Here is a 226711-nt window from a genome sequence, read left to right as displayed (position 1 = left end):
CGCATTGCCGACTGTCCTGTCTCTCCCCGCGTGACCAGCTCTTAGGCTGAATCCGATCCGATGAAGGGACCTGTCATGACCGACTATCTCCGCTTCGAGATCTTCCGGCGCTACGGCCGATACACGTGGCGTCTCGTGCAATGTGTTGAGGGCCATCGGCGGGTCATCGCGCATGCCGTCCGCGACTACAAATCGGCCACGAAAGCGTACGTGGCATTGGTCGCTCTGAAGGACGCCATCACCGACGCTCCGATCATCGACACCACCAGCGGCACGGATTTCGGCGAGCTCGCCGAGTTCGTCATCGACCGTTCGGTCCAGCCGATCCGGGTGGGCACGTCGGTGGCGGCGTCCGGCGACGCGGACCTGGGCTGACCAACGGCGATGGCTCCGGAATCGGCCGCCGGCGCTGCCGCGCGTATCGACGCCGTCGGCCTGCCCGACGCGGCGATCGGGCCGCTGCGCGACGCGCTGGCAGCCGCCGGCGTGCGGCCGGATCCGCAGGCCCGGGCCACGATAGTCGCGTTCGGCACGACCGGACCCGGCCTCGCCGAGGCGCTGCGCGCTGCGGCCGTCCGGGGTCACGTGATCGCGCTGGGCAAGCCCGATCCGGCGGACTGCTGGGACCTGCTGCGCGCCGGCGCCTCGGACGTGCTCACCTGGGACGACACCGGCGAGGTGGCCGGGCATGTCGCCGAACGGCTACGTCGCTGGGAGACCGTCGACGCGCTGCTGGACTGTCCGCACGTCAAGGACTTCCTGGTCGGCGAGAGCGCGTCATGGCGGTCGGTGCTGCGGGACGCGGTCGAGGCAGCCCGGTTCACGTCGTCGGCCGTCCTCATCACCGGCGAGAGCGGCACCGGCAAGGAGCGCCTGGCCCAGTTGATCCACGACCTGGACCCGCGGCCGAACAAGAAGAAGCTGGTCATCCTGGACTGCAGCACGGTCGTGCCGTCGCTGTCCGGCTCCGAGTTCTTCGGGCACGAGAAGGGCGCGTTCACCGGGGCGATGGTGGCCCGCGCGGGCTCGTTCGAGCTGGCCGACGGCGGCACGCTGTTCCTCGACGAGGTCGGCGAGCTGCCGGTCGCCACACAGGCCGAGCTGCTGCGGGTCATCCAGGAGGGCACGTTCAAGCGGGTCGGCAGCAGCGCGTGGCGGACCAGCTCGTTCCGGCTGATCTGCGCCACCAACCGGGACCTCGCGGCCGAACGACGAGCCGGGGCGTTCCGCAGCGACTTCTACTACCGGATCGCCGGCTGCCGGCTGCACCTGCCGAGCCTGGCCGAGCGGCCGGACGACGTCGTCCCGCTGGTGCGGCACTTCTTCCGGCAGGCCCAGCCGGACGCCGAACCGCCCGAGCTGAGCGCCGCGGTCAGGGACCTGCTGGTGCGGCGGGAATACCGGGGCAACGTCCGGGACCTGCGCAGTCTCGCGCTGCGGATCATCCACCGGCACCTCGGGGCAGGCCCGATCACCGTCGGCGACGTACCGAACCACGACCGGCCCGGCGACGACCCGGCCGGCGACCCCGATCAGCGGCTGGCCGACTACGTGCGCGGCCGGATGGCCGAGGGCGCCGCGCTCGACGACATCGTGGCGGCCGTACGCGAGACGGCCGCCCGCGTCGCGGGACCGTAGCGGCGGCGTGCCACCCGGGTGAGCCGCAGGAAGTTGCCGCCCAGCACCCGGGCCTCGTCGGCCGGTGACAGTCGCAGCAGCCGTACCTTCTCCAGCTCCAGGCCCGGATGCAGCCACGGTCCGTCCGAGCCGAACAGCACCTTGTGCGCCCCGGCCTCGCGGACCGCCCGGACGAGCAGGTCGAAGCGGCGTACCCCGGAGGTGTCGGTGTGCACGTTGGACAGGTCGGCGAGCACCGGACAGAAGGCCCGCTGCGCCGTCCAGTCGTCGGCGAAGCTGCCCAGGTGCGGGATCACGAAGTCGACGTCCGGGTACTGGCCGGCGAACAGGCGTACCGCGGTGGTCTCGCCGGCCACGTCGTACAGCACCGGCAGCCGCAGCCGGCGGGCCACCTCGCAGATCTCGCGGCTGATCCGGGCGTCCAGCCGGTGCACCTTGATCCCCCGGAACCCCAGGTCACGGACCGCCCGCCGGACCATCGGCAGCACCCGGCCGCGGTCGCGCTCGGCGTGCACGAACGCGAAGCCGGTGAACCGGCCGGGCCGGCCGGCGATGATCCGGCCGACCTCCTCGTTGGCGACGGCGTAGTCGATGTGGAACGCGGCCAGCAGGTTGGTCCGGGCGATGCCCGCCTCGTCGCAGCGCCGCAGGTACGCCTCCAGCGGCGCCTCGGTGTCCCAGGGGCCGGTGAAACCGTCGCCCGGCCCCGCGTGACAGTGCGCGTCGATGATCGGGGTACGCATCGCTCAGCCGCGGTACGCCTGGTAGGCGGGCCGCCGTCCGTACCCGTTCAGCGACCGGGGCGAGCCGCGGTGGCTCGTCCCTTGCTCGGCGACCGCCCGTTTCGAGTGGCAGTACTGCTGGACCTCCTGGCGGAAGTAGCGGGCCCAGTTCGCCGCCCGGTCGGCGTCGCTGACCGACGGCCAGTCGCCGTACCGAATGCTCAGCAGCAGCTGCTCACCGAACACAGCAAGGTCGCGGTAGTGCAGCACGGAGACGTCCGACCAGCCCTGCAGCCGATTCATGCCGTCGACGGCGTCCATCCAGGCCTCCGGCGAGTCGACCATGATTCGGGACGGCAGGAAGTCGCGCACCTCGGGCAGGCCCAGGATCCACTGGGACATCAGCATCTCGTGCCGCGCCGTCCAGGGCAGGTCGCCGTACTGGTTGTGTGCTCCCTGAGTGAGCAGCAGGTGGGTCTCCTTGAGCCCGTTGAGCACGTCGAAGCCGTTCGCTATGACCACCGTGTTGTCGTCGCGGTCGTAGAACTCCATGCACTCGCCGAGCAGATGGTGGAACGCGGACATGAACCGGGACCGGTTGTCGGCCACCCGCCGCGACGGCTGCGCCAACTGGACGCCGTACCCGTGTGCGTACTCGTCATTGCGTTGTTCCGGCGTCAGCCGGTGCTGCTCGTCGCGCTGGTACCCCCAGAGCAGGTTGTTCAGCGGGCGCAGCGGGTCGATGTCCAGCCCGCCGAGCGGGTCGCGGCCGGCGTAGCCCGTCGGCCGGTTCTGGAACCGCCAGGTGATCGCGTCGATCGCGCGCGTGAGGCCGCCGCGTTCCATCCAGTACGACCAGATCAGCTCCAGGAAGCACGGGTGGGTGAGCTTCTCGGCCAGGATCCCGTAGCACAGGGCGGTCGCCGCGTCGTCGCCACCGACCACCGGCACGTCACCGAGTTTGCGGCGGACCAGGCCCAGGTACGGCAGCACCTCCAGTTCCCCGCCGTCGCCGGTCGGCGTCTCCACCAGGTAGCTGCGGAACTGCTGCTCGAGCTCGCCGGCGGTGACCGTGCGGTTGAGCCGCGCGCTCTCGGCGTCCAGGTCGACGCCGCCGAAGTCGTCCAGATCGGTCCGACAGTTGATCATGAGGAAGACCTCGGTGGCCGCCTTCAGCAGCCGGTAGCGCTCGACGTGCGGGAACGGCAATGCCGTCCGGTCCAGCACCCGGCGGGCCTCCTTGCCGGCCTGGCGCAGCCGGCGGCCACGCCGGTCGCTCTCGCACAGGACGCGATCCATGAAGTCGGTGTACCGCTCGAAGCCGAGGTTGTTCGTGCTGTTGCGGATGGAAACCCAGAGGGCCTGGTCGGGGGTGGGCTGGACGGCGGCCCGCCGTAGCGTGACGGACACGTCGTCACCGGCGGCGAACGGCGTCTGCCGTACCTGGATGTGGGTCCGCCCGAACCGGTGGGTCCGGTCGTTCTCCGGGCCGTTGGCGAAGTCGACGACGACGGTCCACGAACCGACTGTCAACGGCCTCGTGTCCAGGGTCGCCCGCAACTCCTCCGGGCCGGTGCCTTGATCTTCGAAGTCGATGGGCCCGCGCTCGACCGAGGCCGCGCCGAGCAACGCCACCTCGGCCTGCCGGTCGGACAGCACCACCGGGCCTTCGACCGTCCAGGTGACGTCCCACTCGCCCTCGAGGTCCCCGGTCTCGGCCACCAGCAGGACGATGCCGCCCGCGGTGACGTCGCCCGGGAAAGCGCTCAGCTTGATGTCGTCCGGGAAATTCTGCGCCATGGTATTTCTCCGATCAGATTGCGATGAGTTGGTGGTCGGTGCGGCGAGCGGTCCAGACCCGGGGCTGGCCGACGAACATGCGCACGCCGGCCCCGGTGGCCGCCCGTGCGGTCGCGAGAGTGCTGGTCACCGCCCACGTGGTGAGCAGGTTCCGGAGCAGCCCGGCCTCGCGTTCCGGGCTGAGCCGGCCGGCCGCGCGCGCCTGGCCGAGGACGGCGAACGCCACCGTCGGCGGTGTCGTGTCCGGTGCGTCCGGCGCGGCGTCCCAGGCGGCGAACCGGCGCAGCAGCGCATCCGGGCTGACCTCCCGGTTACGCAGCACCGCCCCCAGCCGCTGCCCGCGCAGCCGCGCCGAGCGGTGCCCGAGCAGGAACGCGACCAGATCGGGAATGGTGGCCCTCAGGTTGTCGATGGTGGTGGAGAGCTCGGGAGTGAGTCCGTCGGTCGGGTACATGGCCCGCCAGACGCGCGCGAGGCGGCGCCACTGCGGGTCCGGGTACAGGGCGTCTCCCAGCGCGCAGCTGAGCAGCACGCGGACGTACGGGATGGGGTGCGGATCGTTGTCGGACGGCCGGAACACGAACGCGGGCGGCAGGCTGACCAGCGCGATCAGGCCCAGGGTCGAACCGATCCCGATCCGGGCGACGGCCCACAGGTCGGCCACGATCTCGGAGATCCAGCCGTCCCAGCGCCGCCACGCCCGCGCCGGCCGGCGCCGCTGGGCGTGCAGTCGCGCCCGCAGCGAGTCGACCAGGCCGAGCAGGTCGGCGCCCTGGTGACCCACCTCGTGGACCAAGGACGACGCCAGCCCGTACCCGATCATGCGCTCCCGCGGGATGCGGATGAGCGCGACCGGGTTCTCGCCGCCGCCGGGCAGCCGGGTACGCGCCCGGCGGATCGCCCCGCCGAGCCCGCGGTGCAACGAACAAACCACCGGCGGCCCCTCGAAGAACCCGCCCGGCAGGTCCAGCGCCTCCGCGGCCGCCACGTCGAGGCCGGAGAGCAGGACGCCGTTGTCGGTCTCGCTGCGCTGGGTGATGACCTCGGAGAACAGGTCGAACTGGGCGAGCGCGTTCTGGAACTCCAACCGCAGCGCCCAGAACCGCTTCTGCTGGTCCGCGGCCGGCGCCGAGGTTCCGGGGCCGTGCAGCCAGCCGAGGTACGCCTCGGCCCGGTTGCGTACCGCCCGGCGCCCGGCACTGAGGTGGTCTTCGATACCGGCCGTCGCGGCCGGTGACAGCGCCGCCGCCGCGACGGCAGTCTCCTGGAGCACGAACGGCCGGATTGCGGCGAGCCGGGTCAGCAGCGCGCGCGTCTCCTGCTCCAGGAGCCGGGTCGCGGACGGGTGCGCGGTCATGGCTCACGCGCCCAGCACGACGATCTTGCCGCGGCGGCGTTCCCAGCGGCCGGACTGGCCGTCCGCGCCCTGGGGCGCCCCGTATCCGTACTCCCACTCGCTCCCCGTGGGCGGCGTCGCCGATCCGGGCGGGGCCGGCGGCTCGGCCGGTGGAGGCGGCGGTGGCGGAGTGGGCTCGGGGACGTCCGGGACCTGGACCCACCGATACCCGGGACGCGACGGTGGCGGTTCGGGCGGCTGCTCCGGGGGAGGCGGCTCGGTCGGAACATACCCGGTCGGGGCGTACCCGTAGCTCCGGTATCCCCAGCCCGGACCGCGCCAGCCGCGGTAGGGCGGCCGGTAGTAGGGCCGCCGGTAGCGGGCCCCACGGTACCCACCGCGCCAGCCGTACCGATGGCCGTAGCCGCGCCGGACGAACGGGCTCAGCCGGGGCAGTGCCGCGCGGAACAACCGGGGCGCGAACCGCCGGGCCGCGTTGAGCAGGCCGAACTCGCCGACCACCTCGGCCGGATGTTCGGGTGCGGCGTTCGCCACGTGCTGGGCGGCCGCCGCGGCCAGCCGGACGCCTTGCCGGGCCGCCTCGTACGCCTGCTGCTCCTGGCCCATCCCGGCCGCCTCCAGCTCGAAGACGGCCTCGGCGGGCGGACCCTCGGCCTGTGGCACGGCCGCCTCCAGCACGGGCGTGGCGGCTTGGACCAGGGCGCGTCCCTGCGGCGTACGGGCGGCGTTGCGCACACCCTGCACCGTGTTGCCGACCGCGTCGACGATCTTTCCGACCAGTTGCTCGAGTTCCCGGTGATCGCCCACCTCGAGCAGCCGGCCGGCGAACCCGGCTTCCTGGGCGGGCGTGAGCGGGGCCTCGGCGAGCTCCGTCTCGCGGCCGAACAGGCCACCGAGCAGCTTGCCGAGCAGCTCCTCCTCGGCCTGACCAGCCTGGCCGGCCTCGCCGTCCTCCAGCTCGGCCTCCTTGCCGCCGAGCGCGCCGAGCAGCGATGGCAGCACCTTCGCGGCCAGCGGGATCAGCGCCTGGAAGAACTGGTCCTCGTCCTCACCCTCACCCTCGTCCTCGAACTCGCCATCGCCTTCGTCCTCGTATTCGTCCTCGCGGTCGGCGAGTTCGGCCGGGCCGGCGCCGGACTCGTACCGGTCGGACTCGAACTCCTGCATGGTCTCGTCGTCGTCGTCCTGCCAGCGCCGCCGCCGGCGCCACCGCCGCCGGCCCCACTCGTCTTCGTACGCCGTGGACGGTGTTGCGGTCTCGAACATGGAAGTCTCCCGTCGTCGGGGCATTCGGTCTTTGGGTGTCAGGGATGCCTGCTTCGGATGCCAGGGATTCCTGCAAGAAGCGGGCCAGGGCCGGCCCGCCGGGCGCGTCAGCGCAGTGCGGCGGAGGTGAAGCCGAGCCGGGCGCGGAGCTTGGCCACGGTGCGCCGGGCCATCGGGTAGCCGGCGTCCCGCAGTTGGTCGGCGAGCTGCTGGTCGGAGAGCCGGCCCGAGCCGGAGCCGATCAGCCGCCGCAGCTCCTCGTCGGCCCCGCCCCGGGCGCTGAAGAACGCCGACAGCGGCGTCATGCGCCGGTCGGGCAGCAGGACGAACTTGTCCGCCACGGCCCGGCTCACCGTCGACTCGTGCAGGTTCAGCTCGGCCGCGACCTCGGCCCGCGTCATCGGCCGCAGCGCCGAGGCGCCCTGCGCCACGAAGTCGCGCTGCCGGTCTACGACGTGCTCGGCGATGCGGCGCAGCGTGTCCCAGCGATCGTGCAGCCGGCTCAGGAACGCGCGGGCCTGCGCGCCGCCGGGGCCCGTGCCGCGTGCCCGCAGCCTCGTCGTGGCGGCCTCGACGACGTCCACCGTGTAGGCGTCGTGCACCGTGGGATGGTCGCGGACGACGACGTCCGGCAGCACGTACGCGGCCGGTTTGCTGTCGTTGCCGTCGAACGCCGGGTACGGGCGCAGCCGCCGCCGGATCAGGTCGAGCACCGCGCGGACGTCGGCGCGGCGGGTCCCGGTCGCGTCGGCGATGGCGGCGAAGTTGCCGCGGGCGAGGCCGGCCAGGTGCTCCGCTATCACGGCGCGGGCCAGCCGGGTCTGGTCGTCGGGCAGCTCCAGCGCGTCGAGTTGCAGCCGCAGGCATTCGGCGACGCTGGTGGCGCCCACGCCGGGTGGCCCGCACCGGCGGATCACGGCCAGCACCCGATCCACCTGGGCCACCGGCACGCCCAGCTCCCGCGCGATGCGAGCGGGCGCGCGGTCGAGCAGGCCGTGCCCGTCCAGGCTGTCGACCAGGTGATCCACGACGGGACCGTCATCGGCGGCGGTCTCCGCCCGGACGGCCCGGCGCAGCTCCTGGCAGTCGCTCTCGACCGCGGCCACGTCACCGGCCGGGTACCCGTCGTTCGCCCGGCCTTGGCCGGAGGGATGCCCGGCGCACAGCGGGCACCGGATCCGCCAGGAACCGCTGCAGACCGGGCACTCCGCCATGTCGAGGCGCTCCAGGTCCGGGTTCACCTGCAGCTCGTCCTCCACGACGGCCTGCATGGCGGCGTACGGGAGCAGCAGCAGCTCACCGAACGCGATCATGGCCGGGGATACCTCGAGGCCGAACCTCGGCGTCATGGCGAGCTCTAACGTGAGGGACACGGGACCTCCTCGGCCGGACGGCGGCGCCGCGGCGCCCTGCGTCCGATCCCCTCAGCACGATCCGGGCCAGCCCGGCCGGTACGGATCACTCCCGTCCCAGATCCGACAGAACTCACCGGCCTGGCACGGAACTTGCTGGCGTCCCTGGCATGGTCACGACACGTCCCCGGGTGGTCTTGCTCCCTGGCACGCTGGGTTCCGTACTGATCGACACCAGCCTCACCGCCGAGCAGGCCAAAAAGCTGTGCCGGCGCCATCTCGGGAGTCGGGAGTGGGCGTTCCGGGCCGCCGGGGTCAACCCGTGCGATCAGCGTCCGGAGGCGCTGTGGGGCACGGTCGGCATGGTGCATTGGCTGTATGCGGCGGACGACTGGCAACGGCGGATCACCAGCGGCAATGGGCGGGACGTGCCCGGCGCCGTACGCGTCGACGGCCTGCTCGACATCGACGTACGGATCGGCCGGAAACGGGTCGAGGTCCGGCCCTACGCCGCGCTGCTGTCGGCGCTGCGGCTGGCCGGCGCGGACGTGCTCGTCGTGCCGTACGACTGGCGGCTGTCGAACCGGCAGAGCGCCCACCGTCTGCAACGCATGATTCTCGACAAGTGGTTCGGCGGCCGGTATGTGGCTCCCGGAAGCACCGTCCCCGAGGCCCAGCGGATCACCTTCATCGGGCACAGCATGGGCGGCCTGGTGGCCCGGTTCTTCCTGGAGTCGGCCCACCTCGGGCGGGCGGTCGCCCGGCAGCTGATCACCATCGGCACGCCGCACCTGGGCGCGCCCGAGGCGTATCTGCACCTGATCGGCCGCACGCTGCCGTTCCCCGAGAACCCGTTCTACCGCGAGGTCTCGGAGGCGCAGGCGCAGTTCCTGCCCGCCAAGACCCAGACCGCGGTGCTGCGGTTCATGTCCTCGGCGTTCGAACTGCTGCCGGTGTACGACTTCGTCACGGCACGCGGCGCCAAGGAACCGTTCGCCCAGACGTACCAGGGACAGGTGCACGCCCCGACGAACCGCACGGCAATGCAGGTCATCGGGGAGCTGCGACAGGGTTTGACGGAGGAGCGCCGGCTGGACGAGTGGCTGCGCAAATACGGCATCGACTATCACCTGGTCGCCGGCACGGGTTTCCCGACCGTCCTGGGCTACGACCGCATCACCGACAAGATCATCACCGGGTACGCGGGCGACGGCACCGTGCCGCTGACCAGCGCGCACCCACCCGGCGGCACCGACCGGCTGCACGTACACACGCTCAAGCCGGGCGGACTGGGCCACCAGCGACTGTGCCAGCGAGCCGACGTCGTGGCCTACTGCCTGAAACAGCTGCCCGGCGGTCGTCCGGTCCGGGTCGCCGCCGCGCCGCCGGCGTCCACCGACGAGCTGGTCGCGGTGTCCCGGCAGATCATGCGCTCGATGGCTGCCCATCGCGGAGTCGTGCTGTCGGTGACAAAGCTCGCCTCCCGCGACGGCAAGCCGCTGATCGACACGACCACCGAGCCGTCCCCCGGCACACCCCGGCGCCGCCTCAAGAATCCGCCGAAACACCTGTCCAGCCCCGAGATCCACGAGGTCACCGGCCCCGGCGGCCGGATTTTCCGGTACGTGTGGATGCTGTCGAACGAACGCGCGGCCTTCCCGGTCGGCGGCATGCTGTTCGTCCCGGACCCGGCGAGCCGCGAACTCGACCTGGTCACGTTCAACGTCGGCCAGCTGGAGACGAACAACCGGGCCCGCTGCGGCAACGCCCACCACGCCGAAACCCAGGCCGAACGATGGGTACGCGAGCAGCCCCTGCCGTGGCGCATCCGGCTCGACTGCGTGCACATCGCGAATCGCTCCCGCCGTACGACGCTCAAGGGTTACAGCCCCTGCAACCCGTGCTGCGTCGATCTGGCGGGCCTGCTCACCGACCTGCGCCGGGAGCAGGGCGGCCGGAGACTCGACGCCCGGATCTCGTGGTGCACGCCGTACCAGGGAAACAGGATCTGCGGCCACCCGACCGACGCCGTGAACGTCCGCCGCCTCGAAGCCGCCGGCTGGACACTGAGCTCGACCTGCACCACCGCAGTCCCGTCCGCCCAGCGCACCCCGGTCCTAGCCGGCAAACCCTAGGCAATCGCCGCGCGCGGGTGGTCACTTCTTCATGACAAAGCCCTTGAGGAGCGTGTAGAGCTGCTTGTCCTCGACCTGGCTGTACAGGAAGTCGCCCTGGGCCACGAACGCGATGACCGGGCATTTCTTGTCCTGGCCGGCGACCGGCTTGTCGAGCAGTTTCCGGCCGGTCGCGGTCTCGAACAGTCGCAGCCGGTAGGTGCCCTGCTTCAGGCTGAGGGTCTGCGGGCCGGCGTCGTTGTACTTGCAGGTCTTGAGGGTGGCGCCGGCTTTGGCCAGGTCGACGCAGGCGACCAGCTGGGTCTTGGCCGGCTTCTCCGGCATCCACGCCCGCCAGACCGACTCCCTGAGGTCGGGGACCTGGACCGAGCTCAGCATGAGCCGGTGCGGCTGGATCGTCGCGTCGACGACCCCGACCGCGATCGGGTGCGGCGCCTTGCCGGCGAACTTCGGCGACCCGGGATAGAACCAGCCGTCGCAGACCTTGCCGAGATCGGCGGCGGTCCGCACCGGATAGGTGGCGCGGCGCGGGCCGGTCGGGGTAGGGCCGGCGCTGGGGGCGGACGACGCGCCGCCGAAGGGGTTGGCGGTGGGGCTCGCGTTCCGCTCGGCTCGTGCCCCGGCGGTCAGGTGGTTCCACTCGCGGCCGGCGAACCAGCCGTTGACGCCGCAGAGGAGCAGCACGGTCACGACGGAGAGGGCGATCGCCAGCCAGCGGGGCAGCCGGGCCGGGGGCGAGCCGAACGGCGGGACCGCGCCGGGCTGGGCGGCGCCGGGCTGGGTCGCGCTGGGCCGGGCCGCGCGCTCCGCCGCGCCGGGCTGGGCGGCGCTGGGCTGGGCCGTGGCGGGCTGGGCCGTGGCGGGCTGGGCCGCGCTGGGCCGCTCCGCCGCGCCGGGCTGAGCGGGCTGGGCGGCGCTGGGCCGCTCCGCCGCGCCGGGCTGGGCGGGCTGGGCGGCGCCGGGTGGGGCGGCGTCAGGGGGTGGCGTCGGGCTCTCGGGCGAAGGCTGCGCCGGCTTGGTGGCCGGCGCCCCCGTTTCGTTCATGGGACGGTCCCCGTGGTGCGGCGGCGGTGGACCGCGACTCTATCGAATGGCGGCGATCAGTAGTTACCGGCGCGTAGGAAGTAGTTGCACAATCGCCGCCAAACCGAGAGACGCGGCGGCCAGATAGATCAGTCCATGCTGGAACGCGTGGGCCGGGCCGCCGCCTAGCGCGCCGAAGAAGATCACGCCGATGATGCCGACGCCGAGCGCGTTGCCGACCTGCTGGGTGGTGGTGAGGACGCCCGCGGCCTGTCCGGCGTGGTGCGGGGTCACGCGGGCCAGCACGGTTCCCATGATCGGGGCGAGGGCCAGGCCCATGCCGAACCCGTCGACGGCCAGCACGGGTACGATCGCGCCGAGCGGCGCACCGGCCGCGACGAGCGCCAGGAGCAGGGTCAGCGCGGCCGCCCGGAGCACCGCGCCGAGCGCGATCGTCTGCCGCTCGAATCGCCGGGTGAACCGCGGCGCCAGCAGGGAGGCGGCCAGGTATCCGGCGCCGATCGGGGCGAACAGCAGGCCGGCGTGCAGGGCGTCGAGGCCGCGGCCCTGCTGCACCCACAGCGCGAAGATCAGGAAGTACGCGCCCATCGTCATCGTGAACGCGAGCTGGGCCAGCAGCCCCACGGTGACCGCCCGTTCGCGGAACAGCCCGGGGTCGATCAATGGGGTCGGGTGCGACCTGCGGGCGTACAGCAGAAGAAGCGCGACCGATGCGGCGAGCGAGACCCAGGTCCAGGCCGGCCAGCCCTGCTCGCGGCCCTCGATGAGCGGCAGCAGCAACGCCACCAGGCCCAGCGTGATCAGACCGGCGCCGCCGAGGTCGAGGCGGGTGCCGCCGGGGCGGCTCTCCGGCACGTGGCGCAGGGTCAGGGCGAACGCCGCGATGCCGATCGGCACGTTGATCAGGAAGCAGGCCCGCCAGCCGCTCCCGGCGAGGTCGGCCTCGATGAGCGCGCCGCCGACCAGCTGGCCGAAGACCGCGGCGAGGCCCATGGTCAGCGCGTAGCGGTTGATCGCCCGGGCCTGCCGCGCGCCGGTATAGGCCGTGCGGATCACGGCGAGGACCTGCGGGGTGAGCAGCGCCGCCGCGAGCCCCTGCACCACCCGGGCGGTGATCAGCGCCCCGGGACTGCCGGCCAGGCCGCAGGCGAGCGAGGCGAGCGTGAACAGCAGGAGCCCGGCCGCATAGACGCGGCGGCGGCCGAACAGGTCGCCGAGCCGGCCGCCGAGGACCAGGCCGGAGCCGTACGCGAGCCCGTACCCCGCCACGATCCACTCGATGGCGGCCGAGCCCGCGCCGAGATCGGCGCGGATGGTCGGGATGGCCACGTTGACGATGAAGAAGTCGAGGATCGTGATGAAGACGCCGGTCAGCACGGTCGGCAGGAGAAGCGGCGAGAGCGCGGCGCTTTCCGTGACGGGCGGCGTGGATAGAACGGTCGGTCTACTCATATGACCGATTAGATAGAACGATTGATCTACTGTCAACCGAGTGTCAGGATGGGGACATGCAGACGACCCGCCCCGGTCCCCGCGAGCGCCTCCTCGACGCGGCGCGCGACGTGACCTACGCCCACGGGGTGACGGTGGGCGTCGACGCGATCCTGCAGCGCGCCGACGTCGCCCGCCGCTCGCTCTACCAGCACTTTGGCGGCAAGGACGGCCTGATCGCCGAGATGCTGCGTGAGACGAGCAACGAGTACCGGTACCGCGAGACGATGGACGCGGCCGGCGACGATCCGCGCACGCGGCTGCTCGCGGTCTTCGACGAGCTCGACCGGGTGACGTCGCGGCCGGAGTTCCGCGGGTGCCGCTTCACCTCGGCCGAGCTGGCCCTGGCCGACCCCGATCACCCGGCGCACGCGGAGATCCGGGCCTACAAGGAGCGGATGCACGAGATGTTCCGGGCCGAACTGGTCCGCCTCGGCCACCCCGACCCCGACACCGGCGCGACCCAGATCCTCGTGCTGGTCGACGGGGTGCTGGCCCACGCGGTGACCCGCGCCGACTCGCACCCGGCGCTGGCGGCCAAGGGCTTGGTCGCCCTGATGCTCGACCGGCCCGGGCGGTAGGCGCCACCCGCCCGGGCCGGATCCCCCCGGAGAAGCTTCGCCCTAGAAGGGCGTCATCGTGATCGAGGCGACGCGCGGGTCGCCGTCGTGGACCAAGGACTCCTGGTGGAGTACGTCGTCGAAGGCGAACGCGTACGCCTTGCCGTCGATCATGTTGTCGTGGATGGCCTTCGCGTACACGTTGGGGGATTTGCCCTGGTAGAAATCGGCCGCGGTGCCGCTGGGCTGGGTGTCCAGGGTGCCGAGCGTGCCGCGCTGCAGGGCCGCGCAGAGGGTGCGGGCGATCGGGCCGACCACCTGGTCGTTCGGGGCGCCCAGCGCGCCGTCGCAGCCCCACACGTTCGCGGTCGACGGCCTGGTGAAGGAGGCCACCACCTTGCCGGTCGCGTCGGTGAAGCTCATGACGTCGCCGGTGGTGCGGCCGAGGAACTTGGTGTCGGGACGGTCGCCGAACGGCACCACCGTGAGGGTCCTGCTCGTGTACGCGTTCCAGGCGCTCGCGATGGACGAGTCCAGATAGGTCGGGCTCATCAGGCCGGCGTCGGCGGCCTTGCCGGGCGCGAGCACCCGCAGCACCGTGCCGTCGGAGCGGGTCACCACGCTCCGGGCGAAGTCGGGCGCGGCCTTGATGGTGTCGATCACCCGCTGCCGGCCGCCGGCCTTGAGCTCGCCGGTCGAGGTGACCGCGCCGGAGCCGCCGGTGACGCTGACGATGTGCGGCACCGCGAACATGTCGACCTGTGAGCTGTTGAGGAACAGGCCGCCGGCATCGAGAGTGAACTCGCTCCAGTCGAAGAGGATGTCGCGGTTGGGGTCGCCGCCGGCCCACGGCGCCGGCTGCACAAGCCCGTCGGTGGTGAGCCGGAAGTCCAGTTTCTGCCCGAACGACATGTACAGCCGGCCGGAGAGCCCGCGCGGGATCTTGACGGTCGTGGCGGCGCCGGTCAGCGGGATCGACACGTCGGGGGCGGGGACGGGCACGGGCGCGCCGCCGGTCCAGGCGGTGAAGGCGCCGGCCGCGTTCACGTACCCGAGCTTGCCGGTGGCCAGGTTGGTGCCCAGCACGTACAGGTAGACCGTCTCGTTCCGGCCCGTTTTGTTGTTCACGGTGACCGGCAGAAGGTCTGAAGCGGGCGGAATGTCCGCCTTGGTGGTCGGCGCGGTGGTCGTCGGCGCGGTGGTCGCCGCCGTCGTCGGGGCGGTCGTCGGCTTGACCGTGGTCGGCGCGACGGTGGTGGGCGTGGCCGTCGCGGCCACCCCGTTGCAGGACACACCGTTGAGCTTGCAGTTGACCGGCTGGCCGCCGGAGCCGACGAACCCGAAGGTCGTCGCGGCCCCGACGGCCACCGACCCGTTCCACCCCCGGTTGGCGAAGGTGACGTGTTGCCCGGACAGCGTCATCTCCGCGTCCCAGAAGCTGCCGATCGCCGCGCCCGCCGGCAGGTCGAACTCCACCTTCCAGGAGGTCATGGCGGCCGCCCCGGTGTTGCTGACGGTCACCTCGTCCTGCCAGCCGCCGCCCCAGTCGGACACCGTGCGCAGGGACGCGGTCGGTGCCGCCGCCGAGGCCGGCAGGGCTATCCAGGTCGTCGCCGCGGCCGCCACCGCGGCGACGACAGTGAGGATGAGAGTTCGTTTACGGCGCATCGGCGAGCTGCTCCAGAACGGAAAGGGGAACGGGGACCCGGTCATCCTGGAAAGCCGCGGTGAGCCGTCAACAGGTCTTTAACATTGCTTTAAGGTGCTTCTGCCCGTTTGTCGGGGGCGGGTTACCCGCGGTGCCACTTCTGGTTGGCGGTGCCGGCGCAGTCCCACGTCTGCAGGGCCGCCCCCCAGTTGCCGTTCCAGTCCTTGATGTCGACGCACTTGTTGGCCTGCGGATTCACCAGGTCGCCGGCCGCCGAGAGCACGAACTGCTGGGCCGCGTTGCCGCTGCAGGTGGCGATCTGAATGACCGCGCCGTTGGCCGTCGAGCCCCACGCCACGTCCATGCATTTGTTGTTCGACGTCTGCAGCGTGCCGTTCACGAACGTCCACTTCTGCGCGCCCGAGTTGTTGCAACCCCACATCTGCAGCGGTACGCCGTCGGAGAAGTTGGAGTTGGGCACGTCGATGCAGAGGCCGTTCCAGTCGCTGATCAGCGAGTTGGTGCTGCTCCCGCCGCCGCTCGTGGTCAGCGACAGTCCGTAGGCGCCGAGGATCTCGTTCACCGGCTGGAACCACATCGTGCCACCGGACGTGCAATTGCCGGTGCCGCCGGAGGTCACGCCCTGTGCCTGGTTGCCCGAGATCCACGAGCCGCCGGAGTCGCCCGGCTCGGCGCAGGCGTCGCTGCGGGACAGGCCGGAGACGGCGCCCTGGGCGTAGACGACGGTTTCGTTGCGGCCCAGCAGCGTGCCGCAGCGCCAGCCGGAGGTGCGGCCCGAGCGGCAGATCGAGCTGCCGATCGCGGCGTCGGCCGAGCCCGCGACGAGCACGTTGCCGCCCGCGTAGTTGTTGACCCAGGGCTGCGGGGTCCAGTTGCCGTTGGTGCGGATCCACGAGTAGTCGTTGCCCGGGAACGACGAGCCGGCGAACGTGCCCTGGCTGACGTTGTTGTAACCGAGCGTGGGGCTGCCGGCGCCACCGCAGTGGCCCGCGCTCACGAATCCGCCGGCCACCGCGAACCCGATCGAGCACAGCGTGTTGCCGTTGATCACGTACTGGTCGCCGCCGCGGATGTCGTACATCGTCCTCGGCTGTTCTGCCTGCGCCAGGACGGTGACCTCGCCGGCGCCGCTGGCCTGCGCGAACTGCCGGGCGGCGGCCTCCCGGCCGGGCTTGGCCAGCACGACGACCCGGTTCCCGGGGACGTCGACATACCAGCCGCGGACATTCGCCCCCGCCGCGTGCGACGAGTTCCGATCCAATTTCGTACGCCGGGCGGCCAGCTCCGACGCATTGACGCGCACCACTGCGGGTGTGGCGCCTTCGGCGCGTACGGCGGCCTCGTCGGAAGCGGAAGTCACGGCGACCGTGAGTTTGGTCGCTCCCGGGGGAATCCAGGCGCCCGCGAAGGCGGAGCCGAGCCGGGCCCGCAACCGGTTCTCGACGACCGGCGCCGCCGCCTCGGTGCGCAACCGCGCCGCGATCTGACCGTCGTCGAGTTTGAGGTCGCGGCGCATGGCGGCGAGCATGCCGGGCGCGATATCGAAATGCGGTGGAGCGGCCTGGGCCGGCTGTTGTGTCATGGTTGCCGCAACAACGATTGCGGCCGCGACAGCAAGCATTCTTCGGCGCATGGGGGAGTTCCTTCCGAACCGGAAAACAAGGGGATGACCTGGGAAGGAGAGCGCTCTCGAGATCGGAGTCTGTCTATGTGTGACAACGCTGTCAAGAAACCTTCCGGAAACATGCCCGAGTGACCCGTCCAACCGCCCCACCGCCACCCTTGACCGGGCTGAAGGCTGCCCGTTTGTGTGCTGGATCGCGTGCCCTCGCCGCCGTGGGTGCGCGCGTGGGAGGCTGGGTCTTTCGATGGCATGAGCGATGGGGTAACGGGGCAATGGGCATGATCAAGGTCGTCGGGCTGGTGCTTCACCCCCGGCGCGACTGCGGCTCGGCGATCGACGCCATCGTGGCCTGGGCCAACCGGCGCGAGGTGACCGTCCTCGGCCTGCACGACGAGATCAACCGGATCGACTGCGACGCCGTGCCGGTCAGCGCCGAGGAGATGGTGGAGCGGGCCGGCCTGCTGGTCAGCCTCGGCGGCGACGGCACGATGCTGCGCACGATGCGGCTGGTGGAAGGGCGCAAGACGCCGGTGCTCGGGGTCAACGTCGGCCGGCTCGGCTTCCTGGCCGAGGTCGATCTGCCCGACCTGGCCGACGCGCTCTCCGCGATCGACGAGCACCGGTTCACCATCGAGTCGCGCACCGCGGTGCGCACCGTGCTCCCGGACGGCAAGGAGGTGTCGGCCTTCAACGACATCGTCCTGGTCCGGGTGCCGGGCGACGGCCTGGCCGCGGTGGGCATCGCGGTCGAGGGCAACAACTTCGTCAACTACGCGGCCGACGCGGTCATCGTGTCGACGCCCACCGGCTCCACGGCGTACTCGTTCTCGGCCGGCGGCCCGATCGTCTCACCGAACGTCGAGGGGTTGATCGTCAGCGCCTCGGCCGCGCACTCCTCGTTCAACCGCTCGCTGATGCTCGCGCTCAGCGAGCGCCTCGAGCTCGACGTGCTGCCGACCAGCGGCCGGCTCGCCGTCGAGGTGGACGGCATCATCGAGGGCTACGTCGGCGCCGACGACAAGCTCGAGATCGAGCCGCTGCCCGCCGCCGCCCAGGTCGTCCGCCTCGGCAAGACGTCCTTCTACGAACGGGCCCGGCGCAAGCTGCGGGTCGAGGGCAGCGCCCAGGTCGGCGTGCGCGACCCCGCCGACAGCGCCGTGGTCGTCGACGCCTTCGAGCGGCAGCGGTACGAGATCCTGCTTGGCGGCGAGGTCGCCGGCGTGCTGCACTACCGCCGCCACGGCGGCCAGGTCGAGCTCATGCACACCGAGATCGAGCAGTCGTTCTCCGGGCAGGGGCTGGCCGGCCGGCTCGCCTCCGCCGCCCTCGAGGACGCCCGCTCCCGCGCCACTCCGGTCGTCGCCACCTGCCCGTTCGTCAACAGCTACCTCGAACGCCACCCGGAATACTCCGACCTGCTCTCAGATGGGGTTTGACACATGGGGCATCCCACCATCCTGACCGTCGACGACGATCCTTCGGTGTCCCGGGCGATCGCGCGCGACCTGCGCCGGAAGTACGGCGAGGAATACCGCGTCCTGCGGGCCTCCTCGGCGGCCGAGGCCCTGGACGCGCTGCGTGAGCTCAAGCTGCGCGGCGGCCGGGTCGCCGTGCTGCTCGCCGACTACCGGATGCCGCAGATGAACGGCATCGAGTTCCTGGAGCAGGCGATGGACCTGTTTCCCAACGCGCGCCGGGCGCTGCTGACCGCGTACGCGGACACCGACGCGGCCATCCAGGCGATCAACCTGGTCGACGTCGATCACTACCTGCTCAAGCCGTGGGACCCGCCCGAGGAGAAGCTCTACCCGGTGCTCGACGCGCTGCTCGACGCGTGGCAGGCCACCGGTGACCACGAGATCGAGGACATCCGGGTCGTCGGGCACCGCTGGTCGGAGCCGTCGTACCAGATCCGCGACTTCCTGGCCCGCAACCTTGTCCCGTACCGCTGGCTCGGCGCCGACGATCCGGAGGGACGCCGCCTGCTGGAGGCGGCGGGGGTGGGCCCCGAGGCCGTTCCGCTGGTCGTCACCGCGGACGGCCGGGCGATGTCCCAGCCGAGCACCACCGAGGTGGCCGAGGCCGCCGGGCTCGCGGTCACCCCCGGGCGCGACTTCTACGACCTGATCATCGTGGGCGGCGGCCCGGCCGGGCTCGGCGCGGCCGTCTACGGCGCCTCCGAGGGGCTCAAGACGCTGCTGGTCGAGCGCTCGGCGGTCGGCGGGCAGGCCGGGCAGAGCTCCCGCATCGAGAACTACCTGGGCTTCCCCGACGGGATCTCCGGCGCGCAGCTGACCGACCGGGCGCGGCGGCAGGCCGGCAAGTTCGAGGCCGAGGTGCTCAACACCCGCGAGGTCACCGGCCTGCGGCTGGACGGCTCGGCCCGCACGCTGACCTTCGCCGACGGCGGCGAGATCTCCGCACACTCGGTCGTGCTCGCCACCGGCGTCGCGTACCGCCCGCTCACGGCCGAGGGTGTCGCGCGACTCACAGGCTCGGGCGTGTACTACGGCTCGGCGTCGACCGAGGGGCCGGCCTGCGCCGGCGCCGACGTGTTCATCGTGGGCGGCGCGAACTCGGCCGGCCAGGCGGCGCTGTTCTTCTCCCGGTACGCCCGGCGGGTCACCCTGCTGGTTCGCGGCGACTCGCTCGAGTCGAGCATGTCGTACTACCTGATCCAGCAGCTCAACCGCACCGAGAACGTCCAGGTACGCACGCAGTGCGAGGTGATCGGCGCACACGGCGACGGCCACCTCCAGGCGATCACCATCTGCGAGAACAAGGGCTCCCTCGAGACCACGGTCGAGTGCGGCGCGCTGTTCATCTTCATCGGCGCCGAGCCGCGGACCGACTGGCTCGGCGAGACCGTGGCCCGCGACGAGCGGGGCTTCGTCTTCACCGGCCCCGATCTGCTGGCGAACGGATCCCGTCCGAAGGGATGGGATCGGGACCGCGATCCGTTCTACCTGGAGTGCAGTGTTCCCGGCATCTTTGCCGCCGGCGACGTCCGGGCCAACTCGGTGAAACGGGTGGCCTCGGCGGTCGGCGAGGGCGCGATGGCCGTCACGCTGGTCCATCGTTACCTGGAGGCCCAATGATGTCCGAGCCGGCAATGACTACCGCTTTGACTCTCGTCCCGTGTGAGCCCGGCGCGCTCACCCCCGATGAGCTGCGCACGCTGTTCCTGTTCGAGAAGCTCACCGACGAGCAGCTCGCCTGGATCGCCGCGCACGGCTGCACCATGCACATGCCGGCCGGCGGCGTCGTGATCCGCGAGGGCGACGTGGCCGACCAGTTCTTCGTGCTGCTCAGCGGCACGATCGCGCTGACCCGCAAGGTCGGCCAGGACGACGTCGAGACCACCCGCACCGAGCAGCGCGGCGTGTACATGGGCGCCACGCAGTCCTACCTGCGCGACGACGGCGTACCGCGCAAGTACATGGCGACCATGCGCGCGCTCGACGACAGCGACTTCTTCGTGATGTCGGCCGCCGACTTCAGCCACATGATGCGCGAGTGGTTCCCGATGGCGATCCACCTGCTCGAGGGCCTGGCCCTGGGCATGCGCTCGACGGCCGCGGCGATCAGCGAGCGGCAGCGGCTGACCGCGCTCGGCGCGCTCTCGGCCGGCCTCATGCACGAGCTGAACAACCCGGCCGCGGCCGCCTCCCGGGCCACCGCCTCGCTGCGCCAGCGGGTCGCCGGCATGCGGCACAAGCTCGGCATGCTCGCGGGCGGCAAGGTGCCGGCCGACCGGCTCGAGGCGCTGGTCGAGCTGCAGGAGGACGTGATCGAGCGGGCCGCCAAGGCGCCCGTGCTGACCGCCCTGCAGACCGCCGACCTCGAGGACGAGCTCGGCGAGTGGATGGAGGAGCACAGCATCACCGGCGGCTGGGACCTCGCCGCCGTCTTCGCCCAGGGCGGGCTCGACATCGACTGCCTCAACGAGATCGAGACCCGGGTCGGCGCGCCCGAGCTGCTCGACCAGGCGATCCACTGGCTCGGGTACGCGCTGGAGACCGAGCAGCTGATGACCGACATCGAGGACGCCACCGGCCGGGTCTCGTCGCTGGTCAACGCCGCGAAGCAGTACTCGCAGATGGACCGGGCCGCGCACCAGTGGATCGACGTGCACGGGGGCCTCGACAGCACGCTGGTCATGCTCCAGCACAAGATCGGCAGCGGCATCAAGGTGGTCAAGGACTACGACCGCACGCTGCCCCAGATCCCGGCCCACCCGGCCGAGCTCAACCAGGTCTGGACCAACCTGATCGACAACGCCGTCCAGGCCATGAACGGGGTTGGCACACTGACGATCCGGACGTACCGCGAGGACGACAACGTGATCGTCTCGATCGGCGACACCGGCCCGGGCGTGCCCGACGACATCAAGAAGCGGGTCTTCGAGCCGTTCTTCACCACCAAGCCGGTCGGCCAGGGCACCGGCCTCGGCCTGGACATCTCCTACCGGATCGTGGTCAACGGGCACGGCGGCGACATCGTGCTCGACTCCAAGCCGGGCGACACGAGATTCAAGGTGCGACTGCCGGTGGCCGAGCCCGCCTCGGCCTGACATCGGCGTCGCTGTATTGGTTGCGGCGGGGTGGGCGCGGGTACGTTCTTCGGCGATGTCTCAGCCCACTCTCGCCCATCCGTCGCGCCGGCGGATCCTCCTCGTCCTCGGTGCCGTCGTTCTGGTCCTCGCCGCCGTCAACGTCGCCGACAAGTACGGCCCCCACCACACCGGCCTGATCGCCGGCCCGACCGTGGCGATCGCGCTGGTGCTGCTCGCCCGGCGCGCGGGGCTCACGTGGCACGACCTGGGCCTGTCGAAACGGACCCTGCTCCCCGGCCTGAAGTACGCGGTCGGCGCCGTCGCCGCGGTCGCGATCGTCTACACGATCGGCATCGCGCTGCCGCTGACCCGGCCCGCGTTCCACGACGTCCGGTACCACCTGCACCTGAGCGCGGCCCTGATGACCGCCTTCATCGTCGTGCCGCTGGGGACGGTCCTGCTGGAGGAGGTCGCGTTCCGCGGCGTGCTGCTCGGCCTGGTCCGGCGGCACCGGGGCGCCACCTGGGCGAGCATCACGTCGTCGGTCCTGTTCGGTCTGTGGCACATCCTGCCGTCGTTGCGCCTCGGCCACGCCAACCAGGCGGTCGGCGCGGTGCTGGGCACCGACCTGGCCGGAACTGTGCTGACCGTGGGGTGCGTGGTCGCCTTCACGGCATTGGCCGGAGCGCTGCTCTGCGAGCTTCGCCGGCGCAGCGGCAGCCTGCTGGCCTCGGCCGCCCTGCACTGGGCGACCAACGGCATGGGCCTGCTCTTCGCCGCCGCGCTGGCGACGGTCCGATTCGCCTAAATTCGGTCGACAGCTTGTGCCCGGCCCGCGAGGCTGGGCGGCGTGCGACAGGATGAGATCTGGGACGCCGACGCGGCCCGGCGCTACGACACCCCCGGCACCGGCATGTTCTCGCCTGACGTGCTGGGCCCGACCGTCGACCGGCTCGCGGCGCTGGCCGGGGGCGGGCGAGCGCTCGAGTTCGCGATCGGTACCGGGCGGGTGGCCATTCCGCTGCATGAGCGCGGCGTGCCGGTCACCGGCATCGAGCTGTCCACCGCGATGATCGATCAGCTGCGCACCAAGATCTCTGACGATGAGCTCCCGGTCGTCACCGGCGACATGGCCACGGCCACTGCGCCGGGCCGGTTCACGGTGGCGTACCTGGTCTTCAACACGATCGCCAACCTGCTCACCCAGCGCGAGCAGGTGGCCTGCTTCCGCAACGCGGCCCGGCATCTCGAGCCCGGCGGATCGTTCGTGATCGAGCTGTGGGTGCCCGAGCTGCGCAAGCTCCCGCCCGGGGTCGGCGCCACGGTCTTCACGACCGAGCCGGGTTACCTCGGCATCGACACGTACGACGTCCTCGACCAGCGGGTGGTGTCGCACCACTTCCGCTTCGACCCCGACGGCGGGCGCGACGCCCGGGTCTACCGCACCCCGCACCGCTACATCTGGCCGTCCGAACTGGACCTCATGGCACAGCTGGCCGGTTTCGAGCTGGAGTCGCGCCACGCCGACTGGTCGGGCGCGCCGTTCACGGCCGAGTCGCGCTCGCACGTGTCGGTGTACCGCCTGCCGAACGCGGGCTGACCAGCTCGCCGGTCGGCCAGTCAGCCGGCCGCCAGCAGGCTGACCAGCTCGTCGATCAGCGCGTCGTCGATCGGTTCCCGGGTGGCGAGCACGCGGTACCAGATAAGGCCGAAGACGAGGTCGGCGACCGTGCCGGGTCGCGGGTCCGGTGGCAGGTCGCCGCGGGTCCGGGCCCGTTCGACGAGTACGCCGAGCGCCTCCCGCCGCCGCTCGAGGAACCCGGTGCGGAACCGCTCGCCGAACGCCGGATTGATCTGCGCCTCGGCCATCAGCGCGCGCAGCACCTCGATCACCTGCGGCTTACGCCCGAGCGCGAAGCTCGCGGCGAGGAACGCCCGCAGGTCGGCCGGGTAGCTCCCCTCGTCGGGGATCGGTATGTGCAGGTCGGCCTTGGCCGCCAGCGCCTCCAGCAGCACGTCGGCCTTCGACGGCCACCAGCGGTAGATCGTCTGCTTCCCGGTGCCGGACCGGGCCGCGATCCCCTCGATGCTGAGCCCCGCATAGCCGACCTCGCCGACCAGATCGGCCGCGGCCGACAGGATGGCCTGGCGACTTTCCTCACTGCGCTTGCGCCCTGGGCGTATCACGGGGCCCATGCTAGCGTAAAAACGAACCGAGACGGACCGGTTCGAAATAGGGAGGACAAGTCATGACCGACCACACCGCTTTGGTCGTCGGGGGCACCTCGGGCATCGGGCTGGCCACCGCCCGTCTGCTCGCCCGGCGCGCCACCGTGCACGTCGTCGGCCGCACCGAGCGGCCGATCGACCCCGAGCTGATCCCACACTGGGCCGACGGCGGCGACCCCGGCCAGATCGGCGCCGTCGTCGACAAGATCGGGCAGATCGACTGGCTGGTCGTGTCCCTGAGCGGGGCCGAGGGCGCTGGGCCGATCGCTGAGCTCGACGTGGCCATGCTGCGGCGAGCCTTCGACGCCAAGTTCTGGGCGCACCTGACCACCGTGCGGGCCGCGCTGCCGCACCTCGCGCCGACCGGCTCGATCACGCTGATCGGCGCCGTCTCCGCCCGGGCCGCGATGCCCGGCACCGCGGGCCTCGCCGCGATCAACGGGGCCGTCGAGGCGCTGGTCAAGCCGCTCGCCAACGAGCTGGCCCCGATCCGGGTCAACGGCGTCTCGCCCGGCCTGGTCGACACGCCCTGGTGGAACGGCTTCCCACCGGAGCAGCGCGAGGCCTACTTCGCGCAGATGGCCTCGCGGCTGCCGACCCGCCGCGTGGCCACCGCCGAGGATGTCGCCGAGGTGGTCGCCCTGGCCGCCACAAATCCAAACCTCACCGGCACCGTCCTGGAGGCGGACGGCGGCGCCCGCATCGCGGCCCTGACCTGACATGGCCCGGCCCTCCCCGGCACACCGTTCGCCGAGGAGGGCCGGGGCTCAGACCAGGGCGGGGTCGGGGAACAGGGTGATCGCCACGATTCCGTCGTGAGTCAAGGACAAGACCGCTATCCCGTACGCCTGGCCGCCCCACCACGTGGCTGTCGCGAGCTGGCCGTTGACGACGACCGGCGTCATCCGCCAGTCGCCGGGAGCGCCCATCGACGGCACCGCGAACTGCAGGCACGCGTCCCGCCCGGATGCCCAGACGGCCGAGCCGGCCTGCTCGATCGAGGCGTCGGCCCGCAGGAGATTCTTGAAGGCGACCGGGTCGGCCGCCTCCCACGCGGCCATGTAGCGGTCGAGCAACTCCCGCGCCCGCGGGTCGTCCGGCTCCAGCAGGTCGTCGCGCCGGGGCGCCACCTCGCCGAGCCGCTGCCGGGCCCGCTGCAGCGCGCTCTTCACGGCCGGTACCGACAGGTCGAGGATCTCCCCGGTCTCGGCGGCCGAGAAGGCGAGCACCTCGCGGAGCAGCAGCACGGCCCGCTGCTTCGGCGGCAGGTACTGCAGGCCGGCGATGAACGCGAGCCGCACGCTCTCCCGCTCGGTGACCGAGTCGGCCGGGTCGGCGGCGTCGGCCGGGAACGGGCCGATCCACCCGTCGGCGCCGTCGGCCCCGGAGGGCAGCGCCCGCCGGCCGCGCCCGTCGAGCGCGGTGAGGCAGGCGTTGGTGGCGATCCGGTAGAGCCAGGTGCGCACCGACGACCGGCTGGCGAACCCGTCCCACCCCCGCAGCGCGCGCAGGTAGGTCTCCTGCACGACGTCCTCGGCCTCGTCCCGCGCCCCGAGCATCCGGTACGCGTGCGCGAGCAGTCCCCGTCGCTCCCGCTCGAAGGCGTCGGTCAGAGTCCCAGCTTCGGCCGTGTCCACGCCGCGAACCTCCCGATCGCCTCGTCGGCCTCGGCCGAGTATCCGGCCGCCATCTGGAAAGTGTGCAGCCGGCCCGGAAACACGTCGAGCCGAGCCTCGACGCCGGCGTCCGCCGCCAGCTTGGTCAGTAGCTCCGCGTCGCCGAGCGGCCCCTCGGCCCCGCCCGCCTGGGTGAAGATCGGCGGCAGGCCGCTCAGGTCGGCGTGCAGGGCGTTCACCGCCGGGTCGGTCCCGCTCACCCCGTCCGGGACGTACGCGTCGATCAGTGCCTGGATCATCCGGCGGGTGAAGACGAGGTCGGTGGCGGCGTTCGTGTCGTAGGTGGTCGCGGCCAGCGGCCGGTCCATGTCGAGCCAGGGCGAGATCAGCAGCAGCGCCTCGGCCCCGGGCTCCCGCAGCGCGGTGTGCACGGCCAGCCCGGCGCCGCACGAGTCCCCGGCCAGGACGGTGCGCAGGCCCTGGTCCCGCACCCACCGGTACGCCGCGACGACGTCGTCGATCTGCGCCGGGTAGGTGAAGGCGGGCGTGTGCCGGTAGGTGGTGAGCAGCACCGGCACGCCGACCGCCTTGGCCAGGTGGCCGTACATCTTGCGGTGGCTGTAGAGCGAGCCGCCGACGAACCCGCCGCCGTGAATGGCGACGATGGCCCGGTCCGGCGCCGCGACGTGCGGCCGCAGCCACATGGCCGGCACCCCGTTCGCCGAGACCTCCAGATAGTCGACCTCGCGCGGCTCGGCGGTCACGTCGCCCCAGTGGTCGTCGCCCTGGCCGTGGCCGGCGTGCCATTCCGCGTACATCTTCTCGATGGAATCCATGCGGGTGCAGACCGCCGGGCTCGGCCAAAGGAATCGGTGTCACGCGCCATAGCCGCCGAAGCCCCGCTCCAGCAGCGCGAACGCCTCGTCGGTGGAGCGGGCCATCCGCTCGGCCAGCCCTTCCGGGATCTCGTCGGCCAGCACCGCCTCGCGCACCTGCATGACGAGCGCCCGCTGCACGGCGACCAGGGCGTGCGCCACCACGCGGGCGGTCAGCAATTCCTGGGCAGTGCCGCCGCTCTCGCCGCCGAGTCCGGCGGCGAGCCGCTCGGCCGTACGGGTCAGGGAGATCTGCTCCCGGCCCTGCAGCGCCGGGCTCTCGGCCACCACGCGGTTCACGGTGCGCAGCCGGTCGAGCGCCTGCGGGTCGCCGTCGAGCTGCCGGACGAGCCCGCCCTGGGCCAGGAGCATCCGCCGGTACGCGGCCGTCACCGACTCGCCGGTGGGCCGGTCGAGCACGCCCTGGACCAGGCGCTCGCCCAACTCGTCGAGGCGGAAGAAGAAGAGATCTTCCTTGGTGGCGAAGTAGTTGAACACCGTGGCCTCGGCGACCTGGGCCGTGCGCGCGATCTCGGCGACGGTGACCCGGGCGAAACCCTGGTCGGCGATGAGCGCCCACGCGGTGTCGGCGATGTGCCGCCGGGTGCGCTCCTTCTTCTCCTCGCGCAGGCCCACTGCGTACTCCGATCCCAGGGGGTTGATTTTAGAGTTGCTCTAAAGATAGAGTAACTCTATGAATATTGCCAACAGCGCCACCATCGACGACTTGCAGGAGCGGGTCAACAAGGCACTGCTCAGCGGAGACTGGCACACGCTGAGCGATCTCGTCGCGCCGGATGCCCTCATCACCGGCCCGCGCGGCTACATCATCGACCGGGACAAGTGGATCGAAGTGCACCGCGAGGAGGCGTACGAGCAGGTGCGGCTCGATGTGGTGGAGTCGGCCGTGCACGCGTACGACGCCGCCGGTGTCCGGTTCGACCTGGTCGAGTCGGAGTGCCTCTACCACGGCGAGACGATCAAGGGACGGTTCCGGGTCAGCCAGGCCTGGGCGACCGCCGCCGGCCGGTGGCAGCTCGCCTCCGTGCAGTACACGACGGCGGCGGACTGAGCCATGGAGATCAGCGCCGGCATCACGTCGTACCCGTCGGGCGGCGAAGCGGCGGCCCTGACCGACCTCGGCCAGGCCGCCGACGAGCTGGGCCTGCACACCCTGTGGGCCACCGACCACCTCGTCCAGGCCGACCCCGCGGCCTCGCCCACCGATCCGATGTTCGAGGCCTACGCGGTGCTCTCGTTCCTGGCCGCGACCACCCGCCGGGTGCGGCTCGGCGCGATGGTCAGCCCGGTGACGTTCCGGCCGCCGGCCCTGCTGATCAAGACGGTCACGTCCCTCGACGTGCTCTCCGGCGGGCGGGCCTGGCTCGGCCTGGGCGCCGGGTACCAGGAGGCCGAGGCGCGGGAGATGGGCCTGCCGCTGCCGCCACCGCCGGAGCGTTACGAGCACCTCACCGACACCCTCCGGCTCGCCGATCAGATGTGGCGCGGCGACACCGCGCCGTTCCACGGGCTCCGCAACCGGCTCGAACGCCCGATGAGCAGCCCGCAACCGGTCACGAAGCCGCGGCCACCGATCATCATCGGCGGCGCCGGCGAGCGCCGGACGCTGCGGCTGGTCGCCGAGTACGCCGATGCGTGCAACCTCTTCGACATCCCGGACGAGGGCGCCACGATCCGCCGCAAGCTGGCCGTGCTCCGCGACCACTGCGCGGCGGTCGGGCGGGATTATTCGACCATCGTCAAGACCGTGAGCACGGCGCTCGGCGACGGCGAGCCGCCGGCCCGCTTCGCCGAGCGCTGCGCGGTGCTCCGGTCGTACGGAATCGATCATGTTGTGGTCATCACGCGCGGCCGCCCGATCACCGTCGCCGATCTGGGGCGACTCGCCGACGCCGTCGCGCTCTGACCCCTCAGCCGTTCGGGCGGTTCTCGAGTGCCTGCAGCGACCAGCTGTTGCCGTCCGGGTCCTTGAAGTGGACGAAGTTTCCCCACGGCTGGGGATCGACCTCGCCGGCCTCGACGCCGGCCTCCACGAGCTGTTTGCGGGCGGCGTGGGCGTCGGCGACCACGACCTGGATCTCCTGGGTGCCCGGCGTCTTCTCGGTGATGCCCTTGCCGACGACGATGGAGCAGGCCGAGCCGGGCGGCGTGAGTTGCACGAAGCGCAGCCCCGGATGCACTTCGTGGTCGTGGTCGGCATTGAAGCCGATCCGCTCGTAGAACGCCTTGGCGCGGTCGACGTCGGTCACCGGCACGGGGATGAGCTCGATTTTCCACGTTGCTGTCATGGGAACCATCCTTGTCGCCATTGCGGTCAGAACCTGACCGCTTGCTTTACGGGTGGTCGAGGGCCTTGGCCAGATCGACGCCGTCCACGCGGGACCCGATCATCGACCGGAATTGCGGGCAGGCCTGGTAGTCGTCGTGCTCGCAACGCAGCCCGTGCTGCAGCAGTTTCTCGGACAACTGCAGCCGGGCGATGCGCTCCTGGACCCGGGCCAGCTGAGCCTGGAGCTTGGCCCGGCGGGCGGCGGGGGTCGGCGCGGTGAACAGCTCGCGCAGCTCGTCGAGGGTGAAGCCGGCGTCCTTGCAGATGAGGATCTCGGCGACCCGGGAGATGTCGGCCTCGGTGTAGACGCGGCGGGACGCCACGCGCCGGTCGGGGGCGAGCAGGCCCATGTCCTCCCAGTGGCGCAGCACGTGGGTGGCCAGGCCGAAGCGGGACGCCAGCTCGCCGATCGCGTACTCCATCGGGCTCACCGTAACCCCCTCGACTTCCGGGCGGTTGACTTCAGGCCGACCTTAAGTCGCATGCTCGGCGCATGGCTGAGACGCACAGTGCCTACACGGACTCGACCACGCTGATCCGCGCGCTCGACGCGGCCGAGAACCTGCCCGGGGCGGTGGCCCTGCGCGAGCGCGGCTACGACCTGCTGCGGCCGGGAGCGGGCGACACCGTGATCGACGTGGGATGCGGGACGGGCCGGGCGGTGGCCGAGCTGGCCGAGCGCGGAGCGCGCGCCCTCGGCGTGGACCTCGACCCGGAGATGCTGGCCGCGGCGCAGGCCCGGTTCCCCGGGATCGACGTACGGTCGGCGGACGCCACCGATCTGCCGCTGGGGGACGGGGAGGCCCGGGGATATCGGGCGGACAAGGTGTTCCACATCCTGCCCGAGCCCGACAAGGCGCTGGCCGAGGCGCGGCGGGTGCTCGCGCCGGGCGGGCGGATCGTGCTGGTCGGGCAGGACTGGGACACGATGGTCGTCGACTCGGCGCTGGGCGAGCTGACCCGGCGGATCGTGGTCGCGCGGGCCGACACCGTCCCGCACCCGCGGATCGCGCGCGGCTATCGCAACCTGCTGCTCGACGGTGGCTTCCGCGACGTGACGTTCGAGGTGCACACGGCGGTCTTCACCGACGCGTCGACGCTGCCGCTGCTGGCCAAGCACGCCGACGTGGCCCGGCAGACCGGGGCCATCACCGGAGAGGAGGCCGAGGCGTGGACGGGCGAACAGGGGCGCCGGGCCGAGGGTGGGCGGCTCATGCTGGCCATCCCCATGTTCCTGGCCTCGGGGGTTCGCTGACCTAGCGCTCGGCGACGGCTACGTGGCTGTTACGCAGGGAAAAGCGCTGACCCAGTCGTACACCGAGAGCCGTCGCCGTGGTGAGCAGGTCCTGGTCGTCGCGGACGGCGAAGCCGTGCAGGGCCAGCAGGCGGGACATATCCGGCGGCGACCAGGTGGAGAGCCACGGCTCGGCGGCCCACGGATTGTTCCGGCCGGCGAGCTTGCCGAGGACCGCGCGGACCAGCCCGCCGAGCGCGGCCGGCAGCTGATAGTTGACGATCAGGCGGCTGCCGGAGGCGGAGCGGGCGGCGAGCGCGGCCACGGTCGCGGTGACCTCGGGACGCGTGAGGTAGGGGACCACGCCCTCCCAGATCCAGGTGGTCGGCCGGTCGGCGCGGTGACCGGCCGCCTCGAGCGCGTCGGTGAGCACGTCCCGGGCGAAATCGACCGGCACGAACGTCGGCGGGGTTCCGGGCAGGCTCGCGGCGCGCTCGCGTTTCTCCTGCTGCGAGGCGGGGTGGTCGAGTTCGTAGAAGGCCGTGCCGGGCAGGTCGAGGCGCCAGGCCCGGCCGTCCAGTCCCGCGCCGAGGATGACCACCTGGGTCGCCCCGCCCGCCCGGACCGCGTCGTCGATCGTCACCGTCCGCGGGACGACGATGTCGGCCGAGCTCCGGATCATCTCGTACGCGAACCGCTCGCTCATCGATTTCGGGGGCCGCTCGTCGCGTACATGCTGAACCTCGGCCCGCTCGTCCGGCCGCAGCAGCGGCATCGCCGTCGGATCGGCGAAGCGGTCGGGCGCGATCCGGCCGTGCGCCACCGCCCGGCCCTGGCACACCAGCACCGCGGTGCGGCTCGCGCGACGCTCGGGCATGCGCTCGCTGTTCCCTTCGGTTCGGGGCGCAAACAGTCTGGCAGGTGACCAGCGGCACGTGTGGTCTTGGCCGCGATGCGTTGTTCCGGGCGGGAGCGCGGAGAAGTGTTGTTCGCGTACGTGTTCAAAGCGAACGGAAGGCGAGCGATGCCCCTGCGACCCGGCCGGCGGGCCTGGGCGGTGTGGGCCGTCGGGCTCGCCGCGTACATCACGGCCGTGCTGCACCGCACCTCGCTGGGGGTCGCGGGCCTCGACGCGCAGGACCGCTTCCACATCGGGGCCGGTGCGCTCGCCTCCTTCGCGGTGCTCCAACTTCTCGTGTACGCGGGACTCCAGGTGCCGGTGGGGCTGCTGCTCGACCGGTTCGGGTCGCTGCGGCTCGTCGTCTGCGGCGGACTGGTCATGGCGCTCGGCCAGGGACTGATGGCCACGGCGCACGGCGTCGAGGGCGCGGTCCTGGCCCGGGTGCTGGTCGGCGCCGGGGACGCGATGACGTTCATCAGCGTGCTGCGGCTCGTCCCGCACTGGTTCCCGGCGCGGCGCGTCCCGGTCGTCACGCAGTTGACCGGGCTCGTCGGGCAGGCCGGGCAGGTGCTCTCCGCCGTACCGCTGGCGGCCTTGCTGGCCGGACCCGGCTGGACCACCGCGTTCCTCGGTGCGGCGGGCACCGGCGTGCTGATCGCCACCGTGGCGCTGGTCGCGCTGCGGGACACGCCGGAGCGGAAGATCTCCACCGGCCCCCCGATCACGATGCGGCAACTCGGCACCGACCTGGCCGGTGCGTGGCGGCACCCGGGCACGCGGCTCGGGCTGTGGTCGCACTTCACGACGCAGTTCACCGGGACGGTCTTCGCGCTGATGTGGGGCTTTCCGTTCCTCATCGCCGGCGAGGGGCTCGACCGGGAGACCGCGAGCACGCTGCTGACGCTCTTCGTGCTGACCGGCATGGCCGCCGGGCCGGTGATCGGGGTGCTCGTGCAGCGCCACCCGTTGCGCCGGTCGTGGCTGGTGCTCGCGATCATCGGGGTGAACGCGGGGGCGTGGGGCCTGGTGCTCGCCTGGCCGGGACGCGCGCCGCTGCCGGTGCTCGTGCTGCTGGTGATCGCGCTCGGCACCGGCGGACCGGGCTCGATGATCGGCTTCGACTACGCGCGGACGTTCAACCCGCCCAGCCGGCTCGGCACCGCGACCGGCGTGGTCAACGTCGGCGGCTTCGTGGCATCGCTGGTGACCATCGAGATCGTCGGGCTGATCCTGGACGCGCGGACCGGCGGCGGCAACGACTACGGCATCGACGACTTCAAGATCGCGATGAGCGTGCAATATCTCATCTTCGCGGTCGGGCTCGTGGCGATTCTGCGTAACCGCAGGCTGGCCCGGCGGCGTCTGGCGGACGAGGGGATAGTCGTGCGACCGCTGCGCGAGGTGCTGGCCGAGCGGCGGGGTTTAGCGGCGGAGCGAGCGGTAAAGGCCAAGCCGTGACCGTCGAACCCGAACAGGGACTGAGGAGGACATGACCGAGCACCAACCAGACCGAGTCTGGTCCGGCATCGACATTCCGAAGACTATTGCCGGTGTGCTGGCCGCGCTCTCGGCCGCCGTGGTCGGCTCGTATCTCGGCGTGGCGGGGACGCTGGCCGGGGCGGCCGTCGCGAGTGTGATCGGCTCGGTGGGCACCGAGGTGTACCACCGGTCGATCCGGAAGGGGCGGCAGAAACTGCAGGGGACGTTCACGGCGGCGCCGGCCGCGGTGGGTACGCCTCCGGTGGTCGGCGCCATGGACACGACCGTCGCACTGCCCGCCATGAACGCCTCCGGGCCGGCGAGGGGGTCGGCGCGGGCTTACGGTACGACGAGCGCGTCCGGGCAGACGAGCCCCTTCGTGCCGGCTGACCACTTCGGGCCGACGGGCATGGCCGGGCCGGGGAAAACCGCCGGGCCGGGGAAAACCGCCGGGCCGGGGAAAACCGCCGGGCCGGGGAACACCGCCGGGCCGCGCAAGCTCCGCTGGGGGCGGATCGCCGCGGTGGCGGGCGCCTTGTTCATGCTGGCCATGGGGACGCTGACCGTCGCCGAACTGGCGTCGGGCCGGTCGATCGCCGACGCCACCCGAGGCGGCGCCGGCGACCACTCCACCATTTCCAGCATTTTTAGGGATAAAAGCGGCAAGTCGGTGAAGTCGACGCCGACGGAGTCGCCGAGCGAGCAGCCGACGACGACGGAGTCGCCGAACCCCACCGAGACGCCGACCGGGGGAGCGACCACCCAGGCGCCCGCCGGAAACAGCGGCACCACCGCGCCCGAGACGGCCGGCACCGGTGACCCCGGCGCCACCACCGACCCCGCAAGCACAGGCGGCGCCACCGACGGCGGGACCGGCGGCGGCGTCGGCAGCAGCTCTGGGACCGGCACAACCGGCACCACCGGCGCCGGCAACTGACGCGGGCGCGGATACTCGGTACCCGAGCCAACGGGACGGAGTAAACACCAGCATGGACGCCAAGGACATCCTGACCGACGCCTTCGGGCGCATTCCCGACCTCGTGCACGGCGCCGTGCGCGACCTCACCCCCGAGCAGCTGCGGTGGGCGCCCACGCCCGGCGCCAACTCGATCGGCTGGCTGATCTGGCACCTCACCCGGGTGCAGGACGACCATCTGGCCGACGCGATGGGCGAGGAGCAGATCTACGTGACCGGCGACTGGGCCTCTCGCTTCGGACTGAAGGCCGATCCGTCGGACACCGGTTACGGCCACAACGCGGCCCAGGTCGCCGTCGTGATCCCGGAGAGCGCGGACGCCCTGGAGGAGTATTACCGGGCCGTCCACGAGCGCACGATGGCGTTCGTCGCCGGTCTCACCGACGCCGACCTCGACCGGGTCGTGGACACGGCCTGGGAGCCGCCGGTGACGCTGGGCGTGCGCCTGGTGAGCGTGGTCGACGACGACGCTCAGCACGCCGGCCAGGCGGCCTACCTGCGAGGACTGCTCTAGTCGGCCTCGACGACAACTTCCGCGTCCGGCGCGAGGAACGAGGTGAGTGCCGCGGCTTCCGCCACGAGCGCGTCCAGCTCGATCGGCGCGTACGCGCGGAGCCGGAGCTTTTTCTCGCGGAGCTCCCAGGTCCCCTCCCAGCGGCCGTCCACCAGGAATGTCCCGGTGGTCGCGCCGTTGCCGGGTGGCAGCGGGACGGGCCGCCCGTGCGGATTGAAGCGACCGCGATCCCGGTGGGCGAGCAGCAGGTTGTCGTACTCGGGCAGGAAGCGCGGCGGTGCCGGCACGTCCTCGTCCGGGCGGGGCGCGCCGGGCAGGTCGTACAGGATCTGGCCGGTCTCGGAGCGGAAGGTCACCAGCGGAAGCCGTGCCACGACCTCGGCCAGCCGGGTCAGGCCCGACCACATCTGCAGGTCGGCGACGCTGGCCGGCCCGAACGCGCCGAGCGCGCGCAACACCAGGCCGTCGAGCGGGGTGGTGCGCAGCGGCTCGCCGAGCCAGGTCTCGACCGGTGCCCAGGCGGCCGGGCCGGTGCGCCCCCACAGCCCGCGCGGCGGCACCTGGCAGGTCGGGACCTCGCGGGCGGCGGCGAAGGCCAGCGCGCTCGGATCGTCGTCCGGCCAGCGCTCGGCGAGCAGACGGCCCAGCTCGGAGCGGACGAGCGGCTTCTCGGCCAGCAGCCGCCTGGCCTGCGCGCCGACCTCGGCCGGGTCGGCTGAGAGCCCGCGGATCAACGGGGCGATCGCGGCCGTGTGCCGGCCCCGGAAGTGGGCGTGCCAGTCGAGGCAGTCCCGGGCGCTCACCAGGTGGACGGTCGCTCGCATGAGGTGCGTCCGCACGGCGCGGCGTTCCTCGATCAGCTTCGACAATTCCTCCGGTACGAAGTGGAGCAGGCGCGTCCAGAGGCCGACGTAAGGTGCCAGCGGGGCCTGGGCCTGCATGCCGCCGAGGTGCTCGATGGCCGCGAGCGGATCGATCTCCGCACGTGACAGCAGGTGTTGCCGGGCGAGGGTGGCCCGGTTGAGCGCGCGCGTGCTCAGCGTGGTCATGCGTTCAGGCTATCGGCCAATGCGGTCAGAACCCGTCCGCAATCGGGTCGCCCGGAGCCGCCCATGCACACACCCTGTAACCTCGGGCCGGTTCCGAAGCAGCTTTTCGCGGAGGTCTTTTGATGAGCAGTGTGGTGGTCGTCACCGGGTCGGCCGGCCTGATCGGCTCCGAGTCGGTCCGGCACTTCGCCGGCCTCGGCATGGACGTCGTCGGCATCGACAACGACATGCGCGGCTATTTCTTCGGCAAGGACGGCTCCACCAAGTGGAACCTGGACCGGCTGACGAAGGAGGTCGGCGAGCGGTACACCCACCACGACATCGACATCCGCGACCGGGACGGGCTGCTGAAGCTCTTCGCCGCGCTCGGCAAGAACGTCGGCCTGGTCATCCACTGCGCCGCGCAGCCGTCGCACGACTGGGCCGCGCGCGAGCCGTTCACCGACTTCGACGTGAACGCGGTCGGCACGCTCAACATGCTCGAGGCGGTCCGGCAGCACAGCCCGTCGGCGCCGTTCATCTTCACCTCGACCAACAAGGTGTACGGCGACCTGCCCAACTCGCTGCCGCTGATCGAGGGCGAGACCCGTTACGAGTTGCCCGAGAACCACAAGTGGTACGGCGGCATCGACGAGACCATGTCGATCGACCAGTGCCTGCACTCCGTCTTCGGCGCCAGCAAGGTCGCCGCCGACGTGATGGTCCAGGAGTACGGCCGGTACTTCGACCTGCCCACCGCGGTGTTCCGCGGCGGCACGCTCACCGGGCCCGGCCACTCGGCCGCCGAGCTGCACGGTTTCCTCGCGTACGTGATGCGCTGCGTGATGGAGCAGAGGGTCTATCACATCTACGGTTACAAGGGAAAGATGGTCCGCGACGCCATCCATTCGCACGACCTGGTGTCGGCGTTCGAGGCGTTCCACCGGGCGCCGCGCGTCGCCGAGGTCTACAACATGGGCGGCGGCCGCTTCTCGAACTGCAGCCACATCGAGGCGTTCCAGATCGCGTCCGAGATCACCGGTCTCGAGGCGCGTACCGACTACGTCGAGCAGAACCGGGTCGGCGACCACCAGTGGTGGATCTCCAGCACCGCCCGCTTCGAGGAGCACTACCCGCAGTGGAAGCTGACCTACGACGTGCCGGCGATCCTCCGCGAGATGTACGAGGCGAACCAGGACGTCTGGAAGGCCTAGCCACCCGGTATTTTTCGGACATGTCCGTCTTGAGGCGTGATCTTCCGGCGTCCGTGGTCGTCTTTCTCATCGCGATTCCGCTGTCGCTCGGCATCGCGGCCGCCAGCGGGGCGCCGATGCTGGCCGGGCTGATCGCGGCCGTGGTCGGCGGGATCGTGGCCGGTGCGCTCGGCGGGGCGCCGCTGCAGGTCAGCGGGCCGGCGGCCGGGCTCACCGTGATCGTGGCCGGGCTGATCGGGGCGTTCGGGTTCGCGGGGACGGCCGCGGTCGTCGCGCTCGCGGGGCTCGTGCAGATCGCGCTCGGGGTCTCGCGGCTCGGGCGGGCGGCGCTCGCGCTCTCGCCGGCGGTCGTGCACGGGATGCTCGCCGGGATCGGGCTGGTCATCGCGCTCGGCCAGGTCCACGTCCTGCTCGGCGGGGAGCCGCAGAGCTCGGCCCTGCGCAACCTGCGGGAGCTGCCCGCACAGATCGCCGGGCACCACGGCCAGTCCACCCTGCTCGGGCTGCTCACCGTCGGGCTGCTGCTCGGGTGGCCGCGGCTGGTGCGGGTGTCGATGCTGCCGGCCGCGCTGATCGCGGTGGTGGCGACGACCGCGGTGGCCGCGGCGACCGGGGCCGACGTCGCCCGGGTCGACCTGCCGTCCGATCCGCTGGGCGCGATCACGTGGCCACGGTGGCCGGACGCGGCGCCACTGGAGATCGGGATCGCGGTGCTCACGGTCGCGCTTGTCGCCGGCGTGGAGTCGCTTCTCTCCGCGGTGGCCGTCGACCGTCTGCACGACGGGCCGCGGGCCGACCTCAACCGGGAGCTGGTCGCCCAGGGCTGCGCCAACACCGTCTCGGGGCTGCTCGGCGGCCTGCCGGTCACCGGGGTCATCGTGCGCAGCTCGGCCAACGTGGCGGCGGGCGCCCGCTCGCGCGCCTCGGCGATCCTCCACGGGGTGTGGATCGCTGTGGTCGTGCTCGTGGGCGCGAGCCTGCTCGAGGCGATCCCGCTCGCGGCGCTGGCGGCGGTGCTGGTCGTGGTCGGGCTGCGGCTGGTCAGCCTCGCTCAGATCCGCACGTACGCGCGGCATCGCGAGCTGCCGGCCTACCTGGTCACGGCGGGCGGGGTGATCGCCACCGACCTGCTCACCGGGGTGGCGGCGGGGATCGCGGCGGCCGTGCTGCTGATGCTGTGGCGGCTGTGCCGGTGCGAGATCCGCAGCGCCCGCGGCGAGGGGCAGTGGACGGTCACGATCGGCGGGACGCTCGCGTTCGTCTGCTCGGGGCGGCTCGCGCGGGTGCTCGCGGCCGTGCCGCCGGGGGAGCGGGTGGTGGTCGAGCTGCACCTGGACTACCTGGACCACGGGGCCTTTCAGGTGATCGAGGACTGGCGCGAGGCGTACGGGAAAAGCGGCGGAAGCATCACGATCAGCGAGACCCACGACGGATGGTTCGCTCGAGCGACCGCAGGTCGTCTCGGCGGCGGCAAGAGCACGCCGCGACGCCTCGGCTCCTGGACGCAGTGGCAGAACCTGGACCGGGACCGCCGGCGGCGCGGGGCGATGGCGGCCGGGGTGGGCGAGTTCGAGCGCAGCGTGGCGCCGCTGATGCGTCCGCAGCTGGCCGGGCTGGCGCGCGACGGTCAGCGGCCCGAGCAGCTCTTCATCACGTGCGCCGACTCCCGCCTGGTGCCCAACCTGATCACCACGAGCGGCCCGGGCGATCTGTTCTGCGTGCGCAACGTAGGCAACATCGTGCCGCCTTTCGGAACCGACTCCTCGTCGGTGGGCGCCGCGATCGAGTACGCCGTCGCGGTGCTCGGCGTCCGGGTCATCACGGTCTGCGGACATTCCGGCTGCGGCGCGGTCAAGGCCATGATGGCCGGCGACTCGGATGGAGATCTCGGCCGATGGCTCGCCCGCTCCGGCACGACATTCCCGGAAATGTCGGATGAGCGGGCATGCTGTGTCGCGAATGTCGCCCGGCAGGTGACCAACCTGCGCACCTACCCGGTCGTGCGGGAGGCTCTCGAGAACGGCCTGACGCTGACCGGCCTCTACTTCGATCTGGCCGAGGCCCGGATGTACGAGGTGGACGGCACAACCACCCGCCCGCTGGTCAGAGCAGCTCCTTGAGTGCCAGGAACTCCCGCAGAGCGGCGTCCTGCGTCGCGTCGAGCGCCGCTCGCGGCAGGTCGAGGTTCGGTCCGCCGCCGTTCTGGACGAAAAGGTACGCCGACCGGGTCTCCTTGACCGCCATGATCGCCGGCCACCGCCAGCCCAGCGACGAACCGTCGCCGTGGACCTGGATTCCCGCGTCGTCGACGAGCCAGCGACGCCGCACCGACGACGCTCGCGGCAGCCCGGGGCGCCGACGTGTCGCTCGCCAACCCGGTAGCAGCAGCGCCCCGTGGAGGACCACCACCGAGCACAGGGCCACCGGCGGCCACATCGGGATGCCCGCCCACCAAGCGCCGGCCAGGGCGGCCACGTCCATCGCGAACGAGAGCATCCACACCCATCGGCGAACCGGCGGCCGCTGCCGGCCGACCGCGGGCCGGTCCGAGTGCGCCTCGATGTGCAGCGCCGTCATTTCGCCGCTCCGGCAAATCCGAGACCGGCCAGGAACGCGGCGAACTCCGCGTCCTGCTCCTCGGTGAGCGGCGAGCGCGGCACGTCGATGACCGTCGGGCCCGGCCGGACCAGCAGGTAAGCCTGGTCCACGACGACGACGGACCGGAAAGAGGACCAGCTGTACCGGGCAGTGCTCAGCTCGGTGCTTGACTCGAGGCGTTCGTCGGTGAGTAGCCAGGTTCGCGGCGTCAGGAATCCCGACGCCACTCCTTTGTCGGTGCGGATCACGAGCCGGCGGACGACCAGCAGCGCGAGGCCGGCCAGCGCAAGGAGGCCGCCGGCGATCAACGCCCGGATTTCGCCGCTCAGCACGACGATGAGCAGGCCGCCCGTCGCGATGCCGAACCCGGCGGCGGGAGCCAGCGGCCACGTGTCGTGACGACTGTCGGGCTCCGCCACCGCGAAGTACTTCGGCCCGCGGGTGAACGTGAACTCGATTCGCACGCCGGTGATCATAGGGCTCAGTGCGCGCGGGTCAGCAGGTCCATGAGGGACGTTGCCGGGTGGCCGGTCAGCCGGGCCACGTCGCCGGTCACGGTGGCGAGCTCGTCGGCGGCGATCGCGGTGTAGGTGCTCACCCAGGCGTCGACCTGCCAGCGCGGGGCCTGGTAGCGCTCGCGCGACGCGTACGCCTCCTCGAGGGTCTCGGGGTGGTAGCGCACCTCGCGCCCGGTCGCGCGGGTGACGATGCCGGCGGCCTCGGTGAGGGTGAGTGCCTCCGGGCCGGTCAGGTCGTAGGTCTCGCCGGCGTGCGAGGACGGGTCGCGGAGGACCGCGATCGCGGCGTCGGCGATGTCGTCCTGGGCCACCACCGCGGCGCGGCCGTCGGCGGCCGGGCCGCGGATCACGCCGTCGTCGCCGACCATGAACGGGAGGAAGTCGGCGTAGAGGTTGTCGCGCAGGAACGTCCACTCCAGACCACTGGCCCGGATGTGCTGCTCGGTGGCCCAGTGGTCGCGGGCGAGCGTGAACGTCGCGCCCGGCGCCGCCCCGGCGAACGACGTGTAGACCAGGTGGCGCACCCCGGCCGTGGCGGCGGCGTCGACGAAGGCGCGATGCTGGGCGACCCGGTCCGGCGTCTCGGCGGCCGAGACCATCAGCACGGTCTCGGCCCCGCGCAGGGCGGCGCGCACGGAGCGACGGTCCGCGTACTCCGCGACGGCGATCTCGGCGCCGGGCACCTCGGGCGCGCGCGCCGGGTCGCGCACCAGCAGGCGCAGGTCGCCGCCGAGGCGTCGCGCCACCCGCCCGCCGAGCCGTCCGGTCGCGCCGGAAACAACGATCAAACCCATAGTCCCTTTGTACGCGACCAGGACGCGACCGCCCGTCAGCTCGCCGTTCGGCACTCAGATCGGTCATCTGACCGATTCGCCCCCGCCGTTCACTCGCGACGATGTCTGTGATAGCGGTGCGTGACGAGGGAGAGAAGCGAGCATGGAACGATCCCTGCGGTTGACGGAGACACCGACCGGTCTTGCCGTCTCCGGCGAGCTGGACGCCTGCAACGCCGACATCCTGGCCGCGCGGGTCCGCGCGATGCTGGACGGCGAGCATCCCGCCACGATCCGCCTCGACCTGCACCGGCTCGAGTTCATCGACCTGACCGGCGTACGGCTGCTCTATGACCTGCACTTCGACGCCGCCGCCGCGGACTGCACGCTGTCCGTCAGCGGCGCGCCGCGCACGACCCGCTGGATCCTCGACGTCCTCGGCCTCCAGGACGTGTTCACGATGGCCCCGGAGCGCCGCATGTGCGCCGAGCCGGGCAGCTGAGAGTCAGGCTTCCCGTTCCTGGGTGGCGACCCAGGCCGCGATCTGGGCCCGGGAGCTGAAGTCGAGCTTGGTGAGTATGTGCTCGACGTGGGTGTTCGCGGTGCGCCGGCCGATCACCAGCCGGTCGGCGATCTGCGGGTTGGTCAGGCCGGCGGCGACGAGCGCGGCGACCTCGCGCTCGCGCCTGGTCAGCGGCGCCCAGTTGCCGGCGGCCGGCCCGGCGGGTGCGGCCCGCCCGGGCTCGTCCAGCGCGTAGTCGATCCCGGCCTCCAGATCGAGACCGAGTCCGTCGGCGTACGCGTCGTCGAAGGCCCGGTCGCCGGTCGTCTGGCGGGCCTGCTTCTCGACGGCCGCGCGGGCCGCGACGAGATCGGGCGAGCCCAGCTGGGGCAGGCCCACCGTCTCCCAGACGCGGTGGGCGATGCCGAGCAGCCGGGCCGCCCGCTCGGCCTCCCCGAGAGCGGCCGCGGCGGTGGCCAGCACGTCGACCGCCATCGCGCTGCCCGAGCTGTCGCCGAGCTGCCGCTTGAAGCGCAACGCGTCCCGGGCGTAGCTGACCGCCGCGCCGGCGTTGCCGCGGCCCATCTCGGCCAGCGCTCGCATGTAGTCGATGTACGAGCGCATCCAGCGCTCCCGGCGCTCGTCGCAGAGCGCCCAGGTCTGCTCGATGACGGTGATCTCGCGGTCGAACTCGCCGGCGAACGCGAGCGCGATGCACTGGGAGCTGAGCGCGACGAGCAGGCCGCACCCCGGGTCGTCGCCGGCGCGGTGCAGGGCGGCCGACTCCTCGGTCAGCGGCAGGGCCCGGACGGGGTCGCCCTGGAACACGGCGATCGCGCTGTCCACATAGGCGATCCAGCCGGCGGCCGCGGTGTCGTCCTGCGCCCGCGCGTGCGGACGGCACTGCTCGAGCCGCTCCCGGGCGGCGGCCATGTCGCCCTGCATCGCGCAGACCCACGCGCGCACCCACAGCGCCTTGGTCAGCGCCCGGCCGGGCTGGAGGTCGAGCGCGAGCACCCGGTCGAGGTAGTGCCGGCCCTCCCGGTGGTGCCCGCAGGCGACCCAGAAGTACAGCAGGGCCGCGGCCAGTTCCAGGCCCGCCTGGTGCTCGGCCGGGTCGGCCAGGCTGAACTCCAGCGCCGCCCGCAGGTTGGCGTGGTCCCGGCGCAGGCGCTGGTACCAGTCGACCTGGTCGGGCCCGCACCATTGTGTGTCGAACCGCTGGGCCAGGCGCAGGTAGAAGTCGCGGTGCCGGCGCCGCAGCCGCTGCTCCTCGCCGATCCGGCTCAGCAGTTCGAGCCCGTACTCGCGGATCGTGTCGAGCAGCCGGTAGCGGGCGCCGGCCGGGTTCTCCTCGCACAGCAGAATCGACTTGTCCACCAGGCCGGCCACCAGCTGCACCACGCTGCCGGCCTCGAGCCGGTCGTCGGCGCACACCTCCTCGGCGGCGGCCAGGTCGAAGGCGCCGGCGAAGACCGAGATCCGCGCCCACAGCAGGCTCTCGGCCCGGGTGCACAGGCCGTGGCTCCAGTCGATCGCGGTACGCAGCGACTCGTGCCGGCCGGTCACCGCGCCGCCGCCGCTCAGCAGCGCGAACCGGTCGGCCAGCCGGCCCTCGAGCAGGTCGGCGATCTGCTGCACGGGCAGCGCCCGGGTGCGCACCGCGGCCAGCTCGATCGCGAGCGGAATGCCGTCCAGATCGCGGCAGAGCCGGACCACCGCGGCGTGGTTGTTTTCGGTCAGCGCGAAGCTGGGGGAGGCGGCGCGGGCCCGCTCGGCGAACAGCACCGCGGCGGCGTCGCGCTCCGGGTCGCCCACGGGTCGGCCCGATCCGGCGGGCGGCACCGGCAGCGGCAGCAGCGGGAAGACGTGCTCGCCCTGCACCACCAGGGGCTGGCGGCTGGTGGCCAGCACCTGCAGGCCGGGTGCGGCCCGCAGCAACGTGTCGACGAGCTGCGCGCACGCCTCGGCCAGGTGCTCGCAGTTGTCCAGCACCAGCAGCAGCCGGCGGGGTTCGAGGTACTCGGCGAGCATCTCGATCTGCGGGCGGGTGGACTGGTCGCGCAGCCCGAGCGCGTCGGCGACGGCCTCGGCGACCAGGCCGGCCTGGGCCAGCGGGGAGAGGTCGACCAGCCACGCCCCGTCGGCGAAGGCCCGGCGCACCTCGGCCGCCACCCGCAGCACCGTGCGGGTCTTTCCGACCCCGCCGACCCCGGTGACCGTGACCAGCCGGGCGCCGGTGAGCAGCCGCTTGAGGGTCGCCCGCTCACCTACCCGGTCCACAAAGCTGGACAGTTCCGCCGGCAGGTTTCCCGGTCGCCGTTGACCTGCTGCCGCTTCCGCCACATCAGCCTCGCTCGATGCCTGACTACGGGATCCCCGGAGCATATGCCCGGCGAGCGCTCACACACGCCGGCGTCAGCCGCAGGAGGTAGGACGAACGTCCTGACGTGGACGGACCGAGTCGTCCAGGACCCGGGCCGTGGCGAGGACGTCGGCGAAGCGGGCCGGGTCGAGGTCGAGGCCACCGGGTATCCAGGAGACGTCGGCCGGCCCCGCCGGCCCCCGGTCGGTCATGGCGAGCAACACGTCGCCCGGGGTCATGCCGGCCGACTGCAGGGCGCGGATCTCGCGCGGGTTCACGCCCGGGATCAGCGGGCCGTTGCCGAGGTCGGTGCCGTAGCGCACGTTTCCGCCGTACTCGAGGAAACGCCGGAGGTTGCCGACGGCGGTGCCCAGCGACGGGGTGGGTGTGCCCCAGCCGTGGATGTCGAGCGTGCTGATCCAGCCCATCCGCTCGGCGCAGGCGCGGATCAGGCCCCGGTCGAGCGGCTCGGTCCACGGGGTGTGCGCGAGCAGGTCGGCGCCGGCCTCGAGCGCCGTCGCGACGGTGCCGGGGCCCTCGGCGTGCACGACCACCGGCAGGCCGGCGTCGTGCGCGGCGTCCACGATCGCCATCATCGTGAACAGGCGCAGCTGGGGGCCGCCCGCGTGCGCGGTCACCTTGATCATGGTGGCGCCGGCGGCGTGCGCCTCGGCGACGGCGGCCGAGGCCTGGTCGGCCGTCTCGATCTCGCGCCAGCTGCCGGGCGCCGCCCACGAGCGGTCGCTCGGATAGCCGCCGGAAGCGATCAGAAACGGTCCGGCATAGCGGATGCGGGGAAGCTTCCGGCCGGTCGCGGAGGCCAGCGCCGCCACGTCGGCGGGGACGCTGCCGAGATCCCAGACCCCGGCGATGCCCCCGGCCCGCACGGTGGCCAGATCGACCAGGCCGGAGTGGACGTGGGCGTCGACCAGGCCGGGCAGCAGCGTGCCCGGCAAGCGGCGCGTATCCGACATTTCAGATATTTCCGGGATGTCGTCGGCGGCGACCGGCGCCGGCGGATCCAGGCGGAGGCCGTAGCCCGTGCGCAGGCGGCCGTCCCACCACAGCGACCCGGCCAGCAGGTACCCGGTCACTTCTCGAGCAGCGACCGCAGCACCGACAGGCCCCGGTACACCTCGCCGAAGCTGGTGCTCAGCGGGGCCGGCCCGATCCGCAGCCCGTCCGGCCGCCGGTAGTCGGGGATGACGCCGGCGTCCCAGAGCGGGTCGAGCAGCTTCTCGAAGCCCGGCTTGCGCAGGGTGAGGTGCCCGCCGCGGCGCCGCGGATCCCGCGGGCTGACCACCTCGACGTCGAACGGCGCCAGCAGCTCGTCGGCGATGTCCAGCGCGTACCCGGTGAGCAGCAGCGACTTCTCCCGCACCGCACCGATGCCGGCGGATTCCAGCATGTCGAGGTTCGCGTGCAGCGGGACCATCGCGAGGATGGGCGGGGTGCCGCTGATCAGCGCCCGGCTGCCCTCGGCCGGCTCGTAGCCAGGGCCCATCTCGAACGAGGCGCGGTGACCCATCCAGCCCTGGATCGGCTGCCGCAACCCCGGCAGAAGATCCTTTTTCGCGTACGCGAACGCGGGCGCCCCCGGTCCGCCGTTGAGGTACTTGTACGTGCAGCCGACCGCCAGGTCGACGTCCCAGCGGTCGAGCTCGACCGGGACCGAGCCGACGGAATGGCACAGGTCCCACATCGCCAGCGCGCCGGCGTCGTGCGCGATCCTGGTGATCTCCGGAACGTCGGCGAGCCACCCGGACCGGTACGCGACGTGGCTGAACAGGACGAGCGCCGTCCGCTCGTCGACCACCTCGGCGACCTGCCCGGGGTGGATGCCGGTGTCCGGGTCGGTCTCGATCCAGACGAGCTCGAGGCCCCGCTCGGCGGCGATGCCCTCCAGCACGTACCGGTCGGTGGGGAAGTTGTCGGTGTCCAGCACGATCCGGTCGCGGCCGGGCCGGGCCGCCACCGCCGCCCGGGCGAGCTTGTAGATCAGCACGGTGGTCGAGTCGGCGATCACCGTCTGCCCGCCCGCCGCGCCGATCGCCACTCGGCCGAGCCGGTCGCCGAGCCGGAGCGGCCACTCCATCCACTCGTCCGTCCAGCCGCGGATGAGCCGGCCGCCCCAGCTCTCCCGGATGAAGGTCTCCATCAGCGCGGCCGTCGCCTTGAGCGGTCGCCCCAGCGAGTTCCCGTCGAGGTACGCCACGACGTCGAAGCCGTCCGGCGCCAGGAACTGCTCGCGGTACACGGCGAGAGGGTCGGCCGCGTCGAGGGCGGTGGCCCGCGCGATCAGGTCGTCGGTCACCGCGGCACTCCGATCTCCGTGCGGACGGCGTACAGCTCGGGGAAGAACGTCAGGTCGAGGGCGGCCTTGAGGAAGGCCACGCCGCTGGAGCCGCCGGTGCCGCGCTTGAACCCGATCGTCCGCTCGACGGTCTTGAGGTGCCGGAAGCGCCAGAGCTGGAAGTTCTCCTCCAGGTCGACGAGCTCCTCGCACGTCTCGTAGGCGGCCCAGTGCTTCTCCGGGTCGTTGTAGATCCGCACGAACACCGGGACCAGGTCCTCGTTGAACGTGTACGGCAGAGTCACGTCGCGCTGCAGCAGCTCGACCGGGACGTCGTAGCCGTGCCGGGCGAGGTAGCGCAGGAACTCGTCGTAGACGCTGGGCGCCTCGAGAGCCTCGGTCAGCAGCGCGTGCGCGGCCGCGTCGTCGTCGAAGATCGACAGCATCCGGCGGTTCTTGTTGCCGAGCAGGAACTCGACCGCCCGGTACTGGTACGACTGGAAGCCGGACGACGTGCCGAGGAAGCTGCGGAACTCGGAGTACTCGCTGGGCGTGAGCGTGGCCAGCACCGACCACTGCTCGGTGAGCGTCCGCTGGATGTGTTTGACCCGGGCCAGGCCCTTGAGCGCCGGCCGCAGCTCGTCGGCGGCCAGGTGCCGCTGGACGCCGCGCAGCTCGTGCAGCACCAGTTTCAGCCACAGCTCGGACGTCTGGTGCTGCAGGATGAAGAGCAGCTCGTCGTGGTGCTCGGGGACGCTCACGGGGTGTTGAGCGTTGAGGATCTCGTCCAGGTGCAGGTATTTCCCGTACGAGAGGTTGACCTTGAAGTCCCGGACGATGCCGTCCTCGAGAGGTCGCTGTTCGCTTGCCACCCCTGAAGCAGATCACACCTGGTCAGATGTTGGCGAGAGAGCCGTCGGTAAGGATCGGCCCCCAGTAGACCCACTGACCGTTGTGGCGCACGAAGCGGCTCCGCTCGACCATGTCGCCGGGTTTGCCGTGGTCGCGGTAGTGCGCCCGGAACTCGACGACGCCCTCCGCGTCGAACAGGCCGCCGCCCGTCGACTCGATGATGTCGAGGCCGACCCAGCGCAGGTGCGAGTCGGGCTCGACGGCGGCGGGCCGGGTGTCGGGGTGCCATGAGGAGAGCACGTAGTCGTCGTCGTCCAGCGCGAACGCGGCGTACCGCGATCGCATGAGCGCCTCGGCCGTGGCCGGCGCGTGGCCCCGGTGGGCGGGGGCGCAGCATTCCGCGTACGGCAGGCCGCGGCCGCAGGGGCATGCCGTCACGGTCTTCGTTCGTCGAGCCATGCCGCCGATTCTCCCATTGGCGTTATGTAACCGTGGCGTAAGTGCTGTCGTCGCGCTGCGCGACGACTTAATCGCTTCAGCGCAGGACCCGTTTTCGAAGATCGCCACGCCCCGCAACATTCCGGTAACCCGGGCCTGGGCGCTTTGACGGCATCTGCAAGCACAGCCGTCGGCGCCGGGCATCGCTGCAAACCAGGGTTCGGTTTTTGCAAGGAGCTGACGTAGGATTCCGGCGTGACCAAACGTCTGGCCGAGGTGGCCAAGAAGGCGGGCGTCAGCGAGGCCACGGTCAGCCGGGTGCTCAACGGGCGCTCCGGCGTCTCCGAGGCCACCCGCGCGTCCGTGCTCACCGCGCTCGATGTCCTGGGTTACGAGCGTCCCACCAAGCTGCGCGGCGAGCGCGGCCGGCTGGTCGGCCTCGTCCTGCCCGAGCTGCAGAACCCCATCTTCCCGGCGCTCGCCGAGGTGGTGACCGCGTCGCTCGCGCAGCGCGGCTTCACCCCGCTGCTGGCGGCCCGCACGATCGGCGGCGTCCCCGAGCGCGACTACATCGAGATGCTCCTCGACCATCAGGTCTCCGGCGTCGTCTTCGCCGGTGGGTCCTATGCGCTGGCCGAGGCCGAGCACAGCCACTACCGCGCGCTGACCGACCGCCGCATGCCGGTCGTCATGGTCAACGCCGGCGTCGACGACCTGGGCTTTCCGCACATCTCGACCGACGACGCCGTCGCCGTCGAGCAGGCGTACGGGCATCTCAAGTCGCTGGGCCACCTGCGGGTCGGCATGGTGATGGGCCCGGAGGACCACGTGCCCTCGCGCCGCAAGCTGGCCGCCCTCGAGAAGATCGCCGGCGACGACTGGTACGTCGAGCGCACGACCTTCTCGATGGAGAGCGCCCGGCTGGCCGCGGCCCGCCTGATCGAGCGCGGCGTGACCGGCATGATCTGCGCCAGCGACGTGATCGCGCTCGGCTCGATCCGGGCCGCCCGCCGGCTGGGCCTCGAGGTGCCGCGGGACGTCTCCGTCGTCGGCTACGACGACTCCGCGCTGATGACGTGCACCGACCCGCCGCTGACCACCGTCCGGCAGCCGATCGAGATGATGGGCCAGGCGGCCGTCGACCTGCTGGTCAACCAGATCGAGGGCAGCGGCGTCGCCCCCGACGAGCTTCTGTTCGAGCCGGAACTGGTGGTGCGGGGCTCCACGGCTCCCGTTCCGGCGGGCTGACCAGGCGATATTCCTCAACGAAGGGCGGGCCGACGGCCCGCCCTTCGTCGTTTCCGGGTTTCTGACTGCGCGTCGAGTTTTTTCTTCTTGCAGTCGGCTTCTTGCGGCCGACGGTTTGACTTTGTATCGTCACCTCCACGAAACACGGCGGCGAGACCCACGTCACAGGGCCCTCGCGGCGACGACCCAGCAGATCAGTGAAGTTCCTGGATATTTCGTTCCCGAAGGGATGGACAGATGTCCGTACCGCAGTACCGGAAGGCCGCGGCGATCGCTCTCGTGGCCGGTCTGGGCTTCAGCATCGCGGCGTGTTCCACGAAGGGCAGTGACGACTCGGGGAAGGACGCGAGCGGCAAGACGGTCATCACCGTCGACTGCCAGCCGGACGGCTCCCAGAAGGACCTGCTGGCGAACTGGAACGCGGACGTCAAGGCGTTCGAGCAGCAGAACCCCGACGTCACGATCAAGAGCGTCAGCGTCGGCCAGCAGTGCGACAACCCGCCGGACTTCACCGCCCGCCTCACCGGCGGCACGATGACCGACGTCTTCTACGGGTACATGACCGACCTCCAGCAGGTGCTGGACTCCGGTCAGGCGCTCGACCTCACCTCGTACGCGAACAAGGACAACATCCCCACCTGGGACAGCGTCGACCCCGCGCTCAAGGCGGTCTTCACCGACAGCGGCAAGATCTACGCGATTCCGACCAAGAACTACTCGATGGGCCTGGTCTACAACAAGACCCTGTTCACCAAGGCAGGCCTCGACATCAACAACCCGCCGAAGACGTGGGCCGAGGTCCGCGCCGCGGCCAAGAAGATCTCCGCGCTGGGTGGTGGCGTCGCCGGTTACTCGGACTACAGCGCCGGCAACACCGGCGGCTGGCACTTCACCGCCGAGCTCTACTCGCAGGGCGGCGAGATCCTCTCGTCGGACGGCAAGAAGGCCGACTTCAACAACCCGATGGGCAAGCAGGTCCTGACGAACCTCAAGGACATGCGGTACGGCGACAACAGCATGGGCAGCCGCCAGCTGCTCCAGTGGGCCGACCTGCTGACCAACGCCGCCGCCGGCAAGGTCGGCATGTTCATCGGCGCGCCGGACGCGACCACCTCGATCGTTCAGCAGTTCCAGGGCAAGTACCAGGACTGGGCGATGGCCCCGCTGCCCGGCCAGGACGGCATCGCCAAGGGCACGCTCGGCGGTGGCGAGGGCTACTTCTTCCGCAAGGACCTCACCCCGGAGCAGGTCAAGGCCGGTCTCAAGTGGATCGCCTTCGAGAAGCTGACCCCGGGCAAGGGCCAGTTCGACTACGCCCGGGCCAAGCCGCAGAACCAGCCCGTCGGCCTGCCGCAGCCGCTGCTGTTCGCCGCCGGCACCGAAGCGCAGAAGCAAGAGGTCGACCTGCGCAAGGCCAACCAGAACGTGCCGAGCGAGAACTTCGGTCTCTTCGAGGCCACCCCGGTCCCGATCAAGGGTGAGCCGGCCAACGCCCAGGCCATCTACGCGGTGCTCGACAGCGCGATGTCCGGGGTCCTGACCAACCCCAACGCCAACGTCGACGAACTCCTCAAGACCGCCGAGACCAAGACCAACCAGCTCCTGGCCGCCGGCAGCTGACCGACGAGTGCGGGGGCCGCGGCGACGCGGCCCCCGCGCCACCGACTACCGCAGGAGTCTTCGTTGGCGACGACGATCAGCTTCCAGGACACGAAGAAGAAGCAGCGTGGCCCGGCCGGGGTGAATCTCTCCGCGGGCTCGCGGACGCGCCGGGGTCGCAAGCTGAGGGACAACCTCACCGGGTACGCGTTCCTGATCGGGGCGATCTTCTGTTTCGCCCTGTTCCAGTGGTTCCCCATGATCCGCGGAATCGTGATGAGCTTCCAGCACACGAAGCGCGGCGTGACGACATGGGTGGGCTTCGACAACTTCGTTCGCATCGTCCAGGACCCGAGTTTCTGGACGGCCTGGAAGAACACCTTCTACTTCACGGTCCTCGCGCTCATCCTCGGGTACGCCGTCCCGTTCGTCGTGGCGATCCTGCTCAACGAGTTCCGGCACTTCAAGGGCTACCTGCGCATCCTGGTCTACCTGCCGGTGATGCTGCCGCCGGCCTCGGCGCTGTTCCTGTTCAAGTACTACGCGTACGACCCCAGCGACGCCGGCCTGTTCAACGCGATCCTCAAGTTCTTCCACCTGCCGACGTCGCAGTGGATGCAGTCGCCGACCATGACGATGCCGGCCATGGTGATCGCGTCGACCTGGATGAACATGGGCGCCGCGGTCCTGATCTACCTGGCCGCCCTGCAGAACATCCCCGGTGAGCTGTACGAGGCGGCCGAGCTCGACGGCGCCGGCCTGCTGCGCCGGATCTGGAACGTGACGATCCCGCAGACCCGGCTGATCCTCGCGTTGCTGGCGATGCTGCAGATCGTTGCCACGATGCAGGTCTTCATCGAGCCGCTGATCCTGGCCAACGGCGCCGGTACGCAGGACTCGGCGACCTCGGTGGCGTACCTGATCTACCAGCACGGTTTCTTCCAGAACGATCTGAACGGCGCCGCGGCGCTGGGCGTGATCATGCTCTTGGTCCTCGCCGCCTTCTCCGCCGTCTACGTGCGGCTGACCACGAAACAGGACTGACGATGGCACAGGATTCCGGAACCCGGACGCTCATCTCCCAGGCGCAGCTCCAGCGCGGCAAGGGCAAGGCCGTCTACTGGACCCTGATCACACTCACTGTCGTGATCTTCACGCTGGTCTTCATCGGCCCGCTGTACTGGATGGTCACCGGCGCGCTCAAGTCGGGCCAGGAGATCGCGCAGACCCCGCCCACGCTGTTCCCGAAGCATCCCGAGACGCAGAACTACGCCGACGCGTGGAACAACCTGAACCTCGCGAAGCTGATGTTCAACACGTTCTACTACGCGATCGGCGCCGTGTTCTTCCAGCTCGTGTTCGACACGGCCGCGGCGTACGCCCTCTCGAAGCTCCGCCCGATCTTCGGCAACGTGGTCCTCGGCCTCATGCTGGCGACCCTGATGATCCCGGCGATGGTGGTCATCGTCCCGCAGTACGTGACCGCGATCGACCTCCCGATCGTGCACGTCAGCATGCTCGACTCGCCGTTCGCGATCTGGTTGCCGCTGGTCGCCAACGCGTTCAACATCTTCCTGCTGAAGCGGTTCTTCGACTCGATCCCCGAGGACCTGATCGCGGCGGCCATGGTGGACGGCGCCACGCCGCTGCGCACGCTGTGGTCGATCATCCTGCCGATGTCCCGGCCGATCCTCGGCGTGGTGTCGATCTTCGCGGTCACCTACGTCTGGAAGGACTTCCTCTGGCCGAAGCTGGTGATGCCCTCGCCCGAGACCCGCACGCTCAGCGTCGGCATCTACGCCTTCTCCGGTGGCACCCCGATGAACGTGGTCGTCGCCGCCTCGGTCATCGCCGCCATCCCGACCGTGATCATCTTCCTGATCTTCCAGCGGAACATCATGTCCGGCCTGACGGCGGGCAGCGTCAAGGGCTAGGTCGGCCCTTCTTTTTACGAAATATCGATAAAAATCTGGTCCCGCGTGGCGGGGCTTAGCTGACTCATGCAGAAAGCAGGTGCTTGTGTCCACAACAGACGGTGGTCCGTGGTGGAGGAGCGCGGTTATCTACCAGGTGTACCCGCGGAGCTTCGCCGACTCGAACGGCGACGGCGTCGGGGACATCGACGGCATCCGCGCGCACCTGTCGCACCTGCGCGACCTCGGCATCGACGCGATCTGGATGAGCCCGTGGTACCCGTCGCCGATGGCCGACGCCGGCTACGACGTGGCCGACTTCCGCGACATCGACCCGGTCTTCGGCTCGCTGGCCAAGGCCGAGGCGCTGATCGAGGAGGCGCACGCGGTCGGCATCCGCATGATCGTCGACATCGTTCCCAACCACATCTCCAGCGAGCACCCCTGGTTCAAGGCGGCGCTGGCCGATCCGGACGCGCCCGAGCGGGACTACTTCTGGTTCCGCCCGGGCCGCGGCGAGAACGGCGACGAGATGCCGACGGACTGGCGAGGGGAGTTCGGCGGCACGACCTGGAGCCGTACGCCCGATGGGCTCTGGTATCTGCATCTCTTCACGCCCGAGCAGCCCGACCTCAACTGGGATCACCCCGACGTGCGGGCCGAGTTCGAGAGCATCCTGCGATTCTGGTTCGACCGGGGCGTGGACGGCATCCGCATCGACTCGGCGGCGCTGCTTTTCAAGGACAAAGACCTGCCGGAGGTACGGGAGGGAGCACCGCACCCGTTCCACGACCTCGACGAGGTGCACGACGTCTACCGGGCCTGGCGGCGGGTGGCCGACTCGTACGGCGGCGACCGTGCGCTGATCGGCGAGGTGTGGATGCCGGAGGTCGACCGGTTCGCCAACTACCTGCGCCCCGACGAGCTGCACCAGGCGTTCAACTTCCTGTTCCTCGGCTGCGCCTGGGATCCCGCGCTGATGCGGGAGTGCATCGACGCCACCCTGGACGCGCACGCCGCCGTCGGCGCCCCCGCCACCTGGGTGCTGTCCAACCACGACGTCACCCGGCACGTCACCCGGTACGGCCGCGCGGACACGACCTTCAGCTTCGACAACAACCTCGACGGCACCCCGGTCGACCTCGAGCTCGGCACCCGCCGGGCCCGGGCCGCCGCGCTGCTGTCCCTGTCGCTGCCCGGCGCCACCTACATCTACCAGGGCGAGGAACTCGGGCTCTGGGAGAACGAGAACATCCCGCCCGAGCAGTACCAGGACCCGATGTGGGCGCGGCGCGGGCACAGCCGGGACGGTTGCCGGGTGCCGCTGCCGTGGAGCGGCGACGAGCAGCCGTTCGGCTTCACCACCGGCACCCCCTGGCTACCCCAGCCGGCCGAGTGGAAGGACCGCACCGCTCAGGCGCAGACCGGCGACCCCAGCTCGATGTTCGAGCTCTACCGCGACGCGGTCCGGCTGCGCCGCGCCGAACCCGGCCTGCACCGTACCGAGATCACCTGGCTCGACCTGAACCCACAGGTCCTCGCCTACACCCGCGGCGAGCGCTTCGCCTGTGTCGTCAACATGTCCGGCTCCCCGATCCCCCTGCCGGACCACAAGACCGCCCTGCTTGCCAGTGGCCCGCTCGACGGTGACCGCCTCCCCCCGGACACCGCGATCTGGCTGCGCCTCACGTGAGCCGCCGGCGCCGGACCCACCGCCGGCGCCGGTCTTCACAAGAACAGAGCAGGAGGAAGCACCATCCCCGGGGGCTTTTCACGGAAGAAAGGCACCGCTCCCACCATGCCTCGATTCAGAAGACGCCTGCTCGCGGCCGCCGCGGCCGTGGGCGTTGTGGCCGCAGTCCTCTCCGCACCCGCCATCGCCTCCGCCGCCGGCCCTAACCTGGCGGCCGGCAAGACGTTCTCCGCCAGCAGCTTCACCGACGTCTATCCGGCCGGTAACGCCGGGGACGGCAACGCGAACACGTACTGGGAGAGCCAGAACAACGCGTTCCCGCAATGGCTGCAGGTCGACCTCGGCTCGGCCGTCTCGGTCAACCAGGTCGTCCTGAAACTGCCCCCGGCCAGCTCCTGGGCGACCCGCACCGAGACGCTGACCATCTCCGGCTCCAGCGACGGGTCGTCGTTCAGCACGCTCAAGGCCAGCGCCGGCTACACCTTCAACCCGGCCTCGAGCAACGCCGTCACCGTCGACCTCACCACGGCCACGACCCGGTTCGTGCGACTCACCTTCACGGCCAACACCGGCTGGCCGGCCGGGCAGCTGTCCGAGCTCGAGGTCTACGGCCCGGCCACCGGCGACACCCAGGCGCCGAGCGCGCCCGGCAACCTCGCCTACACCCAGCCCGGCAGCGGGCAGATCCGGCTGACCTGGTCGGCGTCGACCGACAACGTCGGCGTCACCGGCTACGACGTGTACGCCAACGGCGTCCTGCGCACGAGCGTGGGCGCGGGCGTGCTGACCTACACCGACAGCCAGCCCGACACGGCGACCGTCGCCTACTACGTCAGGGCGAAGGACGCGGCCGGCAACGTGTCGGCGGCCAGCAACACGGTCACCCGCAACGGCACCACGCCGAACGGCACCGACCTGGCCCTCAACAAGCCGATCGAGGCGTCCTCGACGGTCTTCACGTTCGTGGCGACCAACGCCAACGACGGCAACGTGGCCACCTACTGGGAGGGCAGCGCGTACCCGGCCAACCTCACGGTGAAGCTCGGTGCCAACGCTACGGTCCAGCAGGTCGTCATCAAGCTCAACCCGGACAGCGCCTGGGGAACCCGGCAGCAGACGTTCTCGATCCAGGGCCGCGAGCAGAGCTCGTCGACCTTCACGACGCTGGTGGGCTCGGCGACGTACACCTTCAACCCGGCCTCGGGCAACACGGTGACCATCCCGGTGAGCGGAACCGCTGCGGACCTCCGACTCTCCTTCACCGCGAACACCGGCGCGCCCAGCGGTCAGGTGGCCGAGCTGCAGGTGATCGGCGTCGCCGCGCCGAACCCGGACCTCACGATCACGGGCATGTCGTCCTCGCCGGCCAGTCCGGTCGAGACCGACGCCGTGACGCTGTCGGCCACGGTCCGCAACGGCGGGACGGCCGCGTCCCCGGCTTCCAACGTCAACTTCTACCTGGGTACGACGAAGGTCGGCACCGCCGCGGTGGGCGCGATCGCCGCGGGCACGTCGGCAACGGTCTCGGCGAACATCGGCGCGCGGGACGCCGGCACCTACGCGCTGTCGTCCAAGGTGGACGAGGCCAACACCGTCGTCGAGCTCAATGAGGCCAACAACTCGTACACGTCGCCGTCGAATTTGATCGTCACGCCGGTCTCCTCGTCCGACCTGGTGGCCTCCGTGGTCTCCTGGTCGCCCGGCAACCCGGCCGCCGGCAACACGGTCACGTTCTCGGTCACCATCAAGAACCAGGGCTCGGCGGCCTCGGCCTCCGGCGCCCACGGCGTCACGCTGACCGTGCTCAACGGCTCGACGGTCGTCCGGACGCTGACCGGCTCCTACACCGGCACCCTGGCCGCGGGCGCCTCGTCGCCGGCACTGAACCTGGGCACCTGGACCGCCGTCAACGGCAAGTACACGGTTCGCACCGTCATCGCCGTCGACGCCAACGAGCTCTCGGTGAAGCAGGCCAACAACACGGCGGACAAGCCGTTCTTCGTCGGCCGCGGCGCGAACATGCCGTACGACATGTACGAGGCCGAGGACGGCGTTCTCGGCGGCGGCGCGGCGGTCGTCGGGCCCAACCGGACGATCGGCGACCTGGCCGGCGAGGCCTCCGGACGCAAGGCCGTCACCCTCAACCAGACCGGCGCCTCGGTGCAGTGGACCACCCGGGCCGCCACCAACACGATCGTCGCCCGGTTCTCCATCCCGGACGGCACGACCAGCTCGATCAACGTGTACGTGAACGGCGCCCTCAACAAGACGCTGCCGCTCACCTCGAAGTACGCGTGGCTGTACGGCAACGAGACCGCGCCGCAGAACTCGGGTTCCGACCCGCGGCACATCTACGACGAGGCGAACATCCTGCTCACCGGCTCGTTCCCGGCCGGCAGCACGATCAAGCTGCAGAAGGACAGCGGGAACTCCGGAAACATCGCGATCGACTTCATCAACCTGGAGCAGGTCGCTCCGGTCGCGAACCCGGACGCGTCCAAGTACGTGGTGCCGACCGGCTTCGACCAGCAGTCGGTGCAGAACGCGCTGGACACGGCCCGGCAGGACACCACCAAGCTCGGCGTCTACCTGCCGGCCGGTGACTACCAGGTCTCCAGCAAGCTCCAGGTGTACGGCCGGCCGATCGTCGTCACCGGCGCGGGCCCCTGGTACACCCGCTTCTTCGCCCCGTCCACGCAGACCGAGACCGACGCCGGCTTCCGGGCCGACGCGGGCGCGAACGGCTCGACGTTCTCGAACTTCGCGTACTTCGGCAACTACACGATCCGCATCGACGGCCCCGGCAAGGTCTTCGACTTCTCCAACGTCAGCGGCATCACGATCGACAACATCTGGGCCGAGCACGTGGTCTGCCTGTACTGGGGCGCGAACACCGACAACATGGTGATCAAGAACTCGCGCATCCGGGACACGTTCGCCGACGGCATCAACATGACCAACGGCAGCACCGGCAACCTGGTCGACAACAACGAGGCCAGGGCCACGGGCGACGACTCGTTCGCGCTGTTCTCGGCGATCGACGCCGGCGGCGCCGACGAGATCAACAACACCTACCAGAACCTCACGTCGATCCTGACGTGGCGGGCGGCCGGTGTCGCGGTCTACGGCGGCTACGCCAACACCTTCAAGAACATCTACATCGCCGACACGCTGGTCTACTCGGGCATCACGATCAGCTCGCTGGACTTCGGATACCCGATGAACGGCTTCGGCGCCAGCCCGCCGACGGTCTTCGACAACATCTCGATCGTCCGGGCCGGCGGCCACTTCTGGGGCGCGCAGACCTTCCCGGCGATCTGGATCTTCAGCGCGTCGAAGGTCTTCCAGGGCATCCGGGTCTCGAACGTCGACATCATCGACCCGACGTACTCCGGAATCATGTTCCAGACCAACTATGTCGGCGGCCAGCCGCAGAACCCGATCAAGGACACCACGTTCACCAACATCACGATCAGTGGCGCCCAGAAGAGCGGTGACGCCTTCGACGCCAAGTCCGGCTTCGGCCTCTGGGCCAACCCGCTGCCCGAGTCGGGGCAGGGCCCGGCGGTCGGCTCGGTCACCTTCACCAACCTCCAGTTCAGCAACAACTTCCGGGACATCGAGAACCAGACGACGACGTTCACGATCGTCCGCAACTAGCCCGCTCCCGAGGTAAGGAAGGGCCCGCTGACCGTCCCCGCGGGCCCTTCCGCCTGTGTAGGTTGCCTCCATGGAACACGTCACCCTCCCGGACGGCCGCACCCTCGAATACCTGGTGGAGGGACCGTCCGCGGCGATCCCGCTGGTCCTGCACCACGGCACCCCGTCCGGCACCGTCCGCTACGCCCCCATCTTCGACGAGGCCCTGAGCCAGGGCTTCCGGGTCGTGCAGGCCAGCCGGCCCGGCTACGCGACCTCCACCCCGCACCCCGGCCGCATCGTGGCCGACGTCGCCGCCGACACGGCCGCCCTGCTCGACGCGATCGGCGCCACCACCTTCGTCACCGTCGGCTGGTCGGGCGGTGGGCCGCACGCGCTGGCCTGCGCCGCCCTGCTTCCGGGCCGCTGCCTCGCGGCGGCCACCATCGCCGGCGTCGCGCCGTACCGGGCCGAGGGCCTCGACTGGCTGGCCGGCATGGGCGAGGAGAACGTCGAGGAGTTCGGCGCCGCCGTGGCCGGTCCCGAGCCGCTGAACGCCTTCCTGTCGACGGCCGCGTCGGCGATGGCGCAGGTCGAGCCGGCCGAGCTGATCGAGGCGTTCGGCGACCTCATCTCCGAGGTGGACAAGAAGACCCTGGTCGGCGGCTTCGCCGAGTACCTCGCGGCGTCGTTCCGGGAGGCGGTCTCCCGGGGTGTCGCGGGCTGGCGGGAGGACGACCTCGCCTTCGTCCAGGAGTGGGGGTTCCCGCTCGCGGGCATCACGGTCCCGCTGTCGCTGTGGCAGGGCGACCAGGACCGGATGGTGCCGTTCGAGCACGGGCGCTGGCTGGCGGCCCACCTGCCGTCGGCCGAGGTCCACCTGGTTCCGGGCGAGGGGCACCTCTCCCTGATCGCCAACTTCGGGGCGATCGTCGGCTACCTGCGCTCGCACGCCGCGGCCTGAGTCTCGCTCGCGGGCGCCACTGTGGACACAGCGGGCAATCGGCGGGACCGATTGTCCGCTATCCTGGCCGCACTCGTCGGGCGGAACAGGGGGAACTCACGGTGACGGACGACCAGATTTCCAAGTTGGACACCGGGGTGCCGCATTCGGCCCGGCTGTGGAACTACTGGCTCGGCGGGAAGGACAACTTCGCGTCCGACCGGGCCGCCGGCGACGAGATCGCCCGGCGATTCCCCTCGATCATCGACCTCGCCGTCGCCGACCGGGCGTTCCTGAAGCGTGTCGTGCGGTTCCTCGTCGCCGACCAGGGGATCCGGCAGATCCTCGACATCGGGACCGGCCTGCCCACGGCCGACAACACCCACGAGGTCGCGCAGGGGATCGCGCCCACCACGCGGGTCGTCTACGCCGACAACGACCCGCTCGTCCTCACGCACGCGCGGGCGCTGCTGACCGGCACCTCCGAGGGGCGGACGGACTACATCGAGGGCGACCTCAACCGGCCCGCCGAGATCCTGGCCGCCGCCACCCGCACCCTCGACTTCCGCGAGCCGGTCGCGGTCACACTGCTCGGCATCGTGCACTTCATCCTCGACTTCGAGGAGGCGCGCTCGGTGATCCGGGAACTCGTGGACGCGTTGCCGTCCGGCAGCTACCTGACGATCGCGCACGGGTGCAACGACATCAACCGCGCCGAGGCGGACGACATCGTCGGCTTCTGGAACGAGCACGGTACCCCGAAGATCGTCTATCGCAGCGCGGCCGAGATCGGGCAGTTCTTCGACGGGCTCGAGCTGCTCGAGCCCGGGATCGTGCCGTGCTCCCGGTGGCGGCCCGGGCCCGGCGACCCGGACATCGACGTCAACCAGTACTGCGGCGTGGGCCGTAAGCCGTAGCTCAACCCAGCAGGTCCCACCGGTTGCCGGCGATGTCGAGGAAGACGGCGACCCGGCCGTACGGCTCGTCGCGCGGTTCCCGGACGAAGGTGACGCCGGCCGCGACCATCCGGCGGTGGTGCGCCTCGAAGTCGTCCACGCGGAGGAAGAACCCGACGCGGCCCGCGGTCTGGTTGCCGATCGCCGCGCGCTGGTGATCGCCGTCGGCCCGGGCCAGCAGAAGGCCGGTCCGGGCGTCGGGCGGGCGGACCACCACCCAGCGCTTGGCGTGCCCGTCGGTGGTGGTGGCGGGGGAGTCCTCGATCAGCTCGAAGCCGAGGACGCCGGTGAAGAAGGCGATGGCGGGGTCGTAGTCGTCCACGACGATCGTGATGAGCTCGATCTGCACCTGGACGACCCTACGGCCACGGATCAGACCTCGACCGGCGTGAGGTCGGGCAGCGCGGCGGCCGGCTCGGCGGCCCGCGTGCGGCGGCGAGCGGTGGGGACCAGGAGCGCGACCGCGATGGCGGCGACGGCCACGACGGCGAGGATCAGGAAGGCCTCGGTGTAGCCGGACTCGGCGGGGAGACCGGCGGGGGTCACGTGGCCGGCGACGATCGAGCTGACGATGGCGGTGCCGATGGAGGCGCCGATGGTGCGGATGTTGGTGTTCATGCCGGAGGCCGCGCCGGTCTGGTGCATCGGGACGCTCTGCACGATCAGGCTGATCATCGAGGAGTAGACCAGGCCCAGGCCGATGCCGAAGACGCCGCCGGCCAGCGCGACCAGGGGCCGGGTGCCGTGCTCGGTCGCCAGCGACAGGCAGGAGAGCGCGGCCAGCGCGGAGCCGGCCACCAGCTGGATCTTGCTGCTGATCCAGCGGGTCAGCGGGCCGCTCAGCGAGCCGAAGACGGCCATCGTGACCATCATCGGGAGCATCAGCAGGCCGGCCTCGGTGACGCTCGCGCCGAAGCCGTAACCGGTCGAGCTCGGGACCTGCATGAGCTGCGGCAGGAAGGCGAAGATGCCGAACATCGTGGCGCCGAACAGGAGCGCGACGAGGTTGGTGGTCCAGACCGCGGGCAGGCGCATCATCCGCATGTCGATCAGTGGGTTGGCCGAGCGGAGCTCCGCGACGAACCAGGTGATGAGCAGGACGACGGCCAGCGTGAGCAGTCCGATCGTGCGGCCGGAGCCCCAGCCCCAGGTGGTGGCCTTGCTCAGCGGGAGCAGGAGGGCGACCAGCCAGCCGGAGAGGAGCACGGCCGCGAGCCAGTTGACGCGGCCGGGGCTGCGGTGCGGCGACGGCGGGATGACGAACTTCGCGACCACGCCGACCAGCGTGACGACGATCATCGGGATCCAGAACAGCCAGCGCCAGCTGAGGACGCCGACGATCGGGCCGGCCAGGACGATGCCGAGGCCGCTGCCGGTGGCGATGACCGCGGCCATGATGCCGACGGCCGAGGTCACGCGCTGCGGCGGGAACTCGTCGCGGATGATGCCGAACGAGACCGGGAAGATCGCGCCGCCGAGGCCCTGCAGGACGCGGGCGACGATGAGGACGCCGATGGTCGGGGCGATCGCGGCCAGCAGGCAACCGACCGCGATGGAGGCGAGGGCGACGAGCAGGGCCCGGTCCTTGCCGATCATGTCGGCGATGCGCCCCATGAGCGGGGTGGCCACCGACGCGGCCAGCAGCCAGGCGGTGAGCACCCACGTGACCGTGCCGGTGTCGGTGTGCAGGTCGTGCTGGATGGTCGGGAGCACCGGCGTCACCAGCGACTGCATCAGCGCGAACGCGGCGGCGGCGGCCGAGAGCACGCCGAAGGTCTGATAAAGTCGAGGCATGCCTCCACATTAGCGGAGGGGGGCCTCCGGTTCGCAAGAGCGGGGCCGGGTGGTTTTGGTGAGGAGGATCTCCATGGCGGACGTTCCCGTCGTCGTGGCCGGCGTGCGGCGACCGACTCGGGCCGATGCTCGCCGGAACTTCGACGCGCTGCTGGACGCGGCGCGGGCGGCCTTCGCGGAGAACGGGACGGATGCCTCGCTGGAGGACATCGCCCGGCGGGCCGGCGTGGGGATCGGCACCCTCTACCGAAATTTCCCGACGCGCCAGGACCTGTTCGAGGCGGTCTACGTCTCCGAGATCGAGCAGCTCGCGGAGGCCGCCGAGGCGGTGTCCGATCTGCCCCCTTGGGAGGCTCTCGCCGCTTGGCTCCGGCGCTTTGTCGTCTATGTGGGGACAAAACGGGCGATCATCGAGGCGCTCAACCGGGAGTCGGAGATGTTCGCCTCGTGCCGGAAGGCGATGTACGCGGCGGGGGAACCGCTTTACGTGCGGGCCCAGGAGGCGGGTGTGGTCCGCAGGGACGCCACCTTCGACGACGTGCTGCGACTGGTCTCGGGCCTGACGTCGGCCTCGTTCGTGGACGACGCGCAGAAGGAACGGGTCCTGGCCCTGGCCCTGGACGGCCTGCGGGTCTGACCGGCCCTCAGAGGCGGACGGCGGTGCCGGTGCGGGCGCTCTGGCGGGCCGCGTCGAGCACGGTCATGTTGCGAAGGACGTCCGACGGGTCGACCGGGAGCGGGCCCTCGCCGCGGACGGCCTTGGCGAAGGCGGGGTAGAACGAGTCCCAGCGGCCGCGCTCGGTGGGGACCGGAGCGCTGGTCGGGCCGTGGTACAGGCGGCCCCAGGCGTGCTCGGGCTCGACTCCCCAGCGGTCGCCGAGGGTGGCGGGGGATCGGCCCGCCTTGAGCAGTGCCTCCTGGCCGTCCATGCCGTCGATGCCGTTGACGATGTAGGTGCCGGTCGAGCCGCTCACCCGGAAGCGCGGGCCCGGGGCGGCCTGGCGCCAGCTGCCCCACAGGTGGGACTCGACGCCGCTGACGTGGTGCAGCGCCACGAAGAAGTCGTCGTCGAGGTCGCCGTTGCCGCGGATCTCCGCGTACACCCGCACGGCCGGACCGTGCAGCAGATGGGCCTGATCGACGAGGTGCGACCCGAAGTCGAGCAGCGTGCCCCCGCCGGCGGCCGGCACCTTGCGTTCCGGGGCCCACCGCTCGAAGCGCGACTCGAACCGCCGGACCGTGCCGAGCCTGCCCTCGGAGATCAGCTTGCGGACGGTCAGCAGATCGGAGTCCCATCGCCGGTTCTGGTAGACGCTGAGCAGCACACCGGCGTCGGCGGCGGCCCGCACGACGTCCTGCGCCGTGGCCGCGTCGAGCGTGAACGGCTTGTCCACCACCACTGCCAGCCCCAGCGCGATCGCCTCGAGCGCGACCTCGGCGTGCGTGGCCGCCGGCGTGGAGATCGACACGGCCTCGACCCCGGCCGCGGCCAGGGCGGCCAGCGAGTCGTACGCGGTCGCGGTCGGATGCTGAGCGGCCAGTTCGGCCCGGCGCTCGGCCGACGTGGTGACAACGCCGACAAAGTCGACGTTCTCCGCCGACGCCAGCAGCGGGGCGTGGAAGATCCGCCCGCCCGTCCCGTAGCCGACAAGCCCGAACTTGACCGCGTCACTCATTCCGAAGAGATTGCCACAACGTTGCCACCCCCGCCGATCAAGGGGTCAGGTGGCCACCGGCTGGGCCGCCGGGGCGAAGGACTCGATGCGGTTCTTGCCGGCCGCCTTCGCCGCGTACATGGCCATGTCGGCGCGGCGGCTCAGCTCGGTGACGGTCAGGCCGGGCTCGGCCACCGCCACGCCGATGCTCGCGCCGATCGTCACGGTGGCGGCGGTCAGCATGAAGGGGGCGGCCAGCGCGTCGCAGAGCTGCTCGGCGATCCGTTCCGCCTCGAGCGGGTCGGCCAGGTCGGGCAGCAGGACCGCGAACTCGTCGCCGCCGAGCCGTGCCGCCAGCCCGCGGCCGGTGGTCACGGTGGTCATCCGCGCCGCCACCTGGATCAGCAGCTCGTCGCCGGCCGCGTGCCCGTGACAGTCGTTGACCCGCTTGAAGTCGTCCAGGTCGACGTTGAGCAGCGCGGCGACGGCCGTCCGGCCGTCGCCGGCCAGGTCGAGCGCCCGGTCGACGGCGCCGACGAACTTCGCCCGCCCCGCCAGCTGCGTCAGGTGGTCGTGGTGCGCGCGGTGTTCGAGCTCGGCGTGCGCGAGGCAGACCTTCTCGGCGAGGACGACCTGGTGCGACAGGTTGCGCAGGGAGTCCAGCACCTCGGCCGGGATGCGCCGGCGACCGCCGACGGCGATGAAGGCGTCGGCCACCGCGGGGTCGGCGCCCAGCGAGTCGAGCTCCCACACGCGGAAGCCGGGCACCAGCGAGTCGAGGAACTCCCGATCCCCGGTGACGACGTCGCCCAGCAGACGGCCCTGCACGCCGGGCGGGGCTCCGATCGCGGTGGTCACGACGAAGCCCTCGGGGCGGCGGCGCAGCACGACCAGGGCGATGCCGGGCGAGAGGGCGACCACCTCCTCGGCCGTGCGGCGGCCGATGATGCGGACCTCGTCGCTGTCGACGACGCCCATCATCGCGAGGCCGGCCCGGGCCAGGAGCGCATCCCGGGCGGCCGCCCGTTCCTGCCGCAGCAACGCCACATAGATGCCGCGGGTCAGCACGGCCATCAGCAGCACCTGCGGCAGGACGCCGATGATCGTGGGCGAGTTCCAGGCCATCGGGCGGTCGCCGGACATCGGGGAGATCGCGACCGCGACCGGGATGGCGATCATCCCGCCCACCACCCGGGCCACCCAGAGGGCGGTCGAGCCGTACAGCGACAGGACGATCGTGGACGCCAGGGCGAGCGCGGTCGTCGCCACCGGGTCGAAGAGGCCGGCGCCGCCGATGGCGACCAGCACCGGCACCGGGATCAGCGTCAGCCAGCCCGAGCGGCCGCGCACGAAGGTGCCGATCAGGATGAGGAAGGTCGCCAGGATGCAGGCGGCGGCGAGCCGGCTGTACTCGGGCGAGCGCAACACGTTGCCCAGCTGAGGGAACTCGGTGAGCATCGCGAGACCGCCGATGGCGACGGCCACCAGCCGGGTCCGGTTGAGGCTGCCCTCGGGGCGCGGCAAGCGCCGCATCCAATGCTTGCTCAGCAACACCCAGTTTTCTTCGGCCGGGCCCGGCCTCACTTGAGTGCGTGTAGTGATCCTTCCTGTCGGATGAGTGACCCCTGCCAGCGGAAAGTGCTCCCCGTGAGTCAACATTTGCCGCATGAAGCCCGCGCAGATGGAACGCACCCCCTTCGCTGACCTCGACAGTCAGCCCAGCGAGATGACTGCCATGCTGCTCGCCGCGCTCGAGGCGATGGGCCGGCACCCCGAGATCAGGCGGGTGCGCCAGACCGCCATGCAGGCCATGCGGCCTCAGCCTGGGGAAAGGCTGCTGGACGCGGGCTCCGGCGCCGGCGACGTGGCGCGGTGGCTCGCCACCGCGGTCGGCAGTGCGGGCGAGGTCGTCGCGCTCGACTCCTCGGCCGCCACCATCGCGGCGGCCGTCCAGCGGCACGACGGCAGCAACGTCAGATACATGACCGGCGATGTCTCGGCGATGACCCTGCCCTCCGACAGCTTCGACGGCGTGTGGTGCGAGCGGGTGCTCCAGCACGTCACCGACGCGGACGCGGCGCTCGACGAGATGATCCGGGTGACGCGGCCCGGCGGGCGGGTCTGCCTCGTCGACACCGATTGGGAGTCGCTCGCCTTCGACGGGGTGCCGGCCCGGCTCGCCGGCACGGTCGTGACGCACATGCACGGCCGCCTCACACCCTGGAAACGCGACATGGGCCGTACGCTGCGCCGCCGGCTGATCAGCGCCGGGCTCGGCGACGTCACGGCCACCCCCGTCACCTGCGTCTTCGGCGACCCGGCGTCGGCCGCCGTGGTCCTGCCCATGGTCAACCCGATCGTCCCCGAAGAGGCGTGGGCGACGCCCCCGGGCGTACGGGATGAGTGGTTTTCGTATGTCGATGCGGCCGGTGCCCGCGGGGACTTCCTGGCGATCCTGACGATCTGGGTGGTAACCGGCCGTGTTGTCTGAACCGGCGCCTCAGCCATCGGTCCGGCGCCAGTACTGCCGTTTGCGGTCGTCGCGGACGACATAGCCCAGCCGGCCCAGCTCGGCCCGCAGCTCGCGTCGGTCGCCGTCGTCGCCGGAGTCGAGCGCCTTCTGCCGGGCGGCGAACAGGGCGTGGGCGGCGGCCGGAAGCTCGGGCAGGCCGGGCACCCAGCGCCGGTAGGACGACAGGTACGGGTCCTGATCGGCCCAGGCGATGCCGTTGCGGGTGAAGGCGTCGCGGAGCCGGCCACGCGACAGGTGTGACGGCTCGCGGGCCAGTTCCCGGCCGGTCGGGCCGAGCAGCATCAGCTCGTCGCGGTCGGCGAAGGCGACGGCCACGCCGGACCGGGGAACGGCAACGGTCGCGCCGGGACGGGACAGGACGACCTCGGCCGGGGTGATCCGGACGGTCAGCGACTCACGGTCGGCCAGGGCGGCCAGGATCAGGCCGAGGACGACGCCGAGCGCCGGCACCGCGATCGAGGCGGCCGGCTGCGGCAGCTCGCGCGCCAGGCGGAGCGGGCCCGGCAGCGGCAGCCACGCCAGCGAGAGAAGCCAGGCGACCGCGAGAAGCAGTGCGGCGCCGACGGCGGGAAGTCCGAGCCACAGGAGGACCCGCGCCCACCGCGGGGTCGGGACGATCGACGTCGGTTCGAGCACGGGCCGAAGTCTTCGGCACGGGTGGGCCGTCGCGATACCGACTGAGGTCGACGTTCGATCGACCAAAGTCGACTGCCCACGGCGCGGCCCCGCCGGTAGCGTCGAGGGCATGGAACGCCGGGGCGTACGCGGGTGGCTGCTGGAGGTCTTCCTCGCGGTCCTCGCCATGCTGCTCGGGATCTTCTTCGTGACTCAGTCGGTGTCCGAGGGCAACGCGGCCCCGATCGCGGTGGAGGCGGTCGCGGGCGTCCTCTCCTTCACCGGCCTCGTGCTCTTCCGGCGCAACCATCCGGTGGGGCTGACCCTCGCGCTCATCCCGGCCGGCATCCTGCTCGGCATGCCGATGGGCGCCAGCCCGATCGCGCTGTTCTCGGTGGGGCTGCACCGCCCGGCCCGGGTCACGATCGCGCTGGCGGCCCTGCACGCCGCGGTCACCGCGGTGATCTACGGCCTGGTGCTGGGCCTGACCCGCACCTACTACGAGTCGGTCGCCTTCGTGGTGCTGCTGCACGTCAGCCTGGTCGCGGTGGCCATGGTGATCCGCGCGCACCGCCAGCTGGTCGGCGCCTGGGCCGAGCGGGCCCGGCAGGCCGAGGAGGGCCAGCGGCTGCGTATCGAGCAGGCCCGGCTCGCCGAGCGGGAGCGGATCGCCCGCGAGATGCACGACGTTCTCGCCCACCGGGTCTCGCTGCTGGCGCTGCACGCCGGCGCGCTGGAGGTGCGGCGTGACGCGCCCGCCGACGAGCGGCAGGCGGCCGGCGTGATCCGGCAATGCGCGCACGACGCCCTGGAAGATCTGCGGATGCTGCTGAGCATGCTGCGGGCGCCGGCGGAGGACCGGCCGCAGCCGACGCTCGGCGACGTGCCCGCCCTGGTCGAGCAGTCCCGCCTGGCCGGCGCCGACATCACCTTCACGATGACCGGCGACGACGAGGCCGGCGAGGACGACGTCCCCGGGCAGACCGGCCGGCACGCGTACCGGATCGTCCAGGAGGCGCTGACCAACGCGCTCAAGCACGCGCCCGGCGCGCGGGTGCGGGTCGAGGTCGACGTCGACCGGTCGCGCGGGCTCGACCTCCGGGTCGGCAACGACCTCGTGTGGGACAACCCGGTCCGGCGCGGCGGTGCCGAGGCGATCCCCGGGGCCGGCGCGGGGCTGGCCGGGCTGCGGGAACGGGTCCAGCTGGTCGGCGGCCGGCTCGAGCACGGGCCCACCCCGGCCGGAGAGTTCAGCCTGCGAGCGTGGCTTCCATGGCAGACCTGACCCCGCCGGTACGGGTGTTGATCGTCGACGACGACGCGCTGGTGCGGTCGGGGCTGTCGATGATGCTGGGGGCGTTCGACGAGATCGAGGTGGTGGGTGCCATCTCGGACGGGGCGGAAGTGGCGGCGGCGGTCAACACGCATCGGCCGCAGGTGGTGCTGATGGACATCCGGATGCCGGGGATCGACGGGCTCTCGGCCACGGCCGAGCTGCGGAGGCGGCGGGATCCGCCCGAGGTCATCGTGCTGACGACGTTCGACACCGATGAGCACGTGCGGCGGGCGATGCGGGTGGGCGCCAGCGGGTTTCTGCTGAAGCACGTGCCGCCCGCGGAGATCGCGCGGGCGGTGTGCCGGGCCGCGGCCGGGGAGCCGATCTTCACGCCCTCGGTGCTGCGGCAGGTGATGGGGCTCGCGGCGGCCGAGGCGACCGATACCGAGCGGGACGGGGCCCGGGCCGCCCTGGGCCGGTTGAGCCCCGGCGAGAGCGACGTGGCCCGCCTGATCGGGGACGGGCGCACCAACCAGGAGATCGGCGCCGCGCTGCTGATGAGCACGGCCACGGTGAAGGCGTACGTGACGCGCATCTTCACCAAACTCGAGCTCACCAACCGGGTCCAGATCGCCATCCTGGTCCACGCGGCCCGCCGCTGAGAACGAAACGGCGGGCCGGCGGCGGGTCAGTAGCCGGTGGGGACCATGCGGCTCAGGAGCTGGTCCAGGGCGACGCTGGCGAAACCGACGCGGACGTCGCTGGCGCCGTACGGGAGCCAGAGGCGGCCGTCGTGCACGAGGCCTCCGCAGGAGTAGAGGACGTTGGGGACGTAGCCCTCGCGCTCGATCTCGTCGGGGTGCATGAGGCCGTCGGGGAGGTCCGCGATGACCCGCTCGGGGTTCTCCAGGTCGAGGAGCATGGCGCCCAGCGAGTAGCGGCGCATGGGGCCCACGCCGTGGGTCAGGACCAGCCAGCCCGCCTCGGTCTCGACCGGCGAGCCGCAGTTGCCGACCTGGATCAGGTCCCAGCCGCGGTGCGGGACCAGCAGCGGGACGGCCTCCTGCCAGCGGTGCTGTTCGTCGCGGACGCTCAGGCCCAGCGTCTCGCCGTCCGAGCGGCAGAGGGCCAGCTTCCGGCCGTCCACGTAGCGCGGGAACAGGGCCATGCCCTTGTTGCGGGCGGCCGGGCCGTGCAGCTGGGTCACCTCGAAATGGCGCAGGTCGCGGGAGAAGATGACCCGGCCCGAGATGTGCCGGCCGTCGTAGGCCGTGTAGGTGGCCTGGTAGGCGAGCCGGCCGTCGGGGTCCAGGTGCTGGACGAACCGGGCGTCCTCCATGCCGTTGCTCTCGGCGCGGGTCGCGGGCCACATCACCCGCTGGTGCAGCGGGATCGCGCACGGGAACGAGACCGCGTAGTCCTCGCTGACGATATGCCGGATGCGGTCGAGCGTCTCCTGCGTCATGGGGCGGGACAGCAGCTCGGCCGGGATGTGGGTCATCACATCCTCGAACTCCTCGTCGTCGTACCGCTCGGGCAGGGCCGAGACGATGTACGCGGAGGCCTCGTTGTCGATCTCCTCGTCGATCAGGGCGGCCGAGAGCTGAAAGCGCATGTGCTTGGCGCCGACGCGCTGGCCGATCATCAGCGGGCCGTCGCGGTCCTCGAGGCGGATCGTGTCGCCGGGCCCGAGGATCGCCGAGCAGAAGCCGATCGACGAGATGTGGCCCTCGCCGATCTGCCGCATGCTCATCGCCACCCGCAGCTCACCGGGCTCCAGACCGGCCTGGTCGGGGTGCGGCACCATCGACGGGTTGCACAGCGCGGCGGCCTCGACCGAGAACTCGTGGCTGAAGTACGCGCCGATCAGCGTCCGGGCCGTCGGAGGCAGCTCGATCTCCGGCGGCACGCGGTGTTGCACCAGGTCGTAGTGGTGCTGGAACACCGACAGCAGGTCGTGATGCCGGCCCGCGAAGCGGCTCAGCACGTCGTCCAGCAACCGGGCCGTCTCCGCCTCGTCGAGCTGCAGGATGCGCTCGATCAGGCTGGAGGCCCGGTTCTGCACCATCTGGGCGTCTTCGCCGGGCACGAACAGCTTGATCACCACGCGCCGGTCGTCCGGCTGCATGACGATCTCGTGGCGAGTGATGAAGGATGTGGAATTCATGGTTGCGGTCACGCTAGGCCGCCTGACGGTCGGGTCGCGCTCCGGGTCCCCCACGTGCGGGCGTGCTGCAGCGTGGAGACAAGCGCGAGGGTGGATTCGGCTCCTTGGTTCAGATTAGGACCATCCGCCGTTAATCCGTCATAACATCCGCCGGTTAGTGGATCGTACATAACTGTCTGAGTGTCGTTATCACCCAAAAACCAGGTTATTGCCCGAAATAGTGGTTCGTCCCACCGGTCGTCGCCGGTGATGGCGGCGGCGGTGGCGCAGGCGTCGGCGGTGGCGGCGGCCTCGATCGGCTGCTGGTCGAAGCGGTGTTTGGGCCGCCCGGGGTGCCAGCCACCGACCGGGACGGTGGAGAGGTGGCCGTCGTTGTCCTGCTCGCGGCACAACCAGGAGAGCATGCGCAGGCCCGCCCGCAGCACGGGCTCGTCACCCAGCAGGTCACCGGCCGCGATCACGACCTCGGCCATGGTGGCGTTGGCGTAGGTGAGCTCCGGTGCGGGCCAGACCCAGGCCGGGTCCGGCCCGGGCAGTCCGACCGCGTCGGCGGCGTCGCGGAGCAGGGCGGCCGCGTCGGGGTCGCGCGGGTCGAGCCGCACGATCTCGGCGGCGCCCAGTCCGGCGTACGCCATCGCCCTCGGCCACGGGGAGCGTTGCCGCGCCCCCAAACGGAACGCCAGCCGGGCCTCGCGCCGGATCCAGGGCTGCGTGGAGCGCGCCGCGGCCGTGCCCAGCCCCCACAGCGCGCGCCCCCACCAGTCGCCGGTGCCCGGCTCGTCATTCCAGCGCCGGTCGTACCCCATCCGGTTGCGGAACGCGCCGTCCGGTCCCTGCGCGTGCGTGAGGAAGGCCAGGTACCGCTCGGCTAGCGTGACCACCTGCGGCGTCGGGCGCGGCTCGCGGCTGGCCACGAGCAGGCCGCGCCCGACGTCGTCGACGCAGTAGCCGTGCTCGCGCCGCACGGTGGCGTTGCGCGCGTGCTCGAGCAGCCCGGTGTCGTCGGAGAGCCGCGCGATGTGGTTGAACGAGGGCGCCGGCGCGTCGGAGAGCTGGAGGGGCGGCGGAACCAGCCGCAGGCCAACACTCATGCGGAGATGGAGGCGGCGACCGGGGCGGCCACGGCGCGCGCGGACAGCAGGCGACCGGCCAGCGACTGGTAGCGAGCCGCCACCGCCGGCCAGCGCAGCGTCGGACCGCCCGCGATGCCGGTCAGGCGTCCAGCCAATCCGGGCTCGGCGAGAAGGTGCCGGATCGCGGCGGCCATCGCCTCCGGGTCCTGGTGCGGCACCAGCAGTCCCGGGCCGTCCGCCAGCAGCTCGACCGCGTGCGGGAACTCGGTCGCCACCACCGGCACACCCGCACCGACCGCCTCGATCAGCACGCCCGAGGTGACCTGCTCGGTCGAGTCGTAGGGCAGCACCACCACGTCGGCCGAGCGGATCAGCCGGGACAGCTCGGCCTGATCCAGATACTCGTCGCGCCACACCACGTCGTCGGTCACCCCGAGCGAGCCGGCGAGGGCTTTCAAGGAGTTCCGGTACGCGTCACCGAACTGCTCGAGGACCTTCGGATGCGTGCGGCCGGCCACCGCGTAGATCGGCATTGGCGACGAATCGCGCAGCAGCGCCAGCGCCCGCAGCGCCCACTCGATCCCCTTGCCCGGGCCGAGCAGCCCCCAGGTCAGCAGGTGCGGCCGATCGTGGTCCTCACGCGGCGCGCTCTCGTGACTGCCCGCGCCGTGCGGGATCACCGAGATCTTGCGCGGGTCGACGGCGTAGCCCGCCAGCAGCCGCTTCCGGGCCGTGTCGGTCATCGTGACCACCGCGTCGGCGGTCGCGGCGATCCGCTCGAGGACCTGCCGCTGCAGCGGGTCGGGGTGGCTGAGCACGGTGTGCAGCACGACGATCGACGGGACCTTCAGGGCGCGCAGCAGCGGCAGTACCTCGGCGCCGGCGTCGCCCGGGTAGATCCCGTACTCGTGCTGGACGATCGCCACGTCGAACCGGTTGAGCGCGTTGGCCGCCGCGACCCAGCCACCGGGGTTGTCGGTGTGCCAGGTGTGCACGACGCGCGGGGCGCTCCGGTCGAGGTCGATGCCGCCGCTCACATTGTCGCTGGCGAGCAGCCGGACGACCCCGGCGCCGCCGGTCGCAATGAGCTGTGTGGCGAGTGCGGCATTGAATGTGGCCAAACCGCATTGAGTGGGCGGGTATGTGCTCAGAAAACCGAACGTGGCGGGCATGACAGGGCCTTTCTCGTATCGCGGCTGCCTTCCCGCAGCACGACTCAGCGCACGCGGACCCCGCGGTGCCGGCCGCGCGCAAACGCCATTGCTCGCTCCGGGATAATTGCCCCGATTAACGTGCAATTCACAATGCGACGTTAACAAGAAACACCTATTCGGCTGACGATTTTGCGGTAAATCGTCAGGTAGTCATCGACCATCCGGCCGGCCGAGAACCGTTCCCGGGCCCGCCGGGCGCACGCGCCGCGGTCGATCGCGTCGATGCCCGCGACCGCGGCGACCGCCTCGTCCGCATCCGCGACCAGCCGCCCGGTCACGCCCTCGTCGATCACCTCGGGCATCGACCCTTTCGAGTACGCGATCACGGGCGTCCCGCAGGCCATCGACTCCACGACCGACAGCCCGAACGGCTCGGCGAACCGGATCGGATGCAGCAGCGCGGCGCCGGAGCCGAGGATCCGCCCGCGGTCGGCCGGCCCGACCGAGCCGAGGTAGACGACCCGATCGCCGTCGATGTGCGGCTCGACCGCCGCCCGGTGGAAGTCGCGGTCCTGCACGATGCCGCAGATGATCAGGCGGCGGCCGGCGCGCCGGGCGATCTCGATGGCCAGATCGGTGCCTTTGTCCGGATGGATTCGGCCGAAAACCACCAGATCCGCGGAGGGCTCGAGCGATATCGGCAGCGAGGAGAGATCGATCCCGTGGTGCACGGTCCCGGCGTACGACAGCCGGGGAGAGCGGTCACTGTCGGAGATGGAGACGTAGTGCGAGTCGGCCCGCTCGTACGCCGGAAGGATCGACGGCCCCGAGAATCCATGGATGGTCGTGAGCATCGGCGCCGCGCAGTGCCGGGAGAACGCGAGCGGCAGCCAGTCCAGGTGGTTGTGCACGAGGTCGAACTCGGCCGACCGGGACAGCGCGTGGCTGACGTGCAGCGCCTCCCATACCCGGCCGTCGATCTCGTCGCTCTCCTCGTACCCGGTCGGGCTGACCCCGTCGAGGGCCGCCTTGGTGACCGAGTCGAGCGTGGCGAACAGCGTGACGTCGATGCCGCGCGCGGTCAGCCCCTCGGCCAGCAGGCTGGTGATCAGTTCCCACGGGCCGTAGTGCAGCGGCGGCGTACGCCACGCGATCGGCCCCAGCAGCGCCACCTTCATGACAAATGCCATAATTTGGTAGTTAACACCCGCTTAGTATGCCCACGGGTTTCGGACGGCGTTCTCGTGTTAGAGAAGACGCATGACGGATCTCTGGTGGAGAAGCGCGGTCGTTTACCAGATCTACCCTCGCAGCTTCGCGGACGCCGACGGCGACGGCATGGGCGATCTGCGCGGAGTCATCGACCATCTCGACCACCTGGCCGAGCTCGGCGTCGACGTGCTCTGGCTTTCCCCGATCTACCGTTCCCCGCAGGACGACAACGGCTACGACATCAGCGACTACCAGGACATCGACCCGCTCTTCGGCAATCTCGCCGTCTTCGACGAGCTGCTGGCCGCCGCCCACGCCAGGGGCATGAAGCTGATCATGGACCTGGTGGTGAACCACAGCTCGGACGAGCACCCGTGGTTCGCCGAGAGCCGGTCGAGCCGCGACAACCCGAAACGCGACTGGTACTGGTGGCGGCCGGCCCGCGCGGGGATGGAGCCGGGCACGCCCGGCGCGGAACCGACCAACTGGGGCTCGGCGTTCGGCGGGCCGGCCTGGGAGTACGACCAGAAGACCGGCGAGTACTACCTGCACCTGTTCTCGCCGAAGCAGCCCGACCTCAACTGGGAGAACCCCGAGGTCCGCCAGGCCGTGTACGCCATGATGCGCTGGTGGCTCGACCGGGGCGTGGACGGCTTCCGGATGGACGTCATCAACATGATCTCGAAGGACCCGGCGCTTCCCGACGGTCGCGTGACGGCCGGTCAGCCGTACGGGGACGGCAGCGCCGCGTACATCAACGGCCCGCGCAACCACGAGTTCCTGCGCGAGATGCACGACGAGGTCTTCGCCGGACGGCCGGGCCTGCTCACCGTGGGGGAGATGCCGGGCGTGACCGTGGAGGAAGCCATCCTCTTCACCGGCCGCGACCGGCACGAGGTCGACATGGTCTTCCAGTTCGACCACGTGTGGGCAGACCGCGGCGGCGATCCGTGGACGCTGGTTCCGCTGCGGCTCAGCACGCTCAAGGGGATCTTCGGGCGGTGGCAGGCGGGCCTGGCCGAGGTCGGGTGGAACAGCCTCTACTGGAACAACCACGACCAGCCGCGCGCGGTCTCCCGGTACGGCGACGACTCCCCGGAGCATCGGGTGACGGCGGCCAAGATGCTCGGCACGGTGCTGCACCTGCACCGCGGGACGCCGTACGTCTACCAGGGCGAGGAGTTGGGCATGACCAACTACCCGTTCCGGACGATCGCCGACTTCCGGGACATCGAGGCGCTCGGGCAGTACCGGCAGGCGGTCGAGCAGGAGGGGCGCAAGCCCGAGGAGGTGCTCGGCGTCCTGCGCGCCCGGGGGCGGGACAACGCCCGCACCCCGATGCAGTGGGACGACTCGCCGCACGCCGGCTTCACGGCCGGGTCGCCGTGGCTCGCGGTCAACCCGAACTACCCGGAGATCAACGCGGCGGCCGAGCGGGCCGACCCCGACTCGGTCTTCCACCACTACCGCAAGCTGATCAAGCTGCGGCACGACGAGCCGGCGGTGGTCGAGGGCGACTTCACCATGCTGCTGCCGCACGACGAGCGGTTGTACGCCTTCACCCGGCGCCTCGGAAACACGGAGCTGCTCGTCGTCGGCAACTTCTCGGGCGAGACCGTGCGTGCCGAGATCGAGGATGCGATCGCCTGGGAGGAGGCCGAGCTCGTGCTCACCAACGTGCCCGCGCCGAGCGGGCTGACCCTGCAGCCGTGGCAGGCGGTAATTTACCGGCGCTCGGTCTAGGGGGCGCCGGCCCACGCGGTAAGGATGCCCAGCCCAACCCGCCCGGCGGCTGCGGCGGGCCGCACCCCGGGCAGGCGGGCGGGCGCCGACGAGCCGGCCCCAGCGGGACTAGCGGAGGGATCGGAAGGCGGCCCGGAGCTCGGAGGCGAACAGCGCCGGCTCCTGCCAGGCGGCGAAGTGGTTGCCGCGGTCGAGCTCGTTGAAGTAGATGAGGTTCGGGTAGGCCCGCTCGGCCCAGCTGCGCGGGACCCGGTAGATCTCATTGGCGAAGGTGCTGACCGCGGCCGGGACGGTCACGTTCTTGACGTCGAAGAAGCCGACCGTGTTCTCCCAGTAGAGCCGGGCGGACGAGACGCCCGTGTTGGTGAGCCAGGTCAGCGTGACGTTGTCGAGGATCTCGTCGCGGGTCAGGCCGCCGACCGGGCGCCCGGCGAAGGCCTCGGCGATGTCGCGGTAGCTGGCGGCGTCGTGGTTGATCATCCAGGAGGCGAGCGAGACGGGCGAGTCCGCGAGGCCGTACATGGTCTGCGGCCGGGTGCCCATCTGGACGCCGTAGCCGACGCCCTTCGTGAAGAACTCGGCCAGCTGGTCGAACGTGCGGGTCTCCTCCTCGGACAGGCCGGGCGGGGGCGGGCCGCCGGCGCCCAGCACGTTGCGCGCCAGCACGAGCCAGACGTCCGCGGGAACGACGCCGGCCATGTTGCTGTGGATGCCGAGCAGTCCGGGCGGCGCCTGCACGCCGAGGAGGTCGGTGACGATCGCGCCCCAGTCGCCGCCCTGCGCCACGTAGCGCGGGTAGCCGAGGCGGGTCATCAGCACGTCCCAGGCGCGGGCCATCCGGTCGGGGCCCCAGCCGAGGTCCCGCGGCTTGCCCGAGTACCCGTAGCCCGGCATCGACGGGATCACCACGTCGAACGCGTCGGCCGCGGAGGCGCCGTACGCGGTCGGGTCGGTGAGCGGTTCGACGATGTTCAGCATCTCGACGACCGAGCCCGGCCAGCCGTGCGTGAGGATCACCGGCAGCGCGTTCTCGTGCCGCGAGCGCACGTGGATGAAGTGGATGTCCAGCCCGTCGATCTCGGTGACGAAGTTCGGCAGCGCGGCCAGCCGCCGCTCGCACCGGCGCAGGTCGTACTCGGTGGACCAGTAGTGGGCGAGCTCTCGCATCACCCCGAGCTGCACGCCCTGCGAGAAGTCGTCGACGAGCTCGGCGTCGGGCCAGCGGGTGGCGGTGACGCGGGCGCGCAATGCGTCGAGGTCCGCCTCGGTGGCGGCCGGGATCGGGAACGGCCGGACCGCCGTCGCCTCGTACGTGGTGGCTGACATGGTTGGCTCCTTCATGGAGTGGCTGATAACCGCAGCCTGCGCGCCGGAGCCCGCGCGTCGCCTCCGTCGGGGACCCTGGGTCAGGTCACGGGGTCGCACCCTGGGTTCGGGACCCCAGGGTGGCCGTCAGCTCCCGCCGGGAGCGGATGCCGAGCTTGGTGAAGACGTTGCGCAGGTGCCATTCGACGGTCCGCGCGCTGAGGAAGAGCCGGGCGCCGATCTCCGGGTTGGACAGTCCCTCGCCGGCCAGGCGGGCGATCTGCCGTTCCTGCGCGGTCAGGTCGTCGTGGGTGCCGGCCACCCGCCGGCGGACGGTCTCGCCGGCCGCCGCGAGCTCGCCGCGGGCACGCTCGGCGAACGCCTCCATCCCGATCGTGGCCAGCGTCTCGTGGGCCGCGCGCAGCTGGTCGCGTGCCTCGGCCGGGCGGTGCTCGCGGCGCAGCCACTCGCCGTAGAGCAGGCGGGCGCGGGCGGCCTCGGGACGCAGCGGGGTGCGACTCAGCCGGTCGATCGCCTCGCGGTACAGGGCGTCGGCCGCCGGGCCGTCGCTGAGCAGCGCCCGGCAGCGGGCCTCGATGCCGAGCGGGAAGTCGCTCTCGTGCGGCCGCGTCGCCCGGGCCAGCCGCTGGTGCGCCGTGCGGGCCAGGTCGACGTCGCCGGCGCGCACGGCCGCCTCCACCAGCTCGGGCAGCAGCCACACGAAGACCCAGTGGTTGAGGGCGGCCGCCGACACCGCCGGGCGGGCCGCGGTCACCGCGTCGGCGTACCGGGCGAGACCGTTGTTGAGGACCGCGGCCGCCCACAATGCCCGGACGGCGGTCGTGCTCTGCCCGCCGAATCGCCGGATCGCGGCGGCGGTCTCGTCCTCCCGGCCCTGCAGCGCCCGCAGCCGCAGCAGGGCGTACGGCGGCAGGCGGCTGCCGGTGACCGCGGCCGCGCTCTCGATCTCGGCGACGAGGGACTCGGCGGCCGTGAGGTCACCGGTCCACGCGACCGCCATCGCCAGGTACGTGAGGTGGACCGGCAACGCCGCGAGCTCGCCGGCGTCCCGGACGACCCGCGCGTTCCGGGCGGCGACCTCCAGCCAGCCGTCGTGGTCCCACAGCGCGCCGCGAGCGCCCACGGCCATCCAGCCCCACGCCATGACGTCTTCCGCGGAGAGATCCGTGTGCTCGGCCGCCGCGCGCCGCAGGATCGGGGTCGCGGCGGTGTATCCCTCGAGAATCAGCCGGGCGAAACCGTCGAGGAGCAGATCCCGCGGGCCGGGGCCGCCCGGCGCCGGCGGCAGGGCCCGCACCCCGCGGCAGATCTCCACGATGACGTCCCGCGCCGCGAGCTCCTCCGCCGTCCCGGCCGCGCCCCACGCCGTCAGGTACGTCTCCCGGGCCAGGTCCACATCGAACGGCGTCAGCCGCGCGGCCGCCTCCCGCAACAGCGGAAGGGACTCGGTCCAGCGGCCGGCGCCCAGCGCGACGTGGGCGCGGACCCGGCAGGCCAGGGCGCTCTGCAGCTCGTCGTGCGGCGCGGCCTCCGCCATCGCGACCAGCCCGAGGGCCGCGTCCAGCTCGCCGGCCTGGCAGCAGGCCTGGGCGGCGGCCAGCGCGCGATCCGCCCGGCGGCCGGGCTCGCCGGTCAACGCGAAGGCGCGCTGCAGGAACGCCGCGGCGGCGGCCAGACCACCGCGCGCCCGGGCCCGGTCGGCGACGCGCTCGAGCTCCCGGGCGACCTCCTCGTCCGGCCCGGCGGTGGCGGCGGCGAGGTGCCACGCGCGCCGGTCCGGGTCGGTCGCGGCGTCGGTCGCCTCCGCCAGCGCCCGGTGGGCCGCGCGGCGGTCGGCGTCCGGCGTGGACCGGTAGATCGCCGAGCGCGCCAGCGGATGCTGGAACGTCACCCGTTCGCCGATCGCGAGCAGTCCCTCCGCCCGCGCCGCGTCGGCGGCGGCCGGCGCGATGCCGAGACTCTCGGCCGCTCGCCAGAGCAGCCGCGGATCCCCGGCCGGATCGGCCGCCGCGACCAGCAGCAGGCGCCGGCCCTCGTCGGAGAGCAGGGCGAGACGCCGGACGAAGCTCTCCCGGACCCGCCCGGAGAGCGCCCGCTCGCCCGTCAGGCCGAAGCCGCCGGCCAGCTCGGTGGCGGTCAGGCCCCGCGGCAGCTCGAGCAGCGCCAGCGGGTTCCCCCGCGTCTCGGCGATGATCCGGTCCCGGACGGCCGCGTCCAGCTTGAACCGCACCGCGGAGGTGAGCAGCTCGCGGGCGTCGGCGTCGCCCACGCCGAGCACCTCCCGCTCCGGCAGGTGCCGCAGCTCCTCACCGGTGAACCGGGCGGCGAAGACGATGCCGACCGGCTCGGCCAGCAGGCGGCGGGCGACGAAGGCCAGTGTCAGCCGCGAGTTCCGGTCGAGCCACTGGGCGTCGTCGACTAGGCACAGCAGCGGACGCTCCTCGGCCCGCACCGCGAACAGGCCCAGCGTCGCCAGCCCGACGAGAAATCGGTCCGGTGGCGGGCCCGCGCTGAGGCCGAACACGATCTCCAGGGCCTGCCGCTGCGGCGCGGGGAGCTTGCCGAGCCGGTCGAGCAGCGGCCCGCACACCTGGTGCAGGCCCGCGTAGGCCAGCTCCATCTCGGACTCGACACCCACCGCCCGCACGATCGTGAGGTCGGACGCCGCACCGGCCAGGTGGTCGAGCAGTGCGGTCTTGCCGATCCCAGCCTCGCCGCGTAGCACCAGCACCCGGCCGTGCCCGCGGCGGACCGCCGAGGCGAGCTCGTCCAGCTGAGCGCACTCCTCGGTCCGGCCACGCAGTCTCCGCCCGGCCGACCCGGGGAATTCGCGCACGCCCAGACTGTACGAGCGATCCGCGGCCGCGTCAGGCCGGGACGGTGCGCTCGATCCAGTGCTTGAGGTTGGCCGGGCGCTCGGCCTTGCCGTAGAACCAGCCCTGGACCAGGTCGCAGCCCTGGTCGCGGAGCCAGTCGCGCTGGGTCTCGGTTTCCACGCCCTCGGCGACCACGCGGTGGCCCATGGCGTGGGTCATGGCCAGGACGGCGCGGACGATGGGCTCGTTGGCGCCGGTCAGGCCGATGTCGGAGATGAACGAGCGGTCGATTTTGACAATCCCGACCGGCAGGCGGTGCAGGTAGGAGAGCGACGAGTAACCGGTGCCGAAGTCGTCGATGCAGAGGGTGACGCCGAGCGCGTGCAGGGCGTTGAGGGTCAGCAGGGCCGCCTCGATGTCCTCCATGACGCCGGACTCGGTGATCTCCAGCCAGAGGGCGTTCGGCGGCAGGCCGGTCTCGCGCAGGACGTCGTCGACGATCCTCACGAGGGTGCCGTCGCGGAGCTGGCGGACGGCGACGTTGACCGAGACGTGCAGCGGGCGTGCGCCGGGGCCGCGGGTGTCCGTCCAGGTGAGCAGCTGGCGGGCCGACTCGCGCAGGAGCCAGGCGCCCATCTCCTCGATCATGCCGGTCTCCTCGGCGATCGGGATGAACTCGATCGGGGAGACGAAGCCGAGCTCGGGCGAGTTCCAGCGCATGAGCGCCTCGAAGCCGTCGAGCTCCTCGCTCGCCAGGTCGACGATCGGCTGGAAGTGCACGGCCAGCTCGCCGCGCTCGAGGGCGCCGCGCAGCGCCTGCTCGAGCTTCACCCGGTCGCGGACCTGCTCGCGCAGCGTCGTGTCGAACATGGCGTACGCGTTGCGGCCGGAGCCCTTCGCCTTGTACATGGCGGTGTCGGCGTCGCGGATCAGCTCGAGCGCGTGCGCGCCGCCGGTCGACTTGGCCACGCCGATCGAGGCGGAGATGGCCACGTCGCCGACCGACAGCTCGAACGGGTGGGCCAGCTCGATCAGCAGGCGGTCGGCCAGCGACTCGGCGAGCCGCAGGTGGGACGGGCTGGCCAGGGCGATCACGAACTCGTCGCCGCCGATGCGGGCCACCACGTCCTCGGCGCGTACCTGCTCGGCGAGCCGGGCCGCGACCGCGCAGAGCAGCTCGTCGCCGACCTGGTGACCCCAGTGGTCGTTGATCATCTTGAAGCGGTCGAGGTCGATGAAGAGCAGGCTGATCTCGAGGTGCTCGTCGGTCGCCCGGTCGGCCCAGCGGGACACGGTCTCCGACAACAGCTCCCGGTTGGGCAGATCGGTGAGCGCGTCGTGGGTCGCGCGCCGGCGGGTGGCGCGCTCGGCGCGTACGCGGGAATTGTTGGACCGCACCACCCGGGCGAGCGTGCCGAGAACCAGCAGCGCGCACAGCGCGGCCCGGATCAGGTCGTTGGCGATGATGCCCACCGGCACCAGCGAGGTCACGATGGTCGGGACCACGACCACGAGACCGATCACGACCAGGCGCAGGCGGCTCATGTCGCTGACCACGATCTGCTGCGGCTCGACCAGGGATCCGGTCGAGGGGTGCAGCGCGGAGGCGGGGATCAGCACAAACATGACCAGGAACAGCGCGTTTACCGTCGCCTGCGAGATGTCGACGACCTGGGCGTCGCGCAGGCTGTACAGCAGGTCGCCGGCGAACATCGCGCCGGCCGCGGCGGTCAGCAGCCACAGCGCCGGCTTCTGCGCGCCGCCGGCCAGCAGGAGCTGGGCGACCAGCACCAGCAGCACGACGTCGATGATCGGGAACAGCGCGTCGAGGATCTGGTACGACGTGACGCCGGCCGTGACGAGCGACGGCGCGATCACGAACGTCCAGGTGAGGAACGCGAAGGCGAGGCCGACCAGGATCGCGTCGATCCGGGCCGGGTCGTCGTCAGCGGCCCGGCGGCGGCGCAGCATCACCGAGAACGCGTAGCCGATGCAGAGGTACGCCGGGACGACGAACGAGTTGGGGATGAACGCGATCCACGTGGGCGGGGTCGCGACCGTGCTCGGCACCGCGGCCCGGATCAGGCTGGCGACGATGAACAGGTAGCCGCCGGCGCGGATCAGCCGCCACGGGGTGCGGTCGGCCGGGGCGAGGTTGCGGCGCGGGCCCACGTGCAGGGCGACCATGCCCAGGACCAGCACGAGGGCCATGACCGGGGTCTGCAGCGACTCCGGGCCGAACTGGAAGATCGCGACCAGCGCGAGGCCGACGACGGTGTGCAGCCAGGCGAGGCGCGCGGGGCACGCGGAAAGGCCGTCGACTCTGGTCACGTCTGACCATCGGCAGCCCGCCCGCCGACTTTACCCAGTAAATCAGTATAAAGTTCGGAATTTCCGGGACAGCGACCCCGACGAACGGCAACCTGGCTCATGGCCGAGCAATCAGTGTCACGGGGGTCCACGTGCGCCGGAACCGGACGAAGCGCCACATCGCCATGCTGCTCACGACGATCATCGCCGCGTCGGGCCTGCCCGGCGAGAGGCCGGCGCTGGCCGCCGAGAATCCCGCGCTGCAGACGATCGCGCTGGCCGGTGCGGACGGGGCGAAGCAGGCAACCCGGCCGTTCAGCCTTCTCGGCATCAGCTGGGCGGATCCGGAGAAACCCGCGGAAGGCACGTTCCGTGTCCGGACCCGCCGGATGGGTTCTACCCGCTGGACGCCCTGGCAAACCCTCGAGGCGGACGCCGACAGCGGTGGCTCGACCGATCCGCTCTGGGTGGGCCCGTCCGACGCCGTCGAGGCCCGGATCGACGGCGGCGGGACGCAGCCGGGACTGCGGCTGAATCTGATCAACCCCGACACCCCCACAACCCTTTCCCGGCGTACGCCCGGAAGCCGCACCGAAGAGACCGCGCTGCCCACGCGTCCCGTGCCGAGGATGGTCACCCGCGCCGGCTGGGGCGCCAACGAGTCGATCGTCCGGGCGGCGCCCGAGTACACCGGCCCGGTCCAGGTGTTCTTCGTCCACCACACGGCCACCGGCAACGACTACTCCTGCGCCGACTCGGCCGCCATCGTCCGCGGCATCCAGGCCTATCAGGTGCGCACCAAGGGCTGGGACGACATCGGCTACAACTTCCTGGTCGACAAGTGCGGGACCATCTTCGAGGGCCGCGGCGGCGGGGTCGGCCGCAACGTGCTCGGCGCGCACACGCTCGGTTTCAACACCGACGCCAGCGCGATCGCCGTGATCGGCACGTACGACTCGGTCGGCGTCTCGCCCGCCGTGCGCACCGCGATCGCCACGGTCGCCGCCTACAAGCTGGGCGCGGCCGGCAACCCGCCCAACGGCCGGGTCGTCTACACCTCCGGCGGCAGCAACCTCTACCCGGTCGGTGAGAAGGCGACGCTCTACCGCATCTCCGGTCACCGGGACGCCGGCCGCACCGACTGCCCGGGCGACGCGCTCTACCGGCAACTACCGCAGATCCGGGCCATCGCGGGAGCGGCACCGGCGGGCCTGCGCCTTCTGCACGTGACCGGCGCCATCCAGTACGGCCCGCTGCTGTACACGCGGGGCCTGATCCGCCCGCTCTGGAACGTCGCCACCCCGAGCGCGCTGATCGCCCGGTTCGAGGTGTGGGTCGACGGCCGCCTGACCCTGGCCGCGCCGGGTACCCACCGCACGGCCGCGCTGCGCCTGTCTCCCGGCGGCCACACCGTCGCGGTCCGCGCGCTGCACCTCTCCGGCCGCACGAGCATGGTCACCACCCGGGTCGTTTCCGACCCGAACGCGCCGACCTTCACGGCCGGCCCGGACGTCGCGCTGCGCCCCGGCCCGCTCGACGGCTCGGTGCCGATCCGGCTCGGCTGGCGGGCGTCCGACGTGAACGGCCTGTCCGCGGTGAGCCTGCTGCGCCCCACCGCGGTGAATCTCGGGATCACCGCGCGGAGCCGGAACGGCACGATCAGGCCGGCCGTGCCGACGACCTTCACCGTGCGGGCGGCCGACCGGGCGGGGAACGCCGTGAGCGCTTCGGTCACTCGTACACCCGTGGTCTTGTCGGAAGCCGTCGCACGACGGACCGGAAGCTGGCGCACCCTGCGCGACCCGGCCTATCTCGGTGGGGTGGCTCTCGGTTCGACCGCCGGCGGATCCGCCGCGACCTGGACCTTCACCGGACGCTCGGCCGCGCTCGCGGTCGGCCGGGGCGCATTCTCCGGACGCGTGCGCATCTTCGTGGACGGCGACGACGCGGGCGTCGTCGACCTGGGGTCGCCGCACACCGTCTACCGCCAGGCGGTCTGGTCACGCTACTGGAGTGGTTCCGCTCAACACACGATTCGCGTACGCGTGGAGGGCACCCCGGGACGACCGGGCGTCATCCTCGACGGATTGGTCTACCTGAAATGAGAAAAGCTGTCAGGAGGTGTCAGCCTCTCGGGGCAGGATCCGGGGCATGACTGGTTTTGCGACTCTTGCGATGATCAACCTCGACGCCGAGGATCCGGCCGCCCTGGCCACCTTCTACTCCCAGGTGCTGGGCTGGGAGGTGCTGCACAGCGAGGGCGACTACGCCATGATCGGCGACGGCACCACGAGCCTCGGCTTCGGCCGGGTGGCCGGTTACTCGGGTCCCGGCTGGCCCGACGAGTCGACCCCGAAGCGCTACCACCTCGACCTCTACGTCGACGACCTGGACAAGGCCGAGGAGCAGGCGCTGGCACTGGGCGCGACCAAACCGGCCGAGCAGCCCACGCCGGACCGCTGGCGCGTGCTGCTCGACCCGGCGGGTCACCCCTTCGACATCTGTTTGCGCAGCTGAACGTAGTCCTTCACGGTGATGGCGTCGGCCTTGGAGAATTGCTTCTCGAGCATGCCCTTCATCGGCCAGACGCCCATCATCTTCATGGACATCGCCCGCATACGGATCATGAGCCGCCCGTTCGGGGCGAACATCTCCACGCCGCCGGGCGGCAACTGGGTGCCCTCGGCGACGTAGGCGGCCATCTCGCGCTGGTACGCGGCGAACGCCTCCTCGGGGGTGTTCGCCGTGGCCAGCTCGCCGGCCAGCACGTTCGCCCCGACCAGGCTCATGCTGGTGCCCATGCCGGCGAGCGGGGTGCCGCAGTACCCGGCGTCGCCGAGCAGGACCGCCCGGCCGCGGTGCCAGGTCTCCACCGTGACCTTGCTGATCTCGTCGAAGTAGAAGTCGGGCGCGTCGGGCATGGCCTTGAGCATCTCGGGCACCCGCCAGCCGACTTTTTCGAATTTCTTCCGGATAAGTTCGATTTGCTCGGCTTTGGTAAGCCTCGGAAATACCTCTTTTGTCCGGAAGGTGAGGCTGGCCTTCGCCGTGCCACCGCGCTCGGGCCGGATGCCGGCGACCAGGCCGCCCGGCGCGTTGTACATCTCGAACCAGTTGTCCAGGTCGCCCGGGTCCGGCACCGAGAAGTACGCCTGGTACGCCCCCAGCGGCTGGACGAACTCGCTGTGCGGCCCGAAGGCGAGCTGCCGCACCGCCGAGCGCACCCCGTCGGCGCCGACCACGACGTCGTAGCGCTCACGGCGGCCGCTCGCGAAGAAGACGTCGCCCTCCGGCGTCAGCTCGCTCACCTGCTCGCCGAAGCGCCACTCGACATCCCCGGCCGTCGCGTCGTACAGGATCCGCGCGAGGTCGCCGCGCGCGATCTCGATCTCGGCCACGATGCCCTCGCCGCCGAACAGATCGGCCGGCATGCCGCTCAGCCGCCGCCCCCGCGCGTCGACCATCGCCCAGCCGCGCTCGTCGACCTGCCGCTCCCGGATCGCCTCGCGCAGCCCCATCCGCTCGACCACGCCGCGGGCCACCCCGCGCACGTCGACCGCGTGCCCGCCCGGGCGCGGCGCCGCCGCCCGCTCGGCGATCGTGACCTCGGCGCCGGCCCGGTGCAGCCAGAACGCCAGAGCCGGCCCGGCGATCCCGCCGCCGGAGATCAGAACCCGCATTTCCCCGCTCCTCTGCGTACTCTGTAAATGATGTACTAGTCAGAGTAGGAGCGCGCATTGCGGCTGGCAAACCGCACTAGTACGCTCCGCACGGGAAGGTGGTGGTGTACTAGTGCACCCGTATCGTCAGATCGTCGAGGACGTGCGACGGCGCATCGAGGCCGGCGAGCTGAAACCGGGCGACCGCGTCCCCTCGGCCCGCCAGATCACCCAGGACTGGGGCGTCGCTATCGCCACCGCCACCAAGGCCCACGCCGCGCTGCGCGAGGAGGGCCTGACCGTGGCCCGCCCCGGCGTCGGCACCGTCGTGGCCGGCCCCGCCCCACGTCGCGACCACGAGCTGACCAAGGACCGGATTGTCGCCGCCGCCGTGGCGATCGCCGACGCCGAGGGCATGGCCGAGCTGTCGATGCGCCGCATCGCCAGCTCGCTCGGCGTGTCGACGATGGCGCTCTACCGCCACGTCCCCGGCAAGGAGGAGCTCACGCTGGCGATGATCGACGCCGCGATCGGCGAGGTGCGCCTGCCCCCGAAGCCCCCCGCGAACTGGCGCACGGCCCTGGAGCTGGTCTCCCGCCTGGAGTGGCGCGGGTTCCAGCGTCACCCGTGGCTGGCGCCCACGCTGTCGCTGACCCGCCCCCAGATGGCCCCGAACGCGATGCGCATCACCGAGTGGGTCCTGGCCGTCTTCGACGGCTCCCGCCTGACCATGCCCGAGCGCCTGAACATCCAGATCCTGATGTTCAGCTTCGTCCGCGGCGTGGCCAGCGCCCTGGAGCCCGAGGCCGAGGCGATCCGGGAGACCGGGATGACCAACGAGCAGTGGATGGAGACCCAGGAGCCCACCTTCCTGGACCACCTGGCCGACGGCGGCATGCCCCACTTCCGCGAACTGGTCGCCCAGGAGTTCGACTTCGACCTGGACACCTTCTTCGAGTTCGGCCTGGCAAGGCTGCTGGACGGCCTGGTCCCCTACATCCAGCGCCCCTGACAGCTCCCCGCGCCGACCGGGCAGGAGTGACGAGCTGTTCGGCGCGCGGCTGGGCTGGGGCCGCCGTGGTCCGGCGTCTGACTTTCCCCCGTACGGGGAAGGAGAGCGTGACCGGATCGTTCCGGGGGTGGGCTCGATGGTGTCTTATGGGCGGCGGCGCCGGGCGCGAAGAATCGGGGCATGACCAATGCTCTGATCGTGATCGACGTGCAGGAATCGTTTCGGGTGCGGCCGCTCTGGCGGACGCTGGACAACCCGGCGCTGATTGCCAACGTGGGGCGGCTGGTGGAGGCCGCGCGGGCTGACGGCGAGATGGTGGTGTGGGTGCTGCATTCGGAGGCGGGCAGCGGCGGGGAATTCGACCCGGCCAATGGGCACGTGCGGGTGGTCGACGAGTTGGAGCCGGCCAAGGACGAGGCGCTCGTGACCAAGACCTCGCACAACGCCTTCACGACGACGAATCTCGGGCAGCTGCTGACCGCGGCGGGGGTCAATTCCGTGACCGTTTGCGGGCTGCGGACCGAGCAGTGCGTGGAGACGACGGCGCGGGTGGCATCCGATTTCGGGTACGAGGTCACGTTCGTCACCGACGCGACCGGGACGTTCCCGATTCCGCACTGGGACGCGCCGGCCGATCAGACCGTCGAGGAACTGCTGGCCGACCCGCGTACGCTTTCCGCGGCGGACGTGGTGCGCCGCACGGAATACGCGCTGGCCGGGCGGTTCGCCTCGGTCCGCGGGACGGACGACTATCTGGGGGTGTGACCGGATCGTGAGCCGGGTGGTGTTCGTGCTGACGCCGCAGGTGCACCTGCTCGATCTCGCCGGGCCGGCGCAGGTGTTCAGCACGGCCGAGCGCTACGAGCTCTCCTATGTGGCCGAGATGCCCGTGGTGCCCACGTGGCAGGGGGTGGCGCTGAACGCGGAGACGGAGTGGCCGGCGCTGACGCCCGACGATCTGGTGCTGGTTCCGGGGTGGCGGGACGGCTTCGGGGCGTTCGCCGCATCGACCCTCGGCCGCCTGCGCGACCACCACACCACCGGCGGCACCGTGGCCAGCGTCTGCGCGGGCGCCGACGCGCTCGGCCGGGCCGGACTGCTCGACGGCCGCCGCTGCACGACCCACCACGACCTGCAGGACGATCTGGCCCGTGACTATCCGCGGGCCATGGTCGTGCGCGACGTTCTCTACGTGAGCGACGACCGCGTGGTGACCTCGGCCGGCATCGCCAGCGGCATCGACCTCGCGCTGCACCTGGTCGCGCAGCGGCACGGGCCGGCCACGGCCGCGCACGTGGCCCGCGAGATGGTCGTCTACGCCCGGCGCAACGGCGACGAGCCGCAGGCCAGCGCCATGCTGCGGCACCGCGCCCACCTGTCCGACGTGGTGCATCGGGTGCAGGACACGATCGACTCCGGGTTCGCCGAGCCGCTGCCGCTGACCGGGCTCGCGGCCGGCGCCGGAGTCAGCGAACGCACCCTGACCAGGCTCTTCACGGCCGCGACCGGCCACACCCCGCTGCGCTACCAGCAACTGCTGCGGGTCGAGCGGGCCGAATACCTGATCGGCCACGGCGCGACGGTCGAGTCGGCGGCGCACGCGGTCGGCTTCAGCGACGCGCGCATGCTGCGGCGGTTGCGCGCCCGCCCGTAGGGGAGTTTCCCGATTTATCGCCCGGCGGGCATCGGCCAGGATCGACCCATGAAGTCCCTATTGACCGTTCTCCTTGCCGCGGCGCTGCCTCTCCCCGCGCCGATCGCGCCGATCGCGCCGACCCCGCCGACCCCGCCGGCCGCAGACGGCCTCGACTGGCATTCGTGCGGCGACAACGTCGAATGTGCCACGCTGACCGTCCCGGCCGACTGGAACGACCCCGGCGGCGCGACCGTCGACCTGCCCGTGGCCCGCCGACCGGCCACCGATCGGACGCATCGGGTCGGCACGCTCGTCTTCGGCCCCGGCGGCCCGTGGGATTCCGGCGTCGCCCGGGTGACCACCGGCTCCGGCCGATTCAGCGACACCCTGCGGAGCCGCTTCGACATCGTCAGCTTCGACCCGCGTGGCTCGCGCGGCGGCCGCCCGATCCCGTGCGACACCAGCCCGGCCGGGCCGAAGCCTGAGCCCGTGCTGACCAGCCAGGCCGAATTCGACGCGACCGTCGCGTACAACCGCAAGGTCCGGGACATCTGCGCCCGGAGCCCGGCCGACATGCTCAGCAACGTCCGCGACGTGGACGCCCTCCGGGCCGCGCTCGGCGAGAAGCAGATCAGCTTCCACGGCACCTCCTACGGCACCCTGCTCGGCGAGCAGTACGCCGAGCGGTACCCGGGCCGCGTGCGGGCCATGGTCCTGGAGAGCGTCGACGACCACAGTGTCCCGACGACGGCCGCGTTCCTCGCCACACAGGCCGCGGCCTTCGAGGATGCCTTCCAGGATTTCGCCCATTGGTGCGATATTTCGGGCACGACCTGCACTCTCAACGCCCGAGGCGGCGCCAGAACGGTCTGGCACCGCTTGATCACCACGTACAACCACTTCGACCTGGACGCGACGGCCCTGGTCCGGCTCAAGGACGCCGACTACGCGACGCTGGACAAAGACCTGGCCGCCGTGGACGACGGCACCCCGCCCCGGCACGTGACCGACCTCGGCGTGGTGGTCCCGGCGTTCTGCGACGACTGGTCACTCCCGGTCCGCGACTACGCCGAGTACGCGTCCCTGCTGCGCCGGACGGCCGCGATCGCCAAGGACACCGGGTACCCGCCGCAGGTCTTCGCGCTCACGATGTGCCTGGGCCGGCCGCAGGTCACCAACCCGCAGCACGTCCTGCGCGTCCACACCCGGACCCCGATCCTGCTGCTCAACTCCCGCCACGACCCGGCCACCGGCCTGAACTGGGCCCGCTCCGTCGAGCGTCAGCTGGGCCGCCACGGCGTGCTCGTCACCTACGACGGTGCCGGTCACGGCGCGTACACGATCAGTGAATGTATGAAGCGCACCGCGGACGACTACCTGGTGTCGCTCGAGGTCCCCGCCCGGGGAACGACGTGCCCTACCGCCTGATGTCCCCGCCGGTCAGCGCGGCCAGCTCGGCCCGATCGGGCAGCCCCTCGCAGTCCCCGGGCACGGTGACCGCGAACGCCCCGGCCGCGATGGCCGTCCTCAGGCACTGCGCGGGCGCGGCCCCGGCCAGCCGATCGGCGAGGTAGCCCGCCACGAACGCGTCGCCGGCGCCGATCGGGTCGATCACCGTCACCGGCAGCGCCGGCACCTCGTGGCGTTCCCCGTTGATCAGCGCGACGCACCCGCGACCGCCGTCCTTGACGATCACCTCGGTGGGCCCGAGCTTGGCCAGCCCGCCGAGCTGGTCGTCACCGTCGACGAACAGGCTCGCCTCGTCCGGACCGGCGAACACGATGTCGGCCATGGACACCAGGTCGCGCAGGACGGCGGCCGCGTCCGGCCGCGACCAGAGCTTCCCGCGATAGTTGACGTCGATCGACACCGGCACCCCGGCCGCCACGGCCGTCTCCACCGACTGGAAGACGGCGGCCCGGCAGGTCGAGCTGAGCGCCGGCGTGATGCCGGTGACGTGCACGACCCCGGCCTCACGCAGCAGGGCGGGCGGAATGTCGGCCGGCGTGAGCCGCGACCCGGCGCTCCCGGCCCGGTGGTAGTCGACGTGCATGAACTCGCCGGACCGCTTGTACCGCACCATCAGCCCGGTGAACATGTCGTCGGGAATGGCCATGGCGCGCACGCCCGAGTCGGTGAGCCGCCGCGAGATCAGCGCGCCGGTCGCGTCCGGCCCGACCCGGCCCAGCCAGGTGGCCTCACCCCCGAGGCGGGCCACCCCGATCGCCACGTTGCTCTCGGCGCCACCGACGCCGAAGGAGAAGCTTCGCGCGTACGCCAGGGGCCCGATGCCGTCCGCGGCGATCACGCCCATCGACTCGCCGAACGTGAACAGTCCGCTCATGAGCGGGCGAACGCGACGGCGCTGACCGCGTGCCGGGCGCGGGCCGCCAGCGCTTTCATGCTGCCGCCCGAGGCCGCGTCGCCGATCAGCGGACTGCCGACGCCGACCGCTTTCGCCCCGGCCAGCAGCCAGTCGGCGATGTCCTCGATCTTGATGCCGCCGGTGGGCATCACGTCGATCTGCGGGAGCGGGCCGCGCACGTCGCGCAGGAACCGGGGGCCGAGCCCGCCGGCCGGGAACAGTTTCACCAGCGGCGCGCCGGCCTTGTGCGCCTCGTACATCTCGGTGGGTGTCGACGTGCCGGGATAGAACGGCACGGGCGAGGCGGCCACCAGCGACGTGTCGAGCACCGGGGAGACCAGGAACTCGGCGCCGGCGTCGACCGCGGCCTTGGCGTCGTCCTCGGTGAGGACCGTGCCCCCGCCGACCGTCACGGAAGTGGGCAACTGACGGCGCAACCCGGCCAGGGCCTCGATCGCGCCGCGCGAGGTCAGGGTGACCTCGAGCGCCGTTATGCCGGCCCCGACCAGCACGTCGGCGACGGCGGCGAACCCGTCGGCGGTCGGCGCGCGCAGGATCGCCACGATCCCGCTGCGGATGACAGCTGCGGTTACCTCGTCATCGCTCACGACTTAGATCCTGCCCGATACCTGCAAGATCATCCAGTGGCGGCTTGCGGGTGAGGAAACGCACACGCCCGTTCGGCGGCGGCGGTTCGGTGTCGATGCCCAGCTCTTCCCGGACGGCGGCCTCGAACTGCTGCATGACCAGCGGAACCTGGGTCAGCAGCTCACGGAAGTGGGTCTGCGGCTGCACGCCCGGCACGGCGGCCGGGTTCATCTCGCCGTGCAGACGCTGCAGCAACACGTGCACGGCCAGGGCCGCGCTGCGAACCGGTCCCGACGCGAGCAGCCGCACCCGCATCAGCGCGGGCCCGACCTCGTCGACGTAGGCGAGCGGCGTGGGCGGTTTGTCCCCGGCGTCATAGGCGGCGCGCAGCCGGTAGGTGTCCCGCTCGAAAACCGCGAGCAACCCGACATATGCGTCCTTGCGTTCCTCATACCACCGCCGGGTCCTCTTCCGGCGTCGGCGCACGATCTCGTCACGGGCGGTCACGAACTGTGCCGTGGCCGCCCCACCCAGGGCAAACACCACGGCGATGAGGGGCAGCCCCCACCACGGGATCTGAGACACGCGCTAACCGTAGCGAGGCCGGGCTCGCGGGGTCACCGTTGCGGGGTCCGGATGGGCCGCCGCTAGTACCGAACCCCGCGGCCCGACCGGCCGCGATTTCGATCCACACCGATGAAGTCGCGCCCCTCGCGCGCCCCGGTACCGGCGGCTCACAGCGAGTCCTGTCCGCTCAGCGCGGCGATCTTCGTGCGGCGGGCGGCCCAGACGACCAGCACGGCGCAGACGGCGGTGAGGGCCAGCGTCGACACGGTGATCGCGTTCTCGAAGCTGTGCGCGCCGGCCGCGCTGTGCCCGATGCCCGCGAGCGTGCCGGCGAGCGTGGCGGCCACGACGGTGCCGGTGACCGCGGTGCCGATGCTGCTCGCGACCTCCTGGCTGGTGTCGCTGAGGGCGGCGCCGATCGAGGTCTGGTCCTCCGGCAGGCCGCGCATCACGGTCACGCCCGCGATGGTCGAGACGACCCGCATGCCGGCCGCGGTGAGGGCGAGCGCGATGGCGATCCACACGTAGTCGTAGCGGCCGAGCAGGGCGTACAGCAGCAGACCGCCGACGACCGACGACGCGCCGATAGCCCCGGCCCGATGGGTGCCGAGCCGGTCCACGATCTTCTCCACGAACGGGCCGATCGCGAGCATGACGACGACCTGCGGCAGGTTGCCGAGCGCGGCCTCCGCCGCCGACCAGCCCCAGACCAGCTGCAGCTGGAGCGAGACGCTGAACGCGATGGCGGCCATCCCGAGACCCATCGCCGCCTCGTAGGCGAGACTGGCCGAGACCGCCGGCCGCTTCAGCAGCTTGAAGTCGAACATCGGGTGGGCCGTGCGCCGCTCCCGCAGCACGAAGGCGGCCGCGCTGACCAGGGCACCGGTGCCGGCCAGCCACGGCGCGGCCTTGCCCCAGCCGTCCTCGACGGCCAGCGTGGCGGTCCACAGCGTCAGGATGATCGTGGCCGTGCCGAGCAGGGCGCCGGGCAGGTCGAGCGGCGACGTGTTGCGGTTGGTCGCGTCGTCGGCCGGGATGCCGCCGCGGATGCACAGCCAGGCGAGCACGGCGATCGGCACGTTCATCACCAGCAGGGCCTGCCACGGCAGGACCTGCAGGATCAGGCCACCGACGGTCGGGCCGACGGCCAGCCCGACCAGGCCGACCGTGGCGATGAACGAGGTCGCCCGCATGAGCATGTTCTCCGCGTCGAACAGGCGGAAGCACAGCGCCATGGTCCCCGGCGCGGTCATCGCGGCCGTGATGCCGACCGCGGCCCGCACGGCGACCAGCTCACCGGGCGTGCGTACCGCGAGAACGGCGAGGTTGGCCAGGGCGAACAACGCCAGCCCGATCAGCATCATCCGCCGCGTCCCGTACCGGTCGGCGATGGCCCCGAACGCGATCATCAGGCCGCCGAAAAGCAGCGAGTAACCCGAGGTGATCCACTGCAGGTCGGTGGCCGAGGCGCTCAGGTCGCGGGCGATGGTCGGCAGCGCGACGTTCAGCACCGAGTTGTCGAGCATCTCCACCAGGAAGACCACCGACAACCCCAGAATCGCGGGCCACACGGCCCGCAGCGAGGTGGCGCGCGCCGGGGCGGGCGCCTCCAAGACATCGGTACTCATGGGGGGACTCCCTCTATTTCCGGCATATTGCTGGAACGTCGTTCCACCCACCAAGTGTGGAACGGCGTTCCAGGCATGTCAAGATGTGTGCATGGCAACGAGGACGCGTCACACAGATCGGCGCGGCGACGCCCTGTCCAAGGAACGGATCGTCGAAGCCGCCGTCGACCTGCTCGACGAGGCCGGCGAGAGCGGCCTGACCTTCCGGGTGCTGAGCGCCCAGCTGAAGACCGGCCCGGGCGCGATCTACTGGCACGTGGCCAACAAGAGCGAGCTGCTGGTGGCGGCCACCGACGCGGTACTGGCCGGAGTCCTGGCCGCCGACCCGGCCGGCGCGACCCCCGAGAACGCGATCCGGGAGGTGGCGCTGGGCGTGTTCGACGCGATCGACGCCCACCCCTGGATCGGCACGCAGCTGGCGCGGGTCGCGTCCCAGTCCGCCGCGCTGCGCATCTTCGAGCGGCTGGGCCGGCAGATCCAGGCGCTCGGCGTGCCCGAGACCGCCCACTTCGACGCGGCCTCGGCCCTGTTGAACTACATCCTCGGCGTGGCCGGCCAGAACGCCGCGAACGCCCGCTCCCAGGACCCCGGCACCACCCGGCTCGACGTCCTGGGCGCCGAGTCGGAACTGTGGGCGAGCCTCGACCCGGCCGAGTTCCCGTTCACCCGCACCGTCGCTCCCCAGCTGCGCGACCACGACGACCGGGAGCAGTTCCTGGCCGGCGTGGACCTCATCCTCGGCGGCGTGACCGGCCTCCGCTGACCGCTTTCACAGGTCGGCGAGGAAGCGCAGGCTGCGCTGCCAGGCAAGCTCGGCGGCCGCCTCGTCGTGGTCGGGCGCGCCGGGATCGGTGAAGAAATGACCCACGCCCGCGTACGTGAACAACTCGACGGCGGCGCCGGCCTCCGCCATCCGCGCGCACCACCCGGCCACGTACGCCGGTGGGAAGATCGTGTCGGCGTCGCCGAGGTGCGCCTGCACCGGCAGCCCGCGCCGCACCGCGACCCCCTCGGCGCCGGTCCCGTTCAGCAACAGCAGGCCGGCCGCATGCGGCCGCTCCGCGAGCAGGTCGCCCGCCACGCCCGCCCCCATCGACAGGCCGGCCAGCACGGCATCCGCGGGCAGGTCGCGAACCGCCTCCTCGGCGCGCCGCATGACGGCCGCCCGTCCGACCCGCGCGCTGAGCGCGAACCCTTCCTCGATCGTCTGCGCCACCGGCCCGTCGAAGAGATCCGGCGCGACGACCTCATGCCCCGCGGCCCGCAATTCCTCGGCCGCCGCCAGAACCGCCGGGCGCAGGCCGTAGACCGAGTGAAACAGCGCGATCGACGTCACCAGGTCATCCTGCCCGACCGCGGCCGTCGCCGATGGTTTAACTCGTCTCGTGCGTGGGGTATTGGGTCGCGCCCGTCCCCCACGCATCGAGGAGCGACATTGTCCACTCAGGGTGTTCTCTACGTCATCGCGGTCATTTTGCTGGTGCTCGCGGCGTTGCCGCTGCCGTTCGGGACCAGGGGGCTCAATCTGGCTCTGGTCGGGGCGGCGTTCGCGCTGCTCGCCTACTCGTGGGACACGATCACCGCCTGAGCGATCACGGCTCGAGGATCAGGACGACCTTGCCGCGGCCGTGCCGGGACTCGACCGCGGCGTGTGCGGCGACCACGTCGGTGAGCGGGTAGGCGCGCACCGGCATCGTCACCGCGCCCCGGGCGGCCAGGGCGATCACCTCGGCCAGTCGCTCGGGGCTGCGGCCCGCGCGTACCACCCGGGTGCCGTTCTCGGCCGCGGCCTTGTCGTCCACGATGGTCCCGACGCGGTCGGGCGCGATTCCCAGCGCGACCGACTGGGCGATCGCCTCGCCGCCGGCCGCGTCCAGGGCCACGGTCGGGGTCAGGCCGGTCGTGCGCACCGCCTCGACCAGGCCTTCCCCGTACGCCACCGGGATCGCGCCCAGCTGCCGGAGATAGGCGTGGTTGGCGGGGCTCGCCGTGCCGATCACGGTGGCGTTGCGCAGGCGGGCGAGCTGGGTCGCGACCGTCCCCACGCTGCCGGCGGCCGCGTGCACCAGCAGCACGTCGCCGTCGGCCACCCGCAGTTCGTTCAGCGCGCCGCTCGCCGTCTGCGACGCCGCGACCAGGGCGGCCGCGGTGGGGAAATCCAGGCGGTCCGGCTTGCGCACGACATTCTGGACCGGGACACAGACCATTTCCGCGTACGCGTTGAGCATCGTCGAACCGAGAACCGCGTCGCCCACCCGGAGGCCCGTCTCTCCGGCGCCTTCCCCGAGACGATCGACCACCCCCGAGTACTCCTGCCCGATCGTCTGCGGGAAGCGCACCTCGGCCCACGGCATCTCGCCCCGGCGGACACCCACGTCGAAAGGCTGCACGCCGGCCGCCCGCACCCGGATCCTTACCTGTCCGGGACCCGGCTCGGGATCGGACAGCTCGGCGACGCGCAGCACCTCGGGCGGACCGTAGCGGTCGAAGACAACGGCTCTCATGACGAGCAGACTGCAAGTTGAAGTGAGGTTGAGGTCAAGTCCTCTTCGCCGCGCGCCCGCCGTGCAGGTACCGCCCGCCGTCGAGGAACGTGATCGTCGTGCGGACCCCGAAGTCGGGCTCGGCCGTGACGAAGGTGTCGCCCGCCAGCGCCACGTACCGCGTGGTCCGGGTCTCGGTGGCGTCCAGCCACCTCTCGTTCGCCGTCACCTCCAGGCCGTCGCCCGTCGTGACCACGTCGTACGTGTGCCGGGAGTACGAGTATCGGCCGGCGAGCTCCTCCGGGCCGGGCGCGGTCGTCGCCGGCGGGACCGGGCGCGGCGGCACGGTCAGGCCCGTCCGGTCGGCGACCACCTGGTCCAGCACGGCGTCGTGGAACGCGGCGTCGTTCCCGCCGTTGGCCGAGATCGCGATGACGAGGTCGTGCCCGGGGACGACCCGCAGCTGCGTCGTCTGGGCGATGGTCGTCCCGTTGTGGCCGAACACCGGGACGCCGTTCCAGTCGTATCGCGCCAGGCCGAGGCCGTACTGCCGGGGTTCCCGCCCGGGAACGCCGGGGATGTCGATCCAGTGTTCCCGCATGGCCGCGTACGCGTCGTCGCTCGCCAGCACCCGGCCGACGGTCACCAGGTCGCGCGGCGCCGCACACACGACGGCGCCGACCGGCCCGAGCGACCGGGGCAGCTGCCACGGCGTCGCCACCGTCTGGTCGTAATGACCGGCCGAGACCCGGTGCAGGATCGCTTCCTCGGCGCACGTCGTCATGTGCGTCAGGCCGAGCGGCTCGATCAGCCGTTCCCGCAGCGCCGACTCCCACGTGCCACCGGTCAGCTTCGCGACCAGCGCGCCCAGGACCGAGAAGCCGGCATTGCAGTACGAGTACAGCGCGCCGACCGGATGCACCTGCCGGGCCGCCGTCGCCAGGTACGCGAGGTAGCGGTCGAGCGCGTCGTCGCCGCGCCCGGTGTCCTCGAAGAGATCGCCGTCGAAGCCGCCGGCATGGGTCAGCAGGTGCCGGACGGTCACCGTCTCGCTCGCGACCGGGTCGACGACCGCGAACCCGGGAAGATGACGCCGGACGGGCTCGTCCAGGTCGTCACCCAGCAGCTGCAGCACCAGCATCGCGGTCAGCGGCTTGGTCACCGACCCGATCTGGAAGATGCTGTCCGGTGTGGCGGCGACGCCGGTGTCGCGGTTGAGCACGCCGGTCGCGGCCTCGTCCACCTCGCCGCGATGCCCGACGGCGACGGCCGCCCCCGGAACGCCGTATTTCCGGGCCGCGTCGTCGAGCAGCCCCCGCAGATTCGTCGACATCGACGTCATGTTAGTTGGCGCGACAGCCAGGCGAGGGTGTGGTCGGCGACCGCGCGCCAGCCGGAGTCGATCGTCAGCGAGTGGCCGCGGTCGGGGAACTGCTTGAGGTCGGTCACCGCGGTCGAGTCGCCGTAGAGCTTGTACGTCGCGCGGGTCACCACGTCCGGGACGGTGTGGTCGCGCTGGCCGGAGATCAGCAGCAGCGGTCCGCGATCCGTGTTGCCGGTGTCGACGGCGGCCGGCGAGCGCCGGGTGACGTTCGCGAGCGCGGCCTCGAACAACGGCCGTCCGGGCGAGGGGATCGTCCACCGCGCGAACAACGCGTCCGACTCGGCCCGCCCGATCGCGTTGCCGAACGCGTACCGGAAATGGGAAGCGGTGAGGGAAACGGCCCGGCGCCGGTTGCCGGGGTTGGCGAGCACCGGGAACCCGGAGCGCAGCTGCGCGAACGGGAGCGGCCGGACCCCCTTGATCGGCGCGGGATCGATGGCGACCCCGGCCCGGCCCAGGCCCATGCCGAGCAGCTTCTGCGTGATCAGCCCACCGAACGAATGCCCGACGATGACCGGTGCGCTCGGCAGGCCTCGGACGATCCCGGCGTAGTGCCCGGTCAGGTCGTCGATCCCGGCCCCGGCGACCGCCTCGGGCCGGCGCCGCGCATGCTCGACGGTGCCGGGCTCACCGGGCCACCCGGGCGCGATCGGCTCGAATCCCCGCGCCGCGAACAGGTCGCTCCAGGGTTGCCACGACGAGGCGTGCAGCCAGAGACCGTGGAGGAACAGGACCGGGACCGCGCGGGCGTTAGTCATGACCCGCAGGCTCACCGCACAGTCACGACCACCGAATCTGCCGATCGACTGCAATCCCGCCTCGAGGCCTGCCGGCAATCCGTTCTTTCACCGGCCGTTCCGGGCGCTTCGACGTCTGCGGCGAGGATGCCTTCCTGCGGAGAACTTGAACGACGACAGGAACGCGACGTGACCGACGACGAGATCGTGGCCGCCATCCGGGCCCGGGTTGAGCAGGGACGGCCGACGGATGCCGAGGGCGCTTTCGAGCTGGATGCATCTGGTCCTGGGACTGTGGCGAGCGCCACATGCTGGATGTGACGCTCGCCGAGTGGTTCACCGCCTGGCTGGAGGACCGTTACAAGGAGGTCGTCGGCAACCCCGACCGGATCCTCCCGGACGAGTCCTGAGGCCCGACGCTATCCGCGCGATCGGGGCAGGCAGCACTTCTTGTACTTGAGGCCGGAGCCGCACCAGCAGTGCTCGTTGCGCTCGGGCGGCCAGGCGATCTGCCCCGACCCGTCGGCCAGCCGGCGTGCGTAGCCGGCCCGGGTCTGCGGTGCGGTGGGGTCGCCGTCGGGGCCGGCGAATCCGGTCAGGCCGGCGACCGTGCCGGGGTGGACGGTCAGGCCGGTGCGGCCGGTGTTCGCCAGGCGGACCAGTTCCCGCTCGAGATGGGCGCGGTGCTCGTCCCAGTTCGCGCCGTACGGCTCGGCCAGCGCGGGAAACTGCACCAGCAGGCGGTCGAACTCGGCCCGCGGCCAGAACAGCAGGTCGTCGGCGGGTGCGGCGGCCGCCCGGGCCGTGTTGGCCAGCCGGGTCTCGAGGCGGTCGGCCAGGTTGTCGTGCTGGTCGTGCTGCAGACCGAGAGCATGGCGTACGCGATGCCGCTGCTGGAGGAGGAAAAAGAGGAGGCCGGCGTCCTCCGCGCTGGTGGGCTCGCCGGGATGCTCCTTGGCCCGCTCGTCGAGGGCCGTCCGCACGGCGTCGGTCAGCCATTCCTCGGCGAGCCGGTTGTGGCCACCGGCGGCGAGGGCGGCGCTCACGTACGACGCCGCGTCCGGGTACCGGGTGAGGAGCGGGCGCAGCGGCTCGAGCGCGGCCAGCGCCTCGTCCGCGCGGGCGGCTCGGAACAGGATGCGGGCGTGCAGGGCCCGGGCCCCGGCCGCCTGGTTGTCGTCGCGGTCGGCGTACGCCTCGACGGCACGCTCCGCATAGTGGAGGGCGGCGTCGAGCTTCGTCCGGCTCTCGGCGATCTCGGCGGCGAGGGCCAGGGCGTACCCGGCGTCGTCGGTGTCGGCCAGGTGCCCGGCGTCGACCGCGTCGGCCAGCTCGGCGGCGACGCCGAGCGGGTCGGCCGCGCCGAGTGCGGACTCCCGGATCTCACGAAGGTCTTCGCTGGTCAGATCAGCTTTCAAGGGCACGCCGTCACGGTAGCGCGACCGGCGCACCGATGACTGTTGATCTGAGTCTCAATCGGCGGCGCGTCGTCGCTCCTCGTGCTGGCGATCCGGCCGTACTGTGTCGGCTGTCTCGTCGTCGGGACCGGGCCGTTGCCAAGGGGAGCAGACATGAACTGGGTCAACGTGGGGATACGGGTCGCCGCCGGGTCGGCCGCGGCCGCGCTCGCCCTGGGCGGAACGGCCGGGTGCGGCGGATCCGATTCGCCGGCGGACGCGGCGGGACCGAGCGCGTCGAGCGGGATGGGCGGTCCCACCACCGCGCCGGCCGACACCGCGACCAAGCCGCCGGCCTCCCCCACGCCGGTGCTGGCCGACGGCCGGAGCCCGGTCTACCTCACCGGCCTGAACGCGAAGGGCAACACCGTCACGTTCGACCTGATCGAGTTCCTGACCGGCGACGCGGCCAAGGCCGAGTGGCAGAAGGAGCACCCGGAGCAGCCCGACGGCCCGGACGACGACTACCTGATCGTCAACAACAACAAGAAGCTCCGCACCCTGCCGGTGGCCGCCGGCGCCAAGTGCGTGGTGCTGGCCACGCTGGGCGGCACGGACACCAAGACGATCGCGTTCGCCGACCTGCCGGCCTTCCTGAAGAAGCAGAACAAGGACCTGACGGTGCCCAAGGGAGAGATAGCGGTGCTCCCGTTCTGGCTGACGGTCAAGGGCGGTGCGGTAACCAAGCTCGAGGAGCAGTTCCTCCCCTGATCCGTCAAGCCCCGCACCGCTCGCAGGGGCACCAGCGGGACGTGGACTACGGGAGCAAGGGGCGCATGAAGGTTCGCTCGTAGCGGAGGACGCAGCCGGACTCGTCGCGGATGCGGTCGGCGGCCAGGAACTCGGGGTCGGTGGCGAAGCGGGCGCGGTAGCGCTCGTACGCGGCCAGGCTCTCGAAGCTGAAGAGCGCCTCGGCCTTGTCGCTGGCGCCCTCGGCCGGCAGGAAGTAGCCGTGGTGGACGCCGCCGTGCTTGGCCACCAGGCGCATCCACTCCCGGGCGAACTCCTCGAAGGCCTCGATCTGCCCCGGATCGATCGTGTAGTGCACGACGCAGGTGATCACCCGCTCAGCTTAGGACCGCGACGTGGAGGCCCTTGCCGACGGCGACCGTCGACGCCGTGAAGGCCGGGTCGGCGGCGATCAGGGCCAGGAACGGCGCCACCTCGCCGGGGTGGGAGAGCACGTTGTCGATCGCGATCACGCCGCCGGGGCGCAGCACCCGCTTGGGGTGCGGCCACCAGTCCGGGTACTCGGGGCGGTCGGCGTCGAGGAACAGCAGGTCGACGCTCCGGCGGGGCCGGGCGGCCAGGAAGGCGCCCCCGTCGGCGGTCACGAACGTGATCTGCGCGGTCAGTCCGGCGCGCAGAGCGTTGGCGCGCGCGTCGGTCGGCCGGGCGACGTCCACGGTGGTCACCGAGCCGCCGGTGTCGGCGGCCGCGGCGGCCAGCCACAGCGTGGAGTACCCGTTCGAGGTGCCGATCTCGACTATGTCGCGCGCCCGGCCGACGCGGAGCAGCAGTGTCAGCAGCTCGGCCGCGTCCGGTTCGAGGTTGCGGCGCCGGTCGCGGCGGTCGGCCTGGGTCGCGTCGAAGGCCTGGCCCTCGGCGTAGAGCTCGTCGAGCAGCGGGCGCAGGTCCATCACGACCTCGATCCGAGAGTCGGGGGCACGTCCAGGTCGAGGTCGTCGGCCACGTCGTCGACGGCGACCACGCGAACCTCGGCGGCGTGCGCGCGCAGATAGTCGCGGGCGCCGCGATCGCCGGTGGCCGTGGCGATCACGCCGGCCCAGTGGTTCCGGCCGAGCAGCACCGGGTGACCACGCCGCGTGCCGTACCCGCCCATCACCAGAGCGTCGGAGCCGGCCAGCGCGGTCACCCTCCGCACGGCCGCGGCGGTCACGTTGGGCATGTCGACCAGCAGCACCACCGCCGCCTCGGCCGGCGTCTCCGTCAGCGCCTCGAGGCCGACGCGCAGCGACGAGCCGAGCCCGCTCTCCCAGTCCGGGTTGATCACGGTGGGTGGCAGGCCGGCCGCGCGCGAGCGCACCTCGGGGGCCGAGGCCCCGAGAACCACCAGGCTTCGTGCCACACCGGCCTCGCGAAGGAGTTCCGCCGCCCGCTCCACCAGCAGCTTTCCCTCGTACGCGACGAGGGCCTTGGGCATTCCGTAGCGGCGCCCGCCGCCGGCCGCCAAGACGAGCCCCGCGATCTCGACCACGACGGAAGCCTAGCTCCTACCTGGGTAGGAGATGAGCTACGACCTACGGCCGCCGCCCCGGCCCGCGGGCGGACGAAATGACGTCCGTGAATGCGCAGGCTGCGGGTATGACAACCGCAATCGCCGTCGCACGGAACACACCGCGCTGGCATCGGCCTCTGCTGGTGCTCACCGGGGTCATGGCCGTCCTGGCCATCGTCACCGGGATCAGGATCTTCGCGGATCCGCGAGTTCTCACCGGGCTGCCGATCTGGACCAAGCCCTTCAAGTTCGCCGTCTCGCTCGGCCTCTACGGGCTGACGCTCGCCTGGATGCTCTCCGTCCTGCCGCGCCGGAGCCGGCCCGCGGAATGGGCGGCCGTGGTCATCGTGGCAGTGTCCGTGATCGAGGAGGCGATCATCGTCGTGCAGGCGGTTCGGGGGACCACCAGCCACTACAACGAGACCTCTTCGTTCAACGCGGCGCTCTGGAAGGCGATGGGAGTCTCGATCATGTGTCTGTTCATCGGGCATCTGGTGATCGGGGTGGCCGCCCTGCGCCAGCGGATTCCGGATCGCGGCAACGCGTACGGGATCAGGTTTGGTCTTGGTCTGTCGCTTCTGGGGATGCTCGCGGCGGTGCCGATGGTGATTCCGCGCGGCGAGCCGGAGATCGACGGCGTCGCCGGCGCGCACAGCGTGGGCCTGCCGGACGGCGGGCCGGGACTGCCGTTCGTCGGCTGGAGCACGACCGGCGGCGACCTGCGCATCGGGCACTTCGTGGGCCTGCACGCCCTGCAGGCACTGCCCCTGCTCGCCTTCCTGCTCTACCGGCGCGGCCTCGACGAGCGGACCCGGGCCCGGCTCATCCTGGTCTTCGGCTGTGCCTACGGCGTACTCAATGTGCTGGTGACCTGGCAGGCCCTGCGTGCGCAACCGTTGCTGAAACCCGATGTTGTCACCCTCGCCTCCTGGGCGGCGCTGGCCGTCGCGACCGCGGCCGCCGCGACGCTGGTCCTGCGGAAGCGGGCGGCATGACCGGAGTGCTGTTCGGCCTGACGTTCGCACTGGCCGCGCCGTTCTGGGCCCTGAAGATCCCGACGCTCGGCGGCCTGCGCGACGCGTTGAGCACGGCGAACGGCGCGGCCGCGGCCTGGGCACACATGGTCGCCTTCGATCTGTTCGTGGGGCGCTGGTGTTTTCTGGACGCGCGGGAACGCGGCGTCCGGCACCTGATCCTGGCGCCGATCCTGGTTCTGACCATCCTGTTCGGGCCGCTCGGGCTGGCGGCCTACCTGGCCGTGCCGAAACGCCTAGGCTGACCGGCATGAGCTGGGTGGTGCGCCTCTTCGAGTGGCGGTACACCTGGGCGCGCATGGTGCTGCTCGACCTCAGCGGGGTGGCCTACCTGGTGTTCGGCCAGGACAACGGGCGGCTCCCGCCGGCCACCCAGTGGGTGCTCGCGGTGATCGCGTTCGCCAGCGCGGTCGGGCTGGGCAGCCGCTGGCCGGTGGTCAACTTCCTGGCCCAGACCGCGCTGCTCGGCGTCGCGCTCTGCGTGATTCACGACCCCACGATCAACCGGGTCGGGTCGAGCTGGGCGCTGGTCGAGGTGGCGCTCTGGGCGAGGCAGCCGCGCACGGTCTGGCTGTGCGTGGCGCTGCTGTTCGGCGTCTACCTCGCGTTCGACGTGCCGGACGCGAAGGCCTCGACGCGCAGCGAGATCTTCGGCGTGCTGGTGCTGCCGGTCGGGCTGCCGCTGCTGCTGGGTCTGCTCATCCGCACCACCCGGCAGCGGGGGCGGGAGGCCCAGCTGCGGGCCGAGTCGGAGAGCCGGGCGGCGCGCGCCGACGAGCGCGGCGCGATCGCCCGGGAGCTGCACGACGTGGTGGCGCATCACGTGGCGTCGATGGTGCTGCGGACCGGCGTGGCGCGGCACGTGATTCCCGGGCTCGACCCGCGGGTGGCCGAGGTGCTCGACGACGTGCACGGCACCGGCACGACCGCGCTCAACGACCTGCGCCGGCTGGTCGAGGTGTTGCGCGATCCGGCCGCGACGCCGGGCGACGCGGCGATGACCGCGATCGAGCCGGGTTCGCTGCCGGCCGCCCTGGCCGCGGCCGTCGACTCGGCCCGCCGCACCGGTCTCACCGTGGAAGCCGACATCGACGAGGAGGTGGGCCGGCTCGATGCCGTACGCGGACTGGCCGTGCTCCGCCTGACCCAGGAGGCTCTGACCAATGTGGCCAAGCACGCCGGAACCACGGCCCGGGCGCGCCTGCGTGTCGCCGTGGAGGACGGCGCCGTGAACTGGGAGGTCAGCGACGACGGCGGCGACGCCCCGATCGGCGCGCCCGGCGGCGGCCACGGCCTGGTCGGGATGCGGGAGCGGGTCGAGGTGCTCGGCGGGCGGCTGAGCGCGGGCCCGTCCGGGAGCGGCTGGCGGGTCGGGACGGTGTTGCCACGATGATCCGGGTGCTGCTCGTGGACGATCAGCCGCTGATCCGGGCGGGCCTGCGCATGCTCTGCGCCGCCGAGCCCGACCTCGAGGTGGTGGGCGAGGCCGGCAACGGGCGCGAGGCGGTGACGCTGGCCGAGCGCCTGACGCCCGACGTCGTGGTGATGGACCTGCGAATGCCGGGGGTCGACGGGATCAGTGCGACCAGCCGCATCCTCGCCGGCCGCCCGGCGATCCGGGTGCTGGTGCTGACCACCTTCGGCGACGACGACCACCTCTACCCGGCCCTGACCGCGGGCGCGTGCGGCTTCCTGCTCAAGGACGCGCCGCCGGCCGAACTGCTCGACGGCATCCGGCGGGCCGCGGCCGGGGACAGCCCGTTCAGCCAGGAGGTACTGCGGAGGCTGGTCAACCGGGCGGTCAGCAATCGGCCGGTGGACAAGAAACCCGTTGAGGGGCTCACGAGCCGCGAGCAGGCCGTGCTCGAGCTGGTCGGTGAGGGGCTGTCCAATGCGGAGATCGCCGAGCGGCTGCACATCGGCGTGACGACGGTGAAGACGCACATCACCGCGCTCATGACCAAAACCAACAGCCCTAATCGCGTACGGCTGGCATTGGTTGCTTTTCGAGCATGAGAAAGGCCGGAGTCCCGTGGCGGCGGGTCTCCGGCCTTCGCTGGGTAAAAGCTATCGCGTCAACGCGGTTTTCGCCCGGTGATTCGCGAGGACGGCGTGGCGTCAGCCCTGACGGCCGTTCCAGCGCGGATTCTTCTTGTTGATCACTACCTGGCGCCCGCGGCGGCGAACGACAACCGAGCCGGGCTTGCTCTTGAGCGACCTGAGCGAGTTGCGAACCTTCATCGTGGAACCTCTCTCCGCGCCCGGCCGGACCGCCCGGCGCGATCAGGGGAACGCCGGCAAAGGGTTGGATATTTCCGGTCCGGAAATGGTCCGGCCGTTCGTCACCCGGGCATGGAGACCTTTCAGATCGACGTTCCGCGGAGCGACCTCGACGACCTGTACGACCGGCTCGACCGCACCCGCTGGCCTTCCGAGGTCGCGGACGCGGGGTGGGATTACGGCGTGCCGCTGCGGTATGTGCGCGAGCTGGCCGAGCACTGGCGGCGCCGCTACGACTGGCGGCGGACCGAGGCGCGGCTCAACGCATACCCGCAGTTTCGCACGGTGATCGACGGCCAGCCGATCCACTTCCTGCACGTGCGCTCGGACCGGCCGGAGGCGCTGCCGCTGATCCTCACGCACGGCTGGCCGGGCTCGGTCGCCGAGTTCCTCGACCTCCTCCCGCTGCTGAGGGAGAACTTCCACCTGGTCGTGCCGTCGCTGCCCGGCTTCGGCTTCTCGGGGCCGACCCGCGAGCGCGGCTGGAATGTCACCCGGATCGCGCGGGCCTGGGTGGAGCTGATGGGGCGCCTGGGCTACGAGCGGTTCGGGGCGGCCGGCAACGACTGGGGGTCGTCGATCTCGCCCGAGGTGGCCCGGATCGCGCCCGAGGCGGTGGTCGGGGCGCATGTGACCCAGCTCTGGACCGACGACGGGCCGGTCGACGACCCGACCCCGGAGGAGCAGGCGGCTCTCGACGACCACGCCTGGTTCGACAAGAACATGAACGCGTACCAGGCCGTGCAGCTGCAGCAGCCGCAGTCGCTCGCGTACGCGCTGACCGACTCGCCGGTGGGGCTGCTCGGCTGGCACTGCCTGATCTACCGGGAGGGCGTGGACGCCGACTACGTGCTGGACAACGTCTCGATCCACTGGCTGACGGGGACGGCGGGCTCGGCGATGCGTCTGTATCGGGAGTTCGCTCTCCAGCCGGTTTTCGACAAAGCCAGTTCCGTGCCGCTGGGGTATGCCCAGTTCCGGGACGACTACCAGCCGATCCGGCGGTTCGCGCCGACCAACGTCACGTCCTGGAACAAATACGACGTCGGCGGGCATTTTGCCGCGCATCAGGTCCCGGGCCTGGTCGCCAAGGATCTGACGGAGTTCTTCGCGGACCTCAAGTAGGTGCCGCGCGCGACCGATCCACCGGCCATGCGCATGAGACTCCTCGGCACCCTGCTCACCGCGGCCGCCGCCGTCGTCGCCGGCACCGCCGTCCCGGCCCAGGCCGCCGCCGAGGGCCGCGTGCTCGGCACCGGCGCCCCGGGCGCCATCCCCGGCCAGTACATCGTCACGCTCCGGACGCCCGACGGCAGCGTCAGCGCGCAGAGCCTCGGCGGGGAGTCGTACCTGAAGCGGATGACCGCCGTCGAGGCCCGGCGTCTCGCCGCCGACCCCGATGTCGCGTACGTCGAGCAGGACCGGATGCTGCACATCGAGGCCACCCAGCGGAACCCGGACTGGGGGCTGGACCGGATCGACCAGCGGCCGGTGAAGGCGTCCAAGACGTACACGCCGATGGACGACGGCAGCGCGGTCCACGCGTACGTGATCGACACCGGCATCCGGATCACCCACCACGAGCTGCGCGGCCGGGCCTCCTACGGCTACGACTTCGTCGACGGCGACGCGGTCGCGCAGGACTGCAACGGGCACGGCACGCACGTCGCCGGCACGATCGGCGGCACCCACTACGGGGTGGCCAAGAAGGTGCGGCTGGTCGCGGTGCGGGTGCTCGACTGCGAGGGCGAGGGCACGCTCTCCGGCGTGATCGCCGGCGTCGACTGGGTGACCGCGCACGCCGCCAAGCCCGCGGTGGCGAACATGAGCCTGGGCGGCGGGCGGAGCACGACCCTCGAGCGTGCGGTCCAGCGTTCGATCAACTCCGGCGTCACGTACGTGGTGGCGGCCGGCAACGAGAACACGAACGCGTCCGCCGAGAGCCCGGCGGCACTGCCCGCGGCGATCACCGTCGCCGCGACCGACCGGACCGACCGCCGCGCGTCGTTCTCCAACTACGGCAGCGTGGTCGACCTGTTCGCGCCGGGCGTGGGCATCCGCTCCTCGGTGGCGACCAGCGACACGGCCGCGGCCACCTACAGCGGCACGTCGATGGCGGCGCCGCACGTGGCCGGGGCGGCCGCGCTGGTGCTCGACGCGGCGCCCGGCTGGACCCCGGCCCAGGTGCGGAACTTCCTCGTCGCGAAGGCCACCACCGGCAAGGTCACCGACCGGAAGGGCTCGCCGAACCGGCTGCTGTTCGTGCCGGCCCCGCCGCCGGCGCCGGTGATCAAGACGAAGGCGGTGACGATGACGGCCGGGCAGGAGTTCTCCGGCCGGCTCGCGGCCAGCCGCACCGGCACCTGGACGCTGGCCGCGGGCACGCTGCCGGCCGGGCTCAAGCTCGCCGCCACCGGCCTGCTGTCGGGGACGCCGGCCGAGGCGGGGACGGTGACGGTCCAGGTGCGGTTCAGCGACTACGTCCCGTACACGATCACCGGAAACCTGACCATCACGGTGAGCTGAATCGGCCCCGCTCGGCGACCGGGGGCACGGCATCGTCGAGCGGGACCTAATCCGGGAAAAACGCTAGACCCCGGGCATGTCAGTCAACTGAGATGAAGCTGTGCGATCGCTGTGCATATGCCTCGGCGATCGCCTTCGACTCGGGTAGGTCCGCCTCGACCACTGGAAGGCCGGGCGCGACCTCCGCGCCGAGCTCGGTGAGCAGCTGCCGCAGCAGCGCCTCGGCGGCGGCCGCCTGCGGCGCCACGCCGGCGGTCACCACCGGGACTGCCCGCTTTCCGGCGAGAGCCTGCGCCGGGAGCTGGTCCAGCAGCACCTTCAGGACGCCGGTGTAGCTGCCCTTGTAGGTCGGGGTCGCCACGACGAGGACCTCGGCCGCGCGCAGCAGCGACACGGCCTCGGCGGTCGGCTCGTCCCCGGGCGTGAGCAGGCCGGCGCCCAACTCGCCCACCTCGATCAGGGTCGGCTCGCCGAGAGCCTCCCCGACCGCGAGGGCCAGTTGGGACGTACGGGATCCGGGCCTGGGGTTGCCGGACACGACGACGATGCGACTCATTTCTCTCCCTTGTTGTTTCCTGCGACGAGGGGCAGGACGTTCTCTCCGAAGCGGTACGCCTCTTCCAGGTGCGGCTGGCCGGAGAGGATGAAGTGGTCGATGCCGAGTGCCTGGTACTCGGCGATGCGGTCCGCGACCTCGGCGTGGCTGCCGACCAGCGCGGTGCCGGCGCCCGGCCGCACCAGGCCGAACCCGGCCCACAGGTTGGGCGAGATCTCGAGCGAGTCGCCGGTGGTGAGGGCGGCCATCCGCCGCTGCCCCTCCGACTCGGTGCGGGCGAACTGCCGGCGGGCCGCCTCGATCTCGTCGGCCGGGACGCGGGCGATCAGACCGCGCGCGACGGCCCACGCCTCCTCGGCGGTGTCCCGGGTGATGACGTGCAGGCGGATCCCGTACGTGAGCTGGCGATTTTCGTCCTTGGCCAGGATGCGCACGGCGTCCAGCTTCGCCGCGACCGCTGCCGGCGGCTCTCCCCAGGTCAGGTAGGTGTCGGCGTGGGCCGCCGCCACCGGCAGGGCGGCCGGCGACGACCCGCCGAAGAACACCGGCGGCACCGGATCGGGCGCGGCCCGCACGGTCGCGTCGACCACGTCGTAGAACTCGCCCCGGAACGTGTACGGCTCGCCCGACCAGGCGCCGCGCACGATCCGGAGGAACTCGGCCGTCCGGGCGTACCGCCGGTCGTGCCCGACGTGGTCGCCGAAGCGGCGCTGCTCGTGCGCCTCGCCCCCGGTCACCACGTTGAGCGCGAGCCGGCCGTCCGAGATGCGCTGGTAGGTGGCGGCCATCTGCGCGGCCAGCGTCGGCGAGAGCAGCCCGGGCCGGAACGCGACCAGGAACTTCAGCCGGCTCGTCTCGCCGAGCAGCGCGGCCGTCGTGAGCCACGCGTCCTCGCAGAACGAGCCGGTCGGGGTGAGCACCCCCTCGAAGCCGACCTGCTCGGCCGCCCGGGCCACCAGCGCGAGGTAGCCGAGGTCCGGCGGCCGGGACGTGTCGGCGGCGAGCCGGGCCTGCCCGCCGCCGACGATGTCGTGGCTGTCGCCGGCGGTCGGCAGGAACCAATGGACGTGGAGCGGCATCAGGCGGCCCGCCCCAGGTGCGTGTAGTGACCGTCGTGGTAGACCAGCGGCGTCGCGCTCAGGTCGTCGTGGTGCTCGCCGGCCTCGGGGGAGGCCAGCACGATCGAGTGGTCGCCGGCCTCGACCCGGCGCACCACCCGGCAGACGATGCGGGCCAGCACGCCGTCGAGCAGCGGCACCCCGTCCGGCCCCGGCCGCCACGCGCCGTGCGTGGCGAAACGGTCGATGCCGCGGGTCGAGAACGTCCGGGCCACGTGCTCCTGCTCCTGGGTGAGCACGTGCACCGCGACCACGTCGGCGGCGGCGACGGCCGGCCAGGCCGAGGCGGTGTGCGCGAGGCAGAACGAGACCAGCGGCGGGTCGAGCGAGACCGAGGTGAACGACGTGGCGGTGAAACCGGCCGGCGGCTGCCCCGGTGCCGTGATCACCACGACGGCGGCGGCGTGGCGGCGGAGCAGCTGCCGGAAGAGGTCGGCGTCCACGAGCGAGGTGACGGTCACGGATCCTCCTTAGCGAGAGGCGCCGGCGAGCTCGCGATGGCGCAGCTCCTGCCGGACGAGGGGGATGAGGTGCCGGCCGTAGTCGACGGCGTCGTCGACCGGGTCGTAGCCGCGGATGAGGATCGTGGTGACGCCGAGGTCGACGTAGTCGAGCAGGGCCTGGGCGACGGTCTCGGGGGAGCCGACCAGCGCGGTGGAGTTGCCCTGGGCGCCGCTGGCGGCGGCGGTGGCCGTCCACAGCGCACGGTCGTGCCGGTCCTGCTTCGAGGCCGCCGCGAGCAGGCGCTGGGAGCCGACGTTCTCGGGGTTCCTGCCTCCGAGCACGCCGGCGAACGGGCCGTTGGCCTTGATGCCGCTCAGGATCCGCCCGGCGCGCTCCCAGGCCAGGTCGTCGGTGGCGGCCAGGATCGGGCGGAACGAGACGCTGATGCCGAGCGGGCCGCGCCCGGCGGCGGCCGCCGAGGCCTGCACCGAGGCGATCTGCTCGGCGGTCTCGGCCAGCGGCTCGCCCCACAGCGCGTAGGTGTCGGCGGTCTTGCCGCCCACCCGGTACGCGGCCGCGGACGACCCGCCGAAGTAGAGCGGGATCCGGTGCGCGGGCTGCACGCCGGGGGTGAAGTCCTCGAACTTGTAGAAGCGGCCCTCGTACGAGAACGCGTCGTTCGAGGACCAGGCGCGGCGCAGGACCGTCAGGTATTCCTCGGTACGCGCGTACCGGTCGTCCTTGCCCAGGTAGTCGCCGTCGCGGCGCTGCTCGGCGTCGGACCCGCCGGTGATCGTGTGCACCGCGACCCGGCCGCCGGTGAACTGGTCGAGCGTGGCGAACGTGCGGGCCGCGAGCGTGGGGGCGACGAAGCCGGGGCGGTGCGCGATCAGCAGACCGATCCGCTCGGTGTGCGCGGCCGCGTACGCGGCGACCTGCGTGGCGTCCGGCGTGGACGACCCGTACGCGACCAGGACGCGGTCGAACCCGGCGTCCTCGTGGGCCCGGGCGAATCTCCGCACGTAGGCGGGGTCGACGACCGGGCCGGCGGACGGCCGGGTCTCCGACTGGTCCCGCGTGGCGATCATGCCGACGAACTCGACAGTCATTGCTGCTCCCATTTGTTGGGAAGAAGAACCGAACACCGTCACCTTCCGCCGCGAAACGCGAGCGAGTCAATGGTTGTCCCATATCCTAGTAAGCCTAGGGAATATGGTTGACATGGCGGAGATGGAGCCGTCAGAGTTGCGGCCATGTCCACTACCGCGATCGCCGGTCCCGCCCGCACGGCGGAGGCCGGGGCGACGCCCCCGAAGAAGCGGGCCGTGCCGTACCGGACGATCTCCTGGACCGTCCCCGTCCTGCTGCTGCTTGCCTGGGAGCTCGCCAGCCGCTCCGGTCTCATCGCCGCCAACGTGTTGCCGGCGCCGAGCTCGGTCGGCACGACCGCGTGGCACCTCACCGAGACCGGCGAGCTGCCGCATCACCTGTGGGAAAGCGTCAAGCGGGCCGCCGTCGGCCTGGCCATCGGCGCCACCGTCGGGCTCGTGCTCGGCGTGCTCACCGGCTTCTCGAAACTCGCCGAGGCGATCATCGACCGGAACATCCAGATCATCCGGGCGATCCCGTTCCTGGCGATCCTGCCGCTGGTGATGGTCTGGTTCGGCGTCGGCGAGAGCGGGCGCTACTTCCTGGTCGCGCTCGGCACCATGTTCCCGATCTACCTCAACACCGTGCTCGGCATCCGGCAGGTCGACCCGAAGCTGCTCGAGATGGGCCGGGTCGTCGGCCTGAACCGGCTCGAGCTGATCCGGGCCGCGATCCTGCCCGGCGCCCTGCCGTCCATCCTGCTCGGCCTGCGCCTGGCGCTCACCAACGCGTGGCTCGCGCTGGTCATCGCCGAGACCGTCGGCGCACCCGCGGGCATCGGCTTCATGGCGACCAACGCCCGGGAGTTCCTGCAGACCGATGTGATCGTGCTGGTCATCGTGCTCTATGCGCTGATCGGCCTGACTACCGATTTGATCGCCCGGGCCCTGGAGCGCCGCTTCCTGGCCTGGCACCCCAATTATCACGGAGGAAAGAAGTGACCCTGTCCCGTCGCAAGCTACTCGGCGCCGCGCTGGCTTTGCCCGTCCTCGCCGCCTGCGGCGACAACGAGGCCGCTGCCTCCGACTCCGGCGGCCGCAAGAAGGTGCGCCTCACCTACGGCGCCATCTCGGTGCCCAAGACCCGCGGCGTCTTCGAGAAGACCCTCAACGACCAGGGCATCGACGTCGAGTGGGTCGGGCCGTTCCCCAACCACGCGCCCACCCTGCAGGCCGTCGCCACCAACACCGCCGACTTCAGCTTCGGCGGCAGCTCCACCCCGGCCGACCAGGCGCTGCTCTCCGGCAACAAGCTCGTCTACGTGGCGTGGTCGAAATCGACGCCGCGCACCAGCTCGATCATCGCGCTGCCGAACAGCGGCATCACCGGCGTGAAGGACCTGGCCGGCAAGAAGGTCGCCGTCAACAAGGCCGGGCTCGGCGAGTTCCTGCTGGTGGCCGCCCTGGAGAAGTACAACGTGCCGCGCGACTCGGTGACCTTCACCTACCTCAACCCGCCGGACGCGGCGCCCGCCTTCGGCAGCGGCAAGGTCGACGCGTGGTCGATCTGGTCCGGCCCGCTCGAGCTGGCCGAGGTGCAGTACGGCGCCAAGCGGATCTTCGTGGACGGCGACGAGCTCGACAAGCAGATCGACTTCGGCAGCTACCTGGTCCGCGACGACTACGCCAAGAAGGAGGCCGACACGATCCGCAAGGTCATCGCGGCGTACAAGGCCGAGCAGGACTGGGCCAACGCGAACCCGGCCGAGGCGCAGAAGATCGGCAACGCGGTCTCGAAGTACCCGCAGGCCGTCGTGGACAAGCTGGTCGGCGAGAACGTCCAGGTCACCTGGAGCCTGATCAACGACGAGGGCATCGCCCAGCTGCAGGCCGGCGCCGACTGGCTGAGCGACCACAAGGTGCTGAGCGACAAGATCAATATCGCCGACCACGCGGTGAAGCTGTGAGTACCGTCGTCGCGTCCCGGGTGACCCGCCGCTACGGCGAGCGCACCGTGCTGGACGGCCTCGACCTGGAGATCGAGCGGGGCGAGTTCGTCGCCCTGCTCGGCAAGAGCGGCTGCGGCAAGACCACGCTGCTGCGGGCGCTGGCCGGGCTCGACCCGGTCGACGGCGGCACGCTCGAGGTCCCCGAGCGGCGCACCGTCGTCTTCCAGGAGCACCGGCTGCTGCCCTGGTGGAAGGTCTGGCGCAACGTGGCCATCGGCCTGCCCCGAGCCACCGCCCGCGCCCGGGCGCAGTCGGCGCTGGAAGAGGTCGGGCTCGACAAGCACGCCGACGCCTGGCCGGTCACCCTGTCCGGCGGCGAGGCGCAGCGGGTGGCGCTGGCCCGGGCCCTCGTCCGCGAACCGGAGCTGCTCCTGCTCGACGAGCCGTTCGCGGCCCTCGACGCGCTGACCCGGCTGCGGATGCACGGGCTGGTGCGCGACCTGACCACCCGGCACCGGCCGGCCGTGCTGCTGGTCACCCACGACGTCGACGAGGCGATCCTGCTCGCCGACCGGGTGCTGACCATGCGCGACGGGCGGATCGCCGCGGCTCACGAGGTAGCGTCCGAGGCTCGTGACCGTGGCTCGGCCCCCTTCGCCGCACTGCGCCACGCGCTGCTCGGGGAGCTGGGGGTCGTCGAACCCTTGGAGCACGCATGACCGACCACTTTCACCAGAAGCTGCACCACGTCGTGCCGACCGGGCTCTCCGGCGACACGGCCCAGACGAGCGGGATGACCCGGGTCGAGGCGATCAGCGGCAAGACCGTCGGCAGCGACGCGCTGTGGATGGGCGAGACGCATGTGGCCGCCTCGACGGCCAGTGGCGACCATCACCACGGCGAATCGGAAACGGCGATCTACGTCGTACGGGGAAATCCGGTCTTTGTGTTTTACGACGCGGAGGCGGCCGCCGAGAAGAGGCTCGAGACCAAGCCGGGCGACTACATCTTCGTCCCGCCGTGGGTCCCGCACCGGGAGGAGAACCCCGACCCGGAGAACGAGGCCGTCGTGGTGATCGCCAGAACCACCCAAGAGGCGATCGTCGTCAACCTGCCGTCGCTGAAACCCTAGGAGGCGCCATGTCCGCACTCGCCGTCGCACACCCTCGGCGGGTACACCTGCGGCCCGTACCCGATCTGGCGCCGGAACCACCGGTGACCGTGACCATCAGCATCGCGGGGGGAGCGGCCGCCGGCCGCGACCGCGTCCTCGCCGCCCTCCGTGACCTCGTCGACCTGGCCGGAACCGCGGTCGAGGTCGAGGTCGACGGGGGGATCCGGCTCGACCCGGGCGCGCGCACCGCGATCCGCGACGGGCTGCCGCTGGAGCTGAGCCGGCTCGAGTTCGACCTGCTGCTGTTCCTCGCGCGGCACCCGCGGCAGGTGTTCAGTCGCAGCCAGCTGCTCACGCAGGTGTGGGGGCACACGCACACGACGAACCGGACGGTCGACGTGCACGTGAGCCGGCTGCGCACCAAGCTCGACGACCCCGAGGTGGTCACCACGGTCTACGGCCTCGGCTACCGGCTGGCCGACGAGGCAGCGGTGACGGTGGTCTGAGATGGCGCGCAAGACGGTGGCGGTGGTGGGTGGCGGGTGCGCGGGCGTGCTCGCCACGCGGGAGCTGCTGCGATGTAGCGACGACCGGGTCGTGCTGATCGAGCCGGACACGCCGGGCGGGGGGCTGGCCTACGGGTCGGCCCGCCCGTGGCACCTGCTGAACTCCCGGGCCGGCGCGATGAGCGCCGATGTTTCCGACATGTCGGATTTCAGCAGGTGGGCGTCCGTGGCTCCGGGCGATTTCGCGCCCCGAGCGACTTATGGCCGCTATCTTTCGGACGTCTTCGCTCGGACGGCAGCGGCTCACTCCGATCGCCTGGAGGTGGTCGCCGACCGGGCCTGCCGCCTGGCCTCCGACGGAATTTATACCGAAAAAAGTGGTAAAATTAGGGCAGACGAGGTCGTGGTGGCCGTGGGCAACCCCGCGCCTGCCGAGCCCTTCACCGATCATCCCGACTACATCGCCGACCCGTGGCGCCCGGGGGTCCTCGACGCGATCCCCTCCGACGTCCCGGTCCTGCTGATCGGCGCCGGCCTCACCGCCGTCGACGTGGTGCTCACGCTGACCGCCGACGGCAACCGCGACGCCCCGATCACCGCCGTGAGCCGGCGGGGGCAGCTCCCGCTGACCCACACGGTTTCCGCCGCACCGCTCACTTCCCTGGCACTGGACGAACCCCGGACGCTCCGGGACCTTGTCCGTTTTGTCCGTCAGGCCGCGGCCGAGGCCGGCGACTGGCGCGCGGTCGTCGACGGCCTGCGCCCCAGCATCGACCGCCTCTGGAGCGGCCTCACCCCCGCCGAGCAGGAGGCCTTCCTCCGGCACCTGGCCCGGCCCTGGGAGTGTCACCGGCACCGGATGGCCCCCTCCGTCGGCGCCCGCGTGGCCACTCTGCGCGAGGAGGGCCGCCTCGAGGTCCGCGCCGGCGGCATCCGCTCGATGACCGCGCCGCCCGCCGGTGGCCTGCTGGTCGAGCTCGAGGCCGGCGTCCAGTGGTTCGGCGCCGTCGTCAACTGCGCGGGTCCCGGCCGCCTCCCCGGCGCCGCCGGCCCGTTCGCCGGTGGCCTGCTGCGCGACGGCCACGCCCGGGTCGGCCCGCACGGACTCGGCCTGGACATCGACGCCCGCGGGCGCCTGATCGGCGCGGACGGCCGGGTGAACGACAACCTCTGGCTGATCGGCCCGCTGCGCCGCGGCGCGCTCTGGGAGACCACCGCCGTCCCGGAAATCCGCGCCCAAGCCGGTGCATTGATCGACAGAGTTAAATAATTCATCCCGGTTCGGTCATATGCCCGCGGTATGGTCGCGGTGTTTGCGCAGGTCAGGCTTGAATTGATGAACGTCGCAGCAATAATCGCCCGGTTGTGTACATATTGAGAACTGTCGATACTGCGGGAGCACGATACGCCCTCACCCCCCTGGGAGGAACAAAGTGCTCACCCGGAAGCTGCGCCGACCGATCGTCGGCCTGGCCGCGTGCATGCTCGTCGGCTCCGCGTTCGTCGCGTCACCCGCGTCGGCCGCCCCCTCGGCCGGCGACGCCTCGTTCGCGCCGTCCGCCCTCGCCTCGAAGCTCGACGCACAGTTCGGCAGCCAGACCGCCGGCTCGTACATCGACGGCGCGGGCAAGGTCGTCGTCAACGTCACCGACGCCGCCACGGCCCGTTCCGTGACCGCCGCCGGCGCCACCGCGCGCTTCGTCGCCCACACCGGCACCGAGCTGGCCGCGGCGAACGACAGCCTCACGGCCACCCTGAAGACCCCCGGCACCGCGTTCGCCGTCGACCCGGTCAGCAACCAGGTCGTGGTCAGCGTCGACAGCACGGTCACCGGCGCCAAGCTGGCCGCGGTCAAGGCCACGGTCGCCAAGCTCGGCGACAAGGCCCGCATCGAGTCGATCTCCGGCAGCCTGAGCGTGGAGATCTCCGGCGGCGACGCCATCTACGTCAGCGGCGCCCGGTGCTCGCTCGGCTTCAACGTCCGCAGCAGCTCCGGCACGAACTACTTCCTGACCGCCGGCCACTGCACGAACATCGGCTCGACCTGGACCAACGGCTCGACCACCCTCGGCACCCGCGCGGGCACGAGCTTCCCCGGCAACGACTACGGCATCGTCCGCTACACCAACACGACGATCACCAAGTCCGGCGCCGTCGGCTCCCAGGACATCACCTCCGCCAGCACCCCGGCCGTCGGCGCCACCGTCAACCGCCGCGGTTCGACGACCGGCATCCACTCCGGTCGCGTCACGGCCCTGAACAGCACGGTCAACTACGCCGAGGGCTCCGTCTCCGGCCTGATCCGCACCACCGTCTGCGCCGAGCCCGGCGACAGCGGCGGCCCGCTCTACTCCGGCACGACGGCCCTGGGCCTCACCTCCGGCGGCAGCGGCAACTGCTCCTCCGGCGGCGTGACCTATTTCCAGCCGGTCACCGAGCCCCTGAGCGTCTACGGCGTCTCGGTCTTCTAGGCCCGCTACGGCTGGGCGCTGCACAAGGGAACGGCCTCGCTTCCGGCGAGGCCGTTTCTCATTCCCCTCATATCGTACGAATCGACGCAGAGTCCCGTGGCGCCGGGCATCGGCCACCTGCACCCTCACCCTCCGCGCCCCGCCATCCGGGCGGGCCCGTCCCCTAACGCCGGCGTGCTCGTGTGCGCGCCATCGGACACGATCGCCGGGCTAATTAACGATCGTTAATGGTCTTGAAATGTGGCATTCTGCCACTTGCCAAACTGCTATGTGGCGTTCGTTTTTCGGAGTCGTTCCCGCGTTCATTCACTGCGGTGTGGGTGGCTTTGTTGGACGTCCGTGCCGCACTATACAGATGAGGAGGTCTCGGCTCGCCGACGATGTCAATTCCCGGCGCCCGGACTCCGGCGGTGTGAACCGTCTCCTCGGCGGCCGGGTGGCGGGGAGGTGAGGTCCGTGAAGGCGGACGGCGCAATGGGGCCCTATCGAAATCGTGCCCTGATGCGATTCTCGTTCGGGCTGGTCGTTCTCGCCGCTGCCACTCTGTTGACGTTGCTCGGTGGAGTCGGGGCGGCCGTGGTTGTCGGACAGCGCGCTGCCGCCGACGATTGGGGCAGGTGGAGCGACGTAGGTCAGACGTTCGGCGTCCTGAGCTCGATCATCAGCGGACTCACCCTGGTCGCTGTGGTCATTGCCGCACGAGTCCAGTTCCAGGAGCTGCGCCGCAGCGCCGCTGCCGACCTCAGCATGCTGCACCTTGAGATCCTCAAGATGAGCATAAACGATCAGCAGTTGGCCGAGGTCTGGCCGGCGTTTCAGCCGGGATTATCGGCCGAGAGCAACCGCCAATTCCTGTACGCCAATATCATTTATCAGTTCCACTGGACGTCGCTCAAGCTCAACAAGGCGAGCGATGAGGAGATATTCGGCAGCATGCGGTACCTCTTCACCAGCACTCTGATGCGCAAGTACTGGGCGGCCGCCGCGCGGGCCAGAACCTCTCTGGCGCCGGGAAGCCCGGAGTACGCGTTCGCGAAGAAGTTGGACGATCTTTGCCAGGATTACGAAGCTGCCGTTGCCACGTCCGATCGCGGTTCCCGCCATCCCACGGCGCCAGATCCCTCTGAATCACCCGATTTGACCGAAAAGGGCGCCCGGGTGCCCGTCGCCGACTAGGCTCGTGCCAGCGCTTTCGGTGGCCTGAGCCCGACAGGTTGCCAGCACCTCGGTCAACGGACACCATGTGCGCCGTACCTTTCGCCGCGTGGCGTTGCTTGAACAGCAACGCGCTCGTGGGCAGACTGGGCGCGCCCTGATCAATGGTCGGTTGCAACAGTGAGGGAAAGGCAGCCCCGTGGAGTTCGTGCGCCGGCTCGGGCGATCGCCGCGTGAACGTGGCTCGTTGAACAACGGAACGTGCCCGGACGTCTTTGAGCTCTCGAGCGGCGACTTCGCGGTAATCGGCACTGACATGACTGAGGCGCTGGAGGGCAAGTTGCCGCCGGACGCGGCTCGCGCGAACTACGAGCGGATCGTGGTGGTGTCGCGAGAGACGTTCCTCGCGGCGAAACACGACATCCCTGAAGCCTGACCGGAACTCGGTGGGTCGCTTCCGTCGGCCGTGATGCGGAGCGCCGATCCCTCGTCGACTGTTCCACAAGGGACAGTTCGCCCGCAGAATGGGGCGATGGCGACGGTCGGGGCGGAGCGCAAGGTTGGGCGGGGCGAGCTGGCGCCGGGGTGTCCCGCGCAGGTGGGGGACGATCGGGTCTGGCGGATCCAGGACTACCAGACGGCGAAAGAGTTCTTGCGGCAAACCGATACCCGGCAGGCCGGGTTCGGGATCGAGGGGGTCAAGCGGTTCGCTCGGGGGATGCGCCTGGCCGTGCTCTACCGGGACGGGCCCGAGCATCGGGAGCACCGGCGGCAGACCGCCAAGTACTTCACGCCGAAGCGAGTCGACGCCGCCTATCGGGATCTGATGAACCGGCTGGCGGACGAGCAGTGCGCGCGGCTCACCACGGCCGAGGTGACCATCGGCGACGTGACGATCCCGGCCGGCGCGATGGTCGACGTGGGTGTGGCCGCGGCCAACGCCGACCCGGAGGCGATGGGCGACGATCCGCAGCGGGTCTGCCCGGGCCGCGAGCTGGCCGACGGCGTACCGGATGCGGTGCTTTCGTTCGGGGACGGCGCGCATCGCTGCCCGGGCGCGTACATCGCGATCCAGGAGACCGACATCTTCCTGAGCAAGTTGTTCGCGCTCGAGGGACTGCGGATGGTCCACGAGCCCGAGGTGCGGATCCGGCCCGAGATCGCCGCCTACGAGCTGGTCGGCTTGGTCGTGGAGGAGTCCGGGTGAGCGATTTCTACCCGCGGCTGCGGGCGGGGGAGCGGGAGATGCTCGAGCAGTTTCTCGAGCAGCACCGCGAGTCGATCCTTCGCGCGCTCGACGGGCTCGACGACGCGGACGCGCGGCGGCGGCTTCTGCCTAGCACCGCCATGACTATCGGCGGGATTGTGAAGCACCTGGCGCATATGGAGGACCTCTGGTTCACGCACAAGTTCGCGGGGCGGGACTATCCGCCGCCGTGGCCGGGCGGGGACGAAGAGTGGGCGTGGCGGTCGGCGGCCGAGGATTCGGTGGGTGAGTTGCGAGCGCTTTACGCGGCGGCCTGCGGGCGGAGCCGGGCGGTGGCCGCCGAGCACCCGAGTCTCGATGCGACCGCGGCGCTGCCGTCGTTCGGGAAGGGGCCGGTGAGTCTGCGCTGGCTCCACATTCACCTGATCCGGGAGACGGCGCAGCACCGCGGTCACGTGGACACGATGCTTGACGTCGTACGAAATCGGGCTTGAGGTTTCAGCGATCTTCGATTTTGTCCTCGCCGCGGCGCCGGAGCATTTTCAGGCCGGGGATGCCGGCGATGGCCAGGCGAAGGTCTTCCGTTACCTCGAGCAGTTTGTGCAGGTCGGGGCCGACCTGGTCGAGCTTGGCCAGCAGCGGCATCACGTCGTCGGTCAGGTGCTCGCGCAGCCTCGGCAGCTCGTCGACCATGCGGATCGCGGCGGTCACCTCGTCGGGCGACAGCTCGTTCACGAAACGGGCCGCCAGTGGGGCGCCCTTGCGCAGCGTCTCCGCGTACGCGTCGAGAAGCTCGGTGGCGTCGGTCGCGGCCGTCTCGACCCGCCGGACCACCGCGGTCGCGTCGGTGGTGATGCCGCCGGCCGTCTCGATCACGCCCTGGGCCGCGTGGCTGAGCGTCGACGCCTGGGTGACCACCCCGGCCGCGGCGTCCGTGATGCCCGCGGCCTCGCCGACAATTGCCGACGCGGCGTGCGTGATGCCGCCGGCCTGCCCGACGACGGCCGAGGCCGCCTCGGTGATGCCCTCCGCCTTGGCGATCACACCGGTGGCGGCGGCCGTGATCACGCCGGCGTTCGCGACCACCTCGGTGGCGGCGACGGTGATGGTCCGAGCGTCTCCGACCACTTCGGTGGCGGCGCTCGTGATGGTCCGGGCGTCTCCGACCACTTCGGTGGCGGCGCCGGTGATCGTCCGGGCGTCGGCGACCACCAGCTCCGCCTCGTCGACGATCGTGGTTACTCGGCGGATCAGGGCCTCGGCCTCGTCGGCGAGCACGGTGATCCGGGTGACCAGCAGCTCGGTCTGGCCGAGCACGCCCAGCGCCCGCATGGGGATCGTGGCGGCGGCCGCGGCGGTCTCCACCACCTGACCGATCGCGGTGCGGGCGACATCGGCCAGCGCGGCGGGTGACACCAACGGGAAGCGCATGCCACCATCATGCGCCCGGAAGGCATCCTCGGCGTGTCGTGACCGCCGGTGAGCGAAGCTGTTCCATGGGTCGAAAGTCTCTGTCAACTTCATATGCACCGGAGGTCGGCACGAGCATCGCTGGCGCGGGCACGGCACTATGGCCGGGTGCGTACTCGTAGCTGGATCTTGACGGTGGCGGCTGTGGGGGTCCTGGGAGGTGCCGGGTTGGTCGGCGTGGGCATGACACACGGCGACTCCGGTGGCGCGCTGCCGCTGTCCGGCACGTTCCGTGATCAGCCGGCCGCCACGAAGGCGACGCCGACGCCGACCGGGCCCAGCCCCGAGGAACTGGCCGCCCAGGAACGCGCCAAGCGGGTGACGGCCCTGAACGCGGCGCTGAAGAAGTACGCGGCCACGGTTCCCGAGTTCTCGGTGGCGGTGCTCGACCGCAAGACCGGGCAGAAGTACTCGTACCGCGGAACCGAGAAATATGAGACCGCGAGCGTCGTCAAGGTGCAGGTGCTCGCCTGCCTGCTGCTGACCGCCCAGGACAACCAGCGCGACCTGACCTCGAACGAGCTGGCCCTGGCCAAGCGGATGATCCGGCTCAGCGACAACGACGCCACGACCTCACTGTTCGCGAAACTCGGCAAGGCGTCCGCGATCACCAGGTGCAACAAGCGGCTCGGCCTGACCCAGACCACCGTCAACAGCGCCTGGGGCCTCACCCGGACCACCGTCGACGACCAGGTGAAACTGCTCTCCGAGCTGGTCGACACCAAGGGCCCGCTCGACCAGGACTCCCGCGACCTGGCCCACGAGCTGATGAGCACGGTCGACGAGGAGCAGGACTGGGGCGTCCCGGCCGCGGCCAGGACCGGCGAAAAGTTCACGGTCAAGAACGGCTGGCTGCCCCGCTCGACCGAGAACAATCGCTGGATCATCAACACGGTGGGGCGGATCACCGGCGACGACACCGATGTCTCGATCGCGGTGCTCTCGCACGGTCATGCCTCGATGTCCGGTGGCATCGCCGTGGTGGAGAAGGCGGCCAAGCTCACCCGGCAGTACCTCAAGTACTGAGGCAACGTTTTCGGCCCGCCGGCGCGTCTTAGTGGTTGTGCACGGCTCATGGGTTGTGCACGGCGACCCGCTCTCGACTACAGCGACAGTGATCCCTACGATCACGGCGGTCGTATTCCTCTCCAGCGACATCAGTCCGGCCGCGAGGCCCGTCACCCCTGGGTTGAGAGAGTCATGGTTCAGCGACGTAAGGTCATCCTCGGGGCGGTGGGCGCCGCCGCCGGGCTCGCTGTCGCCGGTTGTGGCGGCAAGGGCTCCAAGGGCGCGCTCAATCCGGTCGCCGGCAGCTGGCACTCGGCCGCCGCGCCGTCCGCCGCCCCGATCACGCTGACCGTGAGCCCCGCGGCGGGCAAGGCCGACGTGTCGCCGGCCGACGACGTCACCGTCTCGGTCGACGGCGGCAAGCTTCAGTCGGTCAGCGTCGTCTCGGGTTCGAAGAAGCTCGGCGGCGCGGTGGCGGACGACGGCGTGACGTGGCGGTCCACCGGCAGCATGGCGTACGGCGCGACCTACAAGGTGACCGCCTCGATCCTCGACAGCACCGGCGCCCAGGTCCAGAAGACGTCCAGCTTCACGACGCTCAAGCCGAAGTCGGTCGCCGGGATCACCTTCCAGGCCAACGGACTGGCCTCGCTGAAGACCGGCGGCACGTACGGCATCGGCCAGCCGGTGATCGTGGCCTTCAGCAAGTCGGTGAAGGACCGGGCCGCCGCCGAGAAGGCGATCACGGTCGAGACCACGCCGTCGGTGCCCGGCAAGTTCTTCTGGGTCAACAACACGATCGTGCACTGGCGGCCCGCGAAGTACTGGGCGAAGGGCACCACGATCAAGGTGAGCGTCAAGGCCCTCGGCGTGCACCTGGGCAACGGCGTCTACGGCAAGACCAACGCCACGACGCACTTCACCATCGGCCGCGCCCTCGTCGCCATCAGCGACAACAATTCCCACCGTACGAAGGTGTACGTCGACGGCAAGATGGTGCGCGACATGGCCTGCAGCAACGGCCGCGGCGGCTACACGAAGGCGGCGGACGGCCACCAGATCCACTTCTGGACGCAGAACGGCCCGCACGTGGTGCTCTCGAAGGAGCGCACGCACAGCATGAGCTCGGCCAGCTACGGCCTGACCGACCCGAACAACCCGTACTTCTACGCGCCCGAGGACGTCCAGTTCTGCACCCGCATCTCCTACTCGGGCGAGTTCCTGCACGCCGCCCCGTGGAACCACTCGCTGGGCCGGGCCAACATCTCCCACGGCTGCGTCAATCTGGGCGAGACCGACGCCGAGTGGGTCTACCGCAACTTCCTGATCGGCGATGTGGTCCAGGTCAACAACAGCCCGAAGGAACTCCCGATCACCGACGGCCTCGGCGACTGGACGGTCTCCTACGACAAGTACGGCAACTGACCCGCCTACGATCGCGGCGTGATGACTGCCGACGACCGGGCGGCGAAGGCCGACCGGGTGCTGGACGCGTTCCACGACCTGGCCACCCATCAACCCGAGCTCGCCCGCGACCTGCTGGGCCGGGTCCTCGACTCCATCCGCGACATGCACAAGCGGCTCACCCGCGACCTCGTCCTGTCGGCCCTGCTCGTGCTCCTGTTCGAGCTGCTGAACCGGAACCTCATCGGCGAGGCCTCGGCCGTGGGTGTCAAAGTCTCGAAGCTCGGCGAGCTGAAGTACCTGATCCCGATCGCCGTCGGTTTCCTGCTCTTCCGGGTCGCGGCGCTGCTGATCGAGCGCAACATTTCCTGGGACGCCTACACCGCGTACTGCAACACCGCGTATCCCCAGGTCAAGAACTCGCACCTGATCAACTTCATCGTCCCCTTCGGCTACGTCGTGTCGACCGGCCCGGTGCCGGAGCCGTTCTCGGGCGGATGGCCCAAGGCCTACCGCATGTTCCTGACGTTCGCCGAGGTCTTTCTGCTGGCGATCGCGGTGCCGATCGGCTTCATCACGTACGCGGTCGTGCAGCTCTTCCGGCAGGGCGAGCCGCCGCACATCGCCGCGATCGTGGTCGCGGTCGTCTCGGGCGCGCTCCTGCTCGCGGCGTACGTCAATTTCTTCTCCGCGGTCGGCAGCAGCGCCGCGATCGACGAGGCACTCCGGAGGCGGGGAGCGGCACCGCTCTCGGGAGCCGAGTAGAGGTGCGCTCAGCCGAGCGTCAGCGGGCGCAGTCCGGCCCGCGCCAGGGCGGCCGCCTCGGCGTCGGAGACCGGTGCGCGGCCGGTCGTCCTGCGCAGCAGCGTGACGGGATCCCAGCCGAGGCCGGCGACGGCGTGGCGCCATTGCGGGCCGAAGAGCAGCTCCTGGAGGTGCTCCGCGGCCGGGGTCGTCAGCCACGCCGGGCGGTTCAGGGCGTCGGCGACATCGAGACCGTGCACGGCCACCTCGACCACCCGGGTGGTGAGGAAATCCGACAGCAGCATCGCGTCGTCGTGGCGGGTTCGCACCAGGCGGTCGGGTGATTCGTGGCGGGCGGCGGCGAGCGCGGCCTGTGCCGCCGCCTTCAGGTCGGCGGTGAGGCCGCCGCTGGTGGCCGCCCGGCCGTGCGCGGTGTCGACACGGTCGGCGTTGGCCGCGTCGCTGAAGCGGTGGTCCGGGCGGTAGTAGGCGGTCGCCGTGGTGTCGGCGCGTTCCGGCGTCGGCGCGGCGACCATCGCGGGCACCCTGCTCAGCGCCGTGATGACGTGGCCGACCAGGTCGCGTACCGGCCAGGGCGTGCAGCGGGTGGGCAGCTCCCACTCCGCGGGCGTGAGGCCGGCGACGGCGGTGATGAGGGCGCCGGTCTCGGCTTCGAGGGCGGCCAGGACCACGTCAGGCCTCGGAGGGCGAGGCCTCGGAGCGGGAGGACTCGGCGCGGGCCTCGCGGCGTTTCGTGATCCAGCTGACGGTCTGGTTGACCACGAGGATGAGGATCACGGCGGCCACCACGCCCTCCCAGGGGCGGGGGAAGATCGAGCCGCCGGCCACGCCGATGCCAGCGTAGACGCCGGCCCACAGGGCGCAGGCCGGGACGTTGGCGACCACGAAGGTGCGCCAGGCCAGGCCCACGAAGGCGGCGGCCAGCAGGACCGGGACCCGGCCGCCGGGGATCAGGCGGGAGACGAGCAGGACCGGGACCTGCGACTTCTCCAGGCGGGTCTTGACCGAGGCCAGATGTTCCTCGTCGCGCAGCCAGCGCAGGCGCCGGGCCAGCTTCTCGCCGCCGACCCGGCACATCGCGTACATCACCAGGTCGCCGCAGTAGGCGCCGGCGGCGCCGAAGAGGATGACCAGGACGATCGTGATCGGGTGGTGCTCGTGGAAGGCCAGCGCGGCGGCGCCGCTGACCGCGGCGCCGGTGGGGACGATCGGGATGATCGCGCCGAACGAGACCACGGCGAACAGCCAGAGCAGCGCGCCCAGGTACGCCATCATGCGCCGCGCCCGACCGTCAGCGTCTCGCCCTGCCCCAGCACGCGCACCCGGGTGTCGGGGGACGTGCGCTCGGCCAGCTCGGCGAAGCGGCGGCCCGGCTCGGAGAACATGTGCGTGCGGATGCGGGCCATCCCGATCGGCCAGAACGTGCCGTAGTGGACCGGCACCGCCCAGGCGGCCTTGACCCGGCGCACCGCCTCGGCGGCGTCGGCGGCGTCGAGGTGGTGGTGCGCGCCGAGCGTGGGACCCCAGCCGCCGACCGGAATCAGGGCCAGGTCGAGCGGGCCGATCTCGGCCATCTGGTCGAACAGGCCGGTGTCGCCCGCGTACCACGTGCGGGCGGCACCCTCGACCACGAAGCCGATGGCGAGGGCGCGCTCGCGGGACCAGGGACCCCGCCCGCCCTCGTGGGCGGCGGGGACGGCCTTGACGCGTACGGCGCCGACCGTGGTGTCCTCGCCGGGGGCGAGCTCGACGCAGCGGGCGGCGAACGCCGGACCGAGGGTCTTGGCGACGAACGACGCGGCGCCGCGGGGCACGATCAGCGTGGGGGTGCCGGGCACGAGGCGCAGCGAGGCCAGGTGGAAGTGGTCGGCGTGCAGGTGGGACAGCAGGACGGCGTCGGGCGGGGCGGGCAGGCGCGGGGTGGGGCCGGCCATCCGGCGCAGGTGGGCGACGCGGTCGGTGAGGACGGGGTCGGTGAGCAAGGTGGTGTCCGAGTCGGCCAGCCACATGGTGCTGTGGCCCCAGTAGGTCACCGACGTCGCGCTCACGCGTTCACGGTACAGAGGCGTTTCAGTGCCCGGCCGCACAGGCGTGCGTACGCGTGCTGGAAGACGATCGCGAGAGGGCCGCCGAGCCGCATGAAGAGGCGGGCCGGCCGGCTGTACGCGGTCACCGTGAACCAGACGCGATCGCGCTCGTCCCGCGTGACGAGGAACGCCTCCTCGCCCGACGCTTGATGGCCGGGCAGTGTCCCGTACGCAAAACCGGTCTTTTTGTCTGATTTTTCAACCCAAATCACTTCGCACGGTACGTGGAGCGGGCCCATCCCGACGGTGAGGCGCACGCCGGGAGCTGCCTCCGAGGACGTGGACTCGATGCGCGCCCCGGTGGCCCGGTGCATGCGGAAGGTCAGCACTGCCTCCCCGGCCCGGCGGTAGAGATCGGCGCCGGAGCCGAGCGGCATCCGGAAGAACAGGTGCCGGAAGCCGGGCGGCCGCTCCCCGGTTTCCGTGGCGCCCACCGGGGAGTAGGTCAATTCACTCACCCCTTCATGATTCACCAGTCGCCGGGCAATGCCGACTCGGGCACACTGACCTTGTGACAGGACCCCGCAGCGCGGTCGTGGTGAACCCCGCGAAGGAGCCCGACCAGCTGCGCGGCACGATCGAGCGGATGCTCGCCCGGGCCGGCTGGCCCGCACCCACATGGCACGAGACCACCCCCGGGGATCCCGGCCGCGGCCAGGCCAAAAAGGCGATGAACAACGGCGCCGAACTGATCTTCGTGTGCGGCGGCGACGGCACGGTGATGGCCGCGGTGTCGGCGCTGGCGGGCAGCGACGTGGCGATGGCCGTGGTCCCGGCCGGCACCGGCAACCTGCTCGCCGCCAACCTCGGCCTCAACGGCGATATCGCGACGGCGGTGCGGGTGGCGATCGACGGTGGCCGCCGCCGGATCGACGTGGGCGTGGCCGGCGACCGCTGCTTCGCGGTGATGGCCGGGATGGGCTTCGACGCGCAGATGCTGGCCGGTACGTCGGAGAGGGCGAAACGGCGGCTCGGCTGGCTCGCGTACGTCGGCGGCGCCCTCAAGCACCTGCGCGACCGTCCGATGCGCGCGCGGATCGTGCTGGACGGCCGCCCGCCGATGCCGCGCCGCCCGCGCACGGTGATCGTCGGGAACGTGGGCCGGCTCCAGGGCGGGGTGCGCCTGCTCAGCCGGGCCGACCCGGCCGACGGCAAGCTCGACGTGGCCATCCTGAGCCCGAACAACCTGACCCACTGGGCGCGCCTGGCCTGGGCCGTGCTGCGCCGCCGCGAGCGGGTGCCGCTGATGGAGACCTTCACCGCCGAGCGCGTCGAGATCTACACGCGCCGGACCGAGCCGCGCCAGCTCGACGGCGATCTCATCGAGCCCGGCCGAAGCCTCAAGATCCACATCAAACCCCGAGCTCTCCTGCTCTGTGTGCCACTTCCGGAGAGCGATCCCGATTTGGCGTACGACGTGAAGGCCGCGGCCCGGCGCCGGGCGGACGACTGAATCCGGGGCGAGGTGGGTACCTCGGCCGAATGAGAGTCGTCGAGAAACGGACCGGCTGGCATTTCGCCGAGCGCAGCGTGCTCGGCCTGGCAGCGGTGGTCGCGGCCGGCCTCGGCTTCGCCGTCCTGCTGCTGCTCGTGCGTACCCACTGGGCGCCGATGCTGCGGCTCGACCAGCAGCTCGACGACCGGCTCAACGCCCTGATCTCCCCGCACCCGGCCGCGGTCGCCGTCTTCAAGGGCATCTCGACCGTCGGCGGGCCCGGCTGGCTGTGGCCGCTCACGGTCGTCGTGGTCGTCCTGCTGCTGATCCGACGCCGGATCCGGCTCGCGATCTTCCTGGCGGTCACCGGCCTCGGTGCGGCCGTGCTCGACCCGTCGCTGAAGGCGCTGGTCGGGAGGGTGCGGCCGGTCGTCGCCGACCCGATCGCGTACGGCCGGGGCAACAGTTTCCCGAGCGGGCACACGCTCGGCTCGACGATCGTCTATGGCGCGCTCACGCTGGTCTTCCTCTCGCTGGTGCACTACGGGTGGCGGCGCTGGTTCGTGGCCGCCGCGGCGCTGCTCGTCTTCGCCATCGGCCTGAGCCGCATCGCGCTCGGCGTGCACTACCTCTCCGACGTGATCGCCGGCTGGCTCCTGGGTCTCGCCTGGGTGGCCGTCACGGCGTACGCGTTCCGGGTCTGGCGCCGCGAAGCGGGGAAACCCACCACCTCGCTGGCGGAAGGCCTCGAACCGGAAGCCGCCGGCGACCTCGAACCGGCTCCCGACGAGGGGAAGATCCTGCCGCATCCGTGGGCGAAGGGCGCCGAGATCCTGGTCGGCTGGGTGTTCACGTTCGGCGCGCTGTTCCTGCTCGGGTGGGCGGTGACGCGCTGGACGCCGGGCTTCGACGACGCCTTCCCGCGCTGGCTGCAGACCTTCCGCACCCCGCGGCTGGACGAGCTGAGCCGCCTGTGGAGCAAGGCCGGCGACTCGCACGCGATCCTCGCCGTGTCGCTGGTGTTCTGCGCCCTGGCGCTGGCCCTGTGGCGGCGCTGGCGCCCGGTGCTGTTCCTGGCGCTGGCGATGGTCGGCGAGCTCACCCTGTTCCTGGCCACGTCCGCCGCGACCGGCCGCCCTCGCCCCGAGGCGCAGCATCTGGACGGACAGCTACCCACGTCGTCGTTCCCCTCGGGACACATCGCGGCCACGATCTGCCTGTGGACGGCGATCGCCCTGATCGCGATCCCCCGCTTCGACCGCTGGTGGCGCTGGCTGTTCCTGGTCCCGGTTGTCGTGATGCCGGCCGGGGTGGCGATCTCCCGCATGTACCGTGGCATGCACCACCCCACGGACGTGCTCGGCGCGGTGCTGCTGGCCGCGTGCTGGCTGTCGGTCCTGTGGTGGACGGTCCGCCCGAACGCGGAGGTCTCTCACCATGCGCTTGCTGACCTGGAACATTCTGATCGGCGGCGGCGACCGTCTCGACGCGATCGTGACGGTGATCCGGCGCGAGTCGCCCGACCTGCTGGCTCTGCAGGAGCTACGCGGCTTCGACCGGCAACGCATCGCGACGCTCGCTGACGCGCTCGGGATGACGGCCCATCTGGCGCCGTCCCGCTTCGGCCAGGCGGTGGCCGTGCTCGTGCGGCCGCCCTTGTGCATCGACCGCACCGACACGGTGACCTGGCGGCTGCACCACGCCGCGGCCGCGGTCACCACGGGCAGGCTCACGCTGGTCAGCACCCACCTCAACCCGTGGTCCGCCTACCGCCGCTACCGCGAGGCGACCTGGCTGGCGGCCCGCTACGGTCGCCGCGGCCGGGCCCTGATCGCCGGCGACATGAACGGTCTCAGCCCCTTCGACGACGCTCCGCCGGACGCGCAGGACCGCGACGACCGGCGGGCGATCGCGGCCTTCGACCGGGCCGGGCTGGTCGATCTGTGGCGGAAGGCCGGGGTCGGCTCCGGGCTCACGGTGCCCACCACCGGCGACGTGGGCGACGCGTTCCTCCCGATGCGCCTCGACTACGTCTTCGGCACCCCCGCGGTGGCCGAGCAGGTGCGGGAGGTCCAGGTCCTGAGAGGCAACGAGATCGAGTACGCCTCGGACCACTACCCGGTCCGCGTCGAGCTCGACGCCTGATGCGCTCCCGGGCCAACCCGCTGCGCCAACTCTCGCTCGAGGAGCTGCGGACCCGGACCAGCGAGAAATGGCGGGCCTACCCGAGCGACGTGCTGCCGATGTTCGTCGCCGAGATGGACGTGCCGCTGGCCGAGCCGATCGTCGACGCGATCACCGACGCTGCCCGGCGCGGCGACACCGGCTACCCGGCCGGTGACGGCTACGCCCGGGCGTTCGCCGACTTCGCTCGTACCCGGTGGGACTGGGACGGCCTCGCCGTGGACCGCGCCACCATGGTCCCCGACGTCATGAACGGCATCCTCGAAGTCCTCGACGTGATCTGCGGGCGCACGGACGCCGTCGTCGTCAACTGCCCGGTCTACATGCCCTTCTACGATTTCGTACGGCACACCGGCCGGCCGGTGGTGGAAGCACCGCTCGGCGCGGACGGCCGGATCGACCCCGACGCCCTGCGGGAGGCGTTCCGGGAGGCCGCGACCCACGGTCCCCGGCCGGCGTACCTCCTGTGCAGCCCGCACAACCCGACCGGCGTCGTGCACACCGCCGACGAGCTGGCCACGGTCGCCGCCCTCGCCGGCCGCCACCGGGTCCGGGTCGTCGCCGACGAGATCCACGCGCCGCTGGTTCTGCCCGGCGCGGCGTTCGTGCCGTACCTGAGCGTCCCCGGCGCCGAGAACGCCTTCTCCGTGCTGTCCGCGTCCAAGGCGTGGAACCTGGCCGGGCTCAAGGCCGCCCTCGCCGTCGCCGGTCCCGACGCCACCGGCGACCTCGCCCGTCTTCCCTGGTGGGTGAGGTCCGGCCCGAGCCACCTCGGGGTGATCGCGCACATCGCCGCCCTCCGCCACGCCACGGACTGGCTCGACGATCTGCTCACCGGCCTCGACGAGAACCGCCGGCTGCTCGCCGCCCTGCTGGCCGAGCATCTGCCGCTGGTCCGCTACCGCCCCGGCGAGGCCACGTACCTCGCCTGGCTCGACTGCCGCGCCCTCGGCCTCGGCGACGATCCGGCCGCGGTCTTCCTCGAACGCGGCCGGGTCGCGCTCAGCTCCGGCCCGGCCTTCGGAACCGGCGGCGCCGGGCACGCCCGCCTCAATCTCGGCACCTCACCCGCCCTGATCACCGAGGCCGTCCGCCGTCTCTCGTCCTCGACACCCCCGGAGTGACGCCGGTGGAGTTGCCCGACCTTCGGACAGACATTCCGCCGAGGTGTATCAGCACGTGGATCCCCGAACTCCATCACCTGTAACTCGGGTGGGGGAACCGATTGACTCGGGTGAGGGGGACCGATGCAAGGGTTGATGTCGATTCGCGATCGGACGGGCCTGGAACGGCGGCACGTCGCCGTGCTCTTCGTCGACTTGAGCGGATTCACCGCTCTGGTCGAATCCGCGCCGCCGGAGACGGTCTACGAGCGCGTGGCGCCGGTGTTGGACGAGCTCGCGCTGCTGGTCACGGAGTACGGGGGAATGATCCAGCAGGTCCTGGGCGACGGGTTCATGGCGGTCTTCGGCCTGGGCCCGGCGTCGGCTCGGACAACGGCCGACGACGAGGTGGAACGCGCCGTGCAGGCGGGCCTGATGGTGGTGCGCGTCGGTGGGAACGCGCCCCTGAGCCTGCCGGCGCATGTGGGTGTCGAGTGTGGCGAGGTGCTGGTCAGCCCGCCGTGGCAATCCGCGAAGTTCGGGGTGTGGGGACGTGCGGTGACGGTGGCGGCTCGGCTGTGCGACCTGGCCGGACCGAGCACGGTGTACGTGGGTCCGCAGGCCGCCCGGCGCGGCGGGGAACGGATCCTCAAAACCTGGGCGGACGGTTTCACCACGATCGTGCACGCGCGGTTGAAGGGCATGGCGCAGGAACTCGTCGTGCACGGCGCCACCTGGCCGTCGATGCAGCAGGTGTGATCTGTATCAGGCCGAGACGGGACGGGGTCTTCCCACCATGCATGGGATTCGGATACGGGCGTACCTGCTCGGTGATGTCCAGGTGATCGTCAACGGCCGGCTTGTCGAAACGCCCAGCCGGCACGGCCGGGATCTGATCCTCTACCTGCTGCTGCACCGGAAGGCCGCCGTCCAGCGGGACGTACTCGTCGACACCTTCTGGCCGCGGGCCCGGCCGGCCGCCGGACGTAACCGGCTGCACGTCGTGCTGGCCGGGGTGCGCAAGACGCTGCGGGAGGCGTCGGCCGAGCCGGTGATCGAGCGGTCGGGCGCGGGGTACCGGATCGCTCCCGCCGCCGAGGTGTGGATCGACGCCGACGAGTTCGAGCGGCGCTGCCGGGCCGGGCGGCGGGCGGACGGCGGCGGCGACTCCGCCGAGGCGTTGCGGCAGTACGAGTCGGCCGGGCTGCTGCTGCGCGGGGAGTTTCTCGCCGACCGGCCGTACGCGGAATGGGCCGCACCCCGGCGTGAGGCCTTGCGCGCCGTCGCCCTCGAAGCGCAGAGCCGCTTGCTCCAGCTCCACACCGGGCGTGGCGAGCACGGCGCCGCGGCGGCCCTGGCCCGGCGGATCCTGAGCGACGACCCGTGCAACGAGGGCGCCCACCGAACGCTGATGCTGTGCTATGCGGTGACCGGCCTGCGTCACCTGGCCCTGTTGCAATATCACGAGCTGGTCACCACGCTGTGGGCCGATTTGCGGGTACGCCCGGCGGCCGAGACGACCGATCTTTACGAACGGCTGCGCCGGCCGGAGCGGATGCCCCAGCCGGCGTGATTCGCCGTGGTCAGCCACCAACGGTGAAGGTGGCGCTGAACGCGGTGGAGACGTCGGTGTTGGCCCCCGCGGTCACCTTGTAGTTGCCGATCGCCTGGATGACGTCACCGGGGTCGGCGTTGACGAGCGCGCCGAACGGCACCCTCAGACGCTCCCGCCGCGGCGTGTTGTTCTGCGGCGTGAGCGTCGCCTTCAGATCGTTGAAGGCGATGCGGGCGGCGGAGCTGAGGTTGACGATCGACACCCGGATCAGGTGCTCGTCGACATTCTCGTTCAGGTTCTCGCCGATCTCGACGTCGGCGATGACGTCGAACGGCGTGCCCGGGTCCAGCACGCCGACGGTGAAGTCGGTGCCCTGGGCGGCGGCGTAGAGCAGCTTGATGGCCGCGTCTTCGGCGTTCGCGGTCGTGGTAGTGGTCATGGTGCGGTCCCCCCTGGTATTCCGGATCTGACGGAGACAGGTAACCGGCCCGCACCTATTCGGCGCTTAATCCACGCATAGTCGGCCCGGCGAGCGCGGCGACGTAGCCGCAGGCCACGAGGACTCCGGGTTCAGGCCCCCAGCGCGATGAAGGAGTCGGCCGCGATCCTCCGGGCGGGGTCGGAGCGAGCGGCCTGCCGGGCTCGCAGGTGCGCCTGGGAGAGTCCGGCTCCTTGTCGCAGGTGGTGGTGCAGGTCGACCATGAGTGGCACGGTGCTGGGGTCGTCGACCCGAACCACGCTGGCCAGGACTCCGGCCGACCCGAGCGAGATCAGTGCCGTGACGATGCCGAGCAGTTCATCGGCTCCGGACGGCGCGCCCACAGCGGAGTCGCAGCTGGACAACACGACGTGGTGTGGTGCCCGGTGAAGCCCTTCCAGGTCGTAGACGGTGAGCGGGCCGTCGTCGAGCTCCAGTGCCGAGAACGAGGGACTGTCGGCCCGGAAGGTTCCATGCGCCGCGATGTGGACGAGCCCGGCACCGTCGGCCGCGGCCAGCACTCGTTCGACCGTGGCCTCGCCATGGGTCAGCACGATGGCGTCGGGGTATCGCTGGGCCAGAGCGAGCACCTCGTCGGCGCCGGTCGACAGGTTCGGGCCACCGACCAGGACGACCCGCTCGCTCGCCGGGACGGTGTCCCGGGCCCGTACGTAGGTGCTCGCGGATGGGGCGACGGTGAAGTCGCGGTCCCGGAGCGAGGGCAGCATCGCCCAGGGGATGGCGTGCAGCCGGCCGGTCGGGACGATGACCACAGTCTCGGGCCCGAGCGCCGAGGTGCTCGAGCCGAGCAGGACCCGTTCCAACCGGGCGCCGACCTGCTCCAGATCGGTGGTGCCCTGAGCCGGGTGGTCGTGAGCACGACGGTTCCGGGAGGCTCGCCGGAGCGAGAACAGGGTGTGCTCCAAGGCCCGCTCGGCCGCGGCTGTAGGCCCGACTTCGACCAATTCCGCTCGCCCGTTGCGGACGACCAGGACGTACAACTGCTCGTCGAGGTCGATCACCTCGATCAACTGCACCCGGTCGAGGTCTCGGCCGACCGATGCGCGGCCGGTGAGCCGGCGGGGCTGGGCCACGGCCGACGTGTGCAGCACACGCCGCCGGACGGCGGCCTCCAGTCGCCGCCGCTCCACCTGCAACGCCGCCGGGATTCGCCCGGGTGCGGAGGCCGAGTCGAGCCGGCTGACCAGGTGCCGCAGCGCCGTCAGGTCGGCGGCAAGGAGCGGGTCGGTCTTGTGGCGAACGGGTGGCACGGCCAACGCGACGGCTCGCCACCGTTCGCTCCAGCGCAGAACCTGCCAGGGGTCCGCCCGGCGGATGGCGTGCCGCAGCGCGAGGTTGGCGAGCTCGGTCCCGTGCCTGGTGGCCTGGGCCCGCAGCTCCGTCGCTCCCAGGGTCCCGAGGTACTGGTCGATCAGCGCCAGCCCCTGCCGGCAGGCGACGAGCATGGTCCGGCTGTCGCGATGCGCGAGTGCGAGGAGGGCCCGGGCGTGCCAACGCAGGACTTGTCGCTGGAGGTCGCCGCCGCGTCCGGAGGCCGGGGTGGCGAGGTGGCGGTCGGTCTCGGCGATCTGGCCGGCGTGCAGGGCGAGTTGTCCGGCCAGGAAGTGGGCCTCGGCCGCGGGCAGGTGGGTCCGTTCCAGACGTCCGGCCAGCCGGTCGGCTCGCCGGAGCAGGTCGCCGGGTTGAGCGCCGGCGGAGTGACGGGCGGTGAGTAGCGCCAGCTCCGCGCGGCCGGCCCATTGCGGTCGTGCTTGGCGGCGCAGCAGGCGCAACGCTTCGTCCGCTCGGCTCGTGGCCGTTTCGTAGTCACCGACAGCTTGCGCCGCGGTCGATGCCGCGGTCAGCAGCTCCGCTCGCCGGGTCGCTGATCCTCCTTGCCGGCGGCTGCGCTCGACGGCGGCCTCGATCTCGTCGGCCGCTTCCCGGGCAAGCCCGGCCGCCAGCAATGCGGCGCACCTGGTCAGATGCAGTTCCGGCTCGAACACCTCGAGGTCGTCGACTATTTGCCGGGCATCGTCCAGCATCGCCAGCGCGGTCGGAAGATCGCCCCGTGCGAACGCTATGGCCGCGCGGGCCCGGCGCGTGTCGGCGTACTCCAAGCGTTGTCCGATCTTGTTGAACAGGACCTCGGAGTGTGCGTAGTCACGGTCGGCCCGGTCGACCGCGCCGCGAGCGAGCTGCGTGGTGGCGCGATGGTCGTACGCCCTGGCTTCCCAGACCGGATCGGTGCCGCGGAGCAGCATCACGGCTCGATCGGCGTCGGTCAGCGCCTCCTGGTAGCGGCCGATCGACCACAACACCCACACCCGGCGGATGAGCAGGCGTCCGATGGCTTCGCGGCCGAGACCGTCGGCGATGGCATCACGGATCACCGTGTCGAGTGCTCGTAGTCCCTGCCGGGTTCGGCCGGCCATGACCAGGGCGACACCCAGGCTGGCCTGGATGTCGGCGGCTCTGGCCCGGTCGCCCGCCCGGCCCGCCAAGCGCAGAGCGGTTCGCAAGTGTCGGATTGCTTCGTCGAGGTTGCCAAAATCGCGTTGGACGACTCCGATGGCCTGGTGGGCCACCGCCGCCCGGAGTGCGGATGGGCGGACGGCGAGCCAGGCCGTGGCCTGTGCCAGCGCTTCGTGAGGGCGGGCCAATGCCATGGCGAGCAATCGATCACTGTCAGCTATCAAAAAATCAGCCGTATCAGCGCCGGACACTCGCTGATCCTATTCATAGGCGCTTACGGCCCACACCCGCCAAGACGGGACGCTGACAGGAGACTCAGATGACACGCTCGACGCCAGGGCTCGACGCGGAGATCGACTTCATATTGAGCACGACCGGCGCCGCGGCCCTTCCCCCGCATGAGCCGGGGTCAGGACAAAGCCCTCAGCTCCTGTATCGCGAAGGCACCATCCTGGTTCGCGAAGAGGACGTCGACACGGTGGTGAACGCACTGCCTGCCCCCAGCCCCGAGGGGTACGACGGTTCCCCGGGCGCCAACGAGGACGGACGCAGCCAGCTCGTGGTGTTCCCCGGCCTGGTCCGGATGACTCTGTTGTCGACCGATGGATCGGCTCCGGACGTGGTCAGGGCCTTGAACCGGCGGGTGGGCAGTCGCATGATCGACCTGGACTACCTCATGGTGTGCGCCAGCCACCCTTGTCCCGCATCCGAGCCCGTTCCGGTCGTCGATGGTGAACCGGTTCCTCCGATCGCGGCGGCCGGGGGTGCCTTCACCGGCCGGGGTGTCGTGGTCAGCATCGTGGACTCCGGCCTCGCCCCGGACTATGCGCAGCATCATTGGTTGTCGGTCGGCGTGTACGGCGACCGGGACCAGATGATCAAGGATGACCGGACCATCGAGCACTACGGCGGGCACGGCACCTTCGTCGCGGGCACGGTGCGAGCAATCGCTCCACGTGCCACTCTCTTTGTCGAGGGCGCGGTTTCCATCTTCAACGGCGAACCCACCCTGGTCGACAACGGGGCCGCGTTCTCGTCCGCCCTGAGCGCGCAGATTTCCCAGGCGCTGGCCCACCGGCCCGACGTCATGGTGATGACCTTCGCGACCGAAACCATCGACCAGCGCAGCCCGCTCTGCTTCGACGTTCTCTACGAGAAGCAGATTCAGCACATCAAGGGGCTCGCCTTCCTGGCGCCGGCGGCGAACGACTCCAGCCAGACGCCAGAATTCCCCGCCGCCTGTTCCTGGGTGATCGGGGTCGGCGCCCTCAACGCCACCGGAGACCAGCGCGCCGACTTCAGCAACTATGGGCGGTGGGTCGACGTCTACGCACCCGGCGAAGGATTGGTCAACGCACTGACGACGGGGCACTACACATACCTTGATCCACCCGGAGCGACGGCGGACTTCACCGGACTGGCGGAGTGGAGCGGCACCTGCTTCTCCACCCCGATCGTCGCTGGGTTGATCGCGGCCCGGATGAGCAGCACGGAAGAGAGCGGCCAGCAAGCCGCCCGGACACTGCTCGAGTGTGCGCGAGCACAGCGGATACCCGGCGTCGGGCCGGTGCTGTACCCGGATCAGGCACGCTGCCACATCCATTGCGATTGTCACCGGCATCGTCGCTGCCATACACCTCCGGGCGGTAAGGAAAAGGACCGGCATCGGTGCTGTGACGAGTGCGCGGAGTGCTGACGGAAGGAGTCTCCCATGGCCCCACCTGCCCTGAGCACGGGTAGCGCGTCCATCGGCAGTCTGGTCCGAGAGGCGCGATGTGGTGATCACGACGCTTGGGACGAACTGGTGCAGCGATATTCCCCGTTGCTGACCGGGGTCTGCTTCCGGCTTCGACTGTCCACACCCGAGGCCGAGGACGTCGCCCAGGCCGTGTGGCTGCGGCTCGTCGAGCACATCGCCGAGATCCGCGAGCCGGAAGGCCTGCCCTCGTGGCTGGCGACCACCGCCCGCCGGGAAGGATTCCGCCTGATGGCCGCGCGGCGGCGCACTGTTCCGCATGATCCGGCCGACTCGAAGTTGTTGAACCACGCGACCTACGAGAATCCCGACGAGGAGCTGATCCGGAGCGAACGGCGAGACGCATTGCTCTCCGGATTCGCCGAGCTGCCGCTACGGCAGCGGATGCTTCTGCAGCTGCTCTCCGAAGACCCACCGCTGGCCTACGCCGACATCAGCGCCCGAACCGGCATTCCGATCGGAAGCATCGGCCCCACCCGGGCCCGCGCGTTGGAGCGGCTGCGTCGAACTGAGCCGATACGCCGCCACCTGTCCGATGTCTCACGCGGCCCGGTTTCGTCCAGGAATGTTGCCCACGCACTGCAGCACCCAGCGCCGCCGGAGGCGAACGCTGCCAGCCCGGAAATTGGTGATCGATGATGACCCACCCATGGCGAGACGACGACGCCCTGATGGCCGACCTCGCCGAGGCGATCCGCAGCGTTGACCCGCTCACCGACCGGGTAGCTGCGTTCGGCCGCGGCGCGTACAGCTGGCGAACCATCGACCAGGATCTGATCCGGGCCTCGCTCACCTTCGACTCGCTGCTCGCACCCGGCTCGGCGCACCGAACCAGCGGCAACGAGCCCCGGACGCTGGTGTTTACCGCCACACCACTGTCCGTAGAGCTCGAGGTCCAGGATGACCGGGCACTTGGACAGATCATCCCGCCCGGACCGGGACAGATCGTTCTCGACGACGTCGACGGCGAGTCCACCACGTTTCAAGCCGACGACCTCGGCTTCTTCATCATCCTGCCGGTCCCGGACAAGATGTGCCGCCTACGCCTGGAGACCGGAACCGGCAGCATGGTCACGGACTGGATCAGGCTCAATCCGCTCGCAGGCTGAAAAAGGGTTGCGGACAGGAACTGGCCTGAATGCGTCCTACGGTGGGCGAAAGCCGTCACGACACCGAGGAGAACGAGCATGGACAGCGCCGCACCCGCCGGGTACACGAGCGTCGCGCCGTGGGTTGTCACGCCTGACACCGGGGCGTTGCTGGACTTTGTCGCCGAGGTGTTCGGCGGGGTGGAGCTGGGTCGGGTGCAGCTCGAGGACGGGACGATCGGGCACGCCGAGATTCGGGTGGGGGACACGGTCCTGCTCGCGTTCGATCGGCAGAAGGACTGGCCGGCCATGCCGTCGCTGCTGCGGGTCTTCGTCGAGGACGCCGACGCGGCGATGGAGCGGGCGGTTGCGGCCGGCGCCCGCGTCGTGACCGCGTCGGCCACGCACGCGTTCGGCCAGCGCGGGGGTCGCGTGCGGGACCCGTGGGACAACATCTGGTGGATCAGCGCGGTGGTCGAGGACGTCGCGCCCGAGGAGGGCATGCGGCGCCTTTCGGAGCCGGTGTACGCCGAGGCCATGCGCGTCGCGCAGGAGACGCTGGACCGGGAGTTGAGTGGCCGCGCCGAGGGTGTGGTCAGCCGCCCGCTGACTTGATTGCCCGGGGCAACGGAGTGATCCTATAGTTGCCCGGGGCAATCAACAGGGGGAGTGGCGCATGACGGTCGTGGACGACGCCAAGTCGCGGTCGGGGACCGCGCCGATGTCGCACCGGCAGATCCTGCAGGCGCTCTCCGGGCTGTACATGGGGATGTTCGTGGCGATTCTGTCGTCGACGATCGTCACGAACGCGTTGCCGACGATCGTGGCCGACCTGCACGCGGGGCAGAGCGTCTACACCTGGGTGATCATCGCGACGTTGCTGACCACGACCGTCTCCAGCCCGATCTGGGGCAAGCTGGCCGACCTGGTCAGCAAGAAGCTGCTCATCCAGCTCGGCCTGATCATCTTCACGGCCGGCTCGGTGCTTTCGGGGCTGGCCGCCGGCTCCGCGCTGCTGATCGCGGCCCGCGCGCTGCAGGGCGTCGGCGCGGGCGGGCTGCTCGCTCTCACCCAGGTGATCATGGCGACGATGATCACGCCGCGGCAGCGCGGCCGGTACTCCGGATACCTCGGCGCGGTGCTGGCGGTGGCGACGAGCGCGGGGCCGCTGATCGGCGGGGTCATCGTCGACACGAGCTGGCTCGGCTGGCGGTGGTGCTTCTTCGTGGGCGTGCCGTTCGCGATCATCGCCATGCTCCTGCTGCAGAAGACACTGCACCTGCCCGTACTCAAGCGGAATGTGCGGGTCGACTGGGCCGGCGCCGCGCTGATCACCGCGGCCGCGTCGTTGTTGCTGGTCTGGGTGACCTTCGCCGGCGACAAGTACGCCTGGGTCTCCGCGGCGAGCGCGGCCATGGTCGGCGGCGCGCTCCTGCTCGCGGTCGTCTTCGTGCTGGTCGAGCGGCGGGCCGCCGAGCCGATCCTGCCGTTGTGGCTGTTCCGCAACCGTACGGTGGTGCTCGCCATCGTCGGCGGCCTGGTGATCGGCGTCGGGCTGTACTCGGGCACGACGTTCCTGAGCCAGTACTTCCAGCTCTCCAAGGACAAGTCGCCGACCGTGGCCGGGTTGCTGGCGCTGCCGATGATTCTCGGGCTGGCCCTCGCCTCGGGACTGTCCGGCCGGGTCATCACCGCCACCGGCCGCTGGAAGCCGTTCCTGGTCAGCGGCGCGGTGCTGGTCGCCGCCGGGCTCGCGCTGCTCGGGTTCACCCGCGACGACACCCCGTACTGGTGGCTCGCGGCGGGGATGACGCTGCTCGGCGTCGGCCTGGGCACGACCCTGCAGAACCTCGTGCTGGCCGTGCAGAACCAGGTGCGGTTGCAGGAGCTGGGCGCGGCGAGCACCTCGGTCTCGTTCTTCCGGTCGCTCGGCGGCACGATCGGCGTCTCCGCTCTCGGGGCGGTGCTCGCGTCGCAGGTCGTCCAGTACACCCGGGACGGGCTGGCTCAGCTCGGCGTACACACCGCGGGTGGATCCTCGGTGCCGCGCCTGGCCGACCTGCCCGCGCCGATCCGGGCGGTCGTGGAGGATGCGTACGGGCACGCCACCGGCAACCTGTTCCTGTACACGGTGCCGTTCGCGCTGCTCGCCCTGCTCTGCATCCTGTTCATCAAGGAGGTGCCGCTGCGCACCTCGCACCAGCTCGACGAGGCGAAATGACCGGCGACCCGCCCTACGCGGCGCTCGAGCGCGAGTTCGCCATTTTCGTACGCCGTGCCCGCGCCGCCTCGGAACGGCTCAGCCGCGAGGTGCACCCGGAGCTCGACTCCGCCGCGTACGGGCTGCTGGCTCTGCTCTGGGATGGCCCACAGCGGCCCAGCGACGTGGCCGACCAGGTGGGCGTCGGCAAGGCGACCATCACCCGGCAGCTCAAGTCCCTGGAGTCGCTGAGCCTGATCGAGCGCCTGCCCGACGCCGCCGACGGCCGCGCACACCTGGTCGCCCTCACCGAGAAGGGCCGGAGCCGGATGGCGAGCGTCCGCGACGCCCGCCGCGAGCGCATGCGCCGCAATCTCGACGCCTGGCCCGACGAGGACGTCCGGACGCTGACCGCACTGCTCGCCCGGTTCAACGCGATCCCACGGGGTTGACCGGGCGGCGGCGCCTGCTGGTCATCCTGGGCGCCGTCTGGCTGGTCATCGCCACCGTGACGACCATCGGGATGGTCTTCGCGGGTCTGCGCGGCCCGGCCGGGGAGCGTGGGCCCCAGGGCCGGCCGGGTGTGCAGGGCGTGCCGGGGATCGAGGGCTCGGCCGGCCCGGTCGGGCCGGCCGGCGCGCAGGGCGACACCGGGCCGAAGGGGCCGCAGGGTCCGAAGGGCGACCGCGGCGCGCGGGGCCCGCAGGGCGCGGACGGCTGATGGCCATGCATTGGGTGAAGATCGGCACCCTGGTGCTCAGCGCCGTCTTCGCCGGCGCGCTGACCGGTGGCGTGATCAACCAGTCCGCGGGCGAGGCCGGTCCGGCCGGGGCCGCCGGACCGGCGGGTGCGCCGGGCGCGCCGGGGGTGCCGGGTCCGACCGGCGTCGCCGGTTCGGCAGGCCCCACGGGACCGGCCGGCGCCCGGGGCCCGCAGGGCGACAAGGGCGAGCGGGGCGCGACCGGTCCGCAGGGACCGGCGGGCCAGGCGTACACGCCCTCGACGCTGTTGGAATTCTCGGGCAGCGGCATCAAGAAGTCCGTCACCTTCACCACCGGCGGCACGTGGACGCTGGAGTACGCCTACGACTGCTCGAGCTTCGGCTACCGCGGCAACTTCATCGTCGACCTCTACGACGCCAGTGATGGTTCGGGCGAGGACGTCCTGGTGAACGAGCTCGACACCGGCGGGGCGGACAGCACACCCGTCTACGGCTCGGGCACCCACTGGCTCGAAGTCAACTCCGAATGCGACTGGTCGGTGCGGGTCGTCGGTTAGGCGCTCTGCGGCCTCGGGGCTTCGACGGAGTGGGTGGGCGCGACCATGTCCCAGGTCGCGGCGATCAGGGCGACCACCACGAAGCCGATGGTCACCCACAGCGAGTCGCGGAAGGCCAGGTCCCAGCTGCCGTTGTGGAAGGCCAGGCGGTTGAAGAACATTGAGCCGACCGCCGCGATGCCGACCGCCGTGCCGATGCGCTGGCCGGTCTGCAGCACCGCGCCCGCGCTGCCGGCCCGGCGCACCGGTACCTCGGCCAGCGCGAGCGTCTGGTTCGGGGCGATCACGAAACCGCTGCCGATGCCGGCGACCAGGAACGGGATCGCGGTGGCCCAGCCGGCGCCGTGGCCGGGCACGTAGTGCAGCGCCAGCACGACCGCGACCAGGCCGACGACCACCAGCACCAGCCCGGCCACCACCAGCGGGCGGCCGTACCGGCCGACCAGGCGGCCGCCGATCGCCGAGCCGGCCGCCGAGCCGAGCGCGAACGGGGTGATGGCCAGGCCGGCCTCGAGCGCCGTGTAGTGCAGGCCGCTCTGCAGCAGCAGCGTGTAGGTGAAGAAGATCGAGGTGAAGCCGCCGAAGTAGAGCAGGCCGACCAGGGCGCCGAGCGCGTACGACCGCACCCGGAACAGGGCCAGGTCGACGAGCGAGGTGGCGTGCCGCTCGTACCGCCGCTCCCACCAGACGAAGAACGCGAGGATCCCCGCGCCGGCGACCGCGAGCAGCCACTTGGCCGAGCCGTGCCACTCCCGCTCCTGCACCAGCGGCAGGAGCAGCAGGACGACCCCGACGCCGAGCAGCAGCACGCCGACCGGGTCGAGGCTCTCCCGTTCCCGCTGCTCGCGCGGCCGTTTCGGGATCCAGCGGTAGCTCAGCACGATCGCGGCGGCGCCGATCGGCACGTTGATGTAGAAGATCCAGCGCCAGCCCTCCTCGGCGCCGAAGACCTGGATGAGCAGGCCGCCGAGGAGTGGGCCGACCGCGGTCGAGATGCCGATGACGGCGCCCAGCAGCCCGAACGGACGGCCTCGCTCGGCCGGTTCGAACAGCTGCTGGATCAACCCGGAGACCTGCGGGTTGACCACGCCGGCCGCGGCCCCCTGCACGAGCCGCGCGACGACCAGCCACAGCGGTCCGGTGGCGAGCCCGGCGGCCGCGCTGGCCAGCGTGAACAGCGCGAGGCCGGCGATGAAGACGTCGCGGCGGCCGCGGGCGTCGCCGAACCGGCCGGCCGGCACCAGGATCAGGCCGAACGTCAGCGCGTAGCCGGAGAGCACCCACTGCAGTTCGCCGGCGCTCAGGTGCAGATCGGATTGGATCGAGGGGAGCGCGACGTTCACGATGCTCACGTCGAGCAGGGTCATGAAGGCCGCGACCAGGGCCACGCTCATAGCGCGCCAGCGATTCACCACAGCTGCCGAGTTTCCCCGCGGTCAAGCCGCCAAAACAAGACCTCAGGCGAGGTCGGCGACCACCCGGTCACGGCCGGCGCGCTTGGCCGCGTACAGGTTCCGGTCGGCCTGCGACAGCAATGCCGACACCGTGGCCCGCCCGTCGAGGGCGGTGGTCACCCCGATGCTGGTCGTCACCGGCAACGGCCCGGTCACCGGCTGCCAGCCGTGCGTGCGGATCCGCAGCCGCAGCAGTTCGCAGCGACGGGTGGCCTCGGCGCCGTCGATCCCCGGGAAGATCAGCAGGAACTCCTCGCCGCCCATCCGGGCCGCGATCACCGGGCCGGTCGCGGCCTCCTGCAGCAGCGTGCCGATGTGCTGCAGCACGGTGTCGCCGGTGGAGTGCGACAGCGTGTCGTTGATGCGCTTGAAGTGGTCGAGGTCGGCGATCGCCAGCGAGATCGGGCCGTGCTTGGCGGCGGCCTCGGCCAGCAGCGCCGGCAGCCGCTCGTTGACGTAGCGGCGGTTGTACAGGCCGGTCAGCGCGTCCCGGTGCGCCATCTCGCGGAAGTGCTCGCTGGCCCGGCGCGCCTCGTTGGCCTCGAAGACGGCCTGCATGGCGCGAGCCCGGGACTCGCGTTGCGCCGAGTGCAGCGCCGACGCATCCGCGTGAAAGAGCAGATGCTCCTCGTACGCCCTCCGGTAGTCCCCGGCCGCGGCGTGCAGCGCGGCCTGCTCCTGCCGGGCACGCGCCCGCAGCCGGGCCAGCCCGTTGCTCTCGCACTCGCGAATAGCCCGGTCGAGCGCCACCTGCGCGTCGGCGTACCGGCCGTCGAGCCGCCGCGCCTCGGCCAGCGTGAGCATGCACTCGGCGGCGGCGTCGCCCTCGTTGACCAGGATCCGGCCGTCGAGAATGCCGGCCAGCGCCGCCTCGACCGAGTCGAACCGGTCGCCCATCATCTCGACCCGGGCCACCGTGTCCAGCTCGTTGGCCGCGAGCCGCCGGCCCGAGGACGCCGAGACGGCCCGCATCCGCTCGGCGAGCTCGCGGGCCGCGGGTTCGTCCCCGTTCTCGTACGCCGAATAGGTCATGTTGTTGAGGATCAGCAGCGCGAGCTCCTGGTCGCCCTGCTCCTCGGCGATGACCAGCGCCTCGCGGTAGCGGCGGTCGCCCTCCTCGGTCGTGCCGCTGTCGTCGAGCGCCACGGCGAAGGTCATCAGGTGCCGGGCGCGGATGCCCGGCGGCACGTCGTCGGTCAGGTTGGCCACGCACTGCACGCCGTGGGTGAGCGCGTCCGAGATGTCCCCGACGAGCCGGTAGAAGATCGAGAGCTCGCGGTGGGCGCGGGCCATGACGTACGGGCTGTCGTGCCGCTCGGCCCAGGCCAGCGCCTGGTGGGCCAGCCGGCCGCCCTCGCCGACCCGGCCCTCGCGGAGCAACACGTCGGAGAGCAGCACGTTGGCGCGCTGCAGCGCGTCCTCGTCGCCGGCCTCCTCGGCGACCCGCCGCGCCTCGAGGGCGGGAGCGCGCACCGTGCGGAACGCCGACACCCCGCGCATCTCCAGCTCGAGCAGGGCCGCCGCACGCGCCGCGGCGTCGTGGACCAGGGCGTGGTCGCGCTCCGCCGCCTTCGTCGTCACTCGTTCCTGCTTCCTGCCGGGGGCCGTGACGAATCAGTGTGGGCGGGCCACGGAGCAGGAACGGTCTCGGACGGTTGCGAAAAGGGTGTGAATCAGCGCTTGGTGCAGACGGGGGCGGACGCCGGGATCTTGTCCGTCGAGTACGCCACCGAGACGGTGAAGCAGTAGTTCAGGCTTTCGTTCAGCCCGTACACGATGTAGTCGGTCGAACCGGCCGGGAGCTGCTGGAACGCCCGCACCGGCTGCCCGCTGCGCCCGCCCGAGACCAGCACCGGGCCCTCGGCGCCCTTCGGGTAGACCCAGGTGAGCGAGACGCTGTCGTGGTTGTCGCGCAACTTGACCTGGGTGGGCGCGCCCGGGTCGCCGGTCGGGACCGGGGAGGTGGCATGTGACGGCGACGCCGCCGCGGAGGGGGCGGCCGAGGGCGCGGTGGCCGGGGGAGCCGTGGGCTGCGCGCCGGTGGCGCCGTTCGCGTCGGGCAGGGTCAGCGCCACGATGGCGATGGCCACCGCGATGCCCGCGATCAGCACGGCGACCAGCAGGAACGGCTGGCGGCGCCGGGGCGGCGCGGGCACGTCGGTGCGCACCGGCAGCAGGCGCTCCGAGTTCGGCGGGGTCGCCAGCGTCGTGGCCCGCGCCGACCCGATCGGCTGCGGCCGGCCGTCGGGCCCGTAATCGGGGACGCCCCGGCCGGGCAGCGGCGGCGGGGTGTCGGCGCGCGCGTGCCGGCCGGTGAGGTCACCCGGCGCCTGGGCCACGTCGGCCAGGTAGAGCGGCTGCTGGTAGACCGTGCCGTTCGGGTCGGTGGGCCGGTTGTCGGGCGGCGGGCGCAATGCGTCCTCCGGCGGGAAGTCGCCGCCCTGCTCGGGGTCGGGCACGGTCGGCCGGCGCGGGAACGGCACCGACTGCGGGCCTGCCGACTGCGGGCCGGCCGACTGCGGGCCTGCCGATTGGGCGACGCGGCCGCACACGTGCCGGCCGGTGGCGGGGGCGACCGCGAGCGCCGCGACCTGCCGCACGAGCGGGTGGTCGGCGGGCAGGTACCGCGCGCACAGTTCCTGGGCGAGCGCGAGGTGCTCGGCGGACTCGGCGTCGCGGGCGCACTCGCGTTCCATCGCGCCGAGCCGGGCCAGCATCTTGATGCCGGCCGGGGAGGCGTCGCCGTGGCGGTGCCGGTGGCGCACCCACGCGCCGGTGAGCCGGGACCGGGCCGAGGTGCAGTGGCCGGCCGCGTGCTCGGCGGTGGCCAGGTCGGCCTCGGCCGCCAGCACCCGGGGCGAGTCGGGACCGTCCATCTCGGTCAGCAGCGCGACCAGACGCTCGTAGACCTGCGCGGCCCGGCCGTAGTGACCCACCCGCTGCAGGACGGCCGCGTGTGTGGCGGCGGCGGCCAGCGTGCGCTCGTCGCGCGGGCCGTGCAGCCGTTCCTCGGCCTCGTGCGCGAAGCTCGCCCAGAGCCGGGCGCCGTGCGCGTCGCCGAGCGCGATGAGAATGCGCGCGTGCAGGGCGGCGGCCAGCGCGAGATCGGCGTCGGCCGTGCGAGGATCGGCGGCGTCGGCGGGATCGAGCACGCCCGCCAGCACCCGTCGCGCGCCGACGAGGTCACCAGCGGACGACAGAGACTGCGCGCGCTGGGTGAGCTCGGCAAGGGGGGCGGCGGGGGACATGTGTCCCATAGTGCTCGTGTGAACACCGTGGGTACAACCCTGCCGGCGGTGTGGCTCGTCCAGAACAATGGAGAAACTCAGATCCATCGCCGTCGGAGGGGGCCACCGTGATCGCCTCGGTGAAGAGGGAACTGCTGGTCAGACATCTGGAGGCGTGGGCGCCGGCGGCGCTCCACCGCGCCCGCCGGGTGATCTACATGCACGGCTTCGCCGATGCCGATCAAGGTGCGTCGGCCGAGGCCGCCGCGCGGGTGCTTGCGGAACAATCCGATTTCGTACGCGGACGCGAGCTGTCCATGCTTCTCGTCGGCGACGACGTGAAACCGGTGTCCGAGCGGCTCGCCAAGATTCCGGAACTGGCCGCGCTGAACGTCCACGCGGTCTCCGGCGGCACCGGCGAGATGCTCGCGGTCGCGTTGACGGCGGCCGGTGCTCAACGCGTACCGCTGCTGGGTTATTTGGATGCGGCAAGCGCGAGCGAGCCGCCGAGCCCGGCCACCGTGCGGGCCCTGACCGCCGGGAAGCCGGCCGAGGTGCTGCTGGCGCTGGCGCCCGGGGTGTCCGTGGATGATTACCGCGAGGGGTGGCCGCTGTTCACCGCCGTGGAACTGGCGACCGGGGACGAGCCGGGGGAGTTGCTGGCGTTCGCGACCATGTCCGGCAAGAGCCTCGAGGGGTTCAAGGAAACGCTGTGGGCGGTCGACGAGTTCGCCGGCGTGCGGTATCGGGATCCGGGCGACCCCGAGCGGCATCTGATCGACATCTCGCTCTCGCCGCACCCGGGTCCGCTGCGCCGGGAGATCCTCGCCCATCTCGGACGGGTGGGCTCGGCGACCGTGACCGAGCTGCGGACCTTCGCGCTGACCGAAACCGTCTATCGCGCGGCCGACGTCACCCGGGTGCTGCACACGCTCGCCGACTCCGGGACGGTCACCCGCCAACCGCCGGGTGGGCGGCTGGGCGGGGACGTCGTGATCGGGCTGCCCTGATCAGCGCTTGTCCTGCTTCCAGGACAGCGGCCCGGGCAGGTCCACGCGGTGCGCGCGGGCGCGGGAGTTCCACGACCAGCGGCCGATCTTGATGCTCCAGGACGAGAAGCCGTTCTCCGTGAAGTTCAGGATGAGGGGGCCGAACTTCCGGCGGCTGCGGAACATGAGGCCCATCGGTAGGTCCCTTCGTCGGGGCTTTCAGATGGGCATGTCGATTCCCGATGGGATCGATCCACAAACGTCAGCGAGGCTGCCAGGCGTCGGGGCGCGTCGTCAGCTTGCGCACGTGCGCGGGCATCCGGCCACTGATCAGCTCGGCCAGGCTCACCTCGTCGACCACCTCGCGGACGGCGGCGCGTACGGCCACCCAGAGGTTGGGAAGGTTTTCGGCGGCGCCCTCGTACTGTGTCTCTTCCGGACGGAGGCCGCGCACGCCGGCGAGCGGACCGTCGACCGCGCGCAGGATCTGGCCGATCGTCACGTCCCGCGGGGGCTGTGACAGCGTGTAGCCACCCTCGGCGCCGCGCTGGGCCCGGACCACGCCCGCGCGACGCAGGTCGGCGAGCACGGCCTCGAGGAACTTACGAGGCATGTTCTGATCTTGAGCGATGGCCTGGGCGGACATCAGTGCCGGGTAGGCCTGCGCCAAGCTGAGGGCGGCCCGGACCGCGTAGTCGCCGCGCGCGGAGATCTGCACCTACCTATCATGCCCCCTCGGCGCACACACGCCGCACATACCCCATGGTTTTGTGGGAATTACGCTCAGTCAGCGGGCGGTCGCTGCTTTCGGTCGCTGCTTTCAGTCTGCGGGCTGTCGCTGAGCGGGGATTCCGCTCCGGCCGTTCACCGCGGTCTCGGCGCGGAACTGGCCGGGGCTCATCCCGACCTCGCGGTGGAAGAAGCGGCCGAAGTTCGTCGGCTCGGGGAAGCCGAGGTGCCGGCCGACCTCGGCCACCGACATCGGGGTGCAGGCGAGCAGCCGGCGGGCCTCCAGCGCCACCCGATCGTCGACCACCTGCTTGGCGGTGCGGCCGGTGACGGCGAGGCTGGCCCGGGTCAGCGTGCGCACCGAGCAGCCCATCTCCTCGGCGTAGTCCTCGACCCGGCGGCTGCGCGGATGACCGGACTCGAGCCGGCGGCGGAACCGGGCGAACGTGCGGCCCTCGGCGCCCAGCGGCGGCGGGGGCGGGGTGAGCAGCGCTATCCGCAGCAGCAGCACGGCCAGCTGGTGGCGCAGCAGGTCGGCGGCGATCGGTCCGGCCCGGTGCCGCTCGCAGTCGACGGTCAGCTGGGAGAACTCGGAGATCACCGCGTCCTCGTCCTCGCCCTCGAGCTGCCAGTGGGCCGGGGCCTCGGGCCGCTCGGGAAACTGGTCGCCGGCGAGCCGGGCCTCGAAGGTGACCACGGACGCGGACAGCCCGTTCCCGCCGAGGCGCAGCGCCTGACCGGGGCGGACCCACAGAAGGGTGCCCGGCCGGCAGGTCCACGGCGCGAAGTCGACCTCGACCGTGCCGTGGCCCGCGGTGGACAACAGCAGGGCGTGATAGGGCGGCCGCCACGGGCCGGCGGGCTCGACCTCGGCCAGCGCGCACGTCGACACCCCCGCCCACCCGGGCGGGATCAGAGGTGTCGCGACATGCGCGCCGATAGAGGTCATCGGGCCGACGGTAACCGTCGATGACCTGCGGCGCACCTGGCAAAACGCAGGTTGACGGGAATGTGTCGGAAAAACGCGGTCAATGTCCGGTTATCACTTATTTGTTCGGTTACTAGATGGGCATACGGAAAAGGACGACCCGCGCGGACCGGCAGTGTCCGCGCGGGTCGTCCTTTCTTTCCTGGCTATCGACCCGCCTGGCTATCGGCCCGCTAACAACCGGTTCACCGCCGCGTCCACATCAAGATGCTCGGATTCCCGGCCGCGCGGCACCACGACATAGGTGCGCCGGAGGAACCGGACGAGGACACTTCGGGGCACTTCGAACAGCGCGTTGCCGTCCGGAGACGACAGCGCCAAGGCGACGAAATCCCCCCGGGGCGTGGCCCACGGCCACACCCGCACGTCGCCGATACCCGCGGGCTCATCGAGCCCGGTCACGAGCAGTTCACGCGCGAAGGACCAGCTCACGGCTTCCCCACCGGCTGATTCCGCATGGAACAACACGTGGACCGCATACGGGTCCGCTGGGTCGTAGCGGAGACTGGCGCGCACGGGCAGAGCCGTGGCGTCAGGCGCTACGAGCCGCAGCGAGGTCTCGACCTCGACGGTCGTTGGACGAATGGTACTCATGGACGAACTCCCCCCGGCACCGCTGCGAGGCTGGTGAACCCCGCGTTTCCCATACTCAGGTGATCCCTGTCGTTACGCTCCGCCATACGCTGATCTCACCCAGTAGTGGGAAGACGGTTCCGAAAAGCTCTTCGCACAAGACGTAAAGCGATATCTTGTCCTGTTCTGCCCAAGTACTCGGTTCCGCCCGGCGTCGGGTGGTCCAGCAGTTGACTTACTCCGGTAACGTCCATTCCTCCCGGGTAGTGACGGGGCTCCGGGACACTGGGGGATGAAATGAGCACGAAAGCGGACGAGGATCGGGCACCGATGGGTGTTTTGGACAAGATTCGCGCCAACCCGACCGGTCGCCTAGCCCTCAAGATCGGAATTGGTGTCCTCGGCGCGCTGGTCATCGCCCTGGGCATCGTCCTGATCCCGTTCCCCGGCCCCGGCTGGGCGATCGTGATCCTCGGGCTGGCCATCTGGGCGGTCGAATTCGCATGGGCGAAAAACCTGCTCGAGTTCACCAAGCGCAACGTCAAGGCCTGGACCAGCTGGATAGGCCGGCAGAGCCTGCCCGTCCGGGCCGTCCTCGGCATCCTCGGCATGATCTTCGTGGCCGCCATCGTCTGGGCGTCCGTCCGCGTCAGCTTCGGCATCGACCTGATCGAGAAGATCCGCGACTGGCTGGCGTGACCCCCTGTTCGCCGTTGGGCCACCCGGTCTAGTACAGTCTGTGTCGCATCAAGGGCGATTAGCTCAGCGGGAGAGCGCTCCGTTCACACCGGAGAGGTCACTGGTTCGATCCCAGTATCGCCCACCAACTTTGGTCAAGGTCCGAGGGTCGCGACATCACCGAAGCCACCCGATGGGCCAATCGGAACATGACCAGACCCGGCCGGGCTTTGGCCGCCGGCGAGGGCAGCCCGTCACGGTGCAGTCCGAGTGGTGAGCTGGTCCAGCACGGGCAGCTGTACGCCGAGATCGTGGTCGCGGCCCGTAGGGTCGATCGCGTGGACGCGGGCGTCCGTGCCCGCGACGAACAGCCAGCGGCCGTCCGGCGACCACGCCATGCCGTCGCCATCCCCGCGCGCCGGTACGGCGAGCACGCGGTCCTTGCCGTTGGACATGTCGATGAGGTGGACCGAACTGGCGCCGCTGGAATTCTGGGTCGCGATGGCGGCCGCCCGTCCGTCTGGGGAGATGAGCCCCGACGGTCCCGAGGTCGAGATCGCCGGGCCGAGAACGCGGTGTGCCCAGGTGCTCCGGTCGACAGCCACGGTGAAGCAGCGCAGCTGGTCATCACATTCGAGCGTCAACCAGCCCGTCGGACCCATCGCGAGCAGCTGGCCCGTGGTGATCCGCCGTATCGATCCGGGCCGCAGGTCGTACGTGCCTCCCGCCGCGTACACCACCAGGTAGCCGGCGCCGTCCGGCGCGGCGTTCCCGCCGCTGGTAGGCGGCAGGGCGATGGACGCTGCGGTCGGCCGCCCGTCGAAGCCGATCAGGCGCATCGCCTGCACCTGACCGTTGGACTGCACGACCGCCCACATGTGTGCTGGGTCCGGTCCGGGCAGCGCGGGGCCGAAGGCACCCAGCGGGCCCGCCAGCGTCCGGGCGCGCTGCCCGTCCGGTACGGCGTAACCCGCCACCGCGTCCAGCGGACGGACGATCGCGGTACCGGGTCCGGCCAAGAATGAGATCGGGCCGCTGCTGTCCACCGGTGGTACGGCGGTGCGGGTGATCCGACCCCGGGCCAGTTCGATCCGGACCACCCCGTCCGGGCCGAGGCCGAACAGCTCCCACGGTGCGGTGACGCCCAGCAGCGGGTGCCCCAGCTCCGTCACCTCGGGCGCATCCGAGCTGAGGCTGGGTAGCGGTGAGCGTGACGGCGCGACCGGAGACGGGCTCGCGGAGGGCGCGGCGACCGTACCCGATGAGCCGGCCACGTATGCGACCACCGCGGCGAGCACGGCGGCGGCGAGCACGGCGGGCAGGCCAAGCTTGCGCAGCCGCAGTCGGCCCGGGCCGCCGCCCGACCGCGCCTCGCCGAATACGAGAACATCGGGCTGCTCGGGATCGCGATCCGGTACCACCACATCACGATGACACCGCGACCAGGCCGATGGGTTCCCCGACCAGGCAGCGAGGTCCGCACTTACACCTACGACGGCCTGAAACCTTCAGCATCACGGGTTGTCGAAGGTCAATTCCGGGAACCAGAAGTCGCGTCTCACCTCCACGAATCCGAGGGTGGCATGGCGCCGGTACGGCGCTGCGTTGGCCGTCGCGTCCGGTGGGCGAGTCCAGTAGGTGAAGCGTGCGTATCCGGCGATCCGCCCAGCGTCGTCCGCGACATGCAGCATGCGCTGCGGGTCGGTCACGCTCGCCGTCAACTTCGCTCCTATGGCACTCGATCGAGTTTGAGCACGCGTTCGACCAGGTCGAGGCAGGCCGGTACGTCAGCCGAGCCGCCGTCGCGGACACGCACCGTCTCGGCCGGAATCTGTCGTTCCCTCGGCTCAGGTTGGTAAGGCTCGAATACCCCCATATCAACCATGGCCTTACTGTCACAAAACGTCCGAGGCCACGGACCCGCCGCCCACCGAGCACCGTCGGCGGCAGAACCGGATAGCGTGGGGTGCGCTTTGCTCTGCTCACCTATACGTACCAAAAGTGAACGCTCGCTCGACGTCGGTACGTATAGGTAAGCAGAGCAAAGCCCGGGCACGCGTTCCCCGCCTGGCCGTGGGGGACCGCGCCGTTGTCGGAGGTGGACCGGCAGCAGGCGGTCACGGCGTTGACGGTCATGATCGACCAGTGTTGGTCGGCGCTGCTGGCTCGCGGTTGAGCTGATGCGCGCCTGGGTCGATCAGGGCCCACGGGGGCTCGGACGCGAACAGCCGCGGCTCGTCAGCCGGTACGGCGGCTGCTCGCCAACTGGTTGTCCGTTCTCGTCTGCGTGCGGGTGTCCACGGTGACGCAGACGTGGTCGCTCGGGACCGCTTCCCGCCACACGAAGCCGTCGAGGCAGGTGTCCGGGCCGTACGGTCCGCCGTCCGGGTTGCGCCGGGCGCCGGCGAGCGCGTTGTCGTTCTGGGCCTGGTCGTGAACCGCGGGAAAGACGCACACGTGATCGCCGTCGAAGGCGTCGCGCCAGACGAAGCCCGTCTGGCAGATCTCGGAGTCGGTTGTTCCACCGGTGTCCGTGCCGGTGCCGGTCAACTGGGCCCTCGTCCCGCGGTCCGGCTTCGGAAGGTTCTGGTGCACGATCAGGGTCGCGTGCCTCTCCCCGGCGGCGGAGGGGCGGAACCGGACGACGATCTGGCAGATCTCGCCCGGATTGAGCCAGGTGTCCACGCAGTCCACGCCCGGCGTGAAGTCGTCCGAGTCCGGGCCGGTGACCTCGATGCCGGTGATGTGCAGCCTGTCCTTCCCGTGGTAGCTGATCGTGCCGGACGGGCAGATTTTCTCCGCCCCGACGGCAACGCTCCCGCACTGCACGGCGTTGAGCTGAGCCGGCGGCGAGGGCTTGACCGGCGGTTTGGACGGCGGCGTCGTGCTGGGCTTGTCCGTCTTCGTTCCGGTATCGCCGTCCGCGGCGAGGTTTCCCGGGAAGGTGCTGGACCGGTGGTCGGTGCCGGGGATCACCGACGTGCCGGCGGCGGCGTCGGTGACGGAGACCCCGAGCCAGGTGATGAGCAGGGCGGTCAGGCTCAGGACGGCGATCGCCGTGCCGCGGACCCGGCCCTTCTCGCCGGTCCGCCTGGTCGAGAAGGCCGTGCTGACCACCGGCCCGACGGCGGCGCCGGCCAGCGTCCCCCACGGGCCGGTGCCGAAAGCTCCGGTCAGAACGGTGCCGACGACAGATCCGCCGACGGCCACCAGCAGGGCCGGGATCGAGAAGCCCGGGGCCTCGTGCAACTCGTGCCGCAGGGAACGGGGGACCGGCGCGGCCGGTACCGGTTGCGGATCTCCGAGGTGGAACTCGATCTCCACGTCGGCGAAGGAAAGGCGGTCACCATGGTGAAGTGGGTGGACGCCCGACACCGGTTCACCGTTGACGCGCGTGCCGTTCGTCGATCCGAAGTCCTCGATCACGTACTTGCCGTCACGCGGCCGCACGATCGCGTGGCGCCGGCTGACCTGGTCACCGGGAAGCGCGAGCTGGCAGCTCGCGTCGCGGCCGATGACCGTGCCGCCGGCGTCGACCGCCACCGTACGTCCGGCCACGGCGGACGGCGCGATCACGGTGAGCGTGGCGGCACGGTGGTGGATCGCTGTCTGGGCGCTGGACGTATCCGAGCCGCCCGAGGGTCCTGGAAACATCGCCTCTCCCAACCGACGGGGTCTTCGAGGTGCAGAGCCAGCGGCCGGCGCCGGTGATACACGGTCGGTAGCCGCCCCGGGTCAGTTCCGTACCGACGGGCGCGGACCGATCACGGCAACGGGACGGCTAGCGCGCCGGAACCGCCGGCAACGCCAGCGCGACCGCCAGCGTTCCGTCGAGGAACATCAGGCCCCGCCGGCCGAACTCGGTGAAGATTTCGTCGATCTCCTCGACCGCGAGGTCCAGCCGAAGCTCATCGCGGACCCCGGCGGCGGTCCGCGGACGGTCGCCGCACGCCCGGTAGATCTCGGCGAGTGGGCCGGTGAACGTGTAGGTGCCGGTCGGCCCGGGGCCCCGGCTGTCGTGGATCTGCAGGAATCCCGGCGCCCACCACGAGGTCAGGGCCGGTGGCGGGCTGGATTGCCAGGCCGCACGCCATTCGCCGACGGCGGCGTCGAGAGAGCGGTACACGGTGTCCGGCAGAGGCTCGTCAAGCTCGTACTCGAAGAAATAGGCGACGCGATCGAGGTCGACGTCCTCCGGGTAGACGTACCGGTAGCTGGCCTCCGGGCCGGTCCGGCGCAACGGCAGCGTGTCCGCCCCGGTGTACAACGGGCTGAAGCGCTCCATCCACACCCGGGTGACGGTCGCCGGCGGCGGCAGGTGCCTCAGGTGCGGTATCGCGGCGACCTGCTCGGCGTAGTCGGCCTCGGTCTCGTCCGGGAAGCCCCAGAGGATGTTCCATCCGGCGTCGATACCGTAGTACCGCGCCCACTTCAGCAGATTGACGTTCTGCGCGGCGCGTACGCCCTTGCGCATGAGCTGGAGCACGTGTGAGCTGAGCGACTCCACCCCGGGCTGAATGTGGCTGACACCGGCTTGGGCCATCAGGCGCAGTTGCGCGCGAGTCAGGTTCGCCTTCACCTCGTAGAAGATCTCGTAGTCCGCGCCGCTCGCGACGAGCTCCGGCAACACCGTGGTCAGGTAGCTCATGTCGAGGATGTTGTCGACGGCCTGGAACCGGAAGCCGCGGTATCGCCGCGCATGTCCGGCGAGCTCGTCGATCACGCGCGCGGCCGGCTTCGCGCGAAACCGCATCGTCGTGCCGTTCAGCCCGCAGAACGTGCAGTGATGTTTGGCTCCCCACCAGCAGCCCCGGGCCGACTCGAACGGGATCCACGCCTCCCGATGCCCGGTACGGGGCAGTACGCCGAGCTGTTCCGCCCGTTCGAAGTACTCGTCGTAGTCGGGCGCCGGACCGTCGAGGCCGGGCAGCGGGGGAGCGGGCTGTGTGATCACGACCCCGTCGCCGTTCCGGCTGGCGACACCGGGAACCGTGCCGGCGCCCGTGCCGCCGGCGAGCGCGGACAGCAGCAGCGGAAAAGCCACATCCCCCTCACCGATCACGGCGTAGTCGATGCACTCGACCGTCCGTACCAGCTCGGGTCCCATCTCGCCGTCGAAGTTGGCGCCGCCGAAGACGGTCACGATTGCCGGGTACCGCTGTTTCAGACGCCGGGCCAGCGCGAACGACGCCATGGTCTGCTGATAGGTCGAGGTGAAGCCGACCACGCCGATCTCGTGCCAGGGGAACGCGTCGATCAGCGCGGACAGGTAGGCGGGGACGTCCTGGTCCCGGATGGCGAGCATGGTTCGCCGAATGTGCTCGGGCGACGGGCCGAGGTACCCGAGATCGCCGGCGAACTCCGTCAGCAGACGGCCGTCCGGGTCCGGCGCGGCGGCGCCGAAGGCATCGACCGAGAACAGCCACTCGCCCAGCATCCGGCCGCGGTGCTCCGACAGCAGCCGGTAGCAGTCGGCGCCGATCCGTGCCGCGAAGTCCAGGTTGGCGTGCAGCGTGCGGACCTCGAACCCGTGCTGCCGGGCCACGGAGGCGAGAATCCCCAGCTGAATGGACGGCCGGTCGATGTCCATGAAGGGCATCGACACGACGACGGCGGCCTTCGGCCGTGCCGGCGGAGTGCCGGCCGGGGTCAAGGAATGATCCTGATCAGGGGAGCGGCCGACGTCCGTGGCGTCGCCTCTTGGGCGCCTCGCGGTGGGGTGGGCGGCGGGGTCGGCGGCGGGGTCGGCGGCGGGCCCGGAATGATGATCGCCCGGGTCGGGCCCGGAGATTCTGGATCGGCGGTGAACGCCGAGGTGAACTGGCGCAATAGATCACGGCCGAGCTGCGGCGGCGTGTCGCCCTGCTCCATGGTGGCCGATTTGATGCCGTTTACGCGCGTCACGAGGTCGGTATGGCCGGGTCCGTCGCCGGACGGGCTTATCGCGTCGGCCGCGATCCCGAGGAGGCCGGAAAGTAGAGCAGCCTCCTGCGGGTCGAGCTCGTCCTGGAACTCGGTGAGCTTTTCGCTCAGCCGCACGAGCGGGTCGGGGTTCTTGGACGGGTCGGTCACGGCGACCTCCGGGGCTCGGTACTGCGACGCACTGCGACATGTCGGCGGATAGGCAAGCGGTCGGACAGCCTGCCCCGTTCCTGCGACGACGACACCCCGTGACCCCGCGTCGCAGCATTTGCGTGGAGGTGGAAATCGGTTTTGCACGCGCCTTTCACCACGGTGCACGCCGGCCACGCGACCGTCAATGTCTGGTTTCCGTCAGGCGCACGTGACGGCGGTGGCCCGGCTGAGCTTCGATCGGATCTCGTCGGCCTCCGGGTGGTGCAGGTCCTCGAAGATGTCCTGTGCCTGCTGCCAGGCCGCGCGGGCCTCGGTGGTGGCGCCCATGGCCTGGAACGTGTCGCCGAGACGTCCCAGGGTGTCGGCCTCGTTGAAGCGGTCACCGAGGCGGCGCCACAGATCGGTGGCGTGGAGGTAACAGCGGACCGCCCGCTCGTTGTGGAAGAGGTGACTGTGCGCGTACCCGAGGCTGTCCCACGCGGCCGCCTCGCCGTAGGCATCGCCGAGGTGAGCGTGGAGGGCCAGCGCCTCCTCGCAGTAGACGAGAGCCTTTTCGTGATCGTTCAGCAGTGCGCAGAACCAGCCGATGGCGTTGAGGGCCGCCGCCTGCCCCGCTCGGTGCAACCGGCTCCGATAGAGCTCCAATGCCTCCTCGGCGTGGTTCAGCGCCTCGGCGTGCCGTCCCTGCCGGTAGAGCACCCGCGCGAGGGTGAGGTCGGCGTGGCCCCGCCCGACCGGGTCGCCGGTCCTCTCGTACGCGGTCGTGGCCTGATTCAGATGAGCATGAGCGTCGCCATAGCGTCCCAGCGTCGAGTAGGCGCGCGCGAGGCAGAGATGCGCCTGGGCGGCGAACGCGGGCTCGGCCACACGCTGCATGGCCGCGAGCGCGACGTGCTGGATGGCGACCTGGTCGTGCCAGTGACCGCGGCGGTCGAAGAACGTCGCCATGCTCCACGGCAGTTGCCAGGCGTGGCGATCGAACCCCGAGGCCGACGCGAGGTCGGTCGCGGACAACAACGCCGGATGCTCGGCCGCGAACCACGCCAGCGCCCGCTCGTGGTCGGCCAGGCCCTCGGTTGTCACGCCGGACGGCGGCTCGTTCAACGGGAGCGGGTCACGGTGCGGGTTGAGGAGCCGATCGGCGCAGTGGGCGGTGTGCAGGTGGTGGTCGAGCATCCGCTGGACGGCGGCGCGGCGATCGTCTTCGCTTTCCTGCTCCAGGGCCAGCTCGCCGGCGTACACCCGAAGCAGGTCGTGGAAGACGAACCGGCCGGGCCCAGGCTCCCCGATCATGTTGGCCCGCGTCAGCTCGGACAGTGCCCGACCGGCGTCGCGTCGCGGCCGACCGGCCGCGCTGGCCGCCGCCGCGACGGTCACGTGCGGACCGGGGTGGAGGCCGAGCAGCCGGAACAGCCGAGCAGCCGGGTCGGACAGGGCACGGTACGACCACGAGAACACGGCCCGGACATCGCCCGCGACGTCGGAGTCGTCGTCGAACGCGTCCAGGCGATCTCGGGTCTCGCGCAACTGGTCGGCCAGCCCGGAGAGCGGGAACTGCGGCCGTGTCGCCGCTCGCGCGGCCACGATGGCGAGGGCGAGCGGCAACCGGGCGCAGGACGCGATGATCTCGTCGGCGGCCGCCGGTTCGGCCGCGACCCGGGATCGGCCGAGACGGGCGATCAGCAGTTCCCGCGCCTCGGCCATGGCGAGCAGCCCGACCGAGACGGTGTGCGCGCCCTCGGTGACGACCAGGCTGTGCAGGCGGTTCCGGCTGGTCACCACGGCGAGACAGCCGGGTGAGCCGGGCAACAACGGGCGGACCTGCTCGGCGTCCCGCGCGTTGTCGAGAACGACCAGCACCCGCTTACCGGCCAGGAGGCTCCGGTACAACGCCGCCTGAGCCTCCAGACCGATCGGGATCCGCTGGTGGGGCACTCCGAACGCGTCCAGGAACGCCCGGATCGCCTCGCCCGGCTCCATCGCCGCCCCGCTGCGGTCGAACCCTCGCAGATTGATGTACAGCTGTCCGTCGGGATAGCGGTCGCGGATGCGATGGGCCCATTGCAATGCCAGCGCGGTCTTGCCGACTCCGGCCGTGCCGTCGATGGCCGTGATCACTACGGGTTCGTCGCCCTCGTTGCGAGGGTCCTCGAGGAGCGTCCGGTGCAGCTGGTTGAGCTCGGCCCGCCGGCCGGCGAAACCGGCCAGGCCGTGCGGCAGCTGGCTGGGGAGCGTCGGGCGCGGCTCGTTGACCGTGGCGCCCGGCCCGTCGTCGGCGGCGGCCGGCTCGAGGGCGGGGTCGCCGGTGAGGACCTGCTGTTGCAGTTGTTGCAGGGGCGTGGACGGCTCGATTCCCAGCTCGTCCTTCAGGCGGCGCCGGGCGTCGCGGAAGACGGCCAGGGCCTCGGCCCGCCGTCCTGATCGGTAGAGGGCGAGCATCAACAGCTCGTGGAGCCGCTCGCGAAGCGGGAACCGGCCGGCCAGCTGCCGCAGTTCACTGATCACCTCGGCATGGCGGCTCTGTGCCAGATCGACCTCGAGCCGCTTTTCCCAGATTCCCAGATGCCGCTCGGCCAGTCGCTCCCGTTCCGACTCGACCAGGGGGCTCACCAGGCCGTCGCAGAGTGGCCCTCGCCACAACCGCATTGCCGCTCGCAGCTCTTCGTCGGTGGCCTGGAGATCGCCGCGGAGCCGAGCCTGGCGAGCCTGCTCGGCGTGCCATTCGAACAGCTCCAGGTCGAGCGCCCTCTCGGGAAGCGACAGCTGGTAGCCCGCCCGCGTCCACACCAGCTCGGCCAGCTGCCGCGTGGACGGACTCGACGCCAGCACGTGGCGCAGAGCGGAAACATGTTTCTGCACCAGATTCACGGCGTACGTCGGAATCTGTGCGCCCCACACCCCGGTGATCAGCTCGTCGCGGCCGACGGCGCGGTTCGCGTGCAGAAGCAGGACGGCCAGGACCACCTGCTGTTGCACCGGCCCGAGATTGAGCGCGACACCACCGCGCGTGGCCCGGAGCGGACCCAGCACCTCGAACCGCACCACCTGCTCGCTCTGCCCGCCCATCGCCTGCCTCCCGGCCGAGCACTCTCTTCAAGTTAGCCCGGCCGGCTGAGAGACCGCAGTGAATTTAGAGCGGGCAGATCACGCCGAAAGTCGCAGATCTTGGCGCGAGGTGCCGGATTCCTCGAGAAGCTGCCCGAGCCGTCGCAGAGCTCGCCCGCGAACCGGCCCGATCGCCCCAACCGGCATCGACAGTGCCGAAGCGATCTCCTGATAGGAGCGCTCCTGATCGTCGAAGAGGGCACGCATCAACTGGGCCTGGCGCTCAGGGAGACGCTCGACCGCGTTCCAGAGCTGGCGGCCGCGTTCGGCCCGCATGAGCATCTCCACCACGGCGCCGGCATTGTCGCTGGTGGCCGGCTCCGCGTCGTCGGTCAGCGACTCCCACCGACGGCGCTGGACGACGCGCAGGCAGCAGCGCCGCATCGTGGTGCTCAGCCAGGCGCCCACCTGGTCGGGCGAGCGCAAGCTGCCGACGTGCTGGACGAGGCTCAACCAGGTCATCTGGATGGCGTCCTCGGTGTCCGCCCCGCTGAGCCGGTAACCGGCCGCGATCGCTGTTAATCGTGGTCGGTGCCGGCGCACGAGTTCAGCCCAGGCCCGCTGATCGCCGGCCATCGCCCAGGTGACGATCTGGATGGTGTCGGAAGTCTGATACATGTCTGTCCTCCTGATCAGCGTCCCGATCCGGAACCTTCGCCGGATCGGATACCTGACAGGAGTCTTGCCGGGCGTGCTGGAGGAGTCGCTGGAGTCCGCGCTGGACCGCGGCCTGGAGCGGACCGTCACTTCGGCGACCGGCAGCCTCGTCCGCTGAGGTCGAGTGGGACGTTCACCTCCGCCGGGCACTGTCGGATCTGGACCTCATGGGTATCAACACGCTGCGGTTGTTCCCGGATCTCGATGGCGTCGCGCGGGCGCACCGCTCCCACCGTCACGATCTGATCGCCGCGCTATCGGTACCGGATCTCGGCGCGGCGGGTGCCGGCCGGCAGGCGAACGTCACCGCCTTCCGCCGGCACCGCGACGCCATCGGCGGCGGCATCGGTCACGATTCCCAGCCGGCACGGGTAGACGTAGGTGACCCCGGGGACCGGCTGGGTGATGTCGATGCGGACGGTCCGGTTTGCCTCGTCGTGATTCAGCGTGTACCCGAACGGCGTGCCGTACGTGGTGGCCGCGTCGGCGACGGTGACCGAGTGGCCGCCGTCGCCGCGCAGCCATCGGGGCAGGACGCCGGGCGCGACGTACAGCTCGCGGGCATCGTCCTCGCCCGCCTCGAAGAACAGCATCTCGCGCAGCAGCAGCATGAACTCGGCCGCCGCCCAGCCGTGCGGCATGTCGCCCATGTACCACACACGGAACGGCATCTCGGTGAAGTCGCTCGCCACCGGGTAGGCGTGCTGCTCGTTCCAGGTGCCGGTGGTCACCTGCCACTGATCGGCGGCCCCGGGTTCCCGGCTGACCTTGGCGTACGCGGCGTTACCGATGGCCCATCCGAGCAGCGCGTCCATCCGGTCGAGGTCGCCGATCAGCAGGAAGGCGTGTGCCAACTGCAACGTCAGATACGGGCCGTACGCCTGCCAGGACTTGTCGTGCCGGAAGCCGCCCTGGACGAAGTGCGACCATATCGTGTCCAGGGTCAGGCGGAACGCGAGGTCGAGGTCGTCGCCGAGCTTCGCCCCGTAGTACAGCCGGGTCGGATGGAAGTAGGCGGCCGCGCCGATGATCGTGGAGTAGAGGCCGCGGTCGCCGCCCGGCCCGCTCGGCACGTACGTCTCCCATTGCCCTTCGTTGCGTTGCTGGGTGAGGACCCACCGGACGGAGGCCGCGGTGGCCGCCTTCAACGAGTCGAAGGCCGCCCAGAGCTCCGCGACCTCGGCCGCGCCGATGCGCTCGGCGATCCGGGCGGCCTCGTAGAGCCCGGCCAGGGACCACAGGTCGTCCCAGTAGTGCGGCTGGTTGCGGTCGCCGATGTGCTCGGCGCTCCAGCCGCTCAGCATGATGCCGTCGGCGCTGCGATTGTCCCTGATCCAGCGTGCGCCCTGCAGCACGTAGGGCCAGTACACCTTGGCGCCGAACGCCGCGGCCGATCCCTGGATCCGGTCGAACCGGCCGAACGCCCAGAGCGCCTCGCCGTTGGCATCCCACTCCTGGGCGTCGCGCTCGTGCTCCCCGCCGAAGAAGCCGTAGGCGCTCGCCGGCCCGATCCGGCCGGTCCCGGTCTGGAAGACCTCGAGGTGGTGCCGGCCGAGCTGAGCGCCGGCGAGGCCGTCGTCGCCGGCCAGGCTGCAGGCGACGGCCTCCACGCTCGAGTCTCGGATCCAGAACGAGTCATAGATCGTCGGACCCGGATGGATCGCCCCGTCGTCGGCGAGGATGAGCAGGTCGGCGCGGCAGGACCGGTACTGCTGCCACAGGTGCCGCACCACCGGCGGCAACGTGGCCTGCATGCCGCTCCGGTCCAGCTTCTGCCGCCAGAAGGCGGCGTTGGCCGCCTCGAACGCGCCGGCCGGCTGCGCGGTGAGGTCGGCGAAGTCGCTCGCGTCGCGGAAGTCATCCACCGGAAGCCAGAGGTCGAGCGTGAACTCCTGGCCGCTGGTGACGTCGAACGGCCACAGGAACGCCGCGCTGCACAATCCGGCCCGGGCATCGCGGGCCTGCTCGCTGCCGTTGAGCGCACGCCCGGCGGCGAGCTCGACGAACGGGCTCACCGCGAGGTAGTGGTCGGCATTGTCGACGCCGTCGTCGTTGCCGTAGAGGCCGAAGGACGCCGGCGCGGTGGCGAAGACCGGCCCGGCGCCGGTGTTCGTCTCCAGCCTCCCTTCGGCCTTGAGATACCGCAGGAACGACAGCTGCGATGTCTGCAGTGCCTCGCCGCTCTTGCCGTACCGGGTGAAGCCGCTCGGCTTGACCGGCACGACGGCGACACCGAGCTGTCCCGTACGGCCTCCGGGTCCGGAGGGGCGCACGACGAGCCGATTGAGGACGGCGACATGGTTCTGCCGTCCCACCACGGTGCTGAGGGTGCGTTGCTCGACGCTGACCGCGGCCGGCGGGTGATAGGTCGTCACGACCACCGGCAGGTATCCGTCCTGGCGGTGCTGCTCGAGCGCGGGCGCCGGCGCGCCGGCCGATGTGAGCTGCGGCAGGTGCAGCGTGCCGTCGACGATGAGGAAGAACGTCACCGCGAACCGCTCGTACACGGGCTCGACCTCACCGGCCTGACCGACCAGGCTTTCCTGGTGGGCGTCCTTGACCCCGACCATGTTCCAGTACCGGTAGAGCGCGTTGGAGGCGAGCGCCGCCTGCTTGGTGGGGAACATCCCGCCGTCGTCACCGGGCCAGTCCCGGAAATAGGACTGGAGCCACCACGGCATCGGGTACGGGACGCCGCGCGCCCAGGTACGCCACATAACCTCGTAGAACATCGTCTCGTACGGCTGTGCGGCCACGGGTCACCGTCCGTTCGTCGAGTGTCGTGCGGTTCAGCTGAGGTGGACCCAGGCCGCCTCGGACGGCACCCCGGTGGTGTTCACCACGAAGACCATGTACCAGCCGGGCGGCGCCAGGGCGGGGGAACCGGGCAGCCGCAACGTGATCTGGTCCGGGCCGGTGATCTGGTACGGAAGATCGACGAGCCGCTGTTCGCCGTCCATCGAGTGCGTCGTGGCGCCGGGTCTCATCAGCGCCGCGGAGGCGACCTCTCCCGGGTCGGGCACGGTGGCCGGCACCGATTCGCCGTACTGCAGCTCGGTGCCGACCGGCGTGCACACCGGGCGTCGACCGGCGAACAGGTACGGCGGCCAGAACACCTCTATCCGCAGTTCCTCGGTTTTCCGGGCGGGATTCGAGCCGGTGGTGATGACCTTGCCGTCGGGCATGAGCAGAGCCACCGAATGGTAGAGCCGCGGCACCCGCGAGGTGGCGGCCATGACCCAGGTCCCCGGGCCGCCGCGGGCGTCGGGCCGGTACAGCTCGGCCTCCAGGGCAGCGTCGGCGGCGCTCTCCTCCATCATCGATCCACCGTTGACCAGCACGGTGCGGTCGGGCAGGAGCGTGGCGCACAGATGCATGCGGCGCATCGCCATCGGCGCCGCCGTCGTCACGGTCGGCCCCGGGGCCGACAGGTCGGTGATCGCCGTGGTGGCGGTCGCGCCGGTCTGGTCGTGCATGTCGGCCGGACCGCCGCCCATCAGCAGCACGCGCTGGTCCTGCGCCGGCGGCAGCAGGACACTGGCGGACTGGTTGCGCCGGCCGGCGTCGACGAGGATGCCCTTGACGTCGGCCGTCGTGTTCCCGGCCAGATCCCAGACACTAGGACGTACGCCGTTGTTGCCGCCGTACTGGCCGCCGCTGTAATACAGGCGCCCGTCGGCGAGCAGGAACAGGTGGCCGTACATCGGCCAGTTCGACGGTGATTGCGCCCGCTGGGTCCAGCCCGCGCCGTCGGCGTAGACGTCCGGGAAGACGTTCAGCTGGCTGTCGTCGTCGAGCCCCGATACGGCAAGGACGCGCCCGTCCGGCAGCGCGACGAGCGTCGGGTACCACCGGCCGCCGCTCATGTCCGGCTCGACCGTCCACGCGCCGGTCGTCCCGGTCGGGCTCGCCGGATCGGGAGGGCCGGCCTGTGGGTCGAAGGTGACCGCCTGCCGCAGGCCGAAGAACGGGTCGTACCGCTCGGTGCCGCCGCTGGCCAGCAGGCGTCCGTCGGGCAGGAACGCGTGGCCGCAACAGAACAGGTCGGCCGGGGAGGCCGGGTTGCTGTACGCCGGTCGCGGATAGTGCCAGACCGTCGTCGGGTACTGCCCGCCGCCGTGCCGATCCGGATCGTTGCCGGATCCGGAGAAGAACAGCACGCTGCCGGTCGACAACAGCGCCGCATGCACCGGGTTGACCTGGGCGTCGTTCTCCAGCAGCCGCCAGACCCCCATCCGCGGAGCCATCTCGAGGTCGGTCATGACGTCCAGCACCCGGTACCAGCCGTCGTTGGCGCCCGGCGGGCTGTCGACCGTGAGGACGACGAGGTGGGGCATCCCGGCGGCGCCGAGGGCCGCCACCGCGACCGCGGCATCCTGCCCCTCCCAGAAGCGCCAGTCCGGGATCGGTTGCCACGGGCCCCAGCCGTCGGCCGGCCGGCCCGCCTCGAGCCGCCACCCGACGCTGTAGTACCCGCCGTTCTGACCGGGCGGGCTGTCCACGGCCAGCACCAGCAGCTCGGGTGTGCCGTCGCCGTCCAGATCGGCGACCGCGATGCCGGCGCCCTGGTTCTCCCAGAAGTACCAATCCGGGACGGCCACCCATTCGCGCCAGGCGGCCACGGTGCCGTCCGGGCTCAGCGGGCCGCTGCGGTAGTAGCCCTGGTTGCGGCCGGCCGGCGCGTCCACCATGAGGACCACGAGGTCGAGCCGTCCATCGCCGTCGACGTCCGCGACCGCGATGTCCGCGCCGGCGTTCACCCAGGGAAACCAGTCCGGCACCGCCATCCACGGCGACCAGCCGCTGACCTGACCGGTCGGCTGAAGGTCCCAGCCGATCCGGTAGTAGCCGGCGTTGGGGCCATCCGGCACCGCGTCGACCATGAAGACGATGAGGTCCGGCTGCCCGGTCCCGCTGACATCCGCGACCGCGACGCCGGCGCCCTCGTTGAGCCAGGGATTCCAATCCGGTACGGCGATCCAGGGCGTCCACGCACCCACCGAGCCCGCGTTGTCGGCGCCCATGCCGATCCGGAAGTACCCGGCGTTCTGGCCGGGCGGGTCGTCGATCATGAGCACAACCAGATCGGGACGACCGTCACCGGTGAGGTCCGTGACGGCGATGCCGGCGCCGGCGTTCTCGAGAGAAAACCAATCCGGAACAGCAGTGAAGTCAGTGTCCATGAGTCCGCCTCCACACCACACGGCAAAGCCCACGGCCAGACGCGCATCACCGTTTCAAGGGCGAGGCGGGACGGCATGCGGTGGCCGAATATGGGTCGTGGTCTAGTGCGCGGTCCACGTGGGGCGTACCGGGAAGACGTTACCCGCCCCACCGGCACGAGGGGGAAGCTACGCCGCGTCGTGCATCGGACACCAAGCCGCCTGATCTCAGCGCGGCCCGACGAACTCGGTCCGCACGCTCCATGCGAACTGAATCAGCAGGGTCACCGGGGACTTCTCGGCGATGTCATGCATCACCTTCAAGTCGTCGGGGTCGGGTTCTTCGCTCAGCGTGATCGTGCGCTGTAGGTAACGCTCCGCACCTTCCTGCCGGGGTTCGTGATAGTTGATCTCGACGGTGATGTCACCGGCGTCGTCGTACTTGTAGTCGACGTACTGCCGCAGCGTCTGCGCAGTGCACGACGCGAGCGCCATCAACAGGTACTCCGTCGGCGTCGGGCCTTCGCCGACCGCGCCGTTGTGCGGTTCATCGGCGACGAAGGTGAAGCCGCGGGTCGTCATGTCCGTGCGCCGGCGCTCAATGGCCGGAAGCACCGCTCGGGCGGATGCGACCACACGATCCCGATCAATTTCCATCAACCGCGCCTTCCTGTAGATTCGCTAGATGGACGATATAGTCCACTCTTGTTCCAGCTGTACGCCGGGACCTCTTGTCTGAGGCTTCGCAGGGGACTATATAGTCCAGTTCATGGCGAACGAACAGAAGGAGCAGGAGAAGTGAGCGACATCAAGCAGTCGGCCGAGGACCTGGCGATCCTCGAACAGCTCAACCTCGACTACAACGACGCGGACCAGGCCAGCGACGCCAAGCGCTTCAGCGAACTGCTCGCTGAGGACTTCGTCGTGCAAACTCCGGGCGTCACCCGCAACCGCGAGGAGTACCTCGAATACATCGCCAAGCCCCGGCCCTTCAAGGATCTAGCACTGCGCGAGTCCAGGATCCGCATCCTCGGCGACGTTGCCCTGATCCACGGCCGCGCCACGTACACCATGGTTGCGGACGGCACGGAGCAGGAAGCCCTGTACACGGACGTGTATCAGAAGCGTGAGGGCACCTGGGTCTGCGTCTCCGCCTGTGCGATCGCTCCTGGCGCCTGACACCGAAAGGCGCAACGCGATGCTCAACACGGCACCAGTGACCAACGTGGCCGACCGGGACAGAACGCTCCGGCTGCCACCCTGTTGGTGCTGGGGCGCCTGTCCGGTCATGTGGGCCGGCGCCCCACCTCGATCGCCAGCCTGGTCCTGATTCTGCTGGGCTGCGTGCTGCTGGCGAACGTGCACGACGTCGGAATCCTGATCGCCGGTCGGTTGCTGATGGGCCTTGGCGCGGGGCTCGCCAGTAGCAGCCTCACGGCGTACGTCGTCGACGCGGCACCGGACAGGCCGGCCTGGTTGGCCTCGGTCGCTTCCAGTCAGATGATCATGCTCGGCCTTGCCGCCGGCGCCGTCGGCTCCGGCGCCCTGGTCCAGTTCGGTCCCTGGCCGCGCCAGCTCATCTTCCTGGTTGTCATCGGCCTCCTGCTCCTGTCGGTCGCTCTGATTGCCGTCAGTCCGGAGACCGTGACTCGGATGCCGGGTGCTCGGCGATCGCTGCGACCTCGGGTCTACGTGCCGGCACAGGTCAGGGGCCTGCTCCCGGTCGCGGCAGCGGTGTTCCTGGCCACCTGGGCGGCCGGGGCCTTCTACCAAGCGTTCGTGCCCGCACTGGTCGAAGATCAACTGCAAACCAGCAGCCCGCTCATCGTCGGACTCGTGTTCGCCGCCTACATGGGTCCGAGCGTCCTCGGCGCTCCCGCCGGCGGCCTGTTCGCACCCGCGACGGCCCAACGCGTCGGCATGCTCGGCTTCCTGACCGGAATGATCGGCCTCGTCACAGCGATCGCCACCGGCACACTAGTGCTGTTCATCGCCGCGACCATCGTCGCGGGCGCCTCTCAAGGCGTCGCCATCAGCGCCGCCACCCGCGGGCTACTGCACGGCAACACCGTGGCCGACCGGGCACCGATCTTCAGCGTCATCTACCTGCTGAGCTACAGCGGCGCGACGATCCCCGCCCTCATCGCCGGCCAACTCTCCGACACCTTCTCGCTCCCGCAGATCGCCATCGGATACGGCGCACTCGCCCTCGTCGCCACCCTGTTCACCATCGTCGGCGCGCACAACCCGCGTAGCGAGGCAATGGGGCAACGCCGGCACGGTGAGTGAACGGGATCGTCAGCGGTGGCCGACCGTGGTCTCGCGCTGCTCGGCCAGGTACTTGGTGCACTCGTCCGACGGCACCGGCCGCGAATACAGGTAACCCTGGCCGTGTGTGCAACCGAGCCGGCGTACGAGATCCAGCTCCTCGCTCGTCTCGATGCCTTCGGCGATCACCTGTAGATCGAGGTTGAGTCCCATGGTGACGATGGTGCGCACGAGCTCGCGGCTGCGCGGGCTGGTGGTCATCCGGGACACGAACGAACGGTCGATCTTGAGGGCGGCGAAGGGCAGGTCGTGCAGGGCCTCCAGCGAGGAGTAGCCCGTACCGAAGTCGTCGATGTGCACCTCCACGCCCATCTCGCTGAGGCCGGCCAGCAGCTGCGTCGCCTGCCGCACGTCGTGCATGATCACGCCCTCGGTGATCTCCAGGGCCAGGCAGCCGGGGTCGAGCCCGTATGCGTCCAGGCAGTTGATCACGTCCTCGATCAGCCGGCCCTGCCAGAACTGCCGGTTCGATACGTTCACGCTCATCCGGAACTGCTCGCGACCCGGTTCCCGGCACCACTGCGCGACCTGCCGACACGCCGTGCGCAGCACCCAGGTGCCGATCCGTACGCCGAGGTCGCTCTCCTCGGCGATCGGCAGGAACACCGGCGGCACGAGCAGCCCGCGAGTCGGATGCCGCCAGCGCAGCAGTGCCTCGACCCCGGTGACCTGGCCGGTGCCCAGCGCCAGGATCGGCTGATAGAACAGTTCCAGTTGGTCGTTGTCGATGGCGTGGCGCAGCTCGGCGTCGAGGCGCAGCCGGTCCATGGCCGAGGTGTGCATCGAGGGCGTGAACAGGGCATACGTCCGCTTGCCGCTGCTCTTGGCGTAGTACATGGCCGCGTCGGCGTCCCGCATCACTGCCTGGGTGTCGGTGTAGTTGTCCGTTCCGAGCGCAATGCCGATGCTGGCGGTGACGGCGACGTCGGTGTCGGCCACGTGGCAGGGGGCGGACACGGCGGCCTGCAGGCGCTCGGCGAGCACGATCGGCGCCTGCGGCCCGGCGACGTCTTCGATCAGGACGGCGAATTCGTCGCCGCCCAAGCGGGCGGCGACCTCGTTGGCACGCAGCTCCACCGTGAGCCGGCCGGCCACCTCCCGCAGCAGCCGGTCGCCGGCCTCGTGCCCGAGGCTGTCGTTGACCAGCTTGAAACCGTCCAGGTCGAGCAGCAGCACCGCGTAGCCGAGCCCGCCCCGGCACGTGGCGCGGTCCATCGCCAGCATCAGCCGGTCCCGGAAGTGGCTGCGGTTCGGCAGCCCGGTGAGGTCGTCGTAGAGGGCCGCCCGGCGCAGCACCTCCTCCTGCTCGCGCAGCGTCTGAAGAACTGCGTCGTGCTCCAGCGCCACGCTCAGCAGCGCCGCCCACTGGTTCATCGTCTCGCGGCCCTCGGCCAGACCGGCCTGGATCGGCCCGACCAGGGCGAGCATGCCCCAGTCGCCGTTGTCGACCTTGAGATGAGCGACGTAGATCATGTCGTCCGTCGCGGAGTCGGCCAGGTCGATCACCTCGGCCGGCGGGAACTGCTCGATCTCGACCCGGCCGCTGCCCCGGACGGCTGCGCCGGCCCGGCGGTCGAAGGTCGCGATGACGTCCAGGAACCCGTCGCGGCGGTCCGGCTCGCACGGCCACAGGCCGAGGCAGCCACCCCGGATGTCGGTGATCCGCAACCAGTCCAGCGAGCGGGGATCCCGTTCCTGGCTGCGCAACAACTGCATGCTGACCGAGTACTGGGTGCCCAGGGCGGACATGGTGGACCTGCCGTGCGCCACCTGGAACGAGGACTGTGCCTGAGCGAGCACGGCGAACACCTGGTAGACCACATCCTCGACCCGGCGGTGGACCGCGGTGTCAGCGCCCGCGGCGGTCTGCACGGCCCGGCCGTAGTCGCGGATCAACCGCATCACGGCCACCGCCACCTCGTAGTTCTCCAGTCGCCGCGCGACCGGCAGCAGGAGCCGGCGCAGTTCCGTGCCGGCCGGCGTCCGCGAGCCGGCGGCGGCGTCGGTGAGCGCCGAGGCGAGGCTCTTGACCGACAGCTCCAGATCCGCGGTGTGGGCGCCGGACGACCAGGTCGGCGCGTCGCGGTCCACCGCCGCGCGGATCTCGGCCAGCAACCGGCCGGCGTCGGCGGTGTCGTCCCCGATCCGTCCCGAGGACAGAGCCAGCGGGCCCGGGCAGCCGCACGACTCCCGCACCACCAGCGTGGTCGCGAGCCGATCTCGCCCGTTCGGCACCGGCTCGCCGTTCAGCATCCGCAGGACCAGTCGTGCGGCCGTCCCGCCGATCTCGGCGAGCGGCTGCCGGACCGTGGTCAGGCTCGGAATCATCGACGCACTGCCCGGCTGGTCGTCGAAACCGATCACCGCCTGGTCGCCGGGCAGGTCGCAGCCCACCTCGCCGAGCACCCGGATCAGGCCGAAGGCGTTCTGGTCGTTTCCGGTCACCACCGCCGTCGACGGCAGTTCGGCGGCCAGCATCGCGCGGGCCGCCCTCTCGCCCCCGCTCTCCTGCATGCTGCCGGTGTCGAAGAACAGGCGGTCGTCCACGGCGATACCGTGCGCGAGCAGCGTTGCCCGGTAGGCCTCGTAGCGCTCGGCGACGTCCACCTGGTCGAGATGCCCGGCGAAGGCGATCCTGGTGTGCCCGTGCTCGATCAGGTGCCGGACCGCGGCGGAGGTTCCGTGCCGGTTGTCCGGTCCGACGGTCGGGCAGCTCACGCCCTCGGGGTCGTCGCTGATGACCGCGACCGGCCGGCCGGATTCCTGGGCCGCGCGCAGATAGCCCGGGCTCGCCCCGGTGAGAATGGTGATGAAGCCGTCGATGTACTTCCACGCCACCCGATGGCCGTACGCCGGCGGCTCCGCGAAGTCGGTGTTGAACGTGCCGGCGTCGAGCGTCTGTATCGCGATCAGCCGACCGCCCTGCGACGCCACGCCGGTCTTGATCCCGTCCAGCAGCCCGCCGAAGTACGGGCCCCCGAACGAGGTCGCGAGAACCCCCACAACCGGGCCGTGCTTCTCCACGAGCACCTCCGGCGCCGAGCGGACGCTCTCAAGATTAAGACCACGCCGCCGGTGCCTCAGCCGAATGCGGATCGTCGCCATCGGCTGGTGACCGCTGGTACGCGTGATACCAGCGGGTCCAGCCGGCTTCGCCTGGCGTCGGGGCGGGCCTCTGCCAAACGACAGCGGCACGAAAGACCGGCAGGGCGTTGCCCGGCTGTCCGCCGTCACTGGCGAACGCCCTGGTCACCCGGGTCAACGAGCTCGACGGACCGCACGGTGCTGGCCGTGCTCGCCTACCTGCGCCATCGCGCCACGACGCCTGGCTGAGAGGACGTCCGATTCAGGTTGGCCCGCGCCACCGACGCGACGATGTCCGCGGCGACATCTGGCGACTGTCGGTCCGGTGACGGGTGCTGGTCCATTCCGTCCGCGAGGTCGAGACTGGGACGGTGGTGACTACCGTGATCGGTGACGTCATCGAGCGAGCGCGGCGGCGCAACTTCGTCGGTCGCCGTGAGGAGCTGCGGGCGTTCGGCGACGCGCTGGCCGGGCGGTCGCCGCGGCGGGTGCTGTTCGTGCACGGTCCGGGTGGCATCGGCAAGACCACGCTGCTCCTGGAGATGTTCGCCCGGGCTCGAGCCGTCGGCCGGGTTCCCGCGCTGCTGGACGGGAGAGAGATCGACCCGTCGCCGGAGGGCTTCCGCCAGGCGGCCACGCGGGCCGCCGACGATCGAGGCACGCTGCTGCTGGTCGACTCGTACGAGCATCTGGGTGCCATCGACGGCTGGCTGCGCCGGGAGTTCATTCCGGGCCTGCCGGCGAACGGCCTCGTGGTCCTCGCCGGGCGTGAGCCCCCGTCGGCGGCCTGGCGGGTGGACCCGGGCTGGCGGCAGTTGGTCGCCATCCATCATGTCGACCACCTCGACGAGACCGACAGCGCGGAGTTGCTCGCCCGGGCCGGCGTCACCGAGCCGGTTCGGCAGCGGCTGTTGATGCTGGGCCGCGGCCACCCGCTGACGCTCGCGCTGCTGGCCGACGTGGCCGGCGGCGGCGCCGTCCCGGCGAGCCTGGCCGAGGTGCCCGATCTCATCTCGGTGCTGCTCGAGTCGCTGCTGCGGGACGCGCCCTCCGAGGCTCACATGACCGGCCTGGCGACGTGCGCGCGGGCCTGGCTGACGACGGAGGACCTGCTTCGCAAGACGGTCGGCGAGGACGCGGCCGAGGTGTGGGGATGGCTGCGGCGCCGCCCGTTCGTGCATTGCCGGCCCGGCGGGCTGACCCCGCACGATCTCACCCGGGAGGTCCTCGAGGCGGAGTTCGAGCGCCGTTCGCCGGAGCGGTACCGGTCGCTGCACCGGATCATCCATGACCATGTGGTCGCCGGCATCCGGGCCACGGCCGGCCTGGATCGGCAACTGCTCGCCCAGCAACTGGCGTACCTCCACCGGCGCAGCCCTCTCACCGACGCGTATTTCACCTTGCGGAGCCAGGGCACGGCCGCGGTCGTGCCGGCCCGGCCCGAGGAGTACGCCCCGATCCTGGCGTTGATCGAACGTGGCGAGGGCCGGGTGAGCGCGGCGGTGGCCGAGGGGTGGTTCGCCGACGAGCCGGACCATCTGAACGTGGTGCGCACGGAGGAGGGCGTCGTCGGTTTCGCGTACGGCGTCTTCTGCCCTTGTGGTTCGCCGATGGAGGACCGCGATCCCGTCGTTCGGGCGATCCTCGAGTACGTCGCCCGGACCGCGCCGACACGTCCCGGCGAGCGCGTCGACATCGGCCGGTTCTGGTCCGGTGTCCGCGACGCACAGCGGGACAAGTACGCGTTGCTGGCCGGCTCGGTCACCTCGATCATGACCTGGTGCACCGAAGCGGTCGCGTGGTCGTTCGTGGTGTCGATCGACCCTGAGTACTGGGGACCGTTCTTCGACTATCTCGGCTTCCGGCCGCTCGTCGAGGTCACCGTCGCCGGGCGGCCCCACGTCGCGTACGGGATGGATTGGCGCCGTTTCCCGGTCGACGCCTGGCTCGACCTGATGAACGAACGCGAGCATCAGGGCGGCACGGGACCTCCACCGGAGTCGGCGCTGCGTCCGCCGCCGTTGAGCCGGGCGGCGTTCGGTGACGCCGTACGGTCGGCGTTGCAGAACCTCCATCGCCCCGACCGGCTCGCCGATTGCCCGCTCGCCGGCAGCCGGCTCGGCGCGGACGCCGGGGAGGTGCGCGCGAGCATCGTGGCGGCGGTCGACCGGCTCGCCGGCACGCCGAAGGGCGACCAGCTCCGGGCCGTGTTGAATCGGACGTTCGTCCGGGCAGCCCCGAACCAGGAAGCCGCGGCCGAGGTCCTCGGCCTGCCGTTCAGCACCTATCGGCGGAACCTCGCGCGGGCGGTGGAGCAGGTGACCGAGCTGCTGTGGGCGATGGAGATCGGCACCGCGGGCCTGACCGACGAAGTGAGCAGGAATTGAGCACCGACTGACCTGGAGAACGGACAGGCGTCCGGGCAACCATGCCGCCATCGGCTCATCGATGGAGGTGCGACATGGCACGGATTCTGGTTCTCGGTGCGGGCCTCGCCGGTCTGGGCACGGCGATGCTGCTGGCTCGCGACCGGCACGAGGTGATCGTCGTCGAGCGCGACTCGGCCGGGCCCCCGCCGCCGGCGGACACCGACGCTGCCTGGAGCGGGTGGCAGCGGCGCGGGGTCAATCAGTTCCGGTTACCGCATTTCATGCTGCCGCGCTGGTGGCAGGAGATGCGGGAGGAGCTTCCGGAGGTCGGTGGCGCGCTTCAGGCGGTCGGCTCCTGCCAGGTGAACGTGCTGGAGATGTTGCCGGTGGAGCGGCGCGGTCCGCTCCGCCCCGGCGATGAGCGGTTCGACACCGTTACCGCCCGCCGGCCGGTGCTCGAGGCGGTTCTGTCGGCCGCCGCCGAGGCCGCCGGAGTGACGATCCGGCGGGGCATCGCGGTCACCGGCCTCACCACCGACGGGCGGACGCGGATCCCCCGGGTGACCGGCGTCCTGACCGCGGACGGCACGGCGATACCCGCCGACCTGGTGGTGGACTGCGGCGGCCGGCGCTCGGCCCTGGGCTCCTGGTTGCAGGCGGCCGGTGCCCGCGCGCCGGTCGAGGAGCGGTCGGACTCCGGCTTCGTCTACTACGGCCGGCATTTCCGATCCCGTACGGGGGAACAACCGGCGGCGCTGACCAACCTGCTGCACCAATACGACTCGTTGTCGGCCATCACGTTGCCCGGGGACAACGGCACGTGGAGCGTGGTGCTGGCCACCGCGAGCCGGGACAAGGCGCTGCGAGGCCTGCGCGAACCGGCCCGTTGGCACGCGGCCGTCGCCCGCTATCCGCTGGTCGCCCACTGGGCGGACGCCGAACCGATCACCGGCGTCGACGTCATGGCCGGCATCGAGGACCGGTATCGGCGCCTGGTCGCCGACGGCGAGCCGGTCGCCACCGGCGTGGTCGCGGTCGGCGACGCCTGGGCGTCCACCAATCCCTCGGTCGGCCGGGGCGCCTCGATGGCGATGATCCAGGCCGGGCTGCTGCGGGACCTGCTGCGCGAGACCGAGCCGGCCGACCACGACAAGCTCGCCCGCCGGTTCGACGAGGCGAGTACGCGGGTCGTCGAGCCGCTGTACCGGGCGACCCTCTGGGGCGACCGCCACCGGCTCGCGGAGATGGCCGCGGACGCCGCCGGTACGGCCTATCGCACCGAGGATCCGCGGTGGCCGGTGAGCAAGGCGCTGTTCGCGGCCGGACTGGCCGATCCGGATCTGGCCCGCGGTTACACGTCGATCGCGGCCTTCATCGCCACGCCCGACGAGGTGCTCGGCGGCGCCGGAGTCATCGACCGCGTCCTGGCGCTCGGCATGAGCGCCCCGCAGTATCCGCTACCCGGCGCGACCCGTGGCGAACTGCTCGCCGCGATCGCCTGACCCGCGACTCTCGAGGCGAACACGATGAACATCAACATCAACATCAACGACATCAGCCTGTACGTCCGCGACACCGGCTCCGGTGTGCCCGTGGTCCTGCTGCACGGCTGGCCGGACACCGGTGACCTGTGGCAGCACCAGGTGCCGGCCCTCACGGCGGCTGGATATCGCGTCATCGCCCCGGACCTGCGCGGCTTCGGCAGGTCCGGCAAGCCGGCCGACCTGGCCGCCTACGCCGTGCCGATCATGGTCGGCGACGTCCTCGGCGTGCTCGACGCGCTGGACATCGAGTCCGCCCACCTCGTCGGCCACGACTGGGGCGCCGCCATCGCCTGGATGACGGCGGCCGTGGCGCCCGACCGCATTGCCTCGATCACCGCGATGTCGGTCGGCCATCCGGAGGCGCTCCGTTCGGCCGGCCTGCGACAGCGGGAAAAGTCCTGGTACATGCTGCTGTTCCAGTTCATGGGCGTCGCCGAGCGGTGGCTGTCCGACGACGGCTTCCGCAACCTGCGCGAATGGTCGGCGCATCCCGACATCGAACCGGTCGTCGAGCGGCTCACCGACCCGGCGGCGCTGACCGCCAGTCTCGCCCTGTACCGGGCGATCCTGCCGCCGGAGTCGCTGGTCGAACCGCGAGTATCGCTGCCGCCGGTGGCCGCGCCGGCGATGGGCGTCTGGGGCAGCGCCGACCGCGCGCTGATCGAGGCCGGCATGACCGGCTCGGCCGGACACGTGACCGGCCCGTGGCGCTACGAGCGCGTCGAGGACGCCGGCCACTGGCTCCCACTCGAGGCCCCCGACAAGGTCAACGCCCTCCTGCTCGACTTCCTCGGCCACCATGCGCGCTCAGTCGGTCGGCAGGCGCAGGCCGCGCACGGGTGAGGCCACGGCGAGTGCCAGACCGATCGCGGCCGGCACGGCCAGCAGCAGGTAGGCGGTGCGGACGCCGTACGCGTCGGCCGCCAGGCCGCCGAGCAGCGCGCCGAACGGCGTGCCGCCCCAGGCGACCATGCGGCCGGTGGTGTTGACGCGGCCCTGCAACTCGTCCGGGGTGAGCAACTGGCGTACGACGATGCCGTTCGCGTTCACGCCGAGCCGGGCCACCGACCACACCGCCCAGGCCACCAGTGCCACCCCGAAGGTGTCGGCCGCGGCCAGCCCGGCCACCGCCAGCAGGAAGATCGCGAAGCCGGCGATCGAGACCGTGCCCTGTCCGGCGACCCGGCCGGCGCGGGGCAACGCCAGGGCGGCGACGAGCGAGCCGATGGCGCCCGCCGCGTACAGCAAGCCGATTCGTTTGTCGGACGGGTCGATCCCGAGCGCCTTGTCGGCGTGCACGACCAGCAGCCCGAGCACCCCGCCGACCGCCATGTTGAGGCCGAAGCCGGCGATGGTCAGCGTGCGGATGACCGGCATGCGCCAGACGTAGCGCAGGCCCTCGCCGATCTCGGACCACATCCGGCGGCCGGTGGTGGCCATGTTGAGGTCGGTCTTGAGGCCGGCGAGCAGAGCGGCCGAGATCAGGTAGGTGACGGCGTCGACGGCGAGGACGGCCGACGGGTCGGCGAGCGCGGCCAGCAGGCCGGCGGCGGCCGGTGCGGCGATCTCGATCATTATCTCGGTCGACCAGACGACGCTGTTGGCCCTGGCCAGGCGCGGCTTGCCGACGATCCGGAAGAACGCGCCCCAGGCCGCGGCGTCGAACCAGCAGAACCCGCAGCCGACCCCGAACGCCACCGCCAGTACGTGCCACGGGCTCAACACCCCGGCCAGGTCGGCGATCGGCACGGTGATCAGCATCAGCGCGCACGCGATATCGGCCGCGACCATCATGCGACGCCGGTCGAAGCGGTCGGCCGCGGCGCCCGCGAACAGGCCGAACAGCAGGTAGGGCAGCGCCTCGAGGCCGACCACGGCGGCGGTCAGGGCGGGCGAGGCGCTGGTGCGGTAGACCAGCAGCGGCAGGGCCACGGCGCTGGCCGCGGTGCCGGCCACCCCGATCGACCGGGAGGCGTACCACCGGGTGAAGTCGGCGTCGAACAGCCGGCGCCGTTCGACGCCGACCGCGGTCACGAGCGGCCCGACAACGCGGCCAGGTGCTGCTGCTCGAACTCGGTCACCGTGCGATGCAGAGCGGCCGCGAGATTGCCGGTGTCATCGCCGGGCTCGCTCGGGTGGTGGCACGGGCTCACCGACTGGCCGGTCCCGATCGCGGCCGGTTCGTCGCCGCCGTGGTCGCGCCAGTCGTCGCCGGGGTGGAAGCAGCCGCCCGAGTGGCCGCGCCCATCGTCACCGGGGTGGAAGCAGCCGCCCGAGTGGTCGTGCCGGGCATCACCGGGGTGGAAGCAGCCGCCCGAGTGGTCGCGCCGGTCATCACCGGGGTGGAAGCAGACACCCGAGTGGTCGTGCCGGGCATCACCGGGGTGGAAGCAGATACCGGCGTCGCCGCGCCGGTCGTCGTCGTCCGGGTGGAAGCAGCCCGTCCCGGTGCTGAGCGTCAGGTCGTCGCCCGGTCGGGCGGCATCGGCCGGGGTTGTCGCGAGGTTTGGCATGTCGTTCCTCTCCTCAAAAAGAATTTGCCGCCGCCCTGGTGGGCGACGGCCACAGGTGCCAGCCGCGACCGGTCGGCAGGACCGGGTCGCCGTGCCGCACCAGGCTGAAGCGCTCCAGACCGGGAGCGACGGTGGTGGTCACCGCGATGAGCGAGTCGGCGGGCGCGATGTCCGCGGTGTGGTGGGCAAGCCCGCGGGCGCCGAGCGCGCGTTCCACCGTTTCCAGCCCACCGTCGGCGGAGTCGTCGCCGGCGTCGGGCCGCAGCGGCACCGTGCGCAGCCGCAGCTCCGCCAGCGGCAGCCGGACGCATCGTTCCAGCGCCGGCCACTTGGCCAGCTTCCCCGCGGCTTCCGCCTCGCGGGCGGCCGGTTGTCCGCAGGACTGGATCAGCTCGTCGAGCGCGCGTTCGGCGGCGTCGCTCGCCCAGGCCGAGGCGCCGGCGCCGACCCGGGTGCTCCGCACGCCGCGGCTGATCGCCACGTACACCGGCACATCGAGGTCGGTGGTCAGGTCGAGCAGGTGCACCGCGGCCCGGGTGGCCCGCTCGGCCGCCGCGTAGCGCCAGGCCAGCCGGCCGGGCAGCGCCGTCGCCGGCACCTCGTCGGCCGCCGGGTCGCCGGCCACGTACCAGCGCAGCAGCGCGTGGCTGAGGCCGTCGTGCTCGATCAGCTCGCAGAGCCCGTGATAGGTCGCCTCGGCCGCCGTGCTGCCGGCCGCCGTGCCCAGGCTCGACGAATAGCGCAGCAGGCCACGGTAGGGCCGCACGTCGTCGCCGGCCACCGGCCACCGGAAATAGCGCGGGTCGCTGAGGAACGTCGGATAAAAGACCGGGCCGTCGTACGTGGCGCAGGCCGCCACCGCCGACGGGAACTCGAGCGCCCAGCGCTGCACCACCAGATCGCCGCCGAGCGCCGGCTGCGACGCCACCTCGCGCGCGCTCAGCAGCACCGGGCCGTCCGGCTCCCAGCGCCGGTTGTCGGCCGCGGACATGAGGTATCGCTCGAGCGCCTCGAACCAGGCGCTGGCCACTCCCTGATCGCCCGCACCCTTGCCCCAGCCGTCGGCGATGGCGGCGCCGTCGCGGGCGAGCGTGACCTGGGTGACCGTCGCGTGACGCGGCCCGGACGCACGTTCGGCGGCGGTCAATCCCAGGCGATTGACCTCGGCCTTTGCGGTTTCCACGGCGCGCCACGGCAGCATGGACCGGAATGGCATCGTCCCACCCCCCGTTGGGGACGTCAGCAAGCGAGCCGAACTTTGGCAGCGCCGCCCAACGATGTCAATGTCGGTGCGGCCATCGAGCACTATGTCCGAAGGCGCGTCAGCGGTGGAGTTCCACCCGAACCCCGCACGGCGTGAGATCTTGGGGCCGCCGTGCCGCGGTCGGCCGAGGTCAGGTACACATGTCACGTGTGGTTGCCCTGGCGCGATGCGGTCTGGCTGGCGGTCGGGCTCGCGGGCGTGGCGGCCGTCATGCGCGTACGCGTGCCGCCGCGGCGGTGGCTCTGGGTTCGCGACCTGGTCCAGGAGGGCGCGATCTTCTCGATCCTCTACGCCACGTGGCAGGTCGTCGGGCGCCTCAGCGCGGGTGACACCTCGAACGCGGCGATCCGGGGTCGCGCGATCGTGAGTCTCGAGCACACCCTTCGCCTGCCGAGCGAGCAATGGACCCAGCACGTCGCGCTGCACAGCCATCTGATCATCAAGGCGGCGAACTGGTACTACATCGCCGGTCACACGCCGGCGCTCGGGATCTTCCTGGTCTGGCTCTACCTCCGGCACCGGCCGGACTTCGCCCGCTGGCTGACCGCGCTGGCCCTCGGCACCATCGTCGGCGAGCTCATCCAGCTGTACCCGGTGGCACCGCCCCGCTTCGCGGTGGCCGGCATCGTCGACACCATGCGCCTGTACGGGCCGCGGGTCTACTCCGACGACGGCGCCGGATTCGCCCCGCAGTTGGCGGCGATGCCCTCCCTGCACTGCGTCTGGGCGATCACCGCCGGCGCGGCCGTCTTCTGCGTCGTGAAGAGCCGGTGGCGGTGGATCGGCCCGGCGCACGCGGTGGCCACCGTGCTCGTGGTCGTGGTCACCGGCAACCACTACTGGCTGGACGCGGTCGCCGCGATCCCGCTGGTGCTGCTCGGCCTCGCGGTCGCCGACACGACCGCCGCTCTGTGGCGGCGGCGCAGACTCCGCGAGACGGCCGAAGCTCCCTCCGCCGCTTAAGCCGAGCGATCACGGGCTCGTGGGTTGCCGCCGCTTCCATCGGCAGTCGATCAGACGGTCCAGCCGGCGTCGATTTCGTCGGGGAATGCCGTCATCCAGTAGTCGGGCAGGACGTCCCTGAGCGTCTTCCACACGACGAGGGTCAGGTCGCTGCGATCGGCCACGGCCACCAGGACGCCCGGGCCATGGACGGCGAGCCGCTCCCGGCAGACACCGCAGGGGCTCAGAACGACGGTACGGCCGCCCGCCTGCCGATGCAGACAGACGGACGCGACGATGCGCTGGTTCAAGCGGAAGGCCCCGCAGTACGGCTCGATCTCGTGGCAGACCTCGACCGAGGCATTCATGGCGTCCGGCGCGGTGCCGGTGAGAATCGTCCCATCACCGAGCAGCATCGCCGCCGCACCGCGATCCCCGCCATCGGGAAAGCGCGAGTCGATCAAAGCCCGGCACGAGGCCACGGTCGCCGCGAGGGCACTCTCCTCCACCCGGCCACGGTACCCGCGCACTTTCCGGGATCGGCCGGGAATTGCCGCGCGCCGGCCGAGGACGCCGCTTCCTTGCTGGCCGAGGCCGGCGAGGTGCTCGACGAGCTCGAGTCGCTGATCCGGCGGATCAACGCCGCCATTCTGGTCGAGGGTGGCACCCTCACTGATGCGCTCGCCCGCCGCGATGTCCTGCCGGCGCTGCCGGTGGCCGACCTGCGACGCCAGGCCGACGACCTCGCCCGGCAGCTACGCGAGGTCGACACGCGGGCAAACCGGCTCCCTTCCTGGCGCGCCGAGGGCAGGCGCAGGGTTCGACTCCCTGGCTTACGTCGGATGCCCAGCACGGCGCACAGGTGACGGCGCACCGGGCACGGCAAACCACCAGGTGCGGATCCACGACGGTGAGGGTGGGATTGGGGAACTCCGCGCTCAAAATTCTGTGGTGTGGCGTCGGATCTGGGAGGCGTCGTTCGTAGAACAGGTGAGAGGTGGCCGGCGCGGCCGCCGGGACAAGGGAGTCATGGGATGACGCAGTACCTGATCTCGTTCAATGACGGCGCTATGGACCACATCCCGGACGAGGACTTTGCCGACGTGGGCAAGGCCTCGCACGCGGTGGTCGAGGAGGCCATCAGCGCCGGCGTGTGGGTGTACGGGGCCGGGCTGCTGCGGCAGAGGGCGAGCGTCGTGGGCACGGACGGGATGGTGACCGACGGCCCGTTCCCGGAGACCAAGGAGGTCGTCGGCGGGTTCTCGGTCGTCGAGGTGGCCTCGCGCGAGGAGGCGCTGGCGTGGGCCGCCAAGATGGCCGTCGCCTGCCGGTGCGCGCAGGAGGTCCGGGACATCATGCCCGATCCCGAGACGGACGAGATGCTCCGGCGGGCCGGGTCATAGCTCGTCGGTGGCTACCTCGCGCAGGGCGAGGGTCAGCTCGACGTCCGCGGTGACGGTGATGGTGAAGCCGGACCACGGGTCGCCAGGCAGGCGGTCGCCGGTGCCGGTGGTGATCGCGTCGACGGTGACACTGGGTGGCAGGTCGTCGGTCGTGCGGCCCTGGTCGTAGTCGAGACGGTTGCCGGTCAGGCGGTACGTGCCGGCGGCCACGGTCAGCTCGAACCGGTCGCCGGGCACGGGCAGCTCGGCGAAGTGGGAGAGGCGGACCGTCGCCGAGCGTTGCAGCACGTACGCCTCCAGCAGGGGACTGAATCCGTCAATCGCCGTCGGGTCCGCGTACACGGAAAGGGGTGGTTTGGCCTTTGCCGTGCCGACGACTCGCCCGGAGACTCGGCAGAGGGTGGGGGAGAGGTCGATCTCGGTCGCGGAGGACGGGGCGGACGCGACGACGATCGCCGGGCGGCGGATGCGGACCAGCAGCGTGCCGGGCAGGTCGAGGACGGGCAGGTCGAAGACGCCGTCCGGGCCGGTCTCCGCGGACGCCACGAAACGGGGGCCGTCCAGCAGGACGACGTCGGCCTCGGTGGGCGGCGTGCCGTTGAGGCTCAGCGTGCGTTTCACCAGATGTAGGCGAAGTCGGGGTACTGCTGGATCAGGGTTTCGCGGATCGCCTTCGGGAGCGCGTCGGCCTTGCCGCCGTCCTTGACCGACTGCACCCGCGGCGGTTCGACCGGTGAGGCGAAGGTCCATTCCACATCAAGGGCCACGAATGCCACCGTACGGTAGTCGCGGATCAGGAATGTGGTGAAGTGCGCCCGGGACACGACCGAGGTGGCCCCGGCGGCGAACTGGGCGCGCACCTTCGCCATCACCGGGGCCGGATGGTCGAGCATGGTGGTGGAGTCGTCGGTCCGGATCGAGGCGAACCCCGCCTCGTAATACGGATTTTTAGGGTCCTTGGAGTCGGTGTTGTACTGCGGGTCGTCCGGGTCGGTGGTCAGCTTGTAGGGCCGGCGCGACGAGGTCGTGATGCTGTCGTCGACGTGTATCTCGCCGAGCACCGGGTGCTGGGCGACGATCTCCCGCCAGATGAACTGCAGCCAGTGGCTCTCGTTGGCCAGCCCGCCCTCGTACTTGAGGGTGAATCCGTCGGTGACGTGGTCCTTGGCGGTGAACTCGGCGCCGGTGTGCACGGAGACGACCCCGCCGGGCACCGCGAACGTCAGCGCCTCGGTGCCGGGCGCGTTCAGGGTCGTCCCGGCCCGGGGTACGGCCTTCGGCGGGGCGTTGAGCAGGAACAGCGCGTACCGCAACTCGTCGGAACTGAAGTCGTCGGCGATGTCGTCGGCGAGCTCGACGCCGTACAGGGTCTTGTATGTGGTCTTGAGGGTGGTCAGCGCGGCCGGATCGCGGTCGAACGGGATGAGCGTCGCGTAGACGGCCTCCTCGTCGGTGCCCCAGCCCGCCATGGCCGCGTGCAGCCTTTTCGCGGCGGCGTCGAACCCGGCGGCGTCGGCCGGTTTGCCCGGACCGACCTTCGCGTCCGAGCCGGCCCGGATCAGCTCCAGTGCCAGGTCCAGCTCGCTGCCGCTCATCTCGTCGCGCAGGTCCGCTTCAAGATCATTTCCATACGTACGGCGGTACTCCGCCGTCAATGCGGTGACGGCGGCGGCGTCCCGATTCAGATGCTGGAGCGCGACGAAGATCGCCTCCTCGTCGGTGCCCCAGCCCGCCATCGCCTCGTGCACCTGCTCGGCGATCGCCTTCGTGTCGGGCGCGGGCAGCGCGCTGAGCTGGACCGCCTGCCCGCGCGTGCCGCCGAGGAGGCGCTGGACGGCCTGGTTGCCGCCCGCCGCGCCGAGCGTGGCCGCGACCCGGTTGGCCTCCACCTCGGACGCGTCGCTCTCCCGGCTGACCGTGCCGGTCGGGCCGGCCGTACCGGTGCTCTGCTGGACGACGTGGGTCAGTTCGTGCGCCAGCAGTTCCCGGCTCGGCGAGGGACCGGCCAAATGAATGTCGGTGCCACTGGTCACGGCTTCCGCGTTCGCCACCCGGTTGAGCTGCTCGGCCCGGGCGCCGGTGTGCACGCGCACGGCCGAGAAGTCGGCGCCGAAGCCGGCCTCCATCTGCTCCCGCACGCCGGTCGGGAGTGGACTGCCGGCGCCCTGCCCGGCACGCAGCAACCGCATCACCGCCGCGTTGCCGACCGGTGCCTGGTACTGCTCGCGCTGCTCGGCCTCGGCCGTCGGCGAGACGCTCCGCTGCAGCCGGTGAGCCCCCACCCAGCGGCTCGTCATACCGCCGAGTCTCCCCGGCCGCCCGACCCGCGGCAAGGGACTACCGGTCGGCGCCGACTGTCAGATAATCAGTCCTCCATCAACGCGGTCAGGTTTTGCAGGCTGCTGACAAGGGCGCCGGTGTAGCCGAAGATGCGGGCGCACCACTTGGCCACCGCCGCGATGATCTGCGCGGTGACCACGGGGATGGTGATGATGGCGAGCGCCTCGGCGGCCCACACGATCACCCTCGCCACCAGGTCGCAGATCAGGTCGCGGACGATGTCCCGGGTGAACTGGACCAGGTTGCCCGCCGCCTGGGTGGCCGCCGACATGGTGTCGGCCAGCACGGCCAGGCCACCGAGACCGTCCACGTTGTTGGTCATCATCGACCGGTACGACTCGGCGGCGCCACCGCCCCAGTCGGGCAGGTCGGCGGCGAGGCTCGACCGGAGATCCTCGGCCATGGTCTGGAGCGCGCCGGCCATGTTGAGCCACGTCTGCGCGTGCGCCGCGACCTTGTCGGGCATGCCGGCCAGCTTGTCGAGCACCTCGCGCAGCGGCTCGAAGTGCTCCATCACCCAGCCCAGCCCGTTGGCCAGCAGCGCGCTGAAGGGGTCGATCACGGTCGCCGCGGCGTCGCCCACGAGCGAGCCGCCGGCCAGAACGCCGTCGACCCAGCCGCCGCCCTGCACGGACTGGCGGAGACCCTGGAAGCCGTCGGCGAGCGAGACGCCGGTGTACGCGGTGCGGGTGGTCGTCGACATCGCCACCAGGGAAGAGTTCGTCACCATGGTCGGCCCGGTCCGCCGGCCGACCGGATCATGCCCTGCGCGCCACCGTCGACGGCGTCATAGTCGCGACCGGTGGATTCGAGCGCCTCGGCCAGCAGCTGAAGGTTCTCCTCGGCGTACGCGTAAAGCTGGTCCTGGCCGCCGTGCCGGCGCTCGAGGATCGCCGAGATCCACCCGCACAGCAGGCCGTACGCGCTGTCGTCCTGCGAGATCGCGCCGCTCGCACCCTTGATCGCCGCAAGCTGGTCGCGCACCGCCCGCACGTTGGCGGCGTGCCGGAACAGCTGCGACGAGTCCACCTGAAAGGCATCCGACACCTCAGTGCCCCCTCTCACCCCGCTCGTCCTCGTCGGCCGCCGCCCGGTCGGGACGCTCCAGCGCCTGGCGCATCCGGTCGGCGGTGGTGCGCGCCGAGAGCGAGTCGGGTCCCATCGTCTCGACCGCGATGTCGTGCGCCCGGTCGGCGGCCTTCGCCCGGGCGTCACGGAGCGCGCTCATCACCGCCCGCGCCACCACCGCCGGCTCGACACGGTGGATACGGTCGGTCAGCTCCAGCCCGACCAGCACACCGGCCGAGTCGATGGTGACCTCGGCCAGGCCGTTGCCGTCCCGCGCCGTGACCCGCAGCCGCTCCATCCGCTCGCTCATGGCGGCGGCCCGCGCCGCCATCCGGTCGACGTTTTCCTTCCACGAGCGGAGGTACTCGCGGGACGCATCCGGGTCCAGGAACGCCTGGGTATCGGAAACCTCGGGCATGTGCCGGAGTGTAACAACGACAAGCACAAATGGATCACGCTGCGAGAACGACCACCCGGGCATCGACGTTGATGACGTGCCCGTCGCGAGGGTGCGACCCCCTGCAGGTCGCCGGCGGCCGTGGGACGCGCACGCTGGCGATAGTCGGCGAGTCCGGCTCGCCCGTGCTGGAACGTCTCGCGGGCGTGACCCCTCGCCCTGTTCCACGTTGCCCGGCCGCGCACCCCGGCCCCGGCACCCCCCGGCGGCGGGCGGTTCGTCGTCGCCGTGACCGCGGGGTCTCGGGGTCAACGTCTGCCTCCATCGATGTCGGCAACGACCCTGTCGCCGCGGCGCTACCCGCCCGCCCCGCGTCAGGAGGGGGCGATCACCAGGTCTTCGGTGGGAAGGGTCTGGCAGGCGAGGCGCCAGCCGGCGGCCAGTTCGTCGGCCGAGAACATTCCTCGGGTGTCGGTCTCGTAGGCGCCGGAGAGGACGCGTACGCGGCAGGTTCCGCATGCGCCCTCGCCGCAGGACTGCGGCAGGTCGACGCCGGCCGCGTTGGCGGCGTCGAGGACCGACTGACCCGGGTGGCAGGGGAAGGCCGGGTCGCCGTTCGCCAGGCCGATGGTGAACTCGGTGACTCCGGCCGCCGTGGCGGCTACGGCGATGGCGTGCGCCTTCTCCCGGCGGGTCTCCTTGCTGCGGCCGGAGACGAACGCCTCGGTGTGGATCGCCTCGCGGGGCACCCGCAGTTCCGTCAGATGGCCGATCAGATCCTGCATCATCGGCGCCGGGCCGCAGAGATGGACGCGGGTGGCCGGCCCGGCGTACGGCCGCAGCATGTCGACGCCGATCCGCCCCTGCCGGCCCGTCACGACTATCGACACCTCCAGCCCGGGCAGCCGGGACCGCAGGGCCTCGATCTCCGGCCGGAACACCACCTCGTCGTCGGCCCGGTAGCTGGCCAGCAGGACGATCCGGCCGGTGTGGCCGGCGTCGGCCGCCGCCACCAGCACGCTCATCAGCGGAGTGATCCCGACGCCGCCGGCGATCATCAGCAGCAGCGTCTCCGCCGCGACAGCGCCGGGATCCCAGGTGAACTCGCCGTGCGGGCCGCTCACCCGCAGCGCGTGACCGGACTCGAGCTCGTCGTTCAGGTAGCCGGAGCCGAGGCCGTCCGGCTCGTGCTTCACGGCGATCTCGACGAAGTCAGTCTCGCCGGGCCCGCTGCAGATCGAGTACGAGCGTTCGATCGGCTCGACCGCGACGGGCAGCTCGACCTTCAGGTACTGCCCGGCGGCGAACGAGAACGGCATCGCGCCCCCGTCGAGCGGTTCGAAGCGGATCCGCCGGACCGTCGGGGTCAGCGCCTCGATCCCGGCCACCCGAAGGTAGCCCTGCCATCCGGTGTTCCGGTCCCGGGGCGGAGCACCGGCCCGGATCGCCCGCCACATCGTCCCGAGCTGCCGGGGCTTGAGCACCGCGTTCGCCGCCATCAAACCGCCGGCCAGCGCGCCGACGACGCCGGAACCCCAGGCATCCTGGCCGGCAACGAACAAACCCTTCACCGGCGTACGGCATCCCGCGCGCGCCGAACGCAGCCGTTGCGGAGTGGCGGCGAGGCCGTAGAAGGAGCCCATGACGCTGTTCTGGTAGGTCTCGAACGACAGCGGGGTCGCGAGCTCGGCGAACGCGATCGCCGACCGGAAGCCGGGCCATCGGTCCTCCAGGCGGGCGATCAGACGTTCGGTCAGTTCGTTCTTCAGCTTGTGATAACTGTCAGGCCGATCCTCCTCGGGAATCCCGCGCCACTGGTCGACCACCCGGGGATCGACGAGCTCCAGCGCCTCCACCGTGTGGTAGCGGGCGGCCGGGTTGTTGAGCGAGGCGAACGAGACGTACAACGTGCCCTCGCCGGGCGGGCGGTGGAAGCCCTCGTGGTCGTCGAGGTCCGGCATGAGCCAGTGGTTCTCGCCGCGCAGCCCGAACTCGGCCGGTGACCGGCTCATCCCGAGGAAGAGCATGACCGCCGATGGTTCCTCCGGCAGGTCCGCCAACTCCTGGCTCTTTCCGATCAGCGCGTACGTGTTGCGCACGCCGGCCGCCGACACGACGGTGTCGGTCCGCACGTGGTAACGACGGCCGGTGGCGGTGTCCTCGACGTCGACCCCGGCCACCCGGCCCCGCTCGACGACCACGTCGTTCACTCGTTGCCGGGGGCGCATTTCCACGCCGTACGTGCGAAGAATCTCGAGAACGATCCGGCCGAGCTCCTTCGGCCCGCCCACGGGATGCGCCGTTCCCTCCATGAAGAAGGTCAGCGGGACCGCGGCGTGATAGCCGAACGCGCTCGAGGCCGGCGGAATGCCGTACAGACCCCATCGCGCGGCCAGAACGGCCTGCAGACGCGGGTCGCGAACGCTGCGGATGACCTGTTCCCGGAGCGTCCGGTAGGCCGACGGAAAGAGCCGCCGGACAATCGGAAAACCTGATTTCCGTACGCCCGCGGGGAACGACGCGAAGACATTGCGCGCGGCGAGCCCGGTCATGGCCCGGCGCGTGGTTCGCAGGAAGGCGTCGACGTTCTCCGACTCGTCCGGGAACTGTTCGGCGAGGCGCGACCGGAACCGTTCCTTCGTGGCCGGGACGGCGAAGTCGAAATCCGGGAAGTGCAGGACGTCGTAATCGTCCGGCAGCGGCGAGAGCTGCACGCGCCCGTCCGTCATGAACTCGAGGAACGGGCCGGCGTTCGCGCTGATGTAGTGCAGCCCGGTGCCGAACTGGAACCGCCCGGCCCGGGAGAACTCGTGCGTCATCCCGCCCAGCGTGTAGTGCTGTTCGAGGACGAGAACCCGTTTCCCGCCGAACTGCGCGATCGCCCGGGCCGCGGCGAGACCGCCCATTCCCGACCCGATCACGACAACATCGGCTTCCTCGTGCGCGACCATCCCGACCCCCTGGTTGACCGTCCGGCGCGGCCAGCGTGGCGGAGCGGACTTGACGCCGACGGAACGATCCGGGAACCCGTGCGCGGAGTGCCGCGCGATCGCGTCCAGTCCCCCTTCCGTACGCCTTGGAAGGGTGGGGGAATGACTGACACAACACCGACAATCGTGCTGGTGCACGGCGCCTTCGCCGACGGCAGCGGCTTCCTCCCGATCGCTCAACGGCTCCTCGCGGACGGCTATCCGGTGGTCGCCGCTCCGAACCCGCTGCGGGGGCTCTCCTCGGACGCGGCTCAGGTCCGGGCCCTGCTGGACAGCATCGAGGGGCCGATCGTGCTGGTCGGCCACTCGTACGGCGGCGCCGTCATCTCCACCGCGGCGACCGGGCATCCCGGCGTGAAGGCGCTGGTCTACCTGGCCGCGTTCGTGCCGGAGCAGGGGGAGAGCGCCCAGTCCCTGGTCGAGAAGTTCCCCGGCAGCACCGTGGGGGAGTCCGTCAAGCCGGTGCCGCTGCCCGGCGGGCAGGTCGACCTCTACATCGACCCGCGGGTGTTCCACCAGAACTTCGCGGCCGACGTCTCCCCCGAGGAGGCCACTCTCTTCGCGATCACGCAGCGCCCGGCCACCGGCGCGGCCCTCGGCGAGGCCGCCGCCGGCCCGCTGGCCTGGCAGACGATCCCGAGCTACAACCTGATCAGCGGCGCCGACCGGATCATCCCGCCGGCCGCGCAGGAGTTCATGGCCCAGCGCTCCGGAGCGACGGCCCAGGTGGTCGAGGACGCGTCGCATCTGGTCTTCGTCTCGCGCCCGGGCGCGACGGTGGCCCTCATCGAGAAGGCGGCGAAGGACCATGCGTAACAGCGAGATGCACAAGAGCGAGAGCGCCATGCGGTGGGGCCTGTGGATCCACATCTTCTGGTACGTCGTCGCGAACGTGGCTCAGGTCATCGTGTGGTGGCTGGTCACTCCGGACATCTTCTTCTGGCCATTGTGGTCGATCCTGGGCTGGGGCATCGGGCTGGTGGCGCACATCTGGGCCGTGCGTGCCGTGCTCAGCACGCGGACGGCGTAGTCAGAGCAGTTCCTCCTACCTCGCGCTGCCGGCCGCGAGCACCGCGTGCACGGAGGAGACCGCGCTCGCCCCCTCGCCGACCGCGGTGGCCACCCGCTTCGTCGAGCCCGACCGGAGGTCACCGACCGCGAACACGCGGGGCGCGCTGGTCTGATAGGGCGGCGACGCGGTGCGGACGAAGCCGTCGGAGTCCGTGTCCACGCCGGTCAGCCACTCGGAGGCCGGAACGGCGCCGATGGAGCAGAACAGCGCGTGACAGTCCAGGCGGCTCCGGCCGGTGGCTTGCTCGACGACGACAGAGCTGAGCCGGTGGTCGCCGTCGAGGGCGCGGACGGTGGCGCCGGCGTACAGGCGGATCCGGGGGTGTACGCGGATGCGGTCGATCAGATAGGACGACATCCCCGCCTCGAGACCGGCGCCCCGGATGATCAGGTTGACCGTCGCGCCGTGGGCGGCGAGCGACAGGGCCGCCTGCCCGGCCGAGTTCGCTCCGCCGACGACCGCGACCGGCCGGTTCTCGTACGCCCGGACGTCCAGCTCGGTCGCCGCGTACCGGATGCAGCCCGCCTTTTCGAAGGCCGCCCATCGCGGGAGGTCGAGGCGCCGGTAGTGCGCGCCGGTGGCGGCGATCACGGCCCGGGACTCGATCCGCGATCCGTCGGCCAGCAGCACGGCCGGACGGTCCGGGTCGGACAGGTCGAGGCCGGCGACCGGGCACGGCGAGAAGATCCGTACGCCGAACTTGAGCGCCTGCGCCATGGCCAGCCGCGTCAGGTGCTCGCCGCTGACGCCCTGCGGAAAGCCGAGGTAGTTCTCGATCCGCGAGCTCTTCGCGGCCTGACCGCCGAGCCCGCTGCGGTCGAGCAGCACGGTGGCGAGACCCTCGGACGCGCCGTAGACCGCCGCGGCCAGGCCGGCCGGCCCGGCACCCACGACGACCAGGTCGGGCGGCCCGTCGCCGGCTCGGTAGGTGAGCCCCAACGCCCCGGCGACCGTTGCCGGCGTCGCGCGCCGCAGCACGGCGCCGTTGACGAGCGCGGCCGGCAGGTCGCCCGCGCCGACGCCGGCCGACCTCATCAGCTCGTTCCCGGGCGGTGACGCCGCATCGAGCCAGGCGTGCGGCAGGTACAGCTGGGTGACGTAGGTACGCAGGCCCAGCGTCTCCGCGGCGTCCGGCCGTCCGATGATCCGCAGGGCACTTCCGGCGGCCGCGCGGATCACGTCCCGGCGTACGCGGAAAGCTTCGAGCAGGACGTCGGCGAGGTCGGCGTGCTCGGCGATGGCCCGGCGCAACGTGGCCGGACCGATCCGGACGAGATCGCCGGCCGACACCACCCGGGCGGTCAGATAGACGTGCTGGCCGGTGAGCAGGTTGAGCTCGCCCAGGAAGTCGCCCGGGAACCCCCGATAGATCAACCGCTCCGGCTCGGCCGGCGTCGCGTCCCGGACGATGTCGACGGTCGCCGTGCCGAGCAGGAAGAAGTCGTACGAGTCGTCGCCCGGCGTGTACAGCTGCTGCCCGGCCTCGGCCCACTCCGGCTCGCCGTACCCGGCCAGCCGGCCGAACTGCTCGGCGCTCAGAACCGGTCCGCTCGGCGCGTCGTCATCCACCCGCCGGATCCTTCCCGTCGGCACTGAAGTCCGACTGGACGCGTGCTGAACGACCTGCTCGTACGCCACAATCGGCGCAGCGGCTGTCACCGCGAGACCCGGGAGGGCGGCATGGGCGTGGCCGGCGCCGACCCACTCGTCGGGCTGCCCTTCCTCGACCGGGTCGGCCATCGCCCGGATCCCCAGCGCAGGGCCCTCGACGTGGCGTTCGGGGCGGCCGAGGGCGAGCCGCCCGACCTCTTCCTGATCGGCCTGGCCACCCTCGGGGTGATCACCGAACGGCGGGCGCAGACGCCGCTCCTGCTCCTGGTCGACGACGCGCACTGGCTCGATCGGTCGTCGGCCGAGGTGCTGGCGTTCGTGGCGCGGCGGCTCGAGATGGAGCCGGTGATCCTGCTGTTCGCGGTTCGCGACGGTGTGCCCAGTGTTTTCGACGAGACCGGCCTGCCCGATCTCACCCTCACCCGGCTCGACGACGACGCGTCCCGGTCGCTCATCGGCGCGCACGCGGCCGGCCTGCCCGAGGACCTGAAGGCGCGGATCCTCGCCGAGGCGGCCGGCAATCCGCTGGCCCTGATCGAGCTGCCGGCCGCGGCGGGCAATCTCGAGGTGACCCGGTCCTGGGAGCCGCTGCCGCTGACGATCCGGCTCGAGACGGCGTTCGCGACCAGGCTCGTCGCTCTCGACGCCGACGCCCGGGCGCTGGTGCTGCTGGCGGCCCTCGGCGACGGCACGCTCGCGGAGCTGAGCAGCGCGGCCGAGGAACTCCTCGGCCTGCGGTTCGACCCCGGCCAGTGGTCGGCGGCCGCCTCGGCCGGCCTCGGCACGCTCGATGACGACAGGTTCCGGTTCCGGCACCCGCTGGTCCGGTCGGCCGTCCACCAGGCGGCGACCGGCGAGCAGCGACGGATGGCGCATGCCGCGCTCGCCCGCGCGCTGGCCGGCGACCCGGACCGGGCCGTCTGGCATCGGGCGGCGGCCACGCCCGGGCCGGACGAGGAGATAGCCGCGGCGCTCGACGCCCTGGCCGCCCGGGCGGCGGACCGTGGCGGCCTCGACATCGCGTTCTCCGCATTGGAGCGGGCCGCCGGGCTCACCACCGATCCGTCGCTTCTCGCGTTGCGGCTCGCGCGGGCGGGCAATCTCGCGAACCAACTCGGCCGCTCGGCCGAGGCGGTGCGGCTGCTCCGGGCGGCGCTGCGGGACGGACGACTCCCGGCCAACCAGGCGGCGATGGCCGCGTTCGATCTCGAGACCCTCACCATGGCCTGGTCCGGCGCCTCGACAATTCGGCACTTCGCGCGTATCGCCGAGGAGCTCGCCGACCGCGGGGAGGGCCGGCGAGCCCTCGAAGCCCTCGCGGCGGTGTCGGTCCGTGCCTACTGGGACCAGCTCGACGACGGGACGAGGCGGCACGTATCGGCCTTCGTCGCACGACTCGACGTCCCGGCCGACGACCCGCAGCGCTTGGCGGCGCTCGGGCTCATCGATCCGATCCACCGCGGCCCGGAGGTCATCGCGCGGGTCGCGCGGATGTCGCCGGCGGGTCTGTCCGATCCGGACGAGTCGATGGCGGCCGGCCGGGCCGCGATGGCCGTGTGGGCGGACAACCTCGCGCTTCCGTTCCTGCGGTCGGCGGTGGCGGGATACCGCTCCGACGGCCGGCTGGCGCGGCTCGCCCAGGCCCTCATGTACGCGGCGTGGACCAACGTGAACTGCGGCGCGGTTCGGCACGCGATCACCAATGCGGCCGAGGCGGCACGGCTCGCCTCCGAAGCCCGCCAGGTCCGTTTCGGGCGGGCCGCGAGCCTGGCCCAGGCCATCGCCGTGGCCGAGCTCGGCGAGGGGGAGACCGCCGAGGAGCTGATCGCCGACGCCGAGGCGGCGCTGGTGCCGCTGGGCGCCAACCCGCAGCTCTCGCTGATCGCGTTCGCGCGCGGCCGGGCCGCCCTCGCCGCCGATCTGCCCGGCGAGGCGTACCACCATCTGGTTCGCATCTACGATCCCGCGGACCCTTCCCATCAGCCGTACGTCGGGGGCTGGGCATTCGCCGACCTGGTGGACGCGGCCGTACGCGGCGACGGCGATCTCGACCTGGTTCGCGCGCTGCTGAGCGACTGGGGGAAGACCGCGGCCGCCATGGGCGCTCCGCACCTCGAAGTTCAGGTCGCCTATGCGGCGGCGCTGCTGGCCGAGAGCGCGACGGCCGAGGAGCAATTCCGGGCCGTGCTGACGTCGAGCGCCGCGGACTGGCCCTTCTACTCCGCCCGCGCGCGGCTCGCGTACGGAAGCTGGCTTCGCCGCCACCGGCGGGGTGCGGAATCGCGCACACCGCTGCGCGAGGCGGCCCGGATCTTCGACGCCCTCGGCCAGCTGTGCTTCGCCGAACGGGCGCGCCGCGAGCTGCGCGCGTCCGGCGAGCGTGCGCGCCGTCGCGTTCCCGAGGCATGGACCCAGTTGAGTCCCCAGGAGCTCCAGATCGCCCAGCTGGCCGGCGAAGGCCTTTCGAACCGGGACATCGGCGAGCGGCTCTACCTGTCCCATCGGACGGTGAGCACGCACCTGCACCGGCTGTTCCCGAAGCTCGGCATCACCTCCCGCGCCCAGCTCCGCGACGCCCTCGATCCGCCGCGCGGCTGGTAGCGCATCACCGTCAAACGACGTACACGATGATGTGGATTGGTAGTTAGGTTCGATCCGTGCTGAACCGTCCGGCCCCTGAGCCGCACATCTCCGCCGACGGCTGGGGCGCGCCGCACGAGATCGTCGGCCGGGACGGGGCACCGGAAACGGTCGCCGGCTGGCAGGCGGTGACCGCCGCGCTCCTGGCCAGCCAATGCTGCGCGTTCCATCGCAATGTCGAGATCTCGGCACGCTATGCCTGGCTCTACACGCTGCTTCCGGCCTGCTTCAAATGGGCCGGCATGGCCGCGATCGCCTCACACCACGTCCGGCTCGCCCTCTTCCCACTCCGCCTGGACGCCGACCGCACCGGCTACGTCGACATCCCACACAGCCTGAGCCGGCGGCGGCTGCTGCTCACGCAGGACGTGAACACCGTCCGGGAGACGAACAACGCCATCTTCAACGACATCTTCTGGACGCATCTCGCCTACGTCACCGCCGAGGACGGGGTCGCCCGGCTGCGCACGCTGCTGCGATCGGAGCCTCAGTACGCTCCGGTCCTCGCCGGCTTCGAGGCGATCGACGAAGGACGCCGCCTGCTGGAGGACTCAGCCGCGTCGGGCGGCGACCTGATCTGGGCCGGCAACGTCCAGCTCCTCCAACACGAGCAGCACAACCTGGTGCAACCCCAGTTCGACCGCCTCTCGTGCGCATTCGCCCGGCTGGTCTCGATCGGCGCGGCGACGAGCTTCGAGGTGCACGGCCTGCGGCGCGAGATCCAGTACTTCACATCCTTCTATCTCTACTCGGTCATCCACGCGGTCCCGCACGGCCTGCGCGCGCAACCGTGGCCGAGGATCACCCGCTACGACGATCGCTGGCGCTGGCTCGTCACCAGCGTCGTTCCCCGCTTCCGGAGGTTCGATACCGACACGAACCTGATCGATGGGTGCATGCGGCGCATCCTGGCCGAGGCGCGCGCCTTCGCCTTGACCCCGTGCGTGCTCCGGTCGGCGCCTCGGAGTTCTGCTCGCCGGCGAACCCGCAGGTAGGATCGAGCTCGTGCGGCGACCGGCCGTGAACCGACGATGACTCGGGTCGCATGGTGGTACGACCACGAGAGCGGGCTGCCGTGAGCATCCATTTGTCGAGGGGCGGCGCGCTGCGGCGGGTCGTGCTCAGTTGCGACGTGGCGGGATGCCCGATCCAGTTGGAGCCGCCGGCCACCGAGGCGTGGCGCAACGACGCGGACGCCCGCACCTGGGCCCGCGAGCACGCTGTCGGCTGGACGTCGGACCCGATTCGCCAGACTGACTACTGTCCGGGACATGCCCAGTTCAGCACGGCCCCGGCCGCCGGCGTCGCCCCGCCCCGGCCGACGGCCTCCGTTCGAGACCGTTCCGGCAATCCGCTCCACCGCGACGAGTACGCCGACCATTTGCGGGGACTGCTCGTCGACGCCGACCGGTCCGGGGGCCGGCCGCTGACGCTGTCGGCGGCTCAAGCCGCGGTCGCGGCCCGGCTGCTGGACGAGCTGGCGGGCGTGTATCGCGGGGAAGGCCTGGGGGCGCTGGCCCAGGAACTTTCCGCACTGCTCGACGGCCGGGACTGACGGTCGTTTCACCGCACGGGCCCGGCTCAGGCCCAGGCTCAGTGCCCGGTGGGCGGGATGAGCGAGGAATGGCCTTTCTGCTCGTCGCGTTTCAGGCGCTTCGCGGTCTGCTTCTCCTTTATCGTCTTGCCCTTTTTCTTGACGTTCGCCTTGCTGTTCGAGTCCTTGGACATGATCGAACCTCCGTTGCCGGGCCCGCCGACGATGTCGGCGAACTGATCCGCCAACGACCCTACGCCTGATCGGCGCCGCCTCCGGGGTGCCGGTATCCCACCTTGAGCTGCACAAACGACATATCAGCGGGTACGTCCCGGCGCCGCGGAGGGGGTCAGCTCTGCCGGGCGTGTGCGTGGCTCGTCGCCCAGTCGAGGGCGTAGTCGGCCACCTGCTCCCAGCCGGGCTCGACGCCGGTGAAGTGGGAGCGCTCGGGGAACTCGTAATAGTCGGTCAGCGCCTCGGAGTTGCGGTATTTCTTGGCGTTCGAGCGGATCACCGCGGGCGGCATCAGGTGATCCTTGCCGCCGGCGATGAACAGCAGCGGGGCGCGGTCATCCAGGTCGTAGTCGACCCAGGTCTCCTGGTGGCCAGGCTTCCAGTTCGCGATCAGGCCGTACGCCCACACCCAGTTGCCCGGCGCCGGAATGTGGAGACGGTCGTACGCCGCGTCGGACTCCTCCCGGCTGACCGTGTTGGCGAACGCCCAGTGGAACTGCTCCTTGGTGAAGCCCACGGCCCGGTGCCGGTTGGCCGGGTTCTTGAGGACCGGGAACAGGGACCGGATCTGAGACGGCGGGTTCACCCGTACGCCCTCGGGCGGCGCGGTGTCGATGGTCACCGCCGCGGCGCCCAGCCCGCGGTTGACCAGGAGCTGGGTGAAGGTCCCGCCGAACGAATGGCCCATGATGATCGGCGGGCGGTCATCCAAAGTCCGTGGATAAGTACGATGGCCGGCTTCTGCTCGCTCATGGTCTTACCTCCTCGTCGAGGAGACCGAGTCACCGCGGCGATCCGTGACATCTCCTCGGGCCCGTCCGTCCTACTGGCGTGCCATGGCGATGCGGAATCGTTCCTCGGGGTCGATGGCGTGCCCGTGGTCGTCGTCGCCCAGGTCGATTCGTACCCCGTTGATCCGGCCGGTGAAGCGACTGCTCGCGGCGGTGTAGCCGGACGTGACCGTGGTGCCGGACTCGTAGCCGATGTCGGTCGTCTCGTCGGCGGAGAAGATCATTGGCTGAGTGGCCTCGACCCGGCCGCGGCCGACGGGGGCGTCGTCGTGATAGAGGGTGACGTCGCCGCCCTTGCCCAGCCCACCGCCGTCGTAGGCGAACGCCATCCGTACCTGATGCCGCCCGGCGGGGAGGACGACGTCGGCCTCGGTGACGAACTCCCGGATGCCGAGAAGGTTGTAGACGAACCTGACCTTGCCGTTGTCGACGTACAGGCACCAGCCGCCGAATCGCCCGCCCTGCGCGATGATCACGCCGTCGACGCCGTCGGCCGGTGCCACGACGTCGGCGGTGACGGTGAACGATTTGTTCTTGATGCTGACGACGCTGTTCTCCGACAGCCGGCCCATTCCGGGATAGAACAACTGCGAGTTCCCCCGTACGAGCGTCGGCCGGCCGGCCATGCCCGGGTCGAGCCGCTCGGACGTGCGGTCGTCGAGGGGCAGCGCGCCGTACTTCGTGGCCTCCATGAGCCAGAGCCGCTGCAACTTGGCCAGCAGGTCGGGCATCTTCCCGGCCAGGTTGTCGGCCTGGCTGTAGTCGCCGGTTCCGTCGTACAGCTCCCACACGTCGTCGTCGAAGGCCGGGAGATCGCCGCCAACCATGATCCATGGAGTACGGTGCTTGGTCACCGCGCTCCAGCCGCGGTAGTAGATTCCGCGATTGCCGAACATCTCGAAGTACTGCAGGTCGTGCCGCTCGTGGGCGCTCCCGTCGGCGAACGTGTAGAGCATGCTGGTGCCCTCGATGGGCGACTGCTGCACACCGTTGACCGACACCGGCTCCGGCAGTCCGGCCGCTTCCAGGATCGTCGGCGCCACGTCGATCACGTGGGTGAACTGCTGTCGTAGCCCACCGCGCTCGGTGAATCCGGCCGGCCAGTGCACGACGGCGCCGTTGCGGGTTCCGCCCCAGTGCGAGGCGACCTGTTTGGTCCACTGGAACGGCGCGTTCATGGCCCACGCCCAGCCGACCGAATAATGGTTGTACGACGTCGGTGAGCCGAGCTCGTCGACCTTGCCGAGGAGGAACTCGGGCGTCTCGAGGGCCGCCATCCCGTTGAAGTTCGCCATCTCGTTGAAGGCGCCGTTCATGGTGCCCTCGGCCGACGCGCCGTTGTCGCCGACGATGTAGTAGACGAGCGTGTCTTCGAGTACGCCGAGCTCCTCGATGGTGTCGATGAGCCGGCCGACCTCATGATCGGCGTGCTCCAGGAAGCCCGCGTACACCTCCATCTGACGCGCGAGCACCGGTTTCAGCTCGTCGGGCATGTCGGACCATGCGGTGATCTCGTCGTGCCGCGCGGTCAACTGGGCGTCCGCCGGGATGACACCGAGCTCCTTCTGCCGTGCGAACGTGCGCTCACGCTGAACGTCCCAACCGTCGTCGAACTGGCCGCGGTACCGGTCGGCCCATTCCTTGGGGACGTGATGCGGCGCGTGTGTCGCTCCCGGCGCGAAGTAGACGAAGAACGGCTTGTCCGGCATCAGCGCCTTCTGCTGGCGGATCCAGTTGCAGGCGTGGTCGGCCAGGTCCTCGGTCAGGTGATAGCCCTGTTCGGGGGTGGCCGGCGGCTCGACCGCGGTGGTTCCGTCGTACAGTGCCGGGTCCCACTGGTTGTTCTCGCCGCCGATGAAGCCGTAGAACTTCTCGAATCCACCGCCGGCCGACGGCCACGCGTCGAACGGGCCCATCGGCGAGGACTGCCACACCGGAACCTCGTGGCATTTGCCGAACTGCGCGGTCGAGTACCCGTTCAGTTTCAGGGTCATGGCCAGCGGGGCCTTGGTGTTCGGGCGCAGCGAACTGTTTCCGGGCGCTGACGTCGCGGTCTCGGTGATACTGCCCATGCCCACCGAATGATGGTTGCGACCGGACAGCAGGGCGGCGCGCGACGGGGCGCACAGAGCGGTGGTGTGGAAGCGGTTGTAGGTCAGTCCGTTCGCGGCGAGGCGCTCGGCGGTGGGGGTACGGCACGGCCCGCCGAACGCGCTCGCGGCGCCGAAACCCACATCGTCGAGCAGGACGATCAGCACATTGGGTGCGCCGGCCGGCGGGAGCAACGGCTCGATCGGAGGATAAGAGGTGTCCGGGTCTTTGGCGTCGTAGGTGGTCAGGCCGGGCGCGGGCCGGTCCGGAATCGGCAACGTCGCCCTCGCGTACCGGTCGGGTGTGCTGCTCATGGTCGGCCTCCTGACGCCGGGCAGGTCTCTCCGGAGTCTCTCCGCCCACCCCGGCACCGGCTTCCTCCGTGGTGGATGAGGCGCCCCGGGCGAATCGGATGAAGCGTCGTCATCCGTCGCGGGTGAGGTGATCGCGAACGCGCGAGGCGACGATCGGACCTTGGAACGCAGCCCCGCGACGCTCGCCGGACCGTTGCGCTCAATTCACGCTGCGGGTCCAGGATGGGACGTGGTGGCACTCGGCGAGATCACAAAGACATCCAGGGAGACAGACATGCCGAAACCGACAATCGTCCTCGTGCACGGAGCCTGGGCCGACGCGTCCAGCTGGAACGCGGTCGCGACCGGGTTGCGCACCCGCGGGTTCACCGTCTTCGCACCGCCGAACCTGCTGCGCGGCCCCGAGGGCGACGCCGCGTACATCTCGTCGTTCGTCGGCCAGCGCACCAGCGGCCCGGTCGTGCTGGTCGGGCACTCGTACGGCGGCTTCGTCATCACCAACGCCGGCACGAACGGCGGTGACGTGCGGGCCCTGGTCTACGTCGACGCGTTCGTGCCGGAGGTGGGCGAGACCACGTTCTCGATTCTGGGTGGCTCGGAGTCGGCCATCGCCGTTCCCGACCCGACCACCGTTCTCGACCTGGCCGCCTACCCCGGTGGGCCGGAGGGAGACGTCGAGGCCTTCCTCAAGCCCGACACGGTGCACACCTCGTTCGCCCAGGACCTGCCCGAGGCCGACCGCTGGCTGATCGCCGAGACGCAGCGACCGCTCACGCTGAGCGCCAACACCACCGGATCCCTCGTGGCCGCCTGGAAGACCCTGCCGAGCTGGGCGGTCGTGGGCACCGAGGACCGCATCATCCCGCCGGCCGTCCAGCGTTCGATGGCCGAGCGCGCCGGTGCCAAGATCACCGAGGTGAACGCCTCGCACGTGTCGATGGTGTCGCACCCGGACGTCACGATCGACACCATCCTCGCCGCCGCGGCCCACGTCGGCGACTGATCGCCGGGTGCCCGGCGCGGGGGTCGCGCCGGGCACCACCGTCGCGGTGTGCGGCCGGCCGAGCTACGCGGCCTCCTGCCGACGGATCTCGCGGGGGCTGCCCAGCAGCGTCCCGACCAGGCCGATCACCAGGGCGACGAGAATGCCGAGGTTGGCGTACGCCCAGTCGCCCTGCCTGCCGCCGAGGCCGAGCGGGCCCAGCAGGTATCCCTGCCAGGAGAGCCAGCCGGCGAACGTGTTGGTGACCAGGCCCCAGCCGATCGCGGTGCCGGCCACGACCAGGGTCAGGGGCAGCACGCGTACGTTCCCGTAGCGGCCCCGGGGGTCGAAGAGCTCGGCCTCGGCGTAGTCACGGCGGCGCAGCGCGACGTCGGCGACCATCACACCGCACCAAGCCGCGATGGGTACGCCCAGGGTGATCAGGAAGCCCTGGAAGGCGCCGATGAAGCTGCTGCCGAAGAACACCACGTAGATCGTGCCGGCGATCATGATGACGCCGTCGACGGCGGCGGCCAGGTAGCGCGGGATGCGGACGCCGGCGGTCAGCAGGGCCAGGCCCGAGGAGTAGATGTCGAGGACGGCGCCGCCGATCAGGCCGAGCACGGCGGCGATCACGAACGGGATCAGGAACCAGGTCGGCAGCAGGGTGGTCAGCGCGCCGATGGGGTCGGCGCCGATCGCGTCGGAGAGGCTCTGGGAGGAGCCGGCCAGCAGCAGACCGAAGATCAGCAGGATGACCGGGCCCAGCGCGCCGCCGAACGTGGTCCAGCCGAAGACGCCCCGGCTCGAGGCCGAGCGGGGAAGGTAGCGCGAGTAGTCGGCGGCCGCGTTGACCCAGCCCAGGCCGAACCCGGTCATCAGGAACACGAGGGCGCCGATGACGTTCTGGGCGGATCCGGACGGCAGCGCCGAGACGGTCGACCAATGGATGTGGTCGGCGGCCAGGGCCATGTAGACCACGGTGAGGACGGCGGTGACCACCGTGATCACCGCCTGCAGGCGCATCACCACCGCGAACCCGGCCACGCCGGCCAGGACGGTGATCGCCGAGACGACGATCAGCGCGACGATCTTGGTGCCGGTGCCGCCGCCCCAGCCCAGGCGGGTGAAGACGGTCGCGGTGGCCAGCGTCGCGAGGATCACCAGCACGGTTTCCCAGCCGACCGTGAGCAGCCAGGACAGGGCCGCCGTGAGGCGGTTGCCGTTGACGCCGAAGGCGGCCCGGGACAGCACCATGGTCGGGGCCGAGCCGCGCTTGCCGGCCAGCGCGATCACGCCGCACAGCGCGAACGAGACCACCACGCCGACCACGCCGGCGATCGCGGCCTGCCAGAACGAGATGCCGAAGGCCAGGGTGAACGCGCCGTAGCTGATGCCGAGCACCGAGATGTTCGCCGCGAACCAGGGCCAGAACAGCGATCTCGGCTGTCCGGAGCGCTCGCTCTCGGGGACGACCTCGATGCCACGCATCTCGATGCCGGCGCCGGCCACCGCGGTTGAGGTCACTTCATTCGTACGTGTCATTGTCCACCCTCTCCTCGGGGCATCTACGCTCATCTTGCTCCCGCGAGCGCCGAGATCACAGGGCCTGGATCACAGAGCCGAAAGGTGCGCGAAAGGCCGCCCGAAAGCCCTGGCGGGCGGCGGCGCGGCGGTCGATCCTCGCTGTATCGGCCGAGTCGACGGAGATGATCGGAGCCGTGCCGTGTCAGACCTCTCGGAAGCGCCGATCCCGGATCAACAGGCCACCCCCGACCGGAAATCGCCGGACGTCCGCACCCCCGACACCGCCGGCCCGGGCATGCTGCCGGCCGCGGGCAACGCCGCCCTCGCCCGCATGCTCCAGGGCGCTCCGGGGGGCACGGCCGCCCTGGCCGAGCTGGTGCAGTTCGGCGGCAATGCCCAGGTCGCCCGCTTTGCCGGGCTGGGCGACGGGAGCGCGGCGCCGCCGGCACCCGGCCCGGTGGCGCCGCCGGCACCGGTGAACGTCACCGTCGGGGCGCACGGTGAGGAGGTCCGGGACGCGCAGATCAAGCTCAGCCGGGTGCAGGCCTCGGCGCTCCCGCTGACCGAGGACGGCCGGTACGGCCCGCTGACCGCGTCGGCGGTGCGGACCTTCCAGACCAGCGCGGGGATCGCCCCGCCGACCGGTGTCCTCGACCCGGTCACCAAGACCCGGCTCGACGCGGCGTTCGCGGCCCTGCCGCCTCCGGCCCGTACGGTGCTCTCGCTCGGCTCCACCGGCGCCGACGTCGGGTTCGCCCAGCAGAAACTCAACGCCCTCGGCGCCGCGCCCCGGCTGACCGTCGACGCGGTGTTCGACGCGCGCATGCTGGTCGCCGTCGTCAAGTACGAGATCGGCGCGCTCAGCCGCTTCCCGACCGGGACGGTCGACGCCGCCATGTGGGCCGACCTCGACAAGAAGGTCAAGGGCGGATTCGTCGCGAACGAGGGCGCCGGCGCCACCCCCGTCGAGCAGAACACGCCGAGCGGCACGGCCACGTCGCTGGCAAAGCAGGTCGCCGGCACCTCGCTGCACCCGGTCACGGGCGTCGGCGGGCTGACCCGGGGCCCGGCGGTGGAGGAACTGCAGCAGAAACTGAACAAGGCCGGCGCGGCGCCCCCGCTGAAAGTCGACGGGGCGTTCGGGCCGCTGACGACGGCCGCGCTGCAGGCGTTCCAGACCGGGCGGGTGCCACCCCTGGCCGGCACAGGCACGGCCGACAAGGCGACGTGGGACGCGCTGGACGCGGTGGCGCCCGGGTCGACGACCGGCGCCGTCGAGCGGCAGTGGACGGAAGAGGTCGGCGGCCACGTGTACGGCATGACGGGCGCGAACGCGTCGCGGTACTCCTGGGAGATCCAGAAGACCCGGATGGTGGTCACCGCCAAGATCACCTTTGTCGGGCTGGCCCCGCCCGCCGCATGGTTCGGGCACGTCGAGTCGGTGTGGAACCGGTACATGGGCGTGGAGACCGCGTCCGGCAAGTCGATGCCGATCGACTTCCGGATGGTGCGCGGCGCCGGTGGCGACGCCAACACGGTCACGGTCTCGGCCGGCAAGGGCCGGGCCAACGCGGGACAGTGGTTCGCGGGCGACAAGGACGCGGCCAACACCATCCCGCACGAGTTCGGCCACCTGATCGGCCTGCAGGACGAGTACCAGCTGCACCCCGGCGACTTCGTGCAGGCGACCGGGCACGAACCGCCGGTCGGCGACGCGACCGGGGCCGCCGTGGCCGTCACGCCGGCGACGATCGCCGCGAACCTGCAGGCGGCGATGGTGGCGCGCAGCTCGGCCAACGCCCGCGCCGCCAGCGTCGGGGCCGGGGTCAAGGAGGGCGCGTTCGCCCAGCAGGTCGTCGAGGCGTACGCGGCTTTGGCGACGGTGACGGTGCCGGCGGCCGCCGCACTGCCCGGACCACCCCCGGTGCCGGCGAAACCGGCGGTGCCGCTGACCGGGAACCTGCTCCGCGACCTCGACGCCGCGCTGCCGGACGACAACCCGCGGTACGACACGATCCAGGTGTTCAGCTACTCCAGCGGGTCGATCATGGGTGACCCGGGGCGCGAGAAGGACCCGCACGACCACGGCGCGCAGCCGCGCCACATCGCCCAGTTCATGACTATCCTCGGCCAGGCACTGGGCGGCACCTGGGAGGCGAAGCGTCGATGATCCTGCGGCTCGTGATCGCGGACGGCAGCCAGACACCCGCCGTGGCCGAAAGCGTCGAGGTCGCCGACGACGGCGCGATCTCCGGCTGGCGCAGCGTCAGCGACGGCGGCGTGGGCTGGTTCGCCGGCCACCTGCCGCCCGGGGAACTGGCCGAGGTGCGCGCGCTGGTCGGCGCCATCCGGGCGGTGCCACCGCCCGTCCCGGCACCGCCGGAATCGGCCGAGGAGGTGCTCGAACTGCTCGCCACCGGCCCGGTCTCGATCGCCGGCATCGCCGACGGCCCCGGCGATTGGCCGAGCCTGGCCGCCGCCTCGCGACGGCTGCTCGACCGGCTGACCGACTTCCCCCGAGCCGCCGTGGCGGCGCACCACCCCGCCCCGGGGGTCGCCCGCCTGGTGCACCGCGGCACCGATCCGGTACGCGTCGACCTCGGCGACATCGCGGTCGGGGCCACCTCCTGGCGCGGCTACTACGAACTGGCCGGTGACTGGTCCGGCGAGGTCGAGGGCCCGGGCGAGGTCGAGGCCGGCCCGGGCTGGACGTACGACATCCCGATCGGCGTCGACGGCCCCGGAAGCGTCGACGGCTCCGGAAGCGTCGACGGCTCCGGAGGCGTCGACGGCTCCGGAAGCGGCTTCGAAAGCGACGTCGTCGTCCACCTGACCATCGACTTCGCCATCCTGAGCGGGACGACGAGGGTTCCCGTCCGGGCGAGTTACACCCCCGCCGTGGGCTGAGCCTGCTCGGGGACGCCCGCACCGGCGCCCCGAAGTAGGCTCCGACCGGGGGTGACGAGAATCGTGGAGGTCCGACCCACCTGGCAACCGCCGCAGCCGGCCGGGCGGCGACGCGCCGATCACACCGCGATCGTGGGCTGCGACCTGTTCGTCGACGGGGTCGCCGTCGAGCGCCCCGGCTCGGCCGCCGATCTGGCGCAGCTGTACGGGAAGGCGCGGGAACAGGACAACGCGTTCGTGTGGCTCGGCCTGCACGAGCCGACCGAGGCCGCGCTCACCCGGGTCGCCGAGGTGTTCGGCCTGCACCCGCTCGCGATCGAGGACATCCTGCACCGCGAGCAACGGGTGAAGATCGAGCGGTACGACGACGTGGTGTTCCTCGTCGTCCGCGCCGCCCAGTACGTCGACCACGAGCGGGTCACCGCGACCAGCGAGATCGTCAGCACCGGCTTCGTCCGCCTCTTCGTCGGCCCGCACTTCGTCATCACCGTGCGGCAGGGCACGGTCATGGAGCTCAGCTCGCTCCGCACCGAACTGATCTCCGACCCGGAGATGCTGGCCGAGGGCCCCTGGTCGGTGGTGCACGCGATCCTGGACCGCCTCGTCGACGCGTACGTGGACATCGCCGGCGCGATACAGGCCGACGTCGACCTGACCGAGTCGGCGGTCTTCGCGCCCGGGTCACCGGTCACGGTCGAGCAGATCTACCAGCTCAAACGCCAGCTGATGAAGTTCAAGTCGGCCGTGCTCCCGCTCCAGCGCTCGCTGGCCGCCCTGCTCAGCAAGCCGTTCGCCGACCTGCCGAAGGAGATCCGCCGCTACTTCAGCGACGTCGCCGACCACCACGCCGCCGCCGCCGAGCAGGTCCTCGCCCTCGACGACGTGCTCAACGCCCTCCTCCAGGCCCGGCTCACCCAGCTGAACCTCGACCAGAACAACGACATGCGCAAGATCGCCTCCTGGGCGGCCATCGCCGCCCTGGTGACCGCGATCGCCGGCGTCTACGGCATGAACTTCGTGCACATGCCCGAACTGGGCTGGCAGTACGGCTACCCGGGCGTCCTGCTGTTCATGCTGGTCAGCGCGACCGGCCTGTACTGGCTGCTGCGCCGCGTGGGATGGCTCTGACCAGCGCTATCTCCGTTTTCGTGTGCTGCTGGGGGGACGGGGTCACGCCGTACGCCTTGAGGGCGGTGGTGAACCGGGCGGCCACGGCGGCGGCCTCGTCGACCGGGCAGCGGGTGGAGAGCTCGAGCAGGTCGGCGCCGTTGGGGTAGCGCCAGCGTTCGGCGGTCAGGCCCCGGTTGAGCCCGCGGATCTTGATGGTGTGGCAGCGGACCTCGATGGGGCCGTAGACGACCAGGGTGGACAGGTCGAACTGCGCCGGGGCGTACCTGGCCAGGAGTTTGCGCTGGCCGGCGGAGAGCAGACCGGTCAGCGGGCGGGACGCGACGAGGGCGCGGGAGATCTCGCGTCGGGCCAGCCGTTTCTTGAGCGCGCCCGAGCAGACGGCGTGGCCGGGCAGGGCGTCGATCTCCATCTGGAAGCGGTCGGACTGGCGCAGCCAGGACGGGACGCGCCCGGGAACCACCGGGCGGAGCTTGACCACCACGTCGTCGCGGCGGTCGGGGCGGTCGCGGAAGCGCACGATCACGCCGTGGCGGTAGAGCGCCAGGTCGGGAGTGTCCAGAAAGTACACCCGGCGGGCGGGGCCGCGGTGCGGCTTGATGCCGAGGGAGCGGCCGTTGTGCTCGGGCACGACCAGCTTGAGCTCGACCCGCTCGGCCTGGCCGGCCAGGGTACGCAGCGGGTCGGACTGCCAGAAACCGGTCGCCTGCACGGCGTTTGGCCCCCTTCGCTTTCTTCCGCACGACGGGGCCGCATGCCCCGTACACCAGCCGTTAACCCTACGGCAACCATCGGGGCGCCTGCCAATCGACGGCGGCGGCGCCGGGTCCGGCGCCCGGCCGCCGAGCGCGACGGCGGCACTGGGCTGCGTGGGGTGACCTCGATGGAAGTCATCCGGGGATTGATGGACCGTAATATCCGCTTACGTTCAGCCGGCGATCACTTTTAGTTCATTGAGCGGTTTCCGTGATGATGGGTCCTCGATCGCGGAGTCGGATGACGATGACCATCGTGACCAATAGTCTCCATAATCGTCCCGTCACGGTTGACGAGTTCGCCGAGTGGAACACGCGGGAACTGGCCCGGCAGTCCGTGAGCAGGCGGTCGATGCTCAAGGCGGCCGTCGCCGGCGCCGGTGGCCTGGCGGTCGGGCAGTTCGCTCTCGCCCATGCCGCGTTCGCCGCGGGTGGCGGCACGGCCGGGTCGGCGGGGGTGGTCGTCTCCGGGCGGCACCTGTCGTTCGTGCCCGCGCCGGACGGCACCCTGCGCAAGGCCATGGCCGTCACCGCCCAGCTGGTCAGCAAGACCGGCTCGCTGCCGAAGAACCTGCGCGCGTACGTCGAGGTCGGCACCTCGCCGGGCCACTACGGCGCCCGCTACGAGGCCGACATCCAGCACCTGTACGGCCAGTACGCCATTCCGGGCGGCCCGGTCAGCAGCCAGTTCTATCTGAAGGCCACCATCACCGGCCTGCGCGACAGCAGCCTCTACCACTACCGCGTACGCCTGTCGGACGGCACCGTCAGCGGCGACGCGCACTTCACGACCGCGCCGGACACCGTGCTCCGGCACGGCTACGACCTACGGCCGCCGAAGCCGTTCACGTTCACGGCCTTCGCCGACGTCGGCACGAACACGTCGCCCACCGACCCCAAGTGGGCGTGGGGCCAGGACCCGGCCTCGGTCACCGCGAACGGCGGCACCTGGCCGGCCGGGGTGTTCGACGACAACTACTACGCCGCGACCGACCCGGTGGCCGGCACGAACGGCACCGACCCGCGCCCGGCGGTCACCCAGACCAACCTGATGGCCACCCAGAATCCGGTGTTCACGCTGCTGGCCGGCGACATCTGCTACGCCGACCCGGACGGCTCCGGCCTGCCCGCCGACGACAGCGCGATCCCCGGCACCCCGGTCGGCAAGAACCGCTACAACCCGTTCGTCTGGGATGTGTTCCTCAACCAGATCGAGCCGCAGGCGGCGTTCACGCCATGGATGTTCGCGACCGGCAACCACGACATGGAGCCGCTGTACGGCGACACCAGCTTCCTCGGTGACAGCCCGAACCACGGGTACGGCGGCCACGCCAAGCGCCTCGACCTGCCCGGCAACGGGCCGCGCACCTGCCCGTCGGTCTACCGGTTCGTGTACGGGAACGTCGCGGTGATCTCGGTCGACGCCAACGACCTGTCCTACGAGATCCAGACGAACACCGGCTACTCGGGCGGCGCCCAGCTGAGGTGGCTCGAGGACACGCTGAAGGAGTGGCGGCACGGCGGGCTCTCCGACACCGTCGACTTCGTTGTCGCGTTCTTCCACCACTGCGCGTACTCGACCACCAACAACCACGCCTCGGACGGCGGCCTGCGGGACAAGCTCGACCCGCTGTTCAGCAAGTACCAGGTGGACCTCGTCGTGCAGGGACACAACCACCTGCTCGAAAGGACCGACCCCATCCGGTACGGCCGGCGCACCCGGCCCGCCCCGGACGGCTCGACGATCCGGCCCGCCGACGACGGTGTCACGTACATCTGCGTGGGCTCCGGCGGCCGTCCGCGGTACCCGTTCCGGCCCGCGCCCAGCGACTCGGCGCCGGCCCCGGCCGGGGTGACCCCGACCGGCCCGCAGTTGCTCCCCGAGGGGCAGCGCTACCGCGGCTACCAGGCCCCGGGCGGCGCGAACACCACGGAGAACAACACCGAGAACATCGTCAACAGCTACGTGTGGTCGAAGGACGGCACCGCGATCAACTCGTCGGGCTACCCGTCCGGCACGAAGGTCCCCGAGGTCGTCGACTGGTCGCAGGTCCGTTACGACGACTACGCGTTCATCGCGGTCGACGTCGTGCCGGCCCGCCGCGGCCACAGGACCACCTTCACCGTACGGACGCTCGCGGACGCTCTGCCGGGCACGGGCAAGCCGTACTCGGAGATCGACCGCATCACGTTCGAGCGCACCGCCGGCCGCAGCAACATCCGCAAGCTGGACACGCCCGGCCACTGAGCAACGCGTGAACGGCGTGGCATCCGCTGGGGTGCCACGCCGTTTCTATGAGCCGTCGCAGGTTTTGCCGGCGCCGGGGGCCTGCCCGGTCGGCGGGACCTGCGGGGCATAGATGACCGTGTGGGCGAGGTCGGCGGTGGGCAGGGCGGGAATGACGAATGTCGGCGTGCGGGGCTGCGTCGCCGCGTACACAATCCTGCTGCCTTTGTTCCGAATTATCAGGGTGAAGCCCGCCAGGCAGAGCGGGGCGGAGGGCGGCTCGGCGTGGACCTGGCCGGTGACGGTCTGGCCGCGTACGGAAGAAGTCACCGAGGCCCAGGCCCAGCGTGAGAAATCCGCCCGGGGTTGGGTCGCGTAGTCGATCACCTGGATCTTGAGGGCCGCGACCGGGGCGCCGGGCGGCAGCCGCAGCTCGCCGGCCACCGCCAGCTCCTTGCCGGGGAAGAGCACGCCCCCGGCGGCGATCGAGTCCTCGTCGGTCACCTCGTCGCCGGTCTTGTCGACGGCGGCCACCCGGAAGCGCAGGCCGAGCACGACCTCGTCGCAGCGGTTGCGATAGACGAAGCCGTAGCGGAACAGCCGGGCGTCGGCCCAGGTCGAGGTGATCTGCGGGGCGCAACTCGCGGGCGGGGTGTGCGAGACGCTGGGCGATGCCGAGGGCGCGGCGGCCGAGGGCGGGGTGAACAGCGGCCCGGCGTTTCCGCGGCGCACGACGACCGCGACGCCGCCGGCGACCAGCAACACGGCGAAGCCGATCAGCAGCCAGTGCCCGGCCTGCAGGCGGCCCCCGCCGTTCATCGCCACACCCTACCGCCGGGTAGGAGTGTGTCGATGGTCCCGAATCCGACTTTACGAAGGCTCGATGGGGGAGTCGGCCGTGCCGGCCAGCAGCTGCTCCTGCCGGAGCAGGTGGGACTCGAGGGCGGCGCGATAGCTCTCCACGAACTCGGTCAGCTCGTCGATCTCGCGCAGGAGGCCGGCGCGGGTGGACTCGATCGCGGCCGTCGCGTCGCTCTGCTGGCGGCGAGCGTTCTGCTCGATGTCGCCGGCCAGCTTGCGGGCCTCGTCCGTCATCCGTCCGCAGCGCTCCCGGGCGTCGGCGAGCAGCGCCCGCGACTCCTCGTGCGCCCGGTGCAGATGGTCGTCGGCGGTCCGCTGGGCCATCATCAGGACCGGGCCGGTGCTTTCGCCGGCCGCGGCGTTGGCCCGGGCGTTGGCATCGGCGGATCGGCGGGCCTCGTCGAGCTGACGCCGCATGTGGCGGGCGTTCACCTCGGCCTGCTCGCAGGCCCGCAGGGAGCGGTCCAGATCGGCGGCCGCCGCCGAGAGCTCGGCCTGGGCCGCGTTGTGGGCGGCGGCGCTCTGGGCGGCGGGCACCGCGTCGACCTGGTGCAACCGGCGCTGCAGGACGTCGTTCTCCTCCAGCAGCCTGATCATTTCCCGGGTGACCTCGTCCAGAAGCGCGTCGACCTGGTCCTCGTCGTAACCGCGCTTGCCGAGCGAAGCCTTTCCGAACTCGGCGTTGTGGATGTCGGCTGGTGTCAGCGGCACTGCGCTCCTCTGATCGCGATGCGGCGTTGGCGCGGGGAGCGTCAAGTGCGGCAAGCCCACTGTACGCGCCCGCGGACCTCAGCCAACTGGATCATCGTGACGTCGCTCTCTCCCCGAGTTCTGGACTTGCCGGTCTACTTTTTCCGGCGCAAAGTTTGGACCGAGCAGTCCTTCATTTGGCTCGTTTCGGGAGGCACCGTGAACCACTACTACCTGCTCGGACGCTCGGGCCTGCGGGTCAGCCGCCTCGCGCTGGGCACGATGAACTTCGGCGTCGACGGATTCCACGCCGCGTACGGGAAGACCTCGGAGGAAGCCGAGGCGATCTTCGGCCGATACGTCGAGGCCGGGGGCAACTTCGTCGACACCGCCGACTTCTACACGGCGGGGGAGAGCGAGCGGATCCTCGGCCGCCTGATCGCCCGGGCCGGCAACCGCGAGCGACTGGTGCTGACCAGCAAGTTCACCAACACGATCGACCCGGCCGACCCGAACGCGAGCGGCAACGGCCGCAAGCACATCGTCCGGGCCGTCGAGGGGTCGCTGCGCCGGCTCGGCACCGACTACCTCGACCTCTATCTCCTGCACACCTGGGACCGGATCACCCCGGTCGAGGAGGTCATGCAGACCTTCGGCGACCTCGTCCGGGCCGGGAAGATCCGGTACGCGGGCCTGTCCGACGTGCCGGCCTGGTACGCCGCCCGCGCCCAGAGCTACGCCGAGGCGCACGGCCTGCCGCCGGTCATCACGGTGCAGCTGCCGTACTCGCTGAACGCCCGGCAGATCGAGCCCGAGTTCGTGCCGATGGCGCAGAACCTCGGGATCGGGCTGACGGCCTGGAGCCCGATCGGCGGCGGCGTGCTCACCGGCAAGTACCGGCGCACCGCGAGCGGCCTGACCGGGGACGGCCGGCTCGGTAACCCCGAGGCCGGCCAGCGGATCACCGAGCACGACTGGCAGGTGATCGAGGCCCTGGAGAAGGTGGCCGCCGACCTCGGCCGGCCGATGGCGCAGGTCGCGGTCAACTGGGTGGCCACACAGCCCGGCGTCTCCTCGGTCGTGATCGGCGCGAGCAGCCCGGAGCAGCTCGACGTCACCCTGGCCGCGCTCGACTTCGAGATCCCGGCGGACGCCCGGCAATGGCTCGACGAGGCCGGCGCGCCCTGGATCGGAGCGCCGTACTCGATGTTCACCCCGCAGTACCAGTCCTGGATCGTCAGCCCGGGCCTGGGCATCGGCGACAAGCCGGCCACGTACGCCCCGCCGGTCTTCAACGGCTGAGTGCCCGGCGTTCGCCGGGCACTCAGCTTGAGCGATGTCTAGCCGACGCTGCAGGCGGTGGTGTTGACCGAGAACGCGGCCGGCCGGCCGTTGGTGCCCGACCAGGTGGCGTTGAAGCCGATGCCGTCCCGGGTCTGACCGGGGGCGATGGTGGCGTTGTACGGTGCGCTCGCCACCGGCACCCGGATGCCGTCCTGCGCGACGGCGCTGTTCCAGAACTCGGTTATCTGCTGCCCGTTGGGGAACACGAAGCGCAGCTTCCAGGCCGGGATCGGCGTCGAGCCGGTGTTGGTGATGCTCATCGTGACGCCGAAACCGCCCGACGTCGGGGTGGAGTTCCACTGGGTGTCGACCCGGTAGGTGACCCGGCAGCTCGCCGGCGGCACGTCGCCCTCGTCGAAGAACACGTTCACCGGCAGATCGGCCCGGGCGATGCCGGCGTCCTGGGCGATGATGTCGCCGAGGTTCCGCCGGAAATCGATCCCGTACGTGGTGCGGATGTAGTCGAGCGCCGCGGTCTGGTTGCCGTAGAAGAACCGGTCGCCGTCGCGCAGCTGCCGGAACTGCGTGGCCCACATGGCCCGCTGCAGCTCGCCGAGATCCGAGCCGGCCGTGTGCGGTTCGGCGATCAGGCCGACGAACGCGTCCACGTTGTTCACGTTGCCGTAGATGGCCTGCAGGCGGGCGGCCAGCGGGGCGGTTCGGGCGAACCGGGTCGGGGTGGCCTCCAGCGCGTCGGCGTCGTTGCGGTCGACCTCCGTGTTGAACGCGTCGGTGAGCGAGGTGAACGCCAGGCTCGCCGGGCTGTCGACACTCGTGCCGGGCGGGAACGCCGAACTTGTCTCACCGGTGATCTGCGTGAACGACGTGCGCGCCGGCAGCCCGTACGCCTGCCGGAGCTGGTTGTAGCTCGGCATGCCGTGGTCCCGGCCGCGCTCGATGTCGATGGCGCCGAGATCGACCACGCCGTTGAAGCACGCGGGCAGGGTCGGACCGTCCAGGCAGTCGGGGTTGCCGCTGACCGGGATCTGGAACAACACGCTGCGGAGCTGGTTGTCGATCATCTCTTCGTTCTTGTACTGCGGTTCGCCGCCCACGGCCTCCAACAGCGGCCCGAGCCCGAGCTGGGGCACGAGGTCCGGGTTGAAGAAGCCCCTGTTCAGCGGAACCACGATGGTGACCTCGTCGCCGGCCGGCTCGACCTCGAGGCCCTGGGCCCGGAAGGCGTCCAGCTGGGCCGGCGTGTACGTGCCGGCGTCGGCCTCGACCTCCATCTCGCCGTGGATCTGGCTGTGCGCCCGGTAGCCGACCGTCGCGAACTCGTTGCTCAGGCTCGCGTTGGCGTTCGGGTTGTAGCCGGAGTACGCGGGCAACGTCACGCCCATCGCCGGCAGCCACTCGTTGTAGGTGATGTACTGCTGCTCCGCGATGATCACCTTGCGGGCGATGTCGAACTTGTCCTGCTCGCTCAGCGACGACGGCAGTGCGTTGACGATCCGGTTGTGCTCGCGCGCGAAAAGCGTATGCGTGGCCGTGAGGAAAAGATTCTCATTCGCCCGTACGTCGCCGGCGACCATGCGGTTGTCCGGGTTCGCGCGCAGAATGCCGTCGACCTCCATGGGTGGCGAGGAGCTCGCGTTGCCGCGCGCGGTCGCCCTCGGCAGGTACCCGTTCTGCATCAGCAGCCGGGCGCCGTTGTTGGCCGGGTTGCCGTCGGCGCTGCCCTCGCGCAGCCAGTCGAGGCGGGTGGGCGAACCGCCGTACACGGTCCAGGCATCGAGGTAGGAATTGTTGGAGTTGATCTGCTGGCGCGGGTTGGTCACCCCCGTGCCCGGGGCCGGAGCGCTGCGTACGAAGGGAATGTTGCCGGTGTTGTTGGCGAATTCCTCCATCGGGTCGGCGCTGTTGAACGGGATGTTCGTGGTCTCGCCCGTGGGCTCGCCCGGCTCCGCGCCCAGCCGCAGGCCGAAGGTGTGGTCGAGGAACTGCCCCCAGGTCCAGCCCCACGCGGTGACCTGCCGCTCGGAGAAGACGTTCTGGTTGATGTCGTTGAACACGCGGTTGCTGACATAGCGGGCGTTGGGCCCGGTTACCTCCTGGCTGGTGCCGTTCGCGTACCGGGCCGGCGCCACCCGGGAGTAGGCGGTGCCGGCCTGGCCCCAGGTCGGGTTGGCGACGTTGTTGCCGCGGCCGTCGAGGCTCTGCACCTCGAACGGAACGGCGGCAGCGGCGGGACCCGTCGTGGCCAGACCGGCCGCGACCACAATGGTGACAACGGCGACGGCGAGCGGCTTTGGCACATTGTTCCGGAGCGCGTTCATTTTCCCTCCCACACACGTGACCGAATTGCGGGAAGCGCGGCGCTTGGGGGCAATACTTGTACCGATCCAGATTGCGGTCAATAGACGACGGTCGACGCATTCCCCCTAGGGCCCGACGTCATTAATGAAACGGTTAACGGTTTTAATGTCGAGCCGCAACTATCACGTTGCGGACTATCGTGCTGGTCGCCGAGATGCAGCATCTGCGTGAACCGGCAGAAGGCCGCCTCGGATTCGATCACGTCGCTCAGGCTGGTGAACCGGTGCAGAACCCCCTAGTGGCTTGTCAATCGGAAAAAAGAGAGAACAATCACTAGCGTCTATGTGATATCCCGGGAACCCTGGGCGCCTGCGTCGGCTCGCGGACCTTCAACGAAGGAGGCTGCGGTGGAAACGTCAATCGCCAGGCCGGTGCCCGTCGCGATCTGCGGCGCCCAACGGCTGTTCCGCGACGTCCTGGCGGCCGCCCTGTCGGCGCGCCCGGAGTTCGAGGTGGTCGGCGACGTTGGCGACCCGGCCGATCTGCTGTCGCTGTGCCGCCTGAGGGCACCCGAACTGGTGCTGTGCTGCGCCGACGAGTCGATGTACCGGTACCTCCCGGCGCTCTCGGCCGTGCGGGCCCACTCCGCCCGGACCCGGCTCGTGCTGATCTACCAGGAGCTGACCCGCCTCGACGTGGCCGTGGCCCGGCGGGCCGGGGTGGACACGCTGATCCCCTGCTCGCACGGCCTGGACGCGCTGCTGAGGGTGCTGGGCCAGCATTGGACGGGGTTGCGTCCGGCCGGCCGCGCCGTCGTTTCGCCGACCGGCACGTCGGCCGAGCTCACCGACCGCGAGCAGGACATCGTGGCGCTGCTCGCCGCCGGCCACCCGGTCGCGCGGATAGCCTGCCTGCTGGGCCTCGGCACCCGGGTGGTGGAGAACCACAAGCGCCGGATCTACCAGAAGCTGGCCGTCTCCAGCCAGGGCCTGCTGGCCGCCCGGGCCGTCACGCTGGGCCTGGCCGGGCGCTCCGCACCGGGCCTGGCCGCCTGCCCGGTCCCCGTTCTCGGCGCGGCCGACGGGTTGCCGGAGCTGACCGTGCGCGAGGCCGACATCCTGTGCTCGATCGCGCGCGGCGACACGGTGCGGCAGACGGCGAGGTCGCTGGGCATAGCGGAGAAGACCGTCGAGAACACCCAGGCGAGGCTGTTCCGCAAGCTGAACGCGAAGAACCGGATCGGCGCCCTGGCCACCGCCCACGCCCTGGGCCTGCTCGAGCTGCTCACCGAGAAGACCTGACGACCGCCACCTCCGCCGAGGTGCAGTCATCATGCGGATTCCGCGGCGCCGCCGCCGTTGGTTCGCTCGTTCCAGATCGCACAAGCCGGAGGAACGATGAGCCTTGCATTCGACGTGTTCTCGGTGGATCCCAAGCCGATCCCGGGTACGGTGCCGGGGTTCGAGGAGGCGGTGGGCCGGGCGACCTGGCCGCCGTCCACATCGACCCTGATCAGCGACGACGACAGCGCCGTGCTCGTGGACTGCCTCATCACGGTGCGCGAGGGCCGGGAGTTGGCGGCCTGGGTCGGGTCGCACGACCGCGAGCTCGACTACGTGTACATCACTCATCCGCACGCCGACCACTTCCTCGGGCTGACCGAGATCCAGACGGCGTTCCCGCAGGCGAGGGCGGTCGCCGTGGCCGAGTCGATCCCGGCCATGCGCGAACAGATCTCGCCCGGGTACATGCGGGTCTGGGCCGGGTTCTTCCCCTGGCGTTGGAGACCCTGGCCGCGCTGGAGGCCCGCACACTGATCGCCGGCCACCGCAACCCGGCGGCAACCGACGACGACGCCCGCCGCCAGATCGGCGAGAGCCGCCAGTACCTGGCCGACTTCGAGGCGGCGCTGGAACGCAGCTCCACGCCGCGCGAGCTGATCGACCGGATGACGACCACCTATCCCGACCTGGCGAATCCGTACACACTCTGGGTCGCGGCCCACGACCAGCTCGGCGCCCGAGCCTGACCTTTCCGCAGATCTCGAAGCTGGCCACCGGCCGTCCGCGGGTGTTTGGATGGGTCGACTCGGGGGGCGGTGACGATGCGGTACGAGACGGTGGCCGAGGCGTATCGGGATCTGGAGCAGGCGACCGGCCGGCTCGCGATGATCGATCGCATCGCGGGGCTGATCGAGCAGACGCCGGTCGAGCTTCTGCCCGCGGTGGTGCTCCTGTGCCAGGGAAAGATCGCGCCGGACTTCGCGGGAGTGGACATCGGCCTGGCCGAGCGGCTGGCCGCCCGCGCGGTCGGCACCGCCGCCGGGGTGACCCAGGATCGGGCCCTGGCCGGGGCGCGCGAGACCGGTGACCTCGGCCTGGCCGCCGAACGGCTGCTGGGGGAGCGCGACCTCGTCGACACCCCCGGCCTGCAGGTCTCGGTGGTGTTCGACACGCTGCACGAGATCGCCGCCGCGGCCGGGGCCGGGTCCCAGGGCCGCAAGCTGGAGCTGCTCGTCGCGTTGCTGGGCCGGGCCACACCGCTGGAGGCGCGCTACCTGGTGCGCACGGTGACCGGGAATCTGCGTCTGGGCATCGGCACCGCCACCATCCTCGACGGGCTCGCCCAGGTGTACGCCGGTGGCCGCAAGGCTCGCCCGGTCCTCGAGCGGGCCTTCAACATCTGCTCGGATCTCGGACTGGTCGCCGCCACGGTGGCCGAGGGCGGGCCGGAGGCCGTGCAACAGATCCGGGTACGTGCCGGCAACCCGGTCCGGCCGATGCTCGCCCAGCGGCTGTCCAGCCCGGCCGAGGTGCTCGCCAAGCTGGGCGGCAGCTGCGCCGCGGAGTACAAGTACGACGGCATCCGGGTGCAGGCCCACCGCACCGCCGACGGCACGCTCGAGCTCTACACCCGCGGCCTGGAACGGATGGCCTGGCAGTTCCCCGACCTCGTCCAGATGCTCGACGCCGCCCTGCGCCCGGCCGAGGTGATCCTCGAGGGCGAGGTGGTCGCCTTCGATCCGGCCTCCGGCGACCTGCGCCCGTTCCAGGAGGTGATGTACCGCCGCCGCACGCACGGCATCGCCGAGGCCGCGGCCCAGGTGCCGGTGAGCCTGTTCTGCTTCGATCTGCTGTACGCCGACGGCGAGGACCTGACCCACCTCGACTACCCGCAGCGGCGGCAACGGCTGACCGCGGCCGTCGAGACCTCCGGCCCGCTGCGGCTCGCCACCGCCGAAGTGGTCACCGACGTCGCCGGGCTCGACGCCCTCTTCGAGCAGGCGGTGGCCGACGGCTGCGAGGGACTGGTCTGCAAGTCGATCGCGCCGACCGCCGGTTACCAGGCCGGCGCCCGCGGCTGGACCTGGGTCAAGCTCAAGCGTGACTACCGCACCGAGCTCACCGACACCCTCGACCTGGCCGTGGTCGGCGCGCTGTACGGGCGCGGCCGCCGGGCCGGCATGTACGGCGCGCTGCTGCTGGCCGCCTACGACCCGGACAACGACGTCTTCCAGGCGGTCTCCAAGTGCGGCACCGGCTTCAGCGACGCCGACCTCGCCGGGCTGCCCGGACGGCTGGCGCCGCTGATCCGCGACGAGCGCCCGGCCCGCGTCGACTCCGGCCGCGACGCCGACGTGTGGTTCGAGCCCGGCCTGGTCATCGAGGTGGTCGCGGCCGAGCTGACCCCCTCCCCGCACTACACCGCGGCCCGCGGCAAGCTGCCCGACGAGGACGCCGGACTGGCGTTGCGCTTCCCCCGTTTCACCGGCCGCTGGCGCGACGACAAAACACCCGAGGACGCCACCACCACCGACGAGCTCCTGCAGCTCTACCAGGCCGCGCGCCGTGCCACGGCGTAGCGATTTCAGGAGCGGGCGAGCAGCCCGTCGACCAGCAGTTGCAGCATCCGGGTGGCCTGGTCGACGTCGGCGGCGGCCAGCATGATGCCGGCCATGCTGGCCGAGACGTCGGCCGGCTCGACATCGGCGCGCAGGCTGCCGTCGGCGCGGCCGGCGTCGAGCAGGGTGGCGATGGCGTCGTTGAGGTGCTTGCGGGTGTGGCCGGAGTTGATCGCGCCGCTCGCGATCACCGCGCGCAGCGCCTCGGCCATGCCGTGCTTGGTGGCCACGAAGTCCTGGTAGCGGCGCATCCACTCGCGCATGGCCTCGGCCGCCGGGCGCTCGGTCACCAGGCTCGCGGCCGTCGCGCACAGGCGGGTGAGCTCGCTGCGGTAGACCTCCTCGACCAGGGCCTCGCGGGAGGGAAAGTTGCGGTAGAGCGTGCCGACGCCCACCCCGGCCTCGTGGGCGATGGTCTCGATCTTGACGGGATGCGGGCCGGCCGTGAGCGCGCGGGTGGCGGCGTCGATGATGCGCTGCCGGTTGCGCCGGGCGTCCCGGCGCGCGCCCGGGCGCCGCTCGTCGTCAGAAACCGGAATCACCTCACAAGCGGAATCGATTCCGCTTCTGCTAGCGTGGGTACGACCAAACGGAATCGGTTCCGCTTACCGCCATCCTATCCGGGAGGACCACACCATGACGTACGCGTACGGGAAGCTCGGCGACCACGACGTCCTGCGCGTCGGATTCGGCGCCATGCAGCTGGAACACGGCGATCCCGCGGACGCGGTCGAGGTGCTGCGCCGCGCGGTCGAGCTGGGTGTCGATCACCTCGACACGGCCCAGTTCTACGGCCCGGGCACCGTCAACATCCTGATCAGAAAAGCCCTGCATCCGTACGCGGAGGGACTGCGCATCGTCACGAAGGTCGGCGCCGTGCCCCACCCGACGCAGCGATTGACCACCGCCCAGAAACCGGCGGAGCTACGAGCGCAGGTCGAGGCGAACCTGCGCACCCTCGACACCGAATGCCTCGCGGTCGTCAACCTTCGCCGGTGCGACATACCGCCGGGCATCATCGCGACCGGCGACCAGCGGGTCGACCTCGACAGCCAGCTGGCCGAGCTGATCGCCCTGCGCGACGAGGGCAAGATCGGCGGCATCGGCCTGAGCCACGTCAGTCTCGAGCAGCTCCGGCAGGCCCTTCCGGCCGGCATCGTCTGCGTGCAGAACCTCTACAACGTCCTCACCCGCGACCACGAGGACGTGCTGGCCGCCTGCGCCGAGCACGGCATCGCGTGGGTGCCGTTCTGCCCGCTCGGGTCGGCCTTCGACTGGCTGCCCGCCGTCACCGCCAACCCGGTGGTCATCGCGCACGCGCAGCGCCTCGGCATCACCCCGGCCCAGGCCGCGCTGGCCTGGCTGCTCGGGCACAGCCAGGCCACACTGCTGATCCCCGGCACGCGCACCCTCGGCCACCTGACCGACAACATCGCGGTCACCCGGATCGAACTGGACCGGGAGGCAACGGCGGCCCTCGACGCGCTGGCGTGACGGTCAGCGGCGGTAGAGCGCCAGGCGTTCCGCGGCCTGGGCGGTCATGTCGGCGATCACCGACGCCGCGCCCTTGACCGCGTCGACCAGACCCACGCCCTGGCCGGCCAGCAGCGGCATCTCGTCGAAGTCCCCGGTGGTGAGGCCGCGCATCGGGACGAGGTTGCTGTACCGGCGCAGCTCGACCACCTGGTCGCCCAGCGTGGTCTCGCCGATGACCGGACGGTCGGTGGTCGGTGTCGCGTCGACCACGCGGTTGCGCAGCACGCGCATCGGGTTGAACTCGGGGGTCTCCGGGCCGAACAGCGACGTCCGCACGGTGTCGGTGGCGTGCGCGGCGACCAACCGGTCCTTGTAGTCCTCGTGGGCCATGGACTCGTCGGTGGCCACCAGCCGGGTGCCCACCCACGCGCCGTCGGCGCCCAGCATCAGGGCGGCGGCCAGGCCCCGGCCGTCGGCTATGCCGCCGGCCGCCAGGACCATGGCCGGGCCCACGGCGTCGACCACCAGCGGAACCAGGGCGAACGTCGGGAGCGTGGCGAAGTTGTGGCCGCCGGCCTCGATGCCCTGGGCGACGATCACGTCGATGCCGTCGCCGGCCGCGCGTATGGCGTCGTCCACGGAGCCGACCTGCTCGAAGACCTGGCAACCGGCCTCGTGCAGGCGGTCGATCCAGGCGCGCGGTGGGTGACCCCAGTGGAAGGACACGGCGGCGGGCGCGGCCTCGCAGACGGCGTCGATGCGGGGGTCGTCGGTGAAGATGGTGATGAAGTTGACGTGGAACGGGCCGGGCGTCGCGGCCCGGATGCCGGCGATGACCTGGGTGATCGCCGGCGGCGGGAGCAGGCCGACCCCGAGCGAGCCGAGCGCGCCGGCGTTGCTGACGGCCACGGCGAGGTCGGGGGTCATGCCGACGAAGGCCATCCCGGCCTGGGCGATGGGTGTGCTCAGGCCGAACGCCTCGGTGAACCTGGTGCGTAATTCCATGCCATCGACTCTGGCCCATTCGGCGTTCCGGGCCTGTCCGGCGACCGACAGCCCGGTAGCCTGGGAACGCTCCCAGGGAGGGGTCGGATGAGGCGTGGGCTCGCGGTACTGGCAACTGTCTTTCTTCTGTCGGCCGACGCGGTCGCGGTGGCGCAAACCGGAGGGCAGGTCTATCTCGACCCGGCCTACTCGCCGGAGGAGCGGGCCGCCGATCTCGTGTCGCGGATGACGCTGAGCGAGAAGGCGTCCCAGATGATCAGCAGCCGGGCGTCGGCGATCCCCCGGCTCGGGGTCGCCGCGTACGGCTGGTGGAACGAGGCCGCACACGGGGTGGCCCGGGAACAGACCAACGACGGGGACAACCCACCCGACCTGACGAACACCACGTCGTACCCGGTGAGTCTGTCTTTGGGGTCGACCTGGAACCCCGCGCTCGTCTATCGCGAGGCCTCGATGATCTCCGACGAGGCGCGCGAGGTGGTCAGCGACAACCGGTACGACCTCGACTTCTACTCGCCGACCGTGAACCTCGCCCGTGACCCGCGCTGGGGGCGCAACGACGAGACGTTCGGCGAGGACCCGGTGCTCACCGCGACGCTGGCCGCGCAGTTCGTCGACGGGCTGCAGGGGCAGACCCCCGACGGCGCGATGCAGAACGGCTATCTCAAGGCGATCGCCACGCTCAAGCACTACGCGGCCAACAACAGCGAGGCCAGCCGGCTCAACGGATCGTCCGACATGGACGAGCGCACGCTGCGCGAGTACTACACGGCCCAGTTCCGCGACATCATCCGGTGGAGCCACCCGGGCTCGATGATGAGCGCCTACAACAGCGTCAACGGGGTGCCGTCGGCCGCGAACCCGCACCTGATCGACACGCTCGCGCGGCAGACGTACGGCTTCGGCGGGTATTTCACGTCCGACTGCGATGCGATCTACGAGATCATGGCCGGGCAGAACTGGCTGCCGCCGGGCGGGGACGGGCCGCTCGACCAGTACAGCCGGACGGCGGTCGCGCTGAACGCCGGCGAGGACCTCGACTGCAACATGGGCTATCACGACGAGTGGAGCTACGCGAACACGATCCCCGACGCGGTCCGGCACGGCCTGGTCTCGGAGAACACCGTGGACGTCTCGCTGACCCGGCTGTTCACGGCCCGGATGGCGCTGGGCGAGTTCGACGCCGAGAGCCAGGTGCCGTGGGTGGCCGAGGCGCGGAAGCGACTCGCGCCGCACACCTGGGTGAACGACGAGTCCAACAAGGCGGTGACGCAGACGCCGGACCGGCTCGCGATGGCCCGCGCGGCCGCCGACGAGAGCATCGTGCTGCTGAAGAACCAGGGCGGTCTGCTGCCGCTGAAGACCGCCAAGAAGATCGCGGTGATCGGCACCTTCGGCGACCCCGCCGACTTCTACCTGGGCGGCTACTCGAGCATCCAGACCCACTCCGGGCTGGTCAACTCGGTCACCGGCTACCAGGGTCTGCAGAAGGCGTACCAGGTCGACTTCCTGCCCGGAACGGTGCCCGGAACGCTCGACTCGATCGATCCGGCGGCGATCGCGGCCGCCAAGAACTACGACGCCGTCATCGTCTACGCCGGCACCGACGACGAGACCGCGAGCGAGGACCACGACCGCGCCACGCTCGCCCTGCCCGGCGCGCAGGCCGAGCTGATCCGCCGCGTCGCCGCCGCCAATCCTCGGACCATCGTCTATCTCGAAACGGTCGGACAGGTAGACGTTTCGTCCTTCGCCGACAAGGTCCCCGCGATCCTGTGGAGCTCGTTCAACGGCCAGCGCAAGGGCGAGGCCCTCACCGACGTCATCAGCGGAAAGGTCACACCAAGCGGCCGTTTGCCCTTCAGCTGGTACGCCGACGAGAACCAATTGCCCCCGATGGAGGACTACGCGATCCGCCCCTCCTCGACCAGCCCCGGCCGCACCTACCAGTACTTCACCGGCAAGGTCGCGTACCCGTTCGGCTTCGGCCTGAGCTACACGACATTCGGCTTCGCCGGTCTGTCCTATCAGGACGGCAAGGCCACCGTCACGGTCACCAACACCGGCGCTCGCCCCGGCGCCGAGGTGGTCCAGCTCTACGCCACCACGCCCGACTCGCCCGCGAGCGCGCAACGCCCGCGCAAGCGCCTGATCGCGTTTCAGAAGGTCAGCCTGCAACCGCATCAGAGCACCCGGGTCACGCTCCCCGTCCGTACCGAAGACCTGATGTTCTTCGACGAAAAGACCTCGGCGTTCCGCCTCGATCCCGGACGGGTCGGCCTCCAGATCGCCACCTCGAGCTCAGATCAAGACATAAAACAGCGGACGTACGCGCCATCGGCCACCACGCCGCCCCCAGTGCCCGAGGTGGTGACCACCAAGCCGGCCCTGGCGGGCCAGACGGCCCAGCGCGTCCGCTTCCCGGCGGGCAGCACGATCGACCCCCGGCCCACGGTCGCCTACACCGACCAGAGCCTGCACACGACCGGCGTCACCTACACGAGCAACCGCACCCAGGTCGTGGCCGTCGCCGGCAACCAGCTGGAGGCCCGAAGCCCGGGCGTCGCCACCATCACCGCAACCGCGGGCCCGGCCCGCACCACCTTCGTCATCGTCGTGACGGCCTGACCGTCAGATACTCGGACCCTCGGCCTCGCTTCGGCGGGGATTGACGATTTTGGTCTTGCCGGGACGCTTGAGGTGCTGCCATTGAGGAGCGCCGGGTCTTGGGCCGAGAGGGTAGGCCGCCGCCGCGTTCGGTCGGACGGCGTTCTTGCCGCGGTGCGAGATGGAGTGTGGTCATGGGGTTCGTGCATCGTGTGTCGGGGCGGCTCGCGCTTGCGTTCCTGGCGCCGCTGGTCGTGTTGTGCGTCGTCGGCGTGATCACCTATCGCAACACCAGCAATCTGCGGCACACCAGCGGCATGGTGTCCCACACGTATCAGGTGCTGGAGGGCCTGGAGACCATCACCAGCCGCCTCAAGGACGCCGAGACCGGTCAACGTGGCTTCCTGATCACCGGGCAGGAGGCGTATCTCGACCCGTACAACGCCGCCCTGGCCGCCATCTCCGGCGACATCGACAACGTGGCCACGCTGACCAAGGACAACACCGCGCAGCAGCAACGCATCGGGCAGCTACGCCCGCTGGTGACCGCGAAGCTGGACGAGCTGAAAGAGACCATTGACCTGCGCCGGGACAGCGGTTTCGACGCCGCGCGTGCGGTGGTGCTCACCGACAAGGGCAAGGCGGTGATGGATCAGATCCGCAGCCTGTTGTCGGCCATGAGCAACGCCGAGTCGAGCCTGCTGTCGGTCCGCGACAGCGAGTCCGCCGAGGCCTCGGCGCAGTCGCACGCCGTCATCGCGATCGGCGTCCTGCTCACGGCGATCCTGGTGGTGGCGTTGGGCGGTCTGCTGGCCCGCAGCATCCTGCGGCCGCTGAGTGCCCTCACCCGGCGCATGCGGGAGATCGCCGAAGGAGAAGGCGATCTGACGCAGCGCGTCGACGAGTCCCGCCGTGACGAGTTCGGGACGCTGGGCGTGGTGTTCAACCAATTGATGGGCAAACTGTCCGCCACCATGGGCAGCATCGCCGGTCAGGCGCGCGGGCTGGCCGGCGCCATCCAGGAGCTGACCACCGTGTCGACGCAGATCGGCACCGCCGCCGAACAGACCGCGTCGCAGGCCACCTCGGTGTCGGCGGCCGCCGAGCAAATGCGCAGTACGGTAGGCACTCTGGCCGCGGGCGCGGAAGAGATGGGCGCCTCCATCCGGGAGATCTCCACCAACGCCACCGAGGCCAGCCGGATCGTGGCGCAGGCCGTGGACGTGGCCGGCAACGCCAAAACCACCGTGACCCAGCTCGGGGAATCCTCCGGCGAGATCAGCAACGTGGTGAAACTGATCAACGCGATCGCCGAGCAGACCAACCTGCTCGCGCTCAACGCGACCATCGAGGCCGCCCGCGCCGGCGAGATGGGCAAGGGCTTCGCCGTGGTCGCCTCCGAGGTCAAAGATCTCGCCCAGGAGACCGCGCGTGCCACCGACGACATCACCGGACGCATCGCGAGCATCCAGACCGATGCGGACGCCGCCGGCGAGGCCATCGCGGAGATGAGCGAGATCGTCATCCGGGTGAACGACTACCAGACCACCATCGCCTCCGCGGTCGAAGAGCAGACCGCCACCACCGCCGAAATGGCCCGCAACATCAGTGACGCCTCCGCCACCACCGACCAGATCGCCGCCAGCGTCGGCACGGTCGCCGCGGCCGCGTCGCAGACCACCCACGCGGTCCGCGACATCCAGGGATCCGTCAGTGGCCTGGACGGCATGAGCACCGGTCTACGCTCGGCCATCGACCAGTTCCGCTACTGAGCGGCAACGGCGGCCGGCTCGGCTCGCACCCCGGACGAGACCGCGGCGTACCCGTGGCGGAATGGGGAAGCCCCGGATGTAGAAGCCGGGACGGTAGCTTCGACGTCTCGGGTACAGAAGGGAGTCAGTCATGACGACGAACCAACTTTCCGGGCGCCCGCCGATCGTTGACCTGGACACCTGGCAGGCGGCCCGGGATGAGTTGCTGGTCCGGGAGAAGGCGCACACCCGCGAGGGCGATGCGATCGCGGCGGCGCGCCGCCGGCTGCCGATGGTCGAGATCGACGGTGGCGTCGAGGTCGTCGGCCCGGACGGCCCGGTGCCGTTCCGAGACCTTTTCCAGGGCCGTGATGAACTGCTGGTCTATCAGCACATGTGGCACGACGGTGCGCCGCACCAGGGGCAGTGCGAGGGCTGCACGGTGTCGGCCTGGCATCTGCGGGACACCAGCTACCTCAACGCGCGCGGGGTGTCGTTCGCCGTACTCACCCCGGGCCGGTGGGATGAGGTGGCCCCGTTCGTCGAGTTCATGGGCTACACCCAGCCCTGGTACTCGGTGCGCGACGTGGCGGAGCCGATCGGCGGCGACATGGGCTTGTTCAGTTGCTTCCTGCGCGACGGCGAGCGCGTGTTCCTCACCTACCGCACGACCGGCCGGGGCACCGAGCCGGCCAGCGGCTCGTTCGCCCTGCTCGACATGACGCCGTACGGGCGAGGTGAGGCTTGGCAGGCCAACCCGAAGGGATGGCCCACGGGCGAGGCGCCGTGCTGGTATTGGCGCGCGGATGTGGACGGTAAGTCCACGTGGGGCCCGACGAGCCGCCCGGTACCCCAGTGGACTCGTCCGGGTGCAAGCCCGGAGACCACCCTCGGCCGAACCGGTGCACCCCACTGACCGCACCCGACAGCGCAGGAGAGACCCGTGTCGCTCGTGGCCGGGGTCGATTCGTCGACCCAGTCGTGCAAGGTCGTCATCCGCGACGCCGGGACCGGGGAGCTGGTGCGGGAGGGCCGCGCTCCGCACCCCGTCGGCACCGCCGTGCCGCCGGCCGCGTGGGAGGCCGCCCTGTCCGACGCGGTCGCGCAGGCGGGCGGTCTGGAGGACGTGGCGGCCGCCTCGATCGCCGGGCAGATGCAGGGCATGGTGTGCCTGGACGCCGACGGCGCGGTCGTCCGGGACGCCTTGCTGTGGAACGACACCCGTTCGGCCGGCGCCGCTGCCGACCTGATCTCGGACCTCGGTGGCGGCGAGGCCGGGCAGCGAGCGTGGGCGGAGGCGGTCGGCCTGGTTCCGGTGGCCAGCTTCACCGTCTCCAAGTTGCGCTGGCTGGCCTCGGCGGAACCGGGCAACGCCGCCCGTACGGCCGCGGTGTGCCTGCCGCACGACTGGCTGACCTGGCGACTGGCCGGCGCTCCCGGGCTGGATGCGCTGCGCACCGACCGCAGCGACGTCAGCGGGACCGGATACTGGTCGGCCGCGACCGGTGCGTACCGCCTGGACCTGGCCCGGTTGGCGTTCGGTCGCGACGACCTTCTGCTGCCACCGGTGCTCGGGCCGACGGGCCGGGCCGGGCACCTGCGTACCGGTGCTCCGCTGGGACCCGGCGCCGGCGACTGCGCCGCGGCGGCGCTGGGCGTGGGCGCCGAGCCGGGCGACGTGATCGTCTCGATCGGCACCTCCGGCATCGTGTCCACCGTGTCCGAGGTGCCGGCGGTCGACCCGAGCGGGATCGTGGCCGGGTACGCCGACATGACCGGCCGGTTCCTGCCGCTGGTGTGCACGCTCAACGCCGCCCGGGTGCTGGACGCGGCCGCGACCATGCTGCGGGTGGACCACGCGGGCCTGTCGGCGTTGGTGCTGTCCGCCCCGCCGGGCGCCGACGGACTGGTGCTGGTGCCCTACCTGGAGGGCGAGCGCACCCCGAACCGCCCGTACGCCACCGGCGCCGTGCACGGCTTGACACTGCACACCGCGGACCCGGCGCTCCTGGCCCGAGCGGCGGTGGAGGGCATGTTGTGTGCCCTCGCCGACGGGCTGGACGCGATGATCGCGCAGGGCACGACGGCCAACCGGGTCATCCTGGTCGGTGGCGGCGCCCGTTCGGAGGCGGTGCGCCGGATCGCGCCGACGGTGTTCGGCCGCCCCGTGCTCGTCCCGCCGCTGGGGGAGTCCGTCGCCGACGGCGCCGCCCGCCAGGCGGCCTGGGTGCTCTCGGGTGGGCCGCGGCCGCCGTCGTGGGCGGCCGGCCCGGTGGAGACGCACGAGGCCGATGCCGTGCCGGCGATCCGCGAACGGTACGCCGAGGCCCGCGCGAACATCCTGGACCGCGCCGACTGACGGCGGCAGCGGCTGCTACGAGCCACGCATTCACGCGTGCGTCGGCCGAGCGTCGGTTCAGCGCTGTCCTGCCAGCGCCGGCAGCCGGTCGAAATCCTCCCGCGGCAACGATGTCACCGTGCTGACGCGCCGTGGCCTGAACGATCCGACCAACAGCCAGCACAGAGTGGTCAGGGTTGCGCCGGCGATCGCATCGACGACGTAGTGGTTCGCCGTGCACAGGACGGTGATCACCATGGCCACCGGCAGGGTGACCGCGACGAGCCGTAGCACCGCGTGCCGGGACGCCGCCGCGATGGCCAGCCCCATGACCAAGTCCCAGCCCACGTGCAGACTTGGCATGGCGGCGTACTGGTTGGTGAACATCGCCGGCTGCAACACCCGGTAGGCGTGCGCACCGACCGTGACGGTGTCGGTCATGCCGAGACCGGCCAGCCTCGGTGGCGCCACCGGGAACGTCGCGAAGATGACCAGCCCGATCCCACCGGACACCAGCATCGTGTTGCGGGCCCGCAGATAGACGGCGGGATGCCGCCGCGCCAGCCAGATCAGCGTCATCGCTATGACTGGCCAATGACCCCAGATGTAGATGTCGTTCAGCACCGTACGCAAGAACGGCATGCTCATCACCGACGCCTGCCATCCGGGTTCGTGAAAGAGCCCGAGCGCGCGTTCCAGGCCGACCACGGAATGCGCGTTGCGCACGGCCTCGGCCGTGGCCGCCTGAGTAGCGCCCCGGACCAGGAAGTACGCCGCGACAGCCGCGACCATGATGGCCAGTTGTGGCAGCAAACGCACCCGCTCGACGGTGTTTTCCGGCGGCCGCAGCCGACTTCTCCCCGTGATCATTGACATGTTTCGTAGCCTGGTCGATCACGCTCGCCGGGCCATCCGGCATCGGCTCCGACGTCACCCTGAATTCCGCGGTGCCGCTCCCGTAAGGGGCTTGACCGGAGCCTTCGAAAATCTCAGGGTCGGTGCCCGGCGTCCCGCATAGATGCGCCGCTGCTCGCTCGTCCTTGCCCTGGGCCGAAATTGCGGCGTTCGCGAGAAGATGCCGGCCCCAGCCCCAGCCCTTGGCCGAGATCCGCAACCAGGCCGTTGGCGAATGCGCGACACTGGAGCAAATGCGCGGGCAGGGGCATTGACGCACTGCAATACGTAAGCCACGCGGATCGGCCAACGGGGCGTCGCGCCATTTTCTCCACCGCTTCGTCAGCCACATCGACTTCTTCGCGTACAACCTGGTCTCGGCCCCCTCCGCCACCTCGGCAGTGACGCCGGACCCCGCCGCGGCCGCCAAGACCTGGTGCTCGCGGTGCCGGTCAGCGCGATGCGGAACGCGCTTGTTGCGCCGGATGCTCTTGCGGGAGCTCTTGTCGTTCTCGCCGTAATCGTTGCGCCGGTCCCGGGCATAGCTCAGCGCCTTCCGCTCCTGCGGGTCCTTTCTGGCCATCACTCATCACCTCGACGCACGCGATCGCGACACGCCACGCTAGAAGCCCGGCCGCCACCCCGGGAAACCGATCGGCGTGGTCCTTCCACCGATCTGCGCCGCCATCAGCGAGATCGCCCGAGGCACGGCCAAGCGCTGAGCGACCAGATACCGGCCGCGTTCGGCCACCGAAAAGGCTTCGTGCAGCGCGGGGATCGCGGCTGATCCGGATGGCCGCCGAGGTGACAATCACCCGAACTTCGTCCATTGCCCTTCGGAAACCACTTCGACGGAGCCGTCGACGACCTTGATGGCCGTCTGCTCGTCGATGGCGTACGCCGGGACGCCGATGTCGGCCGCCCACCGTTCGGCGTCGGCCGGGGTGTTCGTGGGGAAGAGGTTCAGGTGCGGGAAGATCGAGAAGTCGACGACTCCCAAGGTTCGGTCGTCCGGCGCCGACGGCCATTCGACGAAGTACGCCCCGATCCGGGGCGTCATCACCATGCTTCCCGCGCTTACGCCCACCCAGACGGTGTCGGGCAGCGAGGGCAGCAGATCGGCCAGCCCGGACTCTCGCATCCAGTGACACAGGTACGTCGCGTCGCCGCCGTCGACCAGCAGCACGTCGGCCTCCCGGACCCAGGGAACCCAGCGCTCCCGGCCGATGCTGGGTAGCGCGGTGAGCTCGAGGACACCGAGCGAAGCCCAGCCCAGGCCGGACAGGTACTGCCAATCGGGCGCGGGGTCGGCGGCCACGAAACCCCGCACCGATTCCGGCCCGCACATCGGGTGACCCCACTGGGCCGTCGGGACGCACAGGGCGCGGCACTCGGAGACCGGCTTGCCGAGTAGCTGCACGAGCGCCGCGTGGATGCTCGGGTTCGTTACGCCACCGGAGGTGAGCAAGAGCTTCAAGGTGCCTCCAATATCGTGCGCGGAAGGGAGCGAGCCGAGGTCATCGTAGGCCGGGTCAACCTTTCGGGCGTCGCCGTCGTCCTTGCCAGCGACGGAAGGAGAACCCGCGTGCGCTGGAAGAACAGCTATGAGGGGTTGGATGCCCTCGTCGCCGAGCGGGGCAGCGCGTTGCTCGGCACGGCGGTGCTACTGGCCGGCAGCCGGGCAGCGGGCGAGGACCTGTTGCAGGCGGCTCTGGAGCGGCTGGTGCGTCACTGGAGCCGGGTGCGCGGCGACAAGGAAGGCTACCTGCGCCGAACCCTGTACCACCTCGCGGTCGACCAGTGGCGCTCACGGCGGCGCCGGCCGGAGGTGCTGGCGGAGGTGGAACCGCCCGGGCAGCCGGACGGCACCGACGCGGTGCACCTGCGGCACGCGCTCGTGCAGGCGCTGGCGACCCTGCCGCCCCGGCAGCGCGCGGTGCTGGTGCTGCGTTACTGGGAGCAGCTCAGCGAGGCCGAGGCCGCCGATGTGCTCGGGTGTTCGGTCGGAACCGTCAAGTCCACCGCCTCGCGCGGGCTTGCCCGCCTGCGTGAGCTCACCGCCGACTGGGCGACCGAGGACGTCCAGGCATGGAATGGAGCTGGAAAATGACGAACCTCATCGAGGAACAGCTGACCGAGGGGATGCGTGAGCGGGTCGCCGGCATCACCATCACCACCGACCTTGTCGGCCAGACGCTGCGCAGCCAGCGGCGTCGCACGATGGTCACGCGGAGCGCATACGCGGTTGGTGTGGTCGGGTTGGCCGGCGCGCTGGCCGCCGGCGTGCTCGCCGCCGGCGACACCGGGCCGGAAGCCCCCCTCGACCGGCCGGTGGCCGGCGCGGGGTCACCGCAGGTGCGCCTGGCCGCCGCGGTCTCCGCCAGCCAGGACATCAGCTACCGAGTGAAGAACACCATCGTCGTCCGGAGCCAGCCCGGCCGCCCATCGATGGTCGTCACCGGGGCATTCGACCCGGCCACGACAACCGGGTACCTGTTCTTCGCGTCCGGCCATGCTCGGCCCTGGAGCGAACAGCGGCTTGTCAACGGCGACCTTTACACCGCCGACCTGGTCCACCTCCAACCCGTCCCCAGCAACCCGAAAGGAAAGCCCACCCCCAGCATTGACCAGCGCGTGGACTGGACGCATGACCCGGGCAAGAAATACACCAACTTCGTCTACGACCTCAAGACCGGCGTGCTCTCTCTTTCCGCCGACCCACATCAGCTGTTCGATGCCCTCACCAACTCCGGCGCCAAGATCAGCCAGAC

Annotated in this window: 211 protein-coding genes and 1 tRNA gene (1 of these 212 running past the window's edge); 109 read left to right on the top strand and 103 right to left on the bottom strand. The window is 71.1% G+C overall.

Going from position 1 to position 226711, the window contains the following annotated elements; genetic code table 11:
- The first annotated feature begins 75 nt into the window (after positions 1–75).
- Together A3CQ_RS0131810 and A3CQ_RS54810 are read left to right on the top strand one after the other, a co-directional pair.
- Entirely contained in the window at positions 76–375 is a 300-nt protein-coding gene (locus A3CQ_RS0131810; protein ID WP_020515004.1) for a hypothetical protein, read from the top strand.
- A gap of 9 nt (positions 376–384) precedes the next feature.
- Entirely contained in the window at positions 385–1638 is a 1254-nt protein-coding gene (locus tag A3CQ_RS54810) for a sigma 54-interacting transcriptional regulator (RefSeq protein WP_020515003.1), read from the top strand.
- On the opposite strand, the gene A3CQ_RS59520 is transcribed toward A3CQ_RS54810, so the two are convergent.
- From A3CQ_RS59520 to A3CQ_RS0131780, 5 genes are all read right to left on the bottom strand, one after another.
- Complete coding sequence (locus A3CQ_RS59520) at positions 1548–2381, bottom strand: amidohydrolase family protein (protein ID WP_026206417.1); 834 nt, start codon at positions 2379–2381, stop codon at positions 1548–1550. The two genes, A3CQ_RS54810 and A3CQ_RS59520, sit on opposite strands and share 91 nt — an antisense overlap.
- A 3-nt stretch (positions 2382–2384) precedes the next feature.
- Positions 2385–4160 carry a hypothetical protein gene (locus tag A3CQ_RS54805; RefSeq protein WP_020515001.1) on the bottom strand — a complete coding sequence of 592 codons (1776 nt, stop codon included), beginning with the start codon at positions 4158–4160 and terminating at the stop codon, positions 2385–2387.
- A gap of 13 nt (positions 4161–4173) precedes the next feature.
- Positions 4174–5517: a hypothetical protein gene (locus A3CQ_RS0131790; protein ID WP_020515000.1), complete on the bottom strand. Its 1344-nt coding sequence runs from the start codon at positions 5515–5517 to the stop codon at positions 4174–4176.
- Positions 5518–5520: 3 nt separating this feature from the next.
- Complete coding sequence (locus A3CQ_RS0131785) at positions 5521–6783, bottom strand: hypothetical protein (protein ID WP_026206416.1); 1263 nt, start codon at positions 6781–6783, stop codon at positions 5521–5523.
- Positions 6784–6890: 107 nt separating this feature from the next.
- Positions 6891–8156 (bottom strand): RNA polymerase factor sigma-54, encoded by a 1266-nt coding sequence (locus A3CQ_RS0131780; protein WP_157296580.1) that lies wholly within the window; start codon positions 8154–8156, stop codon positions 6891–6893.
- Positions 8157–8305: 149 nt separating this feature from the next.
- Here A3CQ_RS0131780 and A3CQ_RS0131775 point away from each other — a divergent pair, with 149 nt between their 5' ends.
- Positions 8306–10270 carry a lipase family alpha/beta hydrolase gene (locus A3CQ_RS0131775; RefSeq protein WP_026206415.1) on the top strand — a complete coding sequence of 655 codons (1965 nt, stop codon included), beginning with the start codon at positions 8306–8308 and terminating at the stop codon, positions 10268–10270.
- Between the two features lie 21 nt (positions 10271–10291).
- Here A3CQ_RS0131775 and A3CQ_RS0131770 read toward each other — a convergent pair whose 3' ends face one another.
- Both A3CQ_RS0131770 and A3CQ_RS0131765 read right to left on the bottom strand, forming a co-directional pair.
- Entirely contained in the window at positions 10292–11314 is a 1023-nt protein-coding gene (locus A3CQ_RS0131770) for a hypothetical protein (protein WP_026206414.1), read from the bottom strand.
- Positions 11315–11377: 63 nt separating this feature from the next.
- Positions 11378–12766, bottom strand: coding sequence for an MFS transporter (locus A3CQ_RS0131765; protein WP_020514997.1), 1389 nt, complete (start codon positions 12764–12766; stop codon positions 11378–11380).
- A 56-nt stretch (positions 12767–12822) separates the two neighbouring features.
- Between A3CQ_RS0131765 and A3CQ_RS0131760 the strand changes: the two genes are divergently transcribed.
- Positions 12823–13386: a TetR/AcrR family transcriptional regulator gene (locus tag A3CQ_RS0131760; RefSeq protein ID WP_020514996.1), complete on the top strand. Its 564-nt coding sequence runs from the start codon at positions 12823–12825 to the stop codon at positions 13384–13386.
- A 42-nt stretch (positions 13387–13428) separates the two neighbouring features.
- Here the strand turns inward: A3CQ_RS0131760 and A3CQ_RS54800 are convergent, their stop codons facing one another.
- Positions 13429–15033 carry a beta-1,3-glucanase family protein gene (locus tag A3CQ_RS54800; protein ID WP_157296578.1) on the bottom strand — a complete coding sequence of 535 codons (1605 nt, stop codon included), beginning with the start codon at positions 15031–15033 and terminating at the stop codon, positions 13429–13431.
- Positions 15034–15155: 122 nt separating this feature from the next.
- Complete coding sequence (locus A3CQ_RS0131750) at positions 15156–16616, bottom strand: ricin-type beta-trefoil lectin domain protein (RefSeq protein WP_245577396.1); 1461 nt, start codon at positions 16614–16616, stop codon at positions 15156–15158.
- Positions 16617–16936: 320 nt separating this feature from the next.
- On the opposite strand from A3CQ_RS0131750, the gene A3CQ_RS0131745 reads away from it, so the two are divergent.
- The 5 genes from A3CQ_RS0131745 to A3CQ_RS0131725 are packed head-to-tail and all read left to right on the top strand — an operon-like array spanning position 16937 to position 22813.
- Positions 16937–18094 carry an NAD(+)/NADH kinase gene (locus A3CQ_RS0131745; RefSeq protein ID WP_245577395.1) on the top strand — a complete coding sequence of 386 codons (1158 nt, stop codon included), beginning with the start codon at positions 16937–16939 and terminating at the stop codon, positions 18092–18094.
- Between the two features lie 3 nt (positions 18095–18097).
- Complete coding sequence (locus tag A3CQ_RS0131740; protein ID WP_020514992.1) at positions 18098–19756, top strand: response regulator; 1659 nt, start codon at positions 18098–18100, stop codon at positions 19754–19756.
- A 14-nt stretch (positions 19757–19770) separates the two neighbouring features.
- Positions 19771–21231 (top strand): ATP-binding protein, encoded by a 1461-nt coding sequence (locus A3CQ_RS0131735; RefSeq protein WP_040433359.1) that lies wholly within the window; start codon positions 19771–19773, stop codon positions 21229–21231.
- A 55-nt stretch (positions 21232–21286) separates the two neighbouring features.
- Positions 21287–22021 carry a CPBP family intramembrane glutamic endopeptidase gene (locus tag A3CQ_RS0131730; protein ID WP_020514990.1) on the top strand — a complete coding sequence of 245 codons (735 nt, stop codon included), beginning with the start codon at positions 21287–21289 and terminating at the stop codon, positions 22019–22021.
- A 42-nt stretch (positions 22022–22063) separates the two neighbouring features.
- The gene (locus A3CQ_RS0131725) at positions 22064–22813 is read left to right on the top strand and encodes a class I SAM-dependent DNA methyltransferase (protein ID WP_020514989.1); all 750 of its coding nucleotides are present in this window, start codon (positions 22064–22066) and stop codon (positions 22811–22813) included.
- Positions 22814–22833: 20 nt separating this feature from the next.
- Here the strand turns inward: A3CQ_RS0131725 and A3CQ_RS0131720 are convergent, their stop codons facing one another.
- Positions 22834–23409: a TetR/AcrR family transcriptional regulator gene (locus A3CQ_RS0131720; RefSeq protein WP_026206411.1), complete on the bottom strand. Its 576-nt coding sequence runs from the start codon at positions 23407–23409 to the stop codon at positions 22834–22836.
- 53 nt (positions 23410–23462) lie between these two features.
- Between A3CQ_RS0131720 and A3CQ_RS0131715 the strand changes: the two genes are divergently transcribed.
- Positions 23463–24161: an SDR family oxidoreductase gene (locus tag A3CQ_RS0131715; RefSeq protein ID WP_020514987.1), complete on the top strand. Its 699-nt coding sequence runs from the start codon at positions 23463–23465 to the stop codon at positions 24159–24161.
- 48 nt (positions 24162–24209) lie between these two features.
- On the opposite strand, the gene A3CQ_RS0131710 is transcribed toward A3CQ_RS0131715, so the two are convergent.
- From A3CQ_RS0131710 to A3CQ_RS0131700, 3 genes are read right to left on the bottom strand one after another with little or no spacing between them, the layout of a single operon-like run.
- Complete coding sequence (locus tag A3CQ_RS0131710) at positions 24210–25079, bottom strand: RNA polymerase subunit sigma-70 (RefSeq protein ID WP_020514986.1); 870 nt, start codon at positions 25077–25079, stop codon at positions 24210–24212.
- Positions 25052–25894: an alpha/beta hydrolase fold domain-containing protein gene (locus tag A3CQ_RS0131705; RefSeq protein WP_020514985.1), complete on the bottom strand. Its 843-nt coding sequence runs from the start codon at positions 25892–25894 to the stop codon at positions 25052–25054. The genes A3CQ_RS0131710 and A3CQ_RS0131705 overlap by 28 nt, the downstream gene beginning before the upstream one ends.
- Positions 25895–25933: 39 nt before the next feature.
- Positions 25934–26569: a TetR/AcrR family transcriptional regulator gene (locus A3CQ_RS0131700; RefSeq protein ID WP_020514984.1), complete on the bottom strand. Its 636-nt coding sequence runs from the start codon at positions 26567–26569 to the stop codon at positions 25934–25936.
- A gap of 58 nt (positions 26570–26627) precedes the next feature.
- Here A3CQ_RS0131700 and A3CQ_RS0131695 point away from each other — a divergent pair, with 58 nt between their 5' ends.
- Together A3CQ_RS0131695 and A3CQ_RS0131690 are read left to right on the top strand one after the other, a co-directional pair.
- Entirely contained in the window at positions 26628–27005 is a 378-nt protein-coding gene (locus A3CQ_RS0131695) for a nuclear transport factor 2 family protein (RefSeq protein ID WP_020514983.1), read from the top strand.
- A 3-nt stretch (positions 27006–27008) separates the two neighbouring features.
- Entirely contained in the window at positions 27009–27860 is an 852-nt protein-coding gene (locus tag A3CQ_RS0131690; RefSeq protein ID WP_020514982.1) for a TIGR03560 family F420-dependent LLM class oxidoreductase, read from the top strand.
- A gap of 4 nt (positions 27861–27864) precedes the next feature.
- Here A3CQ_RS0131690 and A3CQ_RS0131685 read toward each other — a convergent pair whose 3' ends face one another.
- The gene (locus A3CQ_RS0131685; protein WP_020514981.1) at positions 27865–28242 is read right to left on the bottom strand and encodes a VOC family protein; all 378 of its coding nucleotides are present in this window, start codon (positions 28240–28242) and stop codon (positions 27865–27867) included.
- A gap of 46 nt (positions 28243–28288) precedes the next feature.
- Positions 28289–28705 (bottom strand): MerR family transcriptional regulator, encoded by a 417-nt coding sequence (locus A3CQ_RS0131680; RefSeq protein WP_020514980.1) that lies wholly within the window; start codon positions 28703–28705, stop codon positions 28289–28291.
- Positions 28706–28776: 71 nt separating this feature from the next.
- Between A3CQ_RS0131680 and A3CQ_RS0131675 the strand changes: the two genes are divergently transcribed.
- Complete coding sequence (locus A3CQ_RS0131675) at positions 28777–29538, top strand: methyltransferase domain-containing protein (protein ID WP_020514979.1); 762 nt, start codon at positions 28777–28779, stop codon at positions 29536–29538.
- Position 29539: 1 nt separating this feature from the next.
- Here the strand turns inward: A3CQ_RS0131675 and A3CQ_RS0131670 are convergent, their stop codons facing one another.
- A complete protein-coding gene (locus A3CQ_RS0131670; RefSeq protein WP_020514978.1) occupies positions 29540–30394 on the bottom strand; it encodes a class I SAM-dependent methyltransferase in 855 nt (284 codons plus the stop codon).
- 147 nt (positions 30395–30541) lie between these two features.
- Between A3CQ_RS0131670 and A3CQ_RS0131665 the strand changes: the two genes are divergently transcribed.
- From A3CQ_RS0131665 to A3CQ_RS0131655, 3 genes are read left to right on the top strand one after another with little or no spacing between them, the layout of a single operon-like run.
- Positions 30542–31876, top strand: a complete 1335-nt coding sequence (locus A3CQ_RS0131665; RefSeq protein WP_026206408.1) for an MFS transporter — start codon at positions 30542–30544, stop codon at positions 31874–31876.
- A gap of 31 nt (positions 31877–31907) precedes the next feature.
- A complete protein-coding gene (locus A3CQ_RS0131660) occupies positions 31908–32834 on the top strand; it encodes a hypothetical protein (protein ID WP_040433264.1) in 927 nt (308 codons plus the stop codon).
- Positions 32835–32886: 52 nt separating this feature from the next.
- Entirely contained in the window at positions 32887–33387 is a 501-nt protein-coding gene (locus A3CQ_RS0131655) for a mycothiol transferase (RefSeq protein WP_020514975.1), read from the top strand.
- On the opposite strand, the gene A3CQ_RS0131650 is transcribed toward A3CQ_RS0131655, so the two are convergent.
- A complete protein-coding gene (locus A3CQ_RS0131650) occupies positions 33384–34436 on the bottom strand; it encodes a winged helix DNA-binding domain-containing protein (protein WP_020514974.1) in 1053 nt (350 codons plus the stop codon). The genes A3CQ_RS0131655 and A3CQ_RS0131650 overlap by 4 nt on opposite strands.
- Before the next feature lie 122 nt (positions 34437–34558).
- Here A3CQ_RS0131650 and A3CQ_RS0131645 point away from each other — a divergent pair, with 122 nt between their 5' ends.
- Both A3CQ_RS0131645 and A3CQ_RS0131640 read left to right on the top strand, forming a co-directional pair.
- Positions 34559–35629 carry an NAD-dependent epimerase/dehydratase family protein gene (locus A3CQ_RS0131645; RefSeq protein WP_040433263.1) on the top strand — a complete coding sequence of 357 codons (1071 nt, stop codon included), beginning with the start codon at positions 34559–34561 and terminating at the stop codon, positions 35627–35629.
- A gap of 20 nt (positions 35630–35649) precedes the next feature.
- On the top strand, positions 35650–37749 hold the full coding sequence (locus tag A3CQ_RS0131640) for a SulP family inorganic anion transporter (RefSeq protein WP_026206407.1): 2100 nt from the start codon (positions 35650–35652) through the stop codon (positions 37747–37749).
- On the opposite strand, the gene A3CQ_RS0131635 is transcribed toward A3CQ_RS0131640, so the two are convergent.
- From A3CQ_RS0131635 to A3CQ_RS0131625, 3 genes are read right to left on the bottom strand one after another with little or no spacing between them, the layout of a single operon-like run.
- Entirely contained in the window at positions 37733–38206 is a 474-nt protein-coding gene (locus A3CQ_RS0131635) for a YcxB family protein (RefSeq protein ID WP_020514971.1), read from the bottom strand. The genes A3CQ_RS0131640 and A3CQ_RS0131635 overlap by 17 nt on opposite strands.
- The gene (locus A3CQ_RS0131630) at positions 38203–38691 is read right to left on the bottom strand and encodes a YcxB family protein (protein WP_157296576.1); all 489 of its coding nucleotides are present in this window, start codon (positions 38689–38691) and stop codon (positions 38203–38205) included. Before A3CQ_RS0131630 ends, A3CQ_RS0131635 begins: the two co-directional genes overlap by 4 nt.
- A 17-nt stretch (positions 38692–38708) precedes the next feature.
- The gene (locus A3CQ_RS0131625) at positions 38709–39539 is read right to left on the bottom strand and encodes an SDR family oxidoreductase (protein WP_040433262.1); all 831 of its coding nucleotides are present in this window, start codon (positions 39537–39539) and stop codon (positions 38709–38711) included.
- A 142-nt stretch (positions 39540–39681) separates the two neighbouring features.
- Here A3CQ_RS0131625 and A3CQ_RS0131620 point away from each other — a divergent pair, with 142 nt between their 5' ends.
- Entirely contained in the window at positions 39682–40020 is a 339-nt protein-coding gene (locus A3CQ_RS0131620; RefSeq protein WP_084699307.1) for an STAS domain-containing protein, read from the top strand.
- 3 nt (positions 40021–40023) lie between these two features.
- Here A3CQ_RS0131620 and A3CQ_RS0131615 read toward each other — a convergent pair whose 3' ends face one another.
- The 5 genes from A3CQ_RS0131615 to A3CQ_RS0131595 all read right to left on the bottom strand — a co-directional run bounded on the left by A3CQ_RS0131615 (position 40024) and on the right by A3CQ_RS0131595 (position 45989).
- The gene (locus A3CQ_RS0131615; protein ID WP_020514967.1) at positions 40024–42303 is read right to left on the bottom strand and encodes an ATP-binding protein; all 2280 of its coding nucleotides are present in this window, start codon (positions 42301–42303) and stop codon (positions 40024–40026) included.
- A 135-nt stretch (positions 42304–42438) separates the two neighbouring features.
- Entirely contained in the window at positions 42439–43479 is a 1041-nt protein-coding gene (locus tag A3CQ_RS54795) for an amidohydrolase family protein (RefSeq protein ID WP_020514966.1), read from the bottom strand.
- On the bottom strand, positions 43476–44699 hold the full coding sequence (gene kynU / locus A3CQ_RS0131605; RefSeq protein WP_020514965.1) for a kynureninase: 1224 nt from the start codon (positions 44697–44699) through the stop codon (positions 43476–43478). The genes A3CQ_RS54795 and kynU overlap by 4 nt, the downstream gene beginning before the upstream one ends.
- Positions 44696–45550 (bottom strand): tryptophan 2,3-dioxygenase, encoded by an 855-nt coding sequence (gene kynA / locus A3CQ_RS0131600; RefSeq protein ID WP_020514964.1) that lies wholly within the window; start codon positions 45548–45550, stop codon positions 44696–44698. The genes kynU and kynA overlap by 4 nt, the downstream gene beginning before the upstream one ends.
- Before the next feature lie 22 nt (positions 45551–45572).
- Positions 45573–45989, bottom strand: a complete 417-nt coding sequence (locus A3CQ_RS0131595; RefSeq protein ID WP_026206404.1) for a YchJ family protein — start codon at positions 45987–45989, stop codon at positions 45573–45575.
- Positions 45990–46223: 234 nt separating this feature from the next.
- Between A3CQ_RS0131595 and A3CQ_RS0131590 the strand changes: the two genes are divergently transcribed.
- From A3CQ_RS0131590 to A3CQ_RS0131555, 8 genes are all read left to right on the top strand, one after another.
- Positions 46224–47216, top strand: a complete 993-nt coding sequence (locus A3CQ_RS0131590; protein WP_020514962.1) for a LacI family DNA-binding transcriptional regulator — start codon at positions 46224–46226, stop codon at positions 47214–47216.
- Between the two features lie 237 nt (positions 47217–47453).
- A complete protein-coding gene (locus tag A3CQ_RS0131585) occupies positions 47454–48836 on the top strand; it encodes an ABC transporter substrate-binding protein (protein WP_020514961.1) in 1383 nt (460 codons plus the stop codon).
- Between the two features lie 63 nt (positions 48837–48899).
- Positions 48900–49859 carry a carbohydrate ABC transporter permease gene (locus A3CQ_RS0131580; protein WP_020514960.1) on the top strand — a complete coding sequence of 320 codons (960 nt, stop codon included), beginning with the start codon at positions 48900–48902 and terminating at the stop codon, positions 49857–49859.
- A 2-nt stretch (positions 49860–49861) separates the two neighbouring features.
- On the top strand, positions 49862–50749 hold the full coding sequence (locus tag A3CQ_RS0131575) for a carbohydrate ABC transporter permease (protein WP_020514959.1): 888 nt from the start codon (positions 49862–49864) through the stop codon (positions 50747–50749).
- A gap of 85 nt (positions 50750–50834) precedes the next feature.
- Positions 50835–52421 carry a glycoside hydrolase family 13 protein gene (locus tag A3CQ_RS0131570; RefSeq protein ID WP_040433260.1) on the top strand — a complete coding sequence of 529 codons (1587 nt, stop codon included), beginning with the start codon at positions 50835–50837 and terminating at the stop codon, positions 52419–52421.
- Between the two features lie 105 nt (positions 52422–52526).
- A complete protein-coding gene (locus A3CQ_RS0131565) occupies positions 52527–56081 on the top strand; it encodes a discoidin domain-containing protein (protein ID WP_040433258.1) in 3555 nt (1184 codons plus the stop codon).
- Between the two features lie 70 nt (positions 56082–56151).
- Complete coding sequence (locus A3CQ_RS0131560) at positions 56152–57024, top strand: alpha/beta fold hydrolase (protein ID WP_020514956.1); 873 nt, start codon at positions 56152–56154, stop codon at positions 57022–57024.
- A 101-nt stretch (positions 57025–57125) separates the two neighbouring features.
- Complete coding sequence (locus tag A3CQ_RS0131555; RefSeq protein WP_020514955.1) at positions 57126–57920, top strand: SAM-dependent methyltransferase; 795 nt, start codon at positions 57126–57128, stop codon at positions 57918–57920.
- 1 nt (position 57921) lies between these two features.
- Here A3CQ_RS0131555 and A3CQ_RS0131550 read toward each other — a convergent pair whose 3' ends face one another.
- Together A3CQ_RS0131550 and A3CQ_RS0131545 are read right to left on the bottom strand one after the other, a co-directional pair.
- Positions 57922–58308, bottom strand: a complete 387-nt coding sequence (locus tag A3CQ_RS0131550; RefSeq protein WP_020514954.1) for a VOC family protein — start codon at positions 58306–58308, stop codon at positions 57922–57924.
- Between the two features lie 23 nt (positions 58309–58331).
- Entirely contained in the window at positions 58332–59753 is a 1422-nt protein-coding gene (locus A3CQ_RS0131545) for an MFS transporter (RefSeq protein ID WP_020514953.1), read from the bottom strand.
- Positions 59754–59826: 73 nt separating this feature from the next.
- On the opposite strand from A3CQ_RS0131545, the gene A3CQ_RS0131540 reads away from it, so the two are divergent.
- Positions 59827–60390 (top strand): TetR/AcrR family transcriptional regulator, encoded by a 564-nt coding sequence (locus tag A3CQ_RS0131540; protein WP_020514952.1) that lies wholly within the window; start codon positions 59827–59829, stop codon positions 60388–60390.
- A gap of 7 nt (positions 60391–60397) precedes the next feature.
- On the opposite strand, the gene A3CQ_RS0131535 is transcribed toward A3CQ_RS0131540, so the two are convergent.
- Entirely contained in the window at positions 60398–61429 is a 1032-nt protein-coding gene (locus tag A3CQ_RS0131535) for a Gfo/Idh/MocA family protein (protein ID WP_020514951.1), read from the bottom strand.
- Positions 61430–61474: 45 nt separating this feature from the next.
- A complete protein-coding gene (locus A3CQ_RS57875) occupies positions 61475–62941 on the bottom strand; it encodes a GGDEF domain-containing protein (protein WP_020514950.1) in 1467 nt (488 codons plus the stop codon).
- Between the two features lie 133 nt (positions 62942–63074).
- On the opposite strand from A3CQ_RS57875, the gene A3CQ_RS0131525 reads away from it, so the two are divergent.
- Complete coding sequence (locus A3CQ_RS0131525; RefSeq protein WP_020514949.1) at positions 63075–63899, top strand: methyltransferase domain-containing protein; 825 nt, start codon at positions 63075–63077, stop codon at positions 63897–63899.
- A gap of 9 nt (positions 63900–63908) precedes the next feature.
- Here the strand turns inward: A3CQ_RS0131525 and A3CQ_RS0131520 are convergent, their stop codons facing one another.
- Positions 63909–64577, bottom strand: a complete 669-nt coding sequence (locus tag A3CQ_RS0131520) for a YqeB family protein (protein ID WP_020514948.1) — start codon at positions 64575–64577, stop codon at positions 63909–63911.
- A gap of 109 nt (positions 64578–64686) precedes the next feature.
- Between A3CQ_RS0131520 and A3CQ_RS0131515 the strand changes: the two genes are divergently transcribed.
- The gene (locus A3CQ_RS0131515) at positions 64687–65841 is read left to right on the top strand and encodes a sensor histidine kinase (protein ID WP_020514947.1); all 1155 of its coding nucleotides are present in this window, start codon (positions 64687–64689) and stop codon (positions 65839–65841) included.
- Positions 65829–66494, top strand: coding sequence for a response regulator transcription factor (locus A3CQ_RS0131510; RefSeq protein WP_020514946.1), 666 nt, complete (start codon positions 65829–65831; stop codon positions 66492–66494). Before A3CQ_RS0131515 ends, A3CQ_RS0131510 begins: the two co-directional genes overlap by 13 nt.
- 26 nt (positions 66495–66520) lie before the next feature.
- Here A3CQ_RS0131510 and A3CQ_RS0131505 read toward each other — a convergent pair whose 3' ends face one another.
- The 4 genes from A3CQ_RS0131505 to A3CQ_RS0131490 form a co-directional block, all read right to left on the bottom strand.
- Complete coding sequence (locus tag A3CQ_RS0131505) at positions 66521–67999, bottom strand: glycoside hydrolase family 130 protein (RefSeq protein ID WP_020514945.1); 1479 nt, start codon at positions 67997–67999, stop codon at positions 66521–66523.
- An 8-nt stretch (positions 68000–68007) separates the two neighbouring features.
- Positions 68008–69090: a hypothetical protein gene (locus A3CQ_RS0131500; protein WP_020514944.1), complete on the bottom strand. Its 1083-nt coding sequence runs from the start codon at positions 69088–69090 to the stop codon at positions 68008–68010.
- Positions 69087–70244, bottom strand: coding sequence for a glycosyltransferase (locus tag A3CQ_RS0131495; protein WP_020514943.1), 1158 nt, complete (start codon positions 70242–70244; stop codon positions 69087–69089). The genes A3CQ_RS0131500 and A3CQ_RS0131495 overlap by 4 nt, the downstream gene beginning before the upstream one ends.
- Positions 70245–70384: 140 nt before the next feature.
- Positions 70385–71404 (bottom strand): glycosyltransferase family 4 protein, encoded by a 1020-nt coding sequence (locus A3CQ_RS0131490; protein ID WP_020514942.1) that lies wholly within the window; start codon positions 71402–71404, stop codon positions 70385–70387.
- An 82-nt stretch (positions 71405–71486) separates the two neighbouring features.
- Here A3CQ_RS0131490 and A3CQ_RS0131485 point away from each other — a divergent pair, with 82 nt between their 5' ends.
- A complete protein-coding gene (locus tag A3CQ_RS0131485) occupies positions 71487–73181 on the top strand; it encodes a glycoside hydrolase family 13 protein (RefSeq protein WP_020514941.1) in 1695 nt (564 codons plus the stop codon).
- 108 nt (positions 73182–73289) lie between these two features.
- On the opposite strand, the gene A3CQ_RS0131480 is transcribed toward A3CQ_RS0131485, so the two are convergent.
- From A3CQ_RS0131480 to A3CQ_RS0131470, 3 genes are all read right to left on the bottom strand, one after another.
- A complete protein-coding gene (locus A3CQ_RS0131480) occupies positions 73290–74507 on the bottom strand; it encodes an epoxide hydrolase family protein (RefSeq protein WP_020514940.1) in 1218 nt (405 codons plus the stop codon).
- An 85-nt stretch (positions 74508–74592) separates the two neighbouring features.
- Positions 74593–77343, bottom strand: a complete 2751-nt coding sequence (locus tag A3CQ_RS0131475; RefSeq protein ID WP_020514939.1) for a helix-turn-helix transcriptional regulator — start codon at positions 77341–77343, stop codon at positions 74593–74595.
- Between the two features lie 31 nt (positions 77344–77374).
- The gene (locus A3CQ_RS0131470; protein WP_020514938.1) at positions 77375–79654 is read right to left on the bottom strand and encodes a putative bifunctional diguanylate cyclase/phosphodiesterase; all 2280 of its coding nucleotides are present in this window, start codon (positions 79652–79654) and stop codon (positions 77375–77377) included.
- Positions 79655–79785: 131 nt separating this feature from the next.
- Here A3CQ_RS0131470 and A3CQ_RS0131465 point away from each other — a divergent pair, with 131 nt between their 5' ends.
- Together A3CQ_RS0131465 and A3CQ_RS0131460 are read left to right on the top strand one after the other, a co-directional pair.
- Positions 79786–81738 carry an N-acetylmuramoyl-L-alanine amidase gene (locus A3CQ_RS0131465; RefSeq protein WP_020514937.1) on the top strand — a complete coding sequence of 651 codons (1953 nt, stop codon included), beginning with the start codon at positions 79786–79788 and terminating at the stop codon, positions 81736–81738.
- Positions 81739–81784: 46 nt separating this feature from the next.
- Positions 81785–82150 carry a VOC family protein gene (locus A3CQ_RS0131460; protein WP_026206399.1) on the top strand — a complete coding sequence of 122 codons (366 nt, stop codon included), beginning with the start codon at positions 81785–81787 and terminating at the stop codon, positions 82148–82150.
- On the opposite strand, the gene A3CQ_RS54785 is transcribed toward A3CQ_RS0131460, so the two are convergent.
- Positions 82120–83313: an FAD-dependent monooxygenase gene (locus A3CQ_RS54785; protein ID WP_020514935.1), complete on the bottom strand. Its 1194-nt coding sequence runs from the start codon at positions 83311–83313 to the stop codon at positions 82120–82122. The genes A3CQ_RS0131460 and A3CQ_RS54785 overlap by 31 nt on opposite strands.
- Positions 83314–83425: 112 nt before the next feature.
- Between A3CQ_RS54785 and A3CQ_RS0131450 the strand changes: the two genes are divergently transcribed.
- The 4 genes from A3CQ_RS0131450 (at position 83426) to A3CQ_RS0131435 (ending at position 87368) form a co-directional block, all read left to right on the top strand.
- Positions 83426–84304: a TetR/AcrR family transcriptional regulator C-terminal domain-containing protein gene (locus A3CQ_RS0131450; RefSeq protein ID WP_020514934.1), complete on the top strand. Its 879-nt coding sequence runs from the start codon at positions 83426–83428 to the stop codon at positions 84302–84304.
- Between the two features lie 180 nt (positions 84305–84484).
- Entirely contained in the window at positions 84485–85069 is a 585-nt protein-coding gene (locus A3CQ_RS0131445) for a cysteine hydrolase family protein (RefSeq protein ID WP_020514933.1), read from the top strand.
- 7 nt (positions 85070–85076) lie between these two features.
- Positions 85077–85958 (top strand): GlxA family transcriptional regulator, encoded by an 882-nt coding sequence (locus A3CQ_RS0131440; RefSeq protein WP_020514932.1) that lies wholly within the window; start codon positions 85077–85079, stop codon positions 85956–85958.
- Between the two features lie 48 nt (positions 85959–86006).
- Positions 86007–87368 (top strand): alpha/beta hydrolase, encoded by a 1362-nt coding sequence (locus A3CQ_RS0131435; protein WP_026206398.1) that lies wholly within the window; start codon positions 86007–86009, stop codon positions 87366–87368.
- On the opposite strand, the gene A3CQ_RS0131430 is transcribed toward A3CQ_RS0131435, so the two are convergent.
- From A3CQ_RS0131430 to A3CQ_RS0131415, 4 genes are all read right to left on the bottom strand, one after another.
- Complete coding sequence (locus tag A3CQ_RS0131430) at positions 87358–88284, bottom strand: sugar kinase (RefSeq protein WP_020514930.1); 927 nt, start codon at positions 88282–88284, stop codon at positions 87358–87360. The genes A3CQ_RS0131435 and A3CQ_RS0131430 overlap by 11 nt on opposite strands.
- On the bottom strand, positions 88281–88913 hold the full coding sequence (locus tag A3CQ_RS0131425) for a bifunctional 4-hydroxy-2-oxoglutarate aldolase/2-dehydro-3-deoxy-phosphogluconate aldolase (RefSeq protein ID WP_020514929.1): 633 nt from the start codon (positions 88911–88913) through the stop codon (positions 88281–88283). The genes A3CQ_RS0131430 and A3CQ_RS0131425 overlap by 4 nt, the downstream gene beginning before the upstream one ends.
- Positions 88903–89478, bottom strand: a complete 576-nt coding sequence (locus tag A3CQ_RS0131420; RefSeq protein WP_020514928.1) for a hypothetical protein — start codon at positions 89476–89478, stop codon at positions 88903–88905. The genes A3CQ_RS0131425 and A3CQ_RS0131420 overlap by 11 nt, the downstream gene beginning before the upstream one ends.
- Before the next feature lie 149 nt (positions 89479–89627).
- Positions 89628–91088, bottom strand: a complete 1461-nt coding sequence (locus A3CQ_RS0131415; protein ID WP_026206397.1) for an MFS transporter — start codon at positions 91086–91088, stop codon at positions 89628–89630.
- Positions 91089–91179: 91 nt separating this feature from the next.
- Here A3CQ_RS0131415 and A3CQ_RS0131410 point away from each other — a divergent pair, with 91 nt between their 5' ends.
- Positions 91180–91851 carry a TetR/AcrR family transcriptional regulator gene (locus A3CQ_RS0131410; RefSeq protein ID WP_020514926.1) on the top strand — a complete coding sequence of 224 codons (672 nt, stop codon included), beginning with the start codon at positions 91180–91182 and terminating at the stop codon, positions 91849–91851.
- Between the two features lie 6 nt (positions 91852–91857).
- Here A3CQ_RS0131410 and A3CQ_RS0131405 read toward each other — a convergent pair whose 3' ends face one another.
- Positions 91858–92424 carry a dienelactone hydrolase family protein gene (locus tag A3CQ_RS0131405; protein ID WP_020514925.1) on the bottom strand — a complete coding sequence of 189 codons (567 nt, stop codon included), beginning with the start codon at positions 92422–92424 and terminating at the stop codon, positions 91858–91860.
- 99 nt (positions 92425–92523) lie between these two features.
- Between A3CQ_RS0131405 and A3CQ_RS61810 the strand changes: the two genes are divergently transcribed.
- Positions 92524–92676, top strand: a complete 153-nt coding sequence (locus A3CQ_RS61810) for a hypothetical protein (protein WP_020514924.1) — start codon at positions 92524–92526, stop codon at positions 92674–92676.
- A gap of 4 nt (positions 92677–92680) precedes the next feature.
- Here A3CQ_RS61810 and A3CQ_RS0131395 read toward each other — a convergent pair whose 3' ends face one another.
- From A3CQ_RS0131395 to A3CQ_RS0131375, 4 genes are all read right to left on the bottom strand, one after another.
- Positions 92681–93592 carry an NADP-dependent oxidoreductase gene (locus tag A3CQ_RS0131395; protein WP_026206396.1) on the bottom strand — a complete coding sequence of 304 codons (912 nt, stop codon included), beginning with the start codon at positions 93590–93592 and terminating at the stop codon, positions 92681–92683.
- Positions 93593–93626: 34 nt separating this feature from the next.
- Entirely contained in the window at positions 93627–94904 is a 1278-nt protein-coding gene (locus A3CQ_RS0131390) for a serine hydrolase domain-containing protein (RefSeq protein WP_020514922.1), read from the bottom strand.
- A 5-nt stretch (positions 94905–94909) separates the two neighbouring features.
- A complete protein-coding gene (locus A3CQ_RS0131385) occupies positions 94910–95713 on the bottom strand; it encodes an alpha/beta hydrolase (protein ID WP_026206394.1) in 804 nt (267 codons plus the stop codon).
- 398 nt (positions 95714–96111) lie between these two features.
- Positions 96112–97116, bottom strand: coding sequence for an SEC-C domain-containing protein (locus tag A3CQ_RS0131375; protein WP_051115413.1), 1005 nt, complete (start codon positions 97114–97116; stop codon positions 96112–96114).
- A gap of 147 nt (positions 97117–97263) precedes the next feature.
- On the opposite strand from A3CQ_RS0131375, the gene A3CQ_RS0131370 reads away from it, so the two are divergent.
- The gene (locus A3CQ_RS0131370) at positions 97264–97860 is read left to right on the top strand and encodes a hypothetical protein (RefSeq protein ID WP_020514918.1); all 597 of its coding nucleotides are present in this window, start codon (positions 97264–97266) and stop codon (positions 97858–97860) included.
- Positions 97861–97906: 46 nt separating this feature from the next.
- Here the strand turns inward: A3CQ_RS0131370 and A3CQ_RS0131365 are convergent, their stop codons facing one another.
- The 3 genes from A3CQ_RS0131365 to A3CQ_RS0131355 are packed head-to-tail and all read right to left on the bottom strand — an operon-like array spanning position 97907 to position 99367.
- The gene (locus A3CQ_RS0131365) at positions 97907–98212 is read right to left on the bottom strand and encodes an NIPSNAP family protein (protein WP_020514917.1); all 306 of its coding nucleotides are present in this window, start codon (positions 98210–98212) and stop codon (positions 97907–97909) included.
- A 4-nt stretch (positions 98213–98216) separates the two neighbouring features.
- A complete protein-coding gene (locus A3CQ_RS0131360; protein ID WP_020514916.1) occupies positions 98217–98789 on the bottom strand; it encodes an O-methyltransferase in 573 nt (190 codons plus the stop codon).
- A complete protein-coding gene (locus A3CQ_RS0131355; protein ID WP_020514915.1) occupies positions 98789–99367 on the bottom strand; it encodes a nucleotidyltransferase family protein in 579 nt (192 codons plus the stop codon). Before A3CQ_RS0131355 ends, A3CQ_RS0131360 begins: the two co-directional genes overlap by 1 nt.
- Before the next feature lie 107 nt (positions 99368–99474).
- Here A3CQ_RS0131355 and A3CQ_RS0131350 point away from each other — a divergent pair, with 107 nt between their 5' ends.
- From A3CQ_RS0131350 to A3CQ_RS0131335, 4 genes are read left to right on the top strand one after another with little or no spacing between them, the layout of a single operon-like run.
- Positions 99475–100383: a hypothetical protein gene (locus tag A3CQ_RS0131350; protein WP_020514914.1), complete on the top strand. Its 909-nt coding sequence runs from the start codon at positions 99475–99477 to the stop codon at positions 100381–100383.
- Positions 100380–100667, top strand: coding sequence for an abscisic acid-deficient protein Aba4 family protein (locus tag A3CQ_RS0131345; RefSeq protein ID WP_026206392.1), 288 nt, complete (start codon positions 100380–100382; stop codon positions 100665–100667). Before A3CQ_RS0131350 ends, A3CQ_RS0131345 begins: the two co-directional genes overlap by 4 nt.
- Before the next feature lie 5 nt (positions 100668–100672).
- The gene (locus tag A3CQ_RS0131340) at positions 100673–101815 is read left to right on the top strand and encodes a sensor histidine kinase (RefSeq protein WP_040433254.1); all 1143 of its coding nucleotides are present in this window, start codon (positions 100673–100675) and stop codon (positions 101813–101815) included.
- Positions 101812–102438 (top strand): response regulator, encoded by a 627-nt coding sequence (locus tag A3CQ_RS0131335; protein WP_020514911.1) that lies wholly within the window; start codon positions 101812–101814, stop codon positions 102436–102438. Before A3CQ_RS0131340 ends, A3CQ_RS0131335 begins: the two co-directional genes overlap by 4 nt.
- Positions 102439–102540: 102 nt before the next feature.
- Here the strand turns inward: A3CQ_RS0131335 and A3CQ_RS59515 are convergent, their stop codons facing one another.
- On the bottom strand, positions 102541–102663 hold the full coding sequence (locus A3CQ_RS59515) for a 50S ribosomal protein L36 (RefSeq protein ID WP_084699305.1): 123 nt from the start codon (positions 102661–102663) through the stop codon (positions 102541–102543).
- Positions 102664–102774: 111 nt separating this feature from the next.
- On the opposite strand from A3CQ_RS59515, the gene A3CQ_RS0131330 reads away from it, so the two are divergent.
- Together A3CQ_RS0131330 and A3CQ_RS54780 are read left to right on the top strand one after the other, a co-directional pair.
- On the top strand, positions 102775–103827 hold the full coding sequence (locus A3CQ_RS0131330) for an epoxide hydrolase family protein (protein ID WP_020514910.1): 1053 nt from the start codon (positions 102775–102777) through the stop codon (positions 103825–103827).
- A 27-nt stretch (positions 103828–103854) separates the two neighbouring features.
- The gene (locus tag A3CQ_RS54780; protein ID WP_051115411.1) at positions 103855–105228 is read left to right on the top strand and encodes a S8 family serine peptidase; all 1374 of its coding nucleotides are present in this window, start codon (positions 103855–103857) and stop codon (positions 105226–105228) included.
- 79 nt (positions 105229–105307) lie between these two features.
- Here A3CQ_RS54780 and A3CQ_RS0131320 read toward each other — a convergent pair whose 3' ends face one another.
- The 4 genes from A3CQ_RS0131320 to A3CQ_RS0131305 are packed head-to-tail and all read right to left on the bottom strand — an operon-like array spanning position 105308 to position 108455.
- Positions 105308–105784 carry an NADPH-dependent FMN reductase gene (locus A3CQ_RS0131320; protein WP_020514908.1) on the bottom strand — a complete coding sequence of 159 codons (477 nt, stop codon included), beginning with the start codon at positions 105782–105784 and terminating at the stop codon, positions 105308–105310.
- The gene (locus A3CQ_RS0131315) at positions 105781–106863 is read right to left on the bottom strand and encodes an LLM class flavin-dependent oxidoreductase (RefSeq protein ID WP_020514907.1); all 1083 of its coding nucleotides are present in this window, start codon (positions 106861–106863) and stop codon (positions 105781–105783) included. The genes A3CQ_RS0131320 and A3CQ_RS0131315 overlap by 4 nt, the downstream gene beginning before the upstream one ends.
- Entirely contained in the window at positions 106863–107363 is a 501-nt protein-coding gene (locus A3CQ_RS0131310) for a flavin reductase family protein (RefSeq protein WP_020514906.1), read from the bottom strand. The genes A3CQ_RS0131315 and A3CQ_RS0131310 overlap by 1 nt, the downstream gene beginning before the upstream one ends.
- 9 nt (positions 107364–107372) lie before the next feature.
- Positions 107373–108455: an LLM class flavin-dependent oxidoreductase gene (locus tag A3CQ_RS0131305; RefSeq protein WP_020514905.1), complete on the bottom strand. Its 1083-nt coding sequence runs from the start codon at positions 108453–108455 to the stop codon at positions 107373–107375.
- A gap of 144 nt (positions 108456–108599) precedes the next feature.
- On the opposite strand from A3CQ_RS0131305, the gene A3CQ_RS0131300 reads away from it, so the two are divergent.
- From A3CQ_RS0131300 to A3CQ_RS0131250, 11 genes are all read left to right on the top strand, one after another.
- Positions 108600–109436, top strand: a complete 837-nt coding sequence (locus tag A3CQ_RS0131300) for an ABC transporter permease subunit (RefSeq protein ID WP_020514904.1) — start codon at positions 108600–108602, stop codon at positions 109434–109436.
- On the top strand, positions 109433–110401 hold the full coding sequence (locus A3CQ_RS0131295; protein WP_020514903.1) for an aliphatic sulfonate ABC transporter substrate-binding protein: 969 nt from the start codon (positions 109433–109435) through the stop codon (positions 110399–110401). The genes A3CQ_RS0131300 and A3CQ_RS0131295 overlap by 4 nt, the downstream gene beginning before the upstream one ends.
- Positions 110398–111102, top strand: a complete 705-nt coding sequence (locus A3CQ_RS54775; RefSeq protein WP_020514902.1) for an ABC transporter ATP-binding protein — start codon at positions 110398–110400, stop codon at positions 111100–111102. Before A3CQ_RS0131295 ends, A3CQ_RS54775 begins: the two co-directional genes overlap by 4 nt.
- Positions 111099–111515: a cupin domain-containing protein gene (locus A3CQ_RS0131285; RefSeq protein WP_020514901.1), complete on the top strand. Its 417-nt coding sequence runs from the start codon at positions 111099–111101 to the stop codon at positions 111513–111515. The genes A3CQ_RS54775 and A3CQ_RS0131285 overlap by 4 nt, the downstream gene beginning before the upstream one ends.
- Before the next feature lie 8 nt (positions 111516–111523).
- Positions 111524–112003 (top strand): winged helix-turn-helix domain-containing protein, encoded by a 480-nt coding sequence (locus A3CQ_RS0131280; RefSeq protein WP_020514900.1) that lies wholly within the window; start codon positions 111524–111526, stop codon positions 112001–112003.
- A 1-nt stretch (position 112004) separates the two neighbouring features.
- The gene (locus tag A3CQ_RS0131275) at positions 112005–113273 is read left to right on the top strand and encodes an FAD/NAD(P)-binding protein (RefSeq protein WP_020514899.1); all 1269 of its coding nucleotides are present in this window, start codon (positions 112005–112007) and stop codon (positions 113271–113273) included.
- A gap of 211 nt (positions 113274–113484) precedes the next feature.
- Positions 113485–114474 (top strand): S1 family peptidase, encoded by a 990-nt coding sequence (locus A3CQ_RS0131270; RefSeq protein WP_051115410.1) that lies wholly within the window; start codon positions 113485–113487, stop codon positions 114472–114474.
- A 456-nt stretch (positions 114475–114930) separates the two neighbouring features.
- Positions 114931–115650 (top strand): DUF6082 family protein, encoded by a 720-nt coding sequence (locus tag A3CQ_RS0131265; RefSeq protein ID WP_157296574.1) that lies wholly within the window; start codon positions 114931–114933, stop codon positions 115648–115650.
- Between the two features lie 178 nt (positions 115651–115828).
- Positions 115829–116065, top strand: coding sequence for a hypothetical protein (locus A3CQ_RS0131260; protein WP_020514896.1), 237 nt, complete (start codon positions 115829–115831; stop codon positions 116063–116065).
- 96 nt (positions 116066–116161) lie between these two features.
- Positions 116162–116836 (top strand): cytochrome P450, encoded by a 675-nt coding sequence (locus A3CQ_RS0131255; protein ID WP_020514895.1) that lies wholly within the window; start codon positions 116162–116164, stop codon positions 116834–116836.
- Entirely contained in the window at positions 116833–117330 is a 498-nt protein-coding gene (locus tag A3CQ_RS0131250; protein ID WP_020514894.1) for a DinB family protein, read from the top strand. The genes A3CQ_RS0131255 and A3CQ_RS0131250 overlap by 4 nt, the downstream gene beginning before the upstream one ends.
- A 4-nt stretch (positions 117331–117334) precedes the next feature.
- Here the strand turns inward: A3CQ_RS0131250 and A3CQ_RS0131245 are convergent, their stop codons facing one another.
- A complete protein-coding gene (locus A3CQ_RS0131245; protein ID WP_020514893.1) occupies positions 117335–118267 on the bottom strand; it encodes a hypothetical protein in 933 nt (310 codons plus the stop codon).
- Positions 118268–118489: 222 nt separating this feature from the next.
- Between A3CQ_RS0131245 and A3CQ_RS0131240 the strand changes: the two genes are divergently transcribed.
- From A3CQ_RS0131240 to A3CQ_RS0131230, 3 genes are all read left to right on the top strand, one after another.
- Positions 118490–119332 (top strand): serine hydrolase, encoded by an 843-nt coding sequence (locus A3CQ_RS0131240; RefSeq protein WP_051115408.1) that lies wholly within the window; start codon positions 118490–118492, stop codon positions 119330–119332.
- A 174-nt stretch (positions 119333–119506) separates the two neighbouring features.
- A complete protein-coding gene (locus A3CQ_RS0131235; RefSeq protein ID WP_026206390.1) occupies positions 119507–120739 on the top strand; it encodes a L,D-transpeptidase in 1233 nt (410 codons plus the stop codon).
- An 18-nt stretch (positions 120740–120757) separates the two neighbouring features.
- Positions 120758–121483 (top strand): hypothetical protein, encoded by a 726-nt coding sequence (locus A3CQ_RS0131230; RefSeq protein WP_157296572.1) that lies wholly within the window; start codon positions 120758–120760, stop codon positions 121481–121483.
- An 8-nt stretch (positions 121484–121491) separates the two neighbouring features.
- On the opposite strand, the gene A3CQ_RS0131225 is transcribed toward A3CQ_RS0131230, so the two are convergent.
- The 4 genes from A3CQ_RS0131225 to A3CQ_RS0131210 are packed head-to-tail and all read right to left on the bottom strand — an operon-like array spanning position 121492 to position 124028.
- Positions 121492–122154, bottom strand: a complete 663-nt coding sequence (locus A3CQ_RS0131225) for a maleylpyruvate isomerase N-terminal domain-containing protein (protein ID WP_020514889.1) — start codon at positions 122152–122154, stop codon at positions 121492–121494.
- A gap of 1 nt (position 122155) precedes the next feature.
- The gene (locus A3CQ_RS0131220; protein WP_026206389.1) at positions 122156–122758 is read right to left on the bottom strand and encodes a DedA family protein; all 603 of its coding nucleotides are present in this window, start codon (positions 122756–122758) and stop codon (positions 122156–122158) included.
- Positions 122755–123531, bottom strand: a complete 777-nt coding sequence (locus A3CQ_RS0131215) for an MBL fold metallo-hydrolase (protein WP_020514887.1) — start codon at positions 123529–123531, stop codon at positions 122755–122757. Before A3CQ_RS0131215 ends, A3CQ_RS0131220 begins: the two co-directional genes overlap by 4 nt.
- Complete coding sequence (locus A3CQ_RS0131210) at positions 123528–124028, bottom strand: DUF1990 domain-containing protein (RefSeq protein ID WP_026206388.1); 501 nt, start codon at positions 124026–124028, stop codon at positions 123528–123530. The genes A3CQ_RS0131215 and A3CQ_RS0131210 overlap by 4 nt, the downstream gene beginning before the upstream one ends.
- A gap of 53 nt (positions 124029–124081) precedes the next feature.
- Between A3CQ_RS0131210 and A3CQ_RS0131205 the strand changes: the two genes are divergently transcribed.
- The 6 genes from A3CQ_RS0131205 (at position 124082) to A3CQ_RS0131180 (ending at position 129865) form a co-directional block, all read left to right on the top strand.
- Complete coding sequence (locus tag A3CQ_RS0131205) at positions 124082–125023, top strand: diacylglycerol/lipid kinase family protein (protein ID WP_040433251.1); 942 nt, start codon at positions 124082–124084, stop codon at positions 125021–125023.
- Positions 125024–125052: 29 nt separating this feature from the next.
- Positions 125053–126588, top strand: coding sequence for a phosphatase PAP2 family protein (locus A3CQ_RS59510; protein WP_020514884.1), 1536 nt, complete (start codon positions 125053–125055; stop codon positions 126586–126588).
- Positions 126500–127150 carry an endonuclease/exonuclease/phosphatase family protein gene (locus A3CQ_RS63125; RefSeq protein ID WP_020514883.1) on the top strand — a complete coding sequence of 217 codons (651 nt, stop codon included), beginning with the start codon at positions 126500–126502 and terminating at the stop codon, positions 127148–127150. Before A3CQ_RS59510 ends, A3CQ_RS63125 begins: the two co-directional genes overlap by 89 nt.
- The gene (locus A3CQ_RS0131190) at positions 127150–128313 is read left to right on the top strand and encodes a MalY/PatB family protein (RefSeq protein WP_020514882.1); all 1164 of its coding nucleotides are present in this window, start codon (positions 127150–127152) and stop codon (positions 128311–128313) included. The genes A3CQ_RS63125 and A3CQ_RS0131190 overlap by 1 nt, the downstream gene beginning before the upstream one ends.
- A gap of 135 nt (positions 128314–128448) precedes the next feature.
- A complete protein-coding gene (locus tag A3CQ_RS0131185; RefSeq protein WP_020514881.1) occupies positions 128449–129051 on the top strand; it encodes an adenylate/guanylate cyclase domain-containing protein in 603 nt (200 codons plus the stop codon).
- A gap of 37 nt (positions 129052–129088) precedes the next feature.
- Complete coding sequence (locus A3CQ_RS0131180) at positions 129089–129865, top strand: AfsR/SARP family transcriptional regulator (protein WP_020514880.1); 777 nt, start codon at positions 129089–129091, stop codon at positions 129863–129865.
- Between the two features lie 10 nt (positions 129866–129875).
- Here the strand turns inward: A3CQ_RS0131180 and A3CQ_RS0131175 are convergent, their stop codons facing one another.
- Positions 129876–130286, bottom strand: coding sequence for a hypothetical protein (locus tag A3CQ_RS0131175; protein WP_020514879.1), 411 nt, complete (start codon positions 130284–130286; stop codon positions 129876–129878).
- A 131-nt stretch (positions 130287–130417) separates the two neighbouring features.
- Positions 130418–132847 (bottom strand): CHAT domain-containing protein, encoded by a 2430-nt coding sequence (locus A3CQ_RS0131170; RefSeq protein ID WP_157296570.1) that lies wholly within the window; start codon positions 132845–132847, stop codon positions 130418–130420.
- 272 nt (positions 132848–133119) lie between these two features.
- On the opposite strand from A3CQ_RS0131170, the gene A3CQ_RS0131165 reads away from it, so the two are divergent.
- The 8 genes from A3CQ_RS0131165 (at position 133120) to A3CQ_RS61800 (ending at position 139122) form a co-directional block, all read left to right on the top strand.
- Positions 133120–134496, top strand: coding sequence for a S8 family peptidase (locus tag A3CQ_RS0131165; protein ID WP_020514877.1), 1377 nt, complete (start codon positions 133120–133122; stop codon positions 134494–134496).
- Between the two features lie 15 nt (positions 134497–134511).
- Positions 134512–135195, top strand: a complete 684-nt coding sequence (locus A3CQ_RS0131160) for an RNA polymerase sigma factor (RefSeq protein WP_084699303.1) — start codon at positions 134512–134514, stop codon at positions 135193–135195.
- A 32-nt stretch (positions 135196–135227) separates the two neighbouring features.
- Positions 135228–135665: a hypothetical protein gene (locus A3CQ_RS57870; protein WP_157296568.1), complete on the top strand. Its 438-nt coding sequence runs from the start codon at positions 135228–135230 to the stop codon at positions 135663–135665.
- 78 nt (positions 135666–135743) lie between these two features.
- The gene (locus A3CQ_RS0131150; RefSeq protein WP_020514874.1) at positions 135744–136259 is read left to right on the top strand and encodes a VOC family protein; all 516 of its coding nucleotides are present in this window, start codon (positions 135744–135746) and stop codon (positions 136257–136259) included.
- A 61-nt stretch (positions 136260–136320) separates the two neighbouring features.
- A complete protein-coding gene (locus tag A3CQ_RS54765) occupies positions 136321–137865 on the top strand; it encodes an MDR family MFS transporter (RefSeq protein WP_020514873.1) in 1545 nt (514 codons plus the stop codon).
- Positions 137862–138296 (top strand): MarR family winged helix-turn-helix transcriptional regulator, encoded by a 435-nt coding sequence (locus A3CQ_RS0131140; RefSeq protein WP_020514872.1) that lies wholly within the window; start codon positions 137862–137864, stop codon positions 138294–138296. Before A3CQ_RS54765 ends, A3CQ_RS0131140 begins: the two co-directional genes overlap by 4 nt.
- Positions 138293–138565: a collagen-like protein gene (locus A3CQ_RS61805; RefSeq protein ID WP_020514871.1), complete on the top strand. Its 273-nt coding sequence runs from the start codon at positions 138293–138295 to the stop codon at positions 138563–138565. The genes A3CQ_RS0131140 and A3CQ_RS61805 overlap by 4 nt, the downstream gene beginning before the upstream one ends.
- Positions 138565–139122 carry a collagen-like protein gene (locus A3CQ_RS61800; RefSeq protein WP_026206385.1) on the top strand — a complete coding sequence of 186 codons (558 nt, stop codon included), beginning with the start codon at positions 138565–138567 and terminating at the stop codon, positions 139120–139122. Before A3CQ_RS61805 ends, A3CQ_RS61800 begins: the two co-directional genes overlap by 1 nt.
- Here the strand turns inward: A3CQ_RS61800 and A3CQ_RS54750 are convergent.
- The 3 genes from A3CQ_RS54750 to A3CQ_RS0131115 form a co-directional block, all read right to left on the bottom strand.
- Entirely contained in the window at positions 139119–140537 is a 1419-nt protein-coding gene (locus A3CQ_RS54750; protein ID WP_051115400.1) for an MFS transporter, read from the bottom strand. The two genes, A3CQ_RS61800 and A3CQ_RS54750, sit on opposite strands and share 4 nt — an antisense overlap.
- Positions 140538–140579: 42 nt before the next feature.
- Positions 140580–142157, bottom strand: a complete 1578-nt coding sequence (locus A3CQ_RS0131120; protein ID WP_020514869.1) for a GGDEF domain-containing protein — start codon at positions 142155–142157, stop codon at positions 140580–140582.
- A gap of 92 nt (positions 142158–142249) precedes the next feature.
- Positions 142250–143824 carry a fibronectin type III domain-containing protein gene (locus A3CQ_RS0131115; RefSeq protein ID WP_040433247.1) on the bottom strand — a complete coding sequence of 525 codons (1575 nt, stop codon included), beginning with the start codon at positions 143822–143824 and terminating at the stop codon, positions 142250–142252.
- Between the two features lie 107 nt (positions 143825–143931).
- Here A3CQ_RS0131115 and A3CQ_RS0131110 point away from each other — a divergent pair, with 107 nt between their 5' ends.
- Positions 143932–144813, top strand: a complete 882-nt coding sequence (locus A3CQ_RS0131110; protein ID WP_020514867.1) for a hypothetical protein — start codon at positions 143932–143934, stop codon at positions 144811–144813.
- On the opposite strand, the gene A3CQ_RS59505 is transcribed toward A3CQ_RS0131110, so the two are convergent.
- The 4 genes from A3CQ_RS59505 to A3CQ_RS0131090 all read right to left on the bottom strand — a co-directional run bounded on the left by A3CQ_RS59505 (position 144814) and on the right by A3CQ_RS0131090 (position 147103).
- Positions 144814–144987 carry a hypothetical protein gene (locus A3CQ_RS59505; RefSeq protein WP_020514866.1) on the bottom strand — a complete coding sequence of 58 codons (174 nt, stop codon included), beginning with the start codon at positions 144985–144987 and terminating at the stop codon, positions 144814–144816.
- A gap of 67 nt (positions 144988–145054) precedes the next feature.
- Positions 145055–145510 carry an RrF2 family transcriptional regulator gene (locus A3CQ_RS0131100; RefSeq protein WP_020514865.1) on the bottom strand — a complete coding sequence of 152 codons (456 nt, stop codon included), beginning with the start codon at positions 145508–145510 and terminating at the stop codon, positions 145055–145057.
- Positions 145511–145612: 102 nt separating this feature from the next.
- Positions 145613–146470 carry a helix-turn-helix domain-containing protein gene (locus A3CQ_RS54745; protein WP_084699302.1) on the bottom strand — a complete coding sequence of 286 codons (858 nt, stop codon included), beginning with the start codon at positions 146468–146470 and terminating at the stop codon, positions 145613–145615.
- Between the two features lie 201 nt (positions 146471–146671).
- Positions 146672–147103, bottom strand: a complete 432-nt coding sequence (locus A3CQ_RS0131090) for an SsgA family sporulation/cell division regulator (protein ID WP_020514863.1) — start codon at positions 147101–147103, stop codon at positions 146672–146674.
- Positions 147104–147379: 276 nt separating this feature from the next.
- Here A3CQ_RS0131090 and A3CQ_RS0131085 point away from each other — a divergent pair, with 276 nt between their 5' ends.
- A complete protein-coding gene (locus A3CQ_RS0131085; protein WP_020514862.1) occupies positions 147380–147781 on the top strand; it encodes a TIGR02611 family protein in 402 nt (133 codons plus the stop codon).
- A gap of 52 nt (positions 147782–147833) precedes the next feature.
- Positions 147834–147908: transfer RNA gene (locus A3CQ_RS0131080), tRNA-Val, on the top strand.
- Between the two features lie 106 nt (positions 147909–148014).
- Here the strand turns inward: A3CQ_RS0131080 and A3CQ_RS0131075 are convergent.
- From A3CQ_RS0131075 to A3CQ_RS54735, 7 genes are all read right to left on the bottom strand, one after another.
- Positions 148015–149181, bottom strand: coding sequence for a TolB-like translocation protein (locus A3CQ_RS0131075; RefSeq protein ID WP_157296566.1), 1167 nt, complete (start codon positions 149179–149181; stop codon positions 148015–148017).
- Positions 149182–149274: 93 nt separating this feature from the next.
- Positions 149275–149481 (bottom strand): hypothetical protein, encoded by a 207-nt coding sequence (locus tag A3CQ_RS0131070; RefSeq protein ID WP_157296564.1) that lies wholly within the window; start codon positions 149479–149481, stop codon positions 149275–149277.
- Positions 149482–149998: 517 nt separating this feature from the next.
- Entirely contained in the window at positions 149999–151414 is a 1416-nt protein-coding gene (locus A3CQ_RS57860; RefSeq protein ID WP_020514859.1) for an FHA domain-containing protein, read from the bottom strand.
- Between the two features lie 127 nt (positions 151415–151541).
- A complete protein-coding gene (locus A3CQ_RS0131060) occupies positions 151542–153413 on the bottom strand; it encodes a RiPP maturation radical SAM C-methyltransferase (protein ID WP_020514858.1) in 1872 nt (623 codons plus the stop codon).
- Positions 153410–153832, bottom strand: a complete 423-nt coding sequence (locus A3CQ_RS0131055; RefSeq protein WP_020514857.1) for a hypothetical protein — start codon at positions 153830–153832, stop codon at positions 153410–153412. The genes A3CQ_RS0131060 and A3CQ_RS0131055 overlap by 4 nt, the downstream gene beginning before the upstream one ends.
- A gap of 201 nt (positions 153833–154033) precedes the next feature.
- The gene (locus A3CQ_RS0131050) at positions 154034–156901 is read right to left on the bottom strand and encodes an AfsR/SARP family transcriptional regulator (protein ID WP_020514856.1); all 2868 of its coding nucleotides are present in this window, start codon (positions 156899–156901) and stop codon (positions 154034–154036) included.
- Positions 156902–156979: 78 nt separating this feature from the next.
- A complete protein-coding gene (locus tag A3CQ_RS54735; RefSeq protein ID WP_020514855.1) occupies positions 156980–157558 on the bottom strand; it encodes an RNA polymerase sigma factor in 579 nt (192 codons plus the stop codon).
- On the opposite strand from A3CQ_RS54735, the gene A3CQ_RS61180 reads away from it, so the two are divergent.
- Positions 157557–157715, top strand: coding sequence for a hypothetical protein (locus tag A3CQ_RS61180; RefSeq protein WP_020514854.1), 159 nt, complete (start codon positions 157557–157559; stop codon positions 157713–157715). The genes A3CQ_RS54735 and A3CQ_RS61180 overlap by 2 nt on opposite strands.
- 136 nt (positions 157716–157851) lie before the next feature.
- Here A3CQ_RS61180 and A3CQ_RS0131035 read toward each other — a convergent pair whose 3' ends face one another.
- From A3CQ_RS0131035 to A3CQ_RS54730, 3 genes are all read right to left on the bottom strand, one after another.
- Positions 157852–160353 (bottom strand): hypothetical protein, encoded by a 2502-nt coding sequence (locus A3CQ_RS0131035; RefSeq protein ID WP_020514853.1) that lies wholly within the window; start codon positions 160351–160353, stop codon positions 157852–157854.
- A 33-nt stretch (positions 160354–160386) separates the two neighbouring features.
- Positions 160387–162780, bottom strand: a complete 2394-nt coding sequence (locus A3CQ_RS0131030; protein ID WP_020514852.1) for a galactose oxidase-like domain-containing protein — start codon at positions 162778–162780, stop codon at positions 160387–160389.
- Between the two features lie 207 nt (positions 162781–162987).
- Positions 162988–163416, bottom strand: a complete 429-nt coding sequence (locus A3CQ_RS54730; RefSeq protein WP_245577392.1) for an OsmC family protein — start codon at positions 163414–163416, stop codon at positions 162988–162990.
- A gap of 141 nt (positions 163417–163557) precedes the next feature.
- Here A3CQ_RS54730 and A3CQ_RS0131020 point away from each other — a divergent pair, with 141 nt between their 5' ends.
- Positions 163558–163938, top strand: a complete 381-nt coding sequence (locus tag A3CQ_RS0131020; protein WP_020514850.1) for a nuclear transport factor 2 family protein — start codon at positions 163558–163560, stop codon at positions 163936–163938.
- Positions 163939–164019: 81 nt separating this feature from the next.
- Positions 164020–165048 (top strand): MFS transporter, encoded by a 1029-nt coding sequence (locus A3CQ_RS54725; protein ID WP_085944341.1) that lies wholly within the window; start codon positions 164020–164022, stop codon positions 165046–165048.
- A 9-nt stretch (positions 165049–165057) separates the two neighbouring features.
- Here the strand turns inward: A3CQ_RS54725 and A3CQ_RS57855 are convergent, their stop codons facing one another.
- Positions 165058–168111 (bottom strand): EAL domain-containing protein, encoded by a 3054-nt coding sequence (locus tag A3CQ_RS57855; RefSeq protein ID WP_051115398.1) that lies wholly within the window; start codon positions 168109–168111, stop codon positions 165058–165060.
- A 431-nt stretch (positions 168112–168542) separates the two neighbouring features.
- Between A3CQ_RS57855 and A3CQ_RS0131005 the strand changes: the two genes are divergently transcribed.
- The 3 genes from A3CQ_RS0131005 (at position 168543) to A3CQ_RS0130995 (ending at position 172927) form a co-directional block, all read left to right on the top strand.
- Complete coding sequence (locus A3CQ_RS0131005; protein WP_245577390.1) at positions 168543–170558, top strand: AAA family ATPase; 2016 nt, start codon at positions 168543–168545, stop codon at positions 170556–170558.
- Between the two features lie 74 nt (positions 170559–170632).
- On the top strand, positions 170633–172042 hold the full coding sequence (locus A3CQ_RS0131000) for an FAD-dependent oxidoreductase (RefSeq protein WP_020514846.1): 1410 nt from the start codon (positions 170633–170635) through the stop codon (positions 172040–172042).
- Between the two features lie 24 nt (positions 172043–172066).
- Complete coding sequence (locus tag A3CQ_RS0130995; protein ID WP_020514845.1) at positions 172067–172927, top strand: alpha/beta fold hydrolase; 861 nt, start codon at positions 172067–172069, stop codon at positions 172925–172927.
- Here the strand turns inward: A3CQ_RS0130995 and A3CQ_RS0130990 are convergent.
- From A3CQ_RS0130990 to A3CQ_RS0130980, 3 genes are read right to left on the bottom strand one after another with little or no spacing between them, the layout of a single operon-like run.
- Entirely contained in the window at positions 172892–174118 is a 1227-nt protein-coding gene (locus A3CQ_RS0130990) for an MFS transporter (RefSeq protein ID WP_020514844.1), read from the bottom strand. The two genes, A3CQ_RS0130995 and A3CQ_RS0130990, sit on opposite strands and share 36 nt — an antisense overlap.
- Complete coding sequence (locus A3CQ_RS0130985) at positions 174115–174597, bottom strand: hypothetical protein (protein ID WP_020514843.1); 483 nt, start codon at positions 174595–174597, stop codon at positions 174115–174117. The genes A3CQ_RS0130990 and A3CQ_RS0130985 overlap by 4 nt, the downstream gene beginning before the upstream one ends.
- A 13-nt stretch (positions 174598–174610) precedes the next feature.
- The gene (locus A3CQ_RS0130980) at positions 174611–175813 is read right to left on the bottom strand and encodes a YcaO-like family protein (RefSeq protein WP_157296561.1); all 1203 of its coding nucleotides are present in this window, start codon (positions 175811–175813) and stop codon (positions 174611–174613) included.
- Between the two features lie 195 nt (positions 175814–176008).
- Here A3CQ_RS0130980 and A3CQ_RS54715 point away from each other — a divergent pair, with 195 nt between their 5' ends.
- Positions 176009–176824 carry a phosphatase PAP2 family protein gene (locus A3CQ_RS54715; RefSeq protein WP_020514841.1) on the top strand — a complete coding sequence of 272 codons (816 nt, stop codon included), beginning with the start codon at positions 176009–176011 and terminating at the stop codon, positions 176822–176824.
- Positions 176825–176874: 50 nt separating this feature from the next.
- Here the strand turns inward: A3CQ_RS54715 and A3CQ_RS54710 are convergent, their stop codons facing one another.
- Entirely contained in the window at positions 176875–177312 is a 438-nt protein-coding gene (locus tag A3CQ_RS54710) for a cytidine deaminase (RefSeq protein WP_020514840.1), read from the bottom strand.
- On the opposite strand from A3CQ_RS54710, the gene A3CQ_RS63940 reads away from it, so the two are divergent.
- Both A3CQ_RS63940 and A3CQ_RS0130960 read left to right on the top strand, forming a co-directional pair.
- The gene (locus A3CQ_RS63940; protein WP_342663708.1) at positions 177205–177669 is read left to right on the top strand and encodes a DIP1984 family protein; all 465 of its coding nucleotides are present in this window, start codon (positions 177205–177207) and stop codon (positions 177667–177669) included. The two genes, A3CQ_RS54710 and A3CQ_RS63940, sit on opposite strands and share 108 nt — an antisense overlap.
- Before the next feature lie 168 nt (positions 177670–177837).
- Positions 177838–178206: a YciI family protein gene (locus A3CQ_RS0130960; protein ID WP_020514838.1), complete on the top strand. Its 369-nt coding sequence runs from the start codon at positions 177838–177840 to the stop codon at positions 178204–178206.
- Here the strand turns inward: A3CQ_RS0130960 and A3CQ_RS0130955 are convergent.
- From A3CQ_RS0130955 to A3CQ_RS0130930, 6 genes are all read right to left on the bottom strand, one after another.
- The gene (locus A3CQ_RS0130955; protein WP_020514837.1) at positions 178201–178827 is read right to left on the bottom strand and encodes a hypothetical protein; all 627 of its coding nucleotides are present in this window, start codon (positions 178825–178827) and stop codon (positions 178201–178203) included. The two genes, A3CQ_RS0130960 and A3CQ_RS0130955, sit on opposite strands and share 6 nt — an antisense overlap.
- Positions 178824–180503, bottom strand: a complete 1680-nt coding sequence (locus tag A3CQ_RS57850; protein ID WP_051115397.1) for an eCIS core domain-containing protein — start codon at positions 180501–180503, stop codon at positions 178824–178826. The genes A3CQ_RS0130955 and A3CQ_RS57850 overlap by 4 nt, the downstream gene beginning before the upstream one ends.
- Before the next feature lie 68 nt (positions 180504–180571).
- Positions 180572–181249 carry a WXG100 family type VII secretion target gene (locus A3CQ_RS0130945; protein WP_169516321.1) on the bottom strand — a complete coding sequence of 226 codons (678 nt, stop codon included), beginning with the start codon at positions 181247–181249 and terminating at the stop codon, positions 180572–180574.
- 20 nt (positions 181250–181269) lie between these two features.
- On the bottom strand, positions 181270–181593 hold the full coding sequence (locus A3CQ_RS0130940; RefSeq protein WP_026206380.1) for a type VII secretion target: 324 nt from the start codon (positions 181591–181593) through the stop codon (positions 181270–181272).
- Position 181594: 1 nt separating this feature from the next.
- Complete coding sequence (locus A3CQ_RS0130935; RefSeq protein WP_020514834.1) at positions 181595–182032, bottom strand: YbaB/EbfC family nucleoid-associated protein; 438 nt, start codon at positions 182030–182032, stop codon at positions 181595–181597.
- Between the two features lie 353 nt (positions 182033–182385).
- Positions 182386–184962 (bottom strand): FAD-dependent oxidoreductase, encoded by a 2577-nt coding sequence (locus A3CQ_RS0130930; protein ID WP_020514833.1) that lies wholly within the window; start codon positions 184960–184962, stop codon positions 182386–182388.
- Between the two features lie 141 nt (positions 184963–185103).
- On the opposite strand from A3CQ_RS0130930, the gene A3CQ_RS0130925 reads away from it, so the two are divergent.
- Positions 185104–185817, top strand: coding sequence for an alpha/beta fold hydrolase (locus A3CQ_RS0130925; RefSeq protein WP_026206378.1), 714 nt, complete (start codon positions 185104–185106; stop codon positions 185815–185817).
- Positions 185810–186031, top strand: a complete 222-nt coding sequence (locus A3CQ_RS0130920; RefSeq protein WP_026206377.1) for a 2TM domain-containing protein — start codon at positions 185810–185812, stop codon at positions 186029–186031. Before A3CQ_RS0130925 ends, A3CQ_RS0130920 begins: the two co-directional genes overlap by 8 nt.
- Positions 186032–186046: 15 nt before the next feature.
- On the opposite strand, the gene A3CQ_RS0130915 is transcribed toward A3CQ_RS0130920, so the two are convergent.
- Positions 186047–187642 (bottom strand): FAD-dependent oxidoreductase, encoded by a 1596-nt coding sequence (locus A3CQ_RS0130915; protein WP_020514830.1) that lies wholly within the window; start codon positions 187640–187642, stop codon positions 186047–186049.
- Between the two features lie 42 nt (positions 187643–187684).
- On the opposite strand from A3CQ_RS0130915, the gene A3CQ_RS54695 reads away from it, so the two are divergent.
- From A3CQ_RS54695 to A3CQ_RS0130900, 3 genes are all read left to right on the top strand, one after another.
- Entirely contained in the window at positions 187685–190285 is a 2601-nt protein-coding gene (locus tag A3CQ_RS54695; protein WP_020514829.1) for a helix-turn-helix transcriptional regulator, read from the top strand.
- A gap of 56 nt (positions 190286–190341) precedes the next feature.
- Entirely contained in the window at positions 190342–191319 is a 978-nt protein-coding gene (locus A3CQ_RS57845) for a DUF2515 family protein (RefSeq protein WP_020514828.1), read from the top strand.
- An 80-nt stretch (positions 191320–191399) separates the two neighbouring features.
- On the top strand, positions 191400–191879 hold the full coding sequence (locus A3CQ_RS0130900) for a hypothetical protein (RefSeq protein WP_020514827.1): 480 nt from the start codon (positions 191400–191402) through the stop codon (positions 191877–191879).
- Between the two features lie 38 nt (positions 191880–191917).
- Here the strand turns inward: A3CQ_RS0130900 and A3CQ_RS0130895 are convergent, their stop codons facing one another.
- From A3CQ_RS0130895 to A3CQ_RS0130885, 3 genes are all read right to left on the bottom strand, one after another.
- On the bottom strand, positions 191918–192106 hold the full coding sequence (locus A3CQ_RS0130895) for a hypothetical protein (protein WP_020514826.1): 189 nt from the start codon (positions 192104–192106) through the stop codon (positions 191918–191920).
- A gap of 101 nt (positions 192107–192207) precedes the next feature.
- The gene (locus A3CQ_RS54685) at positions 192208–192804 is read right to left on the bottom strand and encodes an alpha/beta fold hydrolase (protein WP_020514825.1); all 597 of its coding nucleotides are present in this window, start codon (positions 192802–192804) and stop codon (positions 192208–192210) included.
- Positions 192805–192915: 111 nt separating this feature from the next.
- Positions 192916–195288, bottom strand: a complete 2373-nt coding sequence (locus A3CQ_RS0130885; RefSeq protein WP_020514824.1) for an arylsulfatase — start codon at positions 195286–195288, stop codon at positions 192916–192918.
- Between the two features lie 274 nt (positions 195289–195562).
- Here A3CQ_RS0130885 and A3CQ_RS0130880 point away from each other — a divergent pair, with 274 nt between their 5' ends.
- On the top strand, positions 195563–196291 hold the full coding sequence (locus A3CQ_RS0130880) for an alpha/beta fold hydrolase (RefSeq protein ID WP_020514823.1): 729 nt from the start codon (positions 195563–195565) through the stop codon (positions 196289–196291).
- 63 nt (positions 196292–196354) lie between these two features.
- Here A3CQ_RS0130880 and A3CQ_RS0130875 read toward each other — a convergent pair whose 3' ends face one another.
- Positions 196355–197815, bottom strand: coding sequence for a purine-cytosine permease family protein (locus tag A3CQ_RS0130875; RefSeq protein WP_040433244.1), 1461 nt, complete (start codon positions 197813–197815; stop codon positions 196355–196357).
- 181 nt (positions 197816–197996) lie between these two features.
- Here A3CQ_RS0130875 and A3CQ_RS0130870 point away from each other — a divergent pair, with 181 nt between their 5' ends.
- Genes A3CQ_RS0130870 through A3CQ_RS0130860 form a run of 3 tightly spaced genes read left to right on the top strand, consistent with a single transcriptional unit; the run spans position 197997 to position 201832 of the window.
- The gene (locus A3CQ_RS0130870; protein ID WP_020514821.1) at positions 197997–199967 is read left to right on the top strand and encodes a peptidoglycan-binding domain-containing protein; all 1971 of its coding nucleotides are present in this window, start codon (positions 197997–197999) and stop codon (positions 199965–199967) included.
- Positions 199964–200704: a hypothetical protein gene (locus A3CQ_RS0130865; protein ID WP_020514820.1), complete on the top strand. Its 741-nt coding sequence runs from the start codon at positions 199964–199966 to the stop codon at positions 200702–200704. The genes A3CQ_RS0130870 and A3CQ_RS0130865 overlap by 4 nt, the downstream gene beginning before the upstream one ends.
- A 51-nt stretch (positions 200705–200755) precedes the next feature.
- Complete coding sequence (locus A3CQ_RS0130860) at positions 200756–201832, top strand: magnesium and cobalt transport protein CorA (protein ID WP_026206373.1); 1077 nt, start codon at positions 200756–200758, stop codon at positions 201830–201832.
- Here the strand turns inward: A3CQ_RS0130860 and A3CQ_RS54680 are convergent.
- Positions 201783–202544, bottom strand: a complete 762-nt coding sequence (locus tag A3CQ_RS54680; protein ID WP_020514818.1) for a hypothetical protein — start codon at positions 202542–202544, stop codon at positions 201783–201785. The genes A3CQ_RS0130860 and A3CQ_RS54680 overlap by 50 nt on opposite strands.
- A gap of 290 nt (positions 202545–202834) precedes the next feature.
- On the opposite strand from A3CQ_RS54680, the gene A3CQ_RS0130850 reads away from it, so the two are divergent.
- On the top strand, positions 202835–204835 hold the full coding sequence (locus A3CQ_RS0130850; RefSeq protein WP_157296597.1) for a purple acid phosphatase family protein: 2001 nt from the start codon (positions 202835–202837) through the stop codon (positions 204833–204835).
- 45 nt (positions 204836–204880) lie between these two features.
- Here A3CQ_RS0130850 and A3CQ_RS0130845 read toward each other — a convergent pair whose 3' ends face one another.
- Complete coding sequence (locus A3CQ_RS0130845) at positions 204881–205633, bottom strand: hypothetical protein (protein ID WP_020514816.1); 753 nt, start codon at positions 205631–205633, stop codon at positions 204881–204883.
- Positions 205634–205684: 51 nt separating this feature from the next.
- Positions 205685–206386, bottom strand: coding sequence for a DivIVA domain-containing protein (locus A3CQ_RS60250; protein WP_020514815.1), 702 nt, complete (start codon positions 206384–206386; stop codon positions 205685–205687).
- A gap of 198 nt (positions 206387–206584) precedes the next feature.
- On the opposite strand from A3CQ_RS60250, the gene A3CQ_RS0130835 reads away from it, so the two are divergent.
- Entirely contained in the window at positions 206585–207667 is a 1083-nt protein-coding gene (locus A3CQ_RS0130835; RefSeq protein ID WP_026206372.1) for an aldo/keto reductase, read from the top strand.
- Between the two features lie 38 nt (positions 207668–207705).
- On the opposite strand, the gene A3CQ_RS0130830 is transcribed toward A3CQ_RS0130835, so the two are convergent.
- Complete coding sequence (locus tag A3CQ_RS0130830; RefSeq protein WP_020514813.1) at positions 207706–209988, bottom strand: peroxidase family protein; 2283 nt, start codon at positions 209986–209988, stop codon at positions 207706–207708.
- Between the two features lie 387 nt (positions 209989–210375).
- Here A3CQ_RS0130830 and A3CQ_RS0130825 point away from each other — a divergent pair, with 387 nt between their 5' ends.
- From A3CQ_RS0130825 to A3CQ_RS0130810, 4 genes are all read left to right on the top strand, one after another.
- On the top strand, positions 210376–211269 hold the full coding sequence (locus A3CQ_RS0130825; protein WP_157296559.1) for a response regulator transcription factor: 894 nt from the start codon (positions 210376–210378) through the stop codon (positions 211267–211269).
- Between the two features lie 96 nt (positions 211270–211365).
- Positions 211366–211785, top strand: a complete 420-nt coding sequence (locus A3CQ_RS54670) for an MBL fold metallo-hydrolase (protein ID WP_051115394.1) — start codon at positions 211366–211368, stop codon at positions 211783–211785.
- Entirely contained in the window at positions 211749–211997 is a 249-nt protein-coding gene (locus A3CQ_RS0130815) for a hypothetical protein (protein WP_026206369.1), read from the top strand. The genes A3CQ_RS54670 and A3CQ_RS0130815 overlap by 37 nt, the downstream gene beginning before the upstream one ends.
- A 75-nt stretch (positions 211998–212072) precedes the next feature.
- The gene (locus A3CQ_RS0130810) at positions 212073–213830 is read left to right on the top strand and encodes an ATP-dependent DNA ligase (protein WP_026206368.1); all 1758 of its coding nucleotides are present in this window, start codon (positions 212073–212075) and stop codon (positions 213828–213830) included.
- Positions 213831–213835: 5 nt separating this feature from the next.
- Here the strand turns inward: A3CQ_RS0130810 and A3CQ_RS0130805 are convergent, their stop codons facing one another.
- Complete coding sequence (locus tag A3CQ_RS0130805; protein ID WP_020514810.1) at positions 213836–214411, bottom strand: TetR/AcrR family transcriptional regulator; 576 nt, start codon at positions 214409–214411, stop codon at positions 213836–213838.
- A 94-nt stretch (positions 214412–214505) separates the two neighbouring features.
- On the opposite strand from A3CQ_RS0130805, the gene A3CQ_RS0130800 reads away from it, so the two are divergent.
- Entirely contained in the window at positions 214506–215363 is an 858-nt protein-coding gene (locus A3CQ_RS0130800) for an aldo/keto reductase (RefSeq protein ID WP_020514809.1), read from the top strand.
- Positions 215364–215366: 3 nt separating this feature from the next.
- Here the strand turns inward: A3CQ_RS0130800 and A3CQ_RS0130795 are convergent, their stop codons facing one another.
- On the bottom strand, positions 215367–216350 hold the full coding sequence (locus tag A3CQ_RS0130795) for an NAD(P)H-dependent flavin oxidoreductase (RefSeq protein ID WP_020514808.1): 984 nt from the start codon (positions 216348–216350) through the stop codon (positions 215367–215369).
- Positions 216351–216437: 87 nt separating this feature from the next.
- Between A3CQ_RS0130795 and A3CQ_RS0130790 the strand changes: the two genes are divergently transcribed.
- From A3CQ_RS0130790 to A3CQ_RS0130775, 4 genes are all read left to right on the top strand, one after another.
- A complete protein-coding gene (locus A3CQ_RS0130790; protein ID WP_020514807.1) occupies positions 216438–218978 on the top strand; it encodes a glycoside hydrolase family 3 C-terminal domain-containing protein in 2541 nt (846 codons plus the stop codon).
- 173 nt (positions 218979–219151) lie between these two features.
- Positions 219152–220729, top strand: coding sequence for a methyl-accepting chemotaxis protein (locus A3CQ_RS54665; RefSeq protein ID WP_020514806.1), 1578 nt, complete (start codon positions 219152–219154; stop codon positions 220727–220729).
- Between the two features lie 130 nt (positions 220730–220859).
- Positions 220860–221624, top strand: coding sequence for a DUF899 family protein (locus tag A3CQ_RS0130780; protein ID WP_020514805.1), 765 nt, complete (start codon positions 220860–220862; stop codon positions 221622–221624).
- 27 nt (positions 221625–221651) lie between these two features.
- Positions 221652–223067, top strand: a complete 1416-nt coding sequence (locus tag A3CQ_RS0130775; RefSeq protein WP_020514804.1) for a xylulokinase — start codon at positions 221652–221654, stop codon at positions 223065–223067.
- 57 nt (positions 223068–223124) lie between these two features.
- Here A3CQ_RS0130775 and A3CQ_RS0130770 read toward each other — a convergent pair whose 3' ends face one another.
- Together A3CQ_RS0130770 and A3CQ_RS0130760 are read right to left on the bottom strand one after the other, a co-directional pair.
- Positions 223125–223922, bottom strand: a complete 798-nt coding sequence (locus A3CQ_RS0130770) for a phosphatase PAP2 family protein (RefSeq protein ID WP_157296558.1) — start codon at positions 223920–223922, stop codon at positions 223125–223127.
- Positions 223923–224751: 829 nt separating this feature from the next.
- The gene (locus A3CQ_RS0130760) at positions 224752–225417 is read right to left on the bottom strand and encodes a Type 1 glutamine amidotransferase-like domain-containing protein (protein ID WP_020514801.1); all 666 of its coding nucleotides are present in this window, start codon (positions 225415–225417) and stop codon (positions 224752–224754) included.
- Between the two features lie 108 nt (positions 225418–225525).
- Between A3CQ_RS0130760 and A3CQ_RS0130755 the strand changes: the two genes are divergently transcribed.
- Positions 225526–226050: a SigE family RNA polymerase sigma factor gene (locus tag A3CQ_RS0130755; RefSeq protein WP_157296556.1), complete on the top strand. Its 525-nt coding sequence runs from the start codon at positions 225526–225528 to the stop codon at positions 226048–226050.
- A protein-coding gene (locus A3CQ_RS0130750) for a hypothetical protein (RefSeq protein WP_020514799.1) crosses the window boundary here: on the top strand, positions 226047–226711 show its 5' portion. It continues 244 nt past the right edge of the window; the window shows 665 of its 909 coding nt (coding positions 1–665); its start codon is at positions 226047–226049; its stop codon lies beyond the right edge, outside the window. Before A3CQ_RS0130755 ends, A3CQ_RS0130750 begins: the two co-directional genes overlap by 4 nt.

This window comes from Paractinoplanes globisporus DSM 43857 (assembly GCF_000379645.1).
GTDB lineage: Bacteria > Actinomycetota > Actinomycetes > Mycobacteriales > Micromonosporaceae > Actinoplanes > Actinoplanes globisporus.
The sequence above is the reverse complement of the archived record's forward strand: the minus strand, read 5'-3'. Positions and strand labels throughout refer to the sequence as shown.

Excerpts from the sequence above, each read along its gene's own strand:
- A3CQ_RS0131810 (WP_020515004.1), top strand. The coding sequence starts at position 76 with ATGACCGACTATCTCCGCTTCGAGATCTTCCGGCGCTACGGCCGATAC.
- A3CQ_RS54810 (WP_020515003.1), top strand. The coding sequence starts at position 385 with ATGGCTCCGGAATCGGCCGCCGGCGCTGCCGCGCGTATCGACGCCGTC.
- A3CQ_RS59520 (WP_026206417.1), bottom strand. The coding sequence starts at position 2,381 with ATGCGTACCCCGATCATCGACGCGCACTGTCACGCGGGGCCGGGCGAC.
- A3CQ_RS54805 (WP_020515001.1), bottom strand. The coding sequence starts at position 4,160 with ATGGCGCAGAATTTCCCGGACGACATCAAGCTGAGCGCTTTCCCGGGC.
- A3CQ_RS0131790 (WP_020515000.1), bottom strand. The coding sequence starts at position 5,517 with ATGACCGCGCACCCGTCCGCGACCCGGCTCCTGGAGCAGGAGACGCGC.
- A3CQ_RS0131785 (WP_026206416.1), bottom strand. The coding sequence starts at position 6,783 with ATGTTCGAGACCGCAACACCGTCCACGGCGTACGAAGACGAGTGGGGC.
- A3CQ_RS0131775 (WP_026206415.1), top strand. The coding sequence starts at position 8,306 with ATGGTCACGACACGTCCCCGGGTGGTCTTGCTCCCTGGCACGCTGGGT.
- A3CQ_RS0131770 (WP_026206414.1), bottom strand. The coding sequence starts at position 11,314 with ATGAACGAAACGGGGGCGCCGGCCACCAAGCCGGCGCAGCCTTCGCCC.
- A3CQ_RS0131765 (WP_020514997.1), bottom strand. The coding sequence starts at position 12,766 with ATGAGTAGACCGACCGTTCTATCCACGCCGCCCGTCACGGAAAGCGCC.
- A3CQ_RS0131760 (WP_020514996.1), top strand. The coding sequence starts at position 12,823 with ATGCAGACGACCCGCCCCGGTCCCCGCGAGCGCCTCCTCGACGCGGCG.
- A3CQ_RS54800 (WP_157296578.1), bottom strand. The coding sequence starts at position 15,033 with ATGCGCCGTAAACGAACTCTCATCCTCACTGTCGTCGCCGCGGTGGCG.
- A3CQ_RS0131750 (WP_245577396.1), bottom strand. The coding sequence starts at position 16,616 with ATGACACAACAGCCGGCCCAGGCCGCTCCACCGCATTTCGATATCGCG.
- A3CQ_RS0131745 (WP_245577395.1), top strand. The coding sequence starts at position 16,937 with ATGATCAAGGTCGTCGGGCTGGTGCTTCACCCCCGGCGCGACTGCGGC.
- A3CQ_RS0131740 (WP_020514992.1), top strand. The coding sequence starts at position 18,098 with ATGGGGCATCCCACCATCCTGACCGTCGACGACGATCCTTCGGTGTCC.
- A3CQ_RS0131735 (WP_040433359.1), top strand. The coding sequence starts at position 19,771 with ATGACTACCGCTTTGACTCTCGTCCCGTGTGAGCCCGGCGCGCTCACC.
- A3CQ_RS0131730 (WP_020514990.1), top strand. The coding sequence starts at position 21,287 with ATGTCTCAGCCCACTCTCGCCCATCCGTCGCGCCGGCGGATCCTCCTC.
- A3CQ_RS0131720 (WP_026206411.1), bottom strand. The coding sequence starts at position 23,409 with ATGGGCCCCGTGATACGCCCAGGGCGCAAGCGCAGTGAGGAAAGTCGC.
- A3CQ_RS0131715 (WP_020514987.1), top strand. The coding sequence starts at position 23,463 with ATGACCGACCACACCGCTTTGGTCGTCGGGGGCACCTCGGGCATCGGG.
- A3CQ_RS0131705 (WP_020514985.1), bottom strand. The coding sequence starts at position 25,894 with ATGGATTCCATCGAGAAGATGTACGCGGAATGGCACGCCGGCCACGGC.
- A3CQ_RS0131695 (WP_020514983.1), top strand. The coding sequence starts at position 26,628 with ATGAATATTGCCAACAGCGCCACCATCGACGACTTGCAGGAGCGGGTC.
- A3CQ_RS0131690 (WP_020514982.1), top strand. The coding sequence starts at position 27,009 with ATGGAGATCAGCGCCGGCATCACGTCGTACCCGTCGGGCGGCGAAGCG.
- A3CQ_RS0131685 (WP_020514981.1), bottom strand. The coding sequence starts at position 28,242 with ATGACAGCAACGTGGAAAATCGAGCTCATCCCCGTGCCGGTGACCGAC.
- A3CQ_RS0131680 (WP_020514980.1), bottom strand. The coding sequence starts at position 28,705 with ATGGAGTACGCGATCGGCGAGCTGGCGTCCCGCTTCGGCCTGGCCACC.
- A3CQ_RS0131675 (WP_020514979.1), top strand. The coding sequence starts at position 28,777 with ATGGCTGAGACGCACAGTGCCTACACGGACTCGACCACGCTGATCCGC.
- A3CQ_RS0131670 (WP_020514978.1), bottom strand. The coding sequence starts at position 30,394 with ATGCCCGAGCGTCGCGCGAGCCGCACCGCGGTGCTGGTGTGCCAGGGC.
- A3CQ_RS0131665 (WP_026206408.1), top strand. The coding sequence starts at position 30,542 with ATGCCCCTGCGACCCGGCCGGCGGGCCTGGGCGGTGTGGGCCGTCGGG.
- A3CQ_RS0131660 (WP_040433264.1), top strand. The coding sequence starts at position 31,908 with ATGACCGAGCACCAACCAGACCGAGTCTGGTCCGGCATCGACATTCCG.
- A3CQ_RS0131655 (WP_020514975.1), top strand. The coding sequence starts at position 32,887 with ATGGACGCCAAGGACATCCTGACCGACGCCTTCGGGCGCATTCCCGAC.
- A3CQ_RS0131650 (WP_020514974.1), bottom strand. The coding sequence starts at position 34,436 with ATGACCACGCTGAGCACGCGCGCGCTCAACCGGGCCACCCTCGCCCGG.
- A3CQ_RS0131645 (WP_040433263.1), top strand. The coding sequence starts at position 34,559 with ATGAGCAGTGTGGTGGTCGTCACCGGGTCGGCCGGCCTGATCGGCTCC.
- A3CQ_RS0131640 (WP_026206407.1), top strand. The coding sequence starts at position 35,650 with ATGTCCGTCTTGAGGCGTGATCTTCCGGCGTCCGTGGTCGTCTTTCTC.
- A3CQ_RS0131635 (WP_020514971.1), bottom strand. The coding sequence starts at position 38,206 with ATGACGGCGCTGCACATCGAGGCGCACTCGGACCGGCCCGCGGTCGGC.
- A3CQ_RS0131625 (WP_040433262.1), bottom strand. The coding sequence starts at position 39,539 with ATGGGTTTGATCGTTGTTTCCGGCGCGACCGGACGGCTCGGCGGGCGG.
- A3CQ_RS0131620 (WP_084699307.1), top strand. The coding sequence starts at position 39,682 with ATGGAACGATCCCTGCGGTTGACGGAGACACCGACCGGTCTTGCCGTC.
- A3CQ_RS0131595 (WP_026206404.1), bottom strand. The coding sequence starts at position 45,989 with ATGGCTCGACGAACGAAGACCGTGACGGCATGCCCCTGCGGCCGCGGC.
- A3CQ_RS0131585 (WP_020514961.1), top strand. The coding sequence starts at position 47,454 with ATGTCCGTACCGCAGTACCGGAAGGCCGCGGCGATCGCTCTCGTGGCC.
- A3CQ_RS0131575 (WP_020514959.1), top strand. The coding sequence starts at position 49,862 with ATGGCACAGGATTCCGGAACCCGGACGCTCATCTCCCAGGCGCAGCTC.
- A3CQ_RS0131565 (WP_040433258.1), top strand. The coding sequence starts at position 52,527 with ATGCCTCGATTCAGAAGACGCCTGCTCGCGGCCGCCGCGGCCGTGGGC.
- A3CQ_RS0131560 (WP_020514956.1), top strand. The coding sequence starts at position 56,152 with ATGGAACACGTCACCCTCCCGGACGGCCGCACCCTCGAATACCTGGTG.
- A3CQ_RS0131545 (WP_020514953.1), bottom strand. The coding sequence starts at position 59,753 with ATGCCTCGACTTTATCAGACCTTCGGCGTGCTCTCGGCCGCCGCCGCC.
- A3CQ_RS0131540 (WP_020514952.1), top strand. The coding sequence starts at position 59,827 with ATGGCGGACGTTCCCGTCGTCGTGGCCGGCGTGCGGCGACCGACTCGG.
- A3CQ_RS0131535 (WP_020514951.1), bottom strand. The coding sequence starts at position 61,429 with ATGAGTGACGCGGTCAAGTTCGGGCTTGTCGGCTACGGGACGGGCGGG.
- A3CQ_RS57875 (WP_020514950.1), bottom strand. The coding sequence starts at position 62,941 with ATGCGGCGCTTGCCGCGCCCCGAGGGCAGCCTCAACCGGACCCGGCTG.
- A3CQ_RS0131525 (WP_020514949.1), top strand. The coding sequence starts at position 63,075 with ATGAAGCCCGCGCAGATGGAACGCACCCCCTTCGCTGACCTCGACAGT.
- A3CQ_RS0131515 (WP_020514947.1), top strand. The coding sequence starts at position 64,687 with ATGGAACGCCGGGGCGTACGCGGGTGGCTGCTGGAGGTCTTCCTCGCG.
- A3CQ_RS0131510 (WP_020514946.1), top strand. The coding sequence starts at position 65,829 with ATGGCAGACCTGACCCCGCCGGTACGGGTGTTGATCGTCGACGACGAC.
- A3CQ_RS0131505 (WP_020514945.1), bottom strand. The coding sequence starts at position 67,999 with ATGAATTCCACATCCTTCATCACTCGCCACGAGATCGTCATGCAGCCG.
- A3CQ_RS0131500 (WP_020514944.1), bottom strand. The coding sequence starts at position 69,090 with ATGAGTGTTGGCCTGCGGCTGGTTCCGCCGCCCCTCCAGCTCTCCGAC.
- A3CQ_RS0131495 (WP_020514943.1), bottom strand. The coding sequence starts at position 70,244 with ATGCCCGCCACGTTCGGTTTTCTGAGCACATACCCGCCCACTCAATGC.
- A3CQ_RS0131490 (WP_020514942.1), bottom strand. The coding sequence starts at position 71,404 with ATGAAGGTGGCGCTGCTGGGGCCGATCGCGTGGCGTACGCCGCCGCTG.
- A3CQ_RS0131485 (WP_020514941.1), top strand. The coding sequence starts at position 71,487 with ATGACGGATCTCTGGTGGAGAAGCGCGGTCGTTTACCAGATCTACCCT.
- A3CQ_RS0131480 (WP_020514940.1), bottom strand. The coding sequence starts at position 74,507 with ATGTCAGCCACCACGTACGAGGCGACGGCGGTCCGGCCGTTCCCGATC.
- A3CQ_RS0131460 (WP_026206399.1), top strand. The coding sequence starts at position 81,785 with ATGACTGGTTTTGCGACTCTTGCGATGATCAACCTCGACGCCGAGGAT.
- A3CQ_RS54785 (WP_020514935.1), bottom strand. The coding sequence starts at position 83,313 with ATGCGGGTTCTGATCTCCGGCGGCGGGATCGCCGGGCCGGCTCTGGCG.
- A3CQ_RS0131445 (WP_020514933.1), top strand. The coding sequence starts at position 84,485 with ATGACCAATGCTCTGATCGTGATCGACGTGCAGGAATCGTTTCGGGTG.
- A3CQ_RS0131435 (WP_026206398.1), top strand. The coding sequence starts at position 86,007 with ATGAAGTCCCTATTGACCGTTCTCCTTGCCGCGGCGCTGCCTCTCCCC.
- A3CQ_RS0131430 (WP_020514930.1), bottom strand. The coding sequence starts at position 88,284 with ATGAGCGGACTGTTCACGTTCGGCGAGTCGATGGGCGTGATCGCCGCG.
- A3CQ_RS0131415 (WP_026206397.1), bottom strand. The coding sequence starts at position 91,088 with ATGAGTACCGATGTCTTGGAGGCGCCCGCCCCGGCGCGCGCCACCTCG.
- A3CQ_RS0131410 (WP_020514926.1), top strand. The coding sequence starts at position 91,180 with ATGGCAACGAGGACGCGTCACACAGATCGGCGCGGCGACGCCCTGTCC.
- A3CQ_RS0131395 (WP_026206396.1), bottom strand. The coding sequence starts at position 93,592 with ATGAGAGCCGTTGTCTTCGACCGCTACGGTCCGCCCGAGGTGCTGCGC.
- A3CQ_RS0131390 (WP_020514922.1), bottom strand. The coding sequence starts at position 94,904 with ATGTCGACGAATCTGCGGGGGCTGCTCGACGACGCGGCCCGGAAATAC.
- A3CQ_RS0131385 (WP_026206394.1), bottom strand. The coding sequence starts at position 95,713 with ATGACTAACGCCCGCGCGGTCCCGGTCCTGTTCCTCCACGGTCTCTGG.
- A3CQ_RS0131370 (WP_020514918.1), top strand. The coding sequence starts at position 97,264 with ATGAACTGGGTCAACGTGGGGATACGGGTCGCCGCCGGGTCGGCCGCG.
- A3CQ_RS0131360 (WP_020514916.1), bottom strand. The coding sequence starts at position 98,789 with ATGGACCTGCGCCCGCTGCTCGACGAGCTCTACGCCGAGGGCCAGGCC.
- A3CQ_RS0131350 (WP_020514914.1), top strand. The coding sequence starts at position 99,475 with ATGACAACCGCAATCGCCGTCGCACGGAACACACCGCGCTGGCATCGG.
- A3CQ_RS0131345 (WP_026206392.1), top strand. The coding sequence starts at position 100,380 with ATGACCGGAGTGCTGTTCGGCCTGACGTTCGCACTGGCCGCGCCGTTC.
- A3CQ_RS0131340 (WP_040433254.1), top strand. The coding sequence starts at position 100,673 with ATGAGCTGGGTGGTGCGCCTCTTCGAGTGGCGGTACACCTGGGCGCGC.
- A3CQ_RS0131335 (WP_020514911.1), top strand. The coding sequence starts at position 101,812 with ATGATCCGGGTGCTGCTCGTGGACGATCAGCCGCTGATCCGGGCGGGC.
- A3CQ_RS59515 (WP_084699305.1), bottom strand. The coding sequence starts at position 102,663 with ATGAAGGTTCGCAACTCGCTCAGGTCGCTCAAGAGCAAGCCCGGCTCG.
- A3CQ_RS0131330 (WP_020514910.1), top strand. The coding sequence starts at position 102,775 with ATGGAGACCTTTCAGATCGACGTTCCGCGGAGCGACCTCGACGACCTG.
- A3CQ_RS54780 (WP_051115411.1), top strand. The coding sequence starts at position 103,855 with ATGCGCATGAGACTCCTCGGCACCCTGCTCACCGCGGCCGCCGCCGTC.
- A3CQ_RS0131320 (WP_020514908.1), bottom strand. The coding sequence starts at position 105,784 with ATGAGTCGCATCGTCGTCGTGTCCGGCAACCCCAGGCCCGGATCCCGT.
- A3CQ_RS0131315 (WP_020514907.1), bottom strand. The coding sequence starts at position 106,863 with ATGCCGCTCCACGTCCATTGGTTCCTGCCGACCGCCGGCGACAGCCAC.
- A3CQ_RS0131305 (WP_020514905.1), bottom strand. The coding sequence starts at position 108,455 with ATGACTGTCGAGTTCGTCGGCATGATCGCCACGCGGGACCAGTCGGAG.
- A3CQ_RS0131300 (WP_020514904.1), top strand. The coding sequence starts at position 108,600 with ATGTCCACTACCGCGATCGCCGGTCCCGCCCGCACGGCGGAGGCCGGG.
- A3CQ_RS0131285 (WP_020514901.1), top strand. The coding sequence starts at position 111,099 with ATGACCGACCACTTTCACCAGAAGCTGCACCACGTCGTGCCGACCGGG.
- A3CQ_RS0131280 (WP_020514900.1), top strand. The coding sequence starts at position 111,524 with ATGTCCGCACTCGCCGTCGCACACCCTCGGCGGGTACACCTGCGGCCC.
- A3CQ_RS0131275 (WP_020514899.1), top strand. The coding sequence starts at position 112,005 with ATGGCGCGCAAGACGGTGGCGGTGGTGGGTGGCGGGTGCGCGGGCGTG.
- A3CQ_RS0131270 (WP_051115410.1), top strand. The coding sequence starts at position 113,485 with ATGCTCGTCGGCTCCGCGTTCGTCGCGTCACCCGCGTCGGCCGCCCCC.
- A3CQ_RS0131255 (WP_020514895.1), top strand. The coding sequence starts at position 116,162 with ATGGCGACGGTCGGGGCGGAGCGCAAGGTTGGGCGGGGCGAGCTGGCG.
- A3CQ_RS0131245 (WP_020514893.1), bottom strand. The coding sequence starts at position 118,267 with ATGCGCTTCCCGTTGGTGTCACCCGCCGCGCTGGCCGATGTCGCCCGC.
- A3CQ_RS0131240 (WP_051115408.1), top strand. The coding sequence starts at position 118,490 with ATGACACACGGCGACTCCGGTGGCGCGCTGCCGCTGTCCGGCACGTTC.
- A3CQ_RS0131235 (WP_026206390.1), top strand. The coding sequence starts at position 119,507 with ATGGTTCAGCGACGTAAGGTCATCCTCGGGGCGGTGGGCGCCGCCGCC.
- A3CQ_RS0131220 (WP_026206389.1), bottom strand. The coding sequence starts at position 122,758 with ATGATGGCGTACCTGGGCGCGCTGCTCTGGCTGTTCGCCGTGGTCTCG.
- A3CQ_RS59510 (WP_020514884.1), top strand. The coding sequence starts at position 125,053 with ATGAGAGTCGTCGAGAAACGGACCGGCTGGCATTTCGCCGAGCGCAGC.
- A3CQ_RS0131190 (WP_020514882.1), top strand. The coding sequence starts at position 127,150 with ATGCGCTCCCGGGCCAACCCGCTGCGCCAACTCTCGCTCGAGGAGCTG.
- A3CQ_RS0131185 (WP_020514881.1), top strand. The coding sequence starts at position 128,449 with ATGTCGATTCGCGATCGGACGGGCCTGGAACGGCGGCACGTCGCCGTG.
- A3CQ_RS0131180 (WP_020514880.1), top strand. The coding sequence starts at position 129,089 with ATGCATGGGATTCGGATACGGGCGTACCTGCTCGGTGATGTCCAGGTG.
- A3CQ_RS0131175 (WP_020514879.1), bottom strand. The coding sequence starts at position 130,286 with ATGACCACTACCACGACCGCGAACGCCGAAGACGCGGCCATCAAGCTG.
- A3CQ_RS0131165 (WP_020514877.1), top strand. The coding sequence starts at position 133,120 with ATGACACGCTCGACGCCAGGGCTCGACGCGGAGATCGACTTCATATTG.
- A3CQ_RS0131160 (WP_084699303.1), top strand. The coding sequence starts at position 134,512 with ATGGCCCCACCTGCCCTGAGCACGGGTAGCGCGTCCATCGGCAGTCTG.
- A3CQ_RS57870 (WP_157296568.1), top strand. The coding sequence starts at position 135,228 with ATGGCCGACCTCGCCGAGGCGATCCGCAGCGTTGACCCGCTCACCGAC.
- A3CQ_RS0131150 (WP_020514874.1), top strand. The coding sequence starts at position 135,744 with ATGGACAGCGCCGCACCCGCCGGGTACACGAGCGTCGCGCCGTGGGTT.
- A3CQ_RS54765 (WP_020514873.1), top strand. The coding sequence starts at position 136,321 with ATGACGGTCGTGGACGACGCCAAGTCGCGGTCGGGGACCGCGCCGATG.
- A3CQ_RS0131140 (WP_020514872.1), top strand. The coding sequence starts at position 137,862 with ATGACCGGCGACCCGCCCTACGCGGCGCTCGAGCGCGAGTTCGCCATT.
- A3CQ_RS61800 (WP_026206385.1), top strand. The coding sequence starts at position 138,565 with ATGGCCATGCATTGGGTGAAGATCGGCACCCTGGTGCTCAGCGCCGTC.
- A3CQ_RS0131115 (WP_040433247.1), bottom strand. The coding sequence starts at position 143,824 with ATGTCCCCCGCCGCCCCCCTTGCCGAGCTCACCCAGCGCGCGCAGTCT.
- A3CQ_RS59505 (WP_020514866.1), bottom strand. The coding sequence starts at position 144,987 with ATGGGCCTCATGTTCCGCAGCCGCCGGAAGTTCGGCCCCCTCATCCTG.
- A3CQ_RS54745 (WP_084699302.1), bottom strand. The coding sequence starts at position 146,470 with ATGACCTCTATCGGCGCGCATGTCGCGACACCTCTGATCCCGCCCGGG.
- A3CQ_RS0131090 (WP_020514863.1), bottom strand. The coding sequence starts at position 147,103 with ATGAGTACCATTCGTCCAACGACCGTCGAGGTCGAGACCTCGCTGCGG.
- A3CQ_RS0131085 (WP_020514862.1), top strand. The coding sequence starts at position 147,380 with ATGAGCACGAAAGCGGACGAGGATCGGGCACCGATGGGTGTTTTGGAC.
- A3CQ_RS57860 (WP_020514859.1), bottom strand. The coding sequence starts at position 151,414 with ATGTTTCCAGGACCCTCGGGCGGCTCGGATACGTCCAGCGCCCAGACA.
- A3CQ_RS0131050 (WP_020514856.1), bottom strand. The coding sequence starts at position 156,901 with ATGGGCGGGCAGAGCGAGCAGGTGGTGCGGTTCGAGGTGCTGGGTCCG.
- A3CQ_RS61180 (WP_020514854.1), top strand. The coding sequence starts at position 157,557 with ATGTCTGTCCTCCTGATCAGCGTCCCGATCCGGAACCTTCGCCGGATC.
- A3CQ_RS54735 (WP_020514855.1), bottom strand. The coding sequence starts at position 157,558 with ATGTATCAGACTTCCGACACCATCCAGATCGTCACCTGGGCGATGGCC.
- A3CQ_RS0131030 (WP_020514852.1), bottom strand. The coding sequence starts at position 162,780 with ATGGACACTGACTTCACTGCTGTTCCGGATTGGTTTTCTCTCGAGAAC.
- A3CQ_RS54730 (WP_245577392.1), bottom strand. The coding sequence starts at position 163,416 with ATGGAAATTGATCGGGATCGTGTGGTCGCATCCGCCCGAGCGGTGCTT.
- A3CQ_RS0131000 (WP_020514846.1), top strand. The coding sequence starts at position 170,633 with ATGGCACGGATTCTGGTTCTCGGTGCGGGCCTCGCCGGTCTGGGCACG.
- A3CQ_RS0130995 (WP_020514845.1), top strand. The coding sequence starts at position 172,067 with ATGAACATCAACATCAACATCAACGACATCAGCCTGTACGTCCGCGAC.
- A3CQ_RS0130985 (WP_020514843.1), bottom strand. The coding sequence starts at position 174,597 with ATGCCAAACCTCGCGACAACCCCGGCCGATGCCGCCCGACCGGGCGAC.
- A3CQ_RS0130980 (WP_157296561.1), bottom strand. The coding sequence starts at position 175,813 with ATGCCATTCCGGTCCATGCTGCCGTGGCGCGCCGTGGAAACCGCAAAG.
- A3CQ_RS0130960 (WP_020514838.1), top strand. The coding sequence starts at position 177,838 with ATGACGCAGTACCTGATCTCGTTCAATGACGGCGCTATGGACCACATC.
- A3CQ_RS57850 (WP_051115397.1), bottom strand. The coding sequence starts at position 180,503 with ATGACGAGCCGCTGGGTGGGGGCTCACCGGCTGCAGCGGAGCGTCTCG.
- A3CQ_RS0130945 (WP_169516321.1), bottom strand. The coding sequence starts at position 181,249 with ATGTCGACGACCACCCGCACCGCGTACACCGGCGTCTCGCTCGCCGAC.
- A3CQ_RS0130935 (WP_020514834.1), bottom strand. The coding sequence starts at position 182,032 with ATGCCCGAGGTTTCCGATACCCAGGCGTTCCTGGACCCGGATGCGTCC.
- A3CQ_RS0130930 (WP_020514833.1), bottom strand. The coding sequence starts at position 184,962 with ATGGTCGCGCACGAGGAAGCCGATGTTGTCGTGATCGGGTCGGGAATG.
- A3CQ_RS0130925 (WP_026206378.1), top strand. The coding sequence starts at position 185,104 with ATGACTGACACAACACCGACAATCGTGCTGGTGCACGGCGCCTTCGCC.
- A3CQ_RS0130920 (WP_026206377.1), top strand. The coding sequence starts at position 185,810 with ATGCGTAACAGCGAGATGCACAAGAGCGAGAGCGCCATGCGGTGGGGC.
- A3CQ_RS0130885 (WP_020514824.1), bottom strand. The coding sequence starts at position 195,288 with ATGAGCAGCACACCCGACCGGTACGCGAGGGCGACGTTGCCGATTCCG.
- A3CQ_RS0130880 (WP_020514823.1), top strand. The coding sequence starts at position 195,563 with ATGCCGAAACCGACAATCGTCCTCGTGCACGGAGCCTGGGCCGACGCG.
- A3CQ_RS0130875 (WP_040433244.1), bottom strand. The coding sequence starts at position 197,815 with ATGACACGTACGAATGAAGTGACCTCAACCGCGGTGGCCGGCGCCGGC.
- A3CQ_RS0130865 (WP_020514820.1), top strand. The coding sequence starts at position 199,964 with ATGATCCTGCGGCTCGTGATCGCGGACGGCAGCCAGACACCCGCCGTG.
- A3CQ_RS0130850 (WP_157296597.1), top strand. The coding sequence starts at position 202,835 with ATGACCATCGTGACCAATAGTCTCCATAATCGTCCCGTCACGGTTGAC.
- A3CQ_RS0130845 (WP_020514816.1), bottom strand. The coding sequence starts at position 205,633 with ATGAACGGCGGGGGCCGCCTGCAGGCCGGGCACTGGCTGCTGATCGGC.
- A3CQ_RS0130830 (WP_020514813.1), bottom strand. The coding sequence starts at position 209,988 with ATGAACGCGCTCCGGAACAATGTGCCAAAGCCGCTCGCCGTCGCCGTT.
- A3CQ_RS54670 (WP_051115394.1), top strand. The coding sequence starts at position 211,366 with ATGAGCCTTGCATTCGACGTGTTCTCGGTGGATCCCAAGCCGATCCCG.
- A3CQ_RS0130810 (WP_026206368.1), top strand. The coding sequence starts at position 212,073 with ATGCGGTACGAGACGGTGGCCGAGGCGTATCGGGATCTGGAGCAGGCG.
- A3CQ_RS0130800 (WP_020514809.1), top strand. The coding sequence starts at position 214,506 with ATGACGTACGCGTACGGGAAGCTCGGCGACCACGACGTCCTGCGCGTC.
- A3CQ_RS0130795 (WP_020514808.1), bottom strand. The coding sequence starts at position 216,350 with ATGGAATTACGCACCAGGTTCACCGAGGCGTTCGGCCTGAGCACACCC.
- A3CQ_RS0130790 (WP_020514807.1), top strand. The coding sequence starts at position 216,438 with ATGAGGCGTGGGCTCGCGGTACTGGCAACTGTCTTTCTTCTGTCGGCC.
- A3CQ_RS54665 (WP_020514806.1), top strand. The coding sequence starts at position 219,152 with ATGGGGTTCGTGCATCGTGTGTCGGGGCGGCTCGCGCTTGCGTTCCTG.
- A3CQ_RS0130780 (WP_020514805.1), top strand. The coding sequence starts at position 220,860 with ATGACGACGAACCAACTTTCCGGGCGCCCGCCGATCGTTGACCTGGAC.
- A3CQ_RS0130770 (WP_157296558.1), bottom strand. The coding sequence starts at position 223,922 with ATGTCAATGATCACGGGGAGAAGTCGGCTGCGGCCGCCGGAAAACACC.